Source organism: Mycobacterium sp. NGS24, assembly GCF_059813065.1.
Window position 1 is genome coordinate 1 of the sequence record NZ_JCALDW010000006.1, and the last position, 230,686, is coordinate 230,686.

Here is a 230,686-nt window from a genome sequence, read left to right on the forward strand (position 1 = left end):
CGCCCTGGTCACCGACGCGTCGACCGGTCCGGGGCACGAACTGCCCGGTCTGTTCGCCGCCGACGGTATTGCAGGATTCAAGGCGCTGGTCTCCGGGCACTTTCGTGGCGCGCCACTGATTCAGTGCCGCGCCAACAGCGCGGTCCGCGCCTCAGATGTGGTGTGCGGCAACCATAACGCTTGAATGGGCACTAGCGGCGGGTCGTCCAGGGCCCGCACTTCGACACGACCGTGTAACGCCGGGCCCGCCGGCGCGGTCACCAATGCGACGTAGTCGTTGCCGACGACCGCGGTGACCGGCGGGGTGCCCTGCATCTTGTTGACCACCACCGTCGGCTCGAAACCCGCACGGCGACAAGCTGCTACGAGGAAGTCCGTATAGAACGAGAACGTTGGCGGTGCCCACACGACCAACGGGTAGGCGGCGATGTCGGTGAGCGCGATGCTGGTCTGCTTGCTCAACGGGTGACCGGCTGCTACCGCGACCCGCAGTTCGTCGTAACCGATGACCGCCCCGGCGAACTCCGGTGGCGTGGTGGCGCCGCGCCGCAGACCCACGTCGATGGATCGATCGAGCAGGGCTTGCTGCATGTCTGAGGGGAACATCTGTCGCGCCGTCACCGAGACCTCCGGCAGCGCCGCGCGCACCGGTTCGATGATCGTGAAGATCTCTTCGGCAGTGATCGCCGGGGTATGTCCGACGACGAAGGGCGGCTGACGGCCGGCGGCCACCTGCCGCGTGGCGTCGGTGAGTGCGGCGGCGGCAGCCAACAGCAACGGTGCACCCTCGCGCAGCTTCTGCCCGGCCGGGGTCAGCTGCAGTCGCCGGCCGCGACGGTCGAACAGGCTGACGCCGATAGCGTGCTCGAGTTGGCGCATGGCCGTACTCAATGCCTGCTGAGTGAGATGAAGCCGCTGGGCGGCGGCGGTCAGATTCTCGTGTTGGGTCACCGCGATGAACTGGGACAGCCGGTACAGGTCTAATGGTGCATGGTGGTCCGACACCGCCAACCCCTCACCATGGACAACTTCCGGTTGTCATCCGACCATTAAACACTGTTGGCGATTTGTATATCCGCCGACATAGTTTCGCGTCATGAGCAACCACAGCCTGAACGGTAAGACAGTGCTGATCGCCGGCGGCGCCAAGAATCTGGGCGGACTGCTCGCCCGCGATCTGGCGACTCGCGGCGTCAAAGCCATTGCGATTCACTACAACAGCGACGCCACCAGAGCAGCCGCGGACCAGACGGTCGCTGCCATCACCGACGCCGGACCCGAGGCCTATGCCTTCCGGGGCGACCTGACCTCGGCCGCAGCGGTGTCGTCGCTGTTCGACGACGCCAAGGCCGCCCTGGGGACGATCGACATCGCGGTCAACACCGCCGGGATGGTGATCAAGAAGCCGATCGCCGACATCACCGAGAACGACTACGACACGATCTTCGCCGTCAATTCCAAAGCCGCGTTCTTCTTCATCCAGGAGGCGGGCAAGCATCTCACGGACCAGGGCAAATTGGTCACCGTGGTCACTTCGCTACTGGCTGCTTACACAGGGTTGTACTCGATCTATGCCGGCTCCAAGAGCCCCGTCGAACACTTCACCCGCGCGGCCTCCAAGGAGTTCGGGGAACGTGGTATCTCGGTGGTCGCCGTCGCACCCGGACCGATGGAGACGCCCTTCTTCTACGGGCAGGAAACCGATGAGTCGGCGAAGTTCAACCAGACGGCGGCCGATTTGTCGAAATTCACCAGGACAGGTTTGACCGATCCGGACGATATCGTGGCGCTGATCCGCTTCCTGGTCAGCGACGGTTGGTGGATCAACGGACAGACCATCTTCGCCAACGGCGGTTACTCCACGCGTTGAGCGGGTCAGCGGTTCCTGATCCTGTGGATCACCACGATGACGGCGACGACGCCGGCCCCGGTCAGTGACACCGTCACGATGGGCTTGTTGAGGAACTCGAACACCTTGGCTTTGACGTCGTCGGCCAGGCGGCGCGGGTTGGCCCGCTCAGCAAGCGAGTCGACCGTGGCAGCCAACTGCTCGCGGGCGACATCGATCTCCTTCTTGATGGTGTCGGGATCGCGGTCCGCCACGTGTCTGTCCTCCAAATCAAGCTGATGCACTGACCAACTACCCTAGTGCCGACGCTTCGGCGACGAGAAAGGGATGCACTTTGACCGAGACCACACGACTGGCACCCGGCGACCCAGCGCCCGCTTTCAGCCTGCCCGACGCTGACGGCAACACGGTGTCGCTGTCGGACTACAAGGGCCGCCGCGTCGTCGTGTACTTCTACCCGGCGGCTTCCACGCCCGGCTGCACCAAGCAGGCGTGCGACTTCCGGGACAGTCTGGCTGAGTTGAACGGGGCCGGCCTCGACGTCGTCGGCATCTCCCCCGACAAGCCGGAGAAACTGGCGAAGTTCCGCGATGCGGAGAACTTGACGTTCCCGCTGCTGTCGGACCCCGAGCGCGAGGTGCTGGCGGCCTACGGCGCCTTCGGGGAGAAGAAGATGTACGGCAAGACGGTCACCGGCGTCATCCGGTCCACTTTCGTCGTCGACGACAAGGGCAAGATCGAGATCGCGCAGTACAACGTGAAGGCCACCGGGCACGTGGCGAAGCTGCGGCGGGACTTGTCGGTTTAGGCCCGATCGAGCCTTCCCCGGCGGCCGGGAGTTGTCGTACCCCGGTGCTGTGATGGTGTTGTGTTTGCCGCCGCTGTTGCTGAGCCTGTCGGGTTGATGCCCAAGGAGCGCTTGGAGGTGTTGTTTGAGGAGTTGGCGGAGCTGACGGGTCAGCGTAATGCCATCGATGGGCGCATCGTGGAGATCGCTGCTGAGGTGGACCGTAAGCAGTTGTGGGGGATGACCGGGTGTCGGTCGCTGGCATCGATGGTGGCCTGGAAGACCGGGGTGTCGCCGGCCAACGCCCAGACGGTGGCGGCGATCGCCGGGCGACTGGAGCAGTTCCCGCGGTGTGCGGCCGGCATGCGCGAGGGCCGGTTGTCGCTGGATCAGGTGGGGGTGATCGCCCAGCACGCCGCGGACGGGTCTGATGAGCATTATGTGGAGTTGGCGGCGGTGGCCACGGTCACCCAGTTGCGTACCGCGGTCAAGCTCGAACCCCGAGCTGATCCCGGGCCCGCCCCCGAGCCGCGGCGGCGGATCACCAAGACCTGCGATGAACACACGACCACGTGGTGGATCACGTTGCCGCACATCGAGGCCGCGGTGTTCGACACCGCGTTGCAGGCTCATCTCGATGCGCTGGTCGCGACGTGGAAACGCGACCACGGCGAGGACGACGCGCCCAGCGCGCCGCCCCTGCCCACCACTGTGGATGGGTTCATGAGCCTGGTCGAGGCCGGCTGGGACACCGAGGTCGCCCGCCGCCCGCACGGGCAGCGCACCACCGTGGCGGTGCACCTCGACGTCGACAAGCGCGCCGCGGCGCTGCATCTGGGTCCGCTGCTCACCGACGCCGACCGCCAGTACCTGACCTGCGATGCCACCTTCGAGGCCTGGTTCCAACGCGACGGGCAGCTCATCGGCACCGGCCGGCAGACCCGCCAGATCAACCGCCGGCTACGCCGCGCCCTGGAACACCGCGACCGCTGCTGTGTGGTGCCCGGCTGCGGAGCCACCCGCGGCCTGCACGCCCACCACCTGCGGCACTGGGAAGACGGCGGCCCCACCGAACTGACCAACCTGGCCCTGGTCTGCCCCTACCACCACCGCCTACATCACCAGGGCGGGATCACCATCACCGGCACCGCCGAGAACCTCATCGTCACCGACGACGACGGACACCCCCTCCCACCCGGATCACTGGCCCGACCCCCCACCACACCACCACCGGATGTCCCACCCTGCCAAGGACCCCTCGGCGAACGCGCCGACTGGTGGTGGTACACACCCTTCCAACCCGAAGCGCCACCGAATTAGGTTGGCGATCAACCGAACTCGCCTGCACACAGCTGCGCGGAAATTCCCGCGTCTCGCGGTTAGCGGTCCGGAGCTAAGTTCGCCAGCAGTAACGCTTCCGCGATCGCCGCCCGCTCCAGCACGCCCAGGTGCAGGCTCTCGTTGACGCTGTGCGCCTGGGTGCCCGGATCCTCCACCCCGGTGACCAGAATCTTGGCTTGTGGGAACGCCTCGGCGAACTCGGCGATGAACGGGATCGACCCACCCATGCCCATGTCGATGGGATCGGTACCCCACGCCTGGCGGAACGCCGCCCGCGCCGCGTCGTACACCGGTCCGCTGGCCTCGATCGCGTAGGGCTGGCCGATTTCGCCGCGAGTCACGCTGACGTGCGCGCCCCAGGGAGCGTGCCGCTTGAGGTGGGCTTCGACCGAGTCCAGGTGCGCTCTCGCATCACCGCCGGGCGCCACCCGGATGCTGATCTTGGCTTTCGCCCGCGGAATCAGCGTATTCGACGCTGCAGCAATGGATGTGGTGTCGATACCGATTACGGTGATCGCGGGCTTGGCCCACAATCGCTGCGGCACCGACCCGGACCCGATCTCGCTCACCCCGTCCAGCAGGCCCGAGTCGGTGCGGGCCCGCTCCGGCGGATAGTCGGGGTAGTTCAAGCCGGTGATGTCGGTCTGGTGCAGACCTTCGACGGCCACATTGCCGTCGTCGTCGTGCAGGCTGGCCAACAGGCGCACCAGCACGCTCAGCGCGTCGGGAATCACGCCGCCCCACAACCCGGAGTGCAGGCCGTGGTCGAGGGTGGCGACCTCCACCACGCAGTCCGCCATCCCCCGCAACGACACCGTCAGCGCCGGCACCTCGGTACTCCAGTTGTCCGAGTCGGCGATCACAATCACGTCGGCGGCCAGCTCGTCGCGGTGGGCGGCCAGCAATTGCCCCAGCGACGGCGACCCCGACTCCTCCTCACCTTCCACGAACACCGTCACGCCCACCGGCGGTTGACCGCCATGCGCCCGGAACGCGGCCAAATGTGTTGCGATGCCTGCTTTGTCGTCGGCGGTGCCGCGTCCATAGAGGCGTCCGTCCCGCTCGGTCGGCTCGAACGGCGGCGAGTGCCACTGCCCGCGGTCGCCCTCGGGTTGCACATCATGGTGGGCGTACAACAGCACCGTAGGCGCCCCGGGCGGAACGGGATGATGCGCGATCACGGCGGGGGCACCGCCTTCGCTGACAATCCGCACATCGCCAAAACCAGCCTGCGACAACAGGTCTGATACCGCCTGTGCGCTGCGGTGCACCTGGTCGCGCCGGGCCGGGTCGGCCCACACCGAATCGATGCGTACCAGATCCTCGAGGTCGCGCCGCACCGAAGGCAGCACCGCGCGCACCCGCTCCACCAGATCAGTCATGGTTCCGAGGCTAGCCATGCCCGTGTCACTGACGTGAGGTGAGTCGTGTGACCAGTGATCATCGGCGGGCGAGGGCACGGCAGGACCGACTGACCCCTCGGCCCGCTCTAGGCTTGCCGGGTGAGCACCGACGGGCCCGATCCCACCACCCCACTGTGGCGGGCCGCGCAACTGTTCCGGCTGTTGAGCTGCCTGTACGCGCTGGGTTTCCACATCGCGGTCAGCGCGGATCTGCGCCATCCGGCGCTGGGTTGGACGCTGTTCGCGGTGTTGATCGGGTGGAGCGTGGCGTGTTCGGTCGCCTACCTGCGCGGGTTCGGCCGTCGCCCGGCCTGGGTGATCGCCGAACTCGTGGTGGTCGTGATGCTGATGCTGTCGACCGAGGTCGTTGCGTCCGGCCAGTGGGCGCACAACAACCAGACCTGGCCCACGACCTTGTGGGCCAGCAACGCCACTATCTCGGCGGCGCTGCAGTTCGGACCGGCCGGCGGCATGCTGACCGGCCTGGCTGTGGCGGCGACCAGCGAATTCGTCAAGGGCTACCTCAACGTCAACTTTGGACGCAACGCCACTATCATCGTCGAGCTGGCTGTCGGGCTGGCCATAGGTCTGGCGGCTCGGACCGCGCGCCGCGCCCATGAAGAATTGCAGCGGGCGGCCCGTCTGTCCGCTGCGGTGGAAGAACGCGAGCGGCTGTCCCGCCAGGTCCACGACGGCGTCGTCCAGGTGCTCGCGCTGGTCGCCAAGCGGGGGCACGAAATTGGCGGTGCCACAGCCGAACTCGCCAGACTTGCCGGCGAACAGGAACGCGCGCTGCGCAAGTGGGTCACCTCCACCGACATGCAGCGCGAGTCGGAGGCGACGGTCGATTTGCGTGCGCTGCTGCGCTGCCGGGAGTGCGACCACGTGTCGATGAGCCTGCCGGGAACCCCGGTGACCCTGGACAGTGCCGTGGCCGGCGAACTGGATGCCGCGGTCGGCAACGCGCTGGACAACGTACGGCTGCACGCCGGTCCGGAGGCTCGCACCTTCGTGCTGCTGGAGGACCTCGGCGACGAGGTCGCGGTCAGCATTCGCGACGACGGAGTGGGCATCGCACCTGGACGGCTGGAGGAAGCGGTCAGTCAGGGACACGTCGGGATCGTGAAGTCGATCATCGGGCGGTTGGAAGCGTTGGGCGGCAGCGCCGAGCTGACCACCGGGCCGGGTGACGGTACCGAATGGGAACTGAGAGTGCCACGGGGAGAGGGACGGCATGGCTGAGGATGCGGCACCTACGGTGATGGTGGTCGACGATCACCCGATCTGGCGCGACGCGGTCGCCCGGGACCTCGCAGACGACGGGTTCAACGTGGTTGCTACCGCTGAGGGCGTGGCGTCGGCGCGCCGCCGGGCGGCGGTGGTCAAACCGGACGTGGTGGTGATGGACATGCGCCTGTCCGACGGCGACGGTGTGCAGGCGACGATGGAAGTCCTTGAAGTGTCACCCGACAGCCGGGTACTGGTGCTCTCGGCCTCCGACGAACGCGACGACGTGCTGGAAGCGGTCAAGGCGGGGGCGACGGGCTACCTGGTCAAGAGTGCCTCCAAGGCCGAACTGGCCGATGCCGTGCGGGCCACCGTGGCCGGACGGGCGGTGTTCACCCCGAGTCTGGCCGGACTGGTGCTGGGTGAATACCGGCGCATCGCGCAGCGCCCGCAATCCGAGCCGGCGGGACCCAGCCTGACCGAGCGGGAGACCGAAGTACTGCGCTTCGTCGCAAAGGGTATGTCCGCCAAGCAGATTGCCGAAAAAATATCGTTGAGCCACCGGACGGTGGAAAACCACGTGCAGGCCACCTTCCGCAAACTGCAGGTGGCTAACCGGGTGGAGCTGACGCGCTACGCCATCGAGCACGGGCTCGATCAATGACCGGATTCGGGTAGTCCTACTCATCCGACCACCGGGGTATCCCCGGCAGGGTGGGTCACCATGACCCAACCGCATCAGGCTGTGATCAGTCGGCTGTCGCAAGAATTCGACTCTCTCGCCCGGCAGATGTCGCGAGTTTCCGGTGAGCTCAGTCAGCTGGATCAACTGATCTCCGCCCCCGCGTCCACGCCGCCGGAAACCGCCGTCCCGCCGGCACCGCGTTACGTCCCGCCGCCCGTCGCGCCGGCTCCCGTCGCCCCGCCGCACCAAGCCGGCACATACTGGCAGCACTACTACCAATCCTGGCGGCCGGCGACAGTCGCACCGCGCCCACCGCGCCCACCGCGTCAACCCAAACCCGTGCCGTCCGCCCCGCCCACTCCCCCGCGGCCCGTCGCCCCGGCCAGCCCGGACACGGCCGAATCCGGTTGGATCGGCAAGGTTCTGGCCGTCGCCGGTGTAGCTGTCACGCTGATCGGCGTGGTGCTGCTGCTCGTGCTGGCCGCGCAGGCCGGACTGTTACGACCGGAGATCCGGGTGGCCGGCGGCAGCGCACTGGCGCTCGCGCTCGTCGGCGTCGCTGCCCGATTGCGTAGCCGCCCGGGCGGCCGGATCGGTGCGATCGCCCTGGCCGCCACCGGTATTGCCGCGGCATACCTGGATGTGATCGCGGTCGTCACCATCTACAAGTGGGTCCCCGCGTCGCTGGGACTGGTACTGGCCGCCGTCGTGGGTGGCGCGGGTCTGGCTGTGTCGCGACGGTGGGGTTCCGAGCATCTCGCGCTGCTGGTGCTGATCCCACTGATCGGCCTGGCTCCCGTCCTCACCCGCGGTATCGACCTGCTCCTGGTCAGCTTCATGTTGGCGCTGTCGGCGGCCGCGTTGCCGGTGCAGTTGGGCAAGGACTGGATCTGGATGCACACCGCCCGCACCGCGGCGACGACGCTGCCGTTACTCCTCGCACTGGTCGCGGTCAACGACCACGACAACGCCTGGTTGGTCGGCGGAGCATGCGGAGTGGCGGCGGCACTCGCCTTCGTCGGCGGCGTGGTGCTGCTGCCCAGCACCACCAACGCGACCGCACTGGCACTGTTGACCGCCGCCGGTACCTTGCCGGTGCTGGCCAGCGCAGTCGGAGTGAATCACGTTCTGGCAGCGGTTCTTTCCGCCGCGGTGGCGGCCGCGATGCTCACCGTCACATTGCTGGGCGACCACCCCCGCATCGTCAGCCAGATCTGGTCGGCCTGGTCGGCGATCGCGGCACTGGTGGCCGTCACCGTTGCGTTCGACGGCTACGTCGCGGGCCCGCTACTGCTCGCACTGGCTATCGTGGTTGCGATCGCCGGTCGTCGGAATGACGTAGCACGCTGGGCTGCAACAGGATTCGGCACCATTGGGGCGGGGTGGTTCTACCATTACGCACCGCTGACGGCCTTGGTGCGGGCCAGCACGACGCCGCCGTCGGTTGCGGTGTCCACCCTGGCAGCCAGCCTGCTGGTGGTTGCTCTGGCATCCGTGCTGACCCGGGTCTTCCTCAACTCCGACTGCGCGGGCCTACTACTCGCGATCGCGGCGGCAGCGGTGGGCTACGCCGTGACCGCGTTCACCGTGACTGCGGGTGTTCTGATCGGTGGCACCGGAGGCGGATTCCTGGCCGGGCACATGGCGGCCACCATCTGCTGGATCGGCATGGCGGCAGCGCTTTTCGTGTATGCCCTGCGGTCTGGACATGACCACCGTAGCGAGGCGATCACGGCAGGGTTGGCGCTGACCGCGGCAGCCACCGCCAAGTTGTTCCTGTTCGACCTCGCCACGTTGGACGGCATCTTTCGGGTGGCGGCGTTCATCATCGTGGGTCTGGTGTTGCTGGGTATGGGCGCCGGCTATGCCCGCAGCCTGGCCGGCGTAGACCAACGCACCTGAAACGCACGGGGCCCCGCCGAACAGAGTGCAATTCGGCGGGGCGCCAACCGGTTACGCGAGCGGCCCCGCCCCGATGGCTTGCGCCAGCTGCTGTGGCAGGTAGCTCAGCAGCCCCGGAATGATGCCGCCGAACTGCGCGCCGCCGAGCGGCGAGGGATCGATGCCCTCTATGAGTGTCAATTGACCGCCCTGTAACGGCGTGAGCAGTCCACCCAACGGCAGACCGGTCGAGGTGTTGAGCGGCACTCCCAAACCAATGTCCACCGGAACATTGAGCGTCAGCATCGATTGCCCGTTCAAGAACCCGTTGGCAATCACCGCCGGCGCGCCGAGCAGCGACGCCGCCGCTCCCGGAATGTTGCGCGCCTGGAGGGCGGTCGTGACCGCCACCAGACTCGACTGGGCCGCAGCACCTGTGGTGACCACTGGACCTATCGCGTCAATCGCCAACACAAGCGGCAGGCCCACATGCAGCGGGAGCGTAGGTGCTACCAGGTCGATCGACTGAGTGACATCGGTCATGGTGGTGATGAGGTTGGTGGCGTTCTGCGATATCGCTGCGGGAATCGAACCGACCGGCAGCAGGTTGGTGAAGTTCTGTGCCATCTGCCCAGGGATGGTGAAGATCGGTCCGAGATCGCCGACTGCACCCACCGGCGAGACGACTACCACACCGGTGGGCAGGACCACACTGCTGAAGCCGGTGAAGAACGGCGCCAGGAACCCTGTTGCCAGAGTGTTCGCCGCGCTGGTGTAGTCGCCCGCCGCCAACGCCTGACCAGCCGCCTGCAGACTGGCCGGGAAGGCCTGCACGCCGGTGCCGAAGTCGCGCGCGGCAGCTGTCAACGACGTCGAAATCGTGTTGAAATAGCCTATCTGGTTATTAATGAACCCTTGGGCCAGCGCACCGGGCTGGAAATCAGCCAGACCCGAGAGCGCGTTGTGAATTACCACCGGTAGGTTCTCCAGCGTTGCGGGCAGGTTCTGTATGGCGCTGGCGAATCCGGTACTAATGGTCTGCAGGTAGCTGGCCTGATTGGCAATGAATTGCCGTAGGAATGGCATCGGGTTCGCCGAGACGGCACGAGTCAGGCTCTGCAAGTTCGCTGCGGTATTCGTCGACAACGCCTGGTACGGCGCCGCCACCTCGCCAGCGAATGTTGCAATCGCCTCCAGGGGAGACGCTCCCGCGGCGGCGCTGACCCCGCCGAGCAGCGACTGCGCAGCGGCCTCAGCGGCAGTGTATTGCGCTGCGCTCGCACCCACCAGATCTGCGAATTTTGCATGAAACGCATTGAGCTGCTTGCTGATTGCTTGGAACTCTGTCCCGTGCGAGCCGAATAGTTGAGCAATTGCCGCGGAAATCTCGTCGGCGCCCGCGGGCAGCACCGAAGTGGTCGCAGTCGCAGCCGACGCAGCGGCCTCGGTCAGCGCTGACTGGATACCCGCAAGGTCGTTGGCCGACGCCTGCACGAGTTCGGGTATCGCCACTACATACGACATATCAGTCTCCTTTGACTAGGCCCGGTATGACCCCTGGTCATCCGTACAACTCCGAAACTAAACACTTGTTTCTACATCGGGTCAAGTATCATAGGAAATTCACAGCATATTTTGCTCTACTAAATAGCTGAAATCCGGGTACCTTTAATAGCCCTGAATCCGCCGGATTCAGAGCGCAACATTAACCAAATCGCATGCAACTCGGCCGTTCGGGGACCGAACTAACTAGGTGCTGCCGCCAGCAGTGAATTCGTCAGGCGCGCGGCCCGAGCGACAACTGTTCAGGGCGGTGACGCGGCACGCCAGTGCGGTGTCTCGCCCGCGACGAACGGGTTCACCGGGCAACGGTTGCACATCTCAGACCCTTCGACACGGTACTTTGGTCGAACTAGCGAGTAACTTACTGCGGAGTAGGTTGTACGTGTCGGATGGTAACTCGCAACCCGACGCATGTGCAATAGCTTCTCCGTGCGAACCGTCCGCTGCAGCATGGCCACAACGCTCACCACCCCCCGCGAGCAGACACAGAATCGCATTCAATCGGGTCGCGTGATGCGATTCTGTGTCTGCTCGCGCAGAAGCGGGGCCTAGGGCGCCTCGAGGATCGCCACCGCGGCCGCCGTGTCCGCCTCGTGGGTCAACGACACGTGGATCGTCACGTCGGCCAGGTGCTTGGCGATTTCGCCACTGAGCCGGACCCGCGGGCGGCCCCACATGTCGGTGACCACCTCGATGTCGCGGTGGATGTCCTCGGGCAACACCGGCCGCTGCGCGAACCGCGAACCAGACCAGGCCTTGATCACCGCCTCCTTGGCCGCCCATCGGGCGGCCAGGTGCCGCGCCGCCGACGAACTCTTGTCGGAGGCGTCGCGACGCTCACCCGGGGTGAAGGTCTCGGCGAACACCGTGCCCGGCTGGTCGACCTGCTCGGCGAAATCAGGAATGGAGACAAGATCAATCCCGATTCCGACGATGCCCATGGGTGGTGAGGCTATCGGATCAATCCGCGACGACCTGGTACGCCCCGTCCGCGCCCAACCGGGATGCGGTATTCAGCAGCATCGCCGCCTCCTGCGGCTTCTCCGGTCCGTCGTGGTCGAAACGGCGGTCCGGCGGCCGCTGATACATCGGCTCGCCGCCGGCAATGGCTGATGCCAGCCGCCGTTGGCCGGCCAACAGCCGGGACTCGGCGCGGCGCTGGTAGTCCGCCCGCTGCCCGGGTTCCAGCGCCGCGATGAACGCCTGCGGGTGGACCAGCGCGACCAGACCCGACACGTGGCCGAACCCGAGGCTGGTGAGCAGCCCGGCCTTGAGCGGGAACTTGTCACCCAAGCGCAGTGCGTCGCGCAACCAGACGAAGTGCGCCGAACCGGCCAACTCGTCGTCGACGCAGTCCAAACTGCGGTTCGGCGGAATCACGCCGTCGCGCAGCATCTGGCACATCCCCATCATCTGGAACACCGCCGCGCCGCCCTTGGCGTGACCGGTCAGGCTCTTCTGCGACACCACGAACAGCGGCGCACCTTCGGAGCGACCCAGCGAGTCGGCGAGCCGCTCATGCAACTCGGTCTCGTTCGGATCGTTGGCCAACGTCGACGTGTCGTGCTTGGAGATCACCGCGATGTCGTCGGCAGTGACGCCCAGTTTCGCCAGCGCCCGTGCCAGGGCGGAGTCTCTGCCGCCGCGGCCGGCGCCCAAGGCGCCCAGCCCGGGAGCCGGGATCGACGTGTGCACCCCGTCGCCGAAGGACTGCGCATAGGCGACCACCGCCAGCACCGGCAGCCCCATCCGCAGCGCCAGGTCGCCGCGGGCCAGCAGGATGGTGCCGCCACCCTGAGCCTCGACGAAGCCCAGCCGACGCCGGTCGTTGGGCCGGGAGAACTTCGCGTCGTCGATACCGCGACCACGCATCATCGAGGTGTCGGCGGTGGCCGCCATGTCACCGAAGCCGATGATGGCTTCCAGCGTGAGGTCGTCCAGGCCGCCGGCGACCACCAACTCGGCCTTGCCCAGCCGGATCTTGTCGACGCCCTCCTCGACCGAAACTGCGGCCGTCGCGCAAGCCGCGACCGGGTGGATCATCGAGCCGTAGCTGCCGACATAGGACTGAATGACGTGTGCGGCAACAACATTCGGCAGCACTTCCTGCAGGATGTCGTTCGGCTTGTTTCGGCCCAGCAGGTTCCCGTGATACATGGTCTGCATCGACGTCATGCCGCCCATGCCGGTGCCCTGAGTGCTGGCCACCAGGCTCGGGTGCACGTAGCGCATCACCTCGGCCGGGGAGAACCCGGCGGACAGGAACGCGTCCACGGTGGTGACGATGTTCCACAGCGCCACCCGGTCGATCGAGTTGGCCATGTCCGGGCTGATGCCCCACACCGTCGGGTCGAAGCCGGTCGGGATCTGCGCCCCGACCACTCGCGACAACTTGGTCTTGCGGGGTACCCGGACCTCCGTGCCGGCTTTGCGGGTGACCTGCCAGTCGCCGGAGTCGGGCGCCGGCCGGATCACCGTGTGCTCGGGATCGAACTCGGCGAACGCTCGGGCCTCGGCTTCGGAGGACACCACGAAGGTGAAGTCCTTGTCCAGGAAGACCGACACCAGCAGCGGCGACGCGTGGTCGGGGTCGATCGCACCGTCGTCGACGAACTCGCGGATACCGCAGCGCTCCACCACGGTGTCGTGGTAGCGCTCGACCAGTTCGGATTCGTCCACCAGATCGCCGGATTGCGTGTCGTACCAACCAGGTTGGGGGTCCTCTTCCCAGCGGATCAACCCGGTGGTCCAGGCCAGCTCCAACACACCGGCCGCCGACAGCTCGTTTTCGACCTCCATCTCGAAGCGGGTGCGCGACGATCCGTACGGCCCGAGTTCGGCGCCGCCGACGATCACCACCAGGTCGGCCGGGTCGACGGCGAGGTCGTCCCAGTCCGGCGGCGGTGCCGGGCGGTACCCGCGGGGCGGCGACGGCAGCGCGGCAATGGTCCCCTCGGCCGGCGCGTCGTCGGCAGGGGCGGACTCCGAGGTCATCTCCTCGCGCGCCTTGGCGGCCAGCTCCGCCATGTCCAGCTCGACGTCGGCCAGCCCGCCGGTGAAGTCGGCGTTGATCGGCGAACTCGACGCGGCGACTTTGGATTCCACGTCGCACAGGCCGAGCAACATCGCCGCCATCTCGTCGGTCGAATAGGTGGTGACACCGGCCTGCTCGACGGCGGTGACGATCGCGTCGTTGTGACCCATCAACCCGGTACCCCGGGTCCAGCCGATCAGCGCGTGCGCCAGGCTGACCCGTTCGGCCCACGAGGTTTCGGCGTGCCAGCGGCTCACCACGGCGTCCAGCGCCGACTTGGCTTCACCGTAAGCGCCGTCACCGCCGAACATTCCGCGGTTGGGTGAACCGGGCAGCACCACGTGCAACCGGGAGGCGATGTCGCGCTCGGCACCGATCTTCGACAGCCCGCTGATGAGTCGTTGCGCCGCCCACAGCAGCACCTTCATCTCCATCTCGGCGCGGGCCCCGACCTCGGAGAGGTCACCGACCACCCGCGGCGCTGCGAACGGGAACAGCAGCGTGGGAGTCTGCGCGTCCTTGAGGTGAATCGATTGCGGCCCAAGGCTTTCGATCTGCTCGGTGCCGACCCATTCGACCAGCGCGTCGATGTCGGAGTAGGACGCCATATTGGCCGGCACCACCCACAGCGTCGCGCCGTAGCGTGCGTGATCACGGTAGAGGGTGCGGTAGAACGCCAGCCGTTCGTCGTTGAGCTTCGAGGTGGTCGCGATCACCGTCGCGCCGCCGTCAAGCAGTCGCGCGGCCACCGACGCGGCGATCGATCCCTTGGAAGCACCTGTCACCACGGCGATTTCGCTGCTGTAGGGACCGGGGTCCGGGTTCTCGGCACCGGCGGCGATCCTGCCGTACAGCGAGGCGTGGACCTGACGGCCCGCGGCCAGCGACTTGCCCTGCCACCAGGTGGCCTGGGTCGCCACCACGTGACCGGCACCTTCGAAACGCTCCGAGAGCCGAACCCAGTCGGCGTCGATGTCACCTTCGTCGGTCAGCCACAGCTTGACCAGGTCCTCGCGGGCGCTGGCCCAGCGGTCGTCGAAGACGACGGCCTTCTTCCCGTCGAACGCCGGCGCCACCAAACGTGGCCAGTCCGCACCCAATTCGGTGGTGACCAGGTCGATGAGTTCGGCGTCGGTGGTTGTCGGCGACACGGCGACCGGGTCGTCAAGACCCAACTGCCCCAGCACCAACCGGGCAGCTGAAGCCAGCACCCCGTCCCGACCGGTGATCTGGTCGGTGAACTCGCTCAGTGCGGCCGCGTCGACGGTCGCGCCACCGCCACCGCCAGCCGAGGGCAGCGACACCGACACGCCCCGACGGGCGGCGACCGCAGCCACTGCCGCGTCGATGACCTTGTCGACCGACGCCGCGTCGGCCAACGCACCCTCGTGCAGATGGCCCATGGCGCCGCCACGGACACTGGTGCCCTCGCGGGTACCCAGCGCCACCTCGACGGTCACGTGCTTGGCCCAACCCTCGCCCAACTCCCAGGTCTTGGTGACCCGTTCGGCGATGGCGCCGGGGCGCTTGCCCGAGGGGCCCAGCACGGTACGCAACTGGTCGTTGATCGCATCGGAAAGCACTGGGCCATAAGGCTTGTAGGTGCGGGCCAGCTTGGTGACCTGGGCGCGCAGCCCGGCCAGGTCGGCCTCGGCGGCGCCGTCGATGGCACCCAGGTTCAGCTCAGAACCCAGGTCCACCAGCAGCTGGTTGCGCCGCGACGACGCGCCGTCGGTGATCGACTCGATGGAGTCCAGCGGCTCGATCTGGTCGATGCGCATCTTGGCCGAGATCGCGATCAGCGCCACGGTGGCGTCGGCGGCGTCGAAACCGATGTCCTCGGGACGCGGGCCTCCGGACGGTGCCGTGGCGGGAACCGGCGCGGCGGCAACGGCTTCCGACGCCGGCGCGTCGGTCCCGGGCTCATCGGCCACCGGTTCGTCTTCCGGCTCCGGGTCGGTGTCAGTAGCGAACAGCACCGAGGCATCCCGCTCGGCATTGAGCACTTCCACTGTGCTGTGCGCGTATTCGGGCAACTTGAGGGTGTTGGTGGCCAGACCCGCGACGGTCGGCGCTGTCTTCACGCCGATCTCGACGAAGCGCTCCACGCCCAGGCCGCCGGCGGCTTCCTCGATGAACAACAGGTCCTGGGTCTCGATCCAGCGCACCGGGCTGGCGAACTGCCAGGCCAGCAGCTCGATCAGGACCTTACGGGCCAGGTCGCGGGGCCGCTCGTTGCGCCAGGTGTCATAGTCGGCGAGGATTTCGTCGAGCGGTTCGGCGGGAACCAGGTCGCGGATCTCCTGGATGAAGTCGCGATCCAGCGTGAACGGCCGCGGCACCAGGTTGGGGATGTAGCGGCCCAGGATCACCTTGGGATCCTTGTCGCGCGGCATCAGCCGTTCCAGCGACCGCCGGAATTCGTCCACCCCGACGCGCAGCACCCGCGAGTGGAACGGCACGTCGATGCCTGGCACCAGGATGAAAGAGCGCTTGCCGCCGGTGATTTCGCGGCGCCGCTCTACCTCGGCCTCCAGCTCTTTGAGGCCCCGCACGGTACCGGCGATGGCGTACTGCGAACCACGCAGGTTGAAGTTGACGATCTCCAAAAACTCACCGGTGCGCTCGGCGATCTGGGCGACGAACGCGGTGACCTCGTCGTCCGGCAGGTCGATCTGCGAGGGCCGGATCGCGGCCAGGCGGTAGTTGGAGCGGCCCAGCTCGTCACGCGGCACGATGTCGTGCATCTTCGACCCGCGATGGAACACGGCTTCCAGCAACGCTTCCAGTTCGAAGACACCGCTGACGCAGGCCAGCGCGGTGTATTCGCCGACCGAGTGGCCGCAGGTGATGGCCTCGTCGACGAACGCGCCCTGCTCGCGCATCTCGGCAACCTGCGCGGCCGCCACCGTCGCCATCGCCACCTGGGTGAACTGCGTCAGGAACAGCACCCCGTCCGGGTGGTGGTAGTGCACTCCGCTGGCGATGATGCTGGTCGGGTTGTCGCGCACCACGTGCAGCACCGAGAAGCCCAACGTGTCGCGGGTGAACTTGTCCGCCTCGTCCCACACCTTGCGGGCCGCTTTGGAGCGGGCCCGCACGTCCATGCCCATGCCCTTGTGCTGGATGCCCTGGCCGGGGAAGGCGTAGACCGTCCTGGGCGAGGCCAGCCGGGCGCTGGCAGACATGACCAGCTCCGCGCCGACTTTCGCGGTGACCTCGAGAACCTCTGCGCCCTGGTCGATTCCGACCCGCTCCACCCGGAAGTCCACTTCGTCACCGGGCAGCACCATGCCCAGGAACCGCGCGGTCCAGCCGATCAGTCGCGCCGGCGGGCGCGCCTGGCCGTCGGTGGCGGTCACCGCGTGCTGCGCCGCCGCAGACAGCCACATGCCATGCACGATCGGCGAGCCCAGCCCCGCCAGGAGCGCGGCGGCCTTGTCGGTGTGGATGGGGTTGTGGTCGCCGGACACCACGGCGAACGGGCGCATGTCGACGGGCGCGCCGATGGTGACGTCGCGACGGCGCCGGCGCGGGGTGTCGGTGGCGTTCTCCGAGACCGCGCCACCGGCGCGGGCCGGGTCGGCGAGTTCGGCGGACCCGGTGCGTCCCAGGATCGCGAACCGCTCCTCGAGGGTGGCGATGAGCGCGCCGTCATTGTCGGAGACCCGGACCGAGACGGGCACTACGCGGCCCATATCGGTGTCGGTGGCCGCCGAAGCCGTTGCGACGACGGTCAATTCGGTCGGTACCGTCGGCAACTGCTGAGCCAGCCGGGCCGCGTGGTCGAGGTGCACCAGGCTGAGCAGGCCTTCGACCACGGGCACGCCATCGTCGGTGGTGGCCGCGCCGATCGCGGCGAAGACGGCGGGCCAGCAGTGACCGACGAGCGCGTCGGGCACGGTGGTCAGGCTGGGTGCCAGCGGCTCGCCGAAGGTGGCGGTGACGCCGGTGTGGTCAGCGACCCGTTCGGGATCCCAGTCGACGGTGACGGTGGCGGCGCCGTTTTCCACTGCGGGCAGCGATTCGGGGCCGTCGACACCGGCAGCGATGGCCAGCACACAACGCATGGCCGCACTGGCGTTCTCGGTGGACACCACGGGTATGCCACCGTCGATTGTGTTGGCGGGCAACTCGAATGGAATATCGATCCAGGTTCCCGACACCGGCACACTGAGCACGACGCCGTTGTCGTCGGAGCCGACCGCCAGCCGCGACCCGGTGGATGTGTGTGTGGCGGTGCGGTTTTCGCGCACCTGCCAGTCGGCCGGCGGTGCGATCCGGTGCACCGGGTTGGTGGTGGTGCGCCCGGCCCACCGCACGTCGGGTGCGTCGAGCACGAGGGCCAGCGGTCCGCGCAGATCGGCGCGACCGAGGCGGCGCGCCGTCACATCCGTCGGCTGGGCCCCGGTGGCGAGTACCTCGTCGATGGCGGCCTGCTCGAAGCGGTCGAGCAATTCACCGACCGGCTCGTCCATCCGGGTGATGCCGGACACCGCCGCCGGCCCGGGGATGATGCACACCTGGTCGGCGTCGTAGCGGGCGTCGTGCGCCTGCCACAGCGAGTCGCTGCGCCACCAGCGGCGCACGTCCTTGTCGATGACCGGCACGAAATTGACCGGCTTACCCGGCTTCTTGCACAACGTGACGAAGAACGGCACGTCGGCGGGATGCAGCTGCACTGTCTCGGCGTCCGGGTAACGCTCGACCAGGGCCGCGAGAGCCCGGTCCGGGCTTTCCAACAACTCGCGGTCGGCGTAGAGGGTCTCGATCTGACCGACATCCTGCGGGTGCAGTCGGGATTCGGTGCGCTTGAGCATCTCTTCGAACCGGTCCCGCCACGTGTCGGCCAGCCAGGGACTGCCGGGTGCGGCGGTGTCGGCGGTCGAATTGCCTTCTCCGATGGCCAGTTCGACATAGCGGCGCAGCCACTGCAGGTAGGTCATCTCTCCGACGTCGCCGAAGTACGGCTTGGCGGTGCCGGCCATCGCGGCGATGATCTCGTCGCGCCGCTCGGCGACCGCGTCTGCGTCACCGGCCACCTCGTCGAGCAGCTGCCCGCACCGGGAGGCGCTGTTATCGATCTCGTGGATGTCCGCGCCCAGCTGGCTGCGGCTGGAAGCCATGCCGCACTGGGCTTTTCCGGCGCTGATCCACTGGTCGGTGCCCTGGGTCTCGACCAGCATCTGCTTGACCGAGGGCGAGGTGGTGGCCTCCAGCGTGGCCATCGCCGCGGTGCCGACCAGGATGCCGTCGATCGGCATCGACGGGAAACCGTAAGCCTCCGCCCAACGCCCGGACAGGTACTCCGCAGCCCGTTCCGGGGTGCCGATGCCACCGCCGACGCAGACGGTGATGTTGGAGCGCGAGCGCAACTCCGAGTAGGTGGCCAGCAGCAGGTCGTCGAGGTCCTCCCAGGAGTGGTGACCACCGGCGCGGCCGCCCTCGACGTGCATGATCACCGGCTTGGTGGGCACCTCGGTGGCGATGCGGATGACCGAACGGATCTGCTCGATAGTGCCGGGCTTGAACACCACGTGGCTGATGCCGATGTCGTTGAGTTCTGCGATCAGGTCGACGGCGTCCTCGAGTTCCGGGATGCCGGCGCTGACCACCACGCCGTCGATCGCCGCGCCAGACTGGCGAGCCTTCTGGACCAGCCGCTTGCCGCCCAGCTGCAGCTTCCACAAATAGGGGTCCAGGAACAGCGCGTTGAACTGGTAGGTGCGGCCGGGCTCGAGCAGCCCGGACAGCTGCTCGACGCGGTCGGCGAAGATCTCCTCGGTGACCTGTCCGCCCCCGGCCAGCTCGGCCCAGTGCCCGGCGTTGGCCGCGGCGGCGACGATCTTCGCGTCGACGGTGGTCGGGGTCATGCCGGCCAGCAGGATCGGCGACCGGCCGGTTAGCCGGGTGAACTTCGTCGACAGCTTCACCCTGCCGTCGGGCAGTCGGACCACCGTCGGCGCGTAGCTCGACCAGGCCCGGGCCACCTCGGGGGTGGCCCCGACGGTGAACAGGTTGCGCTGACCACCGCGCGTTGCCGCGGGCACGATGCCGATGCCCAGACCGCGGATGACCGGCGCGGTCAACCGGGTCAGGATGTCCCCGGGACCCAGGTCGAGGATCCAGCGCGCACCGGCGTCGTGGACCTTGGTGATCTCCTCGACCCAGTCGACCTTGCGGACCAGGATCGCTTCGGCCAGTTGCCGGGCCAGCGCGACATCCAGCCCCACCTTCTCGGCCCAGCGCCCGACAATCTCGATGCCGTCGGCCAGCCGCGGGGTGTGGAAGCCGACCTCGACCTTGACGGCGTCGAACACCGGCGCGAAGACGTCGCCGCCGCGCAGCTTGTTCTTGCGCTCGGCTTCTTCCTTCTCCGAGATCTGGTGGCAGTACAGCTCAAAGCGGGACAACTGTTCCGGGGTACCGGTGATGACGACCGAGCGGCGGCCGTTGCGGATGGACAACACCGGCGGCAGCACGGTACGCACGTCCTGGGCGAAGTCGTCGAGCAGGCGTCCGATCCGCTCCGGGTCGGCGTTGGTGACCGACACCATGGGCGGGCGGTCGCCGAGCACCGAGATCCCCCGCCGCCGGGCGACCAGCGTGCCGGCGGCACCCACCAGTTGAGCGATGGCGAACAGCTCGACATCGCGCGCGCCGCCGGCCTTGAGCGCCTCGACGGCGAGCACACCTTGGGAATGTCCGGCAACGGCGACCGGCGGGGTTTCGACCAGGTCCATGCCTTGCCGGGCGAGCGCGCGGATGGCCGCCACCTGGGTCAGCAGCACCCCGGGCACCGAGACCGCCGCCGACGTCAGGTGCTTCTCGGAGGGGATGGCATCTTCGGCGGCCAGCGCGCGCACCCACCGCAGCGGCTCGAAACCGATCGGACGCACCACGACCAGCTCTTTTGCCACCGGCTCGAGTAGCAGCTCGACCTCGCCGACCAACGTCGCCAATTCGGATTCGATGCCCGCCCCGGACACCAGTTCTTCCAGCGTCTCCAGCCACGCACTGCCTTGGCCGCCGAACGCAACGGCGTACGGCTCGCCGGTGGTCAGGCGATCGACCAGAGCATGTGCGTTGTGCGGACCGCTGCCGTCACGGTCGGCGGACACCCAGTCGTGCCTCTCGTGGATCGTCACCTTGTATCTCCCTCAAAACCTCTGTGTCGCATCTCGGTTCGATCGCCCGGTTTCCCGGGGCCGCATCGACTTCCGGGCGATTCCGCACCGAATCGCCAGCCGATCGTCGGTGTGACCGGTGCGGTCCGGGGCTGCTGCGGCGGCCTCAGAACCTCGAACGATCGGCATCGGTCCCAATAAGAGTGTCATGAGGATCTCCACGAATTCTTGGAGCGATTGGTTACTGGCGAGTTCTACGCACGGGTAACCGTGTCGTGGGTAACACCGCGTTTGGCCGCCGGAGCGAGCGGCGCCGACAAACGTCCTGCATGCAGGTGGTTACGGTCGAGTAGCTATAACTCCGCTGTTCAAAGCAGTATTGTTATCAAATCGTTATATGAAAAATTTCGCCCTCAAGCGTCGCGTAATGAGCCGCCCAGCGGGCTGTCGCGGATTCATCCGTGTAGCCGACCGCCGAAGCTGCGCGAACAAGTGTTTGCTGGAAAGTGCGAGGCGGGCCCGCGGCAGAGCCTGGGAACCGACCGGGGGTCAGGCCCACTGCCCGAATTGGGGCTTGAGGATCTCGTTGACGTCGACGCCGACGCCGCCGACCGAGCGCTTGTCGATCTCGACCTGATGCAGGTGCGCGGCGGGGTGTTCGTACCCCTTCGGCGATCCCCAGTTGTGCTGCCAGAAGTAGGTGCCCAAGCCGTCGTTGACCGCCCAGTCGATGGTCTTCGAGTTGGCGTAGACACCCGTGCGCTGGTGCCCGACAACCGACTCCCAGGACCGCAGGTAGGGGACGATCTGGTTCTTGTACTGGTCGTGCGAGGGATCGTCGTCGATGGAGGCGTAGATGGGGGCACTGGACGGGCCGCCGGCGGCGGCGTGCAGTTCCATGCCGCGCTTGGCGTGCTGCAGGCCTGCGGCAGCCCCACCCAGCCAGTCCGACGTGCTGCCTTTGCCGAATTGGTAACAGGACACGATCTTGAGTCCGCTCCCGTGCAGGTCGCGCGCCTCGGCCAGCTGAATGGGCTTGCCCAGCATCCAGGCACCGCCGGGCCGGCGGTCCGACACGTACCGGATCGCCCCGACGGCACCCGCGGCCCGGATCTCGCTGGCGGGGATGACGCCGGCCGCGTAGTCCAGCAACGTGCCGAGCGAGGCCGCGGCGGGCGCCGCGCGCAGGGACGCTGCCGCAGCACCCAGCCCCAGCAGGCCGGGTGTCGCTGCGGCGAGTTTGAGCACGTCACGCCGAGAGACCGACATGCGGCACAGAGTAGTTCACTGTTCCCAGAAATCACGTTGGCCACACTGGACACAACGCATCACCTTGGCATCGTTCTTGGGTTGTCGAGCCTGTACTCAGCGCCGCATTCTGTGCGCGCCGACGTCCTCACTGCAGTCTCGGTGCCACCAGTTCAGGGTCGACACTTCCGGTGCGTCCGGTCAGCGGTCGGGCAGCACGATCACGCTGATCCCTTCGAGTCCGCGCCGGGCCGTCTGCTGAGCGATCTCGTCGATCAACATCGGCGCCGCGGGGTTGATCGAGCGCGCCCACGCGCGGAAGCCCTGCACGATCACCGGGTCGTTCTCCAACAGCGGTTGCACCCTGCGCAGAGCACCAACCACGTCGTCGGGCAACGGCTCGGCCACCTGCGCATCAATCCACCTGCCTGCGAGTTCCGCTACCGCCGAGACGTTGTCGCCTAGCGCGATCACGTCAGCGGCGAGTTGGCGGAGTCGATCGAACAGCACCCGCCGCCCCGGGCATCCGGACAGTTCTGCCAGCAACGTGCTGGCAGCGGGCGGCAGCACCATCTGCCCGAACAAAGCGGGCACCGGCAACTGCCACTCGTCGAAGAGCTCGGCATACATCGCGGCCACCGGGGCGGCCAACGGCTCGGACAGTCTGCCCATCACGCCGATGCTGTCGCGGTGGGTGGTCGCCAGTCGGCGCAGGATGTGCTCGTTGACGTCGCCGCCGCCGGCGTCGGTGGCGGCATCGATCGCAGTGATCAGCTGGTCCAACCGGTCGCGCTGGCGCACCAGCAGTGTGCGGTGTTCGTCGAGCAGGTCGGACAGCGTCGTCTGCCCGTCATCCAGCAACCGGGCGATGTCGTTGATGCTGACGCCGAGGCTTCTCATCAGGTCGATGCGCAGCAGGTCGAGCACCTGCTCGACATCGAAGACCCGATACCCGTTGCTGAGGTGCTCGGCACGCAACAATCCGATTTTCTCGTAGTGGCGGATGCGACCTGAGGCGATTCCCGTCAACGCGGTGACCTCGCCGATCAACAACTGGTCAGCCACGTCTTGACCTTACAACGGTCATAAGGTCTGTACTGGAAGCAGAAAAGCTTGGAGACAGGACTGCAGGAGGCTTCCGGTGGATCACGATCAGCTCATCGATCTCACCCGTCGTGCGCTCAAATTGGCGCGGGACAAAACGACCGACCTCGCACCTGCGCCGCACCGGGTCAACGCGGCTGAGTACACCGCACGGGAGCGGCACGAGCGCGATCGGGTCATGGTGCAGGCCAGCCCGCAATTGGTCGGCTATGTCTCCGAACTGCCGCGGCCGGGGGCCTATTGCACCAAGACAGTGCTGGGCCGGTCCATCCTGTTGACCCGCACCGCCGACGGCTCGGTCAAGGCATTCGACAACATCTGCCTGCACCGGCAGGCGCCGGTCGCATCGGGTTGCGGTGTCGCCAAACGGTTCACCTGCCCCTACCACGCCTGGACCTACGACAACACCGGCCGGTTGGTTGCGTTGCCGGGACGGGAAGGATTCCCGGACACCACGCTGAAGTCCGACGGGCTGACCGAGCTGCCGGCCACCGAATTCGCCGGATTCCTCTGGATAGCACTGGATCCCGAAGTGGAGCTGGATGTCGCGGCCCACCTGGGGCCATTGGCTGCCGAACTGGATTCGTGGGGTATCGGACGATGGACTCCGCTGGGCGAGAAGGTGCTCGATTCGCCCATCAACTGGAAGCTGGCGGTGGATACCTTCGCGGAGAACTACCACTTCGCCACTGTGCACGAAAAGACGTTTGCGACCCTGGCGCGCAGCAATTGCACGGTGTTCGACGCGTTCGGACCCCACCACCGGTTGATCTTCCCGCTCAACACAATTCTGGATCTGGAGGATGTGCCTGAGCAGCAGTGGGTGCCGCTGAACAACCTGGTGGTCATCTACGCGTTGTTCCCCAACATCGTGATCTCAGTGACCATCGCCAACGGTGAGTTGTTCCGGGTCTACCCGGGTGATCAGCCGGGGCGGTCGATCACCGTCCATCAAAATTCGACTCCGCTGGACATCTCCGAGGAATCGGTGGCCGCCGGGGCACAGACCGTCTTCGAATACGCCCACGCCACCGTTCGCGACGAGGACTACCGGTTGGTCGCGCAACTGCAGGCCAACCTGGAATCCGGTGCGCGCGAACAGCTTCTGTTCGGGCGCAACGAGCCGGGGTTGCAGCACCGACACCTTGCCTGGCAGCAGGCGGTCGACGCGCGCGGCTGAATCTTGCGGGATTTACGCCGACTGCGACAATGCCTCGGCGAGAGCTTCGAGCACCTCTGCGTGTTCCGGAGCGTCGGCCATCGCCGCCCGGACGACCTCGAGTGCCTCGCTGCGGCGACCGGACGCCAGTAGCTGGGTGAGCCGGTCAACCAGGTCCGGTGCGGCTTCGGTGGCCAACACCTGCAGCAACTCCCAATCCCGGTACAGCGCTAGCGAACGCTCGTTGAATGCGAACGCCGTCACCGGCTCACCGGCCAGCGTTCCCCGGTAGCGGTAGGGCCCTTCCATGTACTCGATTGGCAAGCCGTGCGCCGGGGCCGGCACCAGCGGCTCGCCGACGATATCCAATTGGAGTGGAGCACAGACGATTCGATGCCGATCAGGCAGATAGCGGGCCTTGACGGGCGGGCGGATCAGCGCTCTGATCTCGTCCGGCCAGCGCACGTAGCTGGTGATGGTGACGTCGAAATCCTCGACGCACTCCGGGGCCCTGCCGTCGGGGTAGCTGGTGGTGATGCCGGTAAACGGTTGCAGCGCATTGCCTTCGGTGCGCAGGAACTGGCGCCAGATGCTCATGTCGACGCCGTTGTCGAAGTTGATGGTCCGCCATTCGTGCGATCGGGTGCGCGGCGGCTCACCAGTTCCCCCACCCGCGTACTTCGGGAACCATTGCCGGTCGACGTGCCCGCTGGTGCCGGTGACGCGATCGGTGCTGTCACCCCAGCGCAGCGTTCCGGTCATCACCATCCCGGTCTGAAAGTAGGAGTAGGTGTCGTCCTGACCGAAGCAGGCGATCTTGCCGTGGTAAGCCGCTGCGCCCAACGGGGTCGGTGCGCGTGTCGGCGTGACCGCCAGGTCCAGGTGCATGGGCTGCCCGTGCTGGTCGGTGCCCACCAGGCTGATGTCGTAGGTGTAGGGCAGCAACTCTCCGTCGTCGTCGCGCGTCGTGGTCCAGCGGGCGGTGCCGGCACCGGTGTCGTATGCGAGGTCGAGATGGCCGACAGCGGTGGTCATCTTGGGCTTGACCCCTGGTTCCATGCTGGCCGGCGGCATGTCGTAATCGGTGAAGGTGCCGTACGCACCGGTGTCGAGATCGAACAACGCCAGCGTGTAGAAGTCGGCGACGATCGAGCCGCCGGGCCGGTTCTTGTTGAAGATGGTCAGGAACGCGAATGACCTACCGGTGTCGGCTGCGGCGAGTTCACCGGCGATGAACCAGGTGTCGGACTCCTGACCGGGGTGCTCGCCTTCGGCGGCGGGAAATTCCAGTTGGCTGTCACCGGGTACCAGCTGGAACGGGTAGCTGCGCCAGTCGTTCGTCACAGGTTGCCTTGCCTCTGCTGAATTTTTGCTATGTTAGCATCAATAGTGAATTTAACCGTCGCCTGCCCTGAGGTGGTGCCCCGATGACGGCGAATCCCCGCTCTTACGACGAATTGTTCATCGGCGGTCGATGGCGCAAACCCACAGCAACGGAACGGATTTCCGTCATCTCCCCGCACTCCCAGGAGACGATCGCCGAGGTTCCGGCCGCAGGCCCCGACGACATCGAGGCCGCGGTCGCTGCGGCGCGCCGAGCCTTCGATCACGGCCCGTGGCCGCGGCTGGAACCGCAGGAACGGATGCGCAAAATCGATGAGCTGGCCGGCGTCTACGGTCGGCACATCGAGGAGATGGCCGACCTGATCACCGCACAGATGGGTTCGCCGCGCAGCTTCAGCAGACTGGGCCAGGCGGCCGGAGCCGCCTCGATGATCCACCTGGCATTGGCGACCGCGCGGGAGTTCCCGTGGGTGGAGCGCCGTCGCGGTGTGCTCGGCGAAGCGCACCTGCGTCGCGCCCCGGTCGGGGTGGTCGGGGCGATCGTGCCGTGGAACGTCCCGCAATGCCTGATCATGCCGAAACTGATTCCCGCATTGCTGGCGGGCTGCCCGGTTATCATCAAGCCCGCACCCGAAACCCCTTTGGACGCTTTGTGGTTGGCCGAGATGATCGAGCAACTCGACCTGCCCGAAGGTGTGGTCTCGGTGCTCACCGGCGGGCCGGAGGTCGGCGAGGCGCTGGTGCGTCACCCGGGCGTGGACAAGATCGCGTTCACCGGTTCCAGCGCCACCGGCCGGCGCATCGCCGCGTTGTGCGGTGAGCAGTTGAAACGGGTGAGCCTGGAACTCGGCGGCAAGTCCGCGGCGATCGTCCTCGACGACGCCGACATCGGCAGGACGGTAAGCGGATTGAAGACGGCCAGCTTGATGAACAACGGGCAGGCCTGCGTTGCGCAGACGCGCATCCTGGTCAGCCAACGGCGCCACGACGAGCTGGTGGACGCGCTGGCCGACATGATGTCCTCGCTGCGGGTGGGTGACCCTGACGATGAGAAAACCGACATCGGACCCCTTGTCGCCCAACGACAACAGGCCCGGGTACAGGACTACATCCGGTCCGGGCAACAGGAAGGCGCCCGCGTCGTGATCGGCGGGGACGACAGCCCCGCGCCGCGCGGCTGGTACGTGCGCCCCACCCTGTTTACCGACGCGACCAACGACATGCGGATCGCCCGCGAGGAGATCTTCGGCCCGGTGCTGACCGTGCTCACCTACGACGACGAGGACGACGCGATCCGGATCGCCAACGACAGCGACTACGGCCTGGCCGGTTCGGTGTGGACTGCCGACGTCGCGCATGGCTTGGAGATCGCCGCGCAGGTGCGCACCGGCACCTACGGCATCAACATGTACATGCTCGACATCAGTAATCCGTTCGGCGGCTTCAAACACTCCGGGCTGGGGCGCGAATTCGGTCCGGAGGGGTTGCACGAATACGTGGAGCTGCAGTCGGTGGCCTGCAACGGAAAGCTGCCGCCGCTACCCAGCTGAGCTTGCCAGCAGCACCTCGAGAGTGATCTCCGCGGGACAGCACAGCTCGCCGCGCTGGTTGTAGACGCAAACCTGCAGGTCGATGAGAAATTGCGGATCTGCCCCGAAGGTGTTGCACCGCTTGGCGATTGCTTTTCCCCGACCGATCATCGTGTCGCCGGCATAGATCGAACCCAGCAACGATATCTTGCGCCGTAGGACTCGGCTATAGTGGCCGGCCCAGTCCGTGCCCACCCGGTCGACAAAGCCGGCGAGATGCATCGTGTTGACGAAGATCGTCGGATTACCTTGGCGCTTCGCATATTCAGGATCGAAGTGCCCGGGAAAATAATCCCAGGTCGCGCCGGCGTTCATCACCACTCGCTCGTAGCTGATCTCGTCGACGACATCAGGCAGTTCGACGGGGACAGTCAACCCATGCCAGTCGAACCGGCGCTCTTGGGGTTCATCAGCCATCCGTCGTCTCCCGCGTATTGAAGCGGAATAAGGTATTACGGTTCAACGCGACCTCGGTTCCGTCGTCGCGGTAGAAGGTGTCGAGCGTCTGAACGAAATGCCCGACACCGAGTTTGGTGGTTTTCTCCGGCGACACCGATACCACCTCCTCCACGATCGAGAGCCGATCACCCTCCACCACCGGAATCAAGAACTCGGCCTCATTGGACGCGTTGACAAAGGTTCTGCCCGGCAGGGGAACCCGCATCACCAGTGCAGCCGCCGGCCGAACACCGTCGGCGGACCACGGCGGCGGAATCAGCCAACCCATCAGCAATGCGGGTGGACCGACCAACCCACCCCAGGTCTGGGTCGCGAAGTCCTGGTCCCAGTAGGCCGGGTTGCCGTCGCGCACCAGCGCGGCGAAGTGCTGGATCCGGGCCCCGCTCACCACAGTTCCCGCCACCCTGGCCTCGGCGCGAAAGCCCACCATCTTCAGCGCGTCTTCGTAGGTCCCGAACGCGTACCTATAACTGATGTCGGCAGCCATCGAAAGTCAGAATATCGTCACGTGCCGTCGTTGCCGGGAGCTCCGGGGGGGCCGGGTGGGAAGCCAGAGCCACCGACCGAACCGGCGCCACCGGCGCCACCGGCGCCTTTCTGACCGTCCGCCCCGTTGTTCCCGTTACCGCCTGCGCCGGTGCCGGCCAGGCCGCCCTCGCCGTACCACGCTGCGTCGGCGCCATTCGCGCCGTTACCGCCAGCACCGCCGTAGCCTGAGAGGCTGGAGCCGCCATCACCGCCACCGCCCCCACCTCCGCCGGTGCCGCCGTTGCCGCCCGTGCCGCCGTCAGCGCCATGGCTACGGGAATCTCCTTGAATACCGTTGCCACCATCGCCGCCAAGGCCGCCGTAGCCACCAATGCCGGCATTGCCGCCCGACGCGCCGGCACCGCCAGTGCCTGTCCCATTGGCAGCGCCGCCGTGCCCACCGCGACCGCCGGTGCCGCCGGTGCCTCCGACTCCCCCGTTGCCGCCGCGCGCGCCGTCTTCGGCGTCCTGCGCAGGAGAGCTGCCGCCATGGCCACCGTTGCCACCTTTGCCGGCGTCGCCGGCGTTACCGCCACGACCGCCGTCCCCTCCGTCGCCTGATCCCAGTGCCTGGCCGCCGGTGCCGCCAACACCACCAGCACCACCGTTCCCGCCGACACCACCATCGCCACCGACTCCGGTATGTGGGCCGGCGCCGATGGTGAGACCGAAGCTCGTGCCACCGTTCCCGCCGGCACCGCCGTCGCCTCCGGTGCCGCCAACCCCACCGGTGCCCCCATCACCCGAGATGGACCCGCCGGCACCGCCAGCCCCGCCGTTGCCGCCGGCAAAGCCAACCGAGCCGCCTCCACCGGGGCCACCGGGCTCTCCGTTATCCCCGACGGTGCCAGGTCCGCCGGACCTGCCGGCCGCGCCGTTGCCGCCGGCACCACCATCACCGCCGTTGCCGACCTGCCCGCCGTTGCCACCGGCACCGCCGGCGCCACCACCGGCACCGTAGGCGCCAGCTCCACCGTTTCCGCCGTTACCGGACGGGCCGGCGGCTGCGGCACCATCGCCGCCGTTTCCGCCGGCACCACCGCCACCCCCGGCACCCTCGATACCTGAGGCGGCCCGAGAGCCGTCGTAGCTGCCCACGCCGCCGGTGCCGCCAATGGCACCTACGCCGCCTTGGGCGCCGGTGCCGCCGTCACCGGCGAGGCCTGCGGCCGAGTCGCCGCCGCCACCGCCCTGACCGCCGAGACCTCCGATACCGCCAGCACCGCCGACCCCGCCAGCACCGTTGGCTGAAAGGGAGGAATACCCACCGGCACCGCCCTGGCCGCCCACACCGGCTCCGCCTGCGGTGCCGCCGTTGCCGCCAGCGCCGCCGGTGCCCGACCCGAGGGCCGCGCCGCCGACTCCGCCGCGGCCGCCGGTACCGCCGCCACCGCCGGTGCCACCGCCACCCGCTGTGCCACCACCGCCGAAGACAGAGGTCCCGCCGTCGCCGCCGGTGCCACCGACCCCGCCTGCACCAGCCGACCCGCCGAGACCGCCGGCACCGCCGTTGCGTGACCCCTGGGCCGCGCCGCCGGCGCCCCCGACTCCGCCGACTCCGCCGTTGCCGCCCGTCCCGCCGCCGCCGCCGGTCCCGCCGGTATCAGTGATGTTGTTTACGCCGGTACCGCCGCCGCCGCCGGTACCGCCGTCGCCGCCGGCACCACCGTTGCCGCCATTGCCGCTGGTGCCAGAGATAGCTCCGCCCGAGCCGCCGTCACCGCCGTTACCACCGCTGCCGCCTGTCGTGCCGGCACCGCCGGCAGCGCCCGTCTCATTGGCACCGTGTGCGCCGGCGGCACCGGTACCTCCACGGCCGCCGTCACCGCCGTTGCCACCGTTGCCGACCAGTCCTCCGTTTCCACCAGCGCCACCATTGCCACCGTTACCGATGCCAGTGCTGCGACCACCGACGCCACCATCACCGCCATTACCGGAATTTGAACCGCCCGAGCCGCCGTCGCCGCCGTCACCCCCGGCGCCACCAGATGAGGAGCCGCCAGCACCGCCCGCACCGCCGTTGCCGACGGACCTGCCGTCACCTCCGAGCCCGCCGTGTCCACCACCGGCAACGCCACTACCGCCGGCGCCACCGTCACCGCCGTCGCCGGAGACCACACCGCCCGAGCCGCCATTGCCGCCATCGCCTCCGACGCCTCCGGGGTTGCCGGATGCGCCACCATTACCGCCGTTACCGCCGTTGCCAACCGCCCCGCCGTTACCGCCGGCCCCACCGTCACCGCCACTGAGCCCAACACCGCCGCCGCCGTAACCACCGTTACCGCCGTGACCGGACGGGCCGGCCGACGCGGCGCCGTTGCCGCCATCGCCGCCCGCCCCTCCGGTACCTCCGGCAGCGGACGTACCCGCGGCCCCTTTGGCGCCGTCGCTACCCGACACCACACCACCCGTGCCACCACTACCGCCTTGACCGCTGAATCCGCCGGCACCGGCGTGGCCGCCGTCGGCACCGTCTCCGGCGGCACCGGCAGCGGAGTCGCCGCCGCGGCCTCCCGCACCGCCGCTGCCTCCGATCCCGGAATCGCCGCCCGCGCCACCGTTGCCGCCGTCGCCGGTGCCGCTTTCGTCGCTCCCGCCGGTGCCACCGAAGCCACCGTCACCGCCGGCCGCCCCAGCACCGCCGGCTCCGCCGACCCCGCCGACACCTGATCCGTTGGCCGTGCCACCGGCACCGCCTGCCCCGCCGGCCCCAGCATTACCGCCGCTGCCGCCGATACCACCGGATCCGCCTGAGGCCCCTTCGGCGAAGGCGCCATCGTTGCCGCCGTTCCCGCCGTTGCCGCCGAGCCCGCCCTGACCGGCGGTACCGCCGGCCCCGCCGGCCCCGCCGTTACCCGACCCGAGGGCCGTGCCGCCAGCGCCCCCAGCGCCGGCATCGCCTGCGTCGGCGCCGGCCCCACCGGCACCACCCGGGTGACCGGAACTGAAGATGCTGCCCGAATCGCCGGAGCCACCATTACCGCCGTTACCGCCGTTGCCACCGTTACCGCCGGCCCCGCCATTGCCGCCGTTACCCGAGATCACACCGCCCAGACCGCCGGCCCCGCCGTCGCCGGCGTTGCCGCCACCACCCGGGTTGCCGGTCGCACTGCCGCCGGAGGAGCCGGCAGTACCAGCTGCACCGTTGCCTCCGGTACCACCTTGGCCGCCGTTGCCGACCGACCCGCCGTTACCGCCGGCACCGCCATTGCCGCCTTGTCCGCCCTGGACGCCGCGGACACCGTCAGCGCCCTGGCCGCCGTTGCCACCGTTACCGCCGCCGGTGGCCGCGGCACCTTGGGCGCCGGTAATGCCGCCGCCGCCACCGGTGCCACCGGTACCGGCCGCGCCACCGTTGCCGCCGGCACCGACCGCGCCGGGATTACCGCCATCACCACCACGCCCGCCATTAAGAGCAGCACTATCGCCGGCACCACCGGCGCCACCATCACCACCTGCACCCGCCGCACCACCGGTACCGCCTTGTCCTCCGGTGCCGTTGACGCCCACACTGCCCGACCCACCCTCAGCAACCCCGCCGGCGTTACCACCGGCCCCACCAACGCCGCCGGTGCCGCCAGTGCCGCCAGTGCCACCGTTTTGCCCCGCCCCGCCCGCAGTGGTCGCGTCCGCACCGTCGAAGCCGGCCCCACCGGTCCCGCCACCGCCGCCGGTACCGCCGAGTCCGCCGGTACCGCCGTCACCGCGGACCGAACCACCCAGTCCCCCGGTCCCGCCGACCCCACCGGCCCCACCGGTCTCACCGGTCTCACCGGCGGCGCCCCCATCGCCTGGGTTGACCCCCCCACCACCGGTCGCGCCGGTCGCACCGTTACCACCAGTGCCGCCGGTGCCGCCGGTGCCCAGGTTGCCGCCGTTGCCGCCGGCACCGCCTTGCCCACCGGTGCCGGGCGGACCACCCGGCGCCGGGACGGTCGCGTTGCCGCCCTTACCGCCGGCACCACCATTGCCGGAAGTCCCGGCCGGCAGCTGACCCGCCGCGCCCGTGGCGCCAGTACTGCCATCGCCGCTGTCACCGCCAGCACCGCCCTGACCGACCGCGCCCGCATCCCCACCATTACCGCCGGCTCCGCCGGTACCACCGAGCACCGCTGCGTCAGTGCCGGCACCACCGGTCCCGCCGTCGCCACCAGTGCCGGCAGTGCCACCCACACCACCGGTACCGCCGACACCATGGGAACCGTCGCTGTATCCGAGAGCCTGATGCCCGCCGCCGACACCACCGGCACCGCCGGTTCCACCGGTACCGCCACCACCGCCGTCGCCACCGTCGAACCCGTTACCACCGGCCGTGACCGCGTCCGCCCCATCAACACCGGCCCCCCCGGTGCCGCCGACTCCGCCGACACCACCCTTACCGCCGGCCCCACCGTTACCACTCAGCGCACCACCCAGTCCGCCGGCCCCACCGACACCACCAGTGCCACCGACCCCGCCGACCCCGCCCGCGTCACCGCGGTCGACCCCGTCCACCCCGACTGCGCCGGTCGCACCATCGCCACCGGCGCCGCCGGCGCCGCCACTGCCACGGTTACCGCCCGCACCGCCCGCGCCACCATCACCGCCGCTAGCACCGGCCGCGGCGGCATGGGCACCCGCCCCCCCGGCGCCGCCGTTACCCATCACCCCGGTCGGGGTAGCCCCGACCACGCCATCAGAGCCCGCACTCCCACCACTGCCGCCCAGTCCGCCCGCACCGCCGAATCCGGTGTTGCCACCAGCCCCGCCAGCCCCGCCCCGGCCCGTCAGTGAGCCGCCAGAGGCCCCCGCACCGCCGTCACCGGGGGTCGCGCCGTTACCGCCGTTACCGGCGTTGCCGCCCGCACCCGATCCGGCGAAGGTGCCATCAGCGGCCTTCCCACCTAGCCCCCCGGCCCCGCCATTGCCGCCCACACCACCATTACCGCCGTTACCGCCCGCTGTCCCTGCCGCCCCGGACACTGTCGCGTCGGCACCGGTAATCCCCGCCCCGCCATCACCACCACGCGCCCCGTTTCCACCAGCGCCACCGACCCCACCAGCACCGGCCTGCGCCCCACCCGCACCACCCGCACCACCAGCACCGCCGGCACCGCCAGCTTGACCGTCACTACCGGACTCGTTCCCGGCGAAACCCGCCGTGCCGTTTCCGCCGACTGCACCGGCACCGCCGGCACCACCGGCACCACCGTTACCGTGACTGCCGCCCGCGCCTCCTGCCCCGCCCGCGCCGCCGTCACCACTGCCGACACTGGTGGCGCTGTATCCGTTACCGCCCGCGCCGCCGTTGCCCAACAGCGCGGTCGGTCCGTTGCCCGCCACACCGTCGCTGCCGGTGCTGGCGCCGGTGCCGCCCGTGCCGCCCTGGCCGCCGACACCGGAGTTCCCGCCCGCGCCACCAGCCCCGCCATCACGGACCGTGCTGCTTCCGGCCGCACCCGCCCCGCCGTCACCGGGAGTCGCGCCGTTACCGCCGTTGCCGGCGTTGCCACCCGCACCCGATGCGGCCGCGGTGCCATCGGCGGCCTCCCCGCCCAGCCCGCCGGCCCCACCATTGCCACCGACACCGCCGTCACCGCCGTTACCGCCCGCCGTTCCCGCCTCCCCGGCCTCTGTCGCGCTGGCGCCGGTGAGTCCGGCCCCGCCGTCACCACCGAGCGCCCCGTTTCCACCAGCGCCACCGACCCCACCCACACCAGCCAGCGACCCGCCGTCACCGCCGGCGCCGCCGGCACCACCAGAGCCACCCGCCTGACCATTCCCGCCGGACTCGTTGCCCGCGACACCCACCGCGCCGTTCCCGCCGACAGCCCCGTTGCCACCGCGGCCCCCGGCGCCGCCATCACCACGATTACCGCCCGCACCCCCGGCCCCACCGTCGCCACCATCGACACCCGCCACAGTCGTGTTGAACCCGGCCCCGCCGGCCCCGCCGTTGCCCAGCAAACCCGTCGGAGTCGCGCCCGCCGCACCACTGGTTCCCACACTGGAACCGATCCCGCCCGTACCGCCGGCCGCGCCGAATCCGGTGTCCCCGCCGGCCCCGCCCGCTCCACCGTCACGCGTCGCCGCGTCACCGGCACCGCCGGCACCGCCATCACCCGGAGTCGCGCCATCACCGCCCGCACCGGCATTGCCCCCAGCACCGGTCACACCCACGGCGCCATTCGCCGCTGTACCACCGGCCCCGCCGTTGCCGCCATTGCCGCCGACACCGCCGTTGCCGCCCGAACCGCCGGCCTGCCCCGCCTCACCAGCCGCTGTGGCAGCCCTGCCGTTGACTCCGACTCCACCGTCACCACCATCGGCGCCATGCCCACCGGCACCGCCGGCACCGCCATTACCTGCGAGTGACCCGCCCGTGCCCCCGGCCCCGCCAACAGCACCGGAACCGCCCGCCTGACCGTTGCCGCCGGAGGCACCGTCAACCTTGCCCGCGGCGCCGTTGTCACCGGCCGCACCGTTGCCGCCCGCACCGCCGGCGCCGCCATTGCCGCGGCTACCCCCGGCGCCGCCGTCACCTCCGGCAGTCCCGGACCCGCCCGCCGCGGTGGCGTTGAACCCAGCTCCACCCGCACCGCCGTGGCCGCCGGCCACCGCCGATCCCGCAGCACCCGCAGCCCCCGCACCAGCATCCGGACCACCCGCCGCGCCACCGACACCGCCGCTGCCGACACCGCCGCTATTGCCGCCAACCCCGCCCGCACCACCCTTGATCAACTCAGCACCGGCACCCCCGGCCCCGCCATCACCGGCAACACCCGAATCACCGCCAGCACCCCCAGCACCCCCGGCACCGTTGACACCCGCGCGACCAAACAACCCATGACCCTGCCCGCCCACCCCGCCGGTACCACCGGCACCGCCATGCCCGCCTGTGCCGCTATCGCCGCCAACGCCGCCGGTCCCACCCGGCGCAGTCGCCGCCCAACCCGCGCCACCAGTGCCGCCGGCGCCCCCTGCTCCGCCCACACCACCAGCGCCACCGGTCCCACCATCCCCGAACAGCAACCCACCACGACCACCCGCACCACCGGACCCCGCAGCACCACCATCGGTACCCAACCCACCGGTGCCGCCCGCCACTAACTGCGTCCCCGCCGCACCCGCAGACCCCATCGCACCCGCCACCCCGGACCCACCTACACCACCGGCACCACCATGGCCCAATAACCACGCACGACCACCGGCGCCGCCAGTGCCGCCACCCACACCGCCGGCACCACCAGCACCGCCGGCGCCCCACAACAAGCCACCACTACCACCCACACCACCAGCAGCACCCAGACCACCGGTACCCCCCGCGCCGCCCGGGCCCAGCAAACCAGCTGCCCCACCAGCCCCACCGGCTTGACCCGCCGCACCTGACCCGCCGTTACCGCCTCGCCCGATCAACAATCCACCGGCGCCACCGGCGGCACCCGACCCCGCCGCACCATCGGCACCCGGCCCCACCAACGGCCGCCCCAACAACGCATTCGTCGGCGCATTGACCACCCCCAAAAACGCCTGCTCTAGCGATTGCAACGACGCCGCGCTGGCCGCCTCCGCAGCTTCAAAGACACCACCGGCACCTACCAACCCCTGCACAAAACGGGCGTGAAAATCCGCCGCCGCCACACTGATTGCCTGATACTCCCGGCCATAGGTGCCAAACAACGCCGCAATCGCCGCCGACACCTCATCACCGGCCGCCGCCACCACCCCAGTCGTCGACAACCCCGCCGCTGCACCGGCAGCACTCACCGCCGACCCAATCCCACCCAAATCAGCAGCCGCTGCAACCAAAACCTCAGGCGTAACAAACACATACGAAGACTCCACGAGGCCCGATCTCTAGGGGGAAATTGACTGAACGGTAAGCGCCCGACGGCAGGCTCCAAACGTACGCGACCAAATTCCGCTGCGCGCCACAATCACGCCAGAAGACGCAACCAAATTCAGCACAAGCCAAATAACGAAACCGTGCCTTCCGAAGCGCAGCTGCGCCCGAAACCATGAGTGTCCCGGAGTTGTCGAGCGACTTACCACGTTCGGGCACGATCTCGCGCGCTGACTCCGACGAAAGAGCAGCTCGACGGTGTTGAGGAGCAATCTTCAGGCGTCGCGGCTCTTTAGCGCATGCCTACGCCGCGATCCAGCGCCATGTCCACTGGTTTGCAGCTTTGTGGGCCACGAATCACTGCCGGCTACATGACGAGGTGGCAGCTCGGCACCGAATCCCACACCAGTTCCCTCGACGTGAAGTACCAGCCGCCGCGCTCGTAGCTGAGTTTGTCCCGGAACGCACCGGTGGCCTGCAGCGTGGTTTCGCCGCCCGCGGTGTGGAAAAGGATTGCCACACAATGCTGTGTCGCGTGGACGCCGTCGACGTGTATCTCGTGGTCGACGGTGACCAGACGTCGCCCGTCGCCGCCGTCGAACGCGGCACGCAGATCGTCGAACGACTCTCCGTCGCGCACATAGGTGGCACCGGAATGCCGGAACGTGGTGATCCACGCGTCGCGGTCCCCGTCGGCGTGGGCCCGGTTGTGCCGCGCGGTCAGATCCAGAATCGCGCCGCGACCGGTCGCGGCCTGCAGCATCTGCTGTTCCTGGTAGGTCAACGGCATGTTGGTTCGCCTTTCCTGCGGTGTGTATTCATCGGCTCACTGTGTATCCGTGGCTTTCCCGGTCCCACGCCCCCGCCGTCAAGCCCCGGGCCCGCAACACGTCCTTGCGGACGCGGCCGATGACGTTCTTGGGAAGTTCATCGACGGTATCGATGTACCTGGGCACACAGAAGTACGGCATGCGCGCGGCGCAGAAATCCAGCAGCTCCACGTAATCCATTGCCGCACCCGGCCTTAACATGACAACTGACAGGATGTCGTCCTCCCCCAGCGCACTGGGCACTGCCACGGCGGCGGCTTCCTGCACAGCCGGATGACTGGCCAGCACGGCCTCCACTTCCACCGAGGAGACGTTCTCACCGCGGCGACGCAGCGAGTCCTTCACGCGGTCCACGTACGTCAGGTTGCCGCCGTCGTCGAACCTGCCCAGGTCACCGGTGCGGAACCACTCCGGATGGGGGTCCACGAGCAATGCGTCGTCGCCAGGCCGCACGTAGCCCTGACTCATCACTTCGGCATACCGGGGCCGGCAACTGATCTCCCCCACCGATCCGGTCGGACACTCGACGCCGTCGGCATCGACGATGCGGACCTCGAAGTTCGGATTCGCGCACCCGGATGTCCCCGGAACACCCTCGTAGGCAACGCCGTTGACCGCAATCGGAAATGCCTCAGTCATGCCGTACATGGTGACGACCGCGCAGCCGTACCGCTTCTCGATCGACCGGTACGACACGGCATCGATGGGCGCCGCCGAGATGAACCGCAACGGCAACTGCGCGTCGCGCGGATCGGCGGGCAGGTTCTGCAGCATGGACACCATCGCGCCCGCACCGACGAACCCGACGGCATCGTGGGAGCGCACGTCGTCCCACACCTCGCCCGGATGAAAAGCTTCGGCCAGTACCGTGGTGCCGCCGACCAGCATCGGTGCCAGCACCACCGGCGCCGCGCTCAGGTGAAACAGCGGCATCGCGGTCCACAGGGTCTCCCCCGCCGCGAACTCCCAGGCCGACACTGCGGTCGCCGCCACCGTGAACAGGTAATGCCAGGACGTGGCAACAGCTTTCGACGGCCCGGTGGTGCCGGAGGTGAAGAACAGCGCACCCAGGTCACCGGCAGCAACGGCCTCACCGGTTACCAAGACCTCGCGGTCCAATGCCCCGGTGAGCGAATCGTCAAGCACCACAACATCAGTGCTCAGTTGCGCGGCGATCTCGTCGAGGCGGGTCCGTCGCTCGGCGTCGGTGACGATCACCTTGGCCTGCGACAACTTCAGGTTGTGCAGCAGAAAGTCGCCCTTGTTGGCGGCGTTGACCGCGGCACTCACTGCGCCGATCCGGGCCGCACCGAGCCAGAAGTAGATCCATTCCGGGCACGTCGCAGTGAACAGTGCGACGCAATCGCCCTGTCCCACACCGAGATCAGCCAGTAGAGCCGCCGCGGCAAGAGAACGCCGGCGTAGCTGGGCGAACGTGATGTCCAGACCGGCCACCGACATCATCACCCGGTCCGGGAACTGCTCGGCCCGACGATCGAGCACGGCAGGCACCGTGAACTCGTCGACACCGAAATCACCCGGGCCCGGAGACACCGGCGGGATCAGGCCGGAGCGGCGGCCGGGTCCGGCTCGCCGTCGGCGGTGTACCCGAAGTCTTTGGGCGACGGCGCGGCACCGGGGTAGAAGCGGTGCGCCCAGCGACGCAGGGCCGCATAGTCATGCGCCTCCTCCGGCGCGAGGTTCGGCTTCTCCAGGTACTTCATGTTCTCCCAGGTGAAGAAGTCCTGCTTGATCACTTCCTGTTGCAGCGCAAGGAATTTGGCGGCGCGACCGGTGGGCTTGTCGCCGCTGTCGCCGGGCTCCCGCAGCGAGGCCTGGGTATAGAAGTAATCGGTGTAGTCCTCGTCGACCGGCGTCTGGCCGGTGACCTGACAGGTCTGCACCAGGTCACTGGGGAAGCGCACGATACCCAACCCGAGCGAGTAGTTGTCGTAGATGATCTTGGCGTCGACCGGCCCGTTCGGCGTCAGCCAGGTTTTAGCCCGGCCGCCGCCGAAGTGGGCCTTGACGGTGGCGTGCAGGTGATAACCGGACACCTCAAACGACGCGGTGTTGGCCGGGTTGGCCGCCTTGTGCACGTACTGGACGTGGTATGGGTCGGCCGCGTTCTCGATGATCATCTGCGCGTGCACCTTGACCCGGTTGACCATCCGGGTGTGGGGGTGCAGCGGGTAGTACTCGTCGGTCTCCAACTCCGGCAGCACCGGCGGCTGCCAATACGGCGCGCGGCCGTGGCGTTCGTGCCAGACCAGGATGAATCCGTACCACTCGGTCGTCGGGTAGGTGCGGATGCGGACGTTGTTCTTGCAACCGATCTTGCTGTACGGGATCAGGGCGTTGGTGCCGTCGCCGCGCCACTGCCAGCCGTGCCAGGGGCAGACGATGTGTTCGCCCTCGACCGTCCCGCCGACACCCATGTTGGCGCCGAGGTGCTGACAGTAGGCGTCCAGCACGTTCACCTTGCCGGACTTGGTGCGGAAGAGCACCAATTCCTCACCGAAGTAGTGCACCCGCTTGACTTCGCCGGCGGCCAGGTCAGAGGCGAACCCGACGATGAACCAACCCGTCGGAAAGCGATAGGTGGATAGCGCGATACCGGACGGCCCGAACTCCCGTTCCGAGGGATCTTCGGCCGCCGAGTCCGCGGCCAGGTCTGAAAATGTATCCGTCACGACTTCTCCGTTGCCCACGCTTCACCGCGGTTCGACGACCAATTTCTATTTTTACTATCTTAGACATTGAACGTCAACGCGGCCGCTCATCGGGGTTCAGTCGATGAGCTTCAACGCCGCCCGCGGGCACTGGTCCACCGCCGCGCGCACATCGATCTCGCGGTCGGCGGGCACCGGACCGTCGGCGATCTGCACCACGTCCTCATCGCCCAACTCGAAGATGTCGGCGGCGAGCGATTCACAGAACCCGTTGGCCTCGCACATGTCCGGATCAACGATTACGCGCATCAGATGTCCCCTTACTTTGCCGTGACGCCGACCGGTCGGGTCCCGATCACCCCGCTGGCGGCAAGGTGCGCGAGTTCCTCCTCGGTCAGCCCGCACTGATCGCGCAGTACTTCTTCATTGTGCTCGCCCAACGTCGGCGGTGGGCGACTCAGCCAGTTTTGTTGACCGGCCAGCAGCGCGAACGGCGGCGTGGGATAGAGGCCGGGTCCGGTTCGCGGATGTTCCAGCGCCTCGAAGAAGCCGCGCTCCCGCAACTGGACGTTCTCGGTCACCGAGGACGGCGAGACGACCGGTGCCACCGGAACACCCGCACCCGCCAGCCGTTCCGCCACGCTGTCCCGCGGCTGGCCGGCGAACCAGTCCCGCAACCTGTCATCGATCTCGTCGGCCCGCGCACGTCGGTCCGCCGCGGTGGACAGCTCGTCGGCTGACCAGGCGGGTGCGCCCAGCACGTCGACCAAACCCGCCCAGTGCCGGTCGTCGCACACACTGACCGCGATCCACTCGTCGTCCGGCCCCGCACACCGATACAGGTTCTGCAGCACACCGCCGTGCCCACGGTTGCCACGCCGGGTCAGGGTCTTGCCGAAAACTTCGTATTCGATCGGCTGAATTGCGGTGGTATTCAACACCGTTTCCACCATCGGCAGCTCGACCTGCTGTCCCGACCCGGTGCGTTCGGCGAAATGCAACGCTGCCAGCACCGCGAACGCGGCGTGCACACCGGCCAGTGGATCGCAGGCACCGCGCGGGGTCACCGGCGGGGTCTCCGGCAGACCGGTCACCCACGCCAGGCCGGCGATCTGCTCCATGGTGGGCGCGAATCCGACTCGGTCCCGCCACGGACCGTCCAGCCCGAAAGCCGGCATCCGGGCGACGACGAGTTCAGGGTTCATCTCCAGCATGACGTCGGCGGTGAGGCCGAAGTTCTCCATCACCCGCGGCGAGAAATTCTCGATCACCACATCAGCCTGGGCAACCAGCCGGGTGAACAGCCGCCGACCCTCCGCCGACCCCAAATCCAGTGTGACGGAACGCTTGTTGGTGTTCATCGCATGGAACACCCAGCCGTATTCCCACCAGTCGTCGACATCGGTACGCATGCCGCCCGAGTACCGGATGCCGTCGGGACGCTGGATCGACTCCACCTTGACGACGTCGGCGCCGAATGCGGCGAGCAGGTGGGTGGCGGCCGGGCCGGCCCAGAAGGCGGTGAGGTCGACGATGCGGACACCCTGCAGCGGCAGCCCGGCTTCGGGCGACACTGGTCCGGATTCCCTTTGTTGCCATGCCGATTGACCGTTCCCGTCCCCGAGTCCGGGCGACGTGCGCGGCGGTGCCGGAGCACAGCGCGACATCAGCCACGGTGGCCGCGGCTGGTGGAAACCGGCGGGATTCGCGACGAACACGCCCCGTTCGGTCATATAGTCCATGTCCCGGACGGTGGCGCCGTTGCCCAGCGGGGCGATCGGCAGCCGGAAGAGCTGGCCGAGTTCGACGATCTCGGCGACGGTGCGCTGCGCCATCCACGGCCCGATCGCTTCGTAGATCATGTCGCGGTACTCCCAGCGACCGATCTGGAAGCGCAGCTGCGGAATGTCTTCGAACTGCGGGCATTCGACCATTGCGGTGAAGTCGAGCCACTGTTGCCCGGTGACCATGGTGATGCCGACGTAGCCGTCCTGGGCGGCAAGGATGGAGGGCACCTCGAGGGTGCGCCGGATCGGCGGCACCCGAAGCAGTTGGGAATGCAGCCATTCGCTGCTCTGCATCGCCGTGATCGCTTCGAGCATGGACAGGTCCAGGTGCTCCCCCGGTCCGCCGTGCTCGACGCGGCGACGCACGGCCAGCACTCCGAATGCCGCATACACACCGCCCATGTACTCCCCGAGCTCACCCCCGATCGAGATGGGCGGACCGGCCGGATCGCCGCGGAAACCCGTGCACCCCGACCACGCCTGCAGGGTGAACTCGGTGGCAGCGCGATCGGCGAACGGGCCGCTCCAACCGAAATCGGAGATGGTGACGACGACCGCCTGCGGGGATCGTGCCAGCAGCCGCTGCGGGTCGATCCCCAGCGCGGCCGCCCGGGCGCGTCCGGTGGCCACCACGACGACGTCTGCGCCGGCGAGTTCGGCGCGGAAGCGCTCGGAATCGGCCGACACGGCCAGGCTGCTCTTGCCGGCATTGAGGTAACTGAACAACGGGCCGGCTGCGCCGTCCGGCACCGGCGAGCAAGTCGCGGAATAGCGCCGCAGCGGATCCCCTTGCGGCGGTTCGACTTTGCGAACCACCGCACCGACGTCCACCAGCAGCTTCCCGCAATAGCTGCCGGCCAGGCGGTCACTGATCTCGACGACTCGCAGATCGTCGAGCGGCGTCGGCCGGTTATCGGCCCCGTGACTCACGCGGCTATTTATACCATTACTGCTAAAATAGCTAAGCCAGACGAGTTCGCGGGGTCAGCAACCGTGTACTCTCTCCTGCTGCAGGTTGCGAGGAACCGGATGACCGCTCTGGGTATTGGGCCCGACGCCCGCCGCCGGCTGTCCGCGCCGCGGATCGCCGAGATCGTCGCCGACGAGTTGCGCCGCCAGATCATCGACGGTGAGCTCGCCGATGGCGACCTGCTGCCACGCCAGGAAGTGCTCGTCGATCAGTTCAAGGTCAGCCTGGTCTCGCTGCGCGAAGCGCTACGGATCCTGGAGACCGAGGGACTGGTCTCGGTGCGGCGCGGAAACCGGGGCGGCGCGGTCGTGCACGCACCGGCCAAGACCAGCGCCGCCTACATGTTGGGACTGTTGCTGCAGAGCGAGAACGTCGTCGTCAGCGATCTGGGCGCCGCGTTGCAGGAACTCGAGCCCGCCTGTGCGGCGCTGGCGGCCCAGCGGCCCGACCGGGCCGACACCCTGGTGCCCGAACTCAAGCAGGTCAACGACGAGATGGCGGAAAATCTGGAAGACGGGCGGCTCTTCACCGAGATCGGCCGCAAATTTCACAACCTCATCGTGCGGGGTTGCGGCAACCACACCATCATCGCGGTGGTGGGCAGCCTGGAGACGCTGTGGTCCAGCCACGAACAGCAATGGGCCGACGAAAGTTCGGCCAGCGGCACCTACCCGTCGCCGACCAGGCGCCGGGCCGCGCTGAACACCCATATCAAGCTGACCGAGACGATCGCCGAGGGCGACGTGGACCGGGCACGCCGTATCGCCGGTCGGCACCTCGCCGACACCCAGACCTACGTCTTGTCCGGCCGCGCCGAACAGCGGATCTATGCGTTGTCGCCGCAAGCGTTGTCCCGGCCGCGGGACCTCCGGCGCCCTTGACCACTCGACGAACCGCTCTGGTCACCGGCGGTAGCGGTGGCATTGGAAAAGCGTGCGCCGCCAAGCTTTGTCAGCTCGACTATGACGTCGTGGTGCTGGCGCGGCGCGAAGGCCCGTTGCGCGCGGCGGCCGCCGAGGTCGGTGCCCGCGCCATCGTCGCCGATGCGGCTGACCCGGATGAGTTCGCCGCCGCGCTGAGCCCACTCGAACGCATCGACCTCGTCGTCCATGCGGCCGGCGCGCTGGGTGGAACGTACGCGCGCAAGCAGACTTTCGAGCAGTGGCGCACCATCATCTCGGCCAATCTCGACTCGTGCTTCGTGCTGACCTCCGCGGTACTGCCGCGGATGCGGCCCGGGTCGCGGCTGATCTTCATTTCGTCCTCGGCCTCGCACGAACCGATGATGGGCCGCACCGCATATTCCGCGTCCAAGGCCGGCATGAACGCGTTCGCGCGGGCCTTGGCGCTGGAGGTCGACCGCGACGGTATCGCGGTGCACCTGGTGACGCCGGGTCCGGTGGAAACCGAGATGCTGCAAGATGTTCCGTTCGAGATGTACGCGATCCAGGTGTCCGACATCGCCGAGACGGTCGCCTGGCTGGACACCGTCGACCCCTCGGTGGACCTGCCGGAAATCCGGCTCAGCGCCGTGCAGCGCGGGCCGTACGCCCGGGCCCCGGTGGTGCCTACCGAAGCCCGCCGGCGAGCGCAGGCCCAGAGAACTTCCTGATCACCGATTCACCGAACTCAGCCAGTGACTGCGGGGCGGCGAAATCGGCGAACCACACGTAGAAGCGTTCGACCCGTTGCGCGGCCAGCGCGGCGAAGTGGGCGGTCAGCTCGTCGGCGTCGCCGCACACCAACCCGGGGCCGAGGTGGCCGAAGCGTCGGGTGCTGACCTCGCGGACCTGCTCGGGATCGCTGCCCGAGCGGACGAAGCCCACCATCTGCTGGACCGATATCCGTGCCGAGCCGGTGGCGTCGGACAGCCGGGCCAGCCGGTCGAGGTGATTTGCCTGCAGGTTCCACCAATCCGCGTGTTCAGCAACGAGTTTCATCATCCGCGGGCCGCTGCCACCCAGGACCAGCGGTATCGGGTACGTGGGCCGGGGATGCTGGTCCCGGGCCCAGTACTGCTTGATCAGTCCCAGGTGTCGCCCGAGCTGCTCTACCCGGGCAACCGGATCCTGCTGACCGACATCGAATTTGGTGAACTCCGCAGGCCAGGATCCGGACCCGAGGCCCAGTTCGAATCGGCCCTCCGACGCCTCGGACAGGGTGACGGCCTGTTTGGCGAGCACCGCCGGATGCCGGAAAGCGTCACACAGCACCAGATGACCGACCCGCAACCGTTGCGTCTTCGCGGCGACCCAGCCGGCGACGCCCATTGCCTCCCAGATGTTTTCACCCGGCTGCCCGGGCGCCTCGAGATGATCGATGAAAGCGATCCCATCGAACCCGCCGGCCTCGGCATGCTTCGCCCGGTCCACGATGTCGGCCACCGGTAGCCGAACCTGCGGCAGAAACAGGTACCACTCGACCATCCGACCACCTCACCATGTCCGTTTGCGCGTGGGTCGCTAGTTTACTATTTTTATTATGTTAGGGGTCTTATGGATGTTGGTCTGACGTCGGAGCAGTTGTCGCTGCGCGACACCGTGCGCGCCATCCTGCGCACCGAGTGCCCGCCCGATGCCGCCCGACAGGCCCTCGATGACCCCGAACGGTGGCGTGTCCTGTGGAAGACGGTCGTCGACCTCGGCTGGACCGAACTGGCAGCGCGTGACTCCGACGGTGAATTCGGTCCGGTCGAGCTCGCGGTGGTCCTCGAGGAGTGCGGCGCGGCGCTCGCGCCCGTGCCGCTGCTGTGCGGGGTCGGGCTGGCCGCAGGGGTTTTGCGTGCCGCGGGTCCCGCAGTCGACGAGATGCTGGCGCAGATCACCTCCGGGGTAGTCGCGACCCTGGCCGTGCACTCCCCTGGTGTGCGGCTACCGGGCGCACCGATGACATTTCAAGACGGCCGCGTGCACGGACGGGCGGTCGCGATACCGCACGGTTCCCGCGCGGAGTTGATCGTCACACTGGCGATCTCCGACGACGGGCCGGTCGCTGCCGTGGTGCGCGCCGGTGAGGGGGTGACCATCCGGGCCGGTGAGTCCACCGATCCCGCCCAACCCGTCGCCGACGCCGATATCGACGCGGCACCGGCGGCCGTCGCACCCGTCGACAGCATCGAATCCGCCCTGGCCGCACCGTTGGTCGCGGTCGCCGCCGACCTGATCGGGGTAGCGGGCGCAGCCCTGCAGCGGTCCATCGAGCACGCCAGGACGCGGCGGCAGTTCGGCACCCCGATCGGCGCGTTCCAGGGCATCAAGCACGCGCTCGCCGACAACTACGTCAGCCTCGAGCGCGCCCGCAGCCTCACCTACGCCGCCGCCGGGTCGTGCTCCTGGACCGCGGCGGCCATGGCCAAAGCGGCGGCCGCGGATGCCGCCGCCCAGTGCGCGCGCACAGCGGTCCAGGTGCACGGCGCGCTGGGTCAGACCTGGGAACACGACGCCCACTTGTTCGTCCGGCACGCCTGGCAGAACGCGTCGCTGCTGGGTGACAGCCGCGCGCTGTACACCGAGGTGGGCCGGCGTCTGGCCGGAGGCGCGCCATGACGGTGGTCGACGAATTCGGTGCGTGGCTGACCGATTTTCTGCCCGGCGACTATTACGACCGCTATCGGGAGTACCGCTGGGACATAGCGCTGCGGCGCGACTATCAACGGGCCGCCTTCGAGGCCGGCTGGATACAACCCACCTGGCCGCGCGAGCACGGCGGGCGCTCACTGAGCCTGCGCGACGCCATGGAGATCCGCATCGAGGCGGCACTGCGCAGTGCGCCCAAGCTACCCAACATCGCCGGGCCCAACGTTGCGGCGGCGGGCATCCGCCAGTTCGGCACGCCCGAACAGATCGAGCGCCTGCTGGTTCCCGCGTTGCGCGGCGACGAATGGTGGGCCCTGGGCATGTCCGAACCGGAGGCCGGGTCCGATTTCGCCGGTTTGCGCACCCGTGCCGTGCGCGAGGGCGAGGTGTTCCGGGTCAACGGCCACAAGATCTGGACCACCCAGGCCCACCTGTCGCGGTGGTGCACCCTGTATGCCCGCACCGACCCGGACGCGCCGAAGCACCGCGGCATCTCCTGCCTGATCCTCGACCTGGAGTCACCGGGGGTGCGGATCGAGACCATCCGGATGGCCTCGATCTCCGACGAGACGTTCTGCGAGGTCTTCCTCGACGACGTCGAGGTGCCGGCAGCCAACCTGCTGGGTCCGTGCAACGGCGGCTGGAATGTCGCGCTGGCGTCGTTACACCATGAGCGGCAGATGATCTGGATCATGAACTGGGTCGAGATCAAACGCGGGCTGGCCTCCATTGGCGACAACCCGGACGTCCACACCGAACTGGGCAGGTTGCACGCCGACGCCGAGGCGCTGCGGGCCACCGGCTACCGCGCCCTGGCCAACGAACTCGCCGGGCGGCCCAGCCCGGAGGCCGACACCATGAAACTCCTCGGATCGCTGACGCTGCAACGGGTCTGGGAGTTGAGCGCAGCCGCGGCCGGCCCGGCTTCGAGCTCGGACCCGGACCTGCTGTTCGAACGCCAGGATGCGCTGGCCGCCACCATCTACGGTGGGACCTCCGAGGTCCAACGCAACATCATCGCCGAGCGGGTGCTCGGGCTGCCGAAGGGATGACCACGATGGACTACGATCTCGGTGACGACGCCGGTGAGCTGCGAAACCGGTTGCGCCAGTTGATAGCCGACCACATTCCGGAAGATTTTCTCGGCGCCTGCACCGACGATCCGGACGACCTGGCGACCACCGAGTCGTTCTGCAAGCTGTTGGCGTCCGAAGGGTTGCTGGCGCTGGCGTGGCCGAAAGAACATGGCGGCGGTGGCGGTTCGATCTGGCAGCAGACCGTGCTGCGTGAAGAGATGTGGGCCAACTACGAGCCGCGTGGACCGCAGTACATGGGCATCAACTGGGTCGGTCCGGCGATCATGCGGCACGGGACGGCCGAGCAGAAGGCAAAACACCTGTCCGGCATCGCATCCGGTGAGGTGATCTGGTGTCAGGGATTCTCCGAGCCGGAAGCCGGGACCGACCTCGCCTCACTGCGCACCCGCGCCGTGCCGGACGGCACCGGTTGGCGCATCGACGGGCAGAAGGTGTGGACCTCCTACGCCCGGATGGCGTCGTGGTGCGTGCTGGCGGCCTGCACCCACCCGGATGCGCCGAAACCCAAGCGCCTCAGCCTGTTTCTGATTCCGATGGACCGCGAAGGGTTCACCGTGCGTGGCATCCCGTCGATGCTCGGGCCGCATCACCTCAACGAGGTGTTCCTGGACGGGGTGCCGGCATCCGACGACGACATCCTGGGTGAGCCCGGTGACGGCTGGCGGGTGATGCGCGAGGCGCTGGCGTTCGAACGCGTCGGCATCGCGCGCTACGCCCGCTGCGAGGCCCTGCTGGACCGCATGCAGACCGCGCTAGGCGATGACTGGGACCGGTTACCGGAATCGATCCGCAGCCGATGGGTGCGGGCGCTCGTCGATCTGCGGGTGGCCAGGCTGATGGCTTACCGCGCGGTGTCGCTGCAGGACGATCCGCAGGCCGGCGCCGCGGCCAGCGCCGCCCGCATCGCCACCACCACCTGCGATCAACTGGTCGCCGAGCTGCTCTTCGATGTGCTGGGACCCACGGCGCTGGACAGCGGCGCCACCGCCGCACTGCACGGCGCGGTCGACGACCATTGGCGCTATGCGCAGGCCGCCACCGTCGCCTCGGGCACCATCGAAGTCCAGCGCATGATGGTGGCCCGCGACGTGTTGGGAGAGCGCCGGTGAATACCGAACTGCCGCAGGATATCGCCGATTTCGCAGCGGTCGCCGCCAAGCGGCTGACCCGGTTGGGGGGGCCGCAGGCGGCACTGCGCGCCGAAGCCGACGACACCGTCCGCCATGCGGCGCGCGACGCTCTGGCCGAACTCGGTGCATTCGACCTCGACGTGCGGTCGGGGACCGACGACCTGCTGGCTGCCGCGGTGTTGTGCCAGGTCGCCGGGGCGGTGGCATTGCCTTACCCGCTCGTCGAGGAACTGCTGGCGATCGACGGCGCCCGGCTGGCGCTGGTCGACCCCGCGGCTGCGCGCATCGACCACGGCGATCTGGCGGGCACCTGGATCGCCGCCGATCTGGACGGCAACAGCTACCACGCCCGGCCGGGAACCCGCGCGGGTGCCAAGCTCGGCCCCTTCCTGGTGCCGGCAACCTTGAGCGCGTGCGAGGGACCCGGCGAAACCGTGCCGGCCGCCGACGTTAACCTTCATCTCGTGCTGGGATCATGGCGGATTCTGGGGGCGGTGCAGCGGGCGCTGGACATCGTCACCGAGCATGTGCAGGCCCGGGTGCAGTTCGGTAAGCCGTTGGCGGACTTCCAGTCGGTCCGATTCGCCGTCGCGGATGCATCGGTCGGGGTGCGCGGACTGCACGAGCTGACCAAGTACACCATCTGCCGACCGGAATCGGTTGCCATACGGACTCTTTCGGCGGACGCTCTGGTACTGCGGCTCAAGGCCGCCGAAACCGCACGGCAGGTGTTGCGCGCTGCGCACCAACTGCTCGGGGCGCTGGGATTCTGTGACGAATCCGACGTCAGCGTGCTCGACCGGCATACCCAACCGCTGATCCGGTTGCCCGCGGGGCCGGAGGCGCTGAGCCTGCGACTGATCGCCGATGTGCGCGAGGGACACTTCGAAACGCTGTTCAGCGAGCGGGCCTCGGCATGACCACCCAGCCCGCACCGTCGGATGCGCCCGTCAACCCGTTCGCCGACGGCGTCCCCTTCAGCACCAAGCTCCAGGAATTGGGCGAGCAGCAGCACGATGACCCGGCGGTGACGGTGGTCGCGCTGGACGGCAGCGTGGAAACGCTGACCTTCGGCGAACTCGACGCCCGCGCCAACCAGTGGGGACGTGCACTGGCCGCCCGCGGTGCCGGGACCGGTTCCTTTGTCGCCATTGCCATTCCGAACTCGGTGCACCTGGTGCTCGCCACGCTGGGCTGCTGGAAGATCGGCGCCGTTCCGATCCCGATGCATTGGGATCTGCCCGAATGGGAACGTAACCGGGTGCGCGAAGTGATCGACCCGGTTGTCGTGGTCGACGACACCAGCCGGTGGGAACTCGACGCAGTGGCCGCGGCCGAATCCCAAAGCCCGCTGCCCACAGCCGTTTCCCCCACCGCGAACGGGATCTGCAGCAGCGGGTCCACCGGAGTGCCGAAGGTCATCCTCAACCTGGCGCCGTCGCTGTGGATTCCGCAGCAGGGTGAGCCGTTCCTGTCGAACTGGACACCGGTGGCCAAGCCACAGCGGATCATGGTTCCGGCTCCCATGTATCACACCAACGGATTCGCGACCTTTCTGATGCTGCTGGGCGGCGACCGCCTGGTGATCCTCGAAAAGTTCGACGCGCCACTGTTTGTGGACACCATCGAGCGTTACCGGATCACCAATTTCACCGCCACCCCGACCATGCTGGCGCGGGTGGCAGCGCTGCCCGACATCCGGCAGCGCGACCTGTCCAGCGTCGTGTTCATCCTGCAAGGCGCCGCGGTCATGCCGCCGGCACTGTTGCGCACCTGGTTCGAATTGCTGAGCCCCGAGCAGATCATCACCGCCTACGGCATGACTGAGAATCTTGGACTCACGGCGCTACGCGGCGACGAGTGGCTGACGCACCCGGGCAGCGTGGGACGTGGTTTCCGCGACACCGAAATCCGGATTCTCGGCGCCGACAAGAAGCCGCTGGGACCGGGCGAGGAAGGCGACATCTACCTGCGGGCGGCGATGAGCGCGGGATACCGCTACCTGGGCGGCGCACCACCGCTGCCGTCCACCGACGACGGCTTCCGCTCCGCCGGCGACATCGGCCATCTCGACGAGGACGGTTTCCTGTACATCACCGACCGGCGCGCCGACATGATCGTCAGCGGTGGGGCCAACGTCTTCCCGGCGGAAGTGGAATCCGCCCTCTCCGGGCACCCCGACATCGCCGACGTCGTCGTCATCGGTCTGTCCGACGCGCAGTGGGGCCGCCGGGTGCACGCCGTCGTACAGGTATCGGCCCATACCGGCGAGCCGCTGACCGAGCAGCAGGTGATCGATTACGCCAAGAGCCGTCTGGCCCCCTACAAGGTCCCCAAGACCGTCGAGTTCGTCGACGAGATGCCCCGCACCGCGGCGACGAAGGTGAATCGCTCGGCGCTGATCGCGGCGCGCGAGGGCGGTGACGCCGGTGTTCCGGTGAACCACACTGCCACTGACAGCGGCTAGGTGAAGGCCCGAGTGTCCAGGTAGAGCGGAAAGAACGTCTCCCACATGACCAGGCAGGCCAGGAACCACGCGATCGGCGTGTTCAGTTGGAGCGAGCCGTATGACGAGATGATCGGACGGCCGCGTCCGGCATGGGCTCTGGCGTCCACGAACACCCACGCCGCCATGGCGACGATGATCACGAGCAACTCGACGAGTGTTACGACCACGGCTTTCACGGCACCCCCTGCTCATTCCGCGGCGTCCTGATGGCTATATCAGAGCGCCGCACCTCAGGCGCGGCATTGAATCCCCCCGGGCTCAGCCGCGCGACATCCGATCACTGCGTTTGGTATCGGCGAATCCGTCGGCGATAGACGCGGCCAGCTCGAGAAACGCCTGGCGGGTCCGGTTGGCCATCAGGTCCAGCACCACCTCGGACCCCTGTGCCAGGTGGTCGTCGAACGGGATGACATGGACCGACCGGATACGCGTCAGAAACTGGGCGGCCAGCTTGTCCAGATCCACCGACGCTTTGCCGGGGCGTGCGGCGCTGATCACCACCGTGGCGTTGGGGACCAGATGCCCCCGACCGTGATGCTCCAGCCAATCCAGGGTTGCGAACGCGCTGCGGGCGGCGTCGATGGCGGGCGAGGCGACCAACACGATCGCGTCGGCTTCGTCGAGGACGGCCGACATCGCCGAATGCACCAGGCCGGTGCCGCAGTCGGTCAGGATCAGGTTGTAGAACCGCTGCAGCAGCCGAATCACCACGCGGTAGTCGGCGTCGGAGAACGCTTCCGAAGTCGCCGGATCACGCTCGGAGGCAAGGATTTCCAGCCGGCTCGTGCTCTGCGACGTGTGTCTGCGAATGTCGGAATACCGAAAGATGTTGTCGTCCAACAACAGGTCCCGCACTGTGGACCTACTCTGATCAGGCCCGCGCTGTGCCAGGGTGCCGAAGTCAGGGTTGGCGTCGACGGCGATGACGCGGTCGCCGCGGATGGCAGCGAAAGTGGACCCCAATCCGACGGTCGTCGTGGTCTTGCCGACACCGCCCTTCATCGACAACACCGCGATGCTGTAGTCGCCGCGCACCGGTTGACTCACCCGCGCCACCAGCTTCTGGCGCGTGTTCTCCAGTTCGGATTCGCCGGGGTTGAGACCGGTGAAGCGGTGCACCACCCTGCGCCAGCCGCGCTGCGGCAGCGGCCGGGCGCGGCGCACCAGTCCGAGATCGGTGTGCGACGGGATGCGCGGGTCGGGAACACCCGGCTGCGGAACCGGTGCGCTGAGGGCGGCGCGGGTGAACGGTGTCGCGACCGGCGGGGATGCGGGCGGCTGCAGCCTGGGGTCCGCGGAGGGTTGGGCCGGCTGTTGGGCGACGGCGGGCGGCGGTGCGGCCACCGGCGGCGGCACCGGCCGCCTGGGTAGTGGGGCCGGACGCACCGGCGGTGCCACCGGCGGCTCTGCGCCCGCAGCGGGCCGGCGCGGCGGACCCGGGCGCACCCGCGGCTGGGGCGGCAACCGGAAGACGGCCGTGCTCTGCGCCATCGGGCCGGGACGCGGCGGCGCTGGATCCGGCGCGGCCTCAGGTTCTGAGTGCGCCTTCGGTTCCGGTTCCGACGACTCCGGTTCCGACGACTCCGGTTCCGACGCCTCCGGTTCCGACGACTCCGGCTCCGACACTTCCGGTTCTGCCGGCGGCGCGGGCGGCAAAGTCATCACCTTGGTGCCTGCCGACATCGGTCCCGGCGGCGCCTCGTCGACGTCCGATCCGTCGGATTCCTCCGCCAGCTTGGCCTGAATTGCTTGTACGGGGATGGGATTGGTGTCCGCGTCGCTGCTGCGCTTGAACCCGGTCCTGGGTGCGTCGGATTGGCTCACTATCGCGTTCTCGAAGTCAGCTGGCCGGTGGACATGCCCAGCACATTTCCCAGCGCAGCACGCATGTCGCCGAGCTCGATGCGCATCAGTTCGGTCTCGTCGAGATCTTCGACGCTGACGTCCGGGCGCTCGCTGAGCCGGTACTCCCGCTCCTCCTCGGCCGCTTCGATCACGTTGCGGACGAACCGCCCGTTGCCCACCAGATCGACATCGCGGCGCAACTGCCCGGAGTCGTCGGCCGATTGACTGTCGTAGAGCACCGTGCAGGCGGTCACCAGTTCCTCGTAAGCAGGTTCTGTGAGCTCAGAGTCGCGGGTCTTGGCGATCAGCCGGCCGATGTCGCCCAGCTCGGTCGGGGTGTAGGAATTGAACCGGATCCGTTTGGTGAACCGCGAGGCCATCCCCTCGTTGGAGGCCAGGAAGCGGTCGATCTCTGCGTCGTAGCCGGCGATGATCACCACTAGCCGGTCGCGGTCGTTCTCCATCCGCGCCAACAGCGTGTCGACCGCCTCCCGGCCGAAGGCGTCGCCGCCGGCCAGCCCGGTCTGGATCAGCGTGTAGGCCTCGTCGATGAACAGCACGCCGTCCATCGCGGTGTCGATCAGCGCCGACGTCTTGATCGCCGTACTGCCCAGATGCTCTCCGACGAAATCGGCGCGCTTGGCTTCGACCACGGCGGGCGTCTTGAGCAGTCCCAATCCGCAGTAAACCTGGGCCACCACGCGAGCGATCGTGGTCTTGCCGGTTCCGGGTGGTCCGGTGAAGGCCAGGTGCAGGCTGCGCGCAGCCGCGTTGAGGCCCTTGCCTTCGCGGACCTTGGCCAGCTTGGCGGCCGACCGCAGCTTGGCCACCTGCAGCTTGACGTCGGTCAAACCGATCTGCCGGTCCAGCTCCTGCTGCGCCGCGCGCAGGTACTCGTTGCTGCGCTCGTTCATGCTCTCGACGTCGACTTCCCGGGCACTGCGGGCGGTGCCGGGATCCCACTTGTCCGTGCGGGAGTCGATGTCGTCTTTGCTGGTGATGATGAGCCGGAATTTGGGATCGTGCAGCGCCGACGCGTTGGCCTCGAATCCCGGCTCTTCGCTGTAGATCCGCTCGAAGATGACCCGGGCTTCGGCCTCCTTGCCCATCTCGCGCAGCGTGAGGCCCTTGCAGAATTCGGCGGCCCGGCCGGCAGCCGGAATCGGACCGTCGATCGCCTGGTCGAGGCGCCGGATGCCTTCACCGAACAAGCCCATCTGCGCGCACGCCGAACCGACCATCAGGTGTGCTCCAGCCGCGATGTAGTCGTCGCTGAACGAGGCCGAATTAGCCAGTGCGGCAAGCACATCGGGCCAGCGCTGGGTGGTGAAGTGCAGCACGGCCCGCACGTAGGCGCAGATCTCGGCGGAATCGGCGTCGCCGTCGGGCATGGATCGTCGCATGGTGTCCAGCTCGTCGAGCACCCGCTCGGCCTCGTCGTAGTCCTTGCCGGCGATCATGCTGGCTGCGTAGCCCAGCCACACCTCGGTGAGCGTGCTCAGCGTGTAGTCCAGGTACAACCCGGTCTGGAAGCGGCCGGCCAGCGCGTGCCGGGGCAGCCCGAGGCGACGCTGCTCGCGGTACAGGTTGTCCTTGCTGGTGCGCCAGAGGTTGTAGATCACCTCGCTGCTGGTGTCACCGGCGGCGGCACGTCCCAACCACGCGTCGCTCATCTGCGGATCGTGCTCGGTGGCACGTTTGAACGCCAGGGCCGCGTACTGCACATCGCGGTCGACTTCCAGTCCGTTGACGGGAATGCCCAACGACAACACACCGGCGTCGAAGACGCGCTGGGCATCCCTGGTGCCAGGCATCTGCTTGATGTCCTTACTACTAGCGACTACGAGCTAGGCGAAAGTCGCGCGAATGAGACCGCTGCCGGTGGTGCGGATGACGGACCGCACAAATAAGCACAAAACGTCCTTTCCCCCACACCTGGCGATAGGAAGTTATTGTACCGATCTGACGGGTTTCAATATCGCGCCTAAAGTGAGGACACGTGCCCCCGGAACATCCGCAACAGCGAGCGCAACCGGTTCGGTCTCGCACCGGCACCATCGCTGTCGTCACGACCGAACGCGGGCTCCCGACGGCGCTCAAGATCGACCGCAGTGAACTGGCCAGACCGCCGCAGGAGTTGGCCGGCGAGATCCTGGCGTTGTGCCAGCTGTCGGCACTGCGGTCTCAGGTGGCCTACCGACGCAGCCTGGTGGACAAGGGCTTCACCCCCTCGGTACTGCGCGAGATCGGTCTGCCGACCGAGGACGACCTGGCGCGCGCCGAGCTCGAGCTGTTCGGCGACGAGGACGACGACAACCCGACGACCTGGCTGAGGCCGGTATGACCAGCCTGGCCCAATCGGTGATCGCGCGGGCCATCAAGCAGCGCGACCTGTTGCAGTCGATGACCGAGCAGTCCAAGACGATTTCGGCGCGGGTGACCAGTCGCGACCGCGCGGTAAGCGCCGAAGTCAACGGCCTCGGCAGCCTGACCGGATTGTGGCTGGGCCCCCCCGCCAGCCGGTTGGATCCCGATGCGCTGGCTTCACTCATCGTCGAGACCGCGCAGGCTGCAGCCAAGGTGGCCATGGAACGCTACAGCTTCTTGTTCAAGGAGTTCAGCACCCGCATGGACGAGCTGCAAAAGGCCCCGCTGGTGCGCAGTGACGGCACCGTCGTCGAATCGGATTAGCCCCTTTTCCTGCGCTTATTGCACACGTGTGAATCGCGGGCGTGACAAGAGTCTGCTTAAAATTCGTGCGGTTTATAGCTGACCCGGGTGCTTATCGTGAAACGACCAGCGCTGGCGGACCGGGGACAGCGGGAAATGGGGGGAAGAGATGCCGACGCCATTCGAGATGCAGCCCGAGTTCATGGCAGTTCTCACCGACGCTCAGCAGGCCGCGAGCGCGGCGATCACCACGGCGTTCGGCGCCGTCACGCCCGCACAGATGAGTTCGTTCTCGATGGCGCTGGGCCCGATCGCAGTGGCGAACATGATCCCGGCAATGTTCGAGTCGACGGCGAACAACGTCGCCAGCGGCATGATGACCGCCGCCAAGCACGGATTGCTGGGCGCGGCGACGCACATTTCGCACGCCGCTCAGTCGAACGTCGACGGCACCGTCGAAGCCTAGGCAGCGCGCATGGGCACCACCGACGCGGCGCCGCCCGGCCAGGTCGATCCCGCGGACTTCGACCATCTGCCGGTGGTCAACCAGCTGGAGAACGACCTGCAGGCCTGGCTCAACCGTCCGGTGCAGGACATTCTGCATCAGTTCAATCTGGGTCAGCTCCCGCCCGGCGGCCCGCAGTTCCCCGACGAGGCGATCCCTGCTGACCTCACCGCAGCTCCCGGCGGCATGGGCAACAACTTTGCCGGCGGGCTGCTCAAACCCGTCACCGACATGCTCGGCACCCTGGGCCCGGGCCTGTTCCAGGGCCTCAATCCCACGCAGATGTTCGGCGGGATCAGCCAGGCCTTCCAACAGGCCGCCGGCGGGGTGCAGCAGGCGCTGGGCCAGATGATGGGCGGTGCCGGCGGCCAGGGCTGGTCCGGCGCCGGAGCCGGCGCCGCAGCCGCGAAGACCGGAGAAACCCTCGCCAACGGGGCGGCCGTTGCCGCGCAGGGCACTGCGCTGGGCGGCGAATACAGCGCCGCCGCCGCCAACGTCGCGCAAGGGCAAGCGCGCCTGCTGGAAATCCTGCAGCAGTGCCAGCACGAGCTCGAGGCACTCTCGGCCGGGTTGCCGTGGACCGCGCCGAACATGGTCGAGTCAGGTGCGCGAGCCAGCGCGCTGGCCACCGAAGCCATCACTGAGCTGGAGAGCACGCTGACCAGCCAGGCGGCCGCCACCACCGCGACCGGTGCTCCCGTCGCCGTCGCCCAGGGCCCGCAAATGGCGATGGGGATGCTCGCCCCGATGTTGTCGGTGGGGATGAGCATGATCGGTCCGGCGATGCAGATGGGCATGATGCCGCTGACGATCGGGATGCAGGCGGGCACTCAAGCGCTGCAGGCCGGGATGCAGGCCGGCACCGGGCTGGCCTCCAGCCTGGGGCAGGCAGCCCAAGGCACCGGTGGCGCTCCGGCTGCATCAGCGCTGGGGCACACCGGCCGGATGGTCGGTGCTCACCCCGGCGGTGGCGGTCACGGTGGCGGCGGCGTCGGCGCCACGAGCCCGGCCCGGGCCACGCCGTCTTCGCCCATGGTGCAGAACGACAACACCAACACCGCGGCCATGGCGCGCTCGCTGTCCGCCCGGCCGACCGCCGGCGCGGCCGGAGTGGGCGCCGCGGGCATGATGGCCCCCGGTGCTGCCGGCTACGGCGCCCAGGGGGGTAAGGCAGGCGCGGGCGGCAGCCACACCTCGGCCGCGTTCCTGCACACGACGGATCAGGGTGGAGAGATCGTTGGCGATCTCGGCACCGCCAGCCCTGCCGTGATCGGCGATCCGACCGCCCACCTCGACGACGACCCCGACATCAAACTTCGGATTTAGGAGCACAGAAATGAGCGACAACAACCGGCTGTCCATCCGACCTGACGAGCTGACCGAAGCCACCCGGCAACTCGATGAACTCGCCAACCGCATGCAGCGGGTGATGGACGCCGAGCGGCCCAACCTCACCGCTGTCACCTCGGGCCGCGACGAGGTCTCGCAGCGGGTGGCGCACACCCTCAATGAGGTGCTGGGGTCTTTCACCAAGGCATCCGACCAGGGCGCCAACGCAATCCACGAGGCGTCGGCGGCGTTGCGTTCGCACTCCGGCCGGATGGCCGAGGCGGACCTCGCCGACTGACCGACCCGTCGCTTGTAGCGGCGGCACTGAGCCACTGGAAGGGGGGGTCGAGAGTATGGGATTCACCAATGTCGTCTGGGAAGCGCGCAGCACCGAGCAGCTTGCGCAGGATCTGACTGAGGGCCCCGGGCCGTCCTCGGTCGGCGAAGCCGGCGCCGCATGGATTCGGGTAGCCAACGAGTTCGCCAAGGTATCGGCCGATTACGACCGGTTGATCGAATCCTTCCAGGCGGCCTGGGAGAGCAGTACGTCCCAAGCCGTAGCGCGCAAACTCGAAGCCTTCGGGAAGTGGCTGCAGGCGGCCAGCCTGAGCGCCGCGGCGAACGGACGGCGCGCGGAAGAAGCTGCGGTGGCCAACACCGTCGCGATCCTGTCCATGCCCAGCGTCTCCGAAGCCGTGGAAGCCAAGGCGGCCCAGGACATGATGGCGTCGCTGTCGGCCTACAACGGCGCGATCCTGCAGGGCAGCTTCGCCGAGTTCGACGAGGCCGCGTCAGCACAGCAGGCGGATGCCGCCGCTGTGATGAATCGGTACGAGGAAGCCTGCGCCGAACTCGCCGAGCCCTGGGAGCAGCCGGTGCCTCCGCAGATCACCAATGGCGCCGCGCTGAAGTCCGAGAGGGAGGGCAGGTCCAAAGGCGGTTCCGGCAGCGGCGGTGGCGGTGGCGGCGCACCGAGGCAGCTGTCACCGATGCTGGCCAGTCCGGTCGCCCCGTCCAAAGACCCGGCGCAACTGCGCAAGACCACCTTCTCCGCCGATTCGTCCAGCAGCGGGATGGGGCGCGGCGGCGGGGGCTACGCCCCGATGGGCGCCGGCCGGCGGGACGGCAGCGGCCAGTCTTACGAATCGTTTCGCGAGGCCGGCGCCCTTGAGGGCGCCGGCGAGGCGGGTGCAAGTCTGTCCGACAGCGGCCAGTCGTGGCTGCCGGCCGCGCAGCAGAGCGACGCCCCGTTTACCGTCTCGCACGTCAGCTGGGGCCCCAACACTGCGATTTTCGACGACCTGGCGGCCCCCGAGCCACAGCACGCGGAGGGCTTCGCCGAAGAACCCGAACGGACCTTGCAGCAAGTCTCTGACCGGTGGGTCTCCCCGGCGGTCATCGGCGCCGAGCAGGAGGTGAGCCTGTGACCACCGCGGTGTTGTCCGGGTTCACCCTGACCGATGACGAACTGCAGGTCGTGGGAGCGCGAGTCGGGATTCAGGGTTTTCCGGCAGTCTTGGGAGTGCACCCCCGCTATGGCACCGTCGACGCACTGGACGCGGCGTTCGATGCCGCCACCCGCAGCCTCGCCGCCCGGGGACTGATCCTGGACGGCAACGTCGATCCGGACCTGGTCCCACTGCTACGCGCGCTGCGCCGGCCGGAGCGGGAATTGGCGATGCGCCTGGTGACGCCCGACGGGATCGCCCGGGTGAGCGTGGTTCGCTGCGGCAACATCGGTGTGCTGGCCCGGCGGGTGGGCGATCAGATCACCCTGCGGCCGGCCGACGGCGCGGCAGACCAATCCTGGGCAGCCCGGGCCCTGCTCAGCGCGCTACCGCGAGCCGAGGCCGCGCAGCTGGTTCCGGTCGGCGCACCGACGGAGTCGATCAGCCGCAATCTCACCGGGACGCACGACGCCGCACAACTGGCCGACCGGGTGCGTGCCCTGGGTGCCGAACCGCGCACGGCCATGCTATTGGGCTCGGCACTGGCGTCGCGGATGGCGTTCGCCGAGATCGTCTACTACACGCTGTGCAGTGACCAGGACCGGATTTCTCGTCGGCCGGCTGCCGTCGCGGTGTTCTACACCAAACGAGGCCGGCTGGTGGGAGCACCCAGCGCCTCGCCGAGCGGCCAACTGTGGACGACGCTCAAGCCCGGATCGGACCACGCGATCGGGCAGGCGATCGGTCAACTTGTCGAGTTATCGGCGGACCAATGGGAGGCGTCATTGGCTTAGCGCGATACGTCCAAGAAATAGAGCCACCGTGTCCTCGTTGGTGAGGGCACACGGAAAGGGAGAAACGTATGTCACATCCTTTTGAATTAACCGAAGACGCCGATCCGCACGTCAAGAATATCTTCGAACACCTGCAGTCCACCGACCAGCTGATGAAGAAGATGGACGACGAAGTCACGCAGATGGTGGGGCTGAACTGGCACGGCAACCAGGCCCAGAACTTCCACGGCCGGATGGTGGAGCATCTCGACCACATTCGCACCATTCAGCAGCAAACCGATGCCCTGGCCACTAGCTCCATGCAATACATCCAGGACCACCGCAACGTCGACGCGTAGAAAGTCAGGTAACAACTCATGGCATACGGCATCAAATACAATTTCGAGGCGAACTTCAGCACGTTGGACGCCATTCGGCAGATCACCTCGGATGCGGAGAACATGCGGACCGAGATCGACGGTCTCTTCAACGCGCTGACCTCAGGGCCCTACACCGGGCACGCACCGGAGGAGATCAACGCGCTGCGGGTGCGCTTCTCCAACGAGATGGACGAGATCATCCAGGACCTGCACGCCACTCAGGTTCGTGCCGTCGACCAGAACCAGCTGGTACAGGATCTCGACAACCAACAGGCCGCCAACATCCTCGGATGAGGCCGGAACAAGTCTAGAGGCTGAGGCCCGGGCTCGTCTTCGACGAGTCCGGGTTTCCACCGTTCGGGCGACAGGATCCACACACTTCCGGTCAAGTACTACGTCTCGACCACACGGCGCCCAGGTGCACTTTCGTGTTGTCGAATTCGCGAACAACGGACAGCAGAGTTTCCGGCGTTTGTCCGCCGGCGAGATCGCGCCTTCGACTGAGCCAGTACGCGGCGACCGCACACACCACGCTGGGACAGCTATGCCTGTTCCGGCGCGCCGCCCCGCAACCGCCCGAAGTTCTCAGATACCGACCCGGCAAGCTCCAGGTAGGCCTGCCTGGTCGCGGGCCGCAGCCGGTCGAAGTCGACGTCGGCCCCCTCGGCCAGATGAGGGTCGAACGGGATCAGATGAATCGACCGGCAGCGCGTCTGGAAGTGCTCGTACACCTTGTCCAGTTTGAGGGCCGCCGACCCGGGCCGGGAGGCACTGAGCACCACGTGCGCTTCCCGCACCAGCCCCGAATGCCCGTGCTGCACAAGCCAGTCCAACGTCGCCGAAGCACTGCGTGCGGCGTCGATGGCCGGCGAACTGACCAGCACGATGGTGTGCGCCAGATCCAGCACCGCCGACATCGCCGAATGCATGATGCCGGTGCCGCAGTCGGTCAGGATGATGTTGTAGAAGTGCCGCAGAATCTCCACCGTGCGTCGGTAGTCATCGGCGCCGAACACCTCTGAAACAGCTGGATCCTGTTCGCTGGCAAGCACTTCCAACCGGCTGGTGGCCATCAGGGTGTGATTGCGGACGTCGGCGTAGCGGTTGATGTTCGGATCCGACAACAGGTCACGCACGGTGGAGCGGGTCGACGCGTCGCCGACTCGTTCGCCCAGCGTGCCGCGGTCGGGATTGGCGTCCACGGCGATCACCCGGTCGTGGCGCACCGTCGCCAGTGCCGAACCCAGCCCGAACGTGGTGGTGGTCTTGCCGACTCCGCCCTTGATCGACAGCACAGCGATGCGGAAGTCGCCGACGATCGGCTGCCGAATCTCGGCAAGGAGATGTTCGTGCCGACGTTCCTTGCGCGACGCCCCCGGATTGACGTGCCCGGACGTGGCTTTGTGCACCGCGCGACGCCAGCCCGACGGCGGGGCGAACCGGTCCAGATTGGCCACCTCGGCCTCGTCGATGGGCGGCGGCGCGCGGAAAGGCTGATAGCTGGGCGGTGGGCCCACCGGCGGTTGAGGTCCGCGGGCCGGCGGCGGGCCCCCGGGGGCACGGGGCGGCGGGCCGGCGACCGGTCTCGCGGGCCGTTGGGGCGCGGCCGGCGGGAGGCGCTGACCCGGCGCAGGACCGGGCCACCACGGCGGCGGAAAGGGGCCGGGCGGTAGCGGAGGCGGAAACGGCGGCAGGGCGCCCAGCCGCGGCCGGGCGGGCGGTGTCGGCGGCGCCCGCGGTGCAGGCGGGGGTTCGGTTGACGCTGTTGTGTTTTCGACCACCTCAGTTCCCGACGTGGTCGAAATCGGCATCTGCCACGGCGGAAACTCCGGCTGACGCTCCGTCGAATCGGGTTCTGTGCCAGCTAGATTCGCTGCCGGTGCGGCAGTGTCGGATTCCGCGGGCCGCGCCTCGACTGTGGAGTCGGTCTGGGGCGCATCGCTTTGCGATGCCGACACCTCGGCCATCATGTCGGTCCAGTGCCATTCCGTGGGCGTAGGATCGTCGGCGGCAACCGGTTGTTGCGACTCCACTTCGGGCGCAGGGATTTCCGTCGGCAGCCACTCCTCGACACGTGCCGTAGCGTCAGCCGGGGGCACGCGGTCGTCCGGTTCTTCCGCCGCCGCTGACGAAAACTGAGCTCTCTTGGCCTGCATTTGCTCGAGTAGCGCTGCGGCCCGCAATTCGATTTCGTCGAGTGCACCGGCTTCGTCGGGCCTGGGCTCCTCGGGTGCCAACGACTCAGGAGTCGGCGACTCGAAACTCGCTTCCGTCGACGGCGCAGGCTCCCACCCATTCCCCGTCGACACTTCGACCGGCGGCTCGGGTTCTGACGGTTTGAGTCTCGCCGCGGATTCGGGCGCTTCGGTCCGCTGAGCTTGCCGGGAATGGCGACCGAAATGGGCGGACTCGTCAACCTGACTCACTGCGGGGGGCGGCGAGGACGCTGGATCCGTCGGCGGCGGTGCGGGCACCGGTTCGGTCGGCACCGCGGCTGTGTCCGACGCAGCCTCACCGGGCCGGCCGGCCTGCACGCGGTCACGCCGCACCGCCACCCGCCTGGTCTGCTGCTCGGCCGGCTCCGGCGCGGGGGCGGGTGGGTGCGCGACGTCCGGTTCGGTTCCAGAAGCAGGGACCGGATCAAACCTCGGCGGGGCGGCCGCGGGCGGTGACGGCGTGCGTTGTTCGACGGCGGGCACGTCCGTCTTCGACGAGCCGCGGCCATTCCCACCCGCCTTGTCTTCGGCCCGGTCCCTGCCCTTCGTCTTGTCCCGGTCGCGCTCTTCGCGACCGATCGGCACGCGCCGCCGCTGGGTCTCGCCGGTCAGCCACGGGGGATGCGCCAGTGACCCGCGTTCGTCGTCAGCAGGCGTTTGCCTGGGCGATTGTTTCGACACTGTCCTCCCCCTTCCCCTCGCAAATTCGATTCCGCGCCGTTCTCAATCCTACGTAGCGCGAAACGGTTAATTCAGGTCGAGATTCCCACAGCTTCGCGCGCGCACGAATGGCGATTCGTCAATTCGCCAGGTCGGTGCGCCCGGAGTCAGCCGACCTCAACTCACGACGGCGTCTTGCCACGGACAGCGCCACAGCCACTGCGGCCAACGCCACCGCGCCGACGGTGACCGACAGCACGATGATCTGCGCACGTTGACTGCTCGGGTCACGGCGCGGTCGCCCGGCGATAGGCCGCGCCGCTTCGGGGTTGGGCATCTCGCTTGGCGTCGGCAGCCGATAGGTCAACGCTGCGACGGGGTCGATCACGCCGTATCCGGTGGCCTCGTTGGGGCCCGCACCCGGAGTGTGGGCGGTCCGCTTGATCAGATCGATGATCTGGCCGGCGTTCAGCTCAGGGAACCGGGACCGAAGCAAGGCCACCAGACCCGAGACGAAGGGCGCCGCGAAACTCGTGCCATTGATGGGCGCCAAACCCTGCTGACCCATGACAGCGTTGATCAACCCGGGGCCGTTGGAGTCCAGCGAGATGATTCGTTCCCCCGGTGCCGCCACGCCGACCCACGGACCGCGCAGGCTGAAGTCGGCCGGCTCGCCGGATGTCGTCAGCGCGCCGACGGTCAACACGTAGTCGCTGAACCAGGCGGGACTGGCAACGGTCCGCACCGAATCCCAGCCACTCTTCAACGGCATGTTCGGATCGGGCATGGCGTTTTGGATCTTGCAGAGGCCCTGGCTGTTGAAGTTGCCCGCCGCGGCCACCACCACCACGTTGCGCTCGAACGCATAACGAACCGCGCGGCCGAGTTGGACGTCGTCGAGGCCGCCTCCTACCGGGCCGCACGCCACTTCCGACAGGTTGATGACGGTCGCGCCCAGGTTGACCGCGCGGGTGATCGCGTAGGCCAATGTCAGGGTGTTGCCGTACCCGGGCGAGATGGCGTTGGGGTCGTTGGTCTGCCCAGAGCCGCCCTCCTTGACGCCGTAGACGGTGCTGTTCTGCCGGATCGACAGAATGGTCGCCTCCGGCGCCAGGCCCGCGAAGCTGTCGGCGGGACTGGGGACCGCCGCAATGATGCCTGCCACCAGCGTGCCGTGCGCGTCGCAGTCCTGCAGCCCGTCGGTGTTCGACACGTAGTCGCCGCCGCCTTCCACGGCCGGCAGCCGCGGATGCCGATTCACGCCGGTGTCGATCACGGCGACCTTCTGTCCGGCGCCGCGGGCGAACCGCCACGCATCGGGGTAGTTCAGCATGGCTTCGGCGCTGGTCTGCAAGGTGAAGTCGGTCTGGGGCAGCACCCCGGTGGGGACTCCGCAGATCGCCTTGAGATCTGTCGGCTCGACGGGTCCCAGCGGTCCATTCGGCGGCGGCCCCGGCTCCACCGCCGGCGGGCGGATCGCCTGCGCCGCTGCGGGGTTCAGCGCCGCGATCAACAGCAGCGCGCCCAGCACCGCGGCCCCGCGCCTCATCAGAATCCCAACCGCTGGTAGACGCCCACCACCCACAGCGCCAGCGGAATCAGCGAACCCACGGCCAGGTAATCCAGGTAGGCCAGCAACGTCGCCACCCGGGAAAACGGACCACTGCCGGACTTTTTCAAGCCGGACAGGGCGCCGCCCAGCGCAACGGCCAGCAGCACGCCGAGCGCGACCTCCGGCATCGGCCGAGTTCCGCCTTGCGCCGTCACACACGTGCCGATCACCAGGGCTACTGCGGGCACGGCCAGCGCAGCACGCTCGAACCCAGTGGCATAGACCCGGCTGCGCAACGCCAACACCGCCGCACCGGCCAGCGCGAAGACGAACTCCGGCCAGTCCGCTGTCGGCCCGCCCCGCACCAGCAGGAGCACGTAAACCATTGCCGCGGAGGCGAACCCACTCAACAATGCGGCGCGCGTGACAGCCGCCGACTTCGCTCTGGTCCACACCTGCTCGGCTGTGGGCATCATGGTGCCCGAATCGCCCGTCATCGGCGCGGACGGCTCGAAAGGATTCTGGAAATCCCAGTCCTCGCGGTTGGTTTCGACGGCCACGGTAGGCGTCTCGAACCGGCCCAACCGCGTCGTCAGCCGCTGCACACTCAGGCACATCAGGATCGCCGCCACCGCAGCGACCACGAAGACGATGTCGCCGCGGACGTGCGACGCACGCACCGCCAGCGCGACCCCCACCACACCGAAGAGCAACCCGACCGCGACGTACGCCCAGTGGCCGGTGCCGATGATCCGGTCGTACCCGAGGCAGCACACCAGCACCGTCCCGCAGGCACCGGCCAGCCCGTAGTCGCCGTACCGGGCCAGCAGCGCGAAGGCGATCCCGACGGTAATCGGGATCGCCGCCCACCCGAGCGCGGCAGCGACATCGTCCAGGCCGTAGGAGCGGTGCGCCAGGGTGGCCCCGCCGACCAGCGTCAGAGCGACGGCCGCGGCCAGCACGACGATCACACTGCGGTTGGCCGCGGCGACCGGGCCCACCACGCAGTAGGTGATGGCCAGCGCTGCGAGCTGCAGTCCGACGAACGACATCCAGCGCGCCGATCCCGCTCCCCAGGCGGCGTGGGCGGTCTTGTTCAACCGCCCGACGGCGTCCACCACGTCGTCGTAGAGGACCGGCGGCGACAGCGCCCGACGAGCGGACAGCCGCAACAGATCGCCACTGACGACACCGGCGTCGCGCAACGTCTGGGCGGGTTGTAACACCGTGCCGCCGTCGAATCGGCTCAGCACCCAGAATGTCCGGCGCTCGTCCTTGGCCGCCGCGTCCCCGTCCTGTTCCTTGTCCCGGGAGCCGATCAGCCGCGCCAGATCCGCGACGAACCCCGATACCGGCACATCCAGTGGCAGTGCGATGTCCAGTTGCGTCCGCCCCCCGAACACCGAGACGCGGATGTGCTCGGGCGCGGCCGACACCACCCGCAGTTGTCTGAGTTCGCTGACGCCGGTCACAGGTCCGGCATCCTGGAAAGCTGGATCACGCCACTCTTGGTGGACCGGGAGACCAGCATGCCGCGACCCGGCGGCATCTCGGTGGCCCGATAGCCGAACAGCGCCCCTTCGTCCTTGGTGCCGCTCATCACCAATCCGTTGCACGACAAATCCTTGAGCCGTCCGATGAACTGGTCCATCATGGCCCGTCCCGCTCCGCCGATCCGGCGGGTGACCGCCACCCGCAAGCCGATATCGCGTGCCTGGGGCAGGAATTCGGCCAAGGGACTGAGCGGGCTGCTCATCGGTCCGGTGGCGACGAGGTCGTAGTCGTCGACCATCACGAAGATGTCCGGGCCCGACCACCACGAGCGTTCTCTGAGTTGCTGCTGGGTGATGTCGCTGGGCGGCAGCCGATCCTGGAGGGTCGCGGCCAGTGCGGTCATCAACTCGGCGCAGGATTGCGATGCGGTGGCGTATCCCCCCAGGTACTCGTTGGCCACCACACCGAGCATCGAGCGGCGGTAGTCGACCAGGACGATCTTGCACTGGTCGGGCGTGGTGTTCTCCATCAGCCCGGTGGCGATGTTGCACAGCAGACTGGTCTTGCCGCATTCGACGTCGCCGAACGCCACCAGGTGCGGCTGGGATTCGAAATCCAAAACGACAGGCGCCAATTCGGCTTCGTTGATGCCGATGGCGACACGTGCGGCGTCCAGCATTCCGGCCGATCGCGCCGCCCGCACCACAGCAGCACGATCCAGGTTGTGCGGCAGCATCCGCACCCGCGGCGCCTGCCGGTTGCCATAGTGCGCGCGCATCGCGTTGACCGCACTCGACACGCCTTCGGGCAGATCCTCGACCCCCGAACTGGAGTCCAGCCGCGGCAACGCAATCAGGATGTGCAACCGCTCGTGACTGATACCCCGGCCCGGCCGGCCGACCGGGATCAGCTCGTTGAACCGGCGGCCCACGTCGCTGTCCAGCGCATCACCCAGCTTCAACTCGATGCGGGTGCCGAGCATGTCCTTGACCGCCGAACGCATCTCCATCCACCGGGTCGCCGAGATGACCAAATGCACACCATATGAAAGACCTTGCACTGCAAGCGAATTCAGTGTTGGTTCCAGCATCTCGAAATCGCTTCGGATCGACGCCCAGCCGTCGATCACCAGGAACACATCGCCGAACCTGTCCTGGCTCAACGGATCGGCGGCGGCGACCTCCGGCGGCAGGGCTGCCAAATGCGCCTTGCGGGCTCGGAAGTCTCGCATCGACTCGATACCCAGGTCGCGGAACCGCGACTCGCGCGCGCGCAGCACGCCGGACACCTCGGCCACCGTGCGACGGATCGCGTCGGCATCCATCCGGCCGGCCACCCCGCCGACGTGCGGCAGATTGGCCAGACTGCTCAGCGTGCCACCGCCGAAGTCCAGACAGAAGAACTGCACCTGCTCGGGGGTGTGCGTGGCGGCCGCCGACATGATCAGAGTGCGCAGCGCGGTGGACTTACCCGACTGCGGCCCGCCGACCACCGCGACGTTTCCCTGGGCGCCGGACAGGTCGACCATCAACACGTCGCGGCGCTGGTCGTAGGGTCGGTCGACCACCCCCACGGGCAGCCACAACCGGCCGTCCAAATTCTCCGGAGCCGACCAGTTGGCGTCCGCCAGCAGCTGGTTGACCGCCGGGCTTTCGTCCAGGGGCGGCAGCCACACTTCGTGGGCCGGCCGACCGTGGCCCCGCAGCCGCGACACCACCACGTCGAGCAGGGTGATCTTGCTCGGAGACATCGGCTTGGCTTCGGCAATTTCCGGATCCGCCGTCGGGGTGACCGACACCTCCTTCTTGACCGGGGTGGCGGTGAACAGTTTCGGCGCCAGCGCGCCCAGCTGCCTGCCGCGACCGGTTTGCGCCCGGCGGGGCCGCACGTAGTCCCCGGAGACATAGCAGGTGTTGAACCGAATCGGTTCGGACGCATCGCATTTGAGGAAGGCCGAGCCCGGCACGCTGGGCAGGTGGTAGGCGTCCGGCACGCCGAGAACGCTGCGCGACTCGCCGGCAGAGAATGTCTTCAGGCCGATCCGGTAGGACAGGTGCGAATCCAGCCCGCGCAGCTTTCCTTCCTCGAGTCGCTGCGAAGCCAGCAGCAGGTGTACGTGCAGCGACCGGCCCAGTCGGCCGATCATCACGAACAGCTCAGCGAAATCCGGCTTCTGGGAGAGCAATTCGGAGAATTCGTCGACGATGATGAACAGTGCCGGGAGCGGTTCGAGTTCGGCGCCACCGGCTCTGGCCCGTTCGTATTCGTTGACGTTGGGGAAGTTGCCGGCCGATCGCAGCAGCTCCTGACGGCGGTTCAGCTCTCCGGCCAGCGCATCGCGCATCCGGTCCACCAGGATCAGTTCGTCCTCGAGGTTGGTGATGATCGCCGCGATGTGCGGCACCCCATCTAGTCCGAGAAACGTTGCGCCACCTTTGAAGTCGACCAGCACCATATTGAGCACGTCGGGTGAGTGCGAGGTGATCATCGATAACACCAGGGTGCGCAGGAACTCCGACTTGCCCGAACCGGTGGCGCCGATACACAGGCCGTGCGGGCCCATCCCGGACTCGGCGGACTCCTTGATGTCCAATTCCAGCGGCTGACCGTTGGGCGTGTAACCGATCGGCACCCGCAGCCGTTCCCGTGGTGAGCGTTTGCGCCAGACCTGCTCAGGCACGATTTCGGCGGCGTCGGGAATCTTCAGCAGTGCCATCAGTCCCGGGTCGGTGGCCCGCGCATCGGCCTCCAGATTCACGATGTGGGCGGCACTGGCCAGGCGGTAGCGGCCGATCCGGCGCGCCGTCGCCTCGGCTTCGGCGACGGTGATCGTGTCCGGTGTGGCGAACCGTTCGACGCCGACCGCGGTGCTCGCACCGACGCTCTCCCCGTCGGCGTCCCGGTCCACCACCAGGGCCAGGCCGCGCCGGTTGGCCGCCGCGTCCGAGCCGTTCAGGTCGAGCAGGGTGACACTGTCCAACCCGGCATCGGTGACCAGGCGCTCGGTCCCGGTGATGTAACCGTCGTCGATCACCGCTACCAGTTGTCGCAGACCCTTGGTCGGCTCGGCGTTGCGGCTGAATCTGCCCCGCTCCCCCAGGTCCGCGGACAGCGAGCGCTCCAGCAGTTCCAGGCTGGGAAACAGCAGGCGCATCGGGCCCATCCCGTCCCGCGCGGTGGCGTGCTGCGCATGTGGCAGCCACTTGACCCAACTCCAGTTCTCGCCGTCGGGGTTCGCGGTGACCACCGCGACCTGAACCTGGTCGGGGCCGTGGAAGGCACACAGCTCCAACACCATGGACCGCACCAGCTGCCGGGCCAGCTTGCGGTCGCCGCCGAAGGTGATGGAGGGGAAAGCCCGCAGGGACACCGCCGTGGGCAGGGCGTGCACCACCGAGTGGGTCTTGACGAAACGGCGCAGCGCCACCGTCGACACCGGTTCGAGATCCTCGGGCGGCCCGGTTTCCGGTGCCAGCAATCGGGTGGCCAATCGGTGGGTGCCGATGCCCACCCGGACATGGCACCAGTCGTTGTCGGTGATCCGCCGTTCCCACATCCGCCGGGTGCCGGCCACGTCGGCCAGCGCCCGCGGGTCGGGGTGCGACCACTCCAGGGCGGCGCGCTGACCCTCGCCGGTTTGCTCGGCGTCGTCACGCAGGTTGGCCAGGTAGCTGAAGTAGTCCTTGCGCTCCTCGTTGAGTTCGGCCGCCGCTTTACCGGTGCGGCCGCCGCCCCCCATGAACATGCCGGCCATCGACATGATCATCATCATCGGGAAGATCAGGAACATCGGATTACGCGTCAGATCCCGGCCCCCGACGGTCACCATCAGCGCGATCATCCCGACCACCGCGACGATCATCACCAACGGCAGCAACTTCGTGAGCAGGTTGCCGGGGATCACCCGGGGCACCTCCGGCGGCGCCTGCAGGTTGACTTCCCCGCCCGGCATCCGCGGTGGCGACACCCGCAATCGGCGCACGAAACCCTGCGTACTCAAACGGTCTTTCCCCGAACTTCCCGAAACTTTTAACCGGCTTACCGAAATAGGCTTGAGACGTCCAAAGGTATGGTCACCAGCGAGTGACACCACCCGCAGGAGGCCCGATAGCGATGACTCTACCGCCGTCGCTGTCGGAATTAGACGCCGAATCGGAGGCCGAGCCCACGCTCAGCCGCGTCACGCTCGTGGTCGGTGACCTGCGGTTGGACTTCGGTCTGCCGGCCAATACCAGCATCAGCGCGTTCATCGACGACGTCATCGACATCGCCAACGAGCAAATCGCCGCGCACCCCGCCTCGGACACCGGACTCGAACAGGTCGTCTTCGACACGACCGAGGGAAAGTGGACCCTGGCGCGCCTCGGAGACGACGCGATCGACCCCAGCCGGTCCCTGTCCGAGGCCAATATCTACGACGGGGAGCTGCTGGCCATCCGGGAGATCGACCATCCGCAGCGCCCGATGTTGTTCGACGACGTCGCGGACGCCGGCGAGCAGGCCCGGAATCCGTTCACCGCCTGGTCCGCCCGCGATGCGCGGCCGATCACCTTTTTCGGGGTGGGCCTGACCGCCGCCGCAGCCGTCGCATTCCTGCTGCCACGCCACGCCGAACGGATCTATGTCCCGGCGACCGCGCTCGGTATCGGGGTGCTGACAGTGATCCTCGCGTGCGTGATCGCGCACCGTTCGGGGCGTTCGGAGTGGGTGGCCGCGGTGGCCACGCCGCTGCTGTTCGGCGGCGCGCTGTATGTGGTACCGGACGGCTTCGGGGTGACATCGCTGCCGATGGCTTTTGCGCTGACGGGCCTGGCGTCGCTGCTGATCCTGCTGGTGACCGGCCGGGGCCGCACCCTGCACACCGCGGTGATCGCGCTCGCGGTGATCGGTGGCGCGGCCGCCGCGGTTGCGCTGCTGTGGAATCCGCCGCCCCGCGCGATCGGCGCGGTGCTGGCCACGGTGTCGGTGATCGTCGTCTACCTGTCCCCCCGGGTGACGATCCTGCTGGCCAAACTCCCGGTGCCCCGGGTGCCGACGGCCGGGGAACCACTCGACGACATCGAAACCCAGGGTGGGACCACCGTGGAGGGGGTCAACGCCGTCGGCAAACAGGTCATCCCGACCGAGGAGGGCATGACCCTGCGGGTGCGCCGGGCCAGCCAGTACCTGACCGGCATCCTGATCGCCGCCGCGCTCACCGCGACCGTCGGCTGCTACCTGGCGGTCGACGTCAGCAACGGATTCTATTGGCAGGGAACAGCTTTCGCTTCCGCTGTGGCCACCGTACTGTGTCTGCGGGGCCGCAGCCATCACGATCTGGTGCAGTCCGCCACGTTGATCGGCGCGGGCCTGTCGATCGCGTTGCTGACGATCGTCAAGATGGCGGTCGGCCTGGACGATTGGGAATTGGACGCGACGCTGGCGTTGGTGATCCTGATGGTGCTGCTCGTGGCCTGCGGCATCGTCGCGCCCAGGTTGGAGTTCTCCCCGGTGATGCGCCGCCAGGTCGAGATTCTGGAGTACCTGGCCATCGTGATGGTGTTCCCGCTGTGCTGCTGGATCGTGCGACTGTACGCGGTGTTTCGCGAACTGCGGCTCTGATCGCTCAGGACTTCGGCTGCTCGACCTTGGACCCGCGCGGGTCGGCGGCCATCCCGTCGTGTGCCACCAGCGCCGCTTCCTGCGAGAGTTCCGGACCGGCCGGCAACAGGGCCACGACCGGCCACGGCGCGAACTGCGGCACCTCGGCGTCGAGGCGCGCGTCGTGCACCCCGGTGACGCCCAGCGCCGCGGCCGTCGGCAGATCCTTGAGGTGATAGCGCACGCCGGAATCGGAGATGTAGAACAGCTGCCCCATCGCCCGGCTGTCCACCTCGCCGCCGGTGGTCTGGACATACTCACCGGTGCCCGGCTTGATGTACACCGAGTCGACGCCTGGACCGTTGCCGTCGGCGGTGGCCAGGCTGACGGGTTGCGCCCCCTCCGGAATCGGGAGGCGATGCCCGATGAGCAGGTGCACTGCTGCCTGGGCGGCGGAGTTACCACGCTCCCACGCCATGCACACCACCCGGTCGGGTTCAGCGTCCACGATCTGCGGCGACACACTCGGGTAATGGTCCAACGGCAGCGTGTGCACAATCGGCAGTTGACTCACCACCGCCGGCGACACCTCATGATTCCCTTGTGCCGCAACGTCATTGGGATTGCTGTACCGGATGATGTCGGCGGCCGCCGATGAGATCGGCTGCAGGCCGTCGGCCAGCACCACATAGAGTTGCTCGCCCCGCGAGTCGACTGTTTTGACGATCGAGCCCACCGGGTAGGTGGGGAAACCCGGGACGACGCTGCCCGCGCCCTCGATCGTCACCGACCGGATCGGCGCAACCAATGGGAAGGTGTTCAGCAACGCGACCGAGATGGGACGTACCTGCGCACGCTGCAGGTGCAGGGCGTTGATCACGACGGAGTCCGAGGGATCGATGACCGCGCGCACGCCGTCGAAGACGAGGTAGACGGTGTCCCCGGAGCGGACGAGCAGCATCTGGGAGGTCGATGCCCGGCGGATGTCGTCGTCGAGGGTGAGGTCACCGGCGACGACCGCGGTCTGCACGCTGGCCAGTCCGACGTTCTTGGACACGTCCGGAGTGGTGACCGCGTCGCACACCGTCCACCGCGACGTGCGCAGGTCCGCGCCGGCGTGAATTCCGTTGGGCGCTCCGATGATTCCGACCATCGGTCCACGCGGCAACTTGTTGAGCCATTTGTCGCTGACCGACTTGGCGGGATCCGGTTTACCCGTGATCAACCGCGCGGAGGCCAGATTCAGCACCGGATGCAGGCGATCGCCGATGCGGACATACAACCCGCCGTTGGTGCTCAGCAGAATCTGGGCATCGCCGATGTTGGGCGACGGCTTGAAGAAGGCCAGCACCCCGGCGGCCCCGGTGATCAGCACCGCGATCACCAGACCTACCAGCAGCGAACGGATCTGCCCGCGCATCGGGTCGTGAATCATCCGGGAGTCGGCGCGGATCAGCGCGTGCTCGAGTCGGCGAATCAGGAATCGATAGCCGTTGACCTGCGCGCGCGTCGTCACTTGCGCAGGCATGTTCACCCCCATCAGCGTCGGGCAAGCACCGAGCGTGGATAGCGTATAACGCCGTCACCAGCTAAAGCCGCGCGGATTTCCGCCCGCAACACTGGATAGGATCCGACTGTGCCGCGTCGTGCAGGGACGCGCCCGGACCCGGGTGCGCCGTCGGAGCCGAACGAACTGCGGTCGACAATCGACATCGGCGCGCAGCGCTTCCTGCCGTTGCCCGACCTGCTGGTGCTGCAGCTGCTGATCGCCGCTGGGACGGTGACCGCACCGGCGCTCGGGCTCCCCGGCTGGCAGGGCAGTCTGGCCGGGCTTGCGGTGGCGCTGATCGTGGTGCTGCGCTTGCGCGGCACCACGTTGCCGCGGTTGCTGGCCCTGCGGGCCGGCTTCTGGCGACAACGGCGGCAACGGGCCCGGCGGACGAATCATGGGGCCCCCTTCGATGTCCCCGGTGCCGAGGGTGCACTGATCGGATTCCGTTGGGACGGCAGCACTTTGATGTCGTTGCTGAAGATCGAAGAGAACCCGCAGGCCATGACCATCATGGAGCCGGGCACCACGGTGTCCGGGGAGACCGTGCCGGTGCGGGCGCTGGTGGACTGTCTGCAGCAGTTCGACATCACCCTGGACTCCATCGACGTGCTCAGCCAAGGCGCCCGATCCCAGGGCCACAGCCAGGTGGCCGCGGTGTACGACGCCGTGCTGGGTCCGCTGCCGGCGATCGCCCAGCGCCACGTGTGGATCGCGATCCGGTTCGACCCCTCCCGGTGTGCCGACGCGGTGCGCCGCCGTGGCGGCGGACGGGACGGGATCCTGCGTGCGGCCACCACCGCCACCCGCCGCGTGGCCAACCGACTGACCGAGGGCGGCCTGCGCACCCGGGTGCTGACAGCCGCCGAGATCGGTCAGGCGACCAATCAGCTCACCGACGGGGTGGACCTGGTCACCGTGGAAGAAACCTGGCGGACCTGCCGCGAAGGCCGGTTCCGGTTGCGCAGTTTCGCGATCAAGCCGGACATGTTGACCACGGCGGGACTCGGACTGCTGTGGACCATTCCCAGCTACTCGACCACCATGAGCCTGTCGTTTCGGCGCGAGCATCCGAGCGGTCCGGTCGCGATCCGCGGATTGGCACGCTTCGACACCCACGGCAGGGCCCGGATCAACCTGCGCGGACTGACCCATCTGCGGGGCAGGCAGTATGCGGCACTGGCGGCGAGCCTCCCGGTGCCAGCGCCGCGGCAGCCGATCGTCAAGTGGGCCTACTCCAGCACGGACCCGGACCGGGACTTCGCCTCACTCTGCGTACCGGCCTCCGGTTGCGGGCAGGTGATCGGAGCCGACGAGGACGGCCGGGCGGTGGCGCTGGCGCTGTTCGGTCCGCAGATCCGGCGCGTGGAGATCGCCGGCACCTTGCACCTGGCCCAGCAGGTGGTGTTGCGGTCGCTGGCGCTGGGCGCGCACGTGTTGGTGCATACGCGGCGTCCGGCGCTGTGGCGCACCATGGTTGACGAGGTGGACGATCACGACCTGCTGTGGGTCGCCGACTTCAACCGGGGTTCCATGCAGGCCGGAGCCGACCGCAATTATTCGGTGGAGATGTTCGACGGGGTGACCGAGCAGTCCGTGCGGGTCGGCGTGACCGCGATCGTGGTGATGCCCCCCGGGGCTGCCGTGACGGCCAACGCCGACGTCGCGCTGGAACTGCTGGATCTGCGGACCGACACAGTGCAGGTCAGCACCCGCGCGGGCGCGTCGGTGGTCACCATGGTCGCGACCGACGAGGAGATGCGTTACCTGAAAGCGTCTTTCGCCGCCGAGGACTAGAACCGCGGTCCGCGGTGCCGTTTTGCACCGCTGCGGTGCGCTAGCGTAAATCGAGGTCACCCCGGATCGGGGCAGTTCAAAGGAGTGATCATGTCGTACCCCTCGGGCGGTTACCACGCGCCGGAGCAACCGGGCGCATCCAGCGATTACTCGCAGTGGGTCGCCGAACCGGAAACCGGCGCCAAGATGTCGCACCGCGCGCTGTCGCTGGCCGTCGCGGTGCTGGGTCTGTGTTCCTACCTGGTCAGTTTCGGGCCGATGCTCGGCGTCGGTGGTATCGACTGGGACGTCCGGTTTCCCGCCCTGGCCGGCCTGTTGGCGGCATTCGGGCTGCTTCCCCGGCAGACGCCGGCCGCGAAGTGGGTGGCAGCGCTGGCCGGGATGGGGTTCTTGGACGCCTTATCACGCGGAGTCGTGGTGCCCGACGGCGTCGAACCGGGTTGGGCGCTGTGGGTGGTGGTGGTGCTGAACGCGGCGCAGACGGCCGTCGCGGTGGGCGCCGTGCTGAACCAGCCGGCCCAGGCCGACCCGCAGCAGGCGTGGTACGCGGCCTACGCCGAGCAATATGCGCAGGCCGCGGCGCAGTACTACGGGCAGTATGCGCACGAGGACGACGGTGCGGCCGAATACCAGAACGGCTCCGGGCAGGCCCATCAGGTGCAGCCCGCGTCGGCCACCGAATCGCGGCGGGCCGCGCAGAGCGCCAGCTATGCGGAATTCTTCGGCGGCCCGGCCACTGCGCCGACCGGTGCGTCGTCGACCGCGCCCGTCGCGCCGTCCTCGGGACTGCCCAACGTCGGCCACTCCCCGCAACCCGCGCAACAGCAGACAGTGGCCTTCGAGACCGGCTACCGCAGCGCGCCGCAGTAACTGCTCAGCTGACGGAGAGCTGCCCGATCAGGGTGGTGAGCACGGCCGCGACATCGTCGGGAACGGGGCGCTCGGCCTCGGCGTCGGCCAGGACCGAAGCCGGCAGGCCCGCGGCAGCCGCAGCTTCTTCCAGGCTGAGTTCGGCGCGGTGCCGCGCGCCGTACAGGCGCTGGCCCAGCGTGGCGTTCGGCGAACGCGCGGCCCGGTCCATCACGTCGTTGTAGGCCCGCCGGACGGTACTCAACGCCAGTACCACCGACGGGGTGCCCTTGGTGTTGCGGGCCGCATTGGCCGCGAGGTTCTCCAGCTTGCGCAGGTCGGCGAGGATCTGCGTGACTCTCGGCGCGAACGCCGGGTCGGCCGGGTCGGGCAGCTCGGCGGTGGCCGTGCTGATGGTGTGCATGGCCAGTTCGACGGCCTCGGCCAGCAACGGAGCCCGCACGGTGTCGGTGAGCACCTCGGTGGATTCCTCGGCACCCGAAGGGACTTTGCTGGGGACGGTGGCCGGCGCCGCGATGGGCAGCACCGCCGAGCCGCTGCGAATGCGGGCGATGGTGCCCGGGCTCCATTGCAGGGCCTTCTCCAGCTTCGCCAGCGTGGCTCGCCGCGGCCAACTGCGGCCCTTCTCGAAAGCGATCAGCGTGCCGGCGTTGATGATCTTGTCTTTGGCCAGGCCGCGCTGGGTGATCTCGAGTTCGTTGCGCCGCGCCGCGACGGCCTGACCCGCGCGCGCCACGCCGGGATCGTCGGCCTCCCACCACTGATCTTCGTCGGCGTCGGGCAGCTCGATCACGGTGGTGATGTCCCGGGCTGTGTCGGGCACCGAACCGGGTGACAGGGTCACCGGGAAGCCTTGGGGGTTGGCCAGATGGATGGTGGTGGTATCGGTCACCTGCACCGAGCTGCGCCGCACGCCGTCGAGGTACATGCCGTTGGTGCTGGTGTCGATCGCCTGCCAGCCATCGTGATGTGGTTCGAGGCGCAGGTGCCACCGGGAGATCCGGTCGTCGGGGAGACGAATGGTGGCCGAGGCGTCTCGACCGATGACGGCGACACCGGCCGACGGGTCCAGCATGTGCTCCTCGTCACCGAGCCGGACCACCAGCGCCGTCGCGGGCACGGTCTGGTCAGGTGTCACTGCGCCACTCCCCCGGCTTGGACTCCCGAAGAATCGGGCATCGTCGCTGCAGCCTTCCTTCAGCACTGTGGGTCGATGCTACATCTTTCCTGCTACATAACCGCGTTCGACCCTCGAATCGCTGCGGTTCTCGGGTGCAATCGCGTTCGCGATGGCGGTCTGAATGCAGACCGTGCCACACCGCGCTACGCTTCGGGACAGTTCGATGCCACGGTTGTCTTGTAGTACACACGTAAAATACCGCTTACCTCAGTAGGCGCTACGTTTTAATTGTTGCGATATGCCCCGACTTGTGATTAAAGTCGTCGCATCGAGGGGTTGTTACAGGAGTCGGGAGGAAAATCATGACCGCAGCGGTTACACCGTTGTCCACGCCGCTGGACGAGTACGTGCCGGTGTGCAGCGTGGACCCGGATCGGTGGACAACCTGCGAACCCGACGAGGAAGCCAAGGCCCTGTGCCTGAGCTGCCCACGCCGGTGGCTGTGCGCCCGCGAAGCATGCCAGGACCCCAATGTGGAGGGGCTGTGGGCCGGTGTGGTGATCCCTGAGTCCGGGCGCGCGCGCGACTTCGCCCTGCGCCGGTTGCGGGCGCTGGCCGAACGGGGCGGCTACCAGGTTCGCCCGCGCCGGCGTGGCCGGCCCCGCGGCTCCCGGAACTGACGCCTGATCGCGGCAAAATGCTGCGCATTTGATAGTTGGCGGGCCTTTACACTAGCCGCACAGCAGCGGTCACCTGGGGGACATCGTGAGCAATTTCGCAGGCCTGTTCGGGAGTAGTGATCCCGGAGGTCTCGATGTGGACCGCTTGCTGTCCAATCTCCAGGAATTTCAGGGTGCGGCAGCCCGTTCGGCGCAACGGATGGCGATCGAGACTGCCGACGGATGGTCCACAGACGATCTCGCGCACGTGTGGGTGAACGCCCAGGGCGTGGTGGTGCAGGTGGAGTTCGATGAGACGCTGTTGGCGCAGGCGAGTGGCACCGAGGTGGGTGCCGCGGTCGTGCAGGCCGCGCAGGCGGCGGCCGCCCAGATGCGCGCCAAGACCGATGCCTTCCAGGCCGGCCTGTGGCAACAGGTCGCGCAGTTCGGCGTCCCGCCCGTCACTGACGTCGAAGAACTCAAGCCGTTGCAGCCGCAGGTGCCGCTGTCCGCGCCCGGCTCCCGGGAGCGGCGCACATTGGCCGAAGAGCTCGACGCCGAGGACCATCAGCGCACGGCCGCTCCAGCCGCCGACCCGCCGGACTGGCAGCTGACGATTCACGACAACGATTGAGCCGAAGGGAAGTTCACCGCACATGGCAGGACAGTTTGAATACGACGACACCACCGCACGCGCGGGAATCAGACAATTCGACGAACTCGGAAATCGGCTCGCTACCCTGATGCGCAGCGTGGATGCGGAGTTGTCCGGTGACTCGCCGTGGTCGCACGACAAGATCGGTTCGGCTTTTGCCGGGAAGTTCGATCCGGACCGCACGAGAACCCTTGGCAACGCCAAAGATCTCGCGCAGGGGGTGGCCAGCGTCGCACCCGCACTCACCGAAGCCGCCAACACCATCGTCGCGGCGGATGGCGGGGTCGCCGGCTAGCCGCCGGCACGGGAGCCGGCCTGATGCTGGGCGCGTAAGCCGTGGGTATCGAGCTTCCGGGTTGGTTGCGGTGGGTAGGCGACCTGATCGGCGAGCCGTTTCCGGAAGGGGACGAAACCGCGTGTCGGCGGCAGGCTGACAGGTGGCGGCACTACGCGGACGAGTTGACGCGATTCAAGACTGATCTGGACGCCGCCACCCAGTCGACCCTTTCTGGATTCACGGCCGGCGAGTTTCACGACAAGCTGATCGAAGGGCTCAAACCCTATGCGCCGTCGATAGACCAAGTCGCAGGTCAGATGAGACAACTGGCGGAGGCGGTCGAAAAGGCGGCCACTGAGATCGAATTCGCCAAGCAGATGTTCATCGCCAACCTGGTTGTGCTGGCGGCGAGTCTGACCGCGCTGCTGGCGTCGATCTGGATCAACTGGACGGCTCCCGCGCAGATGGCGGCACTGATCGCCGGCGCCGAGGCAGTCATTTCCCAGATCATTCGTGCGGCAGTCGCGAAAGTGGTGGGAGAAGCAGTAGCCCGGGTCATCGCCCAGATCGCGGTGCGGGCGCTCGAAGGCGCGGCGATCAACGCCCTGGCGTCCGGAGCTATGAATGCGGGCATTCAGGGCATTCAGGGCATTCAGGGTCACCGGCACGAATTCGATTCGAGGTCGTTCTGGGGTGATGTCGGGTCCGGAGCGATATCCGGCGCCGCGATCGGCCCAATAATGCGGGGCGCGAACGACTTTGACGCGGGGTCGGTGCTTGGTAACCACGCGAAGAATTTCGGTGCCTCGTTCGTGGGCAATGCCGGTGGTGCGCTCGCGGCCCAACAGGTGATGACCGGGCACATGAATCTCGGCGACGCGCTGGGCGCCGGGGCGGTCTTCGGTGGCATAGACGGGCTCCGCCGCACCGGCGCGCCGGGGATCTCGGAGCCCAGTGCGCTCACCGGCGACCGGACCGGGCAGACGGGCGTCAGACCTCTCTCGCTGGGCGAACCGCCGCATGTGCCGGTGGCCGAACCCGGAACCGGCGCCCTTGGTCACTCTCCGGAGAGCGCCGTGGTGCCCGCCGGACATCCCGCCGGAAATGTCGACGTCCCGCTCAACCCGGGCTCGCACACCCATGAGGTGGTGCCCACCGGGTTGGCCGGCGGCGACGCCGGCATCACCGCCCACAGCGCCACCGCACCGCCGGTGAACCACCCCGGCGTCCTCGACACGCCCGCGACCGGGTCGCCGAGCGCGCCGGCACCGCCGAGCACCCCCCAGGTGGCCGCTACCCACACCGGCTCGCCGGCCGCGCACAGTTCCAGCCCGCCGCCGAGCGCACCGGCCGCACCCCCCCGGTCCGGGCTGCCGGACGCGGGATCCGCCGCTGCCGGCCATCCGGCTGGCGCGCCTGCCGCCCGCACCTCGGATAGCGTTGTTACGCATGGCATTTCGGACCCGAGCCATGCCCCCGCGGGCACCGAGCCGTCGACGCACCCGGTGCGCGACATCGACGCGCACTCGCCCCGTGACTCACCGCCTGCGCATGATGTTGCTCCGGCCCGCGATATGCCACCGCGGGATTCCGTGCCACCGCATGACCTGCTGCCACCACGCGAAGTCGTGGCACCACATGACGTGGCGCCGGCGCGCGACACACCCGCCACGCGCGATGCCCAGCCCCCGCGCGACAGCCCGTCGGCCCGCGATGCCCAACCCCGGCGGGACATTGCCGCACCGCGCGACGGGCACCACGTCCGTGACACGGCGCGGGACGGCCAATCACAGCCGGGCCGCGACGAGCAACGCGCCGACCGGACGCCTGGGGATCGATTCGCCGGGGGCTCGCATCCCGATGCGACCGGGCGCACCGAAGCCTCCAATGACTACACCAGAGACCCTGTCGGACAGCGAGATTCGGAGCATGCTCGCGATACGACCGGGATCCCCGACCAGGCTCCGATGCCTGCCGCCGTCAGTTCCGCGGTGCTGCCCGACGGCGCGCACCCCGCGGCCAGGTCGACAGCGGCCTACACCTCCCACGGCAGTGGGCCAGGACGCACCGGCGGACACCCCGATCCGCTGACGGAACCACCGGCGCGACGTCCCGACGTCGACGAGCCGCACGGTGGTGACGACCCGCCACCGCCCGGACCGGGACCGATGGACCCCGCCGGCTTCACCAACCATGCCGATAAGCGGGTCTACGGGCCGCGGCGACTCGCTCCGGTAGAGCACCCCGGACATCAGGCGGCGGTCGAGCACGCGCTGGCAGTCCCCGGCCGGCAGGGGCACGAAATATGGGCCGACCCGCGCAGCAATCGCTACGGCGACCTGGTCAACGACGGCGGACCGGGTGTGCCGGGGCGCGCGAACAACTGCCTGGACTGCGCGTTGTCGGCGCTGGCGTCGTTCCACGGGCACCCGACGGTGTCCGCACCCCGGTATCCGGACACACTGCCCAACGGGCTCATCGACAACCAGAGCGGCGAAGCGGGCGGGACGGCCCGCGCCAAGGCGTGGCTCGGCGACGGACTGCATCCGGCCGACTCGAAGCTCCCGATTCGCGATCAGTTCGCCGCACTGCACGAGCAGATCAAGAAGATGGGCCCCGGCGCATCGGCGCTGGTCGTCAACGAGTGGCACGCGCGCGACGCCAACGGCGTCCCGATCTACGACGCCCACGGCAAGCCGGTGATATCAGGGTCGCACGCGACCGTCGTGGTGTATCCGCGCGACGCCCAGGGTCCGGTGTGGTGGGATCCCCAACACGGCTCGACCTCGGACCATCCGCCTACGCGGATGACTGACCGGTCCGCCTCGCTATGGTCCACGCCACTGCGGCCCGATCACTTCGGTCCCCCACCCGCACCGCAAGGAGGCCAACATGGTGCAACTGGACACCAAGGAACAAGCGCTGGCCTACCTGGCGCGGGTGCAGCCGGGACGCACCTATCAGGTGTGGCCGTTCGAGATGGGCTGGGTCTGTCAGGCGATCCTGACGCCCGAGGAAGCCGAGGCGGGGATGGGACTGGGCCTCGCGAACCTGGTGATCGACGCGGAGACCGGGATCGTGACGGTGCAGTCGAGTCTGGCGCCGGACTGGATCGCGGAGAACTACACGGAGGCGAAACGCAACGGCCGCACGATCGGCAACCAGATCTACCCCCACCAGTGGCGGATCACGATCCGGCGCACACGGGAGGACCCGGAGACCATCACCTACCAGATGGCGGCCGTGTCCCTGACCGATCCCCCGCAGCCCACGCAGAAACACCCGGTGACCGTCAACAAGCGCACGTTCCTGAACGAGCCCCCGGACCACCTGTCGAGCGTGGCGGCGTCGCACGCGCAATGGGTGAGCCGCCAGCGCAAGGGGGTCTGGCCGGAGGAGAGCACGATGGAGTTCTGACCGACCCGTCGGCCACGACGCATCCCGACGACGCGCACCACCACGATGTCGATCCCGGTGACCGCGGGCGCGACGTCGCCTCGCATCCCGACGCCGAGCGGATCGCGAATGAGGCGCTGTGGAAGCGGATTCCGCCGGTCCATCCGAGTGAGATCCGACATCACCTGTCCGACAAGCCCTTTGGTGAGCAGCGCGCCCGGGATAATGCCGCGTGGTGGCGCGAGCTGAGCGGCGAAGAACAACGCGCGCTGATCGACGCTTACTCCCGGGAAATCGGCAACGCCGAGGGCATCCCCCCGTGGGCGCGTACCGAAGCCAACGATCACCGGCTGTCCCAGCTGCACGATGAGCTGCAGTCCCGCAAAGACGCGGGCGAGCACCTCAGCCGTCCCGAGAAGCGAGAACTCGAGCGTTACAACGAGATTCGCCGAGCTCTGGACGAGACACGGGGCAAAGCCGCCGAACTCGGCGCGGAAGTGCACATCCTCGCGTTCGACCCGCACGAGTTCGGCGGCGACGGCCGGATGGTGGTCAGCGTCGGTCACGATCCGCACCGCGCCGATGCGGTGTCCTGGCATGTGCCCGGTTTCTCCACCACGATCGACAAGATCGGCACCAATCTGTCCAACGCGATGCACCATTTCGAATCGGTGCGGGCGGTGAACGAGCAGGCCCGGGTGGCCTCGATCGCGTGGATCGGTTACGACGCACCGCAGGGATTCAAGGGCTTGTGGGATGTCGCGCACCCCAAACTGGCCCGTGCCGGTGGCGATATCCTGCGCGGCGACCTGACCGCGTTCAACGCCGCGCGCGATGCATTGGCAGCCGACGGCAGCCACTTCTCCACCAACGACGTCTTCGGCCATTCCTACGGTTCGACCACCACCAGCTTCGCCGGGCACGGCGGCGAGCTGAGCAGCCACGCCCGCAGCATCACCCTGGCCGGGTCGCCGGGGGCCGGCCCGGTGCGTCACGTGTCCGAATACGGGCTTGGCGATAGGGTTTTCGTCGCGTCCTCGTCTCGCGACCCCATCACCATGCTGGGTGCGCGCTCGCTCGACGGGCTGGGCGCGCGCCTGCCGGAAACATCCGGTCGCGCCTTCGGTCGCGGCCTGGGTCTTGATCCTGCGATGCATGCCTTCGGGGCGCACCGGATTACCGCGGAGTTTCCGCGCTACATGGATCAGATCCGGGGACCGGACCGCAATACTGCAACCCACTCGGCGTACTACAGCTTCGATTCGCAGCACGCCACTACCCGAACTGAGTCGTTGGCCAACTTCGGCCGCATCGGCGCCGGTCTGTTCGACCAGGTCCACCGTGAATTGCAGCGGTTCGAAGTGGACTCGTCGGCTCCCGGCCGGTGGCGTACCGCCGAACCGGCGGAGATGCGGGCGCTGGAACACCACGCCGACCCGGCCGAGTCGGCCCGGCGGATCTGGGATCCGCGGTGGCATTCGCTGCCCGAACATCCCGGCGGCGACGCGAGTTGCGCGCACCACGTCGCCGGTCTCTTGGCTGACCGCTATGGCCGCGATGTCGTGCTGCGGACCGAACCGGGCCCAACCGGGGTACCCGCACGAGATCTGTTCGCGGCCTGGGATTCTGAGTCGCACTTCGCGGGCTACGCCGACGTGCACGACGCGCTGCTGCGCCTCGGCGACGGGTCGGCGGCGATCCTCGCCTCGCGGTGGGCGGGTGGACCCGAGATGGGTGGTCACGCCTACGTCGCGGTCAACGAGGGCGGCACGGTGCACCTCTACGAACGCTTCGGTGACCACTTCGAGCGGTCCGGGTGGCCTCCGTACTGGGGTGAGGCCGCGGTCGACAGCACCGCCGTCGGATATCTCGACCACAACGGAAACCCGGTCGCACCCCTGGACAACCGGGGCCGGGGACTGGAAGCCGCGACCGCCGTCGGAGACGTGGCGGGACACCCCTCGGAACCGCCGGCCCCGCACCATCCGACCGGCGTCATGGCGATCGGCGATCCCGTCAGCTACCCGCCGCAGGCGGCGCAGCTGGCCGCTGATCTCAATCACGCGTTCGCCAGCGGGAATCTCACGTCGGACCTGGTGCGACACATGGCGGAGCTCTCCACCCACCGCGTCGGCGACGCGGACCGGGTGGTGCTAGGCAAGTACGACGGCTACGACGGTGGTTACATCGGCGCCGCCCGGCACGACGGCGGGATCTTCTACGACACCGGACCGGAGGCGTGGCAGAACATCGAGCGAGGGCTGAGCCGACCGGACGCCAACGAACTGGGCTGGCGAGTGAACGAACAATTCCTGAGGACACAGCTGGAGAACGGGGTGGCCCGCATCGACTACCTGGTCGACTACCGGCACTTTTCGTCGGTGGAAGATGTCCAGCTGCTTCGTCCGGACTCGTTCTCGGCCAAGGAGATTGAGTTCCTGCAAACTCACGCGTCGAGGTACGGCTACAAACAAGTCGGCGACTCGTGGGTTCTCGTAGAAAGCCGTGACAAATGACCGAAGGATTTCTGCAGCATGTCCAGCTCATTGTGGGGCCCGTGCTGGCGGAGTTGGGTTTTGAGCTGGCCGGGTTCGACGACAGCGTCGATGAGGGGGGCATACTCGGTTCCGTCGCGTTCTACCGGTCGGCCGACCGCAAGCTACAGATCTACAACTCCAAGAGATCCGGTGAAATCAACTGCATGATCGCGCTGCTCGCAGCGCACGATGTCTACGGCCTGTTCGACCGAACCGGTGAATGGCAGTATCTGACCCGTTTCGCGGACCGGGCCGAACTCGCCGCACTGATCAAGTCAGAGGGAACCGGGTTTCCCACCGAGGAGGAATCCTTGACCCGGATCAGGACGCGGATCGAGAGGTACTACCCGGTCGCTCACGCGGGCATCCGGCAGATGTTCGGCGATTCCGAATGACGGGGTACGGAAATTTGGATCGCATCCCCGCCCAGTGCCTAGACACGGAAGGAGTGGCGCGGTGACCATCGACGCCGCCCAAGCCATCTCCGCGGTCGCCGAGTTCGTGCGTCGCGAGGGAATCGATTATCCGACAACCGGTTTGACGGCAGAACGGTTCGAGGCCGGTTGGTCGGTGTATGCACCGGTACATGTCGACACCAGCGATCCGACGAGCTTTCTGCACATGCCGGTCGGGCGGGCGGTGTTCTTGATCGGGGACAGCGGACGCATCGAGCAGACGTCATCCGCCACACCGCCGCAGGTCGCCCGGCAGCGCTTCGCCGAGCGGGAGCGCGCCCTCGCCCACACCAATGCGGACCCCGCCGCGTTCATGGCCGGGTTCGCTGAAGCAGTCAACGCCGCCGACCCGTCGGGCGCACCCGCGGCCCGCAGTGTCACCCTGGTCGACGACTCACCGCCGCGAGAGAGCCAAGCCGCCCACAACGAGGAGATCGGCCGGCAAGCCTCGAGCATGCTCGATCCGATCGCCCGGGAGCTGGCCTCGCTCGGCCCCCCGGACTGGCGGGAATTCATCGCGGTATTCGCCCTGACGGTGCGCGGCGGAACCGCCGATTGCGCATTCGATACGCCCCGGGGGTGGCAGCCCGTCACCGTGCCACGTCCGGTGCTGGATTTGGTGCGCGCGCAACGTGAGGTGAGCGCACAGATGTCGGCCGGGCCGTGGTGGCGACTCACGTTGTCCGTCACCAGCCAGGGTCGGCTGCGCGTCGAGTACGACTACGGCGACCAACCATTCCCCGACGGTCAACTGCAGCCAGCGGACCACTATCGCGACGACATCGCCACCTATCCCCGGCCCCGGTTGCCGGTGTGGCTGGCCGGCTACCTGGCCGGGCCGGCCGCGCAGGGCCGCACTCCGCAGCAGGCGTCCGCGGCGGCATCGGCCGATCAGGCAGCCGGTCGTCTGCCGGTCGAAACCGACGACGTCGAACCGCTACCGGTCACGTGGACCCGGTGGGCGGTGCTGGCCGCGGTCTACACCGGTGCGCGCTCCCGGTGGGGGCCGCGGATCGCGGCGGGTTTGGCCTGGTACGAATCCGATGCCCGCAGCGGGTCGACCCTGTACCTGCTGCCCGGTGACCGGGCGGTGCTCTCCGGCGGGCGCTGGAACTCCCCGCTGCTGGTGGCGGCCTACCAGCAGGGACAACCGCTGCCGGACCTGTACGGCGGCGCACCCGCCTGGGTCAACGATTCGGTGCTGAACACCCGCAATCAGAACGGACTGCTCAGCTTCTGCTTCTGGTGGGAGCAGGGCCGTTGGTGGCGCGGATCGACCAACACCTTCGACGAACTCGACGACCCACTGCCGGCGATCTGGACACCGGGGGAAACCGTCGAGGCGATGATGACAGTCGTCGGCCCGGGCGTACGGGACGCGTGCGACCAGCTGCTCGCGGCGGCCACCGCGCACACCGTGACAAGGGCCGATCTGGCTGCCGTATTCAGCCAGTTCGGTGACCCTGACCTCGATTCCGCACTGAACCAACTGAGCCTGGCCGGCCTTGCCGCATGAGCAGCACTCCGGACACCATCGCCACCATCGCCCTGTTCGTCGTCGGCGCCGCAGTAATGCTCTTCGTCGCGGTGACGGGGTTCTTCAGGTTGGGTGTGGAAGTTCGGCCGCGACTGATCGCGCCCCCGCGGTGGTACCGGGTCACCGACCTGGCCGCCGAGGTGGTCCCGGTGCTGCTGCTCGCCGCTGCGTACGCGGCGGGGGTCGTGCTGGCCGCCCTCAACAGCGGCGTGACGTTTTACTATCCGCTGATCGCCGTGACCGTCGGGGTGGTCGCGTGGAATTTCGCGCTCAGCAGCTTGATCCGCCGGTTGTGCGCGATGCGGGTGGGCCAGCGGACTGTCGAGGACGCGCAGTTCGACCAGCGGCGGGCGGCTGATGGCAATTTTGACACCCGCGGGTAGGCCGCGAGCTGATCAGAACTTCCCCCGGGACGGGCATGGGAACACGAATGCCGGCACCGCCCCGCCGCAGAAATTTCGCGGATTAGTGCGCTCGGCGTGGCCTATTCTGACAGGTGATCGCGGCTCGTTGGAGGAGCCTTCTCTGCGTAGCCCGCATCGTGATGCTGGGGCGTCGGGGTTGCATGGGGAATAGTGATTTGCCGCTGACGGACGACGTCGGAACCGGAGGGGAAAACCATGTCTGTTGACGAACCGCCCGCGCCAGGCTCGCTGGGAGATCCGACCCTGCAACTACGGCAATGGCAACAAGCTGTGCCGCAGAACATTCTGGAGGTCGACAGAGCGGCATTGAATAGCTGGCTGGCCAGCACCGGTCGAGTTGTCGAGGACCTCAACGCACAGGTAGCCGCATTGAGCGGGTTGAAAATAAACGAGGGGGTTGTCGGCAGCTTCCAATCCGCGCAAGCCACGGCACGTCAACTCAATGATTCCGGGGATGCGATTCGCCAGCGTTTGGCAGAGTACGTGGGATTTGCGACAGCGCTTCGTGATTTCTCCAGTGCGGCCTTTACTCAACTGCTCAAGACCGACGAAGCCTGATGTTGTGTGAACAGTTCTGCGAGGCGGTGAGGCACGCGTGACGGGCGATCCTCCCGCTCTGGATTGGACGCCGCACGATGACGGCTATCACGGCGATCTCGGCCCCGTAAACCCGAATCACCCGCCTCCGAATTTACATAATTCGTATATCGGGCAAACTCTATATGACGACCTCAACAATATAGACAGCACCCAACTCGCGGGTCGGACGATTAAGGGCGTGCCGCTAGAGCACATCAACACTTTCCTTGAAGGCTACAACGGCATCAAGGACGCCGCGGAGGACATCGCGGTTCGCCATCGCTTCATTTGGTCTAACGTGAGTTCTGCTCTCGCGCAGTTACGCGGAACCTTTGAGCAAGCGATAGCCGCAGCGGAGCAAAGCTTATCAGGGGCGACCGCAGCACAGATGTCTCAATTGGCTCGAAATTCTCTCAACTACCTAGATTCCCTGGTAGACGCGACCGAACGGATGAGCCCCCTGGTGGACACGTTCTCGCGCGATATCAAGGAAACGCGGGATTGGTTCATTTCCAACAAGACACAATTAGACAATGATACCCGGATTCGGGCGCAATATGAGCATATTTCAGAGAAACAGGCTGCAGACGAACTGTTGTCAGCTTCTTATGACCGCGCGGCGCAGCAAACAATTCACTCCTTCTACAATCCGCCGATCGATTGGATCAGTCGACGTCATCCCGACATGTCGGCAGGCGCACCTCGAGTAGGCGCCCCCGGGGGGCCCGGGGGTACGGGTACGCCAAGCGGTGCGCCACTCGGCGGCCCGAGTCCGGGCGGCTTGGGCACACCGAATATTCCGAGGCCCGCCGGACCAAGCCGAGTGACCCCGGTTGCAAACAAGCTCAGCAGCCCGAATTCTTCACCGAACCCCCTGCAGGGACTGGGCGACGCGGCCAAGGGCGTCGGAGACGCCGCCAACGGAGCAGCTCAACAGGCTCAGAACGCAGCCGGGCAGGCGGGCAATGCCGCCAATCAGGCCCTGGGTCAGGCCCTGAACAACAGCGGCCACAAGGGCTCGCTCGGTTTGCCCGAAGGGGTACTGGGTCTGGGCCCGAAGGGTCTGACCGGAGCCAAGACGTCAGGATCAGGAGGGGGTCGCAGCGGGGGCGCCGGAGTCGCGCACGGGGCCGCGAGCCAGCGGCCCACCCAACTGCAGCCGTCGAGCAAGCCCGTCGCCGCAACGCAGGTGTCTCGGGCGGGCGTGGGCGCGGGAGGTACACCAGGTGCCGGTGCTCCGGCGGCGGGTCATCGAGGCGGATCGGGCGCAGACAAGGCACACAAGGCGAATAAGGCCCTGCGGCTGACGAAGCACGGCCAAGACGTGATCGGGGAAGCTGAAGCTGTGGTGCCGGTAGTCGGCGGGGAATCCAAAGACGCCAGTCCACCCAAATCGTCCTAGCCGGTCCACCCCAAGTGGCGAAATGAAGCGCGCGGCGCTGAGCCGGGTAGGACGCCTCGAGCTGGTCGACCTGCAAGCCATTAGCGACAAGCTCGGCCGAGATTTTTTGCCGCACCCCTTTGTCGTGCTGCAACCCTCCCGTTTCGGGAGTTACCAGGAGTACGAGTCATACCTGGCTGCCGTCCCCGGACGTCTCGAGGGGGGTGACCTACGAGACTTCGCACCGTGGATCACCTCGTATATCAACGCAGACATTCGGGTGGAGTGCGTCGTGAGCATTGTCGGCGCCCGACGAGGACGGATGATGGCGCATCGTCGCGGCCAATCAGGCTTCGTGGCTGCGCAGAATGACGAGGAACACTGCGTCGACGTGTTTGCAGTTGCACCTTACGAATTGGGCCCGGCCGTCGCAGGTTCGCTCGCGCTCACCCAACCGGGCAAGCATTCGGCGATCGTGATTCCCGGCTTGGTGCGGCCACCGGCTGAACCGAAGGCGGACAAGGACGAAGCCCCCGTCATTATGTCCCGCGACATCACGCGCGGACGGGTATCAATTGCCCGTTCACACGTGCTTCGGCTCGCGCGAATTCAGAGTCACTGGCAGCCGGCACGCGATTGGGGATTTGATCGCAGCAAGAGCACCGTCTCCTGCGTCAACGTCAGCGACGATGGCGACTACATCTATGCGCCGGATTTCGACTACCTGACGCCCATGACAATGGATAACCTCGCCGATCGCATCGATGCGATGATCGCTGAGGACGTAGCGAGGCTTCGACAATCACGCAGTACCTGAAGCGCCCTTCCGTTGGACACAGAACAGTTTGAGGTGGGCTCACTTCGGCGCATGCAGCGACATCACGACGTCCCGGTCGATGTCGTGTTCGATCAGACCGGTACCGACCTTGTAGAGCCAGATCTTGCCCGGAATCTCCCACAGGGTTTGGCAGGTCGTGGTGTCGATCGCCGCGTATGTGATTCCCTCCGAAGCATCCTGCCTGGTAATGACGACGGTACCGTCGGATCCGACATAGCCGGATCCGAACTGCATCGTGCAGGTGCGTCCAGGTTGAGCGGTCAGCAGATCCCACTGCTGCCAGGCTGTCTGGTCGCCGTAGCCGCTGTCTTCTGTTCTGATGAACAGCTTGGTTCCGATCACGGTGAAGTCCTCGTGCAGATTCCGCGACGGGATGGTGGCGACGAGTTTGCCTGCGGCATCGTAGATCTCGAAGGTACCACCGACGGCAAGGGTGAGCATCGCCGCGTTTCGCCGCGGGTAGCTGCGCTGGGGTTGCTGACGTCCGACCATCCGCCCGGAGGTGTCATACATGAGCGTGCCGGTCACCTTGCCGGCATCGAACTGATAGGCGAACCCGCCGTTGTAGGTCTCGACCTCTTCGAGCCGGGTGCCCGCCGGGGGGGTGGGTGTTATGTCTTTGCCGTCGGCGATCGAGAACACCCGGTTGCCGCGCTCGTCGTGGACGTCCTTCAGCGGCTGCACGGCAAGGGTGAGCGGCGGAACGTCCGGATCCCAGGTGGCCGGGAAGCTGACCTCTCCGCTGCCGGGTAGGAACCAGGTCATCTCGGCGTGCGGACCGACGCCGTGCAGCCCTTCGCCGTATTTGGCTGCCAGCAGGTAGGTAGGCCCGTACTTGTACCCCACCGGCTCCAGCCGGGTGTCTCCGCCCAACCTGGGGTTGAGGGTGTTTGGTCCGCTGTAGGTCAGCGCACCACGCTCGAGATCGATCACCCAGGCGCCGGGAGGCGGGACATACTGCTCGGTCCCCTGGACGACACTGCTGGTGCAGACGGCCACCGCCGGCCCGTTGCCGTAACAGTCCCCGAAGAATTCGGGCAGCGCCACCGGCGGAAAGAGCCGGGCACCGGTGGTGACGTCCAGCCCGTAAATCCAGCCCGTCGGATGCCGGCATTTCTTGTCACAGCCCTGCAGGGCCACGAAGTATGCCTTGGTGCCGTTGCGGGTGAAAAGGTTGCCCAGCTTGACGCCGGGAGGCAGTCCCATGTCTGCCGCGGTGAGTTGCCAACCGGGGACCGGCTGGCGGTTCAGGGGGAACGACACCAGCAGGTCTTTGGGTGTGCCGATCGGCGGGGCGGCAGGTGGGGCATCGGCAGCACGCCGGTCGGGAGACCAAGGCGCCCAGACTTTTACGGCCACGACGCCGGCCACCGTCGCGAGCACGACCACGAAGACCGCGCCGAGCCACCACCGCCGCCGAGAACGCCGCAGCGGCGCTTGCGGCGCTTCGTCCGGCTCCACCCACCGAAATCCACCCGCGGGTAACCCCGACACGCGTCACTCTCCTTCCGCTGCAGCGTTCATCATGGCACCGGCGCCGACGCGATCCGGCAGACCAGTAACTCGCCGTCCCGCACGCCCAACACGAACTGCACACTGACGTCATTGTCGAAGTGCGTGCTCAGGGTCCACAGCGATCCGTGGCGGCCGAATGCGCCGGTGGCCACGACGTGCATCTCCTTGCCGAGCGGCTGGTTGGTCTTGACGTCGTTGAGTTCGGTGGTGACCGTTCCCTCACTGTCCGGGCAGGTCAGCGCCTGCAGATTGGCGAAATGACGCGCGCTGCGCTCGCGTACCCAGGCCCGCACCGTGGTGTCGGCGGCCTGGTAGGCCTGCGCTTCTGTCATCGAGTTGCTGACCGTCTTCGGCCGCAATGTCGGGTGGTCGCCGCGGTCTCGGCCGACGACCGCAATCACCAACACCGCGGTTGACGCCAGGGCCGCAATCACCCACAGCCACAACGAGATCCGGCGCGCTGGCCTGCCCGTCGGCGACCTACCGTTGATCGACACTCAGCCCCCCGCCTTTGGCGGCAGTGCAATGTCGCACACCTTCAAGGTGCCGCCTTCGCTGGCCAGGGTCAATTCTTCGTAGAGGAAACCGCCGTGCGTCTGCGCCTCGTCCACTTCCCGCTTGGTGCGGTCGTCGACCGGACGGATGCGCACCGCGATGCGCACCCATACCGCCGCCCCGTCATCACGGAACTTGGTGACCGCGTCGGTGAAGACCAGTCCCTGATCCTGACCGTAATAGCCGATCGTGCTGATCCAGTCCGTCACCGATTGCGCGGGGTGCACACACGCCAGTTCGCGCATCCGCGCTACATCCCCGTTGTTCTCGGCTTCATACCACTGCGTTGCCACCGCGAAGGCCTGTTGCGCGCGTGGTGGCGGCGGCACCCCCAGCGCAGTCAGGCGCGGCGGCTCCGACCACCGCCAGCCCGTCGCGAATACCACTGCGGCAGCGGCCAGACACCCGATCGTGATCGTCGCCAGCACCCACTGCGGCCAACGCCGTGACCCGGCTGCGGTCGCCACCGGATCGGTCCGCGCCGACAACCGCCCGTCGGCGTCGCAATCGATCACCAACCGCCCTGCGGTCCCGCTCTGCCGGTGATAGTCGCTGAGCGCAGCTATCACCCCGGCAGGTACCGGCAGCGGTATCGACGTCCCTTCGCCTGTCGTCAGCGAAGTCGTGGCAGCCGAAGTGGCCGAATCGAATTCGAGGTGTAAGTGCGCCCAACCCGCAGGTGCCTCACCCAGCAACAGCGCGACGGCTTCCTCGATGCGGCGCCGGTCCCCCGTCGCCGAGCCGTCCGCGCCGCCCGAAATCACCGGTCCACCCTAGCGCTCGGACTGCGCACGGTAATGTCATTCTCAGTGCGCGCTCGCAGCGTTCCGCCCGGCCCGCAAGGAGAAGGATCCGCCCATGACCGGCCCCACCGAGCAAGCCGACGTCACGCGCGCCGACCGCTTCATCAAAACCGCGGTCGACATCCTGGGCGAAACCGGCCGCACCGACTTCACCGTGCAGGAAGTCGTCGCCCGCTCCAAGACCTCGCTGCGCGCTTTCTATCAGCACTTCGCCAGCAAGGACGAGCTGCTGCTGGCGCTGTTCGATCGGACCATGGCACAGGCCGCGGACATGTGGCGCGTCGAGACGACCGGATTGGACAGCACCTCGGCGCTCAAGCTGGTCATCGACCGGGTCACCGCGCAGCCGGAATCCAGCACCCAGGACAGCCTCAACCGGGCGCTCAGTCTCTACAACCAGCATCTGGCCGAGACCCGGCCCCGCGAATACGCCCGCGTGTTGTCCCCGCTGCACCGACTGATCCGCGACATCGTCGGTCAGGGCATCACCGAGGGCCTGTTCGACCCGGCGCTCGACGTGGGGGCTGCAGCCGCGATCGTCATGCAGACCGTCATCGGCGCCCTCCGGTTGCGCTGGCTGGGCACCGAATTGAACGGCACCCCCATCGATTCCGGTCAGCTCTACGACTTCTGCAGTCGCGCCCTGGGTGTCCGGGACACCACCGACAACGCGGTCGAGCCCACGCTGGCCGAACTGTTCGCCCAGATCGGCCTGCGCCCCACCACCACCCCCGGCGGAGGATTCGCGATGACCATGCCGGTCAGCCCCCAGGTGGTGAACACCTCCGGCGCGTTGCAGGGCGGTCTGATCGCCACCCTCGCCGACGTGGCAGGCGGACAACTGGGGCTGGAATACCTGCAGCCGGGTACCGCCATGACGACCTCCGATCTGGTGATCCGCTATCTGCGGCCGATTCGGCACGGCTCGGCGCGCGCGGTACCCACTGTGCTACGCGCCGGTCGCCGCTCGCTGGTTATGCAGATCGACATCTTCGGTGACAGTGACAGCGAATTGGCGGCCACCGCCACGGTGAACTTCGCGATCGTCGGTCGCCCCACCGAAACCGGCCCCACGCTCGACTGATACACCGCCGGGCCCGGTTTCGGCGTTTCGCCACGTCAGCCGTGTCACTCTGCTATACACGAGGCATCAGACTTTCTTCCGGCGCGCAGCAACGTCCACTCGGGGGGGTTTTCCGGCGCGGTCGACTAGGGGGTGCGCTGTGAACCTGGGTCCGTCCGAATCGTTTTCCATTCCGGTGCCGTTGAGCAACCGGTTGGCGTCCCAGCTCGGTGAGCCGAATAGCTCGTTGCGGGCCACCACCGTGCGCAGCGGCTCAGCGGTGCTGATCCGCGCCGGCGGCGAAGTCGATGCTTCCAACGAACACACCTGGCGCGGACTGGTCGCCGAGGCGTCCGCGGTCGCCACGCAGCCGGGAGTATTGGTCGTCGACGTGAACAGCCTCGACTTCATGGCCTGCTGTGCGTTCACCGTACTGGCCGACGAAGCAGAACGCCTGCGGCGTCGCGGCATCACCTTGCGCATGGTCAGCAGCAACCCCGGCGTGGCCCGAATCGTGGATGCGTGCTCGTTCGGAAATGTGCTGCCCGTTCACCCGACGACGGAAGCTGCGCTCTCCGCCGCATAGCGCGCGAGCTCGCCCGAGTGCGGGCGACATTTTGGTGCCTGGCGCATATCGCCTGGATTGCTAATCTGATTACTGTTGCTTGACGCTGTCATCGACGCACCCGACTTGTTTGCTACATCGGTCCGCGGGAGGTACGGCCAAGATGTCGGCCGAAATGGACTGGGATCACACGGTGGGTGCGGCCGCGGACGTGCGGCGCATCTTCGAGAGCATCCCGGCGATGGTCGTCGGCCTGGAGGGACCCGATCACCGGTTCATCGCGGTCAACGCGGCCTTGCGGGCCTTCAATCCAGCGGTGCAACTAGTGGGAAAACCCGCCCGGGAGATCTATCCGGAGCTGGAGAGCCAGCAGATCTTCGACATGTTCGACCGGGTGTATCAGACCGGTGAGCCGCAATCCGGGGCCGAGTGGCGGCTGCAGGTCGACCTGCAGGGTTCCGGCGTCGAGGAACGCTTCTTCGATTTCCTCGTCACGCCGCGACGTTCCCCCGACGGACCGATCGAGGGCGTGCAACTGGTCTTCGATGACGTCACGGCACGGGTCGAGGCACGGTTGGCCGCCGAGGCGCGGGTCGAGGAACTCGCGGAGCGCTACCGCAACGCCCGCGATTCGGCGACCGTGATGCAGCAGGCACTGCTGGCGGCCACCGTGCCGATCGTGCCCGGCGCCGATGTGGCCGCCGAGTACCTCGTCGCCGCCGAGGACACCGCGGCCGGCGGGGACTGGTTCGACGCCCTGCCCCTCGGTGGTCACCTGGTGCTGGTGGTCGGCGACGTGGTGGGCCACGGTGTCGAGGCGGCCGCAGTGATGTCTCAGCTACGCACCGCGTTGCGGATGCAGCTCACCGCCGGACTCTCGATCACCGAGGCACTCGAGGCCGTGGACCGCTTCCACGAGCAGGTGCCCGGGTCGAAGTCGGCCACCATCTGCGTCGGCGCCCTGAACTTCAGCACCGGTGAGTTCCAGTACTGCACCGCCGGCCATCCGCCCCCGCTGGTGGTGACGGCCGACGCGGGCTCGCGCTACCTCGAGCCGTCCGGCGGCGGGCCACTGGGCAGCGGCAACGGATTTCCGGTGCGCAGCGAGCCGATCGACATCGGGCACGCGGTGCTGCTCTACAGCGACGGCCTGATCGAACGCCCGGGACGGCCGCTGGCGGCGAGCACCACCGAGTTCGCGGAATTGGCGGCCAGTATCGCCGCCGGCACCGGCGGGTTCGTGATCGACGCACCCGCGCGGCCCATCGACCGCCTCTGTTCGGAGACACTCGAATTGCTCTTGCGCTCAACGGGTTACAACGACGACGTCACCCTGCTCGCGGCGCAGCGACGAACCGCGACGCCACCGCTTCAGGTCACCGCCGATGCCACCATCCACGCCGCCCGCGGCATCCGGGCCCGGCTGCGCAAGTGGCTCGCCGAGCTCGGTGCCGAGGCCGACGACATCTCCGACGTAGTGCACGCGGTCTCCGAATTCGTGGAGAACGCCGTCGAACACGGCTACGCCACCGAAGTCTCCGGCGGTGTCGAAGTCAGAGCGGAACTGGGTGGTGACGGTCTGCTGCGGGCGGCGGTGACGGACCGCGGCAAATGGAAGGACTACCGCGAGGGCGAACGCGGCCGCGGGCGCGGCCTGGCCATGGCCGAGGCGCTGGTGACCGAATCGCACGTGGTCCACGGTCCCGACGGCACCACCGCCAGCCTCGTCCACCGCCTGTCCCGGCCGGCCAACTTCGTCAGCGACTCGGTGGTCAGCCGGGTGTCCTGCCAGCGGGTGGTGGACAGCGAGTTCGTGTCGCTGGTTGCCGACGGCGGTCGCATCATCGTGCGCGGCGAGGTCGATTCCCACACCGCGTCCACCCTGGATCGCCAGATTGCGGTCGAAAGCCGTTCGGGCATAGCGTCATTGACGATCGACCTGAGCGCTGTCACCCACCTCGGCTCGGCGGGTGTCAGTGCGCTGGCCGCCGCGCGCGAACGTGCGCGCAGACAAGGCGGCGACTGCGTGCTGGTGGCGCCGCCGGGCAGCCCCGCACACCACGTGTTGTCGCTGGTCCAGATTCCGGTCAGCGCCGCCGACGCCTGAGGGCGCGGTTCAGCGGGTCCGGCCGTGCCGGACCTGGTTGAACGGCACGCCGCGGTCCGCGGCATATTCCCGCGGAAAGTTCAGCACCCGCTCGCCGATCACGTTGCGGGCCATCTCGGTGGTGCCGCCACCGATGGCGACCGACTGGCGCGAGAGGTACCGCAATCCGGTCTGCAATCCCTCGCCCATCTCCCCCACCACACCCGCCGGGCCGGCAATGGCCAAGGCGATGTCCATCTCCAGCATCACGTGCTCGGCATGGAACAGCCGGATGAGGGATCCGGCGGCCGGCGGCAGTCCGCCGTCACGGACATTGCGGGAGACGTGCTCGATGAGCTGCTCGGCGACCGCGCGGTGCACCAGCGCCCGGCCAGCCATCTCCTGAATGCGTTCGTTGTCAGCCTGGCCGGTCCTGGCCGCCAGATCGACGTAGTCCACCGGCGTGGTGTGGCCGCCCTCATGACCGGATCCGCTGGCGAACTCCGAGCCCTGACCGACGGCACGGCGCTCGTGGTACAGCTGTCGCGAGGCCACCGCCCAGCCGCCGTTCACCTCGCCGACCACGGCGTCCGCGCCGACGTCCACCCCGTCCAGAAACTCTTCGCAGAACTCCGCGCCCCCATTGACCTGCGTGATGCGCCGCAGTGTGATTCCCGGGTGCTGGATCGGCACCAGGAACATGGTCAGGCCGTCGTGTTTGGGCACCTCCCAGTCGGTGCGGGCCAGGCACAACCCGTAGTCGGCGGCGAACGCGCTGGTGCTCCACGTCTTGGCGCCGGTGATCACCCATCGATCGCCGCGACGCTCGGCGCGCGTGATGACACCGGCCAGGTCTGACCCGCCGCTGGGCTCGGAGAGCAACTGCACCAGAATCTCGTCACCGCGCAACGCACCGGCGATGTGGTGTTTCTTCTGCTCTTCGCTGCCGGTGTCGAGCAGCGTGGCGCAACAGATGGTGAACGTCGGCACGTTGAGGATCAACGGCATCTCGTAGGGGTAGGACTCCACGTCGAAGGCCCGCTGGTAGTCGTAGGGCAACCCCAGGCCGCCGTATTCGCGGGGGAAACAGATACCGGCGAATCCGCCGTCCCACAGCCGCCGCTGTAGCTCGCGGGCGCGTTGCCAGGACCGTTCGTCGTCGCGCGGCGCGGCCGGTGGATTCTCCGGGTCGATGCTCGGCATGTTCTCGGCCAGCCACGCACGGGCACGGGCGGCGAATTCGGCGACTGATTCGGCTGTCATCGGCCCGCCATCCTGTACACCGCGAGGTTGTGCTCCTCGGGTGTGCCGAACATGTTGCGGTACAACGTGACCCGTCTCAGATACAGATGCAGGTCGTGTTCCCAGGTGACGCCGATGCCACCGTGCATCTGCACGCAGCGCTGCACGATCGGCCCGGCGAGTTCACCCACGTAGGACTTGGCGACGCTGGCTGAGAGCGCAGCATCGGGTGCGTGCGCAGCCACGTCGGCGACTGCGGCAGCGGTGGTGGCACGGCACGCCTCGAGCCACATCTTCATGTCGGCGAAGCCGTGTTTGAGCGCCTGATAGGACGCCAGCGGACGTCCGAACGAGTGCCGGTCCAACGCCCACTGCACGGTGAAGTCGAAGACCGTCTGCAGGATTCCGACCACCTCGGCGCACTGCAACACCTGGGCGATCTGGCTCTGCCGCTCGATCAACGCCGGCGTCTCGGCTGCGTTGCCGACGACGGCGGACCCGTCGACGATCACGCCGTCAAACTCCACGGTCGCGTACTGCTTGACCATGTCGACCGACTGCACCGGGGTGATCCGCACGCCCGGCGCGTCGGTGCCGACCAGGAACTGACGCACCACCGAGCTGTCCGCGCCGCTTCGAGCCGTTACCAGCAGCACCGCGCTCTGCGCGGCGGCCTCCACCCGATCCTTGACTCCGTCGATGCGGTAACCGGAATCCGCCGGCACGAAGCCGACAGTCGGATCCTGCGGCACCCACCCGCGGCGCGGCTCCGCAACCGCCCACGACGCCACCGTTTGACCGGACACCAGCGCGTCAATCAGACCCGTGTGGTTGTCCCGATCGCTGGCCTCGACCAGCCCGGCAAGTACCGTGCTGACCGGGTACAGCGGTCCCGGCGCGACGGTTTTCCCGAGCAGTTCGGCGACCATCGCCAAGTCTGCGAAGCCGTCACCCGACGCGCTGCCCCCGCCCAGCTCCTCGGGCACCAGCAGCCCTGTCCAGCCGAGTTCGGCGGCTCGCCGCCACCAGGCCGGATCGAAGGACTCACCGGCGCCGTGCAGGTCGCGGACGTGACGCAGCGACGCCTCTTTGGACAGAAACGCTTGAGTGGTGGAGGTAAAGAGTATCTTTTCGGGAGAGTCGACAGCGGTCATGAGGCCGGCCGGACTTCCCCGGGCGTTCCTTCGCCGCGAAGGAAGTCGGGAGGCAAGTTTGGTTGGGGGATCATCCGCCTGATCGGTCCTCATCGGGGTGCGCTGGCGACACCGATGTTAGCAATGGGCAATACCGTAAGAGATACCGGAGTTCAGTCGATAATGACGGACGGTCGCCGAAATGGCTGAGTTAGACGACGATGCGGTGACATCGAAGGCCGATGTGCTGGCTTTGGCCGAGGAGGCCGAAGCCGAGGCCGCCGAAGCCGAACTGCTGGCTGCCGCGGCGCGCGCCAAGGCCCGTGCGGCCCGGTTGCGACGTGAAGCGCTCAACGCCGCCGACGACGACGAGTACGAAGACGAGTACGAAGACGACGGCGATTACGAATACGAGGACTACGACGAGTCCGAGGAGTACGACGAGGCCGAATACGAGCCGGAAGATTACGACGAGTCGGCGAATTACAACGAGTTCGAGCCGATCACGCCCTCGCGGCGGGACCGGTTGCGCAACTCGGTGCGGATGCCGAAGCTGTCCACGATCCTCCAGGGGGCTGCGGTCATCCTCATTCTCGGATTTTTCGTGTTGAGCGGGCTTTTCGCCTGGTGGCATCACGAAAGTTCGGAAAAGCGGCGCCAGGAGGCAGCCTTCATCGCCGGGGCCAAGCAGGGTGTGGTCTTCATGACCTCGCTCGATTTCAACCGCGCCAAACAAGACGTGCAGCGGGTCATCGACAATTCCACCGGTGAGTTCCGGGATGACTTCCAGCAGCGGGCGGCCGATTTCACCAAAGTGGTCGAGCAGTCCAAAGTGGTCACCGAAGGATCGGTGAACGCAGCCGCCATCGAGTCGATGGACGGGCATTCCGCGCAGGTCCTGGTCTCGGCGACCTCACGTGTCACCAATGCCACCGGCGGCAACCCCGACGAACCGCGCGCCTGGCGGCTTCGGGTGACGGTGATGGAGGAGGACGGCCAATACAAGATGTCGAAAGTGGAGTTCGTGCCGTGAGCGACGAAAGGGGCGCCGTCGAACTGACCAAGAAGGACGACGCCGAGGTATCCGGCGGCACGCCCGACACCGTGGTGCGGGGCGCCGCGGCGGACGAACAGCCGGAGCGTCTCGACGCCGCCGACACCGTCGAGGCCCGCGCCAACTACGCGACCTTCGCCGTCGCCCTGGGCAAAACCGCCGAGTCGCACAGCGACGGTGAGACCTCCGACGAGGAGGTCCCCGAGCCGGTGGACGACATCCACCAGGCCGAGGCGCCCAACCCGGTCCCCGACACCCACGACGTCGCCGACGACTCCGATGACGACGACATCGGCATTGCCGACGACACCGGCTACAGCGGCCTCGAGGAAGCCGAAGTGCCCGAGGCGGACGCCGACATCGACGAGCCCGAAACCACCGCGGCTCCCGACGGGGAAGCCACGCCCCGGCGCACCTGGCGGCGCGACTTCTGGCGCCGGCAGATCACGGTCAAGCCGATCCCGGTGATTCTCGTGCTGCTGCTGCTGATTTCCGGTGGGCTGGCCACGTGGATGTACTTCCAGCAGTACCGGCCGGATCAGCTGACCAGCCAGAGCGTGGCGCGCACGGTGATCAACTCGGCGTCGGAGGGAACGGTGGCGGTGCTGTCGTACTCGCCGGAGAGCCTGGATAAGGACTTCGCCGGCGCCAGGTCCCACCTGTCCGGTGATTTCCTGTCCTACTACGACCAGTTCACTCAGCAGTTCGTGGCGCCGGCGTCCAAGCAGAAGGCGCTGAAAACCACCGCCCGCGTGATGCGCGCGGCGGTCCAGGAGTTGCGCCCCACCTCGGCAGTCGTGCTGCTCTTCGTCGATCAGAGCACTACGACCAAGGACAACCCCGAGCCATCGGTGGCGGCCCGCAGCGTACTGGTGACGCTGGCCCTCATCGACGGGAAGTGGCTGATCACCAAGTTCACGCCCGTCTAACCCGGGCGCGCGTCGTCACACCGCGAACGCGCGCCGCAACGACTGAGCGTGCAGGGCCCGGTTCTCCTGGGAGACAACCCAATCCGGGGCCACCGAGTCGAAGCCGTTGAACGTGGCCGCGATCACGTGCAGCCCGGTGGGGACGTAGGCGTGCAGCAGCCGGTTCGCGTAGTCGATCGCTTCGTCCCGGCAGGGATCGATGTCGGCGCAGCTGACGAAGGTCGGCGGCAGCCCTTCCAGATTCGCCCGGTGCGCAGGGACGTGCTGACCGTTGGCGGTGGCGTGGCCGAGGTAGTGGCCCCAGGCGCGGCTCACCGCCTGACCGTTGAGGCCGGGCGTGCGCTGGAATTCCCGGCGCGACGGTGTGGTGTCGGAGTCCAGCATCGGCTGATGCAGGATCTGCACCAGAATCTTGGGTCCCTCCTCGTCGAACATGCGCTGGGCCAGCCCGGCCACCAGTGCGGCACCGGCGTCACGGCCCATCACCGCGATCCGGGTGGCGTCGGCGTTCAGCTCGGCAGCGTGCTCGACCACGTAGCGCAGCGCCGCCTCGGCGTCCTGCAGCGCCGCGGGGGCGGGATGTTCCGGTGCCAGCCGGTAGTCGACCGACACGACCAGGGTGTCGGAATCGCGGGCCAACTCCACGCAGTGCGCGTGGTCGGTGTCTAGATTGCCCGTCACGAAACCGCCGCCGTGGGCGTAGATCACCAGCGGCAACGCCGAGGTGCCGCCGCCCCGGTAGAGGCGGATGTCCAGCTGCTCGCCGTCCGGACCGGGAATCGTCCGCGTTTCGACGTCGACCCCGGCGGTGTCGACCGCGGCCGCCCGCTCGGCGGCCGCCCGGTGGGCTTGTTCCCGCTCGGCCGACAGACTGTCGGCACTGAACTCGACGACACCCACCCGTTCCGCGGCCTCGCGCAGCGCCGGGTCGATCCGGCTAAGACCCTGCGGCCGTGTGACATTCGTTTGCGTCATGCCCTCATATCTCCCGAAATCGATGTTCCGGCCCGTCGGGCCGGAAACCCTCTTCAAGGTAGACCTGCCCGGTCAGGGCATCAATCGAGGGCAGCACCGTCAGCCAACCGCTCGCCGGGCAGCGCCGCGACGGTCGCGGGCAGACCGTAGAGCGCGGTTGCGTTTCCACGCATGATGCGCTCGCGCTGCACACGCGGAAATCGGTTGATCGCATACATCGGCGAGTCGTAGCTCCAGTGCGGATAATCCGTCGAGAACATCAGGTTGTCACCGAGGTCCATCAACTCCAGGTATTCGCGAAATTGGACGGTGTCGGCGTCTTCCAGCGGCTGGGTGGTGAACCGGACGTGCTCGCGCACATAGTCCGACGGGGGTCGGCGCACCTGCGGCAGATCGCCGCGGCGGGCCGCCCAGATGCGGTCCATGCGTGACATCACCGGCATCGCCCAGGTGAAACCACCTTCGATGAACACCACCCGCAGGTCGGGGTGACGGTCGAACGCGCCGTCGAACACCAGGCTCATCAGGTGCGACACATACAGCAGCGGCCAGGACGCAAAGAAGTCGTGCCAGTGGGCGGGGTTTCCGACCGGGTACAACGGGATCAGCTCGAACGGCGTCTGCCCCATCAGGTGTGTGGCCACCGGCAGCCCGGCGCGTGCCGCCGCCGCGTACAGCGGGTCGAAATGCGGGCTGCCGAACGGGATTCCGCGGGTTTGCGGCGTCATCAACACCTGCGACAGGTACGGGTGACCCGCCCACCGCTCGACCTCCCGGGCGGCCTGCTCGGGTGTCTGCGCGCTGACGCTGATCGACCCGCGCCACCGGCCGTGGGCGTTGCCCTTGTCCAGCCAGACGTCGGCCAGCCAGTCGTTGTAGGTCGACTTCAGCACGTGTTCGGCCTGCGGCAACTGCGCGTCACACATCGGCTCCAGCGAGGCGATGCTCACCCCGGCGTCGACCAGGAGCTGTTGAGCGGCGAAGTCCGGATCGCTGCCGGCCACGCCCCCGGTGGGCGGTGCGGCGTCCATCCGCAGCGAAAACGTCTTGTACGAGTCCGGGGTGTCGTAGAAGTGCGAGACCGGGCTGACGGCGTTGCCGGTCGGCCAGATCTTGTCCACCCATTCGGCCGGCGCGTACGACTTGAGCACGTCGGTGGACACCGGCAACGGGTGCACGTCGGTATCGACGACGGTGACCGCGATCTGCCGTTGCCCAGCCTCCTGCTGCCGATCGGGACAAGCAGCTGTGCGTTCGACAACGGTCATGGTGTGCTTCCTTCACTCACGGTCAGCCCGTATAGCTCACTGGCGTTGCGCCACAGAACTTTTCGTTGTTGCTCGGTGTCCAGACCGTCGGCCGTCGCCGCGGGGGCGGTCGTCGACCAGTGCGGGTAGCCGGAGCCGTACATCACCAGGTCGGCCTTGCCGGAGAAATCCATCCAGCGCGCGGCGTCGGCGGCATCGACGGGCCCGTCCAACGCCGAGGAGCAGAACCGGACATGGTCGGGCAGGTATTCGCTCGGGTAGCGGTCCACCCACGGGGTCTGGTCGCGCATCGACAGCCAGAACGTGTCCAGCCGCCACATCAGCGGGGTCAGGATGTCGTATCCGCCGTCGGCGAACACGAACTTCAGCCCCGGATGCCGGCCGAATACGCCTTCGACGATCAGCGCGGCCAGATGCACGAAGTAGTTCAGCGGCATGAACGCCGCATAACCCGGGTAGGTGTGCGCGTGCCCGGCGAAGGTGGGCGGATGGTCGACACCGTTGCCGCCGTTGACGTGCACCGCCACCGGTAACCCGTGCGCCGCCGCAGCTTCCCAGATCGGCTCGAACATCGGTTTGCCGAACGGCTCACGCGACTGCATGGGCACGCCGACCTGGACCAGCTTGGGGTGACCGGCCAGGCGCTCGATCTCGGCGACCGCGCCGCGGGGGTCCTCCGGGTTCACCCGGATGGTGCCGCGGAACCGGTCAGCGCCGTCCGGTTCCAGCCACCGGTCGATCAGCCAGTCGTTGACTGCGGCGCAGATGCGACTGTTGAGCAGGTAGTCCGCGATATTTCCGCGGGTCAGCGGGTTCAGGATCGCGTAACTCGCGCCGCCCTCGTCGAACAGGTGCCGGCTGACGGTGTCGGGATCCGAGCCCGGGTAGTGCTCGCCGTAGAGGTCGGCGCGGTAGTCGCCACCGGGCGCCTGATACCACTGCTGTTCCACATCGGGTATCGACCGCAGCTTGTGGGCGTCCGGCAGATAGCGCCGCAGTTCGGCGTTGTACCGGAAGTGCGGTTGCACGTTGGCGTCCACGAACGGCAGGAAGGTCTGGTTCATGCGGTCAGATACACCTGCCCCTCGGTGACGTCGACCCGGTAGGTGCGGATCCGGCGACTCGGATCGGCAATGTTGCGCCCGGTGGTGATATCGAATTCCCAGTTATGCCAAGGACATCGGACGATCTCCCCGTCGCGCACCCGACGCAGCCCACCGGGCTCGTCGGGGGCGGGTTCGTTGGTTCCGCCCACCGGGCCCAGGCACAGCGGCGCACCTTCATGCGAGCAGTAGTTGACGATGGCGTACACCGTGCCGTGCACGTTGTACACGCCCACACCGAACTTCCCGACGTCCACCAGCTTCATCTGGCCGGGTGGCAACTCCTCGACGGAGCACACCAGATGGCGTTGCGGCACCGCGGCACCACCGCCCTTCGCCCGCTGTCAGCTAGATTGCTATTTATACTATGATAGCGACATTCCGCTGTCTGGCCCGCCATCCGGGCTCACTCGGTTGCGCAGAGAGGACTCTCAATGACGCTCAGCACCGACCATCAGGACGGCGCCCCCGTGGCCCTCGACCTCACCGGCGAAACCAGTCCGTATCCGTTCTTCGAATACATGCGGCGCACCGACCCCGTCTGGCACGGCTGTCTGGGCGACCCCGAGCAGATGCCGGAGGAACTGCGGCCCAGCGACGAATGGGTGTTGTTCAAGTACGACGACGTGTTCCGCGCCTTCCGCGACGACCAGACCTTCACCTCGGCCAGATACGACGACACCATCGGTTTGGTGATGGGCCACACCATCCTGGCGATGGGCGGCAAGGAACATCACGACCACCGCAACTTGGTGGCCAAGGCATTCCGGTCCACGGCCCTGGAACGGTGGGAACCCTCGGTGATCGGGCCGGTCTGCGATCAGCTGGTGGACGAAATCAAAGACAACGGCGAAGCGGACCTGGTCAAGGCCCTGACCTTCGAATTCCCCACCCGCATCATCTCCTCGCTGCTCGGGCTGCCGCCCGAGGATCTCGACATGTTCCGCCGGTTGTCCCTCGATCTGATCTCGATCCCGACCGACATCATGGCGGGCCTGACCGCTGCGGCCGAGTTGCACGGCTACTTCCTCAACCAGGTCGAGCAGCGGCGGCGCAAACCCACCAACGACATCATCGGCGACCTGGTGGCCGCCGAGATCGACGGCGAGAAGCTGACCGACGAGGCGATCATCGCGTTCCTGCGCCTGTTGTTGCCGGCCGGTTTGGAAACCACGTACCGCTCGTCGGGCAACCTGCTGTACCTGCTGCTGACCCATCCCGAGCAGCTGGAGATGGTCTACCGGGACCGGTCCCTGATTCCGATGGCGATGGAAGAAGGACTGCGGTATGAGACCCCCCTCACCGCGGTCATGCGGACCACCACGCGGGAGGTCGAGATCGGCGGCAAGCTGATCCCGGCCGGCGCGCAGATCGACACGTGCATGGGTTCGGCCAACCGCGACGAAACCCGGTGGAGCAACCCGAACATCTTCGACATCACCCGCCCCCGGCAAGCCCACATCGCCTTTGCCGGCGGAATCCACATGTGTCTGGGCATGCACCTGGCCCGGCTGGAGACGAGGGTGGTCCTGAACAGCCTGTTCGACCGCGTGCAGGACTTGAGGTTCGTCGACGACGACGGAACCGGGGTGGAGTCCAAGATCGTCGGGCTCACCTTCCGCTCCCCCAACAAGCTGCCCGTGACGTTCAGCCCGGCCGCATGAGAAGCCGGGCCGCGATCCTGCACGATGTCGGCGGACCCTGGTCGGTCGAGGAGTTCGAACTCGACGCGCCCCGTGCCGGCGAGGTGCTGGTCCAGTTGGCCGCCGCCGGGTTGTGCCACTCCGACGACCACATCCTCAAGGGCGACATGTCCGCACCCAACGAGGTGTTGAAGGCACTGGGCCTGCCCACCATGTTCCCGATGATCGGCGGCCACGAAGGTTCCGGCGTGGTGCGTGAAATCGGGCCCGGGGTAACCGAATACGATGTCGGCGATCATGTGGTGCTGACGTTCGTGGCGGTGTGCGGGCAGTGCCGCTGGTGCGCCACCGGCATGGAATACCTGTGCGACAAGGGCATCGGCACCCTGACACCGGGCATGCCGACCGACGGGACGTTCCGCCACCACACCGCCGACGGCCGGCCCCTCGGGCACCTGGCCAAGGTCGGCGCGTTCGCCGAACACACTGTGGTGTCGGTGAATTCGCTGATCAAGCTGGAGTCACACCTGCCGCTGGTGCCGAGTGCGCTGTTGTCCTGCGCCATTCCGACCGGTTACGGGTCGGCCGCCAACCGGGCCGGTGTGCGCGGCGGCGATGTGGTGGTGGTGATCGGCGCGGGCGGCATCGGCACCGGAGCGATCCAGGGTGCCCGAATCAACGGCGCCGCGCACATCGTTGCCGTCGACCCGGTGGAGTTCAAACAGAAGTCGGCGTTGCGGTTCGGCGCCACGCACAGCGTCGCCTCGATAGCCGAAGCCCTGGACCTGGTGCGCGACTTGACCTATGGGGTGATGGCGGACGCGGTGGTGGTCTGCCCGTCGTTGATCTCCGCCGACGATGTCCGCGATGCCGTGGCGCTCACCCGTAAGGGCGGGACGTGCGTGCTGACCGGGATGACCTCGCAATTGCAGCAGTCGGTCAACATCAACCTGCAGGAATTCATCCTGATGAACAAGACGTTGGCGGGCACCATCTTCGGCTCGTGCAACGCCAAGGCCGACATCGCCCGGCTGGCCCGGCTCTACCAGACCGGACAGCTCCAGCTCGACGAGATGATCACCCGCCGCTACCGTCTCGACGACATCAACCAGGCCTACGCCGATCTGCTGAACGGCGAGATCGTGCGCGGCATCATCGATTACGCGATCGCCTGACCGCGCCGGGCCGCCTCTGCCGCCGCCCCTCCGCCGCCGACTGTGCGTTTTGTGACAGGACACGCCGGTGCAGCGTCGTGTGGTTCACTCTGAGCGGTCAGCGGCTTTGGCCTTCTGCTTGGCCTCGTGCAGCTCCTTGAGTTTCTTGAGCCGCATCAGCTTTTCCACCTGCCCGTAGGCGTCGATCGGGCTGTGCAACGAGAGACCACCGTCGGCGTGGATGACTTGCCCGGTCACCCAGGACATTTCGAGTGTCCCGAGGATTGCCTCGGCCACGTCGGCGGGTTCACCCAGGCGCCGCAGGGCGGTGCGTTTGGACATGCCCTCGACCCAGGCAGGCCACTTTTCGGCATCGGGCAGCATCGGGGTCCGGGTGACCCCGGGCCCGACGGCGTTGATGCGGATGCCGTGGACCCCCCACTCCACCGCCGCGACCTTCACCAGCATGTCCAGGCCCGCCTTGGAGACGCAATAGGCGCCCATGTCCCGGTCGGCCAGGGTGCCGCTGATGCTCGAGACCACGACGATCGAACCGTGCAATTCGGCGTCGATCATGGCTTGGGCGGCGGCGCGGATGGTGTACCAGGTGCCGGTGAGGTTGACCGACAATACCCGCTGCCATTCCGCAACCGGCATTTCCAGCAGCAGGCCGGACGACCCGACTCCGGCCGAGGTCACCACCCGGGTCGGCACGCCGTGCTCGCGCACGGTTTGTTCCATTGCGGCGGCCACGGCATCGGAATCGCTGATGTCGCAGACGATATCCGGCGCCTCGGGTGCGCCGGCGAGATCCCAGACGACGACGTCGTCTCCGGCCTCGCGCAACCGCGCCGCCACTTCGCGTCCGATCCCGGACCCGCCGCCGGTAACCAGAGCGGTCACCGGGCCGGTCCGATCAAATCGATCCCCGGGTCGGGCGTGCCCGGATCGCCCAGGAAGCGGGAGCGCAACTGAGTGTCCTTGGCGCCGAACAGGTCTGGCCAGTCGCCGGTGAACGTATAGTCGGACAGTTCGGCGAGTCCCAGACCGTCGTACCAGAACCGTCTGGCGAGGTCCGCATCCGCGGTGCAGATCGCAGTGTGATGAACACCGAGCATGCGTTAGGTCGCGATCCTGGTCATGGTGCTCTCCCATAGGTCGTTGGCCAGTCGGGTGTTTCTGGCCAGGCGGTTCACCCGGGCGATCTTGTGCCGCGAATAGTATTCGCCCGGTGTCCAATCCACGCCGGGGGTGCTCGACGCCAGCCAGATCAGTTGCTCGGCGCCCTGTTCGGATGTTGCGGTGTACCGCTCGGTCGGCAGGTAGCGTTTGGAGAACGCCAGCGCCTTTGATCCCGACGCCGGGCCGAAATTGGAGTTGACGTAACCGGGGTGCACAGTTACGGCAGACAGCCCGCGGCTGTGGTAGCGGCGGTGTAATTCCTTGGTGAACAACACGATAGCCAGTTTGGACAGCGCATAGGCGGTGCTGGGGCGGCGTTGCGCGGTGTTCTCCAGGTCCGCGACGCCGGCCCGCACGATCAGCAGATGCGACGAGCTGGTGGTGTTGACGACGGTGGCACGCGAGTCGACGAGCACGTCCATCAGTTGGGTGGTCAGCAGGAACGGGGACAGGTAGTTCACCTGATATGTGTGTTCGTAACCATCCGGGGTGAGGTGGATCTTGGTGCCCATGCAGCCGGCGTTATTGAGCAACACGTCGATGCGTGGGTAGGTGGAGCGGATCTTGTCCGCCAGCGCGCGCGCCTGCGCCAGGTCGGCGAAATCGACCACGAAATGATCCGCGTCCAGTTCTGCGGCCACGGCCTCGGTCTTAGTCTGCGACCGGCCTATCACCACGATGTTCGCGCCGGCGCGACGCAACTCGCGCGCAGCCGCGGCACCGATACCGTCGCTGGCGCCGGTGATGATGATCGTTCTCGGGGTCATAGGCTGATGTCCTCCCGCTGGGAGTCTATGACGTGCGCCACACAGCGGTCACAGCCGCCTCACCGCAGCGAGTAGCGCACCGGCAGGTGCTTGAGACCGCCGACGAACGTGGTGGCCACATACTGCGGATCACCGGTCAGCTCAATCGATTCGAGCCTGGGCAGCAACTCGGTGAAGAAACTGTTGACCTCCATGCGGGCCAGTGCGGCGCCCATGCAGAAGTGCACCCCGTAGCCGAACGCGACATGCTTGTTCGGCTCCCGACCGACGTCGAAGCGGAACGGATCGTCGAAAACCTCTTCGTCGCGGTTGCCCGAAACGTACGACAGCAGCACCGACTCGCCCGCGGCGATCGGAACTCCCCGTACCTCGGTGTCCCGGGCAGCGGTGCGCATGAACTGCTTGACCGGGGTGACCCAGCGGATCATCTCCTCGGTGGCCTGCGGCATCAGCGAGAGGTCGTCGCGCAGCCGCTGCAACTGGTCGGGATTCTCGGCCAGCGCCTGCAACCCGCCGGAGATGGTGGCGCTGGTGGTGTCGTGCCCGGCGGTCGCGACGATCAGGTAGTAGGACACCGTCTCGATGTCGGACAGCGGTTCGCCGTTGAGCCGGGCATTGGCGATGGCCGATGCCAGGTCCTCGGTCGGGTGCTCGCGGCGCGCAGCGGTCACGTCGTTGAAGTAACCGAAGATGTCCAACAGCGCGGGTAGTTGGTCTTCGACGGTGGTGCCACGTTTGAACTCGGTGTCGTCGCTGCCGAACAGCTCCTGGGTGAGCTTGAGCATGCGGGGGAAGTCGGCCTCGGGTATGCCGAGCAGCGACATGATCACGTAGAGCGGGTAGTTGACGGCGACCTCTTGGACGAAGTCGCATTCCGGCCCCACTTCCAGCATCTTGTCGACATAGATCTTGGCCAGCTCGTCGACACGAACCTTCAACGCCCGCATGGCTTTCGGCCGAAACCAGTTGGCTCCGATCGCGCGGACGTCGCGGTGTTGCGGGTCGTCGAGATGGATCAGCGTCTTGACCCCGATGGCGGCCTGCTGATCGTCGCCCTGGGCAGTGGTCAGGACCGGGCGCGGCCAGTTGGTGAACAGCGTGTTGTCGCGCTCGATGTCCATGATGTCGGTGTGTTTGGTGATCGCCCAGAACGGCCGATAGTGCTCCACCTCGACCCAGGACACCGGAGCACTGGCACGCAGGTGGGTCAGTGCGGCGTGCAGGCGGCGCTCGTCGGTGTAGGTTTGCGGATCGGCCAGCAGCTTGGCGGCCTCATCCATGACCGTAGCGTTCACGGGCCAATCTCCTTCCAGGCGGCGGCAATACAGTCTTGGGAAGCGGCGTAGAAGATCGGCCACACCGGGTCGGCGATGCCCTCGCAACGGCTTCGCAGTGCGGCACCGATTTCGCCGACCGGTGCGACCACCGCCAGGGTGCTCAGAATTTCATCGTCGACGAGTGCGGCCATCGCGTCCCACTCGCCTGCTTTGGACATCCGGTGCAGTTCGGTGTGCAGGTCGCCCCAGCCGTGCAGGTCCAGCACCCGGCGGTAGGCGGGTGTGGACCCGTAGAACGCAATCTGCTTGCGCGCAGCCGCGATTGCGGTCGCCAGCTCGGCCTCGTCGGTGCCGGTCGCCACCATCACTTCGGCCGCGACTTCGAAGTCGGCGCGGTCCCGCCCGGCGCGTTGCAGGCCGCGCAGTAGCGTCGGCATCGTCACCTCGGTGAGGTAGCGCCTGGAGACCATCGGGTGACCGAGGTGGCCGTCGGCAACCTCACCGCACATCTCCGTCATCGCCTCCCCGACGGCGGCCAGGAACACCTTCGGGGCCGGGTGCGGCATGGGCTCCGGGGTGAACATCGGGGTCATGATCTTGTGCGTATAGAACTCGCCTTCGAACCGCAGCCGTTCGCCGTCCTTCCACGCCGACCAGATGGCTCGCAGCGCCGCGACGAATTCGCGCATCCGGCGGGCCGGGTGGCTCCAGGGCATGCTGAACCGCTTCTCGATATGGGCCTGGATCTGGGTGCCCAGCCCGAGGATGAACCGGCCCTGCGAGTACGCCTGCAGATCCCAGCCCAGGTTGGCCACGGTCATCGGACTGCGCGCGAACGCGACGGCGATGTTGGTGCCGAGTTCCAGACGCGTGGTGTGCTCGGCGGCCAGCAGCAGCGGCAGGAACGGGTCGTGGCTGGTCTCGGCCGTCCAGCCGCCGGCAAACCCGTGTTGTTCCAGTGCGGTGGCGGCCTCGACCGCGTCGTCGAGCCTGTTCGGGATACCTCCGTCGATCTTGAGGCCCCCACGCGACATGATGGAAAAGCTACAGTAAGCGATTCGGTAGGGTCAACGTGTTCGATGCGCGCCGGCACCGACCCGCTACAGTGAGCAGTTCAACAGGTTCGGCCCGGCGAGTGAGGACCAGGATGGGTAAGCCCGAGGATTGGGAAGAAACCCTCGTCGACCTCGACCGGCGTCGCCGCCACGCGTGGGCCATGGGGGGCCCGGAGCGCCTCGACAAGCACCGCGGCAAAGGCAAATTGGACGCCCGCGCCCGCATCGACTATCTGCTGGACCCGGGTACCTTCCGCGAACTGGGTACTTTGGTCGGCGGCGACACCGCGGCCGACGCGATCGTCACCGGATCGGGTCTGATCGACGGTCGACCGGTGATGGTGGGCGCTGAGGACTTCACCACGCTGGCGGGCAGCATCGGCCCCGGCGGCAACTCCAAGCGGCACCGGATCGCCGAACTGGCGGTGCGCAACAAGGTCCCGATGGTGATGTTGCTGGACGGCGCCGGCTTCCGGCCGACCGGTGGCCACTACGGCCGCAGCCCCACCGACCTGCTCGCGCAGACGCAGTGCTCGGGCCGGGTCCCGACGGTGGCAGCGGTGTTGGGGCCGTCGGCGGGACACGGCGCTCTGGTGGCCCCGGTGTGCGATTTCCGGATCATGAGCCCGACACGGCACCATCTTCACCGCCGGACCGCCGGTGGTCAAAGAGTCCACCGGCGAAGACATTTCGAAGGAGGACCTGGGCGGCCCGGCTGTCGCGCTGCCCAGCGGGGTGATCCACAACGTCGCCGAGGACGACGAGTCCGTGCTCGACGACATCCGGCGTTATCTGTCGTATTTCCCGCCCAGCGCGTGGTCGTACCCGCCGGCGCTGGAACCGGACGAGACCTGCGAACCGCGACCGACACCGGAGTTGCTCAGCATCGTCAGCCGCGACAACCGCCGCGTCTACGACATGCGCGCGGTGCTCGACGTCGTGTTCGACCGGCCCGATTGGTTCGAGGTTCAACCGATGTTCGGCAAGGCGATCATCTGCGCGCTGGCCCATCTCGGCGGCCAACCGGTCGCCGTCGTCGCCAACCAGCCGCAGGTGCTGGCCGGTTCCATCGACGCCGCGGCCGCGGACAAGGCGGCGCACTTCATCCTGGTGGCTGATTCGTTCCACCTACCGATCATCTTCCTGGCCGACAACCCGGGCATGCTGCCCGGTAGTCGCTCGGAGAGCCAGGGCGTGCTGCGCAGCGGTGCGCGGATGTTCGCCGCCCAGACCGCGGCGACGACAATCAAGTTGCACCTGACGTTGCGAAAGGCGTACGGCTTCGGTTCGATGGTGATGTCGCTGCTCGGATTCGACCAGCAGACAGCCACTTTCGCCTATCCGGGTGCGACGATGGGCGCCATGAGCGCGGCCGCGCTCACCCGCGCCTCGCACGCTGCCGAGGATCTGTCCGCCAAGCTGCGCAAGGCCGAATTGCAGGCCTCCTACCGGTCGGCGGAGAACATGGGCTTCGACGAGCTGATCGATCCGCGGGAGACGCGCGACGCGCTGCTGGATGCCTTACGGCGCGGCCTGTCCAGCCGGCAGGCGGTCGCCGAGCCGGTAACGCGCACGGTCATCCTGCCCTGACCCCTTTGGCGCGAGCAGACGCAAAAGCCCCTATTTCGCAACGAAATTGGGGGCTTTTGCGTCTGCTCACGCTACTGCGCGGCCCGGTAGGCGGCCACGACGGGTTCCAGTTCGTCGGGTGTGGCGCCATGCAGGATCACCGCGTCGGCGCCGTAGTCGAACTCGCGGCGAACCCGCTCGGCACACTGCTGCGCCGACCCGGTGGCCGACGGTTCCAGCCACTCCTCAGGAATCAGCGTCGCGATGTGCTCGATCTGCTCGGGCGTGGCTTTGTGGTCGATCCCGCCCGCGATCGACGTCACCACCGGGTCTTCGCGGAACCGTTGCAGCACAGCGGGATCCCACTTGTTGGTGTTCACCAGCAGGTCGCCGTAACCCTGCAGGTAGGTGGCAAGGCGGGCAACAGTCTTCTTCAGGCGCAGCTGCTCGGGCAGGTGGTCGCCGACCGTGGCGAAGCACGACCACACCCGCACACTGTCGGGGTTGCGGCCGGCTTTTTCCGCGGCCGTCTTCACCGTGGTGACGCAGCGCTGCAACGTTTCCGGGGTGAAGTAGGTGTGCAGGATGACGTCGTCGAACACCCGACCGCCCAGCGCCAGCGTGTTGGGACCGAACGCCACCAACGCCAACCGGATGTCCTCGTCGAAGTCCGGGTCGAGAAACAGAATGGGGTACTTGCCCATTGGGCCGTCGTGATTGAAGATCAGCTCGCCGTGCCACAGCCGGCGCATGACGTTCGCCCAGTCCTCCATCTGGGCGGTGGTCACCGCCGGGATGCCGAACGCCCCGTAGATCGCGGCAATGCCCCGGCCGATGCCCAGCGTGAAACGGCCGCCCGACAACCGGTGCATGGTGGTCGCCCACGAACCGGTGATCAGCGGATGACGGGTGTTGTGATTGGTTGCGGCGGTGGCGATCTGCATGCGGCTGGTCACTGCGCACGCCGCTCCCACCAGAGACGAGGCTTCCTTGACGTTCCATCGTTCGGAGATGAACGCGGTGCCGAAGCCGAGTTCCTCGCCCCGGCGGGCCTCGTCCATCAGGGTCGCGGGACCCTCTCCCCCCGCTCCGGCCAGCAGGTAGTAGCCCAACTCGTCGAGAACGCGATCACTCATCCGAACCCCTGACTTCGCGCAGGAACCGCTCCGAGACGGTCTGAACCCGGCGGGAGAACACGTGACTGACGTGTCCGCCGGCATACCAGTACAGTTGCCCGCCCCATCTCTCCTGTAACACCAGCGCCGGTTCCAGCATCGCCATCCGGTCATGCCGGGCGGCGACGATCAGCCGCCGGTGCGGCGGCGGGGCCGGGTCGGCCCGCAGCGGGTCGATCACCGACGTCAGCTGCGACACCACGTCGGATTGCAGCAACGTGCAGTAATCCCGGCGCGACGAACCCGACCTGCTCAGGTGCCGGGCGATCATCGAGTTCAACCCCAGGATCGGGGTGTACAACGCGACCGCGTCGATGTCGCGCTCGAGATGCGACACCAGTGCGGCCACCGGGCTGCCCATCGACACTCCGGCCACCACAACGGTGGTGGCTTGTTTGCGCACCCAGCGCAGCACCGCGCGGATTTCCGACACCGACCGCATCATGCCTGCGACATTGCCCAGCGGATCGGTGTCGGGATATGCCGGCCAATACCCACGCCGGCAGCCGTGCCCGGGTTGAACGGGCATCGCGACGTTGTAGCCCAGGCCGCGGTGCACGCGGTCGATGCGCGACATCAACATGTCCTCCGCACCACCCTGACCGGCGCCATGGATCCAGATCAGCCATGGTCGCGGACCGTCACGGTGCCGGCACAGGTGCACCGCCGCCCGCGCGGCGCCCCCGAAGCCCTCGTCCACCAGCGTCTGCGGCAGTGCGGGGTCGTGCTCGAAGGTCATGCGCTCGTACGCCAGCCCTGCGATGCGGCGGCGTCGGACGGCGCGCACGTGCAGTGGCGCGGGCTCGGCGTGGGCTCCGTCGATGCCGAGCGCTGACAGCTCCTCGGCTGCCGCGGCGCACTCCTGCGCCGTCCGCACCGTCGTGGGCCTGCCGTCATTGAGCACCGAAAAGCCGGTCAGCACAAGCTCATCCAGGAACACCTCGCCGAAGGGGCGCACCCCGAACGGCTGCCCCCTGACCCCGGACACGGTGCGCGGCAGCAGCATGCCCAGTTCCCGGCTGATGCCCAGCCCGCGGGTTGCCAACGACACGACCAATCACCTACCTCAGCTTGAATCCGGCGTACCCGGTGGTCGCGACTTCGTCGCACCGCCGGCGGTATTCGGGGATGCCACCGGTGTAGCCCATGTACATCCGTTTCTTGCCGGGAACGTTGCCCCCGTTGTACCAGGAGCTGCAGGACGGGTGTACCAGCACCGTCGGAGCGACGAGCGCGGTGGCGTGCTCGATCCACTCTTGCTGGGCGGTGTCCAGCGCCTCGATGGTACGGATCCCGTTGCCCCGCAGATACGCGATGCAGTCCCCGATCCATTCGACGTGTTGTTCGAGCGCAGCCACGAAGTTGGTCGCTGCGCTGGGGCTGCCCGGGCCCTGGACGGTGAACAGATTGGGAAATCCGGCGACCGCCAACCCGAGGTAGGACAGCGGGCCTGCCTCGGCCCAGAACCCGCCCAACGACATGCCGTCGCGGCCGCGGACGTCGATGCGGCTCAGCGCGCCGGTCATCGCGTCGAACCCGGTGGCGTAGACGATCACGTCCAGTTCGTGTTCTCCGCGGGCGGTGCGGATGCCGGTGGCAGTTACCTGCTGGATCGGGTCGTTGCGCAGGTCGACCAGGATGACGTTGTCCCGATTGAACGTCTCGTAGTAGCCCTGGTCGATGATCGGCCGCTTGCAGGCGAACGGGTGTCGCGGCACCAGGGCGGCCGCGGTCTCGGGGTTTCGCACAATTCGGGCAACGGCTTCACCGTACAGTTGCGCGGCCATCTGGTTGGCCTCGATGTCGAAAAAGACGTCACTCCAGTTCAGCGCGCCCAGCACGCCGTTCTCCTCGATGGCGCGCAGCTGCTGCTCGCGGGTCGCTGACTTCAGCGGCGGGCTGGCCAGCATCTCCAGCAGCACCGAGAACGCGCTCAGCCGTGCCGCCCCGATCGGATGGTCGCGCTGCGCGGCTCGGATCTCGGCGTAGCGCGCTTTCATCTCGTCCAACTCCCCGGGTTCGAACCGGTGCACCTGCCACGGCAGCGTGTACGGTGCCGAACGCTGAAACACGGTGAGCTGCTTGGCTTCCTGCGCAACGACGGGAATGAGCTGCACTCCGGTGGAGCCGGTGCCGATCACACCGACCCGCTTACCACGCAGATCGAAGCCCTCGCGCGGCCAGCGGCTGGTGTACAGCGACGTCCCGGCGAAGGACGCCATCCCGGGGATATCGGGTTCCACAGGGACCGAGAGGATTCCGGACGCGGCGACCACGAACGGGACGGTGAGCGCTTCACCCGCCTGCGTGCGCACCTCCCACGCCGCGGCGTCCTCGTCGAAACGCATCGCGACCACCTCGGTGTTGAACGCGATGTCGCGGCGCAGGTCGAGCTTGTCGGCGACGAAGTTCAGGTAGGCCTCGATCTCGGGCTGGGCCGGCATGGACTCCGTCCATACCCATTCCTGCTGAATCTCCTCGGAGAAGCTGTAGGAGTATTCGATGCTCTCGATGTCGCAGCGTGCCCCGGGATACCGGTTGAGCAGCCAGGTGCCGCCGACGTTCTCCGCCATCTCCAGCACCCGGGCCCGCACACCGAGCTGGCGCAGCCGGTGCAGCATGTACAGGCCGGAGAACCCGGCACCGATCACCAGAACGTCAAGATCCACCCGTCACCTCCGGTCTGGCACAAGTCTTGAGCTGCCGAATCACCGGCTCCCCCGCAGGTCGTGACCAGACATAGAGCTCCTTGCCCGCGCCGGACGAATGGTGTCAAGTTGCTGAAATCTATACTGTAATAGATTAAGTATCAGCCCATAGTCGAAAGGCGCCGCCGTGCAGGTCCCTTTCACCTGGAAAGTCACCGGGTGGTTCATGGTCGGGTGGTCCCCGGAATTCCCGGTCGGCGAGGCTCGGCCGTTGCAGTACTTCGGTGAGGACCTGGTCGCCTACCGCGACGACTCCGGCGAACTGCACATCCTGGAAGCGCACTGCAAACATCTCGGCGCCCACCTCGGCCATGGCGGCAAGGTGGTCGGCGACTGCCTCCAGTGCCCGTTCCACGGGTGGCGCTGGGGTCCGGACGGCACCAACCGGTACATCCCCTACCAGCCGGAGCGGCCCAACCGCGCGCTGCGGCTGCAGGTCTACCCGGTGCGGGAGCAGTACGACTGCGTGTTCATCTGGCACCACCCGGACGGCAAAGAACCCCAGTGGGAAATGCCCGATATCTTCAAGAAGTTCCCGCAGTTCGAGACCGACCCGGCGGCCTACTACCGGGCGTACCCGGAATTCTCCCGGCGCGCCGAACGCGAACCGGTGCATCCCCAGATCGTGGCCGAAAACGCCCCGGACAGCGCGCATTTCGAATACGTGCACCACGCCACCGTCACGCCCCGGGTGTTGGACTGGAAGATCGTCGAGCACGAGTGGCAGTTCACCGCGGGATGGCCGGACGCGCGCAGCGACAACCCGGACGACCTGGCCCTGATCTTTCACAGCCACCTGTTCGGTCTCGGCGGGGCGATCAGCGTTTTCGAGGGCGCCCAGAACCATCGGCTGATCTTCACCTGCACGCCGGTCGACGACGAGCGTTCCGACCTGTTCTACTCGATCTGGTGGCCGCGCGTCCCCGGTGACGACGCCCCGGTGCCTGCGGGCAAGCTGCGCGAGCTGATCGAAAGGCAGTTCCTGTCCACCGTCTTCGACGACCTGGAAATCTGGCGGTACCAGAAATATGTGGAACGCCCGGCGCTGTCCAAGACCGACGCGAAAGGCTATATGGCACTGCGAAAATGGGCGACACAATTCTATGACGCGGCACCGGCAGTGGGCGCCCGGGGATGACCGACAAACTCGCCGGTCTCGTCGGACCCGGGCACACCGCGATCGTCACCCAGGAGTGCCAGGGTGCGGTCATCGGCCCGCACGCCGGACTGGCGATGCTCGCCGAGGAGGCCCGTCGCGTCGCACTGCCCAATATCGCGCGCCTGCTGCCCGCGGCCCGGGCGGCCGGCGTGCACGTCGTGCACTGCTTGGTGCACAAGCGTCCGGACGGGCTGGGATCCAACCGCAACGCCAAGATCTTCACCCTCGGGCAAGGACAGGTCGACATCACCCCGGGCACCCCGGGTGCGGCGCTGCTCCCCGAATTAGGGCCCGCACCAACCGATCTGGTTCTTTCCCGCTGGCACGGGGTGGGCCCGATGGGTGGTACCGACCTGGACGCGGTGCTGCGCAACCTGGGGGTCAGCACGGTCGTGGTGGTCGGCGTCTCGCTCAACATCGCGATCCCCAACTTCGTCATGGACGCCGTCAACGCCGCATACCGGGTGGTGGTGCCCCGCGACGCAGTGGCCGGCATCCCGACCGAGTACGGCGAGGCCGTCATCGCCAATACGCTCTCGCTGCTGGCCACCGTCACCACCACCGAGGACCTGGTGCAGACCTGGACGGCGCAATGACCGAGACCGCATCCCCGGCCCGCGGGGGATTCCCCGATGTCAGACCCGTGGAAGACGCACCTGAGGAACTGGGTCCTTTCGCGGCCGCCCTGCGGCGGTTGCAGGATCTGACCGTCTCCACCCGCCCGGACAGTGCACTGTGGGCTGCCGCCGCCGGTCATATCGAGCAGGCGTGCGCGCTCCTGGACGGCCACCAGGTTCCCGAAGTCGACGCGGTGGCCGGTCGGGTGCTGAGCCTGCCCGGCCTGGGCCATCCCCTGCTGCCGCCCTGGAGCGTCACCGAATCCGGCCCGGACGGGGTGGTGATGCACGGACATTTCACCCAAGCCCACGTCGGCGGTAACAACGCGGTGCACGGCGGGATGATCCCGCTGCTGTACGACTGGTTGTTCGGCATGGTGGTCACCGCCGCCGAGATCCGGCCCACCCGCACCGCCTATCTGCACGTCGACTACCGCAAGATCACGCCGATCGACGAGCCATTGACCGCTGCGGGGCGCATCAGCGAAGTCGACGGCCGCAAGGTTTTCATTGCCGCTACCATGACGGCGACCGACGGCACGGTGCTGACCGAAGCCAACGGGCTGATGGTCCGCCTGCTACCCCACCAGCCTTGAGGCGCGAGCAGACGCAGAATCGCACTGCGGCAAGCTCATCCGTGCGATTCTGCGTCTGCTCGGCAGAAAGGACACTCGTGCCCGAGACCGAATTCACCGTCCCCGCGGTCGTGGCGGCCGTCGCGGCCGCGATCCCGGACCGCGACCTGATCATTCAGGGCGACCGGCGGTTCAGCTACGCCCAGATCTCCGATCGCGCCAACCGCCTGGCCAACTATCTGCATTCGCGCGGACTGGGTTGCCACACCGAGCGCGCAGAGTTGGCCGGCCACGAAGCCGGGCAGGATCTGCTGGGCATCTACGCCTACAACGGCAACGAGTTCGTCGAATCCCTGCTCGGATCGTTCGCCGCGCGCGTCGCGCCGTTCAACGTGAACTTCCGCTATGTCCGGCAAGAACTGCAATACCTGTTGGCCGACGCCGGCGCCACCGCCCTGATCTACCACGCCGAGTTCGCGCCGCGGGTGGCAGAGATACTGCCCGATCTGCCCGGGCTGCGAGTGCTGATCCAGATCGCCGACGACTCGGGCAACGAATTGCTGGATGGCGCAGTCGATTACGACGAGGCACTGGCATCTGCCAGCCCCGAAGCCCCGCCCGTACAGCACTCGCCCGACGACCTCTATGTGCTCTACACCGGTGGCACGACGGGGATGCCCAAGGGTGTGCTGTGGCGTCAGGCCGACATCTTCATGACCTCCTTCGGTGGGCGCGACCTGGTCACCGGTCAACCGGTCGGCTCCGTCGAGGACGTGGTGGCGCGGGTGACGGCCGGCCCGGGTACCAGGCTGATGGTGTTGCCGCCGCTGATGCACGGCGCCGCGCAGTGGAGTGTGATGACGGCGCTGACCACCGGGCAGTCGGTGGTGTTTCCCGCAACCGTGCACCGACTCGATGCCGACGAGGTGGTCCGCACCATCGCACGCGAAGGGGTCCTGGCGGTCACGGTGGTCGGCGACGCGATCGCCAGACCGCTGGTCGCGGCGATCGAGAATGCGAACGTCGACCTGTCGTCGCTCGCCGTCGTTGCCAACGGCGGGGCGCTGCTGACGCCGTACGTCAAGCAACGGCTGATCGAGGTGCTGCCGAACGCCATCATCATCGACGGCGTCGGATCCTCGGAGACCGGCGCGCAGATGCACCACATGTCCATGTCGGGGGCGGTGTCGACCGGTACCTTCAATGCCGGGCCGGACACCTTCGTGGCCGCTGAGGATCTCGGCTCGATCCTGCCCCCGGGCCACGACGGGCTGGGCTGGCTGGCCCAACGCGGGTACGTTCCGCTGGGGTACAAAGGCGATGCGGTCAAGACCGCCGCGACCTTCCCGGTCATCGACAACGTGCGCTACGCGATTCCCGGTGACCGTGCCCGTCACCGCGACGACGGCCACATCGAGCTGCTGGGTCGCGACTCGGTGACCATCAACTCCGGCGGGGAGAAGATCTTCGCCGAAGAGGTCGAGACCGCGGTCGCCTCCCATCCCGCCGTGGCCGACGTGGTGGTCGCCGGACGTCCCAGCGAGCGGTGGGGCCAAGAGGTGGTGGCCGTGGTGGCGCTGGCTGACGGGGCCCGCGCCGATGCCGCCGAGTTGATCGCGCACGCAGCAACGTCGTTGGCGCGCTACAAGCTTCCGAAAGCGGTCGTGTTTCGCGATGTCATCCAGCGCAGCCCGTCGGGCAAGGCCGACTACCGGTGGGCGCGAGCCCAGGCCGAAGCGGGTTAGGCGGGCGCCGCCCGCCTCGGCTCTGCGTCCAGGGTGCAAGAGTGCGAGTGCGCCACACCCTCACCGCAGAATCAACGCGTTCGAGCGGTGGCTAGGCGTCCACTACACCGACCGCCGCCTCGGCCCGTCGCTCGTAGCAGGCCCGCGCCGCGTGATCGATGTCGTCGAGAAACAGGGTGTCCGCGCCGACTCGCTTGTTGAACCAGCGCCGGCCGCGCGCCCCGAGCATCGCCACCACCGGTCCGACGAACCGGGTCGGTTGCGGCAGCGCCACATGAGTGCGCGGCCTGTCCAGCGCGCCGACGATCGCCGCGGCCACCACCTCGGGCCGCACCGGTTTGCCGATACCGGCGGCGTTCGTCCCAGCGATCAGCTCGGTCTGGGTGAACGGCGGCAGCACCACCGTGACATCGACACCGCGGGAGGCGAATTCGTCGGCCATCGCGACGCTGAGTCCGACCACACCGAACTTGGTCGCCGCGTAGACCACCTGTCCGGGGATCGCCATCACGCCCGCCATCGAGGCGATGTTCACGATGTGCCCGCGCCGGCGTGCCACCATCTCGGGTAACACCAGCTGACAACCGTTGAGCACCCCGCAGAGGTTCACTTCGATGGCGGACCGCAACGCCTGCTGCGATTGCCCGATGAACGAACCTACCGGCATCACGCCGGCGTTGTTGATGAGCACGTCGATGCGGCCGCCGCTGTCGCCTCGTGCCCGGTCCAGGAACGCGGCGAACGACGCCCGATCGGAGACGTCGAGCAGGTGAGCGGAAAGCTGGCCCGCAGCACCGAGTTCCGTGACCGCCGCCGCCAGCGCCGCACCGTCGCGGTCGCCGATAACCACCCGCGCGCCGCGGGCCAATAGTGCTCTCGCGGTGGCGAATCCGATGCCGCGGGCGCCACCGGTGACGACGACCGTGCGGCCCCTGACCCTGTCTGTGCCCCTGTCCAACATGGCCGTACCTTTCTAGCGCAGCTGCTCGAGGATCGACACAACCGTTGCCCGCGGCAAGGCCGCCGGGAACGCCGGAAGCACCCGATCGACCGCGCCCTGGCAGCGCACGCGCAGCGCGGCGGCCAGTTCGCCGACGGGTGCAACCACGGCGAAAGCAGCCAGCATGTCGTCATCGATCAGCGTGCCCATCGCGTCCCATTCGCCCTGCCGCGACAGCCGGTGCAGTTCGGTGTGCAGATCGGCCCAGCCGTGCAGATCGAGCACGTTGCGGTAGGCCGGTGTGGAACCGTAGAACGCGAGCTGCTTTCTGACTCCCGTAGCGGCGTCGGATATTTCGGCCTCGGTGCGGCCGGTCACGACGAACACCGGACAGGACACGGCGACGTCACTCCGGTCGCGCCCGGCCCGGTGGAGCCCGTTGTTCAACGCCGGCAAGGTCACCTCGTCCAGATAGCGACGGGTGGTGAATGCATGGGCGATCACCCCGTCGGCGACCTCCCCGCACATCTCCGTCATCGCGGCACCGACAGCAGCCACGAACACCTGTGGCAGCGCACAGGTCAACGGTTCGGGGGTGAACATCGGCGTCATGATCTTGTGCGTGTAGAAGTCGCCCTCGAAACGCAGCCGGCCGCCACCCTGCCAACAGTTCCAAATGGCGCGCAACGCCATGACGAACTCGCGCATCCTGGCCACCGGCCGGCTCCACGGCATACTGAACCGCTTCTCGATGTGTGGCCGGACCTGGGTGCCGAGGCCAAGGACGAACCGGCCTGCCGAGAAGGACTGCAGGTCCCACGCGACGTTGGCGACCGTCATCGGGCTGCGCGCGAACGCCACCGCAATGCTGGTGCCCAGTTGAATTGTCGAGGTGTGTTCGGCGGCCAACAGCATGGGCAGGAACGGGTCGTGATTGATCTCCCCGGTCCAACCGCCGTCGTAGCCGCGGCTTTCCAATTCGGTCGCAGCCGAGGGTACGCGCGTCAGCTCCATGGGAATGCCCCCATCGATCTTGATCGCGCCACCGGCCGCGGCGATCATCGCCGCAGACGCCTACAGCCCATGAACGTGGACGGTACTGTAAATGATTCGGTAGGGTCAACCGGGTGGGCGAGCTGCATGCGGCATTGTTGGGTGGGTGGCGACTGGAATCGTTCGTCTCCCGCGACGAAGAAACCGGCGAACTGCGACATCCGTTCGGCGAGCACCCGTGCGGGCTCATCCTCTACACCACCGACGGGCACATGTCCGCACAGCTGACGCCGGGCCCGGGTGCCGAATTCGTCTCTTACGGTGGACGATTCCACGTCGACGAGCAGGCGTCGACGGTGACCCACGAGGTCGTCATCGCGACCATGCCGGAGTTGTTGGAACAGCCTCAACTTCGGCACGCCCGCATCGACGGCGACCGGTTGACGCTGTCGGTGAGCCAGCGCTCGGCCCGGGGCAGGGCCATCCACAGCACCCTGGTCTGGCGTCGCGATCCCGGACCTTAGTCCAGCACCCGCACCGGCACATTGCTCCAGCCGGCGACGTTCTGCATGTTGACCCGTCGGCACCCCGACCAGTCGACTTCGTAGCGCGGCATGAAGTCCAGCATCCGGTCCAGCGCGATCACGCTTTCCAGCCGGGCCAGGGCCGCACCCAGGCAGCTGTGAATTCCGTAGCCGAGACCCAGATTCTGCGCCTGAGTGCGGTCACGGTCCAGGTCGAAGGTGTCCGCGTCGGTCCAGGCCGCCGGATCCCGGTTGGCCGACGCCCCGACCAGAAACACCGGTTTGCCGGCGGGAATCGTCACCCCGTGCAACGTCACATCGCGCATCGAGTGGCGCACGTTGTACTGCGATGGCGCCTCGTAACGCAGCAGTTCCTCGACCGCCAGCGGAATCTTGCTGCGGTCGTCCAACAGCTTCTGCCACTGATCCGGGTTGCGCGCGAACACCACTGCGGCGTTACCCAGCAACTTGGTCACCGTCTCTGCGCCGGCACCACCCAATAACGTTGCGAATTCGGTGATCTCGAGGTTGCTCAGCGGCGTCACCGCACCGTCGTCACGCTCGATCTGCGACTGGATCAGCTTACTCAACAGGTCGTCGGCCAGGTTCTCGCGGCGCGCTTTGATCATCCGGTAGTAGTAGATGGACATGTCGATGGCCGATTTGATGCCGGCCTCGCTCGCTTCGACCTGGCCTGGTTCGCGGTGCAGCAGGTCGTCGATCCAGAGCCGGATCTGTTGCCGGTCCGGTTCGGGCACACCTTGCAACGTCGTCATCACGTCCACCGGGAACAGTGCCGAGAAGTCCTGGACGAAGTCGAAACCGTTCCGGTTCACCGCGGCGAGATGCTTATCGATGGACTGGGTCACCAACGGACGGAATGCCTGGATGGCGCGTGGGGTGAAGACTTTGTTCAGCAGGCCGCGCATCCGGCGATGGGCCGGCGGATCCATCGCGATGATCGATCCGTGCTCGGCCACCTGACCGGTGCGCACCTGCGCCAGGTCGACCCCGTAGGCTGACGAATACGTCTGGTAGTCCTTGAACGCCGCCGCCACATCCGCGTGGCGGGTCAACGCGTAGAAGTCGTACTCGGCGCTGTAATAGACGGGCGCTTCCGCACGCATCCGCCGATAGATGTCGTAGGGATTGGTGAAGAAGTCTTCGGAGAACGGGTCGAACACCACCGTCGCCGTCGTCATGAACCCGCCCCCTGACTGGACTGCGCCTTCTTGATACGGCGACGAGTCCTGTTGCGCGCCAACCACAACTGCCCGTCGGCATACCTCTTCATCGACCTGCGGAACGGTGGCGCCGCGCTGCTAGTGATGCTGAACGGCAGATCCGAACCGACCACCGTGCGGTAGTGGGTGAAGGTGTCGAAACCGGCTGTGCCGTGGTAGGCCCCCATGCCGCTGCGGCCGCCTCCCCCGAACGGTGCCGCCGAGGGAATCATCTGGGATCGGGTTCCGAAGTCGGCACTCATCGCCCCGACGAACGCGTCGGTGTTGTCCGGGACCAACGCCATCAAGCGGTCGATGCGGTGCTTGCCCACGGGCGACCCCTTCTTGGTTGGCTACGCTTTCGGAACGATCAACGGTAACGGTTACAGTAGTATAGACAAGTCTGTCGTCACAGCGTTCCCTCCGATCGCGGCAGGAAGGGTGTTTGGGTAGTGCACGAGGTAGCCATCATCGGGGTTGGCCTGCACCCGTTCGGCCGGTTCGAGGGCAAGTCCGCGATGCAGATGGGTGTCGACGCCATCTTCGCCGCAATGGCCGACGCCGGTGTGCAGTGGGCCGATATTCAAGCCGCCACCGGTGGCAGCTGGACGGTGGCCAATCCGGACGCGATCGTCGGAATGGTCGGGCTGTCCGGGATACCGTTCACCAACGTTTTCAACGCGTGCGCCACCGCGGCCAGCGCCGCGAAGGCCTGTGCGGACGGAATTCGGTTAGGCGACTACGAGATTGGCCTCGCGGTCGGACTGGACAAGCACCCCAGGGGTGCGTTCACCGAGGATCCCGCGCTGGTCGGGATGCCGCGCTGGTACGCCGAGAACGGTCAGTACCTCACCACCCAGTTCTTCGGCATGAAAGCTAACCGCTACCTGCACGAACACGCCATCTCCCAGCGCACCCTGGCCAGGGTGGCCGCCAAGAACTTCCGCAACGGTGCGCTGAATCCGAATGCGTTCCGGCGCAAGCCGATCCTGGAGGACGACATCCTCAACTCGGCGATGCTGAACTATCCGTTGACCCAGTACATGTTCTGCGCGCCGGACGAGGGCGCCGCCGCGGTGGTGATGTGCCGCGCGGACATCGCCCACCGCTACACCGACAAGCCGGTGTACCTCAAGGCGGTCGAGGTTCGCACCCGCAAGTACGGTGCCTATGAGGTGAACACCACCTGCGCGCCGGTGCAGGAGGACGTTTCGCCGACGGTCTACGCGGCGCGCGCCGCGTTCGAGAAGGCGGGCGTGAGCCCGGCTGACGTGGACGTGATTCAGCTGCAGGACACCGACGCCGGTGCGGAGATCATCCATCTGGCCGAGTGCGGTTTCTGCGCCGACGGAGAGCAGGAGAAGCTGCTGGCCGACGGAGCCACCGAGATCGGCGGGCCGATGCCGGTCAACACCGACGGGGGCCTGATCGCCAACGGTGAACCGATCGGGGCCTCGGGGCTGCGCCAGATCCACGAGATCGTTCGCCAGTTACGCGGACAGGCGGGCGATCGTCAGGTTCCCGGCGATCCCAAGGTGGGCTTCGCCCAGTTGTACGGAGCGCCGGGCACCGCCGCCGCGAGCGTGCTCACCACGTAAGCCGTCCGCGCGGGCCGTCCGCGAGCCGCAAAGGTCAGGCGGGCACCAACACCGGCCGGCGCTCCCGGCCCTGCACCATGTTGGCCGCGGCGACCGCCACACAGATCGAGGCGGGGACGAGCAGCGCACACCCGCCGAGTTGAGCACCGATCAGGATCCCGGCGATACCACCGGACAGGAACAGCAACAGCGTCACGGTGAGGGTCACGATCTTCCACTTGTCGATGCCGTCCTGACGGCTGCGACCCAGCATCAGCCCGAGATCGGTGACGGTGCCGGTGAAGTGAGTGGTGCGGATGGCCATGCCGCGGAAGCTGGAGGTCAGCCCGTTCTGCAGGCCGAGGGCCGCTGCGGCCAGCAACGCTTGCACGGCAGTTTTCTCAAAACCCAGTCCGACCAGGTGCACCTTCACCGCATTGATTTGCAGTGCGTCCGAGCCAGGGGTGTCGGACGGAAACGCCGCCGCGGCGAGTAGCAGCAACACCGCCTGCGCCGACAGGATCAGGGCATGCCGGCTGGCCAGCGGGGCCCGAACCGATGCCAACAGCGCACCGGCGACGGCCGCCCCCACCAGGAAGCCCAGCAGGATGGCGGTCAGCACGTGGCTCTCGTATCGCCACGGGTGGGCGGTGTCCATGCCGAGCTGGGTGGTGACCCCGGTGAGGTTGCCAACCGGCACCGCCAGCACCAGCAGCGCCACCGCATTCACCGAACCCGCGTTGAACGCCAGCAATCCGCTGTAGGCGAGTACCCGGCCCCGAGGGTGCATCCAATCGAATCGACGCGGCCGAACTTCGGGGAAGCCGTTGAGGGTCATTCGTGATTTCTCCAGGTCTGCTCGGCCGAGATGCTGTGTGCGTTGACCCCATGTTGGTCGGGCGGCTTTGGAGGATTCTCAACGAATTCTTGGCATCGACGGGGGCCGCCGCGGGGTGTGAATCAGTGCGCCGGCGGGAACCGGAAGATATGGCCCGATCCGACACCGACGATGCGCCGAGCGCCGAACGCAAACGGGCGCTCGATCCCGACGATCCGAGCAAGCCGCAATCGCCGGACGACCTGACCAAGGCCTCGTGGCTGTTCGTGCTGCGTAAGACCGGGTACGAGTTCCGCAAAGACCAATGCCTGGATCTGGCGGCCGCACTCACCTACTACGCCGTGTTGTCGGTTTTTCCGGCGTTACTGGTGATGGTCTCGCTGCTCGGCGTCTTCGGTGAGGGACGCCGCACCACCGACGCGTTGCTCGAGGTGGTCGCGGGCCTGGCCCCCGCGTCGGCGGTCGACATGCTGCGTCAACCCATCGCGCAGGTGGTCGACAACCCGTCCGCCGGTTTCGCGCTGATCATCAGCGCACTCGCGGCGCTGTGGTCGGCGTCGGGATATGTCGGTGCGTTCGGTCGGGCGATGAACCGCGTGTACGAGATCGCCGAGGGGCGCCCGGTGTGGAAGTTGCGGCCGCTGCAGTTGGTACTGACGTTGGCGGGCCTGGTGCTGGCCGCGGCGGTGGCCGTCATGCTCGTGGTCAGCGGGCCGGTCACCGAGGCGGTGGGCAACGCGACCGGGTTGGGAAGTGCCGCGCAGACCGCCTGGGCCGTCCTGAAATGGCCGGCGATGCTGGCGATCGTGACGCTGGTGGTCGCGATCCTCTACTACGCGACACCCAATGTGCAGCAACCGAAGTTTCGCTGGCTCAGCATCGGCGCGGGGGTCGCGATCGTGGTGTGGTCCGCCGCTTCCGTCGGATTCGGTTGCTACGTAAGCCGTTTCGGCAGCTACGACCGGACCTATGGCGCGCTGGGCGGCGTCATCGTGTTCCTGCTCTGGCTGTGGATCACCAACCTGGCGCTGTTGTTCGGCGCCGAACTCGACGCCGAACTGGAGCGGGGCCGGCAACTGCAGGCCGGCATCGCCGCCGAGCGCGAACTGCAGTTGCCACCGCGCGACACCCGCGTCGTCGAAAAGAACGAGGCCGCCGAGGAAAAGGACATCAAACGCGGCCGGTGGTTACGCCGTACCCGGGGCAGACGCGACTGAGCCCTACTCAGTCGGCATCCGACCCATCGACTAGCGTCGGGAACATGGCTGAAATCTCCGGAAACGACCGAATCGATGACGTCTCCCCCGGCGATCTCATTGCGCTCGTGCGCGCTACGGGTGAGCAGACGTGCAAAGTGGTGTTCAAGGACGCCACCGATGAGGGATACGTCGTCACGCTCGAGGGCGACAGCGGTGAAACCTTCCAGCTCGAACTGGCGGCGGGCACCACGGTCAAGAGATCGCTGGCCGCGAAGTGGGAGTCTCCGCAGAGTCCGACCTCGCACGCCTGAGGGACCTCAGGACACCTTGGTGGCCGGCGGCGAATAGTTCGGCTTGCCGAGTCCCAGCACGTGCTGGGCGATCATGTTGCGGAACACCTCCAACGTGCCGCCGTAGATCCCGGCCAGCGGGGCGAATCGGTAGAGATATTCGGACGTCCCGTTGTCGGCGGCGCCGTCGGTCTCGATCGGCAGTACCGAGGCGGGACCGGCGATGTCCATCAGATCGGTTCCGATGTCACGCATGGTCTGCGCCTGCGCGACCCGGCCGAAGATACCCGGTGTCGACAGCGCCGCTTCCAGCCGGGCTGCGCTGCGCCCGAGCCGGAAGGCCACCGATCCGTCGTCCACCCGGCGGGACCCGTCCGGTCCCGGTTGGCCTACCCGGGCCGCGACAGCGTCGACCGCGGCGGACATGAACCCGCTCTGGTGCGCCATGATCGCGACGTCCTGCAGCCCGTCCGGCGCCGCCGACACCGCTCCGTGCTCGGCATCCAACGGTCCGCGCAACACGGTCCAGCCGCCGTTGACCTCACCGAGCAGGTATTTGTCGTCGACCCGGACATCGCTGTAGTACACGATGTTGGTCCGGTCTCCGTCGACGGTGCGGATGCCCTGGATTTCAATGCCCGGCAGGTCGAGCGGCACCAGAAACATGGTCAGGCTCTTGTGTTTCCGCGCGTCCGGGTCGGTATTGGTGATCAGGAACACGTACTGGCAGTTGTGCGCGCCGGTGGTGAACATCTTGGACCCGTTAATGACCCATTGATCGCCGTCCCGCACCGCGCGCGTCTTGCACGTGGCGACGTCGGATCCGCCTTCGGGTTCGGTGTAGCCCAGGCACATCCGCACTTCTCCGCTGAAGACCTTGGGCATCACCTCTTCGACGAGTTCGGGTTTTCCGAACGCCGCGACTGCCCGCGCCACCATCGCGGTGGTCCCCCACGTCACCCACGGCGTATGCACCCGGCGCTTCTCCAGCTCCCAGATGCGTCGCCGCACCCGGCTGAAGCCACCCTGGGTAGACGGCGTCCACTCCTTTTCCAGGTAACCGGCGGCTCCGATCGCCAGGTGGACGCCTTCGTCGAAGTTGTCACCAGTGTCGCGGTCGCGGCGGCGAACCTCGTCGGTGACATGCTCGGCGAGAAAGTTACGCACCTCGGCCAGGAATGCTTTGTCGTCGTCGTCCAGTTCGACCAATGCGAAATCCATTGTTCTAGGCGCTCTCTCGCTCAGCGACGAGCACACCGACATGCTTGGCCGCCAAGCCGGGATCGCCACCGGCCAGCGCCCAGCCCCTTGCCCGGACCAGATACGCTGTTGCCGCGGCCTCGACGGAGACCCCGAGCCCGCCCTGGATGTGTACCGCCATGGTCGCCGCCTTGGGCGCCTCCTCAGCCATGAACACGAACGCGCACCCGGGCAGTTCCGGACGCACCTCGGGCTCGTTGTCCAGGTACCAGGCGGCCCGCCGGGCCAGGTTGCGGCCACCCTGCACGACGATCGCCATGTTGGCCAGTGGATGGGAGATGGCCTGCAGCGTCGAGATCGGCACGCCGAGCGTGTAGCGCGACTTGGCGAATTCCGCGGCGATCGTCATGGTCTGCTCGATCAGGCCGGTCAGGGCCGCGGCGGTCAACACCCGCCACTCGTCGACCGCGCGCCGGTAGGCTGCGACCGCCTCCGGGCCCGAACCCAGTACCGTGCGCGAATCGGCCGCACCGGGGTCCACCCAGGCCATCGGCAACTGTCCCAGGTTGGGCACCCGCGCGGGCCGGGTGGCGAATTCGAGTAGCACCACCTCGTCCCCGTCGGCGACTACCAGCGCGTCGGCGATAGCCGCAGAGGCGATAAGTCGTTGCCCTGCAACGGTTTCCGACGTCACGTCCAGCCCGATGATCCGGCTGCCCTCGACGGCATCACCCTCGACCGCGCCGAGGCGTTCGGCTAGCCGCACGGCACAGACGTGGTCGATCCAGGGCACCGGCGCCAGCGCCCGGCCCAGTTCCTCGGCGACCAGCGCGAGGTCCACCAGCGTCGCACCGTCCCCACCGGCGTCCTCCCCCACCGCCATCGACGTGGCACCCATGGCGCACAACCGCTCCCATAGGCTTCTTTCGAACCCGGTTTCCTGTGCGGCCCAGACTGTTTCAATCGGGCAGTGGGTGTCCAGCAACTGCCGGTAGGCGGCCTGTAGCGCCTTATGGTCGTCGGTCAGGCTGTAGTCAACCCGGCGCAGTTCATAGCGGTCCATCGGCACTCCTGAAAAAGAACTCGTTGGCGTTGTTGTAGAGGTAGTTGTCCAGCACATCCGCGGGAAGGTCGAGGGCGTTGGCCTCCGGCACCACCCGGTGCTGACGCAGCACCGGCCAGTCGGAGGCGAAGATGACCTTGTCCCGTCCCCGGGTGCGCATGAAGTGGATAAGGCTGTCCGGCAACCGCTTCGGGGACCAGGCCGACGTCATTAGCCGCAAGTTGCGATACTTGATCAACATCCGGATCGCCACGTCCCACCAGGGATCGGCACCGTGGATCATGCACAGCTTCAATTCCGGGAACCGCACGCACACCCGGTCCAGGTGGATCGGGTTCTGCACCTCGCCGGGGATCGGCGGGCCCGGTAGGCCCGTGTTGACGCACAACGGCAACTCGATCTCGGCGCATTTGGCGTACAGCGGATAGTAGACCGCGTCGCTGGGCGGGTACTGGCCGTCGGCCCAGAAGCTCGGTCCCACAACGGTGTAGGCGACCGGAAGGTCCGCCACCGTCGCGGTCAGCTCCCGCAATGACGCCACCGGGCGCAGCAGGTTGACCCCGCCCAAGGCCAGTGCGAACCGGTCCGGGCGGTCTGCGGCGAACTTGCGGGCGGTAATCGAGGGCTTGGCGAGGTTGTCCATCAAGATCGCCTTGCGCACCCCGTGCTCGTCCATCTCGTCGAGTAGTTCGGCGAGATCCACCGGGTCGAACATCGACGCGGGTCCCTTGAAGTAGTCGTCGCGGACCCGCTTCATGAATTCCGGCTGCTTCTCGGTCTCACCGAAGTGCACGTTGACCAGGCAGTCGATGACTCGGCGGGCGTTTGATGACGTCACTGGCCGGTCCTCGCGGTCTGTGCGGCTTCGCTCTTGGCCCACCGGTAGTCGGCTTTGCCGTTGCCCAGCCGACGCACCTTGTCCACCGCGACGAACGCCTTGGGCACCTTGAACCGGGCCAGCTCCGCCGCGCAGTGCGCACGCAACGCATCGCTGTCTGGCTGGGCATCCGCCCGCAACTCGACCAGGGCCACCACTTCCTGGCCCCACCGTTCGCTGTCCCGCCCCACCACCAGTGCATCGGCGACAGCAGCGTGCGCGCGCAGCACCTCCTCGACCTCTTCGACGAACACCTTCTCGCCACCGGTGTTGACCACCAACGAATCCCGGCCGAACAGGCGCAGCGTGCCGTCGGCGTCCACCGATGCACGGTCCCCCGAGATGACCACCCGCTGCCCGTTCACCACCGGGAATGTCTTGGTGGTCGCGGCCTCGTCGTCGAAGTAGCCCAACGGAATACGACCGCTGCGGGCCACCCAGCCGATCTGCGAGTCGCCCGGGTCCAGGAATCGGCGGTAGTCCTCCGAGAGCACCAGACCACCGGGGCGGATGGCGAAGGTGTCGGCCTGGGTGCCCGACCGGCTGTGCCCGTAACCCATGTTGCCCGTCTCCGAAGAACCGTAGCCGTTGATAATCGTGATGTGCGGCAAGTACTTCAGCAGCGCCTGCTGATGTTTGACATTGGTGGCCGCCCCGCCGGTGCCGATGGCGAACAGAGCGGACAGGTCGTAGTCGCGGCGGCCCAGTTCGTCGACCAGGGGTGCGGCGTAGGCATCGCCCACCATAGTCATCAGGCCGACCTTCTCCCGCTCGGCGGTCTCGAGCACCGTTGCCGGGTCGAACTTCTGGCGGGTGTCATACAGCACGACGGTCTGCCCGTTCAGCACCGCCGAGAACGCCGTCCACAATCCGGCGGCGTGCATCAGCGGCGACACCGCGAACCACGGCGCGCCGGCGTTCTGTACCCGCTGGCGGATCTCGGTGACGTCCGCGTGGTCGGCGCCGTTCATCGAGGCCACGTACATGTCGGCCTGTCGCCACAACACACCCTTGGGTCGCCCCGTGGTGCCGCCGGTGCAGATCATCAGCAGGTCGTCCGGTGACGGCGTATTGGAATGATCGCAATCGCCTTGTGCCACGGCATCTTCCAGCGTGACGGCAGCGGCCAGCTCGGAGCCGTCGCTACCGTCGTCGACCGAGATCAACAGATCGATCCCTGCCAGCACATCGGCGAACTTCGCACCCAGCGCGCGGTGGTAGATCACACCCCGCGGCTTGACGTAGTCAAGCAGGTCGGCGACTTCGCGCGGGGTGTAGTAGTGATTGACGTTGACCGGCACCACCCGCGCCTTCAGACAGGCGATCACCATGTCGGGGTACAGGTCGTTGTGCATGATCAATGCCACCCGGTCCTGTCCGCACTCCCAGTTGCCCAGCGCGTCACGCTCGGCATGAGCGCCGAAACCGTTGTCCGCCAGATAGTTAGCGAGACGACGGGTGCGCTCCGCGGATTGCGCGAAGGTGCTGCGGCGGGAGCCACAGATCGTCATCAACCGGTCCGGCACGGCCTCGGCGACCGCATCGAGCACCGCTCCGATCGTCCATTCGCTCATCAGGCGTGTTACACCGACGCCGGGACGTTCGCGTTCAGCAAGTCAAGTGCGTTGTCGCGCATGACTTTGCGGGTGTCCTCTGCACTGAACTCCGGGAACTGCGGGATGTCGGCGGTGAAGGCCATCGGGTCGGCCAGCCCCTCCCCGTGCGGCCAGTCCGAGCCGAACAGGATCTTGTCCACACCGATCGTCTCGGCGAGCAGTTTGACGTCGTCCTCGTAGTACGGTGCGATCCAGACGTTGTTGCGCAGTTGCTCCACCGGGTCTTCCTTGAAGTGGTACGGCGCGGTGTTGGCAGCCTTCTTCAGGCGCTTGATCAGCCGGTAGACGAAGTACGAACCGTTCTCGATGCTGGCGACCTTCAACTTGGGATGACGGGTGAAGACCTGGTGCACAATCATCGACGCCATCGTGTCGTGGATCGCCCGATCGTCGAGCAGCACCTGATCCAACGGGTCCTTCTTGCCGAAACCCTCGAAAGTGGCCTTGCCGCCCCACAGCGCATTGATCGCCAGGTAGCCGCTGTCGCTGAGGTGGAACCCGACCGGGACGCCCGCTTCGGCGAGCCGCGCCCACACCGGATCGTGCAGCGGATCCCCCAGTGAGCGGGGCTTGACCAGGCCGGGCACCGGAGCGGGCCGGACCAGCACCATCCTGGCGCCCTTACCGAGTACGAAATCGACTTCCTCGACCGCCTTTTCGGGATCGGCCAGCGAGATGATCGGCGCCGAGATGATCCGGTGATCGGGCCGGTCGAAACCCCAGTCGTCGTCCAGCCACAGGTTGAAGGCCCGCACCGATGCCATCGTTGCCGGGATGTCGTGTTTGAGGGCCTCCTCCACCCCACACGCGAAAGTCGGCAGCATGAACACGGTTTCGAGGTTCTGGTTGTCCATCACCTTGATCCGGGCGTCCCGGTTCTGGTACTCGGGATGGTTGGCCATCCGATCCACCTTCATCAACGAGGCGGGGTCGACGCCCTCGGGGATTTCGCCACGGAACAACAGATCCAGGCAGCCCGGTTCGATGATCGGATCGAAGGTCGGGTTCGGGATGAACTGGTTGATCCGCTCGCCGATCACCGCCCAGGTGCGCTTGCCGTCGCTGAGCATCTGCACACCGCGGCGCTTGAATTCCTTGGGCAGGTAGCGGGTGAACGAGTCGATCGGCTCGTAGTAGTGATTGTCGACGTCAATCGCCTGGTAGTCCAACGTGCTCATCGTCGACGTCCTCCCTTGTCCTCGAAGTCATTGGTTCCCCTCATGTGTCGCCACCTTCGGGGACCTCCTGGGGCGACGGCAGCGACGGGAAGTTCGGTGCGCGCTTTTCGAAGAACGCGGTGATGCCCTCGATGAAGTCGGGGCGTGTCATGGACTCGTGCATCAGCTGCTCGGCTCTGTTGCTGGTCTCGACGATGGGCAGGCCCGCGTCGGCGTAGAGCTGCTGTTTCATCGCGGCCAGCGAACTGGGCGCGCAATTGCGGGCCATGTCTTCGGCGTAGGCCAGCGCGCGGTCCAGCAACTGCTCGCCGGCCACCACCTCCTTGACCAGTCCGAGCTCGGCCGCTTCCTCGGCGAGGAAGGTCCGGCCGGACAGCAGCAGGTCGGTGGCCGCACCCCAGCCGACCAGTCGCGGCAGAATCCAGGAGATGCCGTACTCGGCGACCAGCCCGCGGCGCGCGAACGCCGTGGTGAACTTCGCACCCGCGGCGGCGAAACGGACGTCGGCCATCAGGGCCAGCGACAGTCCGATGCCGGCAACCGACCCGTTGATCGCCGCGATCACCGGCTTGCGCAGCTGGGTGAGGAAATACGGGTGTTTCTCGGCGACCAACGCACTGATATCGGTCTTACTCGCGGAGCCGACCGTCGTCGACGAGATCGAATCGAGGCCACCCATGTCCGCCCCGGCGCAGAACGCCCGCCCGTTGCCGGTCAGCACGATGACCCGAACGGCCGGGTCGGCTTCCGCGGCTTCGAAGTAGCGGTAGAACATCGACATCATCGGCTGGCCCCAGGCGTTCATCCGCTTCGGCTGGTTGAGCGTGATGACGGCTACGCCGGCAGCGGAGATCCGGTAGAGCACCGCCTCGCTCGACGCGGTCGGCCGCTCCGCGACCACGCTGCCGTCGGTGCTCATTCGGAGCCATCCCTTCATCGTCTGCCGGCCGCCCGAGGATGACCGAGTAGTACATACTGTATACCTATCGGTACATCTTTCTGCAACGTGGCTCCCGGGCGGCATCCGGCCGTCAAATGCCTGATCAGCGGCCCGCTCACCCGACCTCGGCGGGCCTCGCAGCGACCGGTCCCAGCACCCTGGTCAAGAAGCCGATCTGGTCTCTCGAGGCCTGCTCGAACCACGGGTGGCCCGGCCACACGTCGAAGTGGTCGCACGGGTAGTGATGCACCTGCGCCCGACCGTGCACGGCGGTGCGCGCGACCGAGGCAGCGGGCACGAAGCGGTCGAAGTCGGCGATCTGGATCAGCAGCCCGGCGCGCAATCGCTTGGCTGCGGCCTTGGTCCTGATCTTGGCCAGCTCGAATCCGACGGCGGAACCCACCTCGTTGCGCCAGGACGGTCCGGCGATCGACAGGTAGTTCTCGTACGCCCCGTCCAGGGACAGCGCACCATGCTCGCCCGGGCGCGACGTCAGTTTCATCAACACCGGTGGCCGTCCGCGCGCCACGGCCCAACGGCTGCGGGCACCATCGACGGTCGCCCGCAGCGCCGTTGTGAGGGTGTACTGCTTGAGCACCGCACGGCTGGTGGCCAGCGGATCGGTCAGCGGCGTCATCGCGATCACGGCGGCGATGTCGTCGCGACCGGCAGCGACCCGCAGCACCTGCCCGCCTGACATCGATACCCCCCACAGCACCACCTTTTCGGGGTTCACGTCGGGCAGCGTCTTGGCGAACTCGACGGCCGCTGCGTAGTCCTGCTCCTGCCGCCGGATCGAAATGGACTGCCGCGGCTGCCCTTCGGATCCGCCGAAGCCCCGGTAGTCGAAGGCCAGCACGTCGAAGCCGGCGCCGCTGAGCTTTTCCGCAAAGGGTTGCAGACCCGAGTCCTTGGTTCCGCCAAACCCGTGTGCCATCACCACCACCGGGCGCCCGGCGGCGGCATCGCCGGTGAAATGCCATGCGCTGCAGGCTGATCCGTGTGACTGGAAGGCCAGTTCCTGATAGCTCATGTCGCGCTCCTCAGTGGTCGGTTTTCGCAACGATTCCGTAGACGGCGCCCAGCCAGATCGCGGCTGCGCCGTCCAGCAGTTCGGTCCGGGACAGCGGGCAGCCCAGGGTCATCCGTTCCAGCAGTCTGTCGTTGACCTCGAGCAGCACGGTCGCCAACACCGTCGCATCGATCCCGTCCGGTGCGGTACCGGCCGCGCGTTCACTGCCGATCATGCCGGCCACCGACGCCACGAACGACGCACGGGCTTGGTCCCACATCTCCCGTCCCGCGGCGCTGCGACCCCGGGCCTGCAGCGCCGCTTTGAACATGAACCGATGGCGTTCCCAGGTGTCGAACAACCCCTCGAGCATGCCGCGCACCCGGTCCTGCGGGGAGCGGTCGCTGCTGGTGAATACGTCGTTGACGAACATGGTGTCGTCGACCATGCGCTCCATCAACGCGGCGACGGCTATGGCCTTGTTCTCGAAGTAGAAATAGAAGGCCGACCGGGTGACGCCCGCACGCGCCGCCACCTCGGCGATGTTCACATCGTCGAAATCACGTTGCTGCAAAGTGATTTCGAGCGCGTCCAGGATGGCCTCGCGCCGCTGATCGCCGCGCTGCACGGACCGGCGGTCGGTGCGTGCCCTGGTCACAGCGCAGCGCCGACAGCCCGCTTGAGTCCGGCCGGGATCTCGCGGGCCCGCAGATCGTGTTCGTAGTAGAAGTAATCCACTTGTTGGGTGTGGCGGGGACGGTCGACGCAGTGACCGGTGTACAGCCGCTGATCGGCGTCGATCACCCGTTCCATCTCGGCCACCGACGGCAGCGCGTAGCGTCCGACGGCGTAGGCGGCCAGCAGTCGCGACTGGCATTCGACGAACGGGAACAGCGTCGGAATCGCTTGAGCGAAGCCGATGAAGACCAGGTTCGGCACGCCCGGCTTGAACATCCGCTTGTAGAGCCGGATGTCGTTGCCCGGCGCGCTGATGAAGTCGGCGTCGAAGAACGGGAAGGTGATGTTGTAACCCGTCGCGTAGACGATCACGTCGAAAACCCCGCTGGTGCCGTCGTCGAAATGCACTGTGTCACCGTCGAGTCGAGCCACATTGGATTTGGGCGTGATGTCGCCGGAGCCGAGCCGCAGCGGCAGTTCCACCGACTGGGTGGGGTGCGCCTCGAACAGTTTGTGGTTCGCCGGCGGAAGTCCGTAGAGGGTCGGATCGATGCCCAGCATCGGGGCCATCAGCTGCGCCACCTTGCGCTGCCAGGACAACGGCAGGTAGGGCGTGGTCCGGAAGAACTTGTCACCGGGTTGGCCGGCGAGGTACTTGGGCACGATCCACGCGCTGGATCGCGTCGACAAGGTCACCGTGTTTTGCAGTGTCCGCGAGGACAACTCGACGGCGATGTCGGCGGCGCTGTTTCCGATGCCCACTACCAGGATGCGTTTGCCGGTCAACTCCAGCGGCGTATGCGGGTCGATGTAATGGTGCGAGTGGATCGTCTCGCCGCTGAAAGTTCCCGGGAAATCCGCCGTTCGCGGATCCCAGTGGTGTCCGTTGCCGACGACGAGCAGGTCGAACTCACGGGTCGCGCCGGACTGATCGCGGATCTCCCACCCGTCCCCGACCGGACGGGCGTGTTCGACACCGTTGTTGAACTCGATGTGCTCGAGCAGCCCGAACGCCTGCGCATAGGAGTCCAGATAGGTCTTGATGTCGGAGTGGTGCGGAAAGGCCGGGAAATTCTCCGGCACCGGAAAGTCCTTGAACGACAACCGGTGTTTGGAGGTATCGATGTGCAGCGACCGGTAGGCGCTGCTGTGGCCGTTGGGGTTGCCGAACGCCCAGTTGCCGCCGATCCGGTCCGACAACTCGAAGGTCGTGTAGGGCACCCCGTAGTCCTTGAGCATCTTGCCGGCTGTCAGGCCGCTGATGCCGGCGCCGATGACCGCGGTGCGGGGACGGGTCGTCATCCCGGGAGGTTAACACCGGTTTTTGACGTGAGTCAATGAATTCTGACAACTGTCAATACGGTGTCACCCGGCGCGAACCGCGGTGATACTGTTGCTCCAACAGTACAGCGCACGGCGGATGTGCAGTACGCTTTTGAGGTGCCCTGCCACGTCGACGACCTCAGCCCGGTTGCCGACGTCAGCGACCCGCGCTACCGATGGCGTTCGTCGCCACAGAGTCAACATCGAGGTTGCCAATGATCAAGGTAATGCAGGGCTTTAGGGTCCTGGAGGTCGCGCAGTTCACGTTCGTCCCCGCCGCGGGAGCCATCCTCGCGGACTGGGGCGCCGACGTCATCAAGGTCGAACATCCGCTCCGCGGTGACACCCAACGCGGCTTCGTCAACATGGGCGGCATCCAGGTCGACCCGGAGCGGCACCCGTTGATGGAGCACCCGAATCGGGGCAAGCGCAGCGTCGGGATCGACGTGTCCACGCCGGGCGGCCAGGAGGTGATATACGAACTGGCCAAGGCATCGGACGTGTTCCTCACCAACTACATGCCCCGGGTGCGGCAGAAGAACAAGTTCGACGTGGAACACATCCGCGCGGTGAATCCGAACATCGTCTACGCGCGCGGCACGGCATACGGCGACAAGGGCGCTGAACGTGACGTCGGCGGATTTGACGGAACGGTGTTCTGGACACGCAGCGGCGTGGGTCACGCATTGACACCGGCAGAGCTGGGCGCTCCACTGTCGCAAGGGATTCCGGCCTTCGGCGACTCCATCGGTGGCATGTTCATCGCCGGCGGCATCTCCGCCGCCCTACTGCATCGCGAACGCACCGGCGAGGCCCTGGAACTGGATGTGTCGTTGCTGAGCACCGCCTGGTGGGCGGCGGGCGCCAGCGTGACCCAGGGCATGGAAGCCGGCGAGGTGATGCGCACGCCGATGCCGGGGACCGAAGCGCTGCTGGTGAATCCGTTCATGGGCAACTACCAGACTTCCGACGGCGGCACCATCAACCTCTGCATCATCAGCCCGACCGGTTTGATCGAGGACACCTTCACCCACCTCGGTATCCCGGACGCCGCCCAGGATCCGCGCTTCGCCGAGGTGCTGCCGCTGATCCAGAATGCCAATGCGGCAGCGGAATTGATCGCCGAAGCGTTCGCCGCCAAACCTTTCGACTACTGGCGGCAACACCTGAAGACGATGAAGGGTCAGTGGGCGCCCTTCCAGAGCCTCATCGATCTGGCCGAGGACGAGCAGGCCCTGGCCAACGACATGATCGCCGAAGTCGAACTCGCCAGCGGCGGCGCGCCTTTCCGAGTCGTCCGCGGACCGGTGCAGTTCAACCACGAACCGCTGGTCACCACCCGAGCCCCGCAGGCCGCCGAGCACACCGAGCTTGTGCTGATGGAACTCGGCATGGACTGGGACCGCATCGCCGAACTCAAGGACGCAGGCGCCATCGCCTGAGTACTGCCGCGTCCGGAGGCGCTACCGCGACACGCGTCCCCGGGTGATCAGCTTGCCGATGGCCAGCAGGATCACCGCGCCCAGCAGGCAGGTACCGAACGAGAACAGCAGTCCGCCGCCCTGCACGTCGACTCCGAATCCGCGCAGCAGGAAGCCGCCCAGCAGTCCCCCGACGATCCCGACCACGATGTTGAGGACCACCCCCATCTGGGCGTCGGTGCCCATGATCTTGCTGCCGATCCACCCGGCCAAGCCGCCGATGATGATCCAGCCGATGATGCCCAAAGTAAGCATGTCCATCCCTTCCGTTACCGGCCCGGGTCGCGCCGCACCCGATGTGAGGGGTATGCCCGCTTCTCGGGCCGATAATCGCAGTCTGCGTTCGGCTCATGCGTCGACGAGGCCGAGCCGGCGGTAGGCGGCCTGCATCTGGACCTTGGCCTCGGGCGGCAGTTCCACCTGTGGCGGACGCGAATGCGGATACGCACCGATTGGCAGGCCCAGCAGGCCGGCGGCGTATTTGAATCCGCCGCCCCAGTGGGTGAAGTAGTCGGGTCGTCCCGGGTAGCAGGTGAACCACGACGCCATATCGAGTTCGAATTGGTCCAGGCCGGATTCTCGCGCATAGTCCATGGCCGCCACGAGTCGGCCGCTCTGGATCAGATCCCAGTACTCGGAAAAGATTCGCCGCGAAGGAGTTTCGTACAGATAGCCCGCGGTGCCCAGCTGCGCCGGGCAGACGATCCCGTCGCGCAGCCAGCCCGCGCGGTATACCGTCTTGTCGCATTCCCACAACACCAGTTCGGGGGCCAGTTCGTGCAGCCGCCGACTGGCCGCCGGCCGGAACGCGCCCTCCTTGGTGGCGCAGACGGCCGGTATCTCGTCGAAAATCCGCGCGCCTTCGGCCGGGGTCAGCACATAGCCCGACGACGGCGAGTTGAACATGCCCAGCGCGATGTCGGTCCGCGCGGCGATGTACTTGAAGTACCGAAGCACCCCGGCGCCGCCGTGCACTTCCATCATCGGCGTTTGCAGATAGGCGATGTCGGCGCCCGCCTGCTGTGCGTGCAGAGTCAGCTCCAGACTGTCCTTGGCGGTGATCGCAGCCGTGCACGCCTGGACCACGACGTCCGGGTTGATGTGGCGAGCCTCCTCGATGGCCACCTCGAGCAAACGCTTGCGCTCGTCGATGGTCAGTGCCCAGAACTCGGCGATCCCACTGGTACACCACAACATCGGGTGCCCGAGGTCACCGACGCAGTACCGCACCAACGTGCGGTAGGCATCCCAGTCGATGTCGTCGCCGTCGGTGCCGCAGAACGGCGTGTACAGCGAGTTGCCGATCCCGCGCAGAGCTTCGCGCGCCCACGCGCGTGCTTCAGCAGCCGTCGCCACCGCGCACTCCTCTGGTCCGAACCCTCGTGGCCGGCCTTGGTTCCCGTGCCGAGCGCAACCTCAGAACGGCTTCCGGAAACGTGTTACCACAATGCCTACGATAGGGATTACAGTAGCAGACGAACAGAGGCAGGAATCGAGCATTACCGATGGTCACCGGTAAGGTTGTCGGTCGCAGGTCAGAGCTGATCTGCCGGTAGGTCAGGCAGCACAGATCGTCAGAGAGGTGCCGGTAGTGGCAAAGCAGGCAACCGCTGAGAAGCGGCAGCGGCGCGAACGCGGTTCCATCAATCCCGACGACATCATCAGCGGCGCGTTCGAACTCGCCGAGCAGGTGTCGATCGACAATCTGAGCATGCCGTTGCTCGGCAAACACCTCGGTGTCGGGGTTACCAGCATTTACTGGTACTTCCGCAAGAAGGACGATCTGCTCAACGCGATGACCGATCGCGCCCTGGGCAAGTACGTGTTCTCCACGCCGTACGTGGAAGCCAGTGACTGGCGGGAGACCCTGCGCAATCACGCCCGCTCGATGCGTAAGACCTTCATGGGCAACCCGATTCTGTGCGACCTGATCCTGATCCGCGCGGCGCTGAGTCCGAAGGCGGCCCGCATGGGGGCGCAAGAGATGGAGCGCGCCATCTCCAATCTGGTGGAAGCGGGTTTGTCAGCCGAGGACGCCTTCGACACCTACTCCGCCGTCTCGCTGCACGTGCGCGGATCGGTGGTGCTGCAACGGCTTTTCGAGAAGAACCAGTCCGCCGAGAGCGGGTCCCGCTCCATCGAGGACGCGGTGGGCATCGACCCGCAGACCACCCCGTTGATCGCACAGGTCACCGGCAAGGGTCACCGGATCGGGGCACCGGACGAGACCAATTTCGAATACGGCCTGGACTGCATTCTCGACCATGCCGGCCGACTGATCGAGGAGGGCCGCAAGGCGCCCCGGCCCCGCAAGGCGGCCAAGTCGACCGCACGTCGGGCCAGGCCCACTTCGGGTTAGGCGCCACCGGGGTCGGGCACGTGAAAGTGCTCGTCGCGCAACCGGAATGCCTCTTTCGTGCCGTGCTCTGCGCGGGTCTTGACGAAGTTGAACTCGCCGGGGCCGAACTGCAGATTGGTGCCGTAGGCGTGGAACAGATAGCTCGCGACTTCCTCGCCGTTGTAGGCCTGGGTCTGCTCGACCAACCGAAACGCCTCCTTGGCGATCACCACTCCGTCGGCGGGCATCTTCGCGACCTTCTCCGCCCAGTAGCGTGCCCGCGCGGTAACCGACTCCGAATCGCAGGTGTCGGTGAAGATTCCGAGGTGCTCTAGCTGTCCCGCGTCGATGATGTCCCCGGTCAGCAGCAACCGTCGGGCGAGCACCGGGCCGAGCCGGTGGAAGAACATATGCAGGCTGCCCAGCGCGGGTCCGAGGAACCGCGTCGCCGGCATCCCGATCTTCGTGTCGCGGGCGATCACCGAGATGTCGGTCATCAAGGCCATCTCGAACCCGCCACCAAGGGCGTAGCCGGCGATCTCACCCACCGTTACCTTCGGAAAGCCCATCAGGTTGTGGTAGAAGCCGAATGACTTGCGGTCCACCGTGAGTCGCCGGCGCTGACTCGGCCGGCGCTGCTTGCCCTGCGGGGCTGACCCGCCGGATTCGCCGTACCAGCCGTAGGCGTTGTTCATGTCGGCGCCGGTACTGAACACCCCACCCGCCCCCCGCAACAGGACCACCGTGATGTCGTCGTCGTCGGCGACCTGATCCAGGCAGCGGGACACCGCGTTTCGCATGGCGGCGTCATAGGAGTTGCGTTGCGTGGGATTGTTCAGCGTGATCGTGGCGATCCGCCGCTCGGGATCGAGCTCGAAAAGTACCCGATCATCGGTTGTGCCCGTATCGGTCATGCGCCGGCCTCCGTTCTGCGCCTGCCGAATCGGGTAGTGGAGAGCTCGTCCGGTCGAGAGGCCAACGTGTTCACCTCACCGATGCAGAGCACCTCTCCGTCGAGCAGCAGGCGCGCCGTCGACGTGATCCCGCGCTCCGCTGCCGTGCGCTCGATTTCGAAGTCCAGCTCGACCTGCAGCGGCGTCGGACGGCGGAACGTCACACCCAGCGAACGGGTCTTGCCGGACAGACCGGTGCAGCAATTGTGATGCTGAATAACACAATCGAAGAACACACCGAGGAACCCGCCGTGCACCAGACCGGGCGGTCCCTCGTACAGCAGCGGAAAAGTGACCCTACCCGCGGCGGCGTCGGACTCCAGTAACTCGAAGCGGTACTCGGGAAAACAGGGATTGTAGGCGCCGATATCGGTCGCATGGTTCAGATAGACGCGCCTGGGATCGTTCTCGGCGTCACCGATCCGGGGCGCGCTGTCGGTGGGCGCGGCGGCAGCGAGCTCGGTTTCCCATGCGGCGAACTTCGTCAGCATCTCGTCCACCGTCGGGTGGGGGCTCTCCAGTGACAGCAGCAACGAGCTGAGCCGGCGCATGGCACCGGCGGCGGCGATTGTCTGGGCGAGCGGCGCCTCGCCGAAGCGGGCGCTACCGGTACCTGCAGCAGGGCTGGTGCCCTCAGCCATGTCGCCCCTCTGGTTGCCGATTCCACCGGCCCCGTTTCCGCCGGTAGGGTTTGTTGCTAACTTATACACGGTAGCAATCGTATTGCATACTGTATGGGTAACCGTATGGATGGGAAGGGTCGGATTCCAGCGTGAGCCACGATGCCGAGACGGCCGATGCCCAGGGCTCGGTGGCAGTCACCCGCACCGGTGCGGTACTGCAACTCACCCTGGATCGACCGGCTCGGCGTAATTCGTTGACACCGTTGATGATCGAAACTCTGGTCGACACGCTGACCGACGCCGCCGCCGATGATTCGTTGCGCGCAATCCACCTCCGCGGCGCCGGTGCCGACTTCTGTGCCGGAGCCGACTGGGTCGCCACCAACCGGGGCGGCGGGCAACGCCCCAGGACCGGAAACCTGGTACGACGGGTGCCGCACGCCACCCACCGGGTGATCGAACTGCTGCACACCATCCAGTTGCCGGTGGTCTGCAGTGTGCGCGGTTGGGCGGTGGGAATGGGCGCCAATCTGGCGCTGGCCGCCGACTTCACCGTCGCCGCGACCGACGCCACGTTCTGGGAACCGTTCGTGGACCGCGGGTTCAGCCCCGATTCAGGGGCCAGCTGGCTGCTGCCCCGTCTGGTGGGCCTGGCGCGGGCCCGGCGGATGTTGCTGCTCGGCGAGAAGGTCAGTGGCGCCGACGCCGCCGACTGGGGACTGATCCACCAGGCGGTGAACCTGCCCGATCTCGACGACACCGCCGATCGACTGTCGGCCCGGCTGGCGGCCGGCCCGACGGTGGCACTGGGTCTGGCCAAACAGGCATTGCACCACGGTCAGCAGGCGTCCCTGCCCGAGTCCATGACGCAGGAGCTCTACAATCTGGAACTCGCTTGCCGCACAGCGGATTTCAAAGAGGGTCTGCAGGCATTCCGGGACCGGCGCACACCGGGCTTCGACGGCCGCTGACCACCACCACGAAGGGAACATCGATGCCCGCGTTCGACACCATCGGCTACGACGTCGACGGGCATACCGCGACCATCACGCTGAACCGACCCGACGCTCTCAACGCGCTGAGCCCGCATATGATCACCGAATTGCGGGCCGCCTACCAGGAGGCCGAAAACGACGACAAGGTGTGGCTGACGATCGTCACCGGCACCGGGCGGGCGTTCTGCACCGGGGCCGACGTCAAAGCCATTCCCGAAGACGGCAAGGTGATCTACGAACGGCCTTACCTGTCCACCTACGACCAGTGGGAGGCACCGCAGGAAGGCACCCCGCCGTTTCGCACCGCAGCGAAACCGGTGCTGACCGCGGTCAACGGATTGTGTTGCGGGGCGGGCATGGATTGGGTCACCACCTCCGACATCGTCATCGCATCCGAGCGGGCCACCTTCTTCGACCCGCACGTCAGCATCGGACTGGTGGCCGGTCGTGAGATGGTCCGCGTGTCACGGGCATTGCCCCGCTCGATTGCGCTGCGCATGGCCCTGATGGGCAAGCACGAACGGATGAGCGCGCAACGCGCGTACGAACTCGGACTCGTCAGCGAAGTCGTCGAACACGAGTGCTTGCTGGAACGGGCCCGGAAGATCGCCGACATCGTCAATTCCAATGCGCCCCTTGCCGTCCGCGGTACCCGACTGGCCATCCTCAAAGGACTCAACGTACCGCTGCACGAGGCGGAGATCATGGCTGAGACGTTCCGCGAGCGGGTGTTGCGGACCGAAGATGCCCAGGAAGGCCCGAAGGCGTTCGTGGAGAAGCGGAAACCGGATTGGCAGTGCAAATGAGTGGGTCGACGGACTTCGAAACCATCCTGCTCGACGTCGACACCGCCGACCACGTTGCCACCATCACACTGAACCGCCCACAGCACCTCAACGCCTTCAACCGCACCATGTGCACGGAGATGGCTGAAGCCTGGCGCCGCATCAAGTTCGACGACGCGGTGCACGCAGTGGTGCTGCGCGCGGCCGGGGAGCGCGCCTTCAGCGCCGGACTGGACATCAAGTCACCCTACGGACAACCCGACAACGTCTGGAACCACGAAGATCCCGGCGAACTGCTCAGCCCCAAATGGCAAAAGATGTGGAAGCCGGTGGTGTGCGCGGTGCAGGGCATGTGCACCGCGGGGGCGTACTACTTCCTCAACGAATCCGATGTAGTGATCTGTTCGGCGGACGCGACGTTCTTCGACTCGCACGTATCGGCGGGTCTGGTCTGCGCATTGGAACCGATCGGCCTGATGCGCCGCATCGGGCTGGGCGAGACACTGCGGATCGCGCTGTTGGGCAACGACGAACGGGTCAGCGCGGACACCGCGCTGCGCATCGGGCTGGTATCGGAAGTGGTTGATTCGCAACAATTATGGGCTCGGGCGCACGAGATAGCGTCGGCAATAGCGACCAAGCCGCCGTCGGCGACGCAAGGCACCGTCAAGGCGATCTGGGAGTCGCTGGACAAACCATACCGGGCCGCGATGGAGCAGGGACTGATCTACACCCGGCTGGGTAATCCGCTGGGCACTGCTGAGCTCGGCGCACAACCGAAGCCGACCGACGTACCCAGGGTCCGGTGATGCACGCTCTGAGCCGGCGTATCGATCACGTCCTGCAACTCGAGCCCGGTGCGCGCGCCGTCGAATACGCCGGGCACTGGTTGTCCTGGGCGCGGATCGGTGACGCCGCCCGGCGCATCGCGCCGTTGACCGCCCAGCACCCGGAAATCGGTGTGTTGCTGCGTAACCGGCCGGGGCACGTGGCGGCGTTGCTCGGCGTGCTGCTGGGCGGCGGCACCATCGTGACCCTCAACCCGGCACGCGGTGACGACCGCACCAGGGCCGACCTCGCCGCACTCGGACTTCCGCTGGTCATCGGCGAGTCCGCCGATCTCGCCAAATTCGTGGCGTCCGGATCCGCCACCCTGGCCATCTCCGGAACCCTGGACGACGGTGCCCAACCGGGCCCGCCGTCGCCGGAGGCGCCGGCATCCGACATCGCGGTCCGGATGCTGACCAGCGGAACCACCGGCCCGCCCAAACGCATCGACCTCAGCTACCGCATGCTGGCGCACAGTGTGTTGGGCGCCGGGTACCAGCACGCACCGGAGCCCAGCGCCCTGCGCCGCGGGGTGGCCATCGTGAATTCGCCGCTGGTGCATATCGGGGGCGTGTTCCGGGTGCTGCAATGCGTCGCCGAGGGTCGACCCTTCGTCCTGCTGGAGCGGTTCGAGTTGAACGCGTGGGCCGACGCGGTACGTGAACACCGACCGCGTGCGGTGTCGCTGGTGCCCGCCGCGCTGCGCACGGTACTGCATTCCGACCTCACGCGAGCAGACCTGGCCGGCATCCGCGCTGTCACCTGCGGCACCGCGCCGCTGTCCGCCGAGGATGCCGACGCGTTTACCGAAAAGTACGGTATCCCGGTGCTGACTTCTTATGCCGCAACCGAATTCGGCGGCGGGGTGGCCGGCTGGACGCTGGCCGACCACCAACAGTACTGGCGCACCAAGCGGGGCAGCGTCGGGCGGGCCAACCCCGGCGCGCGGCTGCGGGTGGTCGACGACGACGGCACACCGCTGCAACCCGATCGAGTGGGCCGACTCCAGGTCAAGCCCGCCCAATTGGGGCCGACGGCCGACTGGATGCAGACCAACGACCTGGCGCGCCTCGACGGTGACGGGTTCCTGTGGATCCTGGGGCGCGCAGACCAGGCGATCATCCGCGGCGGATTCAAGATCATGCCCGACGAGGTGCGCACCGCACTGGAGGCCCACCCCGCGGTGGCGGGTGCTGTGGTGGTCGGCGTCTTCGACGAACGCCTCGGCGAGACACCGGTGGCCATGGTGGAACTGCGCGCACCTGCCACGGCCGACGAGTTGCTGGATCACTTGCGAACACGGCTGGCGCGCTACGAGATTCCCACCGAGATCGCGACGGTCGAGGCCATCCCGCGGACATCCTCCGGCAAGGCCGATCTGGGCGCCGTCAAAGCTTTCTTCAGTGCCACACCTGACCATGCCCGGTGACGGCAACACCATCGCCGCGACCCTGCGTCAGCAGGCCGCCCGGCGCGGGGCCCACCCCCTACTGGTTTGCGATGACGACCGGCTCAGCTACGCGCAGGCAGACCGCCGCTCGGCCGAACTTGCCCGCGGCCTGATCGGTGTGGGTGCCGGTAAGGGCACCCACGTCGGCCTGCTGTACCCCAACGGCACCGAGTTCGTCGTCGCGATGTTGGCCGCCGCGCGCATCGGCGCGGTGGTGATACCCTTTTCGACCTTCGCCACCGCCCGTGAACTGGTCGAGCAGCTGGTACACAGCGACACCGCAATCATGTTGAGCGCCAGATCATTCCGATCGCACGACTACACCGAACGGCTGGCCGGCGCCGGCGATGCCGCACCCCTGTTGCGGCACTGCGTCTTCGACTGGGACTGGTTACGGCGATGCGGTGACGATATCGAGCCCCGGCTACTCACCGCGCTGGAAGACGATGTCGACGGCTCTGCGGTATTGACCATCGTCTACACGTCGGGCTCCACGAGCGTCGCCAAAGGCGTGGTGCACACGCACGCCGCGCTGCTGGACCACCAGCGGAACCTCAACACGATCCGCGGCCTCACCGCTACCGACAGGTTGTTCTGCAACTCGCCGTTCTTCTGGATCGGCGGGTTCGCGTTCGCCCTGCTGGCCACCCTGGTGGCCGGATCTACCCTGGTGTGCTCCAACGCCACCGATCCCGGCCGGACGCTGGATCTGATTGAGACCGAAAAGCCGACCGTGACAAACGGTTTCGTGGCCGCCGTCACCCATCTGGCCCAGCACCCCAGCTACCCCGGCCGGGACCTGAGCTCGGCGCGGCGCGGCAACCTCTACCCGATCATGGCACCCGAAGTCCGACCGGCCGATGCGGAGCTACGGCACAACATGCTGGGGATGACCGAGGCCGGCAGCGTGTTGCTGATCAGCGGGGACGAATCCGACCAACCCGAACACCGGCGCGGTTCCTACGGCCGCCCGGCACCGGGATTCGAGACCTCGATCCTCGACCCGGACAACGGAATCGGCGAGCTGTGCATCCGCGGACCGTACGTGATGCAGGGCTACTACAAACGCAGCCGCGAGGAATGCTTCGACGCCGACGGCTGGTTTCACACCGGCGACCTGGTGCGCGCCGACGACGAGGGCTACCTGTACTACCTCGGCCGGCTGGCCGGGATGATCAAGACCGCCGGCGCCAATGTCTCCGGGGCGGAGGTGGAGCAGGCCATCGCCCGAGCAGGTTTCACCGCACATGTGGTCGGCGTTTCCGATGCCGCGCGCGGCCAGCTGGTGGGCGCGGTGATCGTGCTGCCCGACGGTGTCCCGCACTTCGACGAGGCAGCACTGCGCGCACGGCTCACGGGCGAATTGTCGTCCTACAAGATCCCGAAGCGGTTCATCGCCCTGGCCCGCACTGAGCTTCCGCTGTTGTCCAGCGGCAAAGTCGACCTGCGACGACTGCAGGAGCTCTTCGATGGATGACACCATCGACCGGCTGGTGCGACTGCGCGCCACCCGCGACGCCGCCAAGGCTGCGGTAATCGACCCCGCGGGGCGCATCAGCTACACCGAATTGGACACGACCACCGGCGATCTGGCCGCTGCCCTGATTCAGGCCGGGGTGGCCAAGGGCACCCGGGTCGGTTTGATCATGCCCAACAGCGTCCGCTGGGTGCAGATCGCCGTCGCGGTGACCCGCATCGGTGCGGTGCTGGTTCCGTTGAGCACACTGCTGCGGCCCGCGGAACTCGTCGCGCAGCTGCGGACGGCCTCGGTGCAGGTTCTGGTGAGTGTGGCGGAATTTCGCGGGCACCGTTACCTCGAGGACCTCGCTGCGGTGCCCCGGATGAAATTGCCTGCACTGCAACAGGTCTGGTCCATCGATCGACTGGACGGCAGCGCGGCGGCGGACCGCCGGAGCGTCGATACGATGGCCGCCACCGTCACCGCGGCGGACCCGCTGGTGATCATCTTCACCTCGGGCAGCAGCGGGTCTCCCAAGGGGGTCATCCACTCACACGGCAGCGCGTTGGGCGCGGTGCGGTCCGGACTGACGGCCCGTTGCATCACCGCCGATACCCGGCTCTACCTGCCGATGCCGTTCTTCTGGGTGGGCGGCTTCGGCAGCGGGATCCTGTCGGCACTGCTGGCCGGCGCCACCCTGGTGACCGAGGAAGTGCCGCAACCGGACACCACCCTGCGCCTGGTGGAGCGCGAACGGGTCACGCTGTTCCGCGGCTGGCCCGACCAGGCACAGACACTGGCCCGACACCCGCGCCGCGCCGAGGTCGACCTGTCTGCGCTGCGGCCGGGCAGCCTGGATGCGTTGCTGCCGCCCGCACAGCGCGCACCATCGGGTGCCCGCGCCACCCTGTTCGGTATGACCGAGTCATTCGGGCCCTACTGCGGCTATCCCGCCGATACCGATCTGCCCGCGGCGGCGCGGGGCAGTTGCGGAAAACCGTTCCCCGGCATGGAAGTTCGCATCGTCGATCCGGATACCGGCGCGCCGCTGCCGGCGGGCACCACCGGCATGATCCAGTTCCGCGGACCGCATACGCTGCGCGGAATCTGCCGTCGCAGCAGGGAAGACGTGTTCACCCCGGACGGCTTCTACCCCACCGGCGACCTCGGCCGCCTCGACGCCGAGGGCTTCCTGTTCTATCACGGTCGCTGCGACGACATGTTCAAGGTGAGCGGCGCCACCGTCTATCCCAGCGAGGTGGAACGCGCGTTGCGGGGCATCGAGGGTGTCGAAAGTGCCGTTGTCACAGATGTTCCCGGCCCGGCTGGTAAGCGGGTGGGTGCGGCGGTGGTGTGCCGGCGGCTCGACACCGCCGCGTTGCGCGACGCCGCCCGCCGGGTGCTGAGCGCGTTCAAAGTGCCGACGGTGTGGCTGGTGTTGGACTCCGACGAGCAATTGCCGCGGGGTGGTACCGGCAAAATAGATGTGCGCCGGCTACGGGAGATGTTGACCGAGTCGGGGCGTTAGGGAACTCGCGTCCAGGGTTGGCAGTTCTGCGACTCGAAAGCCTTGACCGATGTGTTGATATTGGCGAACATCGGGCCGACGGAGATATTGGTCTGCAGGACATGCTCTTTGTTCGCGTCCGGCGTGCTGTAGGTGAACCAGGCGCACATGGAGTCCTGAGTCGGCACATTGTTGATCCAGACGCCGATGGTCGACGCCGATCCGCTGGTGCGGTAGAGGCCGGGGACGATGTCGGGCCCGACGACGAAGACGCCGTTACCCGGGATCGGGTCCAATGGGTCGGCGCCGGCCGGCGGCGCGAGCGCAATGACGTACAGGCCGGCGACCAGTGCGGCAGTTGCGCGTAGCGCACGTGTACGGGGCATTGCACTTCCTCTCGTGCCACCCCCGACACACAGTATGCGTCACTGCCCGCCCGGCTGTGTCCGGTCACCCGATCTTGGGTAGCGGAACACGGTCACCGACCTCACCGTTGTCGTCGCGCAACGCCGAGGACGCCAATCCCTCGCGCAGCAACCAGCGGGCGAGCTCCAACGTTTCGGCGATCTCGGTCTCCGACAACCGCAATCCTGCCGGCTGCAGTCGCAGCGAGATCACCCCGTTCCAGGCGCCCCAGAGGAATTGGGTGAGGCGCGTCGAATCGACCGGTCGTGCCTCGCCCGCCGCAATCGCGTCGTCGATCACACCGGCGAAGCGGTGCAGCAACTCACCGACGCGGTCACGGATCTTGGCCTCGGGCCCGTCCGGCGCCGACAGCGGCGCCGTGCCCGGGTTGCGATTGGCCAGGAAGTGGAAAGCGCCGGGATGCTCCAAGTGGAACCGAAGATAGGCATCGCCGCCGGCCAGCACGCGCTGCAGCGGCGTCAGCGTCGGGTCCTCGCCGCGCTTCATGTATTCGGCGAACAGCTCCAGAGACCTGTCGACCAGATGCAGGTAGACGCCGCGTTTGCCGTCGAAATGCGTGTATATCGACCCGACCGAGATGTCGGCGGAATCGGCGATCTCCTCGATCCGGGCGCTGTCGTAACCTTCGCGGCTGAACACCTCTTCGGCCGCATCCAGGATGGCCGCGCGCGTGCGGGCGCGCCGGCGTTCGCCGCGCGCAGCCGCGCGCTCGGCCGTGCTGGGAGCGCTGCCAACTGACACGCGCCCATGATAAACAGCAGGGATATTTATAAGTCAATTCATTTTTTGAACACTCTTGAAAAGAGCACACTGACCTGGCATTCTCTCTGTCATGCGGGAGAACACGGACGTCGTCATTGTCGGAAGCCGGTGCGCGGGCACCGCGGCCGCGATCGCGCTGACGCGACGCGGACGCAACGTGATCGCGCTGGACAGCGCGTCATTTCCCTCAGACACACTGTCGACACACCTCTTCTTCCCCCATCACTGGGCCGAATTGGAACTGCTGGGCGCGCGCGACCGGGTGCTTAACCTGGGCCCGCCGCTGCACACCCGAGCCGGACTGGCCGGGCCGGGCGTGGAAGTGGTCGGCGAATTCGGCGCTGCCCAGGGATTCACCGCCGGCGCCTGCGTCCGACGGCCGGGCCTCGACCTCGCGCTGGTACAGACGGCACGGGCCGCCGGCGCTGAGATCCGCGAACGGACGCGGGTCACCGATCTCCTGCGCAACGACGACGGTCGCGTCACCGGAGTCCACTACCGCGGCCGCGACGGCGCCGAGGGCACCATCACCGCCCAGCTCGTAATCGGGGCGGACGGACGCCGTTCCACGGTCGCCCGACTGGTCGGCGCTACCGAGCACCACCACTGGGACAACCAGCGCATGATGGCCTTTGCTTATTACGACGACGCCTACCACGAAGATGCCCACGAGTCCTTGCGCCACGTCGCCATGCAGTGGCGGTACGACGATGATCTGGTCACCGTATTCCCTTGTGACGGCGGCCAATTGGTGGCGCTGTTGATGCCGCCGGTGCGCCGCGCCGACGAGTTCCGCGCCGACGCCGAGCAGGCGTTCGCCGACACCGTGCAGCGTATCCCGCCGTTCGCCGCGCGGCTGACCGGCTGCACCCGGGTCGGCAAGATCCGGGTCTCCTACCAGCACCCGTCCTACTTCCGTCACTCACACGGTCCAGGGTGGGCGCTGGCCGGAGACTCCGGCCACTTCAAGGATCCCGTGACCGCTCAGGGTATCCGGGACGCACTGCGATTCGGCCGACTGCTGGGCGAGACGACGGCGGCGCACCTCGACGATCCGCAGGCTCTGGACGCGGCGCTGGCCGCCTGGGAGCTGGACCGCGATGAGCAGTGCCTGCCGATGTACCAGTGGGCGAATCTGCTCGGCCGCGGCGACGCGGTGTCCCCGATCGAGGACGCGGCCTACCACTGGCTGGCGCGCCAACCCGACGGAGCGATGCAACTACTGGATGTCTTCTCCCGAAACCGATTGCCCGCAGAGGTTTTCACCCCACGCCGGCTGGTCGGCTGGATAGCGGCGGCCGCGCGCAACCCGGAGGTCGACCGCAGCCAACTGTGGCGCACGGTGCGCAGGGACGTGCGACGAGAAGTCGAGCGCATGATCGAGCAGCGCATGTTCAACCGCCGACGCAAGGCATCTGCTGCGGCTACTGTCGCGGCGCCGACGAACCAGCCGGCGTCGCCGGGGCAACTACTCCCCGCTCGATGAGGTGCTCGATCAGCGGAATCGCGCTGGCGGCAAGATGTTCCGACATCGCCGCGCGGGCCGCCTCCTCGTCGTGCGCACCCAGAGCGGCCAGCACCCGCCGATGATCGCGGATGGCCTGGTCGGGCCAGTGCTCGATCATCGGGAACACCGATTCGGGCGCATAGCGGGTGATCTGCGACATCACCTGCGCGAGCTTCGGTGAATCCGCCGCGATGTTGATGGCGCGGTGGAACTCGTGGTTCAGCCAGACGGTCCGCTCGCCGTCGTCGGCGGCGTAGGCCTGCTCCAGCTGCAGCTGAATGTCCTGGAGTTCGCGCAACTGGTCCTCGGTGATGCTGTGGGCGGCGCGCGCGGCCAGCTGACCACCCACGTGGGCCTGCACATTGGCGACATCGGCGAGATCGCGCTGGGTCAGCGGCAGCACCACGAAACCGCGCCGGGGTTGTTGGGCCACCAGGCCCTCGGCGCGCAGCGCGAACAACGCCTCCCGCACCGGTGTGACACTGATGCCCAGCTCCGCGGCCAGCTGGTCCAACCGGACGTACTGGCCGGCGGCGTAGGTGCCTTCGAAGATCCTCTTTCGGACGAAGGCCGCGATCTCCTCGGAAAGCTGTGGCCGCGAACCGAAATCCGGAACCGTCATGGCGTCACATCCGATACTCGTCGAGCAGGCGCTTGCTGATGATCTGCTTCTGGATTTCGCTGGTGCCCTCGCCGATGAGCAGGAACGGCGAATCGCGCATCAGCCGCTCGATCTCGTACTCCTTGGAGTAGCCGTAACCGCCATGGATCCGGAAGCTCTGTTGGGTCACCTCCGAACAGAATTCACTGGCCAGATACTTCGCCATCCCGGCCGCGACGTCATTACGTTCCCCGGAGTCCTTCAGCCGGGCCGCATTGACCATCATCAGATGTGCGGCTTCGACTTTGGTGGCCATCTCGGCCAGCTGAAAGGCGATCGCCTGGTGTTCGGCGATCGGCTTGCCGAATGTCTGCCGCTGCTGGGCGTACCGCACCGCCAGCTCGAAGGCCCGGATTCCGACCCCACAGGCCCGTGCCGACACGTTGACCCGGCCGACTTCGATACCGTCCATCATCTGGAAGAAGCCCTGCCCCGGCGTGCCACCGAGGATGTCTTCGGCACTCGCCCCGTAACCGTCGAAGATGAGTTCGGTGGTGTCGATGCCCTTGTAACCCAGCTTGTCCAGCTTGCCGGGAATGATCAGGCCGGGCAGCACTTCGCCGAAGCCGGTGGGCTTTTCGACCAGGAACGCGGTCAGGTTGCGGTGCGGCTTGTCCGCGCCTTCGTCGGTCCGCACCAGCACCGCGACCAGTGTCGAGCTGCCGCCGTTGGTCAGCCACATCTTCTGGCCGTCGATGGTGTACGTGCCGTCCTCGTTGCGGGTCGCCCGGGTGCGGATGGCGGCGACGTCGGACCCCAGCTCCGGTTCGGACATGGAGAACGCGCCACGGGTCTCACCGGTGGCCATCCGCGGCAGGAATCGTTGCTTCTGTTCGGCGGTTCCGTGCTGGCGCAACATGTACGCGACGATGAAGTGGGTGTTGAGCACACCGGAGACGCTCATCCAGCCGCGCGCCAGCTCCTCCACGCACAACGCGTAGGTCAGCAGTGATTCGCCCAGGCCGCCGTACTCCTCGGGGATCATCAGACCGAACAGGCCCATGTCGCGCAAGCCGTCGACGATGGCCTGCGGGTAGGTGTCGCTGCGTTCGAGTTCGGCTGCGGCGGGAATGATCTCCTTGTCGACGAATTGCCTTACCGTGGCGATGATCTCGGTTTGAATCTCGGTCAGGCCGAGCGTCTGGGCTAGGCGTGTCATGCGCTTTTCGTCCCTATCGTCTTCGCGGTCGCCAGACGCGCGATGTCCTCGTCAGTCAATCCCAGGTACTCGATCAGCACGTCGGCGGTGTCGGCGCCCAGCGCCGGCGCGGCCGCGCTGGCGGGGTGCACACCGTCGAACGCCGTCGGCATGGCCGGGGCCAGGTAGTCGCCGACTCCGGGTTGATGAAGTCGGGAGAACAACGGGTTAGCAGTGACTTTCGGATCCACGGCGACTTCGGTGAAGGTCCGGTAGCGCTCGAACAGCACGGTGGTGCCGGACAACGCCGCATCGATCTCGTCGGCGGTGTGCTCGGCAAACCAGGTGCCGAACAGCCCGGACAGCACGTCGCGGTAGCGGTAGCGGTCACCCTCGGTCGCGAAGTCCGCTCCCAGCGCCTCGGCCAACGCGGTCAGCGCCGCCCCGGTCCCCGTGACTTCCACCAGGTCACGAAAATGCCTGCGCGTCAACAGCACCACCATGAATCTGGCATTGTCGCGGCTGACGAAATCCTGACCGTACTGGCCGAAGATGGAGTTGCCCACCCGCGGCCGCTGGGTTCCGAGCACCTGCGGTTCGGTCAGCAGCCCGAGATTGCCCGCAGTGGCCAAGGCGACGTCCTCGAGAGCCAGGCTGATCCGGGCGCCCAACCCGGACCGGGCGCGACGGTGCGCGGCGGAGACGACGGCAAGCGCGGCGTACAGCCCGCAGCTGACGTCCCAGGCGGGCAGCACGTGGTTGATCGGGCCCGCGTGTTCGGCCGGGCCGGTGACGAGCGGGAAGCCGATGGCCGCGTTGACGGTGTAATCCACCCCGGTGGATCCGTCGCCCCGGCCCAGCAACTGGACATGGATGACGTCGGATCGTTTGGCCGCCAACGCCTCATGGCTCAGCCAGGGCAGCCCCGCCGAATTGGTGACGACGATGCCGTCACCCGCGACGATCAACCGCTGGACCAGGTCCTGGCCTTCGGGTGCCCGAAGGTCGATGGTGGCCGAACGCTTCCCCTTGTTCAGCCCGGTCCAGTAGATGGACGTGCCGTCCTCGGTCAACGGCCAGCGCTGCACATCCGAGGCGCCGCCGATCGGGTCGATGCGGATCACCTCCGCGCCAAGCTGATTGAGCGTCAACCCACACAGCGGCGCGGCGACGAAGCTGGACACCTCGATGATGCGCAGCCCGCTGAGCGGCAGCGTGGTCACGTGACCCGCTCGAAGACGGCGGCCAATCCCTGCCCCCCGCCGATGCACATGGTTTCCAGGCCGAAGCGGGCCTGGCGCCGGTCGAGTTCACGTGCCAGCGTGGCCAGCATCCGCCCGCCCGTCGCTCCGACCGGATGCCCGAGCGAGATGCCCGAGCCGAGCACATTGGTCCGATCATGGTCGGCGGCACCGAAATTCCACTCCCGCATCACTGCGAGGGCCTGGGCGGCGAAGGCCTCGTTGAGTTCGATCAGGTCCACATCGCTGAGCTGCAGGCCGGCCTTGGCCAGCGCGACTTCGGTGGCCGGCACCGGTCCGATTCCCATGATGTTGGGCGCGACGCCGGCCTGACCCCACGACACCAGCCGCACCAACGGACGCAGGCCGAGTTCGGCCGCCTTCGCCGGCGTGGTCACCACGCACATCGCCGCCGCGTCATTCTGTCCGCTGGCGTTGCCCGCCGTCACCGTCGAGTCCGGATCATCGTTGAGCAGCACGGGTTTGAGCTTGCCCAGGGATTCCACCGTGGTGTCGGCGCGGGGATGCTCGTCGGTGTCGACCAGTTCCGCACCGGCCCGCGTGCGTACGGCGACCGGGACGATCTCGTCGTTGAGCAGGCCGTCTTGCTGGGCGGCCACCGCCCGCTGGTGTGACCGCGCCGCGAGCTCGTCCTGCTCCTGCCGGGAGATGCCGTACTGGCGGCGCAGGTTCTCGGCGGTCTCCAGCATGCCGCCGGGGACCGGGTAGTTACGGCCACCAGCAGTGCTGCGGCCGCGGGCCAGCGCGTCATGCACACGGACTCCGGAACGTGCTCCGCCCCATCGCATATCGGTGGAATAGAACGTCACATTGCTCATGCTCTCGCAGCCGCCGGCGACCACCAGGTCGTTGTTGCCGGTGCTCACCTGCAGGCACGCCTGAAGCACCGCCTGCAACCCAGATCCGCAGCGGCGGTCGACCTGCATGCCGGGAACAGTGACCGGCAGACCGGCGTCGAGGGCCACCACCCGGCCGATCGCAGGTGCCTCGGCGCTGGGATAGCAGTGTCCGAGGATGACGTCCTGCACCGTCTCAGGGGCGATGCCGGTGCGGTCCAGCAGACCGCGCAGAGCGGCGACGCCGAGATCAACCGCGCTGAGCGACTTGAACATTCCGCCGTACCGGCCGATCGGCGTGCGGATCGGCTCGCAGATGACGGCCTCGGTCACAGGTGCCGACCGCCGGTGATCTCCATGACCGTGCCGGTCATGTACGAGGACAGGTCGGAAGCCAAGAACAGGGCGACGCTGGCGACTTCGCTGGGCTCCCCGGCCCGTCCCATCGGCACCTCGGCCACCTTGGAGTCCCAGATCCGTTGCGGCATGGCCTCGGTCATCGCCGAGCGGATCAGGCCGGGCTGGATCGCATTCACTCGGATACCAAGGTAGGCAAGCTCTTTGGAAGCGGCCTTCGTCATTCCGACGATGCCGGCCTTGGCCGCCGAGTAGTTGGTCTGGCCGATCATGCCGACCTTGCCTGAGATCGACGACATGTTGATGATCACCCCGTGCTTGGCCTCGCGCATGACCGCCGCCGCCAGGCGGGTCCCGTTCCAGGTGCCCTTCAGGTGTACGTCGATCACCTGGTCGAACTGCTCTTCGGTCATTTTGCGCATGGTCGCATCGCGGGTGATGCCGGCGTTGTTGACCATGATGTCCAAGGCGCCGAAACGGTCGATGGCGGTGTCGATCAGGTTCTGCACCTCGTTGGCCTGGGTGACATCGCAGCGGACCGCGACGGCCACCTGATCACCGCCCAACTTCTCGGCCGCGACCTGCGTCGCCTGCAGATTGACATCGCCGAGGACCACCCGCGCACCCTCGGCGATGAACCGCTCGGCAATGGCGAAACCGAGACCCTGCGCACCGCCGGTGACCACCGCGGTCTGACCCTCCAGCAACGACATCACTCATCCCTTTCCGGCCCGGAGTCGGGCGCCACAAACGTCCCGGATCATATTTCATATATGATATTGCGTATCCTATCAGCCGTCCGAAGGAGCACCGAACGATGTCCGCTGCCGAGGTCTCCGACGAGGACTTCCGCGAGATCCTGGCGCAGACGCGCCACTTTGTCCGTACCGCAGTGGTGCCACGGGAGCAGGAGTTCCTCGACGACGACCGGGTGCCCGACGATCTGCGTGACCAGGCCACGAAGATGGGCCTGTTCGGCTACGCGATCCCGCAGGAATGGGGTGGTCTCGGGTTGAACCTGGTGCAGGACGTCGAAATGGCGATGGAGTTCGGCTACACCTCGCTGGCGCTGCGGTCGATGTTCGGCACCAACAACGGCATCGCCGGGCAGGTTCTCGTCGGGTTCGGCACCGACGAGCAGAAGTCGCGCTGGCTGGAAGCGATCGCCTCCGGTGACGTCGTAGCCTCCTTCGCGCTCACCGAGCCCGGCGCAGGCTCGAACCCGGCCGGACTGAAGACCAAAGCTGTTCGGGACGAGCAGGATTGGGTGATCGAGGGACAGAAGCGCTTCATCACCAACGCCCCCACCGCCGATCTGTTCGTGGTGTTCGCCCGCACCCGGCCAGCCGACGACAAAGGTCCCGGCATCGCCGTCTTCTTGGTCCCCGCCGATGCGCCGGGGGTCGAGGTGGGCGCCAAGGACGCCAAGATGGGTCAGGAAGGCGCCTGGACCGCCGACGTCAGCTTCACCGACGTCCGCGTCGACGACAGCGCCCTGGTCGGCGGTAGCGAGGACATCGGTTACCGGGCGGCGATGACGTCGCTGGCGCGCGGCCGGGTCCATATCGCGGCCCTCGCAGTAGGTGCCGCGCAACGCGCCCTGGACGAGTCGGTGGCCTACGCCGCGACCGCGACCCAGGGTGGCGCGCCGATCGGCAGCTTCCAGTTGGTGCAGGCGATGTTGGCTGATATGCAGACCGGTGTGCTGGCCGGGCGCGCGCTGGTCCGCGACACCGCGCGGGCCTGGGTCGCCGAGGAAGACCGGCGCATCGCACCGTCGGCGGTCAAGCTGTTCTGCACCGAAATGGCCGGCAGAGTGGCCGATCTCGCGGTGCAGGTGCACGGTGGCAGTGGCTACATGCGGGGGGTACCGGTGGAGCGCATCTATCGGGACGTCCGGCTGCTGCGACTCTACGAGGGCACCAGCGAGATTCAACAGTTGATCATCGGTTCGAATCTGGTGAAGGCGGCGCAGCGGGCGCGTTGACGCTGCGCCGGCGGCGACCGATTGCGAGGCACCCGCGCCCTGAGCGCAGCGTCAGATCAGCTGCAACGTCCCCAGATCGCGGATCGCCCGGCAACCCCGGGACAGCATGGTCAGCACCATGTCGTCGCCGCGCTCGGTGGAACTGGCGAAGGCAAAACCCAGCGCCGCGATCAGCGGCGCCTGCACGACCCCGAGCCGGTAGTCGCGCCAACATGTTTCGCGGTCGTAGTCGGTGACTCCGTAACCCTGCAGCGCCCGGTGGTAATCGGCGACCAGATCTTCCTCCAGGCTCGCGCGCAGTGCCGAGTCCAAACTGGTCGCGGTGAAGTAGGCCAAATCCCGCGCCGGAAGACCCACGCCGAGAGTCTGCCAGTCGACGATGCTGATCCGCGTGTGCCCGGGATCGAACAACATGTTGTCCAGCCGGTAGTCACCGTGCAGCAGCGCGAATCGGTCATGCTCGGCCATCAGCCAGGGGGCCACTGAATTCATTGTCGCAGTGAATGTTTCGCGGTCCTCAGCACTCATCCGATCACCGAGCTTGGCTAGCGTGATCTCGGCACTCATCTTGGCCACCTCGCCCATACCCTGGGCCCCGGCCTGGTCCGGCCGGGCGAACGCGACGCCGGGGAATCCCAGCCAGAACGGATCACACCAGCTCGGTCCGTGCAGGCCGGCCAGCGCTGTCACCGCCAGTCGTGCCTCTTGCTCAGCGCAGCCCCGGAGCTGATCGCCCTGCACCGCCGGCGCCTGATCAGCCAACAGCAGCGCGTAATCCAGCGCGTCGGCACTGATCTCGCAGTAATAGCACCGCGGCGTCGGCACCTGCACCCGATCGACGGCCGACGCGTAGAAAGCACATTCGCTGCGGTACCCGATGACGACCCGGTCGCGCACGGCGTCGTCCTGGGCCGGCAGCTTGATCACGAAAGTCGGCGGCAGCCCCGCCGGCTCCGAGCCGTACCGCACGCTCACCCGGTAGGTGGCGCCCGTCTGGCCGGTGCCGATCGCCGTGACGTCGGCGTCGGTCACTTCGACGGCTGCACCACTGCGGCTCAGCACCGCCGACAGCCACTCGGCAGTCACATCGGTGGGGTACCGCGGGATCGACATCAGGACACTCATTACAGGCCTCCATCAGCAGTCGACAGCACCAGCCCATCGACTGTAAGTCATACCGCATGTCTTTCGGTACCCAGTCCGGGCCGGCGTCCTACTCAGCCAGAATCCGCCACTCCGCGGCTTCGTGCTGCTGACGCCAGAACTCGCTGAATCGCCCGCCGGCGGAGAGCAACTCATCGACGGCGCCGTCCTCGACCACGCGCCCGTTCTCCACGAACAACACCCGGTCCGCGTGGCGGATGCTGGCCAGCCGGTGCGCCACGATCACCCGGGTGTGCGACTCCGGCTCATCGGTCAGCGCGTCGACGACGGCGACCTCGTTCTCGTTGTCCAAGGCACTCGTCGCCTCGTCGACCAACAGGATCGGAGCGCCTTTGAGCAGTGCGCGCGCGATGCTCACCCGTTGCCGCTCGCCACCGGACAGCGCCGAACCTGCCTCGCCCACCACCGTCGCTGCTCCATCGGGAAGCCGGCCGATCAACTCGTCGACCCGGGCCAGCCGGAGGGCGCGGTCAAGGCGGTCCTCGTCGGCGCCGGGAGCACCGGCCAGCACGTTCTCGCGGATGGTCCCGTGGAAGAGATAGGGATGCTGGAAGACGACGCTGCTCGCGCCACGGCGCGCCGCGGCATCCAGGGTGACCGCGTCGACACCGTCGATCAGCACCCGGCCGCGGGTGGGGTGATGCAGTCCGGCGATCAGCGCCAGCACCGTGCTCTTGCCGGAACCCGACGGCCCGACGATGGCGGTCGCGGTTCCCGGTTCCAGCGCGAAGCTGACGTTGTCCAACGCCGGATGGCTACTTTCGTCGTAACTGAAAGTGACACGGTCGAATTCGATGCGCGGCGCAGCCGGCGAGCCCAACTCCCCGGTGCCCGCCCGGAGTTGCGGGGCGGTCAGCACCGAACGGATGCGGTCGAGGGTGGCGCGGGTGCTCTCCAACGCCGGTGCCAATTCGCTGACGGAGGTGAAGGGCTCCAGGTAGCGGGCCATCACCACGATCAGCGCGATGGCCTCGGGCACGGTGAGGGTGCCACCCACCGTCAAAGCCGTGGTGACACCGGCGAGCAGGATCAACGCTGCCTGGCTGGCGAAGCTGAACAGCAGCTGACCCGGAATCTGCATGCCCAGCAATCGCATCGTGGCGCTGTGTTGCGCGTTGAGTGCGTCGCCGACCATGCTGCGGGCCGGTTCCACCCGCCGCGCGGCACGCAAAGCCTGTTGGGTGCGGGCGAATTCGATGATGCGTTCGGTGAGAGCGCTGTTGGCCGCCCCGGCGGCGGCATCGGCCGTGCGCGACAACCGCACCGAAGCCCACAGCGCGCCCAGCATGAGCGGCACACCCGCCAGCGCGGCAGCCCCGAGTTGCCAGGAGATCGGCAACAGCACCAGAGCGATGACCGCGGGCAGCAGCACCGCGCTGATCAGCGGCGTCAGCAGGTTGACCACCAGACCGACGAGTTCAGGTCCGGTCGAGGCGATGGCTTGCCGTGCAGCCGCGGTGTTTTCGGCGGTGAACCAGTCCAGCCGGACATCGGATAGCCGGTCGGCCACGTCGTGCTGGGTGTGGTCCAGCACTGCGAAGCCCAGGTCGAACCCGATTCGCGCGGTCGTGGTGTCGATCATCCAGCCGAGCACGGTCGCCGCGGTCAGCCAGCCCAGCCACCCCAGCGCGCGTTGCGGGGTGTCGCCGAACAACGCCCCCACCAGCGGTACCAGCAACACCGTAGCCACCGCCCGGATCACCACCGAGACGAAAGTCAGTGTGGCATAGGCGATCACTCTGCCACGATGAGCGGCCGGTACCAGACTGAGCCAGGTGCGGATCATCGTGTCACCTCCTGCCCGACGCTGACGGCGGGCCGCCCGGTATCCCAGAGCCGACGGTAGCGTCCGTCGGCGGACAGCAGTTGGTCGTGGGTGCCGCGTTCGACGATGCGGCCGTGGTCAAGCACGACGATCTGATCCGCCCCGGTGATGGTGTGCAACCGGTGCGCGATCACCAACACGGTGCGGTCCTTGGTCAACCGGTTGAGTGCCTGTTGCACAAGGTATTCCGATTCCGGGTCCGCATAGGCGGTGGCTTCGTCCAGGATCAGGACCGGCGTGTCGGCCAGGATGGCGCGGGCGATGGTCAGCCGTTGCCGTTCCCCGCCGGACAGCGCGCTGCCGGCGCCCAGCACCGTGTGGTAGCCCTGCGGCAGGCGCAGGATGCGGTCGTGAATCTGCGCCTCGCGCGCCGCGCCCTGGATCTGCTCGAGGGTGGCGTCCGGCACGGCGAGCGCGATGTTTTCGGCGACCGTTCCGTGCACCAGTTGCGTCTCCTGCAGCACAAACCCGACCCGGGTGTAGAGCTCGTCTGCGGTCAGCGACCTGATGTCGTTGCCGCCCACCCTTATCGAGCCGTCCTGCACGTCATGGAACCTCGCCAGTAGTGCGGCGAGCGTGGACTTTCCGGATCCGGAGGGCCCGACCAGCGCGGTGACCGTACCCGGGTGCAATTCCAGTGATACGTCGCGGATCACCGGCACATCCGGCCGGTAGCCGAAGCTGATCGCATCGAACACCACGCTCGCGTCGGAGGCCCGGGGCGGCGACGCTGCGACGGTGAGTTCTGGTTCGGCAAGGGCGATCTGCAGCCGCCGCGCGGCCAGCATCCCACCCCGGATACCACCGAGGCCGTAACCGATGCCGAGCAGTCGGGCGCCGAACGTGGTGCCCAACAACAAGAACGGCAACAGATCCACCGGATTCATCTGATTGGTGACCACCAGCAGCGTGCCGGTGGTCGCGATGAGCCACAGGAACGTCGCGGGTCGGGTGGCCAGATCCATCAGCGTCTTCTTGCCGGTGAACGGGCGCTGCCAGGCGACGAGGAAACCAACGTACTGGTCCAGCAGACGCCGAAAGCTGGATGCCGCAGCGCCACCGAAAACCCGGATGACCGGCTGGCCCTCCAGATACGCGCCCGCTTCGGTGTTCATCCGCTCCGCCCACCGCTGGGCCTGGGCGATCCGCGGCCCGGATTGGACCAGCATCACCGACATGGTCACCAGGTAGACCAGAACGGGAATGAACAGCACCAGCGCCACGCGCCAGTCGACCACGAACAGATAGATCAGCACCGCCACCGGCGCCACGACTGCGTTGACCGCATCAGGGATCGCGTGGGTGACCAGGTAGTGCAGCGACAGGGTGTCGTCCTGGACCAGTTGCTTGATCGACCCCGACCCACGCGCGGTGAACCAGCCCAGCGGCAGCCGGGACAGCTTGGCCAGCAACCGCGACCGCAGCTCGGTGGCGAACCGTGCGTCGACGACGTGCAGCCACAACGTCAGCGCGGCACCGAGCAGGACACCCAGGCCCAGCAGGGAGACCGCCCACAGGCCGAGGTTCCACAGCCGGGATTCGTCGGCGCCGGCGACCAGCAGCCGGGCCAGCTCGACCAGCAGCACGAAGGGCGCCAGCTGCACCAGCGTGACAATGCCCTGCAATACCCCGGAGGCGATCAACGCCGAGCGCAGCGGAGCCAGCAGCTCACCGGCGGCCTGCGCACGCCAGCGACCTCGCCGCGGCGTTTCCGGCTGTGTCACAACATCTTCGGATTCAGTGCGGGTCGCAAGCTCCGGTGTGTCGACGACGTCCTGCTGGTCGCCGCGGCGTTTGCCCATCTCCTTGCCCGCGCTCCAGTACGCCTGTGCGTGGATCTCGGACTTGGGGAAGCCGAAATCGTCGCGCAACCGTTTGCGGACGTTCTTGAGCGCGTTGGCTTCCGGCGTGGCCCAGCAGTACCAGTTCGACCAGTCCCGGCTTTCGATCGCGTTGGCCAGCGACCTCTCGTCGCGTCGGGGCACCCAGTGCACCCGCAGCCGGGGGTGCGGCGCGATCGGGATGAGCCGATCGTTGTCGTCGTGCTGCTCGAGGTACATCTCGATCGGCACCTCGTCCGGAACGGTCCCGATGATCCCGTTCATCCCGGGAATGGACGCCGAGTCGCCGACCAGCAGATAACCGGCCGGCTGTTCCTCAGGGCGGTCGAAACGCGTGGAGCCCATCAGCACCATGACGGCGATGCTCGCGCCGGGCTGCACATCGCGGGCCCAACTCGAGGCGGGGCCGGCCGGTTCGTGCAACACCATATCGACGGCGAAACGACCGGTGGACGGGTCGGCCTCAGAAAGTGTGTAGGCGCGCTGGAATTCGGTCTTGGAGCCCTTCGGGTCGGGAAACCAGAATCGCAGCCAGGCGGCCGGCTCGGGCTCGACCTCGTCGAACAAGGTCTCTGATTCCATCCGCACTCGGACGAAATGCGGTGCGATCATCACGGTCTCGCGAACCGTTGCCGAATGATCGCGCGCCCCATAGCTTTTCATTACGACGCCGGAAAAACCGCGTGCCATCAACGGTCCTCTCCCGCGACGGCGTGATCCGCCGCGACTTCCACTATTGGCCGGCCGGGCGGAATTTCGGCCACCAGACCCCGAATCGACGCGGCCAGCAACAGCCGCACGTACTGCGTACTCGACAGCTCCGGCAACCCGCGGTATGCCGAACCCAACCGCGGGTGACTTGTCAACCGTTCGGCAACGGCGTCGCGTTCCTGCGCGAACCGCATGGCCTGTTCGCCGCCGGTGCTGCTGGTGTTGCTCACCTCGCGGGCCGCCAGACTGAGCGCCAGCGTCGCCACGGCGCTGCCCAGCACCATGGCCGCATCCGTGGTGTACCCGCGCCGCTGCAACGAGTTGACTTCGGCGACCAGCAGCTCGACCCCGGCGTCACCGCGGGGGAACAGGACCTGCAGGTAAGACGCCAGCCCGGGATGGTCCACAGTGAAGTGCCACAGCTGCAGCCCGAATGCGAGCAGGTGCTGCTCGATGCCGTGACTCGGATCGTCGATCAGCTCGAGTTCGGCGAGCAGACTCTCACCCACCAGGCGCTCGAGCGCCCAACGGCTTTCCACATGCCGATACAAGGCGGTGGCCGACACGTTCAACTGCGCGGCGACGGCGTTGATGCTTAGCCGTTGCATCCCCAGCTCGCGTCCGACACGAATCACGTCGTTCACCGTGATGAGTGGTGGACGGCCACCCACCCGCGCTGTCGCGGTCTTCATCAGCTGCCACCCCGAGCTAGTAAGTTACCCCCACAAACTAAGGGTTACCTTACCGATGGTCAAACTGAGGCGCGCTACAGCCCCTTGGGCGCGTCCCGGACAGCCGCAACCGCCGCCTCGTCACCGTCGAAGTCGACGCGAGCCTGCCGACCGACCGCGAACAACAGCAGTTCTGCAGGGTCGCCGGTCACTGTGACAGCGGGACCGTGACCCGCGATCAGCACCGTCTTGCCGTCGTCGGTGCGCAGCGCGACCCGACCGGGCACCTTGGCCAACGTCAGCCGGCCCATCAACGGCAGGGTCCGGCGCAGGCCGGCGACCAGTTTCGGTTCCAGATCGCGGGGCTCCCAGTCCGCGCCGGCACGCCGCACATCCTCGTGGTGAATAAAATATTCGGCGACGTTGGCCACCGCGTCGATGAGCTTGAACGGCGAGTACTTGGGTGGACCGGCTGCGATCTTGTCCACCAGGTCTTCCCAGTCCGTCTCCTGCGCGACCTTGTTCTGCAACCGCTCGGTGTGACCGGCGAAGAACGGGATCAGGATGCCTGGTGCGGCATCTGCCCGGTATTCGCGGATCACCAGGTGGGCCGCCAGATCCCGGGTGGCCCACCCCTCGCACAGCGTCGGCGCATCGGGCCCGGTGCTTCGAATGGTCTCGACCAGAGCAGCGCGCTCTCGCTGGGCAACCGACATGTGTGCCTCCGTTCTGGTGCGGGCGGAGGGACTCGAACCCACACGCTCTTCCGAGCACCGGCACCTAAAGCCGGCATGTCTGCCAATTTCATCACGCCCGCGACGACGCCGATCGTACCGCTCCCCCTACCGACGAACCGGCCGACAGGGTGCCGCGCGGTACCGTCATGGGGTGTCCATCCAGGCTCCTCGTCGACGGCGCCACCGTCCCGCGTTGATCGCACTGGTGATCCTTGCGGCGTGCGGCTGCCTGGCATTGGGGTGGTGGCAGTGGACCAGATTCCAGTCGGTGTCTGGTAGCTACCAGAACCTCGGCTACGCCCTGCAGTGGCCGCTTTTCGCCTGGTTCTGGGTCTATGCGTATCGCAGCTTCGTCCGCTACGAAGATGCGCTGCCCGAGCCGCGCACCGCGGCCACCGAGATCCCGCCCGGCCTGCTGCCCGAGCGTCCCAGACCCGAACCGCAGCAGCCCGATGATCCCGCCTTGCGCGAGTACAACGCATACCTGGCCGAGTTGGCCGAGCACGACGCTGACAAGCAGAACAGGACCACCGCATGAGCACACCCGAGACTCCGCCGGCCGAACGCGGCGCGTCGATCTTCCCCGTCGCGAAGATCCGCACCGCGTTGACGGCGTACCGGATCATGGCGTGGATCACCGGTATCTGGCTGATCGCATTGTGCGGCGAGATCGTCTCGCACCTGGTGTTCAAACACGAGATCCGCTGGATCGAGGTCGTGCACGGCTGGATGTACTTCGTCTACATGCTGGCGGCGTTCAATCTCGCCATCAAGGTTCGCTGGCCGATCGGCAAGACGATCGGTGTGCTGCTGGCCGGCACCGTCCCGATCCTGGGAATCATCGTCGAGCGTCGTCAGAGCCGCGAAGTCAAGGCGCAGTTCAACATCTGACCGCGACTAAGCCAACCGCTGCAACGCGGGCAACAACTGAGCCAGCGCACGTCCGCGGTGCGAGGATGCGTCTTTCTCGGCCGGGGTCAGTTGTGCGGCGGTGCGCCCGTCCGAGCCATCGGGGACGAAGACCGGGTCGTAGCCGAACCCGCCGTCCCCCCGCGGCTCCCGGGCGATGACGCCGGGCCACTCGCCGCGCACCACCACTTCATCGGATTCCGAGACCAGGGCGCACGCGGAGACGAACACCGCACCGCGCCGCTCGTCGGGCACGTCGCCGAGTTGCGCGAGCAGCAACGCGGTGTTGGCGGCGTCGTCGCCGTGGGTTCCGGACCACCGGGCCGACAGCACGCCGGGCATCCCATTCAGCGCGGCGACCTCCAGCCCGGAGTCGTCGGCGACGCTGGGCAAGCCGGTCGCGGTGAATGCGTCGCGGGCCTTGGCCAGTGCGTTGTCCTCGAAGGTCGCGCCGGTCTCGGGGGCCTCGTCGAACGGCGCCACCTCGTCCAGCGACACCAGCGTCACCCCGGACAGCCCGGCGCCGTCCAGCACCCGTTGCAACTCGGCCAGCTTCTTGCGGTTGCGGCTGGCCACCAGTAACCGTGATGTGCGCAAGCGCGGCGAAGCCGGGCGCAGCGGCTCATCACCGTCCGGCTCCGATGTGCGCAAGCGCGGCGAAGCCGGGCGCAGCGGCTCATCACCGTCCGGCTCCGATGTGCGCAAGCGCGGCGAAGCCGGGCGCAGCGGCTCATCACCGTCCGGCACGCTCAGCTGCCGAACGCCTTCGGCTGCTGCGCGCCTCCGGGCAGCTCCTTGGGATACGGCAGCGCCAACGCCTCGCGCTGGGCGTTGAACAACTCGTCACAGGCGCTGAGCGCCAGGTCGAGCAGCTTGTCCAGGGTCGACCGGGGGAATGTCGCACCTTCGCCGGTGCCCTGCACTTCCACCAGTGTCCCGGTGTCGGTAGCGACGACGTTCATGTCCACCTCGGCGCGTGAGTCTTCCTCATAGGGCAGGTCGACGCGCACCCGGCCATCGACCACCCCGACGCTCACTGCCGCGATCGCGCACGACAGCGGCCGGGGATCGGAGAGCTTGCCGGCGGCGGACAGGTAGGTGACCGCGTCGGCCAGCGCCACGTAGGCGCCGGTGATCGCAGCCGTGCGGGTGCCGCCGTCGGCCTGCAGCACGTCGCAGTCGACGGCGATGGTGTTCTCCCCGAGCGCGGCCAGGTCGATACACGCACGCAGTGATCGGCCGACCAGGCGACTGATCTCCTGGGTGCGCCCGCCGATGCGCCCCTTCACCGACTCGCGGTCGGAGCGGGTGTGGGTGGCCGAGGGCAACATCGCGTATTCGGCGGTGAGCCAGCCCAGCCCCGATCCCTTACGCCAGCGCGGCACGCCTTCGGTCACGCTGGCGGTGCACAACACCTTGGTGTGGCCGAATTCAATGAGCACCGAACCCGCTGGATTCTCGGTGAATCCCCTGGTGATGACCACCGGACGAAGCTCGTCGTCAAGGCGGCCGTCTTCTCGTTTGGACACGATGCCCAGACTAGCCGTCAGCGTTGGCGGTCAGAGACGGGCCGCGGGTGCCGGAATCGCTAGCCAGCCTGCCGGATCTCGAACGTCTCTCCGGGTACCACCGCGTGCACCGGACCGTCGAACTCGGCCTTGGCCTCGCTGATCACGTCCTCCCGCGACGTCCACGGCGGGATGTGCGTCAGCAGCAACTCGCGGACCCCGGCGCGGGCTGCGGCCCGGCCGGCCTCGGTGCCGGACAGATGCAGTGCCGGCGGGTGTTTGGGCGAGTGCGTCCAGGACGCCTCGCACAGAAAGACGTCGGCGTCGCGCGCCAGTTCGACGAGTTGGTCGCATTCCCCGGTGTCACCGCTGTACACCAGCGACGCCCCGGACGGGTCGGTGAAACGCAGACCGAACGACTCCGTCGGATGCGCCACCAGCCGCGGCGTCACGGTGAGCGCGCCGATCGACGCCGGTTCCCGGTCCACCCAGTGGCGTACCTCGAAGATGTCCGAGCAGTCGTCGATCTCGCCGCCGTAGGGCGACGACGCCGCTCCCAGCCGCGACCAGGTGTCGCTGGGCCCGTACAGCAACGCCTTGCCGGCGGGCCGCGATGTCGGGTGATAGCGGCGCCATACGAACAGGCCGGGCAGGTCCAGGCAGTGGTCCGCGTGCAGATGCGAGAGCAGGACGTGCACCGATCCGGGATCAGCGTGGCGCTGCAGCGCGCCGAGGACACCTCCGCCGAAGTCGATGACAAGCGGCGGGGTGTCCGGTGCCCGAAGTAGATAACCCGACGCGGGCGAATCCGGACCCACGACGCTACCGGAGCATCCGAGCACGGTTAATCGCACGGACACCACTGTGCCATGCCCGATACCACGATGGGGAAAACATCGCCGCATTGTTCGACCAGAATCATCGGCATACCGCCTAGTGAACGCGTGTGGGACGGGCCGGGTCGACGCCGGTGACGGCGGGACCCAGGAAGCGGGCCGCCAGCGCAACGAACGCCTCGGGATCACCGGTGGCTTCGAACATCCGCGATGGCCCGGGGACGCCCGGACCGTCCGGGTGCTCGCGCAACAGGTCCAACTCGGTCAGCACGCGCAGCACCTGCTTGGCGGTCTCCTCGGCGCTCGAGACCAGGGTGACGTTGTCCCCCATCACCAGCTGGATCAGTCCCGACAGCAACGGATAGTGGGTGCAGCCCAGCACCAGCGTGTCGACCTCGGCGCGCTGCAGCGGCTCCAGATAGCCCTCGGCCAGGCCCAGCACCTGACGACCGCTGGTGACGCCGCGCTCGACGAAGTCGACGAACCGCGGGCAGGCCACCGCGGTGATCTCGGTGTCGCGGGCCGCGGCGAACGCGTCCTGGTAGGCGTGCGAGGTGATCGTCGCACGGGTGCCGATCACCCCGATGCGGCCGTTGCGCGTGGTGGCCACCGCGCGGCGCACCGCCGGCAGGATCACTTCGACGACGGGCACGTCGTAGCGTTCCCGCGCGTCCCGCAGACAGGCCGCCGAAGCCGAGTTGCAGGCGATCACCAACACCTTGACGCCGCGGCTGACCAGATCGTCTCCGATGGCCAGTGCGTGCGCGCGGATCTCCGGAATGGGCAGCGGACCGTACGGGCCGTTGCCGGTGTCCCCCACGTAGATGATGTCCTCGTCGGGCAACTGGTCGATGATCGCGCGCGCGACCGTCAGCCCGCCCACGCCGGAGTCGAAGATTCCGACCGGCGACAGCGGCGAACTCATGACTTCATATGCGGCGCCCGCTGGGATCGCTTGCGCTCGCGGGCCTTGCGCTCCGGGGCCGACAACAGATACGCCGCGATGACGCCGGCGACCGCGCCACACAGGTGCGCCTGCCACGACACGCCACCGCACATGTGCAGCCGCGGCAGGGCGCCGAGCAGCACGCCGCCGTAGACGAACAACACCGCCACCCCGATCAGAATGTCCCGCATCCGACGCACGAAGAACCCGAACACCAGCAGGAAGGACAGCCAGCCGAAGATCAGGCCGGAAGCCCCGATGTGGTCGGTCGGCCCGCAGCTGCTCCCGACGTTGCCGATCAGCCAGGTGCCGAAGCCACCCAGGATCCACACGATCGCGGTGGCCCAGACGAACCGCGACAGCCCGGCCAGCGTCATCAGGAAACCCAACACCAGCATCGGCACCGTGTTGGCGATGAGGTGCTGCCAGTTCGCGTGCAGCAGCGGCGCGAACAAGATGCCCCACAGACCGTCGGTGGTCTGCGGCCTGATGCCGTTATGGTCCAGCCGACCTCCGCTGAGCTGGTCGATCAACTCGACCACGTACAACAGGGCGACGAACGTGATGATTGTGGTCGCACCGACCACCCAGCCGGGCTTCTGCTGTCTGGCCGGAACCTTCGAACTCATGCCCATAGCTGCCCTTTCAGAGCGTTTTCGGCATCACCAGGCTACCGGCGCCGGCCATCTGTCGCGTCATGCGTGGCGCTCAGCCCCCGGCGACGGCGGGCAGGATGGTGATCGAGTCGCCGTCGGCGATTGGGGTGTCCAGTCCTCCGGAGAACCGCACGTCCTCGTCGTTGACGTAGATGTTGACGAACCGGTGCAGCTTGTCCCCGTCGATCAGGCGATCGGAGATGCCCGAATAGTTGGCTTCCAGATCCCGGATGACCGCGCCGAGCGTGTCACCGGTCGCCGAGACGCGCTTCTGGCCGCCGGTGTGCGGACGCAGGATGGTCGGGATGGACACGTGGACGGTCATGCGGGCCTTTCGTGACGTGGACGGGATCAGTATTGCGCAACGATGTCGACGGGTTCTTCGGTGACGACGCCGTCCACAATCCGGTAGCTGCGCAGCTCGTGACAGTCCGGATCGCGGGTGGACACCAGCACGTAGTGCGCGTCGGGTTCGGCGGCCAGGTCGATGTCGGTCCGGCTGGGATACGCCTCGGTCGCGGTGTGCGAGTGATAGATGACGATCGGCGCCTCGTTGCACGCTTCGAGTTCGCGCCACACCCGGAGCTGCTCGCCGGAGTCGAATCGGTAGAAGGTCGGCGAGTGCTCGGCGTTGGCCATCGGGATGTGCCGCTCGGGACGGTCGCGGGATTCCGGGCCGGCCAGCAGGCCACAGGCTTCGTCGGGATGGTCCCGGCGGGCGTGCGCAACCATGGCGTCGACGAGATCGGCCCTGATCACCAGCACGCTGTCATCTCCGGAACGCTCCGGGCAGCACGTCGCGGTAGGCCGGGACGCCGGCGACCGATTCGGCCGCGATCACCCCGTCAAGCACTGCGCGCGCCAGGCAGTCCGCGGCCGCCGCCCCCACCGCGGTGAGCAGGCCGGTTTCCGGCGACATGGCGGCCGGGGTGTTCGCCGAGGGCGGCACCTCGACCGCACCGGTGGCCAATGCGAAAACCGTGTCGCCGTCCAGCGGGGTGTGCGCCGGGCGCAGCGTACGTGCCAGGCCGTCGTGCGCGGCGATCGCGACCCGCCGGCACGCGGCGGGGCTCAGCGCGGCGTCGGTCGCGACCACCGCGATCGTCGTATTCAACTCGCTCAACGGCGACGGCAACTGCGCCAGCGCATCGACCTGCTCGGGCGGTGGCGGGCACAGCGCGAACTCGCTGATCAGTTCGCTCGGCCACGGCAGACCGGTGGCCGGGTCCACGGCTTCGCCCGCAGCGTTCACCACCACCAGCGCGCCCACCGTCACCCCCGACGGCAGGCTCACCGACGCCGTCCCCACGCCGCCTTTGAGCACACCGACCCGGGCCCCGACTCCGGCGCCGACAATCCCGACCGGCGGCGACGCGTCGTCGGCCGCCTGGCAGGCCTGGTAACCGAACTCGGCCGTCGGCCGGCAATCCCAGCCACCCACCGGCAGATCGAAGATCACCGCTGCCGGCACGATCGGTACCACTCCCCCGTCCATCGCCACGCCGCGTTGCTGTTCCTCCAGCCAGCGCATCACGCCGTCGGCGGCGGCCAGACCGTAGGCGCTGCCACCGGACAGCAACACCGCATCCACGTAGCGCACGCTGTTGACCGGGTCCAACAGATCGGTCTCGCGGGTACCGGGCGCACCACCGCGACAGTCGACCGCGCCGACGGTGCCCGGCGGCGTCAACACCACGGTGCAACCGCAGGCCCACCCGGAGCCCAGCGATGCGTCGGGGTCCAGCCGGTGGTGATGTCCGACGCGGATACCGCCCACGTCGGTGATGGAGCTCATCGCGGCCCCATCAACACCAGCACCAGGTATTCCTGCAACACCGTCAGCCACTGGTAGACGTCGTAGTGCGCAGCCAGCGGGTGGTCGGCCGGTAGGCGTTCGGGACCCTGCGGGCCGATTTCGAGCATCACGCCCAGGGTCAGCCGCAGATCGTTGACGGCCGCGATCCAGGCGTTGGCGCCCTCCTCGGTCAGCTCGAACCGGCCGCCGTTGCCCGGCAGAGTGTCCAACAACTGTTGGGCGGCAACACGTTTGGCGTCGATGATCTCCGGCTCGTGCACACTTCGCAACGCCGCGTTCAGCGTCTCGGAGGCTTCGAGAGTCAGCGGGTCGGCCCCGTCGCGCCGATAGAAGTCCGGCAGCAACCGCCCGAGCGTCGGATCGCCCGGACGCTCGGAATGCCCGGTCTTGATGCCGGTGATCTCCTCGAGCTCGTCGGACGGCGAGGTGGATTGGCGCTCGTCGAGCAACCCGATCATCGCGCCCACCAGATTCTTCAACAGCGCCGCCTCGTGCGGGGCGAGCGACGACCGAAAACGGGGACCGCTGCGGGTCTCGACGCGCTTCCATTTGCGCACGATGTTTTCCGGCCGCCCCGGGTCTCAGCGGTCCTGCTGCATCGTCGCCCACAATCCGGCGGCATGCAGCTTGGATACGTCGACTTCCATGGACTCCCGGCTACCCGACGACACCACGGCCTTGCCCTCGTTGTGCACCTGCAGCATCAACTTGGTGGCATGGGGCTCGCTGTAGCCGAACAGCTTCTGGAACACATACGTCACGTAGGTCATCAGATTGACGGGATCGTCCCAGACGATGGTGACCCACGGGCTCGTCGTAGCCTCGACCGGCGCGGATTCGCGCTGCCCGGTGCTACCCGGCTTGGCCGGCGCTATCGCAACCACCATGCGGCAAGGATACCGAGAGCACACCGGGGCAGTCAGCCGATACCGTTGGCGACGTGAATGACTCGGCATTAGCTGGGCTGCTGACCGACAAATACGAATTGACCATGCTGGCGGCGGCGCTGCGCGACGGCACCGCCCACCGCCGGACCAGTTGGGACCTGTTCGCCCGCCGGTTGCCGGCGGGCCGCCGCTACGGCGTGGTAGCCGGAACCGGCCGCCTGCTGGAAGTCTTGCCGCAGTTCAGATTCGATGACGACGCCTGCGATCTGCTGGCCGGGTTCCTCGATCCCGACACGGTGGACTATCTGCGGGACTTCCGCTTCGGTGGCGACATCGACGGTTACGCCGAGGGCGAGCTGTATTTCCCGCACTCTCCGGTGTTGTCGGTGCACGGCAGCTTCGCCGAATGCGTGCTGCTGGAGACCCTGGCGCTGTCCATCTTCAATCACGACACGGCGATCGCGTCGGCCGCAGCGCGCATGGTCTGCGCGGCGGGCAACCGGCCGGTGATCGAGATGGGCACCCGGCGTACCCACGAACGCGCCGCGGTCGCGGCGGCCCGTGCCGCCTACCTGGCCGGCTTCGCCGGCAGCTCCAATCTGGAGGCCCACCGACGGTACGGCGTGCCCGCGGTGGGGACCGCCGCGCACGCGTTCACCATGGTTCATACCGGGCGGGACGGGCCCCAAGAGTTGGGCGCTTTCCGGGCGCAGGTCGATGCGCTGGGGCCCGGCACCACGCTGCTGGTCGACACCTATGACGTGACGACGGGGGTGGCCAACGCGGTAGCAGCCGCGGGACCGGAGTTGGGTGCGGTCCGTATCGATTCGGGCGATCTCGCGGTGCTGGCCCACCAGGTGCGCGCTCAACTCGACGATCTCGGCGCCCCGCGGACCCGCATCGTGTTGACCGGCGACCTCGACGAATTCTCCATCGCCGGCCTGCTCGCCGCACCGGTCGACAGCTACGGCGTGGGCACCTCGCTGGTTACCGGTTCGGGGGCGCCGACGGCCAGCATGGTCTACAAACTCGTTGAGGTGGACGGCATTCCGGTGCAGAAGCGCAGCAGCCAGAAGCAGTCGCACGGCGGTCGCAAGGCGGCGCTGCGGTTGGCGCGGCCGACCGGCACCATCACCGAGGAGATCGTGCATCCGGCGGGGCGCGCACCCGCCATCGACGAGCCGCACCGGGTGTTGACCACCCCGCTGGTCCGCGCGGGTCGGGTGGTCGCCGCCGAGGACCTCGCCGCGGTCCGTGAGCGGGTGGCCGCGGGGTTGCGTAGCCTGCCCTGGGAGGGCCTGAGTTTGTCGCCCGGCGAACCGGCGATACCGACCCAGATCATCCCGGCCTGACGGTGTCTGAGGCCGAAGCGGTCGGGGCGCTGCTGGCCACCGCCGTGGCGGCGCTCGGCGGCAGTGAGCGCCGCGGCCAGCAGGAGATGGCGGCTGCGGTCGCGCAGGCCTTCGCCACGGGTGAGCACCTGGTGGTGCAGGCCGGCACCGGCACCGGCAAGTCGCTGGCATATCTGGTCCCGTCGATCCTGCGGGCGGTGAGCGACGACGAACCCGTGGTGGTGTCGACGGCGACGATCGCGCTACAGCGCCAGCTCGTCGACCGCGACCTGCCCCGGCTGGCCGACGCGCTGGCCGACGCGCTGCCGCGCCGGCCGACGTTCGCCCTACTCAAGGGACGACGAAACTACCTGTGTCTGAACAAGATCCATGGTTCTCTGCATACCGAGGATTCCGATGCACCGCAGGAGGAACTGTTCAATCCGATGGCGGTCAGCGCGCTGGGCCGCGACGTGCAACGCCTCACCGAATGGGCGGAGGCAACCGAGTCCGGTGACCGCGACGACCTCAAACCTGGTGTACCGGACCGGTCCTGGGCACAGGTCAGCGTTTCGGCGCGGGAATGCATCGGCGTGGCCCGGTGCCCGTTCGGCACCGAATGCTTCTCGGAACGGGCCCGGGGGCGCGCCGGCGGGGCCGATGTCGTCGTCACCAATCACGCACTGCTGGCCATCGACGCGGTGTCCGACTCGGCCGTACTGCCCGAACACCAGTTGCTGGTCGTCGACGAGGCGCACGAGCTGGCCGATCGCGTGACCTCGGTGGCGACCGCGGAACTGACGTCAGCGACGCTGGGAGTGGCCACCCGACGCATCGCCCGCCTGGTGGCTCCCGAGCTGGTCCAGCGCCTGGAAGCGGCTTCGACGACTTTCGCGTCGGCGATCCACGAGGCCCGGCCCGGTCGTATCGACCACCTCGACGACGAGTTGGCGACCTACCTGACCGCGCTGCGCGACGCCGCTGCCGCGGCCCGCTCGGCGATCGAAGGCACCAGCGATGCAAGGGCGGCCGCGGCGCGCGCGGAGGCCGCGGCAGCGTTGCTCGAGATCTCCGACACCGCCGCTCGAGTCCTCGCCTCGTTCGGCCCGGCCCTGGTCGACCGCACCGACATTGTCTGGCTCGACCACGAGGACAACCGCGGTGCACCGCGCGCAGTGCTGCGGGTGGCTCCCCTGTCGGTGGCCGGGTTGCTGGCCAGCCACGTGTTCACCCGGTCGACGACGGTGTTGACGTCGGCGACGCTGACGGTCGGCGGGACATTCGATGCGATGGCCGCGGCCTGGGGACTGAGCGGCGAGTCGTCCTGGCGCGGCCTTGACGTCGGATCGCCGTTCCAGCATGCGAAATCCGGCATCCTCTATATCGCCGCGCATCTCCCGCCGCCGGGCCGGGACGGCACCGGATCGGCTGAGCAGCTGGCCGAGATCGCCGATCTGATCACCGCCGCCGGTGGCCGCACGCTGGGGTTGTTCTCCTCGATGCGCGCGGCCCGGGCCACCGCCGAGGTGATGCGCGACCGGTTGTCCACCCCGGTGCTGTGCCAGGGTGACGACAGCACCTCAGCGTTGGTGGAGCAGTTCAGCGCCGATCCGGCCACGTCGCTGTTCGGCACCTTGTCGTTGTGGCAGGGCGTCGATGTGCCGGGGCCGTCGCTGTCGTTGGTGCTGATCGACCGCATCCCGTTTCCGCGGCCGGACGATCCGCTGCTGAGCGCACGTCAGCGCGCGGTCGCCGCCCGCGGCGGCAACGGGTTCATGGCCGTCGCGGCCAGCCATGCGGCGCTGCTGCTGGCGCAGGGGTCGGGCCGGCTGCTGCGCCGGGTCAGCGACCGCGGCGTGGTGGCGGTGCTGGACTCGCGCATGGCCACCGCACGCTACGGCGAGTACCTGCGTGCCTCGCTGCCGCCGTTCTGGCAGACCACCAACGCCGGGCAGGTCCGCGCGGCGCTCACCCGCCTGGCGCGAGCAGACGCAAAAGCACCCTAAAACGCCGTTTTTCCGGGGCCTTTGCGTCTGCTCGCCGACAGCTACGCGAGCGTGACCAGCCCTAGTTCGCTGCTATCGGCCAGCATCGGATGCCGCGGCAGCACCCGCACGGTGTAGCCCAGCGCACCGGCCATCGGCAGCGGCGTCGTGGTGGAGAACACCTGGTTGCCCCCGTCGGCGCTGCCGGCGTAGGTCATTCCCAGCACGATCGGATCCTGCAGCACGTCGCCGGCATCGACCCGGCCCAGCAGCGCCTGCACCGCTACCTCGTCGGGCGACAGTCCGGCCAGTTGCACGGTCGCGGTCAGCGTCAGCTTCGACCCGAGCAGCGGGCTGTCGGGCAATCCGGTGCTGTCCACGTCGGTGATGTGGATTTTCGGCCAAGCCGCTTCGGCGCGGCGCCGGTACGCGGCGAGCTCGCGCGCCGCGTCGAACTCGTGGCCACCGTCGGGAGCGGCGACCGTGCGGCGCAGTGACTGGGCCGCCGGGGTGTAGTACTGCTCGACGTAGTCGGTGACCATCCGCGATGCCAGCACCTTGGGTCCGAGTGTCTGCAACGTGTGCCGCACCATCTCGATCCAGCGCGGCGGCGTGCCGTGCTCGTCACGTTCGTAGAATTTCGGTGCCACCGCCTGCTCGAGCAGGTTGTACAGCGCGGTCGCCTCCAGGTCGTCGCGCCGGTGTTCATCGGCCACGCCGTCGGCAGACGGTATCTCCCAACCGTTTTCGCCGTCGTACCACTCGTCCCACCAACCGTCGCGGATGGACAGATTCAGGCCGCCGTTGAGGGCGCTTTTCATGCCGGAGGTGCCACAGGCCTCCAGCGGCCGCAGCGGATTGTTCAGCCAGACATCGCAGCCCCAATAGAGCAGCCGGGCCATCGACATGTCGTAGTTCGGCAGGAAAGCGATGCGGTGGCGCACCTCCGGTCGATCGGCGAACCGCACCACCTGCTGGATCAGCGCCTTGCCGCCGTCGTCCGCCGGGTGCGACTTGCCGGCGACGATCAGCTGGATCGGCCGGTGCTCGTCAAGCAGCAGCCGCTCCAGCCGAGCCGGATCGCGCAGCATCAGGGTCAACCGCTTGTAGGTCGGAACCCGTCGGGCGAAGCCCATGGTAAGCACATCCGGATCGAATGCGGTTGCGATCCAACTCAATTCGGCTTCTGATGCGCCGCGCTCCAGCCACGACCTGCGCAGCCGAGCCCGGACGTCCTCGACCAGCAGCGCCCGCAGTTCGCATCGGATCCACCACAGGTGCCCCGGGTCGACCTGCTGTAGCCGCAACCAGACGGCCGGTCCGCTGAACGAATCCGATCCGGCCAGCTCGCGGCCCAGCTGTAACCACTGCGGCGCCGCCCAGGTGCGGGCGTGCACCCCGTTGGTGATCGACCCGATCGGCACCTCACCGGCGTCGAATCCGGGCCACAGTTCGTTGAACATGGCGCGACTGACCTGACCGTGCAGCAGCGATACGCCGTTGGCGCGCTGCGCCAGCCGCAGGCCCATATGCGCCATGTTGAACTTGGTCGGGTCGTCCTCGGCGCCCAGCGCCAGGACCCGGGCGGTGGGCACCCCGGGCAGCAGTTTCGGGACGCCGTCGCCCTGGTCGTCGAAGTAGCGCCGCACCAGGTCCACCGGGAACCGGTCGATGCCCGCCGGGACCGGGGTGTGGGTGGTGAACACCGTGCTGGACCGCACCACCGTCAGCGCGGTGTCGTAGTCCAGGCCCGATTCGGTGACCAGCTCGCGGATACGCTCGACCCCGAGGAAGCCGGCGTGACCCTCGTTCATGTGGAAGACCTCCGGGGCCGGCAGCCCCTCGACGGCAGTGAAGGCGCGAATCGCGCGGACCCCGCCGATCCCGGCCAGGAGCTCCTGGACCATGCGGTGTTCCTGGTCGCCGCCGTACAGCCGGTCTGTCACGCCGCGCAACTCGTGCTCGTTCTCCGGGACGTCGGAGTCCAGCAGCAACAGCGGCACCCGGCCGACCTGCGCGACCCAGACCCGCGCCCGCAGCTGTGCGGAATCCGGTAAGGCCAACTCGACCAGCACCGGACTGCCGGCGGCGTCGGTGAGCAACCGCAGCGGCAGTCCCTGCGGGTCCAGCGACGGGTAGGTCTCCTGCTGCCAACCGTCCGCGGTCAACGACTGGCGGAAGTACCCGGAGCGGTAGTACAACCCGACGGCGATCAGGGGCAGGCCCAGATCGGATGCGGATTTCAGGTGGTCGCCGGCCAGAATTCCGAGACCGCCGGAGTAATTGGGCAGCACTTCGGCGACACCGAACTCCATCGAGAAATACGCGATCCCAGTGGGCAGGGCTGCCTCGTCTCCCTGTTGCTGATACCACAGCGGCCTGGTCAGATAGTCGTTCAAGTCGGCGGCGAGTGCGTCCAGTCGACGCAGGAAATCCTCATCGAGCGCCAATTCGTCTAGACGCGCGGGCTTGACGGCGCCGAGCACCGCCACCGGATCGTTGCCGCACCTGGACCACAGCTCAGCGTCGATGGACGCGAACAGATCCTGGGTGGATTTCTCCCACGACCAGCGCAGGTTCGTCGACAGCTGGTCCAGCGCGGCGAGTCGGTCGGGAAGGTGAGCACGGACGGTAAAGCGGCGGAGGGCTTTCACGCATTTCAACCTTACTGAGGTTTTGCCAGGCTGCAGCCTTCCGCCGGGAACGCCTCGACAGTCGGCTTCGACACCTTCGGTGTAGTCCGACACTAGGGTGGGTATGGGCGCAAAGAGGCCAACAGACCGACCCAGAACGACACCCCGATGACCGACCGACGCGCCGACCGGGGTGAACAGCTCAGGAATATTCCGGCCACGATGCGGCCCAGGGCCGGGCCGCCACGCAGCCGGGCAGCCGGACCCTCCAGCGACAATGCAGCGCAGCAGGGGCCGCACATCGGATGGGAGTGATTGGTGCCCGGTCGTGTCGAGATCGACGACGTCCAGCCCGTGGTCTCGTGTGGTATGTACCCCGCCAAAGCGGTGGTCGGCGAGGTGATCCCGGTCAGTGCCGCGGTGTGGCGAGAGGGCCATGACGCGGTGGCAGCCACGCTGGTGGTGCGCTATCTGGGGACGCGCTACCCGCAAGTGACCGAAGGGCGCGGGGTCAAGTCCGCCCCGGATAGCGAGGGGTCCGAGCGCGATAGCCCGCTGCGCCTGCCGATGGCGCTCGGCCTGGAACCATATGTCTTCCACGGCCAGTTTGCGCCCGACCGGGTTGGCTTGTGGGCGTTCCGGGTCGAGGGCTGGGGTGATCCGATCCACACCTGGCGGCACGGGTTGACGGCGAAACTCGATGCAGGCCAAGGCGAGAGCGAACTGTCCAACGACTTACTGGTCGGCGCCGCGCTGTTCGACCGCGCGGCCGCGGGGGTGCCCCGCCAGCAACGGGAACCGCTGTTGGCCGCGGCGGCGGCGCTGCGGACGCCAGGTGACCCGATCACCCGCACCGCGTTGGCGCTCGCTCCTGAGATCGAAGACCTGCTCGACGCGTTCCCGTTGCGGGAGTTGGTCACTCGCGGAGAGCAGTTCGGCGTCTGGGTGGACCGGCCGCTGGCCCGTTTCGGTTCGTGGTACGAGATGTTCCCGCGCTCGACCGGCGGCTGGGACGCTGAGGGCAACCCGGTGCACGGCACCTTCGCCACCGCGGCGGCCGCGCTGCCCCGGATCGCCGCGATGGGTTTCGACATCGTCTACCTGCCGCCGATCCACCCGATCGGCAAGGTGCACCGCAAGGGCCGCAACAACAATCCCACTGCCGCGCCCGGAGACGTCGGGTCGCCGTGGGCGATCGGCAGCGACGAAGGCGGCCACGACGCAGTGCATCCAGAGCTCGGGACCATCGACGATTTCGATGACTTCGTCGCCGCCGCCCGCGACCTCGGTCTGGAAGTTGCCCTGGACCTGGCGCTGCAGTGCGCGCCGGACCATCCGTGGGCCCGCGACCACCGCAACTGGTTCACCGAGCTGCCCGACGGCACCATCGCATACGCGGAGAACCCGCCCAAGAAGTACCAGGACATCTATCCGATCAACTTCGACAATGACCCGGCCGGCCTCTACGACGAGGTGCTGCGCGTGGTGCGGTACTGGATCGACCACGGCGTCAAGTTCTTTCGGGTCGACAACCCGCACACCAAGCCGCCGAACTTCTGGGCCTGGTTGATCGGCCAGGTCAAGTCGGTCGACCCCGACGTGTTGTTCCTGTCCGAGGCGTTCACTCCGCCGGCGCGCCAGTACGGCCTGGCCAAGCTGGGCTTCACCCAGTCCTACAGCTATTTCACCTGGCGCACGGCCAAGTGGGAACTCACCGAGTTCGGCAACGACATCGCCAGACTCGCCGACTTCCGCACCCCCAACCTGTTCGTCAACACGCCGGACATCCTGCATGCGATCCTGCAACACAACGGGCCGGGCATGTTCGCCATCCGTGCGGTGCTGGCCGCGACGATGAGCCCGGCGTGGGGGGTGTACTCGGGATACGAGCTGTTCGAGCACCGCGCGGTGCGCGAAGGCAGCGAGGAGTACCTGGATTCGGAGAAATACGAATTGCGTCCGCGCGACTTCGCGGCTGCGCTGGCCGAAGGGAATTCGCTGGAGCCGTTCATCACCCGGCTCAACGAGATCCGCCGCCTGCATCCCGCGCTGCAGCAGCTGCGCACCATCCATTTCCACCACTTGGACAACGACGCCCTGCTGGCCTTCAGCAAGTTCGACGCGGCTACCGGTGACTGCGTGCTGGTGGTGGTGACGCTCAACGCGTTCGGACCCGAGGAGTCGACGCTGTGGTTGGACATGGAGGCGTTGGGTATGGAGCCCTACGAACGGTTCTGGGTGCGCGACGAGATCACCGGTGAGGAATATCAATGGGGGCAAGCCAATTACGTCCGCCTCGATCCGGGCCGGGCAGTGGCGCACATCGTGAACATGCCGGTCATGCCCGACGAGGCCCGACGCACCCTGCTGCGCAGGAGGTGACAGGAAATGAATCGAACTGATCTCGCCACGGCACACCTGGCGCCCGACCCCGCCGAGTTGGACCGGTTGACGGCAGGCGTGCATCACAATCCGCACAGTGTCCTGGGCGCCCACGAATACGGCGATCACACGGTGGTCCGGACCTTCCGCCCGCACGCGACCAGCGTGGTCGCGTTGGTCGGCGACCAGCGATTCCCGTTGCAGCACATCGGTTCCGGATTGTTCGCGGTCGTGCTGCCCTTCGTCGACCTGGTCGACTACCGGTTGGAAGTGACCTACGGAGATCCTCGAGGCGCCGCCCCACATGTCGTTGCCGACGCCTACCGGTTCCTGCCCACCCTCGGCGAAGTGGACCTGCACCTGTTCGCCGAGGGCCGCCACGAACGGCTCTGGGAAGTGCTCGGCGCTCATCCCCGATCTTTCACCACGCCCGACGGGGTGGTCGACGGGGTGTCCTTCGCAGTGTGGGCGCCGAATGCAAACGGAGTCAGTCTGATTGGTGAGTTCAACGGATGGACGGGCAACGACGCCCCGATGCGCACGCTGGGCTCCTCGGGCGTATGGGAATTGTTCTGGCCGGACTTTCCCGTCGACGGCCTCTATAAGTTCCGCGTGCACGGCGCCGACGGAGTGGTGTCCGACCGCGCCGACCCGTTCGCCTTCGGCACCGAGGTGCCGCCGCAGACCGCGTCGCGGGTGACGGTGAGCCGCTACACCTGGACCGACGACGAGTGGATCGCCCGCCGCGCGCAACGCAACCCGGTGTTCGAGCCGATGAGCACCCTGGAAGTGCATCTGGGCTCGTGGCGGCCCGGCCTGACCTATCGGCAGCTCGCCCATGAGCTGACCGAATACGTTGTCGAACAGGGTTTCACCCACGTGGAGCTGTTGCCCGTGGCCGAGCATCCGTTCGGCGGGTCGTGGGGGTACCAGGTCACCTCGTACTATGCGCCGTCCTCCCGGTTCGGCACACCCGACGAGTTCCGAGCGGTGGTGGACGCCCTGCACCGAGCGGGTGTCGGCGTCATCGTGGACTGGGTGCCGGCCCACTTCCCCAAGGACTCGTGGGCGCTGGGCCGGTTCGACGGAACGCCCCTCTACGAGCATTCTGACCCCAAGCGCGGCGAGCAACTGGATTGGGGCACCTACGTTTTCGACTTCGGCCGACCAGAGGTACGAAACTTCCTGGTGGCCAACGCGTTGTACTGGCTCGACCAGTTCCACATCGACGGGCTGCGGGTGGATGCGGTGGCTTCGATGCTCTACCTGGATTATTCGCGTCCGGCCGACGGTTGGACGCCGAACATTTACGGCGGGCGGGAGAATCTGGAGGCGGTGCAGTTCCTGCAGGAGATGAACGCCACCGCACACAAGGCCGCGCCGGGCATCGTCACCATTGCCGAGGAGTCGACGTCGTGGCCGGGTGTCACCCGCCCGACGAACCTTGGCGGCCTTGGCTTTTCGATGAAGTGGAATATGGGCTGGATGCACGACACACTCGACTACCTCAGCCGTGATCCCATCTATCGCAACTATCACCACCACGAGATGACGTTCTCGCTGTTGTATGCCTTCAGCGAGAACTACGTGCTGCCACTGAGTCACGACGAGGTGGTGCACGGCAAGGGCACGCTGTGGGGCCGGATGCCGGGCGACAACCACGCCAAAGCGGCCGGGTTGCGCAGCCTGCTCGCCTACCAGTGGGCCCACCCGGGCAAGCAACTGCTGTTCATGGGTCAGGAGTTCGGGCAACGTGCCGAGTGGTCCGAGGAACGCGGCCTGGACTGGTGGCAGCTCGACGAGCAGGGATTCTCCAACGGGACACTGCGATTGGTGCGCGACCTGAACGGCATCTACACCAGCCACCCGGCGCTGTGGAGTCAGGACACCACCCCGGAGGGCTACTCCTGGATCGATGCCAATGACTCGGCCAACAACGTGTTGAGTTTCCTGCGTTACGGCAGCGACGGTTCGGTGCTGGCGTGTGTGTTCAACTTCGCCGGTGCCGAGCACGCCAACTACCGGATGGGCCTGCCCGCCGCCGGCCGCTGGCGCGAGGTGCTCAACACCGATGCGACGGTCTACAACGGCTCGGGGATCGGCAATCTCGGTGGCGTGGATGCCACCGAGGATCCCTGGCACGGACGCCCCGCGTCGGCGGTGATGGTGCTGCCGCCGATGTCGGCGTTGTGGCTGGAACCCGAGTAACCGGCGCAGGTCTCAGTACAGCGCGTTGGCGAGGTTGCGCCGCCCGGCCACGACCTCGGGGTCGGCCGGGTCGAACAGCTCGAACAACTCGATCAGCCGCGTGCGCACCTTGCCGCGCTCGTCTCCGGAGGTACGCCGCACCAGGGCGGTCAGTCGCTGGAACGCCCCGGCGACGTCCTGGTTCAGGATCTGCACGTCGGCCGCGGCGAACGCGGCGTCGATGTCCTCGGGCGCGGCGTCGGCAACCAGGACGGCGTCCGGTCGCTGCGCGGTGGCGCGGGTGAGGAAGTCGATCTGGCGGATGGCGCCCTTGGCTTCGACGCTGCCCGGGTTGGCGTCCAGGATCGCCTGGTAGGACGCTTTGGCCGCGGCGAAATCGCCGGCTTCCAATTCCGCCCGGGCCTGGGCCAGCGCCGGGTCGACCTGCGCCGGCTCTCCCACAGTTCCCGGCCCCCGCAACTTACCCGCGGTCGCGTCCAGCAGCTTGTCGATCCAGCTGCGCAACTGATCCGCCGGCTGCGGACCCTGGAAACTCGAAATCGGTTGCGCCGCGGCCAGAGCCACCACCGTCGGGACCGCTTGCACCCCGAACACCCGGGCCATCCCGGGCGCGGCGTCGACGTTGGCCGAAGCCAGCGCCCACTTGCCGTTGTCCGCGGCGGCCAGACCCGCCAGCGTCTCGAGCAACTCGACGCAGACCTCGCTGCGCGGTGACCACAGCAGCACCACGACGGGGACTTCGTCGGACCGGTTGATCACCTCGTCTTCAAAGTTGGCCTCGGTGACCTGAATGACCGCTACGTCACCGGGGTCGCTTCGGTCGCCGGACTGCGGAGCGGCCGCGGGGGTCGCCGCCTTCTGTTGCGCGCGTTGCTTGAGACCGGACAGGTCGACCGCACCGGCCAACGCTGGCCCGATCGAGGGCCGTGGACGTGTCACGCCGTCAAGTCTGTCACGCCGCTTCGCACCACCGACGGCGCCCTCCGGGGCTTTCGGAAACTCATATGACAAATCTCACAGAAACTGTAAAGGTGTCGGATCGGTGGTCCGCCAGCAAACTCGTCGGCGCGCTAGCCGGCCCGCAGGATCAGCGCGTCGCCCTGGCCGCCGGCACCACACAGTGCTGCCACCCCGTAGCCCGATCCGCGGCGGGCCAGCTCCAGCGCCACGTGCAGCGTGATGCGTGCCCCGGACATCCCGATCGGGTGTCCGACGGCGATCGCACCGCCGTTGACGTTGACCTTCTCCGGGTCGATCCCCAGCTCCTGCGTGGAGGCCAGGGCCACCGCGGCGAAGGCCTCGTTGATTTCCACGACGTCGAGATCCTCGACCGAGATACCCTCGCGGTCCAGCGCCTTCTTGATGGCGTTGGCGGGCTGGGACTGCAGGGTCGAGTCCGGTCCGGCGACCACGCCGTGCGCACCGATCTCGACCAGCCAGGACAACCCGAGTTCCTGGGCTTTTGCCTTGTTCATCACCACGACCGCGGCCGCGCCGTCGGAGATCTGCGACGCGGATCCCGCGGTGATCGTGCCGTCCTTGCGGAACGCCGGTTTGAGGCCGGCGAGCGAGTCGGCGGTGGTGTTCGCGCGGATGCCCTCATCCTCGGCGAACTGCAGCGGATCACCCTTGCGCTGCGGGATTTCCACCGGTACGACCTCGTCGGCGAACACACCGTCCTTCCAGGCCGCGGCCGCTTTCTGGTGGGACTGCGCCGCGTATTCGTCCTGCTGCTGACGGGTGAACTTGTCGGTGTCATTTCGCTGCTCGGTCAGCGCACCCATCGGCTGATCGGTGAACACGTCGTGCAGCCCGTCGTAGGCCATGTGGTCGCGCACCGTGACGTCGCCGTACTTGTAGCCCGATCGGCTGTCCATCAGCAGGTGCGGCGCCCTGGTCATGGACTCCTGACCACCGGCGACCACGACATCGAACTCACCGGCACGAATGAGCTGGTCGGCCAGGGCGATCGCGTCGATCCCGGACAAACACATCTTGTTGATCGTCAGCGACGGCACGTCCCAGCCGATACCGGCTGCCACCGCAGCCTGGCGGGCGGGCATCTGCCCGGCCCCGGCGGTCAAGACCTGGCCCATGATCACGTACTGGACCGCGGAAGCCGGCACGTTCGCCTTCTCCAGGGCACCTTTGATCGCGATGGCACCCAGATCGCTGCCGCTGAAATCCTTCAGCGACCCCATCAACTTGCCGATAGGTGTCCGCGCTCCAGCAACGATCACCGACGTCGTCATGAATCCTCCTCAGCGCACACCGAAGGGCTGGCCGCGCCAACCCGGAAGTGTGGTTTTGTCTCTATGAGGTTACCTTTAGGAGATGACGACCGATCAAGTTGACGCCCGTCAGAGTCTGGCTACCTCACTGGTTACCGGCCTCGATCACGTCGGCATCGCAGTCGCCGACCTCGACGCCGCCATCGAGTGGTACAACGACCACCTGGGCATGATCCTGGTGCACGAGGAAATCAACGACGACCAGGGCATTCGTGAGGCGATGTTGGCCGTGCCCGGCACCAGCGCACAGATCCAGCTGATGGCCCCGCTCGACGAGACCTCGGTGATCGCGAAGTTCATCGACAAGCGCGGCCCCGGCATCCAGCAGCTGGCCTGCCGGATCAGGGACCTCGACGCGATGTGCGAGCAGCTGCGGGCCCAGGGCGTGCGCCTGGTCTACGACGCTCCCCGGCGCGGCACCGCAAACTCCCGGATCAACTTCATCCACCCCAAGGACGCCGGTGGGGTGTTGATCGAATTGGTCGAACCGGCCGAGCGTTAGGACCACCTGCGGGTCGGCCCGCGGTTGGCCCGATTGGTCCAGCACGGCGTGTGCCAATGCCTCCGGTCCGCCACCGCGGCCGCGGTTTCAGCTAACCATGCCACCACATGTGCTGTGCCGGAACGTATTTCGTGATCACATCCGGGACAGCGATAGGTCTTGACGGCCCGCGCCGCGGCGATCGGGCGCACCTCGTACTCGTAGCCGTCCGGCCCGGTCTCCAGCCGGCGCGGCGCCAGCGACGGCGCCCTAAGTGGCGGTTTGCGGCGCCGCGTCATCAGAACAGCCGATACTCGTCGCTGTCCATACCCCGCATCTTGTCGTAATCCAATGTCAGACAACGGATCCCACGATCAGTGGCCAGGGTGCGGGCCTGCGGCTTGATCTGCTGGGCGGCGAACACCCCCTGCACGGGAGCCAGCACGCTGTCGCGGTTCAGCAGTTCCAGATAACGGGTGAGCTGCTCCACACCGTCGATCTCGCCGCGGCGCTTGATCTCCACCGCGACCGAGCCGCCCTTCTCGTCCCGGCACAGCAGGTCCACCGGGCCGATCGCGGTCATGTACTCGCGACGCACCAACGTATAGCCCTCGCCGAGTAGCTGGACGTGCTCGGCGAGCAGCGCCTGCAGGTGAGCTTCGACGCCGTCCTTGACCAGTCCCGGGTCGATGCCCAGCTCGTGGCTGGAGTCGTGTTCGATCGCCTCGACGGTAATGCGCAACTGCTCACCGGACTTGTTCGTCACCACCCACACCGGCCCCGGTTCCTCGCTCAGCCAGCACGGCGGGCTCATCCAGTTGAGCGGCTTGTAGGCACGATCGTCGGCGTGCACGCTGACCGAGCCGTCGGCCTTGAACAACAGCAGCCGCCGCGCGGACGGCAGGTGTGCGGTGAGCCGGCCGATGTAGTCCACGGTGCACTGGGCGATGACGAGACGCACCCGACCACCTTAGAGCCTGCCCGCGAAACCCGAGCGAGCCTGCAACGTCTCGACAAACTAGGCTGGCGCCACGATGCCGTCCAAGCCGACCTTTGCCCAGCGGTTGGGCCGCTTGCTGGAGAAGCTGACCCGGCAGAGCGGACGACCGGATACCCCCGCGTACGGCTCCTGGCTGCTCGGACGTGTCGCAGAAGACCCGCACCGCCGACGGGTCCGCATCCAGGTGATCATGACCGTCCTCATTCTGGGGGCGAATCTGATCGGCATCGCCGTCGCCGTGTTGCTGGTGACCGTCGCCGTGCCGGTGCCGAGCATTTTCGACGACGCACCGATCTGGCTCACGTTCATCGTCAACCCGAGCTACATCGTCGTCGCACTGGCGGTAGGCACTTACGGGATCACCCGCGGCACCGTGGAGTCGTTGCGCTGGGCGATCGAGGACCGCGCACCCACCGAAAAGGATGAACGCAACACCTTCATGGCCCCGTGGCGTGTCGCGGTCGGCCATCTGATCTTGTGGGGCATCGGCACCGCACTGCTGACCATCCTCTACGGGATCGCCAACACCATGTTCGTCCCGAGATTCCTGGTGGCGGTTGGCTTTTGCGGGCTGCTGGTGACCACCAGCAGCTATCTGCTCACCGAGTTCGCCCTGCGGCCGGTTGCCGCAAAAGCACTCGAGGCCGGACCCCCGCCCCGGCGACTGTCCTCGGGCATCATGGGGCGCACCATCCTGGTGTGGCTGCTCGGTTCGGGTGTGCCCGTCGTCGGCATCGGCCTGATGGCGGTCTTCGAGATGGTGCTGCGCAACCTGACTCAGACCCAGTTCGCGGTCGGAGTGCTGATCATCTCGACGGTCACGCTGATCTTCGGTTTCACGTTGATGTGGATCCTGGCGTGGCTGACGGCCACCCCGGTGCGGGTGGTGCGATCAGCGCTCAGGCGCGTCGAGCAGGGCGACCTGCGCGGCGACCTGGTTGTGTTCGACGGCACCGAGCTCGGTGAGCTGCAGCGGGGATTCAACACGATGGTCGACGGGCTGCGCGAGCGCGAGCGGGTGCGCGATCTGTTCGGTCGCCATGTCGGGCGTGAAGTGGCGTTGGCCGCCGAACGCGAAAAACCCAAGCTCGGCGGCGAGGAACGCCACGTCGCCGTCGTCTTCATCGACATCGTCGGCTCGACGCAGTTGGTGAGCAAACGCCCGCCCGCTGAGGTCGTGCAGATGCTGAACGGGTTCTTCACGATCGTCGTCGAGGAGGTCGACGCACACTGCGGCCTGGTCAACAAATTCGAGGGCGACGCCTCGCTGGCGATCTTCGGAGCCCCGAATCATCTCGATTCCCCCGAGGACTCGGCGCTGGCCGCGGCCCGGTCGATCGCCGACCGGCTGGCCAAGGAAATGCCCGAATGCAAAGCGGGTATCGGCGTGGCGGCCGGGCAGGTGGTCGCCGGCAATGTCGGCGCCAAGGAGCGCTTCGAGTACACGGTGATCGGCGAGCCGGTCAACGAGGCCGCACGGCTGTGCGAGTTGGCGAAATCCAAACCGGGACGGTTGCTGGCGTCGGCGCAGACGGTGGAAGACGCCAGCGAGGAAGAGCAGGCGCGGTGGACGCTGGGCAGACACGTCAAACTGCGTGGCCACGATCACCGCACCCGGCTGGCCTCGCCCGCTGAGCCGGCTGAACCCGCAAAGCAGGCTGAACAGAAGAAGTAGCGCTGCCGCTGTACGGCGCAGGCAGTTGCGGCGCCGACGGTTGCGGTAGTGGGCCCAAGCGCCAGGTATACGCCCTTGCAGTGTTTGCTGACGCGAGTAGCCTGTGCCCATGGACAGCGCCGGCTGGATAATCTGCGGGGTGCTGGCATCCCTCGTTCTGCTGGGCGCGAGGGCCGCGATCAGCGCCCTGCGAGATCCACGCGGCGACGACTGGGACGCCGGGCGCCGCTCCCGGCGCAACGACGGCGACGGAGGTTGCGGCGGTGGCGGCGACGGTTGCAGCGGCGACAGCGGTTGCGGGGGCGGGTGCGGCGGCGGGGACTGATCCGCTGCACCCTGATGTCGTTTTTCCGCCAGTCATGTCGGCCCGACGGTGTAACTGTTGAAGGGTGCACGACGATTTCGAACGCTGCTATCGGGCGGTCCAGGCCAAGGACGCCCGGTTCGACGGCTGGTTCGTCATCGCGGTGCTGACCACCCGGATCTACTGCCGGCCCAGCTGCCCGGTGCCGCCGCCACTGGCCCGCAACGTGCGGTTCCTCCCGACGGCGGCGGCCGCCCAGCGCGAAGGCTTCCGAGCCTGTAAGCGGTGTCGTCCGGACGCTTCCCCGGGTTCGCCGGAGTGGAACGTGCGCGGCGACGTCGTGGCGCGGGCGATGCGACTCATCGCCGACGGCACGGTGGACCGCGAAGGCGTCACCGGACTGGCCATCCGCCTCGGTTACACCACCCGGCAGCTGGAGCGGTTGCTGCAGGCTGAGGTGGGCGCCGGCCCGCTCGCCCTGGCCCGCGCCCAACGGATGCAGGCCGCCCGGGTGCTGATCGAGACCACGAACCTGCCCTTCGGCGACGTCGCGTTTGCCGCCGGATTTTCCAGCATCCGGCAGTTCAACGACACGGTGCGACTGACGTGCGACAGCACGCCGACGGCGCTGCGCGCCCGGGCGGCGGGGCGTCGTCCAGCGCTCCCCACCGCCGGAACGCTCACATTGCGCCTTCCGGTCCGCACCCCGTTCGCCTACGAGGGCGTGTTCGGCCACCTGGCGGCCACCGCGGTGCCGGGGTGCGAGGAGGTCCGCGCCGGCTCGCTGCGCCGGACGTTGCGACTCGCCCACGGCAACGGTGTGGTGACCTTGACACCTGCCCCCGACCACGTCCGCTGCCTGCTGGTGCTGGCTGACTTTCGCGACCTGGCCAGCGCCACTGCCAGGTGCCGACGGCTGCTGGACCTCGACGCCGATCCCGAAGCGGTGGTCGAAGCGCTGAGCAGCGACCCGGAGTTGGCCGCAGCGGTTGCCAAGGCGCCGGGACAACGCATCCCGCGCACGGTCGACGAATCCGAACTGGCAATTCGGACGGTGCTCGGGCAGCAGGTATCGACCAAAGCCGCCCGCACCCACGCCGCACGGTTGGTGGCGGCCTACGGCGACCCGGTGCAGGATCCCGCCGGCGGGTTGACCCACACCTTCCCGTCCGTCGAGCAACTCGCCGACATCGACCCAGTCCATCTGGCCGTGCCGCAAACGCGGCGCCGGACGGTGACCGGACTGATCGACGCGTTGGCCGCGGGCCGTGTCATCCTCGACCCCGGCTGCGACTGGGCCCGCGCGCGACGACGACTGCTCGATCTGCCCGGTATCGGTCCGTGGACTGCGGAGGTGATCGCCATGCGCGGCCTGGGTGATCCCGACGCCTTTCCGGCCAGCGACCTCGGCTTGCGGACGGCAGCCAGAACACTGGGACTGCCCGAGCAGGAGCGGGCCCTGGTGGCCCACAGCGCACGCTGGCGGCCGTGGCGCTCCTATGCCACCCAGCATCTGTGGACCACGCTCGAACATCCGGTCAATGTGTGGCCGCCCCAGGACTCGCCGCCCCGGAATTCGTCGTCCCAGAATTCGTCAAAGGAAATCGCATGATCGTCTATCGCACTATCGAGAGCCCGATCGGCCCGCTGACGCTGGCCGGCCGGGACGGGGTGCTGACCAATCTGCGCATGGTGGACCAGACGTATGAGCCCAGTCGCGCCGATTGGCATCTGGACGACAGCGCGTTCGATGACGCGGTCAAACAGTTGAATGCCTATTTCACCGGCGACCTCAGCGATTTCGATGTCGAGATGGAATTGTGCGGCACCGAATTCCAGCGCCGGGTCTGGACGGCATTGACCACGATTCCCTACGGCGAAACCCGGTCCTATGGGGAAATCGCTCGGCAGATCGGCGCTCCCGGCGCCGCGCGTGCGGTCGGGCTGGCCAACGGCCACAATCCGATCGCCGTCATCGTGCCGTGCCATCGGGTCATCGGAGCCGGCGGGAAGTTGACCGGGTACGGCGGTGGACTCGACCGCAAGCAGACGTTGCTCGAATTGGAGCGCCGGCGGGTGCCGGCCGAGCCGACACTGTTCGACTGAGCCGCCGCGGGAACCGGGCGGCCGAAAGTCTCAACCGCACGGCGAAACTCTACGGCCATTCCGCGCGCTGGCGATACGCTCCCAGATATCCATGGTGAGCCATTTCCGGAAATACAAAAACACCCCCAAATGAATGGGGGTGTTTTTGTGTATGTTCGGCGGTGTCCTACTTTTCCACCCCAAAAAGGGCAGTATCATCGGCGCTGACAGGCTTAGCTTCCGGGTTCGGGATGGGACCGGGCGTTTCCCTGTCGCTGTGGCCGCCGTAACTCTATTTAATTCGCACATGCAAGTTGTGTTGATGGGGGGTGTGGTGTCCACGGCAATCAAGCCGGGGAACAGATAGTGGTTGCGATTGGTTGTGTTGGTAAGTTTTCGGCCGGTTAGTGCCAGTTCCCTGCACTCATTACTGAGCTTCCAGGTCTGGCCTATCAATCCAGTGGTCTGCTGGGGGCCTTATCCCTCCTAGAGGGTGAGAAACCTGATCTTGGAGAAGGTTTCCCGCTTAGATGCTTTCAGCGGTTATCCTGTCCGAACGTAGCTATCCAGCAGTGCTCCTGGTGGAACAACTGGTGCACTAGAGGTTCGTCCGTCCCGGTCCTCTCGTACTAGGGACAGGTTTCCTCAAGTTTCTGACGCGCGCGGCGGATAGAGACCGAACTGTCTCACGACGTTCTAAACCCAGCTCGCGTGCCGCTTTAATGGGCGAACAGCCCAACCCTTGGGACCTGCTCCAGCCCCAGGATGCGACGAGCCGACATCGAGGTGCCAAACCATCCCGTCGATATGGACTCTTGGGGAAGATCAGCCTGTTATCCCCGGGGTACCTTTTATCCGTTGAGCGACACCCCTTCCACTCAGAGGTGCCGGATCACTAATCCCGACTTTCGTCCCTGCTTGACTTGTAAGTCTCGCAGTCAAGCTCCCTTGTGCATTTACACTCAACACCTGATTGCCGTCCAGGTTGAGGGAACCTTTGGGCGCCTCCGTTACATTTTAGGAGGCAACCGCCCCAGTTAAACTACCCACCAGGCACTGTCCGTGAACCGGATATACGGTTCGACGTTAGGTGTCCAATACGATCAGAGTGGTATTTCAACAACGACTCCGCCCTAACTAGCGTTAGAGTTTCACAGTCTCCCACCTATCCTACACAAACCGTACCGAACAACAATACCAAGCTATAGTGAAGGTCCCGGGGTCTTTTCGTCCTGCCGCGCGTAACGAGCATCTTTACTCGTAGTGCAATTTCGCCGAGTCTATGGTTGAGACAGTTGAGAAGTCGTTACGCCATTCGTGCAGGTCGGAACTTACCCGACAAGGAATTTCGCTACCTTAGGATGGTTATAGTTACCACCGCCGTTTACTGGGGCTTAAATTCTCCGCTTCACCCTTACGAGTTAACGGGTCCTCTTAACCTTCCAGCACCGGGCAGGCGTCAGTCCGTATACATCGTCTTGCGACTTCGCACGGACCTGTGTTTTTAGTAAACAGTCGCTTCTCACTGGTTTCTGCGACCGGTTTCCGCTCCCACCGCAAGGGTGTTCACGGCATGCCGGTCCCCCTTCTCCCGAAGTTACGGGGGTATTTTGCCGAGTTCCTTAACCATAGTTATCTCGTACGCCTTGGTATTCTCTACCTGACCACCTGTGTTGGTTTGGGGTACGGGCCGTGTGTGAACTCGCTAGAGGCTTTTCTTGGCAGCAGAGGATCACCGAATTCGCCTCAATCGGCTATGCGTCACCTCTCAGGATTAATGAGCGACGGATTTGCCTATCGCTTTCCCTACGGGCTTGCCCCAGTATTACCACTGACTGGTACGGCTACCTTCCTGCGTCACCCCTTCGCTTGACTACTACCAACCGGGGTCCCACGCAGCCGGTCACCGTCGCACCCCGAAGGGATTGATCAGCGACCATTTGGGTGGTTAGCACAATTGATTCATCACGGGCGCGCACACACGGGTACGGGAATATCAACCCGTTGTCCATCGACTACGCCTGTCGGCCTCGCCTTAGGTCCCGACTCACCCTGGGCGGACTGGCCTGGCCCAGGAACCCTTGGTCTTTCGGCGGGCAAGGTTCTCACTTGCCTATTCGCTACTCATGCCTGCATTCTCACTCCCCCACCCTCCACCACCCGTTACCAGATGGCTTCGCTGAATGAGGGACGCTCCCCTACCCACACCTACAAAAGTAGATGTGCCGCGGCTTCGGCGGTGTGCTTGAGCCCCGCTACATTATCGGCGCACAATCACTTGACCAGTGAGCTATTACGCACTCTTTCAAGGGTGGCTGCTTCTAAGCCAACCTCCTGGTTGTCTCTGCGACTGCACATCCTTTTCCACTTAGCACACGCTTTGGGGCCTTAGCCGGCGATCTGGGCTGTTTCCCTTTCGACGTACGGAGCTTATCCCCCGCCGTCTCACTGCCACGCTTGACACCACGGCATTCGGAGTTTGGCTGACGTCAGTAACCTAGTAGGGCCCATCGGCCATCCAGTAGCTCTACCTCCGTGGTGAACCACGCAACGCTGCACCTAAATGCATTTCGGGGAGAACCAGCTATCACGGAGTTTGATTGGCCTTTCACCCCTACCCACAGCTCATCCCCTCAGTCTTCAACCTAAGTGGGTTCGGGCCTCCACGCGGTCTTACCCGCGCTTCACCCTGGCCATGGGTAGATCACTCCGCTTCGGGTCCAGAACATGCCACTACACCCCTAACGGGGATGCGCCCTATTCAGACTCGCTTTCGCTGCGGCTACCCCACACGGGTTAACCTTGCGACATGTCCCTGACTCGCAGGCTCATTCTTCAAAAGGCACGCCATCACCCCACAAGGAGGCTCTGACGGATTGTAGGCGCACGGTTTCAGGTACTCTTTCACTCCCCTCCCGGGGTACTTTTCACCATTCCCTCACGGTACTAATCCGCTATCGGTCATCGAGAAGTATTTAGGCTTACCGGGTGGTCCCGGCAGATTCACAGCAAATTCCACGGGCTCGCTGCTACTCGGGAGATTGATCAAGGCAGGTGCCAAGTTTTCGCGTACCGGGCTCTCACCGTCTATGGCAGACCATCCCAGGCCACTTCCGCTAACTACGACACTTTCTGACTGCCTCCTGGTCAGGTAGAACCAAGAAGATCATTCCCACAACCCCGCACACACAACCCCTACCCGGTATCACATGCATACGGTTTAGCCATTTTCCGCGTTCGCTCGCCACTACTAGCGGAATCACAATTGTTTTCTTTTCCTACGGGTACTGAGATGTTTCACTTCCCCGCGTTCCCCCCCGTACCCTATATATTCAGGTACGGGTAACACGACATCACTCGTGCTGGGTTTCCCCATTCGGAAATCCTCGGATCAAAGCTCGGTTGACAGCTCCCCGAGGCATATCGCAGCCTCCCACGTCCTTCATCGGCTCTCGATGCCAAGGCATCCACCATGCGCCCTTAGACACTTACAAACACTACAAAAACCAAAGAATAAAATTGCACAAAAGAACACGCCACCGTGAACGGCGACGTCTTCGTTTGATGCTCGCAACCACTATCCAATTCTCAAACACCACACCCCACCACCAAGATGGTGGGACAACAGCCGGGTGATACCCCGAGTGTTGCCTCAGGACCCAATAGTGTGTCTGGCTTGCTTGTTGTTGTGCACCCGAGTCCCGTCCACTACAGACGAGAACCCCTCACGGCTCGCACCCCATCAATTGGAGTGCTTTTCGTGGTGCTCCTTAGAAAGGAGGTGATCCAGCCGCACCTTCCGGTACGGCTACCTTGTTACGACTTCGTCCCAATCGCCGATCCCACCTTCGACAGCTCCCTCCCAAAGGGTTAGGCCACTGGCTTCGGGTGTTACCGACTTTCATGACGTGACGGGCGGTGTGTACAAGGCCCGGGAACGTATTCACCGCAGCGTTGCTGATCTGCGATTACTAGCGACTCCGACTTCACGGGGTCGAGTTGCAGACCCCGATCCGAACTGAGACCGGCTTTAAAAGGATTCGCTTAACCTCGCGGCATCGCAGCCCTTTGTACCGGCCATTGTAGCATGTGTGAAGCCCTGGACATAAGGGGCATGATGACTTGACGTCATCCCCACCTTCCTCCGAGTTGACCCCGGCAGTCTCTCACGAGTCCCCGGCATTACCCGCTGGCAACATGAGACAAGGGTTGCGCTCGTTGCGGGACTTAACCCAACATCTCACGACACGAGCTGACGACAGCCATGCACCACCTGCACACAGGCCACAAGGGAACCGACATCTCTGCCGGCGTCCTGTGCATGTCAAACCCAGGTAAGGTTCTTCGCGTTGCATCGAATTAATCCACATGCTCCGCCGCTTGTGCGGGCCCCCGTCAATTCCTTTGAGTTTTAGCCTTGCGGCCGTACTCCCCAGGCGGGGTACTTAATGCGTTAGCTACGGCACGGATCCCAAGGAAGGAAACCCACACCTAGTACCCACCGTTTACGGCGTGGACTACCAGGGTATCTAATCCTGTTCGCTCCCCACGCTTTCGCTCCTCAGCGTCAGTTACTGCCCAGAGACCCGCCTTCGCCACCGGTGTTCCTCCTGATATCTGCGCATTCCACCGCTACACCAGGAATTCCAGTCTCCCCTGCAGTACTCAAGTCTGCCCGTATCGCTCGCACGCTCACAGTTAAGCCGTGAGATTTCACGAACAACGCGACAAACCACCTACGAGCTCTTTACGCCCAGTAATTCCGGACAACGCTCGCACCCTACGTATTACCGCGGCTGCTGGCACGTAGTTGGCCGGTGCTTCTTCTCCACCTACCGTCAATCCGGGAAACCCCGAACCTTCGTCGATGGTGAAAGAGGTTTACAACCCGAAGGCCGTCATCCCCCACGCGGCGTCGCTGCATCAGGCTTGCGCCCATTGTGCAATATTCCCCACTGCTGCCTCCCGTAGGAGTCTGGGCCGTATCTCAGTCCCAGTGTGGCCGGACACCCTCTCAGGCCGGCTACCCGTCGTCGCCTTGGTAGGCCGTCACCCCACCAACAAGCTGATAGGCCGCGGGCCCATCCCACACCGCAAAAGCTTTCCACCACAGGACATGCATCCCGTGGTCCTATCCGGTATTAGACCCAGTTTCCCAGGCTTATCCCGATGTGCAGGGCAGATCACCCACGTGTTACTCACCCGTTCGCCACTCGAGTACCCCGAAGGGCCTTTCCGTTCGACTTGCATGTGTTAAGCACGCCGCCAGCGTTCGTCCTGAGCCAGGATCAAACTCTCCAAACAAAAACTCCTCGGAAACCGAGGTGAATTCACAATCAGAGAAAATCTGACCTAACAAAAAGACACCATGAACTGGCATCTGAAAAAACGACTACACCCACACACGGGGGGTGCGGAATGTAGTCAAAAAACAACAACAAACAAAAACACCAAACACACTATTGAGTTCTCAAACAACACTTTTTACTGCATGTTCTGCCCGATTCGGGGCAACCCTGCCAGCTTAATACACATCCGGCTGGAGAGTCAAGCCCTGGTTTCGATCATCTTTTGGGAGGTGATCTCGCCGTTGGGCGTGAACGTTGGCTACTGTACCCGCTCGATCTCTGCTCCCAAAATCGCCAGGTTCTCGACGAATAACGGGTAGCCGCGATCGATGTGAAACACGTCGTGGACCTCGGTATCCCCGTCTGCCACAAGGCCGGCCAGCACCAGGCCCGCGCCGGCCCGGATGTCCGAGCACCACACCGGAGCACTGGACAGTTGGGGCAGCCCGCGCACCACGGCGTGGTGCCCGTCGGTGCGGGCGTCCGCCCCGAGTCGGATCATCTCTTCGACGAACCGGAACCGCGCCTCGAAGACGTTCTCCGTGATCATCGAGGTGCCGTCGGCGATCGAGGCCAGCGCGATCGCCATCGGCTGCAGGTCGGTCGGGAAGCCGGGAAAGGGCAACGTCGCGACGTTGACCGCCTTCGGCCTCTCGTACTGCGCGATACGGAAACTGCTGTCGGTTTGGGTGACCGTCGCGCCCGCATCATGCAACTTGTGCAGCACCAACTGCAGATGGGACGGATCTATTCCCGTCACCGTGATGTCTCCGCGGGTCATCGCGGCGGCGATCCCCCAGGTGGCCGCCACGATCCGGTCACCGATGACTCGGTGCTCGGTCGGATGCAGCCGGGGCACCCCGGTGATGGTCATGGTCGGCGAACCGGCGCCTTCGACTTGCGCGCCCATCTGGTTCAACATCGTGCACAGGTCCACCACGTCGGGTTCGCGTGCCGCGTTGTGGATGGTGGTGACGCCTTCGGCCACCACAGCGGCCATCAGGATGTTCTCGGTCGCCCCGACCGAGGGAAATTCGAGCTGAATCTCCGCGCCCCGCAGCGTATCTGCTTGTGCGACAACACATCCGTGCTCGATGTTGCACTGCGCGCCGAGTTGGCGCAGGCCCGCCTGGTGCATGTCCAGGGGGCGCGACCCGATCGCGTCTCCGCCCGGCAGCGCGACTCTGGCCTTTTTGCATCGGCCCACCAGCGGTCCCAGCACGCAGACCGAGGCCCGGAACTGACGGACCGCCGCGAAGTCCGCGTCGTACTTCGGTTCGTCCGGTGAGGTGATCCGCGCGACGTCGCCGTCGAGTTCGACGGTGGCACCCAGGCCCCGCAACACCTCGGCCATCAGCGGCACGTCCAGGATGTCCGGGCAGTTGGTGATGGTGCTGGTGCCTTCGGCCAGCAGGGCGGCGGCCATCAGTTTGAGCACGCTGTTCTTGGCGCCTCCGACGGCGACTTCACCCGACAACCGGTTGCCGCCGGTCACCACGAATCGCTCCGCCACCGGGTCAGTCTAGTGAAGGGGTATGCCCCTTGTCAGTCGGCCGACCCGGCCAGCCCGGTACGGTTTGGCCCATGGCAGTCCATCTGACCCGCATATATACCCGCACCGGCGACGACGGCACGACGGGATTGAGCGATTTCTCACGGGTCGCCAAGACCGATGCGCGGCTGGTCGCCTACGCCGACTGTGACGAAGCCAACGCCGCGATCGGTGTCGCGGTGGCGGTGGGTGCGCCCGACCAGCAGCTGGGCGATGTGCTGCGGCAGATCCAGAACGACCTGTTCGACGCCGGCGCCGACCTGTCGACTCCGGTGGTGGACAACCCGAAGTATCCGCCGCTGCGCATCACCCAGGCCTACATCGACCGGCTCGAAAGTTGGTGCGACAGCTACAACGAGGGCCTGCCGGCCCTGAATTCCTTTGTGCTGCCGGGCGGTTCACCGCTGTCGGCGTTACTGCACGTCGCCCGGACGGTCGCCCGGCGCGCCGAGCGGTCGGCGTGGGCAGCGGTGAATGCTCATCCCGACGATGTCAGCGTCCTACCGGCGAAGTACCTGAACCGGCTCTCGGATCTGCTGTTCATCCTGTCGCGGGTGGCCAACCCGGGCGGCGACGTCCTATGGCGTCCGGGCGGCGGCCAGGGTGGCGAACAGCAGTAACGGCGTCGGCCAGGGTCAGGCGTCGCGGCGACGCGCACGCGGCGACGGCCGGGACTCCAGCCACGACTGAAATGCCGTCAAAGCACCTCTGTCCAAGGCGATTTCGTAACCCAGCCGTCGCTCCTGGGTAGTGTCGCGCAGCTCCAGCACCACGATCTCGTCGGACATGATGTCGAATTCGTCGCCGCGTGGGGCTCGTCGGGCAACCACTTCCACACCGCGTCTGCTCAACCGACGGTCCGGCCACAGCCGCAAACTGGACAACCGGTAGAACGCGGCTTCGCCACCGCGGTAACGGATCACCCCGTGGCGCCAACCGTGCCCGCCCGCTGCCGGGATGTCCCGCATGATGGCCGCGGTGCCGCCCTGACGCAGTTTCCACAGTCGGAAACTCAAAGCCAGGACGGCCGTCCCCAGCAAGACGACGAGCACGACCATGCCGACCATGGGCGCGCTCATCGTGTGGGTCAGTCGATCGCGCCGATGGCGCGCAATCTGGCGCGCCCCCTGGCGGCCGTTTGGGGATCGTCTGATTCCGAATCCTGTCTGGCGGCGCTCTCGTCGATGTCTTTCTCGAACTCCGCCGATTCGGCCAGGACGCTGACGCCGTCCTCGGTCACGGTCAGGAAGCCACCGTCCACCGCAATCCGCAGGTCGTCTTCGCCTTCCCGTTCCACCCGGACCATGGCGTCGTCGACCAGTTGCGCCACCAACGGAATGTGGTGCGGCAGGATGCCGATCTCGCCGACGGTGGTGCGGGTGAACAGGAACGTCGCCTCGCCCGACCAGATCTCTCGGTCGACAGCGACGATCTGAACGTTCAGATCCGCCATGTCACACCACCTTTCGAGTTGGCCGTTGCACGATCACAGCTTGACGTCGAACTTCTCGGCCTTCTTGGCCAGGTCCTCGAGTCCGCCGATCAGGAAGAAGGCCTGCTCGGGCACGTGGTCGAAATCGCCCTTGGTCAGCTTGTCGAAGGCCTCGATGGTCTCCTTCACCGGCACCGTCGAACCCGGCTGTCCGGTGAACTGCTCGGCAGCCATCATGTTCTGCGAGAGGAACCGCTCGATACGCCGGGCCCGGTTGACCAGCTGCTTGTCTTCCTCGGAGAGCTCGTCGACACCGAGGATGGCGATGATGTCCTGAAGGTCCTTGTAACGCTGCAGGATTCGGATCACTTCTTGGGCCACGCGGTAGTGCTCGTCGCCCACCACGCTGGGGTCCAGGATGGTCGAGCTGGAGGCCAGCGGGTCCACCGCCGGGAAGATGCCCTTGGAGAAGACCGAACGCGACAACTCCGTGGTGGCGTCCAGGTGGGCGAAGGTGGTCGCCGGCGCCGGGTCGGTGTAGTCGTCGGCGGGCACGTACACCGCCTGCATGGACGTGATGGACTTGCCTCGGGTCGAGGTGATGCGCTCCTGCAGCTCGCCCATTTCGTCAGCCAGGGTGGGCTGGTATCCCACCGCGGACGGCATCCGACCGAGCAGCGTGGACACCTCCGAACCGGCCTGGGTGAACCGGAAGATGTTGTCGATGAACAGCAACACGTCCTGACCGGCCTCGTCACGGAACCACTCGGCCATGGTGAGAGCGGACAGCGCCACCCGCATACGGGTGCCGGGCGGCTCGTCCATCTGACCGAACACCAGCGCGGTGTCCTTGAGGACGTCGGCTTCCTGGAGCTCGACCCACAGGTCGTTACCCTCGCGGGTCCGCTCCCCCACCCCGGCGAAAACCGAAGTGCCACCGAAGTTTCGGGCAATACGGTTGATCATCTCCTGGATCAGAACCGTCTTGCCCACGCCGGCACCGCCGAACAGTGCGATCTTGCCGCCGCGCACGTACGGGGTGAGCAGGTCGACCACTTTCAGGCCGGTCTCGAGCATCTCGGTGCGCGGTTCGAGGTCCTCGAAGGACGGTGGCTTGCGGTGAATCGACCAGTGGTCGAAGTCTTCTCCGTACCCCTCCTCGTCCAGGCAGACGCCGAGGGCGTTGAAGACGTGACCCTTGACTTCCTCACCGACCGGCACCGAGATCGACTTGCCGGTGTCGGTGACGTCGACGCCACGCACCAGGCCGTCGGTGGGTTGCATCGAAATGGTGCGCACCAGGTTGTCCCCCAGGTGCTGGGCCACCTCGAGGGTGAGCGTCTTCTTCATCGCCTCGTACTCGATGTCGGCGTGCAGCGCGTTGAAGAGCTCCGGGACCGAACCGCGCGGGAATTCGACGTCGACCACAGGACCGGTGATCCGGACCACGCGTCCGTTGGTGTCGGAGCCGCCCGACTTGGTGTCGTTCTTTTCGTCTGTTGCGGTCATAACTTCTATCGCTTCCTCGTGGGGGCTTACTTGGCGGCGTCGGCGAGCGCGTTTGCGCCACCGACGATTTCGCTGATCTCTTGGGTGATCTGGGCCTGCCGCTCGCGGTTCGCCTGCAGCGTCAGGTCCTTGATCAGGTCGTCGGCATTGTCGGTGGCCGACTTCATCGCACGTTGTCGCGAAGCGAGCTCGGAGGCCGCCGATTCCAGCAGCGCCGCGTACACCCGAGTGGTCAGGTACCGCGGCAGCAGCGCGTCGAACAGCGTCGTGGCGTCGGGCTCGAAGGTGTACAGCGTGTGCGGTTCGTCGTCGTCATCTTCGACGTATTCCACCACCAACGGCGCAATCCGGTGTGCCGCAGCCTGTTGCGACATCATCGACTTGAATTCCGAATAGACGATGTGCAATTCGTCGACGCCTTGCACGTCACTGTCGATGTCGGAATCGTCGTCGTCACCGGCGCCTTTCATGAAGGCGTCCACCAGCGTGTCGCCGATCTCGGCGGCATTCTCGTACTGCGGCTGCTCGGAGAAGCCCGTCCAGGACGCCTTGATGTCCCAGTTGCGGAACGAGTAGTAGTTCTGCGCTTTCCGGCCGACCGTGTACAGGATCGGCTCCTTGCCTTCTTCCCGGAGCAGCGAGAACAGTTCCTCGGAGCGACGGAAGATGCTGGAGTTGTAGGCGCCGCACAGTCCGCGGTCCGACGACAACACCAACACGCCGGCCCGCTTCGGGTTCTCCCGCTCGACCAACAGCGGGTGGTCCAGCGCGGCTTCGGCGGACAGCGTGAGCAGCGTCGTGGTGATCTGGAACGCATAGGGCCGTGCGGCCTGCAGCCGGGTCTGCGCCTTGCCGATGCGCGACGTGGCGATCAGTTCCTGGGCCTTGGTGATCTTCTTGATCGACCCGGCCGAGCGGATCCGGCCACGTAGTTCACGAAGAGTGGCAGCCATGGCTAGCTACTTCTCGTTCTTCTTGGCGCTCTTCTTGGAGTCCTTCTTCTCATCCTTCGGCTTTTCCTTCCGGACCTTCACCGACTCCTTCTCGACGTCGTCCTCGTCCATGGCCTCGACGTGCTCGTCGGGCACCACCGACTCGCCGCTGCTGGCCGCGAAACCCTTCTTGAACTTGTTGATGATGCTGGTGAGCTTCTCTTCTTCGTCGTCCCCGAACTTCCCGCTCGAACGGATGGTCTCGAGGAACGACTCCTCCGAAGCCCGCATGTGGTCCAGCAACTCGGCCTCGAACCGCTTCACGTCCTCCACCGGCACGGAGTCGAGTTGACCGCCGGTGCCCAGGAAGATCGAAACCACCTGCTGCTCAACGGGCATCGGCTCGTACTGCGGTTGCTTGAGCAACTCCACCAGGCGCTCGCCACGGGCCAGCTGCTTCTTCGAGGTGTCGTCGAGGTCTGAGGCGAAGGCCGCGAAGGATTCCAGCTCGCGGTACTGCGACAGATCCAGACGCAACGACCCGGCCACCTCTTTCATGGCCTTGATCTGCGCCGCGCCACCGACGCGGGACACCGAGGATCCGACGTTGATGGCCGGGCGCACACCCTGGTTGAACAGGTCGGACTCCAGGAAGCACTGACCGTCGGTGATCGAGATGACGTTGGTGGGAATGTAGGCCGAGATGTCGTTGGCCTTGGTCTCGATGACCGGCAGCGCGGTCAGCGAACCCCCACCGAGATCGTCGGAGAGCTTCGCGCAGCGTTCGAGCAGCCGGGAGTGCAGGTAAAACACGTCACCCGGGAACGCCTCGCGGCCGGGCGGACGACGCAGCAGCAGCGAGATGGCACGGTAGGCGTCGGCGTGCTTGGTCAGGTCGTCGAACACGATCAGCACGTGTTTGCCGGCGTACATCCAGTGCTGCGCGATCGCCGAACCCGTGTACGGGGCAAGCCATTTGAAGCCGGCGGATTCGGAGGCCGGGGCCGCGACGATGGTGGTGTAATCCATCGCCCCACCCTCTTCGAGGGCCTTGTGCACCGCGGCGATGGTGGTGCCCTTCTGCCCGATCGCCACGTACACGCAGCGAACCTGCTGCTTGTCGTCGTCGGTCTCCCAGTTCTTGCGCTGGTTGAGAATCGTGTCGACGCACACCGCGGTCTTGCCGGTCTTGCGGTCGCCGATGATGAGCTGACGCTGTCCGCGACCGATGGGGGTCATCGCGTCGATGGCCTTGATGCCGGTCTGAAGCGGTTCCTTCACCCCCTGCCGCTGCACCACCGAAGGCGCCTGCAGCTCGAGGGCACGCCGATCGTCGGTCTCGATCTCGCCGCCGCCGTCGATGGGATGTCCGAGGGGGTTGACAACGCGGCCCAGGAAAGCGTCGCCGACCGGAACCGACAGCACCTCACCGGTGCGCTTTACCTGCTGGCCCTCTTGGATCCGGTCGAAGTCACCCAGCACCACCGCACCGATCTCGTGCTCGTCGAGGTTCAGCGCGACGCCGAGGACGCCACCCTCGAACTCGAGGAGTTCCTGGGTCATCGTGGACGGCAATCCCTCGACGTGGGCGATACCGTCGCCGGCGTCGACCACGGTGCCGACTTCCTCCCGGGACGTGTCGGACGTAAAGGAACTTACGTACTCCTCGATTGCGCTCTGAATGTCATCAGCGGAGATTGTCAAGTCGGCCATAGCTTTTCGTCTTCCTCGTTCGGGTTCTGCTGGCTAGTTCGTGGTTTCGGTCAGGCTTGGCGGTCAGTCGGGGAGCTGAGCTTCGGCGGCTGCCAGACGAGACTTGAGCGTGCCGTCGATCACCTCGTCGCCGACGGTGATCAACAGTCCGCCGAGCAACCCGGAATCGGTCTGGACCTGTGCGGCCACCGGATGTCCGTAGATGCGGCCGAGTATCTCGACCAGGCGTTCGTGCTGGGCGTCGGTGAGCTCGGCCGCGGCACTGACTTTCGCAACCAATTCGCCGCGGCGCGCCACTGCCACCTCGGCCAGGAACAGCACCGCCTCGTCGGCCGGCTTGCCCCTCAGCAACTCGATGGTGTGCGAGAGCAGCGCGATGGTGACGGGGTTGACGCTGCCGCTGGCGCCGTCAAGCACCTTGCGCAGCAGGTCGACCCGGCCTTCGACCGGCGTGCGCTGATCACTGAGCGTGATGGCCAGCCGGGGTTGGGTGTCCAGGATCCGGGAGAACCGGAACAGCTGGTCTTCGACTTCGTCGATGTTGTCGTCGTTTTCGGCGACGGCCAGCAACGCCTGCCGGGATACATGCTGAATCGCGTCGATGAGATCGCCGTTGGCCGACCACCGTTCCGACACCGCGGTGCGCAGCAGTTCCAGCGTGGGATCGCCCACCTTGCCGTCGAACAGGCGCTCGACCAGCTTGACCCGCGGCGTCGAATCTTCCGATGGCACAGTCAGATACCGGGTGACGACGACTTCGCTGTCGAGCACCTTGGCGACCGAGACGAGCTCGTCGGCCAGCGTCGTCAGACCCTCCGTGTCGAGGTCCTCAGCCAGCGAGTCGAACTTCTCCACCGAGTTTTTCAGTGCCAACCGGCTCGCCGACCGCATCTTGGCCGCCACCGGGGACTCGACGTCGGCCGGCTCAGGAGCCATGTCGTCGAGTTCGTCGAGGAAGCGGTCGACGGTGGCCGACTGTTGTTCCTTGTCGGCGACGAACGTGCGCACCAGTTCCCCGGCCTGGCGCACCGATTCGTGGCCGAGTTCGAAACGGAGCTGCCGGATCAGCTGCGCCCGCAGCACCCCGATCTGACGCGTGCCCTGCGCTCTGACGCGCTCGGCGTCGGACTCGGCCTGCGCCTGCAACTGTTCGGCGATGCGCGCGGAGTCGGCCTTGGCCTCTTCGATGAGACGTTCGGACTCGTCCTTGGCGGATTCCACGGCCCTGCTGTGCGCCCGTTCGGACCGCTCGACCCGCTCGGCCGCCTCTTTGGCGTCCGCGAGTTGCTGACGCACCATCTCTTGTCGAGCGGTCATCATCCGGCGCACCGGGGGCACGACGTACCGCCAGACCAGCAGCACGATGACCGCGAATCCGACCAGCTGACCGATAAATGTCTCCATAGGGTGGCTACCTACTAGTCGCTTCCGAAGTCGTCGCGGTGGGGGTGACGTCGACGCCGAGGATCCGGCTGGCCAGCGTGGCCGACATGGCGCTGATGTTGGCGCGCAGGTCCAACTCCACGGCGTCGCGTTCCCGCTTCAGTTGCTCGTTGGCCTTGGCGAGGGTGTCCGCCACGTCCCGGTCCGCCTCGGCCCGCGCCTCCTCGATGACCTTGCGGCCTTCGTTGCGCGCGTCGTCGCGGTAGGAGCCCGCTTTGACCCGGGCTTCCTTCAAGGCTTCCTCGTAGTCGGCCTCCGCAGCGGCGAACTGCTCCGACGACTTCTTGTTGTCGGACTGCGTCTTGGCGACCATGGCGTCGCGTTCCCTGAGCACCTTCAGGATCGGCGGCACGACCCAGGTGCTGATCACCCCCAGCACCACCAGGAAGATGGCCAGCACGAAGAAGAACGTGCCGTTGGGGATGAGGAAGTTCTTTTGGCCTTCTGCTACGAGGTCGACAGCCGAAGCAAGAAGGCGCCCATCGCCTTCAGGACCCATCACAGCGGATTACTGGGCACCCGGAGTGGCGAAGACGAACAGCGCCATGAACGCCAGGTTGATGAAGTAGGCCGCTTCGACCAGACCGACGGTGATGAAGAACGGCGTGAACAGCCGTCCCTGCGCCTCGGGCTGGCGGGCAACACCGGCGATCAGTGCGTTACCGGCGATACCGTCACCGATACCCGCGCCGATCGCGCCGCCGGCCATGATGAGTCCGCCGCCGATGAGAGCGCCTTGAAGAATTTCGGGAGCTGCTGGCATTTCTTATCCTCCTTGATAACTGGTAGCGGTCTACCAGGATTTTTCTAGTGGTGGTCTTCGTCGAGTTCCATCGACTGGCTGAAGTACAAGACGGTCAGCAGCGCGAAGATGAAGGCCTGGATCGCGCCGACGAACAAGTCGAATGATTTCCAGATCGCATTCGGCAGCCACAAGATGTAGGGCGGGAACATTGCGATCAGCCCGACCAGGATGCCGCCGGCGAAGATGTTGCCGAACAGACGCAGCGACAGCGAGATCGGCTTGGCCAGTTCTTCGACGATGTTGATCGGCGCCAGGATGGCGACGTGGCCCTTGACCACCTTCATCGGGTGTCCGATGATGCCGCGCCGCCAGATGCCGGCCGCGTGGTAGCAGACGAATACGAACAGGGCCAGCGCCAGTACGTAGTTGATGTCCGCCGCTGCCGAGGAGAGAAATTCGCTTGTCTTGCCGGTCTTTTCGTCCTTGTACTGCAACGGCAGGACCGACAGCCAGTTGGAAATCAGGATGAATACGAAGATGGTCACCGCGAGCGGCAGCACAAAGGGTGCGATGCGCATCCCGATGGCACTTTCGACCTGGTTGCGCATCTGAATGGTGACGGCTTCGAAGAACAGTTGCACGCCGCCCGGCACGTCCGACGAAGTGACCTTCGATTTCAGCCAGAAGGCCAGCGCGAGCACGATCACCGCGGCGATGGCGGTGGAATAGATCGTGTCAGTGTTGACCGTGAGACCGAACCAGGTGGCCTCGTGGTGTTCGCCGACCTCGATTTTGGCGGCAGCAAGGATCGACTCATTCATCGCCGGCTGCTCTCCCTTCCGTCCCCTCCGAACCGGTCAATACCCCGTTTTCCGGAATTTGCGACCCACCGGCCCGCAGTTTCTTCCAGACCGGGAGTGCTGTCGACAACACCAGTAACACCTGGAACAGCGCCAGGCCGAACACCACGCCCAGACCCTGCGGCCGGAACACGTACGCGATGATCAACGCCAGGATGGTGATCACCGCGACGCGCGAGGCGGAATTGAGTGCCATCGAGCTCTTCAAGGGGTGTTCGCGCGCGGTGATCGACTCCACCGAATGCCGGACCAGCAGAGCGTTGAGCAAACCCAACAGCAACCCGACACCGAATAACACCCCGATCATCGGGTGGCCGGCGTAACCGGCGACGGCCGTCACGACCGCGGTCAGCACCAGGCTGATGACGAACAGACGGACGGGTCGGAAAGCAACAGCGGGAAACACCAACGGCGCGTCCTGCGCTGGTGTCGTCACTGCAGCACCTCAATCCCAGATTGTTAGAGCGTGAACCACATCACCTACTGATCGGTGGCCCGCCGAGCGTATCGCAACGGTCATGCTGGAATTACCCAAGGGGTAGCTCCCTGTATCGGTCATCGGTCGGCCCACTGGAAAACGGCTCCGACGGGCCGGTGGTGCGGTAGCCCGCGAGGTTCATTTCGGGGCTCTACCAGGACCGTATCACAAGTCAGCGGTAACTACTACCAACTGTCGTAGTTCCCCGTCAGTCTTCGTCCCAGTAGTCGTCGCGCCGCCGCAGCAACGGAATCGCGGTCGCGATGCCGGCGAACACGATCGCGCCCAACATCACCGCAGCGGTGTGGCGCGGGTCGAAGAAGATCGTGCTGGCCGCGCCGAACGCCACGATCCCCACCCATAAGTAGATGAGCAGGACCACCCGCCGGTGCGAGTGACCGATCTGCAGGAGCCGATGATGCAGGTGCATCTTGTCCGGGGTGAAAGCGCTGCGACCCGCCCGGGTACGACGGACGATCGCCAACAGCAGGTCCAGCATCGGCACGAACATGACGGCCACCACCAGCAGGAACGGCGACAGCAGAGCAAACACATCGCGGGCGCCGTAAGCGTTCTGCGAGATCGGGCCGGCCGCCGTGGTGGACGCCGCGGCGAGCATCAAGCCGATCAGCATCGATCCGGAATCGCCCATGAAGATCCGGGCCCGGTGGAAGTTGTGCGGCAGAAAGCCCAGACAGGCACCGGCCAGGACCACCGAGATCACCGCCGGTGGGTAATAGAGGACATCGCCGCCGTGGTCCCGCAGCAGTCCCACCGAGAACACGCAGATCGCCAGCGCGGTGATCAGACCCAGGCCGGCGGCCAACCCGTCCAGCCCGTCGACGAAGTTCATCGCGTTGACGATCGACACCGTCAGCGCCAGCGTGAGCAGGATGGACGACGCCTGGTCCAGCACGATCGTCCCGACCCCGCCGACCGGGATGTAGAGCACGCTCCAGGCCACCCCCATGGTGACCATGACGCTGGCCGCGGTGATCTGGCCGGCGAATTTGGTCAGCGCATCCAGGCCCCATCGGTCGTCGATCAACCCGATGCCCATGATCGCCGCACCGGCCACCAGCACGGCGGGCATGCCGGTGGAATAGACAAAGCCGCGGGTCAGCGCCGGCAGTTGCGAGGCCAGGAACACCGCGGCGACCACGCCGAGGAACATCGCCAGCCCGCCCATCCGGGGGGTCGGGGTCACGTGCACGTCGCGCTCCCGCGGGTAGGCCACCGCACCCAGCCGGGTGGCCAGCACACGCACCGGTCCGGTCGCGAAATACGTGATGATCGCCGCGGTGAGTCCCACGAGCGCGAGCTCGCGCAGCGGGACGCCGGCACTGCGCGGTGAAAGGGCGAACAAACCACCGGCAAGGCTGGCTACGTCGCTGGACACCACGAGACCGTACGTCACCAACCTGAGTGCCTCACGTGCGCTACGCGGTCAGGCTCGCCGCGTCCACCCCCAGCACCTCCGCGATGCGCTGGGTGCTGATCGGTCCCTCGCGCAGGATGCGCGGGCTGTTGCCGCTCAGGTCGAGGATCGTGGAGGCGGCTTGGCGCGCGGCCGGCCCGCCGTCGAGGTAGACGTCGACCAGATCGCCGAGTTGGCGGCGCGCTTCCGCGGCGTCGACGGCGGCGGGCTGGCCCGAGATATTGGCGCTGGACACCGCCATCGGCCCCACCTCGCGCAGCAGCTCGATCGCGACGGGATGCAACGGCATCCGCAGCATCACCGTCCCGTACGCATCGCCGAGATCCCACTGCAGCGACGGCGCTTGGGTGACCACCAGACTCAGTGCCCCCGGCCAGAACGCGCGAACCAGGTCGCGCGCGCCGTCGGGCATCCCGTACACCAAACCCTCGATCGTGTGCCAGGAGCCAACCAGGACACCCACCGGCATATCGCGGCCCCGACCCTTGGCTGCGAGCAGCGCGTCCACCGCCTCGCGGTCGAAGGCATCTGCCCCGATGCCGTAGACGGTGTCGGTCGGCATCACCACGAGTCGGCCGGCTTTGAGCGCCCCGACCGCGGCTGTGAGTCCGCGGGCGCGCCGGTCGGGGTCGGCGCAATCGAAGACGTCAGTCATGCTGCCTCCTGCGGGCCGTCACGAACCGGGGCCGCCCGGCCAGGTCGTTGCGAGCCACGATGTCGTCGAAAAGGCCTGTGCGATGGACACATTCAACCGTCAGGGCCGACGTGGTGTCGTCATGCTCCATCGCGAACAGGCCACCGGGACGCAGCCACCGGCCGGCCAGTCCGGCGACGGCAGGGATCAGCGCCATACCGTCCGGGCCGCCGAACACTGCGTGCGGCGGATCGTGCTGGGTCACTTCCGGATCCAGCACAGCCGCGTCGGGAACATACGGCGGGTTGGCCACCATCAGGTCCACCCGCGCGTCGAGTTCGGTGAGCAGACCGGGAGTGCCGACGTCGGCCAGCACCCATTGCACGTCCGCGGAGTTGCGGCGCGCATAGCTCAGGGCGATCTCGGAATCGTCGATGCCGACAACCCGGGCGTCCGGGCGGTGCCGGGCCAGGGCGACGGCCAGTGCCCCCGACCCGGTGCACCCGTCGACGATCAGCGGCTGGGCCGAAAGTGGTTGCGCCATAGCCCATTCCAACATCGCTTCGGTCTCCGGACGCGGGATGAACACACCCGGGCCGACGTGCAGCAGCACCGGTCCGAACGCGGCTGTCCCGAGCAGATGCTGCAACGGCACCCGGTGCGCACGCATCGCGACCACCTCGCGATAACGCCCGAAGAAGTCCGCGTCAGGGGCATCGAGCAAGGCCAACCGGCCGCGGTCGGTACCGGCCACGTGCGCGGCGAGTTGCTCGGCATCCCAACGCGCGGAATCGATTCCCGCTTCGGCCAACAGCGCCGCGGCGGAGTTGATCGCGTTGCGCAAAATCATGTCGCCTGTTGCAGCCGGGACTGTTTGTCGGCTTCGCTGAGCGCATCGAACAGTGCGTCGAGGTCGCCGTCGAGCACCTGGTCCAGATTGTGCGATTTGAAACCGATCCGGTGATCGGTGATCCGGTTCTCGGGGAAGTTGTAGGTGCGGATGCGTTCGCTGCGGTCCACCGTGCGGATCTGGCTCGCGCGGTCGGCTGAGGCGTCGGCGAGTGCCTGCTCCTCGGCCAGCACCTGCAGCCGTGCGGCCAGCACCTGCAGCGCGCGGGTCTTGTTCTGCAGCTGGGAACGCTCGTTCTGGCAGGTGACGACGATCCCGGTGGGCAGGTGAGTGATGCGCACCGCGGAGTCGGTGGTGTTGACTCCCTGCCCGCCCTTGCCTGAAGACCGGTAGACGTCGATGCGCAGGTCAGACTCGTCGATCTGCACTTCTCCGACTTCCTCGGGCTCGGGATAGACCAGCACGCCGGCCGCCGAAGTATGCACCCGCCCTTGCGATTCGGTCACCGGCACCCGCTGCACGCGGTGCACGCCGCCCTCGAACTTCAGCCGCGACCACACCCCGTCGGCGCTGTCGCCCTTGCTGGCGATGGCCAGCGTCGCGTCCTTGTAGCCGCCCAGATCCGAGGTGGTCTCCCCCAGCACCGTGACCGTCCAGCCATGCCGTTCGGCGTAGCGGATGTACATCCTGGCCAGGTCTGCGGCGAACAGCGCCGATTCCTCGCCGCCTTCACCGGATTTCACCTCGAGCACGATGTCGTCGGCGTCGTGCGGGTCGCGCGGCGCCAGCATGTCGGTGAGTTGGGTGTCCAGCTCGGCGACCCGGGCCTCCAGTTCGGGGACCTCGTCGGCGAACGACGCGTCGTCCGCGGCCAACTCGCGTGCGGTCTCGAGATCTTCGCGCGCCGACACCAACTTGCGGTGGGTCGCGACGATCGGGGCCAACCGGGCGAATCGGCGGCCCACTTTGCGCGCCTCGTCGGCTTTGCTGTGCAGTTCGGGGTCGGCGAGCGCCTGTTCGAGCTCCGCGTGCTCGGCGAGCAGGACGTCGATCGTCTGCACCGGCTGCGTCATCTCACCTCCCTGTCGCGGGCTTTACCCCAAACGCGAACCGACGCCCGGCCTGTGCCGATAGTGCACAGGTTACGGGCGTCGGTGATCCAGCTACTTGTCGCCGGTCTCGGTCTTGGTGCGCTTGCCGTACCGCTTCTCGAAGCGGGCCACGCGGCCACCGCTGTCGAGGATCTTCTGCTTGCCGGTGTAGAACGGGTGGCATTGCGAGCAGACCTCGGCGACGATGCGGCCGCCCGGCTTGGTGCTGCGGGTAGTGAAGGAATTCCCGCAACCACACACGACGGTGGTTTCTTCGTAGGCGGGATGGATGTCAGTTTTCATGCTGTCCTCTTCGATCGTCGGCCGCGGCCATTATGCCAGGTCAACCACTATCACCCCAAAACAACCAGGTGCGCGTGGGCATTCCCGGTGCGCTAGTCGTTGTCCATGCCGCCCGGTGTCGTCTTGGACACCTGGACCAGGAATTCGTAGTTGGTCTTCGTCTTGCGCAGCTGCGACATCAGCAGGTCGATGGCCTGGTGGGAATCCAGACCGGACAGCACCCGGCGCAGTTTGTGCACGATCGCGAACTCGTCGGGTGACAACAGCAGCTCGTCCTTGCGGGTGCCCGACGGGTTCACGTCGACCGCGGGGAACACCCGACGCTCGGAGATCTTGCGGTCCAGCTTGAGCTCCGCGTTACCGGTGCCCTTGAATTCCTCGAAGATGACCGTGTCACCGGTCGAGCCGGTCTCCACCATCGCGGTGGCGATGATCGTCAGCGATCCGCCGCCCTCGATGTTGCGGGCGGCTCCCAGGAAGCGCTTCGGCGGGTACAACGCGGTGGAGTCGACACCACCGGACAGGATCCGGCCGGACGCGGGCGAGGCGTTGTTGTACGCGCGGCCCAGCCGGGTGATGGAGTCGAGCAGTACCACGACGTCTTTGCCCTGTTCGACGAGGCGCTTGGCCCGCTCGATCGCCAGCTCCGCGACCGCGGTGTGGTCGGTGGGCGGCCGGTCGAACGTCGAGGCGATGACCTCGCCCTTGACCGAGCGGGTCATGTCGGTGACCTCTTCGGGCCGCTCGTCGACCAGCACGACCATCAGGTGGCATTCCGGGTTGTTGCGGGTGATCGCGTTGGCGATGTCCTGCAGGATCGTCGTCTTACCGGCCTTGGGCGGTGACACGATCAGCGCGCGCTGGCCCTTGCCGATCGGCATGATCAGGTCGATCACGCGCGTAGTCAACCGATCCGGAGTCGTTTCCAGACGCAGTCGCTGGTTGGGGTACAACGGCGTCAGCTTGCTGAAGTCGGGTCGCTTCTTGGCGTCTTCGATCGAGCCGCCGTTAATGGTGTCCAGCCGCACCAGCGGGTTGAACTTCTGCCGCGGGTTCTTGTCGCCGCCTTCACCCTCGCGGGCCACCCGGACGGCACCGGTGACCGCGTCGCCGCGCCGCAGGCCGTTCTTACGGACCATGTTCATCGAGACGTAGACGTCGTGCGGTCCGGCCAGGTAGCCGGAGGTGCGCACGAACGCGTAGTTGTCCAGCACGTCGAGGATGCCGGCTACCGGCTGGACGACGTCGTCTTCGCGCAGTTCGGTTTCGGTGCCACCGTCGCCCGTCCGCTCACCGCGGCGCCTGCGGTCGCGGAACCGGCGGCCCCGGCGACCCTGCCGGTCGCCGTCGTCGTCCTGCTGATTGGAGTTCTGGTTCGAGTTCTGGTTCGAGCCGCCGCGCTGCTGACCGCCGCCGCCCTGCTGGTCGCCGCTCTGGTCGTTGCCCGAGTCCGCGGAACGCTCATCGTTCTTGGCTGACTTCTGGTCACGCCGTTGGTTGGCGGTGTCGTCAGCACTGTCCTTGGCGTCGGCCGCACCGGATTCCCGGGAAGCACCGCGACGCTCCCGGCGCGGGGCGTCGTTCTTCTGGTTGTCCTGAGCAGCGCCGTCGGCGGGCGGTGCGTCCTGGGCGGGTGCGCTCTGCGCGGCGGCCTCCGGCGGCCGTTCGCTCTGTGCGTCCTGCTGCGGCGGTGCGTCGGCCTTATCGGCCGCTGCCGGCGCCGTGTTCTCTGCTGCTGCTGGAGCCTTCTCGCCGTCCGCCTGCGCCGTAGCCTTGCCCGACGCGCCGTTGGCCCGTCCGCGGCTTTCCTGGATCGCGGCGATCAGCTCGCTCTTGCGCATCCCCGAGGTGCCCTTGACTCCGGCCTGGTTGGCCAGGGCCCGCAATTCGGGCAGCACCATGGTGGCCAACGAACCCGCCGGCGCGTTACTTTTCGCGCTCGGGACGTCGGTCTTGACGTCGGAGCCGGCGGGAGAGTCTGTGGTCACGGCGTTCGACAGCTTCTCGCCGTCGGTGCTTTCGCCAGCCGTGATGAGGTCCGTATCAGTCACGGATTTCCTTTCTTGCCCCGCTGATCAGGTCAAACGGGGGTTCCTGCATGGACGAATATTCAGGCAAAATGCCGAGGGCGCCCAATCATCGACTCTGAAACGGTGATCGCCTGGGCGACGAAACTGCGAACCTCGTCTGCGAGAAGAATTGGTGTTGTCTTAGCGTCAAGGCAGTCTATGCAGATGCAGATGCTGCGATTGCTGGACGGCTCCGAGAATAACCCGCTTCCTGACGGGAAGCAAGAAACCTCGCCGCCACCCTGTGGATCATCCTGCGGCGGCAACCCCCGGCCGCCAGCGAACTCCCTCGCCCGGCGTCATCTTCTTGATGGCGAATCCGTTCGCATTCCCGTATTCCACTGCTTCACCTGGCAACTCCGGGTCCGTGCCGACCATGATCAGCGACGGCCCGGCCCCGGAAAGCGTTGTCGCAACATTAAGACGCCGCAGGAGCCGCAAATATTCCGCCGACGACGGCATCGCCGCAGCGCGTTGCGGTTGATGCAGAACATCTGCGGTGGCAGCCATCAGCAGATCGGGTCGTTCGGTGAGGGCGACCACCAGCAGCGCAGCGCGACTGATGTTGAATCGTGCATCCGCATGACTGACCTGCGCGGGTAGCAGCACGCGCGTTTCCGCCGTCAACGATCGCTCGTCGGGAATCGCGGCGAACAACTGGATGTCGGGATGCAGGTGCAGCGGGACTGCGGAGTAGACCGGCTGACCACCGTGGTGATCCACCCAGGAAACCACCGCGCCGCCCAGCACAGCGGCCGCAGCATTGTCCGGGTGACCCTCGAACTCCGAAGCCAGTTGAATCAGCTGGGCTTCGCTCAGCGGCACTGAATCCGTCTGCGCGACAAGACCATTCGCCGCGGCAAGGCCGCCCACCACGGCTGCCGCCGAGGAGCCCAGACCGCGGGAGTGCGGAATGTCGTTGCGGCAGCGCACCAACAGACCGGCGGCCCGCACATCCGCCGCCTGCAGACCGCGCTGGATCGCCCGCACCACCAGATGCTCGGGGCCCAGCGGCACTTGTCCGGCGCCTTCACCCTCGACTATGACGACCAAGCCGGAATCCGTTGTCTGTACTGCGACCTCGTCACACAGCTGCAGCGCCATTCCGAGGCTGTCGAAGCCCGGGCCGAGGTTGGCGCTGGACGCCGAGACCACGGCAGTGGCGGCCAGGCCGGCGGGCAGCGACTGAGTCACCGTGTCACGGCCGTCCGGTAGCGCCCCGCTGCGCTGGCGAACGCAACTTAACCGAGGCCTAGTTGTTCGACCACCAGCACCGGATCGACCGGCAGCGCAGCGACTTCCGGCATACCTTTGAGTGCGGTGTCGGGATCCTTGAGACCGTTACCGGTCACCGTGCACACCACCGTCGAGCCGCGCTGCACGAAGCCGTCCTCGACGGATTTGAGCAGACCGGCGATGCTGGCCGCCGACGCCGGTTCGACGAAGACCCCTTCCAGGCTGGCCACCAACCGGTATGCGGCCAGGATCTCGTCGTCGGTGGCCGCCAGGAACCGGCCGTTGGACTGCTGCTGGGCCTCGACGGCGGCCGTCCAGGAGGCGGGTGCGCCGATACGGATCGCGGTGGCGATGGTCTCCGGATTCTTCACCGGTTCGCCGTGCACCAGCGGCGCGGCGCCGGCGGCCTGGGTGCCCAGCATCCGGGGCAGCTTGTCGATCAGCCCGTCGCGGTGATATTCGCTGTAACCCTTCCAGTACGCGGTGATATTGCCGGCATTGCCGACGGGGAGCGCGTGCACGTCCGGGGCGAAGCCGAGGGCGTCGACGATTTCGAACGCCGCCGTCTTCTGGCCTTCGATGCGGACCGGGTTGACCGAATTGACCAGCGAGATCGTCGGGAAGTCGGCGGTCATCTTGCGGGCCAGTTCCAGGCAGTCGTCGAAGTTGCCGTCGATCTGGATGATCTTGGCGCCATGCATAACCGCCTGGGCCAGCTTGCCCATCGCGATCTTGCCCTGCGGAATCAACACCGCGCAGGTGATGCCGGCCCGGGCGGCGTACGCCGCGGCCGAGGCCGAGGTGTTTCCGGTCGATGCGCACAACACCGCCTGCTGCCCGCGGGCCAGAGCGTCGGTGACGGCCATCGTCATGCCCCGGTCCTTGAAGGAACCGGTGGGGTTGAGTCCCTCTACCTTCAGATGAATTGTGCAACCGGTCTTTTCGGACAGCCGCGGCGCGGGGATCAGCGGCGTGCCACCCTCGAACAGGGTGACCGGGGTCCAGTCGTCACCCACCGGCAGCCGGTCCCGATATGCCGCGATCAGACCCAGCCAGGGCTGGTGCACGGCGGTCTTCGGGGCACTCATAGATCGGTTCCTTCCAGTCGCAGCACGCTCGCCACACCCAACACCACGTCCAGGTCGGCAAGAGCGTCAACGGTTTCCGCCAGAGCGGCGTCGGTTGCCTGGTGTGTCACCACCACGATGCGGGCGCCGACCCGTTGGCCGCCTTCGCCGGTCACGCCTTCCTGCCGGACCTCGGCGATGCTCACCTCGCGTTTGGCGAATTCCGCTGCCACCGCTGACAACACGCCCGGCTTGTCCGCGACGTTCATGCTCACGTAGTAGCGGGTCTCGATGAAACCCATCGGCGCGACCGGGAGTTGCGCATACTTGGACTCGCGCGGACCGCGACTGCCGAGCACCCGGTTACGCGCAGCCATCACCAGGTCACCGGTGACCGCCGACGCGGTCGGGGCACCGCCGGCGCCCTGCCCGTAGAACATCAGCCGACCGGCCGCCTTTGCCTCCACGACTACCGCGTTGAAGGCGCCGTTGACCGAAGCGAGCGGATGCGACAGCGGCACCAACGCCGGATACACCCGGGCCGAAACGCGTTGTTGGCCTTCGTCGGTGGTGATGCGCTCGCAGATGGACAGCAGTTTGATGGTGCAGCCCAAGGATTTCGCGGACTCGAAGTCGGCCGGAGTGATGTTGGTGATGCCCTCGCGGTACACATCGTCGCCGGTCACCCGGGTGTGGAAAGCGATGGATGCCAGGATCGCGGCTTTGGCGGCGGCGTCGTAACCCTCGACGTCGGCGGTCGGGTCGGCCTCGGCGTAGCCGAGCGCACTGGCATCGGCCAGCGCCTGTTCGTAATCGGCTCCGGTGCTGCCCATCTCGGAAAGGATGTAGTTGGTGGTGCCGTTGACGATGCCGGCGACCCGCAACACGGTGTCCCCCGCCAATGACTGGGTGAGCGGGCGGATCACCGGGATTGCGCCGGCTACCGCGGCCTCGAAATAGAGGTCGACGACGGCGTTTTCGGCCGCCTTGGCCAACTCGCCGGTGTAGGTGGAGAGCAGGGCCTTATTAGCGGTGACCACGGACTTGCCGTGCTCGATTGCCGCCAGGATCGCCTTGCGGGCCGGTTCGACCGGTCCCATCACCTCGACCACGATGTCCACGTCGTCGCGCGAAACGAGTTCCTCGATGTCGTCGGTCAGCAGTTCGATCGGCACCCCGCGGTCCGCCGCCACCCGCCGCACCCCGACGCCGCGCAGCACCAACGGTGCGCCGATGCGACCCGCCAGATCCTCGGCGCTCTCCTCGATGATGCGCACGACCTCGCTGCCGACCACACCCAACCCGAGTACCGCTACGCCGACGGCCTTTTCGTCCTTGACGTTATCGGGCACGGTCACCTCACCTCCAGACTCAACAGATCGTCGACCGTTTCGCGGCGCAGGATCAACCGGGACTGTCCCTCGCGCACGGCCACCACGGCGGGACGGCCCACCATGTTGTAACGGCTCGACAGTGAATAGCAGTAGGCGCCGGTCGCGGCCACCGCGACCAGATCGCCGGGCCGGATGTCATCGGGCACCCAGGTATCGCGCACGATGATGTCGCCGCTCTCGCAATGCTTTCCGACGAGGCGGGCCTGCGCGGCGGGGGCGTCGGACAGGCGCGAAACCAACCGTACGTCGTACTGCGCGTCGTAGAGCGCGGTGCGGATGTTGTCGCTCATACCGCCGTCGACGCTGACGTAGCGCCGGTTCGCAGTCGAGCTGACGTCGACATCCTTGACGGTGCCCACCTCATACAGCGTGATCGTGCCCGGCCCGGCGATGGCACGGCCGGGTTCGACCACCAGCCTGGGTGTGGGCAACCCGACGGCAGCCGACTCGTTGCCCACGATCACGCTCAGCTTGGCCGCCAGATCGGCGATCGGCGGTGGATCGTCGGACGGCTGGTACGAAATGCCAAGGCCGCCACCGAGGTCGATGGTGGACACCTGCGAGGTCTTGTCGACCCCGAATTCGGCGACGATTTCCCGCAGCAGGCCGATCACCCGGTGTGCGGCGATCTCGAAGCCCGCGACGTCGAAGATCTGCGACCCGATGTGGCTGTGCAAACCGACCATTCGCAGGTGGTCGGTGGCGAAGACCCTCCGGACCGCGGCCATCGCCGCACCACTGGCCACCGACAGCCCGAACTTCTGGTCTTCGTGTGCGGTGGAGATGAATTCGTGGGTGTGCGCCTCCACACCGACGGTGAGACGCACCAGTACGTCCTGCACGATGCCCGCCTCGCCGGCGATGGCGTCGAGTCGCTCGATCTCGGTCATCGAATCCAACACGATGTGGCCGACACCGGATTTCACCGCGGTAGTCAGTTCGGCCACCGATTTGTTGTTGCCGTGCAACGTGATTCGCTCGGGCGGGAAGTTGGCGTGCAGGGCCACGGCCAGTTCTCCGCCCGTGCACACGTCCAGACACAGGCCCTCTTCGCCGATCCAGCGGGCGATCTCGCTGCACAGGAACGCTTTGGCGGCGTAGTGCACGTTGGCTCCGCCGCCGAAGGCCGCGGCGGTCTCGCGGCAGCGCGATCGGAAGTCGTCCTCGTCGACGACGAACAGCGGCGTGCCGTACTGCTCAGCCAGGTCGGTGACCGTCACCCCGGCTATCGCGGCCACCCCGCTCTCATCACGAGAGGTACTGCGCGGCCACACGTTCGGCGCCAACCGCAATAGTTCTTCGGCAGACTGCGGACGGGGCGGGCTGCCGGCTTGCCGGGCGTCCTCGGCGTGCCGGGGTCCGGCGGGATGAACGTTCACATTCTCTCCGGGGCGCTGACTCCGAGGATGGCCAATCCGTTGGCGATGACCTGGCGAGCGGCCTGGCACAGCGCGAGCCGGGCCGTGTTCAGGTCGGTTGGTTGTTCGTCACCCTGCGGCAGGATCCGGCAGGCGTCGTAGAAGCGGTGGTAGTCACCGGCGAGGTCTTCGAGGTAGCGGCACACACGGTGCGGTTCCCGCAGGGAGGCTGCAGTTTTCAGCACCCGCGGGAATTCGCCGATGGTGCGCAGCAGGGTGCCCTCTTTGTCGTGGCTGAGCAGCTCGAGATGCCCGGTGTCGGCGATCAGGCCGAGCTCGGCGGCATTCCGCGCCAGCGCCGAAAGCCGAGCGTGCGCGTATTGCACGTAATAGACCGGGTTTTCGTTGGACGCCGACGACCACAATGCCAGGTCGATGTCGATGGGAGTGTCCACCGACGAACGGATCAGACTGTAACGCGCGGCGTCGACCCCCAGGGCCTCGACCAGGTCGTCCAAGGTGATCACGGTGCCCGCCCGCTTGCTCATCTTCACCGGCTGGCCGTCGCGAACCAGGTTGACCATCTGCCCGATCAGCACCTCGACGGTGGCCGGGTCCTCACCGAACGCCGCGGCGGCGGCCTTGAGCCGGGCGATGTAACCGTGGTGGTCGGCACCGAGCATGTAGATGCACAGGTCGAAGCCACGCTCCCGCTTGTCCAGGTAATAGGCCAGGTCACCGGCCACGTAGGCGGGCTTGCCGTCACTCTTGATCACAACGCGGTCTTTATCGTCGCCAAAGGCACTGCTGCGCAACCACGTTGCGCCGTCCTTCTCGTAGATGCTGCCGGTGTCGCGCAGTTTCTCGACGGCCTCGTCGACGCGGCCGCTGGTGTGCATCGAGTCTTCATGGGTGTAGACGTCGAAGTCGGTGCCGAATACGTGCAGCGACTCTTTGATGTGGGCGAACATCAGGTCCACCCCGATCTCGCGGAACGTCTCGCGCCGCTGCGCCTCGGGCAGGCTGAGGGCATCCGGTTGTTTCTGCAGCACCTGGGCGGCGATATCGACGATGTAGGTGCCCGCGTAGCCGTCCGCGGGAGTGGGCTGCCCGGTGGCGGCGGCCACCAGGGAGTCGGCGAAGCGGTCGATCTGCGCGCCGTGGTCGTTGAAGTAGTACTCGCGGACCACCTCGGCGCCCTGGGTGGCGAGCAACCGACCCAACGCATCACCGACGGCTGCCCAGCGGGTGCCACCGATGTGGATGGGGCCGGTGGGGTTGGCCGAGACGAACTCCAGGTTGATCTTCTGCCCGGTGAGCACGTCGGAATGCCCGAACCCGGCCCCGGCGTCGATCACGTCGTTGATGATCTTGGCCTGCGCAGAAGTCTCCAGGCGCATGTTGATGAAGCCGGGACCGGCCACCTCGGCGGCGGCGATGCCGTCGGCCCGGACCAGTGCGTCCGCAAGCCATCCGGCCAGCTCACGCGGATTGGCGCCGACTTTCTTGCCCAGCTGCAGCGCCAGGTTGGAAGCGTAGTCGCCGTGCTCTGGGTTACGCGGTCGTTCTACGGTGACCGTCTGCGGCAACACCGACACGTCGAGATCATGCTCGGCCAGCACCGCGGTGGCGGTGATTCTGAGCAGCTCAGCGAGGTCGGCGGGGGTCACGAGCGTCCATCCTATTGGCTCGGGCGCGTTCGCCTCGAATCCATTACCGGTGGTCGGGCGGTCACCGGGATGCGCTAGTCTGGCGGGGCTTGTTTATGCCCTATGGCGCACATGGTGTTATGCGCCCCCGTAGCTCAGGGGATAGAGCGTCTGCCTCCGGAGCAGAAGGCCGCAGGTTCGAATCCTGCCGGGGGCACTGTAACTAGCAGAGACGAAATGCCTGCTAGACAGCGTTTTTCAAGGTTGCTACAGCGGCCATCCAAAGCAGCCTACCTATCCGCTACCTATCCGGTTGGGGTTTGCCCTAGTCAGATTCATTTGCTGTCACCCGCCGTCGCGCGCGTCGCGAATTTCACACACTTTCGCTCAGTCTGCTATTCTCGCAATGTGGCCTAGCCCGCCATAAATGCGCCACCCGTGAGCGCCGAATTTAGTACGAGGTAATTCAAATCACGCGAAAATGCTAGCGGTCTTCATAGACCTGCCCTTAGAGCGTTGGCTATTCAAACCGCCATGTTTCAGGGGTCCAAAGTGTCCAACCGCCAACTCATTTCAACGACCAACGCCGCCGAACGACTCAACGTCTCGCCCAACACCGTTCGCCAATTCATTGCAGACGGAAAATTCAAGGGCTATAAAGTCGGTCGTCTCATCAAACTTGATGCCAACGATATTGAGGCTTACCTAGATCAGGTGGCGTCAAGCTAGCAGCAGACTACGATCCGACTAGAGTCAAGTTGTGCGTTACGCCCTGAGCCAGTCGTTAGCCGATGCCGCACCGCACACACCCCCACGGCACCCCGCGACGCGCATCTGAGCACGTGCCGGGGTTTGTCGGTCCTACTACCTACAATCTGGCTGCGAACGCAGAGAGAGGCATCAGGGTGGGCACGGAACTGCCGGATGGCGAGACAATCAGAATCGGCATTCCAGAATTCAGGGAACTTGAGCTTTCCACGTTCAATTCAACCATCGTGCCAATTGTGGTCATTACGAGAGAGCCAGAGAGGATCGTCCCTGTCGGCACGGCGTTTTGCATCGGATCACGTGGTTTGTGGGTCACGGCACGTCACGTATTGGAAGGTCGCGGCGGTGCGTTTGACCTTCAAAAGCGATATGGGGATTCGTATATCGCGATTCTTTGGGTAGGTTCAGGTGTTGGGCAAGACGTTCCCGAATTGCTGGGCGGTGTAATACCGGTACGGTTCATGGTTCAGCATCCGGCCAGCGGCAGTGATTTGGCGCTGCTGGGAGCAAGTAGGCCAAACCTAGAATTTCCGACAATCCAACTGACTGCACGGCTACCAATCGAAACCGTGCCAGTCCTTGGGCTTGGCTATCCAAATTTCAGCGTTCGAGTCGACGGCAAGAATGTGATCCACGCCGACAACAACATTCACGCATCTAGCGGTGAAGTCTTGCAGCTGTACCCGAACGGTAGGGATACGTTCGTGGACTTGGATGGAAATTTCACGGGCAAGCTACCAGCGCCGTGCTTTGAAACGTCTGCCCGATTCGACGCCGGTATGAGCGGTGGACCCGTATTAGATCCAAACGATTCAATCTGCGGTGTAATAGCAACAGGATTCCAGCAGGGCGGTACCGACGAATTCGGCGCTACGTCGTTCGTGTCCGCAATGCCCTACATATTCATGCTGAAGGTACCGTACGACGTATATATGACGGGTGAACAGCTCGGTGGCAGAAAGATGCTGGTCTACGAAATGGTTCAGCGCGGTCTAATTTCATGCGATGAGTCTTTCGAATATTTGAAAGTCACTGAAGCCGACGGGAAAATCCACGTCGATTATGACGTCTGACGCCGGAGCTTTTTCTTAGCCGCCTGTTTCAGTTGGTACCGCCGATAGGTTAGACGAGTGCGCAACGTACGGTCATCAGGCGGTTTGATTGCCGTTGCCATCATCATGTGTGATTCGTCTGGCCCGTGAATGATTCGGGTTAAGAAGTCACGGCTTGGCGCGTCCGGATGAATCACGGTTAACGTGTTGACCGTGATGCCTGTTGCAGGGACTGTCAGAGTGAACGGGTATGTCTCAGAGAATGCCCCGGAATTGATTCCGTTGTTTGGGAGAGATTCAGAAGAACTAAGGTCACCCGTTCCAGACATGTTGTGCGACAAAATGAATCGCAGGTACGCGCCAAACCGTCCGATGTAATACGTGCGAGCGTATCCCCCCCGATATGCGGCCATCCAATACTGTTCGCCGTCGCAGTGTTCATCGTGCTCGTTGAACGTATCCCTGCCAAGGTTCGTATTTATAAACCCGCGTGTAAGACGCCTGGTATTGTAATACATTCGACGGTTGGTAATCGTGATCGAAAAGGCAATGATTCTCGCGTCTGCTATTTCGATCATTACCCATGCGCCGCGAAGGTGATAGGTCCGCTGTTCGCGTTCGTCTTCATATGTGATGAACTGTGCAGGGCCCAATAACGATTCGATGTAGGCGACCGAACTACCGCAGGATAATTGGTCCAACAGCTTGGACTGAGCGCGACGACGGCCCAACCACGCGGCTAGCGGATTCCAACCGAACCTAATGCCTGCCCATCCGATGCCGGTGAGCACCGTTACCGCGACGATGGAACTGAGCACGTTGTCTAGGTGCGACCAGTCCAAGGCACCAAACCAGCGCGACCAGTCAGACGGGTGTATCCCCCACATGGTTTGAATGGTCGCAGACCAACTCGTCGGATTGGATTAGCCAGAACTGTTCGACCGCCTGGCGCGTCTCAGCGATCCGTTTGGAGGCCTGCACTCACCACACCCGCACCCGGCGACGCCCCGCCGCGCATGGCCCGACAAGCGTAGACGCCCCGTGCTGGCCCTGTGCGCCACGCTGGCAGTCGGTGACCGCCGCACCGGTAGATCACGACGACCACGCCGCGCCAATCGGCTACCAATGGCCTATTTGGCTGCCAACAGCCGATAACCTGCCGAACCAACGCGCCGGTTTCGCTGCCGACCGATTCAAAACCGCAGGTAGAACGGCTACAGGCCACACAGCAAGTTCACACCGTGAACATGGCTGGACGCCGATTTTTGCAGGTCAAACGGATAAAATGGATACGTGGGACCGATCACCGAAGCGGAGCGCCGCGCAACGTTTGACTACTACTTGCGCCGCGCCATTTTCTTTGGAGAACGTCACGAAGTGTCTTGCATTGGTCTCAGTTGCGAGACGTGGCACGCAATACACGCCGTGGTGAGCGAGCACCCCAAACGTGCAGTTTGAAACAGTGCTCTCAGCGCGTGAAGAAATAGAACGCCAGCTAGAGGGCAGGCAGTCTGCTGAAGCTATGGCGCGCTACCCACGCAAGCAATTACCCGATTTGGACCTCACCGTACGACAACGCAAGAGCGCACCAAAGCGACCCTAGCTCCGAGCACGCTGATGATCCGCCCACACTGCGGTGTCTTGGTCGTGAAATTTGTACAACGTTCGCCTATGCCGAATTCTGATGAATCATCGTCGTCGGCAATGATTTCAGCGGTTCCGATTGGCGGCAGGTCATAACCCACGCCGACAGGTAGCCCTGTTCCTCTGCTCACTGTTCAATCCGTTCGCTTGGTTCGGGCTGTTGGCTAGGTCGCTGCGGGTCTAAGGCCGCGCCAGCTTGTGCCAGAGCAACGACTACTTGAGTTCCATCAAGCACGGAAAACCACTGGTCAAGCGAAATCGATTGCCTTTCAGCATATTTCGGACGACACCGGCATCCCAGCCAGCCCAGCTGTGGTACCACCGGGCGCCCGGGTGGCCGACCCGAACACCGCCCGAGCGGTCAGGGCATCTCGGCAACCACTCGACCGACCACGTTGCCGAGTCTGAGTCGCTCGATGGCCTCGGGGATGTCGTCGAAGGTGATCGTTTCGGTGTGGATTTCAAGCTCCCCGGCGGCCATGTGCGCGAGAACCGCTTCGAGAGCCCCGGTATGACCACCTCGTGCTCCCCGCAGGGTCACCTCTTTGATCACCAGTTCCGAGGTCGGAATCGTTGCTTCGTTCCGTCCGAGACCCACTTGGATCACGCGCCCCTGCACCCGAACCGCGCCGATTGCGCCGGCCGTGGTGGTCCCGAATCCGGCGAAATCCACGATCGCGTCGAGTTGCAGAGAGGCCAATTCGCGGACGTCCTCAGCGACATCGAGGACGCCCTGCCGTTTGGCGAGTTCCCACACCTCGCGTTTGGGTTCGGCCGCATACACCTGCGCTCCGGCCAACACGGCGATCCGCGCACCGGTCAGACCCAGCCCGCCCAACCCGACGATGCCGACCTTCTCACCGGCGCGCACCGCGCCGACACCCAGCACCGCGCCGTACGCGGTCTGGCCCGCATCGGTGGCGGTAGCCGCCTGGGTGAACTCGATCCGGTCGGGCAGTCTGATCAACGCCTCCGCCGAGGTGAGGCATTTGTCGGCGAAGCCCCCGTCGCTTGACCAACCCGGCGCGCCGGCCTTGCCCAACTCGACCACTACGCGGTCCCCGACATGAAAGTCCGCGACACCGGGACCCACCGCCCCCACCACTCCGGCCACCTCATGGCCCAAAATGATCGGCAACCTGGGCAACAGCGGGGTCAACGTTCCGTCCAGAAATCCCACATCGCTATGACAGAGGCCCGCGGCACGGACCTCGACGACGACCTGCCCGGGTCCCGGTACCGGGTCGTCGCAGTCCACCAACTGCAGGGGCTCGTTGGCGGCGACTAGTTGCCAAGCTCTCATCGCATTCTCCCGATTCGACGCCGCCAACTATGCCCGAGTCGGACCCCCGTGCGAAGCACCAACCATCGCCTATCCGCGATCTATCCGGGCGTCGTGCAACACTGCCGACACACCTGACACCGCTACCCTGTCGCGCAGCAGCCAGGGTCGGCCGCGTTGCCTAGGAGTCCGGTATGAGTTGCCGAAACACACTATGGCAGCGATGTTTTCGGTTCTAGTGTTCTTGGTGTCCGGGGGGACCCGCGAGCTAAGGCACACCATGAAAATCACAGCAGTCAGCGCGGCGATCGTTATTTTCTCTGGCCTCGGAATCTGTGCGGCTACACCGGCCTGGGCGGAGGACCCGACCACGAACGGGACATTTCTCTATCACGACGAAGACGGCGACACCGGCAGGTGGACCATCACGACCAACTGCGCGCCAGATTGCGTCGCCCACGTGACAACGGCAACCGGACGAGAGTTCGATGCCGCACTGATCGACGGCCGCTACACCAGCACCCGCACCATCGCCGACGCCGTGACCTGTCCGGGATTCACCGCCGGGGACTACGGTCGATGGATCCCCGCCAGCACGCATCCGATCACCGTCACCCAATGGTGGGATCCGCAAACACTGGTCGGTGAGGTGGACTTCTACGACCACTCCGGTCCGTGCGGGCTTGCCGACCACCATGACCGCTTTACCCTCACCAGAATCCGGTAACACTGCGCTGCGGTCAGCGGGTACGACAGGCCGCGCTCTCGTCAGATTGGGTACTCAATACCACTGTCCCGCAATGTCATTCGCGACCTTGCGGAGCGCCCATCTCGCCGGCCAGAGATCGACGCCGTCCACCTGATCGGCAAGCGAGCAGGACTTGAGGGGTTCGGGCAGGCTGCTGGTAGCGTGACCCGAAGGCGCAATGCGACGCTTGTCGGTGAAAGCCTCGCCAGGAGGACCACGATGAAGACATCGGCCGCGACTCACGTGTTGCAGTTGGGCGTTCTGGCCACTGTCCTCGGCCTCACGTTCACCACCGGCGGTTCCGGAACTGCCGGCGCCGACCCCGCCAACACCAGCCCGTTCGACATCGTGAACAACACCAACGTCGAACTCGTGTTCTGGGACTACAGCAGTACAGCGAAATACCCGGCGTCAGGCCCCAATCACAACGATCACGCCAAGCCCGGACAGAAGTTCCACTTCACCCTGCTCCAGATGGAGGGCAGCCGGTCGGACAAGCGGAGCAAGGGCCGCACCACGATCGTGGCCAACTTCCACTACGACACCAACGGCGTTGACAGCCCGGCCGGCACAGCGACCATGGACATCGCGTTCGACGCGGGCGGCAACGATGTGTGGACAAGCTCGGTGAACTGCTGGGCGAGTCGGGACCGATCCTGCGGTCCGCGGCCGCCGCAACCGGGCAACCAGTTGTTCCCGGGGAATGTCGTCACCTTCACCGGCTGACCATCGCGGGCGCTTGCATCAGCGAGCACGCCGGCCGGCGTCGGCCTCTGTGACACCTCACCGGATGCACCATTCGCGGCATAGTTGCAGCGGGCGAACCTATCAGCACGGCATGATGGCGATATGGCCTTGCGGCAACGCGACGACGACGTCGCGGGACAGCGCCCTTCGCGGCGCGCGGTGCTGCGGTGGGTTGCGGCGGCCGGGGCCGTCGCCGGAGCCATGCTCTACTCCAACTGGGTGCTGGAGACTGTTTTCACCCGCACGCTGCCCGACCCCGATCTCTACATCAGTGAACTGGCGGCCGCCGACCAGCCCTACGGCGAATGGTTCCGGGCCGGCGATCTGTGCGCCGCAGCCGCACTCGTCGTGGCAGCCACCGCTGCCCTGCTGAGCCGGCCCGGCAGCCGCTGGAGCATTAAGGGGTGGTTGGCGGTGGTGGTTTTCTCCGCGGCCACGGTGCTGGATAACACCATCTGGACGCTGGTGTGCGCCCCGAGTTCCAACCCCACCTGCGCCGCTCGCGAAGCCTCAGGAACGGTGCCCATCGGCCACCAACTGCATTGGCTGAGTAGTGGCGTGGTGCTCGCCGCGGCGATTGGCTCGCTTCTGGCCTTCGCCATCGCCGACGTGCGCGAGGGTGCTGCGCCGAAGGTCCGTCGCTTGGGACTGTTCATGCTGGGGGCGCTCACCGGGACAGCACTTCTGACGGGTCTGGCGATGCTCCTGGACAACGCCGACCACGTAGGCGTCATCGGCATTGCCCAGCGCGCCGAGCTGACGGCTTTCGCCGGCTGGTTGATCTACGTCGCTCTGCGCACGGCTCGCAGCCGACCCGAACGCGCAGAGTAACTGCACACAACCGCACGCGCCGGCCATTTTCGCGCTGGATGAGTTGAAATCGGCACGGCCGGGAGTCACGCCGTGGCGACCGCCCGACATTTTTCCCTGAAGATTCCCGAACAGGTGCCTTGGTCAGCGTTTTTGCTGATACACTTCGGCGATATTGTCCGATGGCAATTAATTCCAGGTAGGTAGGTGGCGACTTGAGGCTCGACTTGCGGCTTGCCGCACTTGCGTTAACATTCGCCGCTTGCTGTAGCACCGGAACACCGCTCGCCCTGGCCGAAGGACCCGCGATGGATGGCACCTACCGCTACCTGGATGAAGACGGTGACGTCGGCACCTGGTCGATCAGGACCACGTGCACCCCGCAGTGCGTCGCTCACGTGACAACAGAGCCGGGCCATGGCTTCAACGCTCCGCTGGTCAACGGCCGGCACACAGTGACTCGGATGATTCCGGACGGCGTGACATGCCCCTCCTACTACCTGGGAGACAACGGCTCCCTCTGGGACGGCGGAACGCATCCGGTCACCGTTCATCAATGGTGGGACCCGCGCACGATGTCCGGAGAGGCGCATTTCCTGGAGAGCGGGGCTCCGTGCAACCTTCCCGACCTGCACGACACGTTCACCCTCACCCGTATCGGATAACGATCATCGGCGCCGACCGGCGGACACGGCATGATGTCCTGGTGGGCCTCACCCCGGCCGGATGGAGTACGCCACCGCAGCCCGCCGGCAGCTGCAGCGTCGGATCCGGCCCGTGACCGACCACGTCGTCGAGGTCGGCGGCCGTCAGCTTCGGGTACGCGTGGATGGCAACACCGGCCCGGTCGTGGTGTTGTGCAGCGGCCTGGGGGGCCGGGCGCTGCATTGGCGTGACACGGTCACGAACCTGGCCGAGGACCACACCGTCGTGCGGTTCGACCGGCCGGGCATACCGGCGGAAACCATACCGGCGCCCGATGCCCGTCAGATGCTCCGATCAGAGGCCGACCGGATCGGGGCTGCGCTCGAGGTGGTGGGGCGATCGGATCCGGTTGTGGTGGTGGGGCACTCGATCGGCGGCTTCTACGCCGAAGCGTTTGCGCGCCTGTATCCGGAGCGCACCCGAGCGCTGCTACTGCTCGATTCCAGCATCGCTCACCGTCGGCGGCTGACGTTACCGCTGCGGACCAAGCTTGCCGTCGTCGATGGGGCCGTCGCGACGCTCGCCAAGCTACACCTGCGGGTTCCGCTGGCCCGTGCCGGCCTGATGCTGGTGCAGCGCCGTCGTCCTGACGGACTCGATGCCCCGATGATGTCCGAAATATGCCGCGCCACATCGACAAACGACGTTGAGATCGCGCTGCTCAGCGAATATGCCGCCTACCACGAGATCGCGGAGGCGCTGTGCGGCCTACGCGCCAGTCACCCGCTGACGGACGTGCGTTGCACGGTGGCCACTGCCCACACCGGCTGGTACACCCGGCGCTGGCGCGCCCAACAGGTCAAGCTCGCCGAAAACCTTGGTGCAGAACATATTACGCTCGCTCCGGCCAGACACCTGGTGATGATCGACCAGCCGCGTCGCACCGCCAACCTGATCCGCGCGGTCGCACGCTCAGATTCGCCGTCCGCGAATCGATGAAGCTTTGTTTGAGTCGGCAATGAATCCGCTGCGCACGACTTCCCGCCCGCAAATCGGTTGATAGCGTTGCGTTTACGCTCAGCGAGCGCAGTCAACGATGACTAAGGGCAGACACAGATGAAGATCGACTCATTACGTGCAGTGCTTGCGATCTCGTGCGGTTTGGGACTTTTTGCCGCAGCACCGACAGCCCGCGCCGAGAATTTGGTGATGACAGATGGTCACTACGCCTACACCGACGAAGACGGGGTGGTAGCGACGTGGAGTATCACGACCACCTGCACACCGGGGTGCGTTGCCCACGTGTCGACGGGACCCGGTGAAGGCTTTGATGCACCGCTGGTCAACGGCCGGTACGCGGTGAAACGCGTAGTTCCGGAGGGCGCGTTCTGTCCCCCCTACATCGTTGGCGAAACCATATTCGGCAGCACGCAGCATCCCGTTCACGTGTACCAGTGGTGGGACCCGGCAACGCTGGCCGGGGAAGTGGACTTCCTGGAAACTGCGGCGCCGTGCGGTCTGCATGACCTGCGTGACTCGTTCACCCTCACCAGGATCAACTGAGCAGGGCCGGCCCCCGGACCGTCCTGACAAGAAATCTCCAAGAACTCGCCAAGATCCCCCCGGCACGCTTCTCTGCAATACCCCGCTTACGGCGGAGGAGACGCACACCAGGGAGGGACACCATGTCGAACCGCACCCGCCGCCACCTGCGGCCCGTCCGCGACATCACCGAGCCGAAGCTGCAGTTCCGCACCATCCACGGCCACCGTCGCGCCTACCGGATCGCCGGTTCCGGACCGGTCATCGTGCTGCTGCACGGCGTCGGCGACAACTCCACGACCTGGAGCCCGGTGCACGCCCAGCTCGCGCAGCGGTTCACCGTCATCGCCCCTGACATGTTGGGCCACGGCGAATCGGACAAGCCCAACGCCGACTACTCGCTGTCCGCATTCGCCAACGGCCTGCGTGACCTGCTCACCGCACTCGACATCGACCGCGTCACCCTCGTCGGGCA

General features: G+C 66.8%; 197 protein-coding genes, 2 tRNA genes, 3 rRNA genes and 7 pseudogenes (1 of these 209 cut by a window edge). 90 read left to right on the top strand and 119 right to left on the bottom strand.

Features of this window, described 5'->3' with window-relative positions:
- A partial coding sequence (locus AC5Y6Y_RS10370) for a hypothetical protein (RefSeq protein WP_499929917.1) occupies positions 1–184 on the top strand: 184 nt, incomplete at its 5' end.
- Here AC5Y6Y_RS10370 and AC5Y6Y_RS10375 read toward each other — a convergent pair.
- Positions 121–1,005, bottom strand: coding sequence for a LysR family transcriptional regulator (locus AC5Y6Y_RS10375; RefSeq protein ID WP_463826457.1), 885 nt, complete (start codon positions 1,003–1,005; stop codon positions 121–123). The genes AC5Y6Y_RS10370 and AC5Y6Y_RS10375 overlap by 64 nt on opposite strands.
- A gap of 91 nt (positions 1,006–1,096) precedes the next feature.
- Here AC5Y6Y_RS10375 and AC5Y6Y_RS10380 point away from each other — a divergent pair, with 91 nt between their 5' ends.
- Positions 1,097–1,870: an SDR family oxidoreductase gene (locus AC5Y6Y_RS10380; RefSeq protein ID WP_499929919.1), complete on the top strand. Its 774-nt coding sequence runs from the start codon at positions 1,097–1,099 to the stop codon at positions 1,868–1,870.
- A 5-nt stretch (positions 1,871–1,875) separates the two neighbouring features.
- On the opposite strand, the gene AC5Y6Y_RS10385 is transcribed toward AC5Y6Y_RS10380, so the two are convergent.
- Entirely contained in the window at positions 1,876–2,103 is a 228-nt protein-coding gene (locus tag AC5Y6Y_RS10385) for a DUF3618 domain-containing protein (protein ID WP_463826458.1), read from the bottom strand.
- 80 nt (positions 2,104–2,183) lie between these two features.
- Here AC5Y6Y_RS10385 and bcp point away from each other — a divergent pair, with 80 nt between their 5' ends.
- Together bcp and AC5Y6Y_RS10395 are read left to right on the top strand one after the other, a co-directional pair.
- Complete coding sequence (gene bcp, locus AC5Y6Y_RS10390; protein ID WP_499929921.1) at positions 2,184–2,657, top strand: thioredoxin-dependent thiol peroxidase; 474 nt, start codon at positions 2,184–2,186, stop codon at positions 2,655–2,657.
- Between the two features lie 60 nt (positions 2,658–2,717).
- Positions 2,718–3,956, top strand: a complete 1,239-nt coding sequence (locus AC5Y6Y_RS10395) for an HNH endonuclease signature motif containing protein (protein ID WP_499929923.1) — start codon at positions 2,718–2,720, stop codon at positions 3,954–3,956.
- A 59-nt stretch (positions 3,957–4,015) separates the two neighbouring features.
- On the opposite strand, the gene AC5Y6Y_RS10400 is transcribed toward AC5Y6Y_RS10395, so the two are convergent.
- A complete protein-coding gene (locus tag AC5Y6Y_RS10400) occupies positions 4,016–5,359 on the bottom strand; it encodes a dipeptidase (protein ID WP_499929925.1) in 1,344 nt (447 codons plus the stop codon).
- Between the two features lie 120 nt (positions 5,360–5,479).
- Between AC5Y6Y_RS10400 and macS the strand changes: the two genes are divergently transcribed.
- The 3 genes from macS to AC5Y6Y_RS10415 are packed head-to-tail and all read left to right on the top strand — an operon-like array spanning position 5,480 to position 9,194.
- On the top strand, positions 5,480–6,622 hold the full coding sequence (macS, locus tag AC5Y6Y_RS10405) for a MacS family sensor histidine kinase (RefSeq protein ID WP_463826462.1): 1,143 nt from the start codon (positions 5,480–5,482) through the stop codon (positions 6,620–6,622).
- Complete coding sequence (locus tag AC5Y6Y_RS10410) at positions 6,615–7,271, top strand: response regulator (protein WP_499929927.1); 657 nt, start codon at positions 6,615–6,617, stop codon at positions 7,269–7,271. The genes macS and AC5Y6Y_RS10410 overlap by 8 nt, the downstream gene beginning before the upstream one ends.
- Positions 7,272–7,331: 60 nt before the next feature.
- Positions 7,332–9,194, top strand: coding sequence for a DUF2339 domain-containing protein (locus tag AC5Y6Y_RS10415; protein ID WP_499929929.1), 1,863 nt, complete (start codon positions 7,332–7,334; stop codon positions 9,192–9,194).
- 51 nt (positions 9,195–9,245) lie between these two features.
- Here AC5Y6Y_RS10415 and AC5Y6Y_RS10420 read toward each other — a convergent pair whose 3' ends face one another.
- The 5 genes from AC5Y6Y_RS10420 to AC5Y6Y_RS10440 all read right to left on the bottom strand — a co-directional run bounded on the left by AC5Y6Y_RS10420 (position 9,246) and on the right by AC5Y6Y_RS10440 (position 23,210).
- Positions 9,246–10,685, bottom strand: a complete 1,440-nt coding sequence (locus tag AC5Y6Y_RS10420; RefSeq protein WP_499929931.1) for a PE family protein — start codon at positions 10,683–10,685, stop codon at positions 9,246–9,248.
- Positions 10,686–11,284: 599 nt separating this feature from the next.
- Positions 11,285–11,677: a holo-ACP synthase AcpS gene (acpS, locus tag AC5Y6Y_RS10425; protein ID WP_499929933.1), complete on the bottom strand. Its 393-nt coding sequence runs from the start codon at positions 11,675–11,677 to the stop codon at positions 11,285–11,287.
- Positions 11,678–11,696: 19 nt separating this feature from the next.
- Complete coding sequence (locus AC5Y6Y_RS10430) at positions 11,697–20,918, bottom strand: fatty acid synthase subunit beta domain-containing protein (RefSeq protein WP_499929935.1); 9,222 nt, start codon at positions 20,916–20,918, stop codon at positions 11,697–11,699.
- A 528-nt stretch (positions 20,919–21,446) separates the two neighbouring features.
- Entirely contained in the window at positions 21,447–22,166 is a 720-nt protein-coding gene (locus AC5Y6Y_RS10435; RefSeq protein WP_463826468.1) for a DUF1906 domain-containing protein, read from the bottom strand.
- A 180-nt stretch (positions 22,167–22,346) separates the two neighbouring features.
- Positions 22,347–23,210, bottom strand: coding sequence for a MerR family transcriptional regulator (locus tag AC5Y6Y_RS10440; protein WP_499925760.1), 864 nt, complete (start codon positions 23,208–23,210; stop codon positions 22,347–22,349).
- 76 nt (positions 23,211–23,286) lie between these two features.
- Between AC5Y6Y_RS10440 and AC5Y6Y_RS10445 the strand changes: the two genes are divergently transcribed.
- The gene (locus tag AC5Y6Y_RS10445; protein ID WP_499929937.1) at positions 23,287–24,429 is read left to right on the top strand and encodes an aromatic ring-hydroxylating oxygenase subunit alpha; all 1,143 of its coding nucleotides are present in this window, start codon (positions 23,287–23,289) and stop codon (positions 24,427–24,429) included.
- 12 nt (positions 24,430–24,441) lie between these two features.
- Here AC5Y6Y_RS10445 and AC5Y6Y_RS10450 read toward each other — a convergent pair whose 3' ends face one another.
- Complete coding sequence (locus AC5Y6Y_RS10450; protein WP_499929939.1) at positions 24,442–25,752, bottom strand: lipocalin-like domain-containing protein; 1,311 nt, start codon at positions 25,750–25,752, stop codon at positions 24,442–24,444.
- Positions 25,753–25,835: 83 nt separating this feature from the next.
- Between AC5Y6Y_RS10450 and AC5Y6Y_RS10455 the strand changes: the two genes are divergently transcribed.
- Positions 25,836–27,302, top strand: coding sequence for an aldehyde dehydrogenase (locus AC5Y6Y_RS10455; RefSeq protein WP_499929941.1), 1,467 nt, complete (start codon positions 25,836–25,838; stop codon positions 27,300–27,302).
- Here the strand turns inward: AC5Y6Y_RS10455 and AC5Y6Y_RS10460 are convergent.
- From AC5Y6Y_RS10460 to AC5Y6Y_RS10495, 8 genes are all read right to left on the bottom strand, one after another.
- Positions 27,291–27,758, bottom strand: a complete 468-nt coding sequence (locus tag AC5Y6Y_RS10460) for a MaoC/PaaZ C-terminal domain-containing protein (RefSeq protein WP_499925752.1) — start codon at positions 27,756–27,758, stop codon at positions 27,291–27,293. The two genes, AC5Y6Y_RS10455 and AC5Y6Y_RS10460, sit on opposite strands and share 12 nt — an antisense overlap.
- Positions 27,751–28,287, bottom strand: a complete 537-nt coding sequence (locus AC5Y6Y_RS10465) for an FAS1-like dehydratase domain-containing protein (RefSeq protein ID WP_499929943.1) — start codon at positions 28,285–28,287, stop codon at positions 27,751–27,753. Before AC5Y6Y_RS10465 ends, AC5Y6Y_RS10460 begins: the two co-directional genes overlap by 8 nt.
- Before the next feature lie 17 nt (positions 28,288–28,304).
- Complete coding sequence (locus AC5Y6Y_RS10470; RefSeq protein WP_499929945.1) at positions 28,305–36,152, bottom strand: PE family protein; 7,848 nt, start codon at positions 36,150–36,152, stop codon at positions 28,305–28,307.
- Between the two features lie 365 nt (positions 36,153–36,517).
- On the bottom strand, positions 36,518–36,940 hold the full coding sequence (locus AC5Y6Y_RS10475) for a nuclear transport factor 2 family protein (RefSeq protein ID WP_499929947.1): 423 nt from the start codon (positions 36,938–36,940) through the stop codon (positions 36,518–36,520).
- A 28-nt stretch (positions 36,941–36,968) separates the two neighbouring features.
- Positions 36,969–38,534, bottom strand: a complete 1,566-nt coding sequence (locus AC5Y6Y_RS10480) for an AMP-binding protein (protein WP_499929949.1) — start codon at positions 38,532–38,534, stop codon at positions 36,969–36,971.
- Between the two features lie 8 nt (positions 38,535–38,542).
- Positions 38,543–39,673 carry an aromatic ring-hydroxylating oxygenase subunit alpha gene (locus AC5Y6Y_RS10485; protein ID WP_463826479.1) on the bottom strand — a complete coding sequence of 377 codons (1,131 nt, stop codon included), beginning with the start codon at positions 39,671–39,673 and terminating at the stop codon, positions 38,543–38,545.
- A 96-nt stretch (positions 39,674–39,769) separates the two neighbouring features.
- Positions 39,770–39,961: a ferredoxin gene (locus AC5Y6Y_RS10490; protein WP_463826480.1), complete on the bottom strand. Its 192-nt coding sequence runs from the start codon at positions 39,959–39,961 to the stop codon at positions 39,770–39,772.
- An 11-nt stretch (positions 39,962–39,972) separates the two neighbouring features.
- The gene (locus AC5Y6Y_RS10495; protein WP_499930079.1) at positions 39,973–42,381 is read right to left on the bottom strand and encodes a CaiB/BaiF CoA-transferase family protein; all 2,409 of its coding nucleotides are present in this window, start codon (positions 42,379–42,381) and stop codon (positions 39,973–39,975) included.
- Between the two features lie 87 nt (positions 42,382–42,468).
- On the opposite strand from AC5Y6Y_RS10495, the gene AC5Y6Y_RS10500 reads away from it, so the two are divergent.
- Both AC5Y6Y_RS10500 and AC5Y6Y_RS10505 read left to right on the top strand, forming a co-directional pair.
- Complete coding sequence (locus AC5Y6Y_RS10500; RefSeq protein WP_463826481.1) at positions 42,469–43,290, top strand: FadR/GntR family transcriptional regulator; 822 nt, start codon at positions 42,469–42,471, stop codon at positions 43,288–43,290.
- Positions 43,287–44,021 carry an SDR family oxidoreductase gene (locus tag AC5Y6Y_RS10505; RefSeq protein ID WP_499929951.1) on the top strand — a complete coding sequence of 245 codons (735 nt, stop codon included), beginning with the start codon at positions 43,287–43,289 and terminating at the stop codon, positions 44,019–44,021. The genes AC5Y6Y_RS10500 and AC5Y6Y_RS10505 overlap by 4 nt, the downstream gene beginning before the upstream one ends.
- Here the strand turns inward: AC5Y6Y_RS10505 and AC5Y6Y_RS10510 are convergent.
- Positions 43,978–44,835 (bottom strand): LLM class flavin-dependent oxidoreductase, encoded by an 858-nt coding sequence (locus AC5Y6Y_RS10510; protein ID WP_499929953.1) that lies wholly within the window; start codon positions 44,833–44,835, stop codon positions 43,978–43,980. The genes AC5Y6Y_RS10505 and AC5Y6Y_RS10510 overlap by 44 nt on opposite strands.
- A gap of 69 nt (positions 44,836–44,904) precedes the next feature.
- Between AC5Y6Y_RS10510 and AC5Y6Y_RS10515 the strand changes: the two genes are divergently transcribed.
- From AC5Y6Y_RS10515 to AC5Y6Y_RS10540, 6 genes and pseudogenes are all read left to right on the top strand, one after another.
- Entirely contained in the window at positions 44,905–45,954 is a 1,050-nt protein-coding gene (locus tag AC5Y6Y_RS10515; RefSeq protein ID WP_463826484.1) for an acyl-CoA dehydrogenase family protein, read from the top strand.
- A pseudogene (locus tag AC5Y6Y_RS10520) lies at positions 45,951–46,571 on the top strand (acyl-CoA dehydrogenase family protein); the annotation flags it as partial. The gene AC5Y6Y_RS10515 and the pseudogene AC5Y6Y_RS10520, both read left to right, overlap by 4 nt.
- A 57-nt stretch (positions 46,572–46,628) precedes the next feature.
- A pseudogene (locus AC5Y6Y_RS10525) lies at positions 46,629–47,036 on the top strand (acyl-CoA dehydrogenase family protein); the annotation flags it as partial.
- Positions 47,033–48,190 carry an acyl-CoA dehydrogenase family protein gene (locus AC5Y6Y_RS10530; protein ID WP_463826486.1) on the top strand — a complete coding sequence of 386 codons (1,158 nt, stop codon included), beginning with the start codon at positions 47,033–47,035 and terminating at the stop codon, positions 48,188–48,190. The pseudogene AC5Y6Y_RS10525 and the gene AC5Y6Y_RS10530, both read left to right, overlap by 4 nt.
- Positions 48,187–49,131: an acyl-CoA dehydrogenase family protein gene (locus AC5Y6Y_RS10535; protein ID WP_499929955.1), complete on the top strand. Its 945-nt coding sequence runs from the start codon at positions 48,187–48,189 to the stop codon at positions 49,129–49,131. The genes AC5Y6Y_RS10530 and AC5Y6Y_RS10535 overlap by 4 nt, the downstream gene beginning before the upstream one ends.
- Positions 49,128–50,678 (top strand): class I adenylate-forming enzyme family protein, encoded by a 1,551-nt coding sequence (locus tag AC5Y6Y_RS10540; protein ID WP_499929957.1) that lies wholly within the window; start codon positions 49,128–49,130, stop codon positions 50,676–50,678. Before AC5Y6Y_RS10535 ends, AC5Y6Y_RS10540 begins: the two co-directional genes overlap by 4 nt.
- On the opposite strand, the gene AC5Y6Y_RS10545 is transcribed toward AC5Y6Y_RS10540, so the two are convergent.
- From AC5Y6Y_RS10545 to eccA, 3 genes are all read right to left on the bottom strand, one after another.
- Entirely contained in the window at positions 50,675–50,887 is a 213-nt protein-coding gene (locus AC5Y6Y_RS10545; RefSeq protein WP_473139689.1) for a hypothetical protein, read from the bottom strand. The genes AC5Y6Y_RS10540 and AC5Y6Y_RS10545 overlap by 4 nt on opposite strands.
- A 91-nt stretch (positions 50,888–50,978) precedes the next feature.
- Entirely contained in the window at positions 50,979–52,403 is a 1,425-nt protein-coding gene (locus tag AC5Y6Y_RS10550; protein ID WP_499930080.1) for a MinD/ParA family ATP-binding protein, read from the bottom strand.
- A 140-nt stretch (positions 52,404–52,543) separates the two neighbouring features.
- Positions 52,544–54,379, bottom strand: a complete 1,836-nt coding sequence (gene eccA / locus AC5Y6Y_RS10555; RefSeq protein ID WP_499929959.1) for a type VII secretion AAA-ATPase EccA — start codon at positions 54,377–54,379, stop codon at positions 52,544–52,546.
- Between the two features lie 185 nt (positions 54,380–54,564).
- Here eccA and AC5Y6Y_RS10560 point away from each other — a divergent pair, with 185 nt between their 5' ends.
- The 9 genes from AC5Y6Y_RS10560 to AC5Y6Y_RS10600 all read left to right on the top strand — a co-directional run bounded on the left by AC5Y6Y_RS10560 (position 54,565) and on the right by AC5Y6Y_RS10600 (position 59,964).
- Positions 54,565–54,909, top strand: coding sequence for a hypothetical protein (locus AC5Y6Y_RS10560; RefSeq protein ID WP_463826491.1), 345 nt, complete (start codon positions 54,565–54,567; stop codon positions 54,907–54,909).
- Entirely contained in the window at positions 54,906–55,256 is a 351-nt protein-coding gene (locus tag AC5Y6Y_RS10565) for a YbaB/EbfC family nucleoid-associated protein (RefSeq protein WP_463826492.1), read from the top strand. The genes AC5Y6Y_RS10560 and AC5Y6Y_RS10565 overlap by 4 nt, the downstream gene beginning before the upstream one ends.
- Before the next feature lie 148 nt (positions 55,257–55,404).
- Complete coding sequence (locus AC5Y6Y_RS10570) at positions 55,405–55,701, top strand: hypothetical protein (RefSeq protein ID WP_499925728.1); 297 nt, start codon at positions 55,405–55,407, stop codon at positions 55,699–55,701.
- Between the two features lie 9 nt (positions 55,702–55,710).
- The gene (locus AC5Y6Y_RS10575; RefSeq protein WP_499929962.1) at positions 55,711–57,066 is read left to right on the top strand and encodes a hypothetical protein; all 1,356 of its coding nucleotides are present in this window, start codon (positions 55,711–55,713) and stop codon (positions 57,064–57,066) included.
- Positions 57,067–57,076: 10 nt separating this feature from the next.
- Complete coding sequence (locus AC5Y6Y_RS10580; protein WP_499925726.1) at positions 57,077–57,367, top strand: PE family protein; 291 nt, start codon at positions 57,077–57,079, stop codon at positions 57,365–57,367.
- A gap of 55 nt (positions 57,368–57,422) precedes the next feature.
- Positions 57,423–58,496 carry a PPE domain-containing protein gene (locus AC5Y6Y_RS10585; RefSeq protein WP_463826496.1) on the top strand — a complete coding sequence of 358 codons (1,074 nt, stop codon included), beginning with the start codon at positions 57,423–57,425 and terminating at the stop codon, positions 58,494–58,496.
- Positions 58,493–59,311 carry an ESX secretion-associated protein EspG gene (locus tag AC5Y6Y_RS10590; RefSeq protein ID WP_463826497.1) on the top strand — a complete coding sequence of 273 codons (819 nt, stop codon included), beginning with the start codon at positions 58,493–58,495 and terminating at the stop codon, positions 59,309–59,311. Before AC5Y6Y_RS10585 ends, AC5Y6Y_RS10590 begins: the two co-directional genes overlap by 4 nt.
- A gap of 68 nt (positions 59,312–59,379) precedes the next feature.
- Positions 59,380–59,649, top strand: a complete 270-nt coding sequence (locus tag AC5Y6Y_RS10595) for a hypothetical protein (protein WP_463826498.1) — start codon at positions 59,380–59,382, stop codon at positions 59,647–59,649.
- An 18-nt stretch (positions 59,650–59,667) separates the two neighbouring features.
- Positions 59,668–59,964, top strand: coding sequence for a hypothetical protein (locus tag AC5Y6Y_RS10600; protein WP_463826499.1), 297 nt, complete (start codon positions 59,668–59,670; stop codon positions 59,962–59,964).
- 248 nt (positions 59,965–60,212) lie between these two features.
- Here the strand turns inward: AC5Y6Y_RS10600 and AC5Y6Y_RS10605 are convergent.
- The 4 genes and pseudogenes from AC5Y6Y_RS10605 to eccCa all read right to left on the bottom strand — a co-directional run.
- A pseudogene (locus tag AC5Y6Y_RS10605) lies at positions 60,213–61,634 on the bottom strand (MinD/ParA family ATP-binding protein); the annotation flags it as partial.
- Between the two features lie 1,051 nt (positions 61,635–62,685).
- Positions 62,686–64,095: a type VII secretion-associated serine protease mycosin gene (mycP, locus tag AC5Y6Y_RS10610; protein ID WP_499929964.1), complete on the bottom strand. Its 1,410-nt coding sequence runs from the start codon at positions 64,093–64,095 to the stop codon at positions 62,686–62,688.
- Positions 64,095–65,570 (bottom strand): type VII secretion integral membrane protein EccD, encoded by a 1,476-nt coding sequence (gene eccD / locus AC5Y6Y_RS10615; RefSeq protein ID WP_499929966.1) that lies wholly within the window; start codon positions 65,568–65,570, stop codon positions 64,095–64,097. The genes mycP and eccD (AC5Y6Y_RS10615) overlap by 1 nt, the downstream gene beginning before the upstream one ends.
- A complete protein-coding gene (eccCa, locus tag AC5Y6Y_RS10620) occupies positions 65,567–69,592 on the bottom strand; it encodes a type VII secretion protein EccCa (protein ID WP_499929968.1) in 4,026 nt (1,341 codons plus the stop codon). Before eccCa ends, eccD (AC5Y6Y_RS10615) begins: the two co-directional genes overlap by 4 nt.
- A 113-nt stretch (positions 69,593–69,705) precedes the next feature.
- Between eccCa and eccD (AC5Y6Y_RS10625) the strand changes: the two genes are divergently transcribed.
- A complete protein-coding gene (eccD, locus tag AC5Y6Y_RS10625; protein ID WP_499929970.1) occupies positions 69,706–71,193 on the top strand; it encodes a type VII secretion integral membrane protein EccD in 1,488 nt (495 codons plus the stop codon).
- Positions 71,194–71,197: 4 nt separating this feature from the next.
- Here the strand turns inward: eccD (AC5Y6Y_RS10625) and eccB are convergent, their stop codons facing one another.
- Entirely contained in the window at positions 71,198–72,700 is a 1,503-nt protein-coding gene (gene eccB, locus AC5Y6Y_RS10630; RefSeq protein WP_463826504.1) for a type VII secretion protein EccB, read from the bottom strand.
- 108 nt (positions 72,701–72,808) lie between these two features.
- Between eccB and eccE the strand changes: the two genes are divergently transcribed.
- Positions 72,809–74,518, top strand: a complete 1,710-nt coding sequence (gene eccE, locus AC5Y6Y_RS10635) for a type VII secretion protein EccE (RefSeq protein WP_499929972.1) — start codon at positions 72,809–72,811, stop codon at positions 74,516–74,518.
- 90 nt (positions 74,519–74,608) lie between these two features.
- Positions 74,609–75,388, top strand: coding sequence for a DUF5336 domain-containing protein (locus AC5Y6Y_RS10640; protein WP_499929974.1), 780 nt, complete (start codon positions 74,609–74,611; stop codon positions 75,386–75,388).
- 4 nt (positions 75,389–75,392) lie between these two features.
- On the opposite strand, the gene AC5Y6Y_RS10645 is transcribed toward AC5Y6Y_RS10640, so the two are convergent.
- Complete coding sequence (locus AC5Y6Y_RS10645) at positions 75,393–76,526, bottom strand: FHA domain-containing protein (RefSeq protein WP_463826507.1); 1,134 nt, start codon at positions 76,524–76,526, stop codon at positions 75,393–75,395.
- Between the two features lie 344 nt (positions 76,527–76,870).
- Here AC5Y6Y_RS10645 and AC5Y6Y_RS10650 point away from each other — a divergent pair, with 344 nt between their 5' ends.
- The 4 genes and pseudogenes from AC5Y6Y_RS10650 to AC5Y6Y_RS10665 form a co-directional block, all read left to right on the top strand.
- Positions 76,871–77,188, top strand: a complete 318-nt coding sequence (locus AC5Y6Y_RS10650; protein ID WP_463826508.1) for a WhiB family transcriptional regulator — start codon at positions 76,871–76,873, stop codon at positions 77,186–77,188.
- 85 nt (positions 77,189–77,273) lie between these two features.
- Positions 77,274–77,801: a YbaB/EbfC family nucleoid-associated protein gene (locus AC5Y6Y_RS10655; RefSeq protein WP_499925710.1), complete on the top strand. Its 528-nt coding sequence runs from the start codon at positions 77,274–77,276 to the stop codon at positions 77,799–77,801.
- Between the two features lie 22 nt (positions 77,802–77,823).
- Positions 77,824–78,117 (top strand): hypothetical protein, encoded by a 294-nt coding sequence (locus AC5Y6Y_RS10660; protein ID WP_499929976.1) that lies wholly within the window; start codon positions 77,824–77,826, stop codon positions 78,115–78,117.
- A gap of 41 nt (positions 78,118–78,158) precedes the next feature.
- A pseudogene (locus AC5Y6Y_RS10665) lies at positions 78,159–78,521 on the top strand (WXG100-like domain-containing protein); the annotation flags it as partial.
- Positions 78,522–79,156: 635 nt separating this feature from the next.
- On the opposite strand, the gene AC5Y6Y_RS10670 reads toward AC5Y6Y_RS10665, so the two are convergent.
- On the bottom strand, positions 79,157–79,528 hold the full coding sequence (locus tag AC5Y6Y_RS10670; protein ID WP_499930088.1) for a hypothetical protein: 372 nt from the start codon (positions 79,526–79,528) through the stop codon (positions 79,157–79,159).
- 900 nt (positions 79,529–80,428) lie between these two features.
- On the bottom strand, positions 80,429–80,578 hold the full coding sequence (locus AC5Y6Y_RS10675; RefSeq protein ID WP_499930089.1) for a hypothetical protein: 150 nt from the start codon (positions 80,576–80,578) through the stop codon (positions 80,429–80,431).
- On the opposite strand from AC5Y6Y_RS10675, the pseudogene AC5Y6Y_RS10680 reads away from it, so the two are divergent.
- The 9 genes and pseudogenes from AC5Y6Y_RS10680 to AC5Y6Y_RS10720 all read left to right on the top strand — a co-directional run.
- A pseudogene (locus AC5Y6Y_RS10680) lies at positions 80,538–80,819 on the top strand (toxin glutamine deamidase domain-containing protein); the annotation flags it as partial. The gene AC5Y6Y_RS10675 and the pseudogene AC5Y6Y_RS10680 sit on opposite strands and share 41 nt — an antisense overlap.
- Before the next feature lie 172 nt (positions 80,820–80,991).
- Complete coding sequence (locus tag AC5Y6Y_RS10685; protein ID WP_499930081.1) at positions 80,992–81,516, top strand: SUKH-4 family immunity protein; 525 nt, start codon at positions 80,992–80,994, stop codon at positions 81,514–81,516.
- Positions 81,459–84,011, top strand: coding sequence for an alpha/beta hydrolase (locus AC5Y6Y_RS10690; RefSeq protein ID WP_499930082.1), 2,553 nt, complete (start codon positions 81,459–81,461; stop codon positions 84,009–84,011). Before AC5Y6Y_RS10685 ends, AC5Y6Y_RS10690 begins: the two co-directional genes overlap by 58 nt.
- Entirely contained in the window at positions 84,008–84,427 is a 420-nt protein-coding gene (locus AC5Y6Y_RS10695) for a hypothetical protein (protein WP_463826511.1), read from the top strand. The genes AC5Y6Y_RS10690 and AC5Y6Y_RS10695 overlap by 4 nt, the downstream gene beginning before the upstream one ends.
- Before the next feature lie 61 nt (positions 84,428–84,488).
- A complete protein-coding gene (locus AC5Y6Y_RS10700; RefSeq protein ID WP_499929978.1) occupies positions 84,489–86,003 on the top strand; it encodes a hypothetical protein in 1,515 nt (504 codons plus the stop codon).
- Positions 86,000–86,407 carry a hypothetical protein gene (locus AC5Y6Y_RS10705; protein ID WP_463826513.1) on the top strand — a complete coding sequence of 136 codons (408 nt, stop codon included), beginning with the start codon at positions 86,000–86,002 and terminating at the stop codon, positions 86,405–86,407. Before AC5Y6Y_RS10700 ends, AC5Y6Y_RS10705 begins: the two co-directional genes overlap by 4 nt.
- 237 nt (positions 86,408–86,644) lie before the next feature.
- Positions 86,645–87,007, top strand: a complete 363-nt coding sequence (locus tag AC5Y6Y_RS10710; protein WP_463826514.1) for a hypothetical protein — start codon at positions 86,645–86,647, stop codon at positions 87,005–87,007.
- A 37-nt stretch (positions 87,008–87,044) separates the two neighbouring features.
- Positions 87,045–88,430 carry a hypothetical protein gene (locus AC5Y6Y_RS10715; RefSeq protein ID WP_499929980.1) on the top strand — a complete coding sequence of 462 codons (1,386 nt, stop codon included), beginning with the start codon at positions 87,045–87,047 and terminating at the stop codon, positions 88,428–88,430.
- 22 nt (positions 88,431–88,452) lie between these two features.
- The gene (locus tag AC5Y6Y_RS10720) at positions 88,453–89,226 is read left to right on the top strand and encodes an ESX secretion-associated protein EspG (protein WP_499929982.1); all 774 of its coding nucleotides are present in this window, start codon (positions 88,453–88,455) and stop codon (positions 89,224–89,226) included.
- Between the two features lie 39 nt (positions 89,227–89,265).
- On the opposite strand, the gene AC5Y6Y_RS10725 is transcribed toward AC5Y6Y_RS10720, so the two are convergent.
- From AC5Y6Y_RS10725 to AC5Y6Y_RS10735, 3 genes are read right to left on the bottom strand one after another with little or no spacing between them, the layout of a single operon-like run.
- Positions 89,266–90,741 (bottom strand): 9-bladed beta-propeller domain-containing protein, encoded by a 1,476-nt coding sequence (locus tag AC5Y6Y_RS10725; RefSeq protein WP_499929984.1) that lies wholly within the window; start codon positions 90,739–90,741, stop codon positions 89,266–89,268.
- Between the two features lie 29 nt (positions 90,742–90,770).
- A complete protein-coding gene (locus AC5Y6Y_RS10730) occupies positions 90,771–91,259 on the bottom strand; it encodes a hypothetical protein (protein WP_499929986.1) in 489 nt (162 codons plus the stop codon).
- Positions 91,260–92,081, bottom strand: a complete 822-nt coding sequence (locus AC5Y6Y_RS10735; RefSeq protein WP_499929988.1) for a hypothetical protein — start codon at positions 92,079–92,081, stop codon at positions 91,260–91,262.
- A 94-nt stretch (positions 92,082–92,175) separates the two neighbouring features.
- On the opposite strand from AC5Y6Y_RS10735, the gene AC5Y6Y_RS10740 reads away from it, so the two are divergent.
- The 3 genes from AC5Y6Y_RS10740 to AC5Y6Y_RS10750 all read left to right on the top strand — a co-directional run bounded on the left by AC5Y6Y_RS10740 (position 92,176) and on the right by AC5Y6Y_RS10750 (position 95,855).
- Positions 92,176–93,204 carry a hotdog fold thioesterase gene (locus tag AC5Y6Y_RS10740; protein ID WP_499929990.1) on the top strand — a complete coding sequence of 343 codons (1,029 nt, stop codon included), beginning with the start codon at positions 92,176–92,178 and terminating at the stop codon, positions 93,202–93,204.
- Between the two features lie 139 nt (positions 93,205–93,343).
- The gene (locus AC5Y6Y_RS10745; protein ID WP_463826521.1) at positions 93,344–93,769 is read left to right on the top strand and encodes an anti-sigma factor antagonist; all 426 of its coding nucleotides are present in this window, start codon (positions 93,344–93,346) and stop codon (positions 93,767–93,769) included.
- Between the two features lie 142 nt (positions 93,770–93,911).
- Entirely contained in the window at positions 93,912–95,855 is a 1,944-nt protein-coding gene (locus tag AC5Y6Y_RS10750) for a SpoIIE family protein phosphatase (protein WP_499929992.1), read from the top strand.
- A 9-nt stretch (positions 95,856–95,864) separates the two neighbouring features.
- Here the strand turns inward: AC5Y6Y_RS10750 and AC5Y6Y_RS10755 are convergent, their stop codons facing one another.
- Positions 95,865–97,097 (bottom strand): acyl-CoA dehydrogenase family protein, encoded by a 1,233-nt coding sequence (locus tag AC5Y6Y_RS10755; RefSeq protein WP_499925692.1) that lies wholly within the window; start codon positions 97,095–97,097, stop codon positions 95,865–95,867.
- The gene (locus tag AC5Y6Y_RS10760; RefSeq protein WP_499929994.1) at positions 97,094–98,230 is read right to left on the bottom strand and encodes an acyl-CoA dehydrogenase family protein; all 1,137 of its coding nucleotides are present in this window, start codon (positions 98,228–98,230) and stop codon (positions 97,094–97,096) included. The genes AC5Y6Y_RS10755 and AC5Y6Y_RS10760 overlap by 4 nt, the downstream gene beginning before the upstream one ends.
- 181 nt (positions 98,231–98,411) lie before the next feature.
- Here AC5Y6Y_RS10760 and AC5Y6Y_RS10765 point away from each other — a divergent pair, with 181 nt between their 5' ends.
- Positions 98,412–99,242, top strand: coding sequence for an Rv1363c family protein (locus tag AC5Y6Y_RS10765; protein WP_499929996.1), 831 nt, complete (start codon positions 98,412–98,414; stop codon positions 99,240–99,242).
- A 359-nt stretch (positions 99,243–99,601) separates the two neighbouring features.
- The gene (locus tag AC5Y6Y_RS10770; RefSeq protein ID WP_499930083.1) at positions 99,602–100,192 is read left to right on the top strand and encodes a hypothetical protein; all 591 of its coding nucleotides are present in this window, start codon (positions 99,602–99,604) and stop codon (positions 100,190–100,192) included.
- Between the two features lie 15 nt (positions 100,193–100,207).
- Here AC5Y6Y_RS10770 and AC5Y6Y_RS10775 read toward each other — a convergent pair whose 3' ends face one another.
- The 4 genes from AC5Y6Y_RS10775 to AC5Y6Y_RS10790 all read right to left on the bottom strand — a co-directional run bounded on the left by AC5Y6Y_RS10775 (position 100,208) and on the right by AC5Y6Y_RS10790 (position 103,855).
- Positions 100,208–101,167, bottom strand: coding sequence for an alpha/beta hydrolase (locus AC5Y6Y_RS10775; RefSeq protein WP_499929998.1), 960 nt, complete (start codon positions 101,165–101,167; stop codon positions 100,208–100,210).
- Positions 101,168–101,247: 80 nt separating this feature from the next.
- Positions 101,248–102,435, bottom strand: coding sequence for an amidohydrolase family protein (locus tag AC5Y6Y_RS10780; protein ID WP_499930000.1), 1,188 nt, complete (start codon positions 102,433–102,435; stop codon positions 101,248–101,250).
- Positions 102,432–103,499, bottom strand: coding sequence for an amidohydrolase family protein (locus AC5Y6Y_RS10785; protein WP_473139693.1), 1,068 nt, complete (start codon positions 103,497–103,499; stop codon positions 102,432–102,434). The genes AC5Y6Y_RS10780 and AC5Y6Y_RS10785 overlap by 4 nt, the downstream gene beginning before the upstream one ends.
- Positions 103,496–103,855, bottom strand: coding sequence for a Rieske (2Fe-2S) protein (locus tag AC5Y6Y_RS10790; RefSeq protein ID WP_463826529.1), 360 nt, complete (start codon positions 103,853–103,855; stop codon positions 103,496–103,498). Before AC5Y6Y_RS10790 ends, AC5Y6Y_RS10785 begins: the two co-directional genes overlap by 4 nt.
- A gap of 117 nt (positions 103,856–103,972) precedes the next feature.
- On the opposite strand from AC5Y6Y_RS10790, the gene AC5Y6Y_RS10795 reads away from it, so the two are divergent.
- On the top strand, positions 103,973–105,202 hold the full coding sequence (locus tag AC5Y6Y_RS10795; protein WP_499930003.1) for a cytochrome P450: 1,230 nt from the start codon (positions 103,973–103,975) through the stop codon (positions 105,200–105,202).
- The gene (locus tag AC5Y6Y_RS10800; protein WP_499925681.1) at positions 105,199–106,356 is read left to right on the top strand and encodes a Zn-dependent alcohol dehydrogenase; all 1,158 of its coding nucleotides are present in this window, start codon (positions 105,199–105,201) and stop codon (positions 106,354–106,356) included. The genes AC5Y6Y_RS10795 and AC5Y6Y_RS10800 overlap by 4 nt, the downstream gene beginning before the upstream one ends.
- A gap of 84 nt (positions 106,357–106,440) precedes the next feature.
- Here the strand turns inward: AC5Y6Y_RS10800 and AC5Y6Y_RS10805 are convergent, their stop codons facing one another.
- Genes AC5Y6Y_RS10805 through AC5Y6Y_RS10825 form a run of 5 tightly spaced genes read right to left on the bottom strand, consistent with a single transcriptional unit; the run spans position 106,441 to position 110,595 of the window.
- Complete coding sequence (locus AC5Y6Y_RS10805; protein ID WP_463826532.1) at positions 106,441–107,238, bottom strand: SDR family NAD(P)-dependent oxidoreductase; 798 nt, start codon at positions 107,236–107,238, stop codon at positions 106,441–106,443.
- Positions 107,235–107,453: a VOC family protein gene (locus AC5Y6Y_RS10810; RefSeq protein ID WP_463826533.1), complete on the bottom strand. Its 219-nt coding sequence runs from the start codon at positions 107,451–107,453 to the stop codon at positions 107,235–107,237. Before AC5Y6Y_RS10810 ends, AC5Y6Y_RS10805 begins: the two co-directional genes overlap by 4 nt.
- 3 nt (positions 107,454–107,456) lie before the next feature.
- A complete protein-coding gene (locus AC5Y6Y_RS10815) occupies positions 107,457–108,284 on the bottom strand; it encodes an SDR family NAD(P)-dependent oxidoreductase (protein WP_499930005.1) in 828 nt (275 codons plus the stop codon).
- A gap of 59 nt (positions 108,285–108,343) precedes the next feature.
- Positions 108,344–109,564: a cytochrome P450 gene (locus tag AC5Y6Y_RS10820; RefSeq protein WP_463826799.1), complete on the bottom strand. Its 1,221-nt coding sequence runs from the start codon at positions 109,562–109,564 to the stop codon at positions 108,344–108,346.
- A gap of 11 nt (positions 109,565–109,575) precedes the next feature.
- Positions 109,576–110,595 carry an LLM class F420-dependent oxidoreductase gene (locus AC5Y6Y_RS10825; protein ID WP_499930007.1) on the bottom strand — a complete coding sequence of 340 codons (1,020 nt, stop codon included), beginning with the start codon at positions 110,593–110,595 and terminating at the stop codon, positions 109,576–109,578.
- 113 nt (positions 110,596–110,708) lie between these two features.
- Between AC5Y6Y_RS10825 and AC5Y6Y_RS10830 the strand changes: the two are divergent.
- A pseudogene (locus AC5Y6Y_RS10830) lies at positions 110,709–112,206 on the top strand (acyl-CoA carboxylase subunit beta).
- A 71-nt stretch (positions 112,207–112,277) separates the two neighbouring features.
- Here AC5Y6Y_RS10830 and AC5Y6Y_RS10835 read toward each other — a convergent pair.
- Genes AC5Y6Y_RS10835 through AC5Y6Y_RS10845 form a run of 3 tightly spaced genes read right to left on the bottom strand, consistent with a single transcriptional unit; the run spans position 112,278 to position 116,029 of the window.
- A complete protein-coding gene (locus tag AC5Y6Y_RS10835) occupies positions 112,278–113,321 on the bottom strand; it encodes a TIGR03857 family LLM class F420-dependent oxidoreductase (RefSeq protein ID WP_499930009.1) in 1,044 nt (347 codons plus the stop codon).
- Positions 113,314–114,411 carry an alpha/beta hydrolase gene (locus AC5Y6Y_RS10840; protein ID WP_463826538.1) on the bottom strand — a complete coding sequence of 366 codons (1,098 nt, stop codon included), beginning with the start codon at positions 114,409–114,411 and terminating at the stop codon, positions 113,314–113,316. The genes AC5Y6Y_RS10835 and AC5Y6Y_RS10840 overlap by 8 nt, the downstream gene beginning before the upstream one ends.
- Before the next feature lie 10 nt (positions 114,412–114,421).
- Positions 114,422–116,029 carry a flavin-containing monooxygenase gene (locus AC5Y6Y_RS10845; protein ID WP_499930011.1) on the bottom strand — a complete coding sequence of 536 codons (1,608 nt, stop codon included), beginning with the start codon at positions 116,027–116,029 and terminating at the stop codon, positions 114,422–114,424.
- Between the two features lie 166 nt (positions 116,030–116,195).
- Here AC5Y6Y_RS10845 and AC5Y6Y_RS10850 point away from each other — a divergent pair, with 166 nt between their 5' ends.
- The 4 genes from AC5Y6Y_RS10850 to AC5Y6Y_RS10865 all read left to right on the top strand — a co-directional run bounded on the left by AC5Y6Y_RS10850 (position 116,196) and on the right by AC5Y6Y_RS10865 (position 120,164).
- The gene (locus tag AC5Y6Y_RS10850; protein WP_463826540.1) at positions 116,196–117,206 is read left to right on the top strand and encodes a Rieske 2Fe-2S domain-containing protein; all 1,011 of its coding nucleotides are present in this window, start codon (positions 116,196–116,198) and stop codon (positions 117,204–117,206) included.
- On the top strand, positions 117,203–117,823 hold the full coding sequence (locus AC5Y6Y_RS10855; RefSeq protein ID WP_463826541.1) for an isochorismatase family protein: 621 nt from the start codon (positions 117,203–117,205) through the stop codon (positions 117,821–117,823). The genes AC5Y6Y_RS10850 and AC5Y6Y_RS10855 overlap by 4 nt, the downstream gene beginning before the upstream one ends.
- Entirely contained in the window at positions 117,820–118,440 is a 621-nt protein-coding gene (locus AC5Y6Y_RS10860; RefSeq protein WP_499930014.1) for a PaaI family thioesterase, read from the top strand. Before AC5Y6Y_RS10855 ends, AC5Y6Y_RS10860 begins: the two co-directional genes overlap by 4 nt.
- Positions 118,441–118,517: 77 nt before the next feature.
- Positions 118,518–120,164 carry an acyl-CoA synthetase gene (locus AC5Y6Y_RS10865; protein WP_499930016.1) on the top strand — a complete coding sequence of 549 codons (1,647 nt, stop codon included), beginning with the start codon at positions 118,518–118,520 and terminating at the stop codon, positions 120,162–120,164.
- Positions 120,165–120,255: 91 nt separating this feature from the next.
- Here AC5Y6Y_RS10865 and AC5Y6Y_RS10870 read toward each other — a convergent pair whose 3' ends face one another.
- The gene (locus tag AC5Y6Y_RS10870; RefSeq protein ID WP_463826544.1) at positions 120,256–121,125 is read right to left on the bottom strand and encodes an SDR family oxidoreductase; all 870 of its coding nucleotides are present in this window, start codon (positions 121,123–121,125) and stop codon (positions 120,256–120,258) included.
- A 12-nt stretch (positions 121,126–121,137) separates the two neighbouring features.
- Positions 121,138–122,166, bottom strand: coding sequence for an LLM class F420-dependent oxidoreductase (locus AC5Y6Y_RS10875; RefSeq protein WP_499930018.1), 1,029 nt, complete (start codon positions 122,164–122,166; stop codon positions 121,138–121,140).
- Between the two features lie 65 nt (positions 122,167–122,231).
- Between AC5Y6Y_RS10875 and AC5Y6Y_RS10880 the strand changes: the two genes are divergently transcribed.
- Positions 122,232–122,621, top strand: coding sequence for a lipocalin-like domain-containing protein (locus AC5Y6Y_RS10880; RefSeq protein WP_463826546.1), 390 nt, complete (start codon positions 122,232–122,234; stop codon positions 122,619–122,621).
- On the opposite strand, the gene AC5Y6Y_RS10885 is transcribed toward AC5Y6Y_RS10880, so the two are convergent.
- Entirely contained in the window at positions 122,618–123,823 is a 1,206-nt protein-coding gene (locus AC5Y6Y_RS10885) for a cytochrome P450 (protein WP_499926715.1), read from the bottom strand. The two genes, AC5Y6Y_RS10880 and AC5Y6Y_RS10885, sit on opposite strands and share 4 nt — an antisense overlap.
- Positions 123,820–124,113, bottom strand: a pseudogene (locus AC5Y6Y_RS10890) (coniferyl aldehyde dehydrogenase); the annotation flags it as partial. The pseudogene AC5Y6Y_RS10890 and the gene AC5Y6Y_RS10885, both read right to left, overlap by 4 nt.
- A gap of 183 nt (positions 124,114–124,296) precedes the next feature.
- Here AC5Y6Y_RS10890 and AC5Y6Y_RS10895 point away from each other — a divergent pair.
- On the top strand, positions 124,297–125,442 hold the full coding sequence (locus AC5Y6Y_RS10895) for a thiolase family protein (RefSeq protein ID WP_499930020.1): 1,146 nt from the start codon (positions 124,297–124,299) through the stop codon (positions 125,440–125,442).
- A 34-nt stretch (positions 125,443–125,476) separates the two neighbouring features.
- Here AC5Y6Y_RS10895 and AC5Y6Y_RS10900 read toward each other — a convergent pair whose 3' ends face one another.
- Complete coding sequence (locus AC5Y6Y_RS10900) at positions 125,477–126,259, bottom strand: DUF1275 family protein (protein ID WP_499930022.1); 783 nt, start codon at positions 126,257–126,259, stop codon at positions 125,477–125,479.
- 149 nt (positions 126,260–126,408) lie between these two features.
- On the opposite strand from AC5Y6Y_RS10900, the gene AC5Y6Y_RS10905 reads away from it, so the two are divergent.
- Both AC5Y6Y_RS10905 and AC5Y6Y_RS10910 read left to right on the top strand, forming a co-directional pair.
- The gene (locus AC5Y6Y_RS10905) at positions 126,409–127,476 is read left to right on the top strand and encodes a YihY/virulence factor BrkB family protein (RefSeq protein ID WP_499926711.1); all 1,068 of its coding nucleotides are present in this window, start codon (positions 126,409–126,411) and stop codon (positions 127,474–127,476) included.
- Positions 127,477–127,520: 44 nt separating this feature from the next.
- Positions 127,521–127,769, top strand: coding sequence for a hypothetical protein (locus AC5Y6Y_RS10910; protein ID WP_463826551.1), 249 nt, complete (start codon positions 127,521–127,523; stop codon positions 127,767–127,769).
- Between the two features lie 6 nt (positions 127,770–127,775).
- On the opposite strand, the gene AC5Y6Y_RS10915 is transcribed toward AC5Y6Y_RS10910, so the two are convergent.
- The 9 genes from AC5Y6Y_RS10915 to AC5Y6Y_RS10955 form a co-directional block, all read right to left on the bottom strand.
- Positions 127,776–128,969 (bottom strand): acyl-CoA dehydrogenase family protein, encoded by a 1,194-nt coding sequence (locus tag AC5Y6Y_RS10915; protein WP_463826552.1) that lies wholly within the window; start codon positions 128,967–128,969, stop codon positions 127,776–127,778.
- A gap of 4 nt (positions 128,970–128,973) precedes the next feature.
- On the bottom strand, positions 128,974–130,011 hold the full coding sequence (locus AC5Y6Y_RS10920) for an acyl-CoA dehydrogenase family protein (RefSeq protein WP_499930024.1): 1,038 nt from the start codon (positions 130,009–130,011) through the stop codon (positions 128,974–128,976).
- The gene (locus tag AC5Y6Y_RS10925; RefSeq protein WP_499930084.1) at positions 129,998–130,768 is read right to left on the bottom strand and encodes an amidohydrolase family protein; all 771 of its coding nucleotides are present in this window, start codon (positions 130,766–130,768) and stop codon (positions 129,998–130,000) included. Before AC5Y6Y_RS10925 ends, AC5Y6Y_RS10920 begins: the two co-directional genes overlap by 14 nt.
- 77 nt (positions 130,769–130,845) lie before the next feature.
- The gene (locus tag AC5Y6Y_RS10930; protein ID WP_463826554.1) at positions 130,846–132,462 is read right to left on the bottom strand and encodes an acyl-CoA synthetase; all 1,617 of its coding nucleotides are present in this window, start codon (positions 132,460–132,462) and stop codon (positions 130,846–130,848) included.
- Between the two features lie 8 nt (positions 132,463–132,470).
- Positions 132,471–133,682: an amidohydrolase family protein gene (locus AC5Y6Y_RS10935; protein WP_463826555.1), complete on the bottom strand. Its 1,212-nt coding sequence runs from the start codon at positions 133,680–133,682 to the stop codon at positions 132,471–132,473.
- 40 nt (positions 133,683–133,722) lie between these two features.
- The gene (locus tag AC5Y6Y_RS10940) at positions 133,723–134,601 is read right to left on the bottom strand and encodes an enoyl-CoA hydratase (RefSeq protein WP_499930026.1); all 879 of its coding nucleotides are present in this window, start codon (positions 134,599–134,601) and stop codon (positions 133,723–133,725) included.
- A 136-nt stretch (positions 134,602–134,737) separates the two neighbouring features.
- Positions 134,738–135,655, bottom strand: a complete 918-nt coding sequence (locus AC5Y6Y_RS10945) for an alpha/beta hydrolase (RefSeq protein ID WP_499930027.1) — start codon at positions 135,653–135,655, stop codon at positions 134,738–134,740.
- Between the two features lie 10 nt (positions 135,656–135,665).
- Entirely contained in the window at positions 135,666–136,292 is a 627-nt protein-coding gene (locus tag AC5Y6Y_RS10950; protein WP_499926702.1) for a TetR/AcrR family transcriptional regulator, read from the bottom strand.
- Complete coding sequence (locus tag AC5Y6Y_RS10955; RefSeq protein ID WP_499926700.1) at positions 136,289–137,614, bottom strand: flavin-containing monooxygenase; 1,326 nt, start codon at positions 137,612–137,614, stop codon at positions 136,289–136,291. The genes AC5Y6Y_RS10950 and AC5Y6Y_RS10955 overlap by 4 nt, the downstream gene beginning before the upstream one ends.
- 248 nt (positions 137,615–137,862) lie before the next feature.
- On the opposite strand from AC5Y6Y_RS10955, the gene AC5Y6Y_RS10960 reads away from it, so the two are divergent.
- On the top strand, positions 137,863–139,077 hold the full coding sequence (locus AC5Y6Y_RS10960; protein ID WP_499926743.1) for a CaiB/BaiF CoA transferase family protein: 1,215 nt from the start codon (positions 137,863–137,865) through the stop codon (positions 139,075–139,077).
- A 21-nt stretch (positions 139,078–139,098) separates the two neighbouring features.
- Here the strand turns inward: AC5Y6Y_RS10960 and AC5Y6Y_RS10965 are convergent, their stop codons facing one another.
- Both AC5Y6Y_RS10965 and AC5Y6Y_RS10970 read right to left on the bottom strand, forming a co-directional pair.
- On the bottom strand, positions 139,099–139,371 hold the full coding sequence (locus AC5Y6Y_RS10965; protein WP_463826561.1) for a GlsB/YeaQ/YmgE family stress response membrane protein: 273 nt from the start codon (positions 139,369–139,371) through the stop codon (positions 139,099–139,101).
- 93 nt (positions 139,372–139,464) lie between these two features.
- Positions 139,465–140,472: a dihydrodipicolinate synthase family protein gene (locus AC5Y6Y_RS10970; protein ID WP_499930028.1), complete on the bottom strand. Its 1,008-nt coding sequence runs from the start codon at positions 140,470–140,472 to the stop codon at positions 139,465–139,467.
- 235 nt (positions 140,473–140,707) lie between these two features.
- Between AC5Y6Y_RS10970 and AC5Y6Y_RS10975 the strand changes: the two genes are divergently transcribed.
- Positions 140,708–141,475 (top strand): TetR/AcrR family transcriptional regulator, encoded by a 768-nt coding sequence (locus AC5Y6Y_RS10975; protein WP_463826563.1) that lies wholly within the window; start codon positions 140,708–140,710, stop codon positions 141,473–141,475.
- Here AC5Y6Y_RS10975 and AC5Y6Y_RS10980 read toward each other — a convergent pair.
- Positions 141,472–142,368, bottom strand: a complete 897-nt coding sequence (locus AC5Y6Y_RS10980; protein ID WP_499930029.1) for an enoyl-CoA hydratase/isomerase family protein — start codon at positions 142,366–142,368, stop codon at positions 141,472–141,474. The genes AC5Y6Y_RS10975 and AC5Y6Y_RS10980 overlap by 4 nt on opposite strands.
- Positions 142,365–143,048 carry a hypothetical protein gene (locus AC5Y6Y_RS10985; protein ID WP_499930030.1) on the bottom strand — a complete coding sequence of 228 codons (684 nt, stop codon included), beginning with the start codon at positions 143,046–143,048 and terminating at the stop codon, positions 142,365–142,367. Before AC5Y6Y_RS10985 ends, AC5Y6Y_RS10980 begins: the two co-directional genes overlap by 4 nt.
- 131 nt (positions 143,049–143,179) lie before the next feature.
- On the opposite strand from AC5Y6Y_RS10985, the gene AC5Y6Y_RS10990 reads away from it, so the two are divergent.
- Genes AC5Y6Y_RS10990 through AC5Y6Y_RS11015 form a run of 6 tightly spaced genes read left to right on the top strand, consistent with a single transcriptional unit; the run spans position 143,180 to position 150,075 of the window.
- A complete protein-coding gene (locus AC5Y6Y_RS10990; RefSeq protein WP_499930031.1) occupies positions 143,180–144,001 on the top strand; it encodes an enoyl-CoA hydratase/isomerase family protein in 822 nt (273 codons plus the stop codon).
- Positions 144,002–144,024: 23 nt separating this feature from the next.
- The gene (locus AC5Y6Y_RS10995) at positions 144,025–144,831 is read left to right on the top strand and encodes an enoyl-CoA hydratase/isomerase family protein (protein WP_499930032.1); all 807 of its coding nucleotides are present in this window, start codon (positions 144,025–144,027) and stop codon (positions 144,829–144,831) included.
- Entirely contained in the window at positions 144,828–145,619 is a 792-nt protein-coding gene (locus AC5Y6Y_RS11000; RefSeq protein ID WP_499930033.1) for an enoyl-CoA hydratase/isomerase family protein, read from the top strand. The genes AC5Y6Y_RS10995 and AC5Y6Y_RS11000 overlap by 4 nt, the downstream gene beginning before the upstream one ends.
- Positions 145,619–147,067, top strand: coding sequence for an AMP-binding protein (locus tag AC5Y6Y_RS11005; protein ID WP_499926692.1), 1,449 nt, complete (start codon positions 145,619–145,621; stop codon positions 147,065–147,067). Before AC5Y6Y_RS11000 ends, AC5Y6Y_RS11005 begins: the two co-directional genes overlap by 1 nt.
- On the top strand, positions 147,057–148,565 hold the full coding sequence (locus AC5Y6Y_RS11010) for a class I adenylate-forming enzyme family protein (RefSeq protein ID WP_499930085.1): 1,509 nt from the start codon (positions 147,057–147,059) through the stop codon (positions 148,563–148,565). The genes AC5Y6Y_RS11005 and AC5Y6Y_RS11010 overlap by 11 nt, the downstream gene beginning before the upstream one ends.
- Positions 148,558–150,075, top strand: coding sequence for a class I adenylate-forming enzyme family protein (locus tag AC5Y6Y_RS11015; protein WP_499930034.1), 1,518 nt, complete (start codon positions 148,558–148,560; stop codon positions 150,073–150,075). Before AC5Y6Y_RS11010 ends, AC5Y6Y_RS11015 begins: the two co-directional genes overlap by 8 nt.
- Here the strand turns inward: AC5Y6Y_RS11015 and AC5Y6Y_RS11020 are convergent.
- Positions 150,072–150,440: an Rv1352/Rv1906c domain-containing protein gene (locus AC5Y6Y_RS11020; RefSeq protein WP_499930035.1), complete on the bottom strand. Its 369-nt coding sequence runs from the start codon at positions 150,438–150,440 to the stop codon at positions 150,072–150,074. The genes AC5Y6Y_RS11015 and AC5Y6Y_RS11020 overlap by 4 nt on opposite strands.
- Positions 150,441–150,504: 64 nt before the next feature.
- Positions 150,505–151,221, bottom strand: coding sequence for a TetR/AcrR family transcriptional regulator (locus AC5Y6Y_RS11025; protein WP_499930036.1), 717 nt, complete (start codon positions 151,219–151,221; stop codon positions 150,505–150,507).
- Between the two features lie 91 nt (positions 151,222–151,312).
- Between AC5Y6Y_RS11025 and AC5Y6Y_RS11030 the strand changes: the two genes are divergently transcribed.
- Entirely contained in the window at positions 151,313–152,728 is a 1,416-nt protein-coding gene (locus AC5Y6Y_RS11030; protein ID WP_499930037.1) for an NAD(P)/FAD-dependent oxidoreductase, read from the top strand.
- Here the strand turns inward: AC5Y6Y_RS11030 and AC5Y6Y_RS11035 are convergent.
- The 5 genes from AC5Y6Y_RS11035 to fabG are packed head-to-tail and all read right to left on the bottom strand — an operon-like array spanning position 152,667 to position 157,719.
- Complete coding sequence (locus AC5Y6Y_RS11035; RefSeq protein ID WP_463826574.1) at positions 152,667–153,371, bottom strand: GntR family transcriptional regulator; 705 nt, start codon at positions 153,369–153,371, stop codon at positions 152,667–152,669. The genes AC5Y6Y_RS11030 and AC5Y6Y_RS11035 overlap by 62 nt on opposite strands.
- Positions 153,372–153,375: 4 nt before the next feature.
- On the bottom strand, positions 153,376–154,569 hold the full coding sequence (locus AC5Y6Y_RS11040) for an acyl-CoA dehydrogenase family protein (RefSeq protein ID WP_499930038.1): 1,194 nt from the start codon (positions 154,567–154,569) through the stop codon (positions 153,376–153,378).
- Positions 154,566–155,771: a CoA transferase gene (locus tag AC5Y6Y_RS11045; protein WP_499930039.1), complete on the bottom strand. Its 1,206-nt coding sequence runs from the start codon at positions 155,769–155,771 to the stop codon at positions 154,566–154,568. The genes AC5Y6Y_RS11040 and AC5Y6Y_RS11045 overlap by 4 nt, the downstream gene beginning before the upstream one ends.
- A complete protein-coding gene (locus tag AC5Y6Y_RS11050) occupies positions 155,768–156,979 on the bottom strand; it encodes an acetyl-CoA C-acetyltransferase (RefSeq protein WP_499930040.1) in 1,212 nt (403 codons plus the stop codon). The genes AC5Y6Y_RS11045 and AC5Y6Y_RS11050 overlap by 4 nt, the downstream gene beginning before the upstream one ends.
- Positions 156,976–157,719, bottom strand: coding sequence for a 3-oxoacyl-ACP reductase FabG (gene fabG / locus AC5Y6Y_RS11055; RefSeq protein WP_499930041.1), 744 nt, complete (start codon positions 157,717–157,719; stop codon positions 156,976–156,978). The genes AC5Y6Y_RS11050 and fabG overlap by 4 nt, the downstream gene beginning before the upstream one ends.
- 101 nt (positions 157,720–157,820) lie before the next feature.
- On the opposite strand from fabG, the gene AC5Y6Y_RS11060 reads away from it, so the two are divergent.
- Positions 157,821–158,990, top strand: a complete 1,170-nt coding sequence (locus AC5Y6Y_RS11060) for an acyl-CoA dehydrogenase family protein (RefSeq protein ID WP_499930042.1) — start codon at positions 157,821–157,823, stop codon at positions 158,988–158,990.
- 51 nt (positions 158,991–159,041) lie between these two features.
- Here AC5Y6Y_RS11060 and AC5Y6Y_RS11065 read toward each other — a convergent pair whose 3' ends face one another.
- From AC5Y6Y_RS11065 to AC5Y6Y_RS11090, 6 genes are all read right to left on the bottom strand, one after another.
- Positions 159,042–160,115, bottom strand: coding sequence for a phosphotransferase family protein (locus AC5Y6Y_RS11065; RefSeq protein ID WP_463826580.1), 1,074 nt, complete (start codon positions 160,113–160,115; stop codon positions 159,042–159,044).
- 88 nt (positions 160,116–160,203) lie between these two features.
- Entirely contained in the window at positions 160,204–161,940 is a 1,737-nt protein-coding gene (locus tag AC5Y6Y_RS11070; RefSeq protein WP_499930043.1) for an ABC transporter ATP-binding protein, read from the bottom strand.
- A complete protein-coding gene (locus tag AC5Y6Y_RS11075; protein ID WP_499930044.1) occupies positions 161,937–164,510 on the bottom strand; it encodes an ABC transporter ATP-binding protein/permease in 2,574 nt (857 codons plus the stop codon). Before AC5Y6Y_RS11075 ends, AC5Y6Y_RS11070 begins: the two co-directional genes overlap by 4 nt.
- Positions 164,510–165,223, bottom strand: a complete 714-nt coding sequence (locus tag AC5Y6Y_RS11080; RefSeq protein WP_499930045.1) for a TetR/AcrR family transcriptional regulator — start codon at positions 165,221–165,223, stop codon at positions 164,510–164,512. Before AC5Y6Y_RS11080 ends, AC5Y6Y_RS11075 begins: the two co-directional genes overlap by 1 nt.
- Positions 165,224–165,297: 74 nt before the next feature.
- Positions 165,298–165,918 carry a TIGR03085 family metal-binding protein gene (locus AC5Y6Y_RS11085; RefSeq protein WP_499930046.1) on the bottom strand — a complete coding sequence of 207 codons (621 nt, stop codon included), beginning with the start codon at positions 165,916–165,918 and terminating at the stop codon, positions 165,298–165,300.
- A 14-nt stretch (positions 165,919–165,932) separates the two neighbouring features.
- A tRNA-Leu gene (locus AC5Y6Y_RS11090) sits at positions 165,933–166,019 on the bottom strand.
- 71 nt (positions 166,020–166,090) lie between these two features.
- Here AC5Y6Y_RS11090 and AC5Y6Y_RS11095 point away from each other — a divergent pair.
- Complete coding sequence (locus tag AC5Y6Y_RS11095; protein ID WP_499930047.1) at positions 166,091–166,477, top strand: hypothetical protein; 387 nt, start codon at positions 166,091–166,093, stop codon at positions 166,475–166,477.
- Positions 166,474–166,830 (top strand): DUF3817 domain-containing protein, encoded by a 357-nt coding sequence (locus AC5Y6Y_RS11100; protein WP_499930048.1) that lies wholly within the window; start codon positions 166,474–166,476, stop codon positions 166,828–166,830. The genes AC5Y6Y_RS11095 and AC5Y6Y_RS11100 overlap by 4 nt, the downstream gene beginning before the upstream one ends.
- 6 nt (positions 166,831–166,836) lie before the next feature.
- Here AC5Y6Y_RS11100 and rdgB read toward each other — a convergent pair whose 3' ends face one another.
- From rdgB to clpS, 10 genes are all read right to left on the bottom strand, one after another.
- A complete protein-coding gene (rdgB, locus tag AC5Y6Y_RS11105) occupies positions 166,837–167,445 on the bottom strand; it encodes an RdgB/HAM1 family non-canonical purine NTP pyrophosphatase (protein WP_463826802.1) in 609 nt (202 codons plus the stop codon).
- Positions 167,446–167,597: 152 nt separating this feature from the next.
- Positions 167,598–168,377 carry a ribonuclease PH gene (gene rph / locus AC5Y6Y_RS11110; RefSeq protein ID WP_463826587.1) on the bottom strand — a complete coding sequence of 260 codons (780 nt, stop codon included), beginning with the start codon at positions 168,375–168,377 and terminating at the stop codon, positions 167,598–167,600.
- A gap of 59 nt (positions 168,378–168,436) precedes the next feature.
- Complete coding sequence (locus AC5Y6Y_RS11115) at positions 168,437–169,216, bottom strand: cyclic nucleotide-degrading phosphodiesterase (protein WP_463826588.1); 780 nt, start codon at positions 169,214–169,216, stop codon at positions 168,437–168,439.
- 73 nt (positions 169,217–169,289) lie between these two features.
- Positions 169,290–170,117 (bottom strand): glutamate racemase, encoded by an 828-nt coding sequence (murI, locus tag AC5Y6Y_RS11120; RefSeq protein WP_463826589.1) that lies wholly within the window; start codon positions 170,115–170,117, stop codon positions 169,290–169,292.
- Complete coding sequence (locus AC5Y6Y_RS11125; protein WP_499926665.1) at positions 170,114–170,767, bottom strand: rhomboid family intramembrane serine protease; 654 nt, start codon at positions 170,765–170,767, stop codon at positions 170,114–170,116. Before AC5Y6Y_RS11125 ends, murI begins: the two co-directional genes overlap by 4 nt.
- A gap of 79 nt (positions 170,768–170,846) precedes the next feature.
- Positions 170,847–171,119, bottom strand: coding sequence for a MoaD/ThiS family protein (locus tag AC5Y6Y_RS11130; RefSeq protein WP_463826591.1), 273 nt, complete (start codon positions 171,117–171,119; stop codon positions 170,847–170,849).
- A gap of 26 nt (positions 171,120–171,145) precedes the next feature.
- On the bottom strand, positions 171,146–171,559 hold the full coding sequence (locus AC5Y6Y_RS11135; RefSeq protein WP_463826592.1) for a M67 family metallopeptidase: 414 nt from the start codon (positions 171,557–171,559) through the stop codon (positions 171,146–171,148).
- 4 nt (positions 171,560–171,563) lie between these two features.
- Positions 171,564–172,589: a P1 family peptidase gene (locus AC5Y6Y_RS11140; protein ID WP_499930049.1), complete on the bottom strand. Its 1,026-nt coding sequence runs from the start codon at positions 172,587–172,589 to the stop codon at positions 171,564–171,566.
- Entirely contained in the window at positions 172,586–173,167 is a 582-nt protein-coding gene (aosR, locus tag AC5Y6Y_RS11145) for an oxidative stress transcriptional regulator AosR (RefSeq protein WP_463826594.1), read from the bottom strand. Before aosR ends, AC5Y6Y_RS11140 begins: the two co-directional genes overlap by 4 nt.
- 24 nt (positions 173,168–173,191) lie before the next feature.
- Positions 173,192–173,497 (bottom strand): ATP-dependent Clp protease adapter ClpS, encoded by a 306-nt coding sequence (gene clpS / locus AC5Y6Y_RS11150; RefSeq protein ID WP_055579620.1) that lies wholly within the window; start codon positions 173,495–173,497, stop codon positions 173,192–173,194.
- 53 nt (positions 173,498–173,550) lie between these two features.
- Here clpS and AC5Y6Y_RS11155 point away from each other — a divergent pair, with 53 nt between their 5' ends.
- Together AC5Y6Y_RS11155 and AC5Y6Y_RS11160 are read left to right on the top strand one after the other, a co-directional pair.
- Positions 173,551–174,849: a nicotinate phosphoribosyltransferase gene (locus AC5Y6Y_RS11155; protein WP_499926660.1), complete on the top strand. Its 1,299-nt coding sequence runs from the start codon at positions 173,551–173,553 to the stop codon at positions 174,847–174,849.
- Positions 174,850–174,851: 2 nt separating this feature from the next.
- Positions 174,852–176,834: an ATP-dependent DNA helicase gene (locus AC5Y6Y_RS11160; protein ID WP_499930050.1), complete on the top strand. Its 1,983-nt coding sequence runs from the start codon at positions 174,852–174,854 to the stop codon at positions 176,832–176,834.
- A gap of 41 nt (positions 176,835–176,875) precedes the next feature.
- Here AC5Y6Y_RS11160 and glgP read toward each other — a convergent pair whose 3' ends face one another.
- On the bottom strand, positions 176,876–179,467 hold the full coding sequence (glgP, locus tag AC5Y6Y_RS11165) for an alpha-glucan family phosphorylase (protein ID WP_463826597.1): 2,592 nt from the start codon (positions 179,465–179,467) through the stop codon (positions 176,876–176,878).
- A 297-nt stretch (positions 179,468–179,764) separates the two neighbouring features.
- Between glgP and AC5Y6Y_RS11170 the strand changes: the two genes are divergently transcribed.
- Together AC5Y6Y_RS11170 and glgB are read left to right on the top strand one after the other, a co-directional pair.
- Positions 179,765–181,828, top strand: coding sequence for an alpha-1,4-glucan--maltose-1-phosphate maltosyltransferase (locus AC5Y6Y_RS11170; protein WP_499930051.1), 2,064 nt, complete (start codon positions 179,765–179,767; stop codon positions 181,826–181,828).
- Between the two features lie 6 nt (positions 181,829–181,834).
- Positions 181,835–184,036, top strand: coding sequence for a 1,4-alpha-glucan branching protein GlgB (glgB, locus tag AC5Y6Y_RS11175; protein WP_499930052.1), 2,202 nt, complete (start codon positions 181,835–181,837; stop codon positions 184,034–184,036).
- A gap of 12 nt (positions 184,037–184,048) precedes the next feature.
- On the opposite strand, the gene AC5Y6Y_RS11180 is transcribed toward glgB, so the two are convergent.
- Both AC5Y6Y_RS11180 and AC5Y6Y_RS11185 read right to left on the bottom strand, forming a co-directional pair.
- Positions 184,049–184,975 carry a tetratricopeptide repeat protein gene (locus AC5Y6Y_RS11180; protein WP_499930053.1) on the bottom strand — a complete coding sequence of 309 codons (927 nt, stop codon included), beginning with the start codon at positions 184,973–184,975 and terminating at the stop codon, positions 184,049–184,051.
- A 131-nt stretch (positions 184,976–185,106) separates the two neighbouring features.
- The gene (locus tag AC5Y6Y_RS11185; protein WP_499926649.1) at positions 185,107–186,288 is read right to left on the bottom strand and encodes an acetyl-CoA C-acetyltransferase; all 1,182 of its coding nucleotides are present in this window, start codon (positions 186,286–186,288) and stop codon (positions 185,107–185,109) included.
- Between the two features lie 82 nt (positions 186,289–186,370).
- Between AC5Y6Y_RS11185 and mce the strand changes: the two genes are divergently transcribed.
- Positions 186,371–186,829: a methylmalonyl-CoA epimerase gene (gene mce / locus AC5Y6Y_RS11190; protein ID WP_463826602.1), complete on the top strand. Its 459-nt coding sequence runs from the start codon at positions 186,371–186,373 to the stop codon at positions 186,827–186,829.
- Here mce and AC5Y6Y_RS11195 read toward each other — a convergent pair.
- Both AC5Y6Y_RS11195 and nucS read right to left on the bottom strand, forming a co-directional pair.
- On the bottom strand, positions 186,826–187,107 hold the full coding sequence (locus tag AC5Y6Y_RS11195) for an Rv1322 family protein (RefSeq protein ID WP_499930054.1): 282 nt from the start codon (positions 187,105–187,107) through the stop codon (positions 186,826–186,828). The genes mce and AC5Y6Y_RS11195 overlap by 4 nt on opposite strands.
- Entirely contained in the window at positions 187,107–187,769 is a 663-nt protein-coding gene (gene nucS / locus AC5Y6Y_RS11200) for an endonuclease NucS (protein ID WP_499930055.1), read from the bottom strand. The genes AC5Y6Y_RS11195 and nucS overlap by 1 nt, the downstream gene beginning before the upstream one ends.
- 73 nt (positions 187,770–187,842) lie before the next feature.
- Here nucS and AC5Y6Y_RS11205 point away from each other — a divergent pair, with 73 nt between their 5' ends.
- The 4 genes from AC5Y6Y_RS11205 to AC5Y6Y_RS11220 all read left to right on the top strand — a co-directional run bounded on the left by AC5Y6Y_RS11205 (position 187,843) and on the right by AC5Y6Y_RS11220 (position 191,893).
- Positions 187,843–189,483: an adenylate/guanylate cyclase domain-containing protein gene (locus AC5Y6Y_RS11205; RefSeq protein WP_463826605.1), complete on the top strand. Its 1,641-nt coding sequence runs from the start codon at positions 187,843–187,845 to the stop codon at positions 189,481–189,483.
- 109 nt (positions 189,484–189,592) lie between these two features.
- Complete coding sequence (locus AC5Y6Y_RS11210; RefSeq protein ID WP_499926640.1) at positions 189,593–189,808, top strand: hypothetical protein; 216 nt, start codon at positions 189,593–189,595, stop codon at positions 189,806–189,808.
- 64 nt (positions 189,809–189,872) lie between these two features.
- On the top strand, positions 189,873–191,399 hold the full coding sequence (locus AC5Y6Y_RS11215; RefSeq protein WP_499930056.1) for an AlkA N-terminal domain-containing protein: 1,527 nt from the start codon (positions 189,873–189,875) through the stop codon (positions 191,397–191,399).
- A complete protein-coding gene (locus tag AC5Y6Y_RS11220; protein ID WP_499930057.1) occupies positions 191,396–191,893 on the top strand; it encodes a methylated-DNA--[protein]-cysteine S-methyltransferase in 498 nt (165 codons plus the stop codon). Before AC5Y6Y_RS11215 ends, AC5Y6Y_RS11220 begins: the two co-directional genes overlap by 4 nt.
- 153 nt (positions 191,894–192,046) lie before the next feature.
- On the opposite strand, the gene rrf is transcribed toward AC5Y6Y_RS11220, so the two are convergent.
- From rrf to murA, 4 genes are all read right to left on the bottom strand, one after another.
- A 5S ribosomal RNA gene (gene rrf / locus AC5Y6Y_RS11225) occupies positions 192,047–192,161 on the bottom strand.
- A 95-nt stretch (positions 192,162–192,256) separates the two neighbouring features.
- Positions 192,257–195,366 (bottom strand): 23S ribosomal RNA (locus AC5Y6Y_RS11230).
- A 280-nt stretch (positions 195,367–195,646) separates the two neighbouring features.
- A 16S ribosomal RNA gene (locus AC5Y6Y_RS11235) occupies positions 195,647–197,176 on the bottom strand.
- The 16S, 23S and 5S rRNA genes sit together here, the layout of an rRNA operon.
- A 303-nt stretch (positions 197,177–197,479) precedes the next feature.
- Entirely contained in the window at positions 197,480–198,733 is a 1,254-nt protein-coding gene (gene murA / locus AC5Y6Y_RS11240; protein WP_463826609.1) for a UDP-N-acetylglucosamine 1-carboxyvinyltransferase, read from the bottom strand.
- Positions 198,734–198,804: 71 nt separating this feature from the next.
- Between murA and AC5Y6Y_RS11245 the strand changes: the two genes are divergently transcribed.
- Positions 198,805–199,392, top strand: coding sequence for a cob(I)yrinic acid a,c-diamide adenosyltransferase (locus AC5Y6Y_RS11245; protein ID WP_463826610.1), 588 nt, complete (start codon positions 198,805–198,807; stop codon positions 199,390–199,392).
- Between the two features lie 15 nt (positions 199,393–199,407).
- Here AC5Y6Y_RS11245 and AC5Y6Y_RS11250 read toward each other — a convergent pair whose 3' ends face one another.
- The 21 genes from AC5Y6Y_RS11250 to argS form a co-directional block, all read right to left on the bottom strand.
- The gene (locus AC5Y6Y_RS11250) at positions 199,408–199,851 is read right to left on the bottom strand and encodes a DUF2550 domain-containing protein (RefSeq protein ID WP_463826611.1); all 444 of its coding nucleotides are present in this window, start codon (positions 199,849–199,851) and stop codon (positions 199,408–199,410) included.
- Positions 199,852–199,859: 8 nt separating this feature from the next.
- The gene (locus tag AC5Y6Y_RS11255; protein ID WP_463826612.1) at positions 199,860–200,225 is read right to left on the bottom strand and encodes a F0F1 ATP synthase subunit epsilon; all 366 of its coding nucleotides are present in this window, start codon (positions 200,223–200,225) and stop codon (positions 199,860–199,862) included.
- 33 nt (positions 200,226–200,258) lie between these two features.
- Positions 200,259–201,713, bottom strand: a complete 1,455-nt coding sequence (atpD, locus tag AC5Y6Y_RS11260) for a F0F1 ATP synthase subunit beta (RefSeq protein ID WP_463826613.1) — start codon at positions 201,711–201,713, stop codon at positions 200,259–200,261.
- 26 nt (positions 201,714–201,739) lie between these two features.
- Positions 201,740–202,666 (bottom strand): F0F1 ATP synthase subunit gamma, encoded by a 927-nt coding sequence (locus AC5Y6Y_RS11265; protein ID WP_463826614.1) that lies wholly within the window; start codon positions 202,664–202,666, stop codon positions 201,740–201,742.
- A 6-nt stretch (positions 202,667–202,672) separates the two neighbouring features.
- Complete coding sequence (gene atpA / locus AC5Y6Y_RS11270) at positions 202,673–204,358, bottom strand: F0F1 ATP synthase subunit alpha (protein WP_463826615.1); 1,686 nt, start codon at positions 204,356–204,358, stop codon at positions 202,673–202,675.
- A 63-nt stretch (positions 204,359–204,421) separates the two neighbouring features.
- Entirely contained in the window at positions 204,422–205,762 is a 1,341-nt protein-coding gene (locus AC5Y6Y_RS11275) for a F0F1 ATP synthase subunit B/delta (RefSeq protein ID WP_499930058.1), read from the bottom strand.
- A gap of 7 nt (positions 205,763–205,769) precedes the next feature.
- Positions 205,770–206,300: a F0F1 ATP synthase subunit B gene (locus AC5Y6Y_RS11280; protein WP_499930059.1), complete on the bottom strand. Its 531-nt coding sequence runs from the start codon at positions 206,298–206,300 to the stop codon at positions 205,770–205,772.
- A 9-nt stretch (positions 206,301–206,309) separates the two neighbouring features.
- The gene (locus tag AC5Y6Y_RS11285; RefSeq protein ID WP_463826618.1) at positions 206,310–206,564 is read right to left on the bottom strand and encodes a F0F1 ATP synthase subunit C; all 255 of its coding nucleotides are present in this window, start codon (positions 206,562–206,564) and stop codon (positions 206,310–206,312) included.
- A gap of 44 nt (positions 206,565–206,608) precedes the next feature.
- Positions 206,609–207,367: a F0F1 ATP synthase subunit A gene (gene atpB / locus AC5Y6Y_RS11290; RefSeq protein WP_463826619.1), complete on the bottom strand. Its 759-nt coding sequence runs from the start codon at positions 207,365–207,367 to the stop codon at positions 206,609–206,611.
- Positions 207,360–207,842, bottom strand: coding sequence for an ATP synthase subunit I (locus AC5Y6Y_RS11295; RefSeq protein ID WP_463826620.1), 483 nt, complete (start codon positions 207,840–207,842; stop codon positions 207,360–207,362). The genes atpB and AC5Y6Y_RS11295 overlap by 8 nt, the downstream gene beginning before the upstream one ends.
- Positions 207,843–208,092: 250 nt before the next feature.
- On the bottom strand, positions 208,093–209,301 hold the full coding sequence (locus tag AC5Y6Y_RS11300; RefSeq protein ID WP_463826621.1) for a glycosyltransferase family 4 protein: 1,209 nt from the start codon (positions 209,299–209,301) through the stop codon (positions 208,093–208,095).
- A gap of 22 nt (positions 209,302–209,323) precedes the next feature.
- Positions 209,324–209,977, bottom strand: coding sequence for an L-threonylcarbamoyladenylate synthase (locus tag AC5Y6Y_RS11305; RefSeq protein ID WP_499926627.1), 654 nt, complete (start codon positions 209,975–209,977; stop codon positions 209,324–209,326).
- Entirely contained in the window at positions 209,970–210,806 is an 837-nt protein-coding gene (locus AC5Y6Y_RS11310) for a N5-glutamine methyltransferase family protein (protein ID WP_499930060.1), read from the bottom strand. Before AC5Y6Y_RS11310 ends, AC5Y6Y_RS11305 begins: the two co-directional genes overlap by 8 nt.
- Positions 210,803–211,879, bottom strand: coding sequence for a peptide chain release factor 1 (gene prfA / locus AC5Y6Y_RS11315; protein WP_499926624.1), 1,077 nt, complete (start codon positions 211,877–211,879; stop codon positions 210,803–210,805). The genes AC5Y6Y_RS11310 and prfA overlap by 4 nt, the downstream gene beginning before the upstream one ends.
- Before the next feature lie 90 nt (positions 211,880–211,969).
- Positions 211,970–212,200, bottom strand: a complete 231-nt coding sequence (gene rpmE / locus AC5Y6Y_RS11320) for a 50S ribosomal protein L31 (protein WP_463826625.1) — start codon at positions 212,198–212,200, stop codon at positions 211,970–211,972.
- 92 nt (positions 212,201–212,292) lie between these two features.
- Positions 212,293–214,251 (bottom strand): transcription termination factor Rho, encoded by a 1,959-nt coding sequence (gene rho / locus AC5Y6Y_RS11325; protein WP_499930061.1) that lies wholly within the window; start codon positions 214,249–214,251, stop codon positions 212,293–212,295.
- Positions 214,252–214,518: 267 nt separating this feature from the next.
- Positions 214,519–215,463, bottom strand: coding sequence for a homoserine kinase (gene thrB, locus AC5Y6Y_RS11330; RefSeq protein ID WP_463826627.1), 945 nt, complete (start codon positions 215,461–215,463; stop codon positions 214,519–214,521).
- Between the two features lie 47 nt (positions 215,464–215,510).
- The gene (thrC, locus tag AC5Y6Y_RS11335) at positions 215,511–216,593 is read right to left on the bottom strand and encodes a threonine synthase (protein ID WP_463826628.1); all 1,083 of its coding nucleotides are present in this window, start codon (positions 216,591–216,593) and stop codon (positions 215,511–215,513) included.
- Positions 216,590–217,924 carry a homoserine dehydrogenase gene (locus tag AC5Y6Y_RS11340; protein WP_499930086.1) on the bottom strand — a complete coding sequence of 445 codons (1,335 nt, stop codon included), beginning with the start codon at positions 217,922–217,924 and terminating at the stop codon, positions 216,590–216,592. The genes thrC and AC5Y6Y_RS11340 overlap by 4 nt, the downstream gene beginning before the upstream one ends.
- A 2-nt stretch (positions 217,925–217,926) precedes the next feature.
- On the bottom strand, positions 217,927–219,258 hold the full coding sequence (lysA, locus tag AC5Y6Y_RS11345) for a diaminopimelate decarboxylase (RefSeq protein ID WP_499926737.1): 1,332 nt from the start codon (positions 219,256–219,258) through the stop codon (positions 217,927–217,929).
- Positions 219,259–219,341: 83 nt separating this feature from the next.
- Positions 219,342–220,994, bottom strand: a complete 1,653-nt coding sequence (argS, locus tag AC5Y6Y_RS11350; protein WP_499930062.1) for an arginine--tRNA ligase — start codon at positions 220,992–220,994, stop codon at positions 219,342–219,344.
- A 123-nt stretch (positions 220,995–221,117) separates the two neighbouring features.
- On the opposite strand from argS, the gene AC5Y6Y_RS11355 reads away from it, so the two are divergent.
- The 3 genes from AC5Y6Y_RS11355 to AC5Y6Y_RS11365 all read left to right on the top strand — a co-directional run bounded on the left by AC5Y6Y_RS11355 (position 221,118) and on the right by AC5Y6Y_RS11365 (position 222,814).
- Positions 221,118–221,190 (top strand) — tRNA-Arg (locus AC5Y6Y_RS11355).
- Positions 221,191–221,489: 299 nt separating this feature from the next.
- Complete coding sequence (locus AC5Y6Y_RS11360; RefSeq protein ID WP_499930063.1) at positions 221,490–221,702, top strand: helix-turn-helix domain-containing protein; 213 nt, start codon at positions 221,490–221,492, stop codon at positions 221,700–221,702.
- A 176-nt stretch (positions 221,703–221,878) separates the two neighbouring features.
- Positions 221,879–222,814, top strand: a complete 936-nt coding sequence (locus AC5Y6Y_RS11365) for a S1 family peptidase (RefSeq protein ID WP_499930064.1) — start codon at positions 221,879–221,881, stop codon at positions 222,812–222,814.
- Here the strand turns inward: AC5Y6Y_RS11365 and AC5Y6Y_RS11370 are convergent.
- Entirely contained in the window at positions 222,802–223,680 is an 879-nt protein-coding gene (locus tag AC5Y6Y_RS11370; protein ID WP_499930065.1) for an ETEC_3214 domain-containing protein, read from the bottom strand. The genes AC5Y6Y_RS11365 and AC5Y6Y_RS11370 overlap by 13 nt on opposite strands.
- A 1,118-nt stretch (positions 223,681–224,798) precedes the next feature.
- Positions 224,799–225,740 (bottom strand): alcohol dehydrogenase catalytic domain-containing protein, encoded by a 942-nt coding sequence (locus AC5Y6Y_RS11375; RefSeq protein WP_463826640.1) that lies wholly within the window; start codon positions 225,738–225,740, stop codon positions 224,799–224,801.
- Positions 225,741–225,999: 259 nt separating this feature from the next.
- Here AC5Y6Y_RS11375 and AC5Y6Y_RS11380 point away from each other — a divergent pair, with 259 nt between their 5' ends.
- From AC5Y6Y_RS11380 to AC5Y6Y_RS11410, 7 genes are all read left to right on the top strand, one after another.
- Complete coding sequence (locus tag AC5Y6Y_RS11380; protein ID WP_499926610.1) at positions 226,000–226,446, top strand: hypothetical protein; 447 nt, start codon at positions 226,000–226,002, stop codon at positions 226,444–226,446.
- Positions 226,447–226,686: 240 nt separating this feature from the next.
- Complete coding sequence (locus AC5Y6Y_RS11385) at positions 226,687–227,193, top strand: hypothetical protein (protein WP_499930066.1); 507 nt, start codon at positions 226,687–226,689, stop codon at positions 227,191–227,193.
- A gap of 123 nt (positions 227,194–227,316) precedes the next feature.
- Positions 227,317–228,045, top strand: a complete 729-nt coding sequence (locus AC5Y6Y_RS11390) for a DUF998 domain-containing protein (protein ID WP_463826643.1) — start codon at positions 227,317–227,319, stop codon at positions 228,043–228,045.
- Positions 228,046–228,332: 287 nt separating this feature from the next.
- The gene (locus AC5Y6Y_RS11395) at positions 228,333–228,689 is read left to right on the top strand and encodes a hypothetical protein (RefSeq protein ID WP_499930067.1); all 357 of its coding nucleotides are present in this window, start codon (positions 228,333–228,335) and stop codon (positions 228,687–228,689) included.
- A 112-nt stretch (positions 228,690–228,801) separates the two neighbouring features.
- Positions 228,802–229,668: an alpha/beta fold hydrolase gene (locus AC5Y6Y_RS11400; RefSeq protein WP_499930068.1), complete on the top strand. Its 867-nt coding sequence runs from the start codon at positions 228,802–228,804 to the stop codon at positions 229,666–229,668.
- Between the two features lie 117 nt (positions 229,669–229,785).
- Positions 229,786–230,232 (top strand): hypothetical protein, encoded by a 447-nt coding sequence (locus tag AC5Y6Y_RS11405; protein ID WP_499930069.1) that lies wholly within the window; start codon positions 229,786–229,788, stop codon positions 230,230–230,232.
- Positions 230,233–230,354: 122 nt separating this feature from the next.
- Positions 230,355–230,686, top strand: the 5' end (the start) of a protein-coding gene (locus tag AC5Y6Y_RS11410) for an alpha/beta fold hydrolase (RefSeq protein WP_499930070.1). 655 nt of this gene lie beyond the right edge of the window; the window shows 332 of its 987 coding nt (coding positions 1–332); it begins with the start codon at positions 230,355–230,357; its stop codon lies beyond the right edge, outside the window.

Excerpts from the sequence above, each read along its gene's own strand:
- AC5Y6Y_RS10785 (WP_473139693.1), bottom strand. The coding sequence starts at position 103,499 with ATGAACCAGACCTTCCTGCCGTTCGTGGACGCCAACGTGCAACCGCAC.
- glgB (WP_499930052.1), top strand. The coding sequence starts at position 181,835 with ATGAATCGAACTGATCTCGCCACGGCACACCTGGCGCCCGACCCCGCC.
- AC5Y6Y_RS11040 (WP_499930038.1), bottom strand. The coding sequence starts at position 154,569 with ATGACACGCCTAGCCCAGACGCTCGGCCTGACCGAGATTCAAACCGAG.
- AC5Y6Y_RS10530 (WP_463826486.1), top strand. The coding sequence starts at position 47,033 with ATGACCACGATGGACTACGATCTCGGTGACGACGCCGGTGAGCTGCGA.
- AC5Y6Y_RS11100 (WP_499930048.1), top strand. The coding sequence starts at position 166,474 with ATGAGCACACCCGAGACTCCGCCGGCCGAACGCGGCGCGTCGATCTTC.
- AC5Y6Y_RS11000 (WP_499930033.1), top strand. The coding sequence starts at position 144,828 with ATGAGTGGGTCGACGGACTTCGAAACCATCCTGCTCGACGTCGACACC.
- AC5Y6Y_RS11395 (WP_499930067.1), top strand. The coding sequence starts at position 228,333 with ATGGATGGCACCTACCGCTACCTGGATGAAGACGGTGACGTCGGCACC.
- AC5Y6Y_RS11220 (WP_499930057.1), top strand. The coding sequence starts at position 191,396 with ATGATCGTCTATCGCACTATCGAGAGCCCGATCGGCCCGCTGACGCTG.
- AC5Y6Y_RS10775 (WP_499929998.1), bottom strand. The coding sequence starts at position 101,167 with ATGACGCAAACGAATGTCACACGGCCGCAGGGTCTTAGCCGGATCGAC.
- AC5Y6Y_RS11070 (WP_499930043.1), bottom strand. The coding sequence starts at position 161,940 with ATGATCCGCACCTGGCTCAGTCTGGTACCGGCCGCTCATCGTGGCAGA.
- AC5Y6Y_RS11255 (WP_463826612.1), bottom strand. The coding sequence starts at position 200,225 with ATGGCGGATCTGAACGTTCAGATCGTCGCTGTCGACCGAGAGATCTGG.
- AC5Y6Y_RS10465 (WP_499929943.1), bottom strand. The coding sequence starts at position 28,287 with ATGGCTGCCGACATCAGTTATAGGTACGCGTTCGGGACCTACGAAGAC.
- AC5Y6Y_RS10955 (WP_499926700.1), bottom strand. The coding sequence starts at position 137,614 with ATGACGACCCGTCCCCGCACCGCGGTCATCGGCGCCGGCATCAGCGGC.
- AC5Y6Y_RS10565 (WP_463826492.1), top strand. The coding sequence starts at position 54,906 with ATGACCAGCCTGGCCCAATCGGTGATCGCGCGGGCCATCAAGCAGCGC.
- AC5Y6Y_RS11385 (WP_499930066.1), top strand. The coding sequence starts at position 226,687 with ATGAAGACATCGGCCGCGACTCACGTGTTGCAGTTGGGCGTTCTGGCC.
- AC5Y6Y_RS10740 (WP_499929990.1), top strand. The coding sequence starts at position 92,176 with ATGACCGGCCCCACCGAGCAAGCCGACGTCACGCGCGCCGACCGCTTC.
- eccB (WP_463826504.1), bottom strand. The coding sequence starts at position 72,700 with ATGCCTGCGCAAGTGACGACGCGCGCGCAGGTCAACGGCTATCGATTC.
- AC5Y6Y_RS11285 (WP_463826618.1), bottom strand. The coding sequence starts at position 206,564 with ATGCCAGCAGCTCCCGAAATTCTTCAAGGCGCTCTCATCGGCGGCGGA.
- AC5Y6Y_RS10460 (WP_499925752.1), bottom strand. The coding sequence starts at position 27,758 with ATGGCTGATGAACCCCAAGAGCGCCGGTTCGACTGGCATGGGTTGACT.
- AC5Y6Y_RS10575 (WP_499929962.1), top strand. The coding sequence starts at position 55,711 with ATGGGCACCACCGACGCGGCGCCGCCCGGCCAGGTCGATCCCGCGGAC.
- AC5Y6Y_RS10900 (WP_499930022.1), bottom strand. The coding sequence starts at position 126,259 with ATGACCCTCAACGGCTTCCCCGAAGTTCGGCCGCGTCGATTCGATTGG.
- AC5Y6Y_RS10540 (WP_499929957.1), top strand. The coding sequence starts at position 49,128 with ATGACCACCCAGCCCGCACCGTCGGATGCGCCCGTCAACCCGTTCGCC.
- AC5Y6Y_RS11140 (WP_499930049.1), bottom strand. The coding sequence starts at position 172,589 with ATGAGCTCCATCACCGACGTGGGCGGTATCCGCGTCGGACATCACCAC.
- AC5Y6Y_RS11015 (WP_499930034.1), top strand. The coding sequence starts at position 148,558 with ATGGATGACACCATCGACCGGCTGGTGCGACTGCGCGCCACCCGCGAC.
- AC5Y6Y_RS10835 (WP_499930009.1), bottom strand. The coding sequence starts at position 113,321 with ATGAGTGATCGCGTTCTCGACGAGTTGGGCTACTACCTGCTGGCCGGA.
- atpB (WP_463826619.1), bottom strand. The coding sequence starts at position 207,367 with ATGAATGAGTCGATCCTTGCTGCCGCCAAAATCGAGGTCGGCGAACAC.
- AC5Y6Y_RS10685 (WP_499930081.1), top strand. The coding sequence starts at position 80,992 with ATGGTGCAACTGGACACCAAGGAACAAGCGCTGGCCTACCTGGCGCGG.
- AC5Y6Y_RS10765 (WP_499929996.1), top strand. The coding sequence starts at position 98,412 with ATGGCTGAGTTAGACGACGATGCGGTGACATCGAAGGCCGATGTGCTG.
- AC5Y6Y_RS11245 (WP_463826610.1), top strand. The coding sequence starts at position 198,805 with ATGGCAGTCCATCTGACCCGCATATATACCCGCACCGGCGACGACGGC.
- AC5Y6Y_RS11280 (WP_499930059.1), bottom strand. The coding sequence starts at position 206,300 with ATGGGTCCTGAAGGCGATGGGCGCCTTCTTGCTTCGGCTGTCGACCTC.
- AC5Y6Y_RS10965 (WP_463826561.1), bottom strand. The coding sequence starts at position 139,371 with ATGCTTACTTTGGGCATCATCGGCTGGATCATCATCGGCGGCTTGGCC.
- AC5Y6Y_RS10960 (WP_499926743.1), top strand. The coding sequence starts at position 137,863 with ATGCAGGGCTTTAGGGTCCTGGAGGTCGCGCAGTTCACGTTCGTCCCC.
- AC5Y6Y_RS10475 (WP_499929947.1), bottom strand. The coding sequence starts at position 36,940 with ATGCCGTTGACCTACCAGGAACAGCAGATGCTGCAGGCCGCGACCGGT.
- AC5Y6Y_RS10640 (WP_499929974.1), top strand. The coding sequence starts at position 74,609 with ATGTCGTACCCCTCGGGCGGTTACCACGCGCCGGAGCAACCGGGCGCA.
- AC5Y6Y_RS10980 (WP_499930029.1), bottom strand. The coding sequence starts at position 142,368 with ATGACCGATACGGGCACAACCGATGATCGGGTACTTTTCGAGCTCGAT.
- AC5Y6Y_RS10550 (WP_499930080.1), bottom strand. The coding sequence starts at position 52,403 with ATGTCGGCAGGCACCAAGGTGATGACTTTGCCGCCCGCGCCGCCGGCA.
- AC5Y6Y_RS11060 (WP_499930042.1), top strand. The coding sequence starts at position 157,821 with ATGTCCGCTGCCGAGGTCTCCGACGAGGACTTCCGCGAGATCCTGGCG.
- AC5Y6Y_RS11195 (WP_499930054.1), bottom strand. The coding sequence starts at position 187,107 with ATGACGCGGCGCCGCAAACCGCCACTTAGGGCGCCGTCGCTGGCGCCG.
- AC5Y6Y_RS11375 (WP_463826640.1), bottom strand. The coding sequence starts at position 225,740 with ATGAGAGCTTGGCAACTAGTCGCCGCCAACGAGCCCCTGCAGTTGGTG.
- AC5Y6Y_RS11065 (WP_463826580.1), bottom strand. The coding sequence starts at position 160,115 with ATGAGTGTCCTGATGTCGATCCCGCGGTACCCCACCGATGTGACTGCC.
- AC5Y6Y_RS10925 (WP_499930084.1), bottom strand. The coding sequence starts at position 130,768 with ATGAAGCGGGTCCGCGACGACTACTTCAAGGGACCCGCGTCGATGTTC.
- AC5Y6Y_RS10820 (WP_463826799.1), bottom strand. The coding sequence starts at position 109,564 with ATGGATGAGGCCGCCAAGCTGCTGGCCGATCCGCAAACCTACACCGAC.
- AC5Y6Y_RS11205 (WP_463826605.1), top strand. The coding sequence starts at position 187,843 with ATGCCGTCCAAGCCGACCTTTGCCCAGCGGTTGGGCCGCTTGCTGGAG.
- AC5Y6Y_RS10945 (WP_499930027.1), bottom strand. The coding sequence starts at position 135,655 with ATGAGCTATCAGGAACTGGCCTTCCAGTCACACGGATCAGCCTGCAGC.
- AC5Y6Y_RS10400 (WP_499929925.1), bottom strand. The coding sequence starts at position 5,359 with ATGACTGATCTGGTGGAGCGGGTGCGCGCGGTGCTGCCTTCGGTGCGG.
- AC5Y6Y_RS10815 (WP_499930005.1), bottom strand. The coding sequence starts at position 108,284 with ATGACCCCGAGAACGATCATCATCACCGGCGCCAGCGACGGTATCGGT.
- murI (WP_463826589.1), bottom strand. The coding sequence starts at position 170,117 with ATGAGTTCGCCGCTGTCGCCGGTCGGAATCTTCGACTCCGGCGTGGGC.
- AC5Y6Y_RS10905 (WP_499926711.1), top strand. The coding sequence starts at position 126,409 with ATGGCCCGATCCGACACCGACGATGCGCCGAGCGCCGAACGCAAACGG.
- AC5Y6Y_RS10410 (WP_499929927.1), top strand. The coding sequence starts at position 6,615 with ATGGCTGAGGATGCGGCACCTACGGTGATGGTGGTCGACGATCACCCG.
- AC5Y6Y_RS10920 (WP_499930024.1), bottom strand. The coding sequence starts at position 130,011 with ATGGACCGCTATGAACTGCGCCGGGTTGACTACAGCCTGACCGACGAC.
- AC5Y6Y_RS10995 (WP_499930032.1), top strand. The coding sequence starts at position 144,025 with ATGCCCGCGTTCGACACCATCGGCTACGACGTCGACGGGCATACCGCG.
- AC5Y6Y_RS10810 (WP_463826533.1), bottom strand. The coding sequence starts at position 107,453 with ATGCTCGGTGTTCATCACACTGCGATCTGCACCGCGGATGCGGACCTC.
- AC5Y6Y_RS11020 (WP_499930035.1), bottom strand. The coding sequence starts at position 150,440 with ATGCCCCGTACACGTGCGCTACGCGCAACTGCCGCACTGGTCGCCGGC.
- mycP (WP_499929964.1), bottom strand. The coding sequence starts at position 64,095 with ATGAGGCGCGGGGCCGCGGTGCTGGGCGCGCTGCTGTTGATCGCGGCG.
- AC5Y6Y_RS10595 (WP_463826498.1), top strand. The coding sequence starts at position 59,380 with ATGTCACATCCTTTTGAATTAACCGAAGACGCCGATCCGCACGTCAAG.
- AC5Y6Y_RS11185 (WP_499926649.1), bottom strand. The coding sequence starts at position 186,288 with ATGACGACGTCGGTGATCGTTGCTGGAGCGCGGACACCTATCGGCAAG.
- AC5Y6Y_RS10580 (WP_499925726.1), top strand. The coding sequence starts at position 57,077 with ATGAGCGACAACAACCGGCTGTCCATCCGACCTGACGAGCTGACCGAA.
- AC5Y6Y_RS10380 (WP_499929919.1), top strand. The coding sequence starts at position 1,097 with ATGAGCAACCACAGCCTGAACGGTAAGACAGTGCTGATCGCCGGCGGC.
- AC5Y6Y_RS10750 (WP_499929992.1), top strand. The coding sequence starts at position 93,912 with ATGTCGGCCGAAATGGACTGGGATCACACGGTGGGTGCGGCCGCGGAC.
- AC5Y6Y_RS11265 (WP_463826614.1), bottom strand. The coding sequence starts at position 202,666 with ATGGCTGCCACTCTTCGTGAACTACGTGGCCGGATCCGCTCGGCCGGG.
- AC5Y6Y_RS10695 (WP_463826511.1), top strand. The coding sequence starts at position 84,008 with ATGACCGAAGGATTTCTGCAGCATGTCCAGCTCATTGTGGGGCCCGTG.
- thrC (WP_463826628.1), bottom strand. The coding sequence starts at position 216,593 with ATGAGTGCCCCGAAGACCGCCGTGCACCAGCCCTGGCTGGGTCTGATC.
- AC5Y6Y_RS10710 (WP_463826514.1), top strand. The coding sequence starts at position 86,645 with ATGTCTGTTGACGAACCGCCCGCGCCAGGCTCGCTGGGAGATCCGACC.
- AC5Y6Y_RS10455 (WP_499929941.1), top strand. The coding sequence starts at position 25,836 with ATGACGGCGAATCCCCGCTCTTACGACGAATTGTTCATCGGCGGTCGA.
- AC5Y6Y_RS11250 (WP_463826611.1), bottom strand. The coding sequence starts at position 199,851 with ATGAGCGCGCCCATGGTCGGCATGGTCGTGCTCGTCGTCTTGCTGGGG.
- AC5Y6Y_RS10915 (WP_463826552.1), bottom strand. The coding sequence starts at position 128,969 with ATGGATTTCGCATTGGTCGAACTGGACGACGACGACAAAGCATTCCTG.
- AC5Y6Y_RS10720 (WP_499929982.1), top strand. The coding sequence starts at position 88,453 with ATGAAGCGCGCGGCGCTGAGCCGGGTAGGACGCCTCGAGCTGGTCGAC.
- AC5Y6Y_RS10825 (WP_499930007.1), bottom strand. The coding sequence starts at position 110,595 with ATGTCGCGTGGGGGCCTCAAGATCGACGGAGGTATCCCGAACAGGCTC.
- AC5Y6Y_RS11010 (WP_499930085.1), top strand. The coding sequence starts at position 147,057 with ATGCCCGGTGACGGCAACACCATCGCCGCGACCCTGCGTCAGCAGGCC.
- AC5Y6Y_RS10860 (WP_499930014.1), top strand. The coding sequence starts at position 117,820 with ATGACCGAGACCGCATCCCCGGCCCGCGGGGGATTCCCCGATGTCAGA.
- AC5Y6Y_RS11370 (WP_499930065.1), bottom strand. The coding sequence starts at position 223,680 with ATGTGGGGGATACACCCGTCTGACTGGTCGCGCTGGTTTGGTGCCTTG.
- AC5Y6Y_RS10585 (WP_463826496.1), top strand. The coding sequence starts at position 57,423 with ATGGGATTCACCAATGTCGTCTGGGAAGCGCGCAGCACCGAGCAGCTT.
- AC5Y6Y_RS10675 (WP_499930089.1), bottom strand. The coding sequence starts at position 80,578 with ATGAGCCCGTTGGGCAGTGTGTCCGGATACCGGGGTGCGGACACCGTC.
- eccA (WP_499929959.1), bottom strand. The coding sequence starts at position 54,379 with ATGCCTGGCACCAGGGATGCCCAGCGCGTCTTCGACGCCGGTGTGTTG.
- AC5Y6Y_RS10910 (WP_463826551.1), top strand. The coding sequence starts at position 127,521 with ATGGCTGAAATCTCCGGAAACGACCGAATCGATGACGTCTCCCCCGGC.
- AC5Y6Y_RS10650 (WP_463826508.1), top strand. The coding sequence starts at position 76,871 with ATGACCGCAGCGGTTACACCGTTGTCCACGCCGCTGGACGAGTACGTG.
- AC5Y6Y_RS11035 (WP_463826574.1), bottom strand. The coding sequence starts at position 153,371 with ATGACGGTTCCGGATTTCGGTTCGCGGCCACAGCTTTCCGAGGAGATC.
- AC5Y6Y_RS11080 (WP_499930045.1), bottom strand. The coding sequence starts at position 165,223 with ATGAAGACCGCGACAGCGCGGGTGGGTGGCCGTCCACCACTCATCACG.
- AC5Y6Y_RS10885 (WP_499926715.1), bottom strand. The coding sequence starts at position 123,823 with ATGACGACGGCGACGGTGGTGTTCGACCCGTTCTCCGAAGACTTCTTC.
- AC5Y6Y_RS10855 (WP_463826541.1), top strand. The coding sequence starts at position 117,203 with ATGACCGACAAACTCGCCGGTCTCGTCGGACCCGGGCACACCGCGATC.
- AC5Y6Y_RS10435 (WP_463826468.1), bottom strand. The coding sequence starts at position 22,166 with ATGTCGGTCTCTCGGCGTGACGTGCTCAAACTCGCCGCAGCGACACCC.
- AC5Y6Y_RS11130 (WP_463826591.1), bottom strand. The coding sequence starts at position 171,119 with ATGACCGTCCACGTGTCCATCCCGACCATCCTGCGTCCGCACACCGGC.
- AC5Y6Y_RS10755 (WP_499925692.1), bottom strand. The coding sequence starts at position 97,097 with ATGACAGCCGAATCAGTCGCCGAATTCGCCGCCCGTGCCCGTGCGTGG.
- prfA (WP_499926624.1), bottom strand. The coding sequence starts at position 211,879 with ATGACGCAGCCGGTGCAGACGATCGACGTCCTGCTCGCCGAGCACGCG.
- atpD (WP_463826613.1), bottom strand. The coding sequence starts at position 201,713 with ATGACCGCAACAGACGAAAAGAACGACACCAAGTCGGGCGGCTCCGAC.
- AC5Y6Y_RS10515 (WP_463826484.1), top strand. The coding sequence starts at position 44,905 with ATGGATGTTGGTCTGACGTCGGAGCAGTTGTCGCTGCGCGACACCGTG.
- AC5Y6Y_RS11005 (WP_499926692.1), top strand. The coding sequence starts at position 145,619 with ATGCACGCTCTGAGCCGGCGTATCGATCACGTCCTGCAACTCGAGCCC.
- AC5Y6Y_RS11405 (WP_499930069.1), top strand. The coding sequence starts at position 229,786 with ATGAAGATCGACTCATTACGTGCAGTGCTTGCGATCTCGTGCGGTTTG.
- AC5Y6Y_RS11390 (WP_463826643.1), top strand. The coding sequence starts at position 227,317 with ATGGCCTTGCGGCAACGCGACGACGACGTCGCGGGACAGCGCCCTTCG.
- AC5Y6Y_RS10500 (WP_463826481.1), top strand. The coding sequence starts at position 42,469 with ATGACCGCTCTGGGTATTGGGCCCGACGCCCGCCGCCGGCTGTCCGCG.
- AC5Y6Y_RS11310 (WP_499930060.1), bottom strand. The coding sequence starts at position 210,806 with ATGATTTTGCGCAACGCGATCAACTCCGCCGCGGCGCTGTTGGCCGAA.
- mce (WP_463826602.1), top strand. The coding sequence starts at position 186,371 with ATGACGACCGATCAAGTTGACGCCCGTCAGAGTCTGGCTACCTCACTG.
- AC5Y6Y_RS10930 (WP_463826554.1), bottom strand. The coding sequence starts at position 132,462 with ATGAGCGAATGGACGATCGGAGCGGTGCTCGATGCGGTCGCCGAGGCC.
- AC5Y6Y_RS10570 (WP_499925728.1), top strand. The coding sequence starts at position 55,405 with ATGCCGACGCCATTCGAGATGCAGCCCGAGTTCATGGCAGTTCTCACC.
- AC5Y6Y_RS10660 (WP_499929976.1), top strand. The coding sequence starts at position 77,824 with ATGGCAGGACAGTTTGAATACGACGACACCACCGCACGCGCGGGAATC.
- AC5Y6Y_RS10935 (WP_463826555.1), bottom strand. The coding sequence starts at position 133,682 with ATGAGCACGTTGGACTACCAGGCGATTGACGTCGACAATCACTACTAC.
- AC5Y6Y_RS10760 (WP_499929994.1), bottom strand. The coding sequence starts at position 98,230 with ATGACCGCTGTCGACTCTCCCGAAAAGATACTCTTTACCTCCACCACT.
- AC5Y6Y_RS10490 (WP_463826480.1), bottom strand. The coding sequence starts at position 39,961 with ATGCGCGTAATCGTTGATCCGGACATGTGCGAGGCCAACGGGTTCTGT.
- atpA (WP_463826615.1), bottom strand. The coding sequence starts at position 204,358 with ATGGCCGACTTGACAATCTCCGCTGATGACATTCAGAGCGCAATCGAG.
- AC5Y6Y_RS11275 (WP_499930058.1), bottom strand. The coding sequence starts at position 205,762 with ATGGAGACATTTATCGGTCAGCTGGTCGGATTCGCGGTCATCGTGCTG.
- AC5Y6Y_RS11085 (WP_499930046.1), bottom strand. The coding sequence starts at position 165,918 with ATGTCGGTTGCCCAGCGAGAGCGCGCTGCTCTGGTCGAGACCATTCGA.
- AC5Y6Y_RS10875 (WP_499930018.1), bottom strand. The coding sequence starts at position 122,166 with ATGATCGCCGCGGCCGGTGGCGCGATCAAGATCGATGGGGGCATTCCC.
- AC5Y6Y_RS11075 (WP_499930044.1), bottom strand. The coding sequence starts at position 164,510 with ATGGCACGCGGTTTTTCCGGCGTCGTAATGAAAAGCTATGGGGCGCGC.
- AC5Y6Y_RS11380 (WP_499926610.1), top strand. The coding sequence starts at position 226,000 with ATGAAAATCACAGCAGTCAGCGCGGCGATCGTTATTTTCTCTGGCCTC.
- AC5Y6Y_RS10940 (WP_499930026.1), bottom strand. The coding sequence starts at position 134,601 with ATGAGCACCGACGGCAGCGTGGTCGCGGAGCGGCCGACCGCGTCGAGC.
- acpS (WP_499929933.1), bottom strand. The coding sequence starts at position 11,677 with ATGGGCATCGTCGGAATCGGGATTGATCTTGTCTCCATTCCTGATTTC.
- AC5Y6Y_RS10985 (WP_499930030.1), bottom strand. The coding sequence starts at position 143,048 with ATGGCTGAGGGCACCAGCCCTGCTGCAGGTACCGGTAGCGCCCGCTTC.
- AC5Y6Y_RS10870 (WP_463826544.1), bottom strand. The coding sequence starts at position 121,125 with ATGTTGGACAGGGGCACAGACAGGGTCAGGGGCCGCACGGTCGTCGTC.
- AC5Y6Y_RS10705 (WP_463826513.1), top strand. The coding sequence starts at position 86,000 with ATGAGCAGCACTCCGGACACCATCGCCACCATCGCCCTGTTCGTCGTC.
- AC5Y6Y_RS10510 (WP_499929953.1), bottom strand. The coding sequence starts at position 44,835 with ATGGTCGAGTGGTACCTGTTTCTGCCGCAGGTTCGGCTACCGGTGGCC.
- AC5Y6Y_RS10415 (WP_499929929.1), top strand. The coding sequence starts at position 7,332 with ATGACCCAACCGCATCAGGCTGTGATCAGTCGGCTGTCGCAAGAATTC.
- AC5Y6Y_RS10795 (WP_499930003.1), top strand. The coding sequence starts at position 103,973 with ATGACGCTCAGCACCGACCATCAGGACGGCGCCCCCGTGGCCCTCGAC.
- eccD (WP_499929970.1), top strand. The coding sequence starts at position 69,706 with ATGACTCTACCGCCGTCGCTGTCGGAATTAGACGCCGAATCGGAGGCC.
- clpS (WP_055579620.1), bottom strand. The coding sequence starts at position 173,497 with ATGGTGGTTGCGATAGCGCCGGCCAAGCCGGGTAGCACCGGGCAGCGC.
- AC5Y6Y_RS10800 (WP_499925681.1), top strand. The coding sequence starts at position 105,199 with ATGAGAAGCCGGGCCGCGATCCTGCACGATGTCGGCGGACCCTGGTCG.
- AC5Y6Y_RS11210 (WP_499926640.1), top strand. The coding sequence starts at position 189,593 with ATGGACAGCGCCGGCTGGATAATCTGCGGGGTGCTGGCATCCCTCGTT.
- AC5Y6Y_RS11125 (WP_499926665.1), bottom strand. The coding sequence starts at position 170,767 with ATGAGTTCGAAGGTTCCGGCCAGACAGCAGAAGCCCGGCTGGGTGGTC.
- AC5Y6Y_RS10780 (WP_499930000.1), bottom strand. The coding sequence starts at position 102,435 with ATGACCGTTGTCGAACGCACAGCTGCTTGTCCCGATCGGCAGCAGGAG.
- AC5Y6Y_RS11305 (WP_499926627.1), bottom strand. The coding sequence starts at position 209,977 with ATGACTGACGTCTTCGATTGCGCCGACCCCGACCGGCGCGCCCGCGGA.
- rpmE (WP_463826625.1), bottom strand. The coding sequence starts at position 212,200 with ATGAAAACTGACATCCATCCCGCCTACGAAGAAACCACCGTCGTGTGT.
- AC5Y6Y_RS11030 (WP_499930037.1), top strand. The coding sequence starts at position 151,313 with ATGCGGGAGAACACGGACGTCGTCATTGTCGGAAGCCGGTGCGCGGGC.
- AC5Y6Y_RS10600 (WP_463826499.1), top strand. The coding sequence starts at position 59,668 with ATGGCATACGGCATCAAATACAATTTCGAGGCGAACTTCAGCACGTTG.
- AC5Y6Y_RS10690 (WP_499930082.1), top strand. The coding sequence starts at position 81,459 with ATGGGTGAGCCGCCAGCGCAAGGGGGTCTGGCCGGAGGAGAGCACGAT.